This window comes from Actinophytocola oryzae (genome assembly GCF_004364325.1).
Classification (GTDB): domain Bacteria; phylum Actinomycetota; class Actinomycetes; order Mycobacteriales; family Pseudonocardiaceae; genus Actinophytocola; species Actinophytocola oryzae.
Genome location: NZ_SOCP01000003.1, coordinates 572,555 through 777,762, shown reverse-complemented (window position 1 = coordinate 777,762; position 205,208 = coordinate 572,555). Strand labels below are relative to the sequence as shown.

Sequence of the window (205,208 nt, the reverse complement as noted above, 5' to 3'; positions counted from 1 at the left end):
GGTGAGCGGGCCTTCTCCCGGCGTCTTCCCTCCTGTGCGCGAAGGTCCCTGGGCTCGTTCCTCGCGCAGGGACCTTCGTGCTCGTCAGTCCAGACGCCGGCGGCCCGCTCACGGTGACATTGGCTCGCTCCGCTCGCGGTGAGCGGGCCTTCTCCCGGCGTCTTCCCTCCTGTGCGCGAAGGTCCCTGGGCTCGTTCCTCGCGCAGGGACCTTCGTGCTCGTCAGTCCAGACGCCGGCGGCCCGCTCACGGTGACATTGGCTCGCTCCGCTCGCGGTGAGCGGGCCTTCTCCCGGCGTCTTCCCTCCTGCGCGCGGAAGTCCCTGGGCTCGTTCCTCGCGCAGGGGCTTCCGTGCTCGTCAGTCCAGACGCCGGCGGCCCGCTCACGCGCAGCGTGGTTGCACGGTCTCTTCGCTTTTGGAGCGGGGCTTTCTCGGGGATTCGTCAAGACGGTGCGGGGTGGCTGGCTCGCAACCAGGCCAGTACCGCGGCTCGGCCGAGGGCTTCCGGGTCCACACCGATGACGGCGAGCCTGGTCGTGCACAGCGTGGCGTTGGGAAGGGCGTTCAGCCAGTCCTTCGCGATCGGTAGCGGGTGGACCGCGTCGTCGACGCACGCTGCCAGGCCCACCGGGACGTTCAGGGTCGACAGCTCCGCGAGTGTCGGTGCCGGACGTTCGGCGGGGGCGGCCAGTGAGTCGGCCAGGCCCTCGCCGTAGCCGCGCCAGGAGCGGGTCAGTTCGGCGGCCAGCCAGGGCGGCACACCGTCCGTCGCGGCTGCCAGCGCACCGTCCACGCCCCGGGTGCGCACCAGCTCGGCACCCGCCCTCGCCGACACCGCGCCAGGGGCGTCGCCGGGGCTGCCGTGCCAGCCGGGCAGGGCCAGTACGAGGCCGGCGCAGCGGTCCGGGTTCGCCAGTGCCCACTCGGCCGCCAGGTGGGCGCCGAACGACACCCCGCCTGCCACGACCGGGCCGTCCGACGCGGCCTCGTCGACGGCCTCCAGGTAGGCCTGTGCGAGCATCCGTCCTGGCACGGGCTTCGGGGTGACCACGCGGACCGAGACGGCCGCGAGGGGCACCTCGAACACGGATCTGACGAACACGTCGTCCGAACCCGTGCCGGGGAGCAATACGGCGGTTTCTACACGTCCCGGTTCCGCAACATTCACGTGCTGGATCCTCCACCAGGTAGTGCTTTGGGTGGTTACGCTGGATTGGTCCGGGCCGGAAAGTCGGGGCCGGCCCCCATGAAAACAGGAGCGCCATAGATGGGCACCGGGAAGGGCCCCTTCCGCCGCTTGGTCAAACGACTGACGAGCGACGTCGAGGAGCTCGACGCCGACGACCTGTCGGAACATGTCGAGGCGGTCGGAGCACGCAGGGCATGTGACTGCCGGTCGGGCGAGCAGGTAACCGTGCTCGGCCGGTTGCGTAGTGTGGAGCTGAGCCCCCGGGACGCGGTCGCGACACTCGAGGCCGAGCTGTTCGACGGAACAGAGGGTGTGACACTAGTCTGGCTCGGTCGCCGCCGGATCCCCGGCATCGAACCGGGCCGGACGATCAAGGCGCAGGGCAGAATCGCCATGCGGGACGGCCGCAAGGTGCTCTACAACCCCTACTACGAGCTGCAGACGACTACATGACTGAGAAGACCGACAAGACCGTCGAGCCCGCCGAGACCTCGGACGAGGTTCCCGCCACCCCCGAGGAGGAGAGGGAACAGACTCTCCTCGAGCAGATGGGCGGGATCAGCGGGCTGATCTACTCGTCGGTTCCCGTGCTCGTCTTCGTGCTGCTCAACACCATCTTCGGGTTGACGGTCGCCATCTGGGGCTCGCTCGGGAGCGCGGCGCTGATCACCGTGGTCCGCGTGGTCCGCAAGGAGCCGCTGCAGCCCGCGATCTCCGGCTTCATCGGCGTCGGGGTCGCCGTGTTCATCGCGTACCGGACGGGCTCGGCCAAGGGCTTCTTCCTGTTCGGCATCTGGGCGAGCCTGGTGTACGGCAGCGTGTTCCTGCTGTCGATGCTCGTGCGGCGCCCCCTCGTCGGCGTGATCTGGTCCTACCTGAACGGGCACGGCATGGCGTGGCGGGCCGACCGCAAGGCCATGTTCGCCTACCAGATGGCCACGCTGACCTGGGTGCTCGTGTTCGCCGCCCGGTTCGTCGTGCAGCGCTGGCTCTACGACGCGGACCACACCGGCTGGCTGGCGTTCGCCCGGCTCGCCATGGGTTACCCGCTGACCGCGGTCGCCCTCGTGGTCACGGTGTGGGCGGTCACCAGGGCAGGCCACCGCGTGAAGAAGGTCGAGGCGGACGCCGAGGCCGAGGAACGCGAGATCGAGGAACGGCTGCGGGCCAAGTACTCGGGCAAGCCCGAACCCGAGAGCGCCTAGGACTCCAGCGCCGCCGTGGCCGCCGACTCCTGGGCGAGCGCACGCAGCGCGTCCAGCAGCACGCCACCCAGCGCGGTCATGATCACCACCCGTTCGGCCAAGTGGTCCACCTCCGACCCGACCAGCGTGGCCACCTCGGCACCGGCGAGCCGCTCCGCCGCGTCGGCGTAGGAGTCGAGCAGTCCGAGCGCGTCCGGCTCACCGAGCCGGTCCAGGTGGTCCAGGACACCGGCAAGCGCTGTCCTGGCGGGGTTGGTCTCCCGTGCCCGCCAGCCCCGCCGTGCGACCAGTGCGGCAACCCTGGCCACGGACTCCTCGCTGGGCGCCTCGGCGTGCGGCTGACGCGCCCGCTGCACGGCGAAGTGGACCTTGCCGAGCGACTCCAGCCTGCCGCGTCCGGGCTCGTGCATGAGCGTCAGCACCTCCCGTGCCGTCGCGATCGGCAGGCCGCCCACCTCGACCAGCGCCCGCACGAGACGGACCCGGTGTAAGTGCGACTCGTCGTACCGCGCCTGGTTCGGGCTGGTGCGCTCGCCGTGCGGGACGAGGCCCTCGCGCAGGTAGTACTTGATGGTCGCCACCGGCACCCCGGTGCGACGGCTCAGCTCCGCGATCCGCATGAGACTCCTCTCAGGTGGAGAGTGTCACTATCCATAAAACGGACAGTGCGACTATCCATCTGGGAGGAATTATGGGTGAGGGGCATTCCAGGCGCGCGGTACTGGGTGGTTCGGTGGCCGGACTGGCGGCGCTGGCCGTGGGCACGGGCTCGGCGAGTGCGGACGAGCGGCGCGGCCGGGGGCGGTTCGCGGGCAAGGTCGTGATCATCACCGGCGCGACCTCGGGCATCGGCAGGGAGGCCGCGGTCCTGTTCGCCGCGGAGGGCGCCGAGGTCGGCTTCTGCGGGCGCAGGGAGGAGCTGGGCCGTCAGGTGGAACGCGAGATCCGCCGGTCGGGCGGCGAGGCGACCTACACGCGTGCCGACGTCCGCGACCCGGCCCAGGTGCAGTCGTTCGTGGACGGCGTCGCCGCCAGGTACGGCCGCCTCGACGTGGCCTTCAACAACGCGGGCATCCACCTTGGCAAGCCCCTGCACGAGACCACCGTCGCCGAGTGGGACGACGTGCACCTGACCAACGCGCGCGGCGTGTTCCTCGCCGTCAGGCACGAGGTGCCGCACCTCGTCGACGGCGGGGTCATCATCTGCACGGCGTCGTCGCAGTCCGGCCACACGCGGCCCGGCCACAGCGCGTACACGGCGAGCAAACGGGCGGTCGAGGGCATCGTCCGGGTAGCGGCCCTGGACTACGGCTCGCGCGGCATCCGCGTGCTCGCCGTCAACCCGGGCACCACGGACACCCGCCTGGTCCGCCCGCCGGGCATCCCCGACGACCTGTGGGCGCGGTTCAAGCAGGCGTGGGGGCCGCTCAACGTGTACGGCCTGCCCCGCATGGCCGAACCGAGGGAGATCGCGTCCGCCGTGGTCTCGCTGGCCACCCCGGAGTTCGGCTACCTGACCGGCACGGAGGTCCTCGTCGACGGCGCCATGAGCGCGGGACGTCCCATGACCATGCCCCCGGGTTTCGAACCGCCGCGATAGCCGACCGACGGAGTCCTCCGGTGACCGCTCAGTAGCCGAGCGCCGTCCGGATCTCGTTCTCCACGTTCGCCGAGGCCACGAACAGCAGCTCGTCGCCGGCCTCCAGCGGGTCGTCGGGCTGCGGCACGATCACGCGGCCTCCACGCAGGATGACCACCAGCGCCGCGTCCTTCGGCAGGACGACCTCACGCACCGGGCGCCCCGCGAGCGGGGTGTCCTCCGGCAGGGTCAGCTCGACCAGGTTGGCCTGGCCCTGCCGCAGCGTGAGCAGCTGCACGAGGTCGCCGACGGACACGGCCTCCTCGACCATCGCGGCCAGCATGCGTGGCGTGGACACCGCGACGTCCACACCCCACGCCTCGTTGAACAGCCACTCGTTGGCCGGGTCGTTCACCCGCGCGACGACCCGCCGCACGGCGAAAACCGTCTTCGCGAGCAGCGACACGACCAGGTTGACCTGGTCGACGCCGGTCGCCGCGATGACCACGTCGCACAGCTGCATGCCGGCGTCCTCCAGCGACGCCAGCTCGCACGCGTCCGCGAGCACCCACTCCGCCTGCTCGACGGTCTGCGGCTCGTACTGGCTCTCCTGCCGCTCGATGAGCATCACCTGGTGCTCACCGGCGATCAGCTCCGCCGCGATGGACCGGCCGACCGCCCCGGCCCCGGCGATGGCGACCTTCATGACGCCCCCTCCCCGCGCGCTCCGCTCACGACCCCTCCTCGGGTGGCTGGGCAGCGGCGTTGGTGACGTCGCTCACCGTGCCGGACAGGGCCGCGACGTAGACCTGGTCGTCGTGCTGCACGACCGACTTCGGCGTGGGCAGCACCCCGGTGCCGAACCGCATGATGAACGCGACCCGCGCGCCGGTGGCCGCCTCCAGCTCGGCGACCGTGTGGCCGACCCAGCCCTCGTGGACGGGCACCTGCACGACCGCGACCTTGCCTGTCGGGTCCCGCCACGCCGACGCGACGCCGTCCGGCAACAGGGTGCGCATCAGCCGGTCGGTGGTCCACGGAACCGACGCGATCGTCGGGATGCCGAGCCGTTCGTAGACCTCGGCCCGCTTCGCGTCGTAGATCCGCGCGACCACGTGCTCGACGCCGAAGGTCTCCCGTGCCACCCGCGCGGAGATGATGTTGGAGTTGTCGCCGCTGGACACCGCCGCGAACGCACCCGCCCGCTCGATCCCGGCCTCGATCAGCACCCTGCGGTCGAAGCCGCCGCCGACGACCTGCTGGCCGTGGAAGTCGCTGCCGAGGCGGCGGAACGCCTGCGCGTCCTTGTCGATCACGGCGACCGTGTGGCCGAGGCGCTCCACCGCGGCCGCGAGCGACGAGCCGACCCGGCCGCAGCCCATGATCACCACGTGCACGACCTGGCCCTCCTCGGTGTTCGCGACCCAATGTCGGACGTCCGATGCAGAACCTACCGGTGGCTGCTCCATCCCGGTGACTGGACCGCCTACGCTTCCCACTCGTGCCCAAGCTCGCGTCCGTGCTGAAGCGCCTGGTAGTCGGACGTCCGTTCCGCACCGACCGCCTCGCGCACACGCTCCTGTCGAAACGCATCGCGCTGCCGGTGTTCGCCTCCGACGCGATGTCCAGCGTGGCGTACGCGCCCGAGGAGATCCTGATCACGCTGTCGGTCGCCGGTGTCGCCGGCTACACCTACAGCCTGTGGATCGCGCTCGCGGTGGTGCTCCTGATGCTCGCCGTCGTCGCCTCCTACCGGCAGAACGTGCACGCCTACCCCTCCGGTGGCGGTGACTACGAGGTCGCGACGGTCAACCACGGGCCGAGATCCGGGCTGGTGGTGGCGAGCGCGCTGCTGGTCGACTACGTGCTCACGGTGTCCGTGTCGATCTCCTCGGCCGCGGCCAACATCGGTTCGGTGGTGCCGTTCGTCGCGACGCACAAGGTCGAGTTCGCGGTCGGCGCGATCGTGGTCCTCACCGCGCTCAACCTGCGCGGCATCCGCGAGTCCGGCACGGTGTTCGCGATCCCGACCTACGCGTTCGTGGTCGGCATCCTGGCGATGGTCGTCTGGGGCGCCACGAGGGTGGTCCTGCTCGGCCAGGAGATCCCGGCGGAGAGCGCGAGCTTCGGGCTGGTGGAGGAGGGCGACCACCTCACCGGCTTCGCACTGGTCTTCCTGGTGCTGCGTGCGTTCTCGTCCGGCAGCGCGGCGCTGACCGGGGTCGAGGCGATCAGCAACGGCGTACCCGCGTTCCGCAAGCCGAAGTCGAAGAACGCCGCGACGACGCTGCTGCTGATGGGCGTGCTCGCGATCGTCATGTTCCTCGGCCTGATCATGCTGGCCGCCGCGACGCGCGCGAAGATCGCCGAGGACCCGGCTCGCCAGCTCGTCGGCGCGCCCGCGGGCTACGAGCAGAAGACACTGGTGGCGCAGCTCGCGAACGCCGTGTTCGGCGGGTTCGACCCGGCCATCTGGTACGTCGTGTTCTTCACCGGGCTGATCCTGGTGCTCGCGGCCAACACGGCGTTCAACGGCTTCCCCGTGCTCGGCTCGATCCTGGCGCAGGACAGGTACCTGCCGAGGCAGCTGCACACGCGTGGTGACCGGCTGGCGTTCTCCAACGGCATCGTCGGGCTGGCCGGCTTCGCGATCGTGCTGGTGGTGGCGTTCGACGCCGAGGTGACACGGCTGATCCAGCTCTACATCGTCGGCGTGTTCGTGTCGTTCGTGCTGAGCCAGAGCGGCATGATCCGGCACTGGAACCGCCTGCTGCGAGCCGATCCCGAGCGGGCGGCGGCGAGCAGGATGCGACGCTCGCGCGCGGTCAACGCCGTCGGCCTCACGATGACCGGGACGGTCCTCGTGATCGTGCTGATCACGAAGTTCACCAAGGGCGCGTGGATCGCCATCGCCGCGATGGGTGCGATCTACCTGCTGATGACCGCCATCCGCCGCCACTACGACCGCGTCGCCGCCGAGCTGCGTGAGGCGGAGCTGGACACGAAGACGGTCACGCTGCCGTCGCGCAACCACGCGATCGTGCTCGTGTCCAAGCTGCACCTGCCGACCCGCCGCGCACTGGCGTACGCCCGCGCCACCCGCCCGGACGTCCTGGAGGCGGTGACGGTCAACGTCGACGACGCCGACACGCGCGAGCTGGTGGCGCAGTGGGAGAAGGAGGACTTCTCCGTGCCGCTGAAGGTCGTCGAGTCGCCGTACCGGGAGATCACGAAGCCGGTGCTGGAGTACGTGAAGCGGGTGCGTGGGGCCAACCCGCGTGACGTGGTGACGGTCTACATTCCCGAGTACGTGGTCGGCCGGTGGTGGGAACAGTTCCTGCACAACCAGAGCGCGCTGCGGCTCAAGGGACGGCTGCTGTTCCAGCCCGGCGTGATGGTGACGAGCGTGCCGTGGCAGCTGGCGTCGTCGGAGCGGTTGAAGCAGCGGTACCGGGATCGTCAGGAACTGGCACCCGGCGCGGTGCGCCGGGGCCTTTCGGAGAAGAAGGACACCAAGTGAACTCGTGGCTGGGCCGTAGGTTCGAGGTGTCCGTCGGGGCGGTCGCCCACGGCGGACACTGTGTGGCGAGGCACGAGGGGCGCGTCGTGTTCGTCCGGCACACGCTGCCCGGCGAGCACGTGGTCGTGAAGGTGACCGAGGACAGGGGCGGCTCGTTCTGCCGTGGGGACGCCGTCGCCGTGCTGGCGCCGTCCCCCGACCGGGTGCCCGCGCCGTGCCCGGTCGCCGCGCCGGGCGGGTGCGGTGGCTGTGACTGGCAGCACGCGTCGTGGGCGGCGCAGCGGGCGTTGAAGGCGGACGTGGTGGCCGAGCAGCTCCGCAGGCTGGCCGGGGTGACGTGGCCGGTCGAGGTGGAGGAGCTGCCCGGCGGCCCGCTGCGGTGGCGGACCCGCGCACGGCTGACCGTCGACTCGGCGGGCAGGCCGGGGTTCCGCGCACACCGCAGCCACCGCGTGGTACCGGTGACGGACTGCCCGATCTCCGCCTACGGCACGGTCGACGCGGTGGCGGACCGGACGTGGCCGGCGGGCGCGGCGCTGACGGTGTCGGTCGACGCCCTGGCCGACACGCACGTGGCGGTGGACGGTGAGGGCGGCGGGGTAGCCGTGGAACGCGCGGCCCGCAGGGAGTGGCGGGTGTCGGCGGACGGCTTCTGGCAGGCCCATCCCGACGCGGCGGACGTGTACGCCGAGGTGGTCGAGGGCTGGACGGGTCTGGAGGCAGGCGAGTCGGCGTGGGACCTGTACGCGGGGGTGGGGCTGTTCGCGTCCGTGCTGGCGGAGCAGGTGGGGCCGACGGGGACGGTGATGGCGGTCGAGTCCTTCCGGCCCGCCGCGGTGGAGGCGGCCGAGAACCTGGCGGACCTGAAGCAGGTCCGGGTGCTCGCGGGCAAGGTCGAGGCCGTGCTCCGGGCGGCCGAGGGTCCTGACCCGGCGGTGGTCGTGCTCGACCCGCCGCGCAAGGGCGCCGGCCGTGAGGTGGTGGAGGCGATCGCGGCGAGGACGTCCCGGCGGGTGGTCTACATCGCGTGTGACCCGGCGGCGCTGGCCCGCGACGTGGCGACGTTCCGGTCGGAGGGCTTCACCCTGGAGAAGCTGCGGGCCTTCGACGCGTTCCCGATGACGCACCACGTGGAGTGTGTGGCGCTGTTCACCCGCTCCTAGGCCTCCGGCCGTACTGAAGGCGTCCTTCGTAACGCTGGGCGTTACGAAGGACGCCTTCAGTACCTAGCGGCTCGAGGGGTCCCACCAGCCGCGGTCCTGGGTGTCGGCGTCACCGGTGAACGGACCTGCGGGAATCCCCGGCGGCGGGGTGGGCTGCTGGGGTACGGCGAACCCGCGTGGCGGGCTGGCCGGTGCGTGGCCGGTGAACGGTCCGGCCGGCACGCCTTCTGGTGCGGTGGGGGTGCCGTGCGGGGGTGTGGGGTGCTGGGGTGCGGTGAATCCGTGTGGTGGGCTGGGTGGTGTGGCGTCGTGGCGGGTGAATGTTCCGGCCGGCCTTGGTCCCGGGCTGGTGGGGGTGCCGTGCGGGGGTGTGGGGTGCTGAGGTGTGGCTGAGTCGGGTGGTGGGGCGGCAGGCGCGTCCGCTCCGCCGGGGAGCGGTCCGGCCTGCGCGGTTCCCGGACCGGTGAATGGTCCGGCGGGGAGGCCGTGGGGTGGTGTCGGCGTGCCCTGTTGACGGGGCATGCCGGGTGGTGGCGTCGGCGGTCCGCCTGCCGGAGCACCCGGTCGCATCGGGAATCCACCAGGTCCGCCCGGCTGACCCGGTCCACCAGGGCCGCCCGGCTGACCTGCGCCCGGCCTCGCCGGACCACCGGGACCGCCCGGACCGCCCGGTTGGCTCGGTCCTGGCCTCGCCGGTCCGCCCTGGCCACCGCCTGGGCGTGCCTGCCCTCCCTGGCCGCCTTGGGGTGCCGGGCCGCCCTGGGGTCCTGCCTGGCCCGGGGTGCCTGCTTCCGGCGCGTCCTTGGCCGGGAGTCCTGCCCGCTGGCGTAGCCACCCGGGGATGTTGTCGTCCTCGCGGGGGTAGAAACGCAGCTCGTCGGCGAAACCGATCGGCGGTGGGACGCGGCGCCAGCGGGGTTCGGCGTCCGGCTCGAACTCGGCGTTGAAGGTGCTCGGTGGGTCGAGTACGTACAGTGCCGACAGCCACGTGCCCCTGCCCGGCCGGTACATGCCCTGCCGCAGCCGTCCGAGCCCGTCGACGACCTCCTGCGGTGGCCGCACCGGGCGCTCGACGCCGTCCGGCCCCTTGACGAAGACGTCCACCTCGACGTGCCGCCCCGCCGACCGGTACTCGGCCCTGACCTGCTGCCAGTCGGCCCCCGCCGCGGACAGCAGCGCCCGCCCCACCTGTCTGGTCAGCTGGTCCTGCTCCGCCTGCGCCATCACCGGCTGCGGCTCGGTCACTTCTGGTCCCCACCCTCTATGGCCGATCGTGAGCCCTGACCCTACCGAATCACAGCGTCGGGTTCGGCCCGAACGACAGTCCCAGCTGGAACGGGTGCATACCCCACGTGGCCACGGCGAACCTGGTCAGCAGCCCGGAGGCCCTGATCGTCTGGTCCGTCGCGGGCGACGCGAGCACCTGGGTGTCCCCGTCGACCGGTTGTTGGTCGCGCCACACCGGTGCCCCCTCGGGGATCGGCGAGGTCTCCACGACGGAGTGCCAGTCGCGCCCGTCCGTCCGCAGCATGATCAGCACGACCGGCCGCATGGGTATCTCCCAGCCACCCGACTCGACGGCGACGAACTCCCCGCGCCGAACGGACGCGAGCACCACCTCGCCGAGCCACGCGTACAGCTCGGACACGGCCTTGTCGTCGACCGCCGCGTAGGCCTCCTCCCGGGTGGCAGGCTCGAGCTGCGTGCTGGTCCCGCCGAGGTGCCCGGTCTCGTCCCGGGTCCGGTTCATCATGAACAGGGTGCCCCTGGACGGACTGAGCATCGCGGCCTCCCGGTAGCGCCGCTCGTCGATCTCCGACCGGGACCCGATGCCCGCGCCCAGCCGGGACCGCACCGCGTCGGGGTCGGTCATCCGCCAGAAGGTGACGCCGTCCTCCTGCCAGAGCGGCAGGTACCCGGCGAGCGGCAGCCCGACCAGGACGGTCTGGAGCACGTCTCCCGCGGATCCCGGCGGTCGACCGCGCCGGGTACGCACCGCACGCCGGGGCGTCGCCTCGTCGGCGGGCTCGAACAGCGACGCGGACGATGCCTCGTCGGCCGGAGCCGGGGTGTCGTCGGATGCCGGGTCTCGCGGTTCCGCCGAGGGCTCCGGCCGGAACAGCCGCTCGGCGTCGAATCCCGGCTGGGCCTGTGAGGGATCGGGCTGCGGGGACGCCGGCTCGGCGTGGCGTGCGGGCTCTGGCTCGTGCCGGACCGGAGCCGCACGCCTGCGCCGGTAGACCGACTCGGACGACGGCTCGGGCCGCGGCTCGGGCTGCGACTGCGGCTCGAACAGGTCGGCAGGCTCGGGTGGGTCCGGTTGGAACACCGAGTCGCGGTGGCGAGGGGTGGCGGTGTCCTGGTGGAACTGTCGTGACGGGAGCTGTGCTGCCTCGGACGGCGGCGCGGGGACGTTGCGCGGTGTCGAGTGGAGGGTCGGCGGTTGAGCTGCCGGTTCGGGGGGCGGCGGCTCCGGGTCGAAGATCGAGTCGCGGCGGCGGGGAAGGGCGGTCTCCTGGAGAGGCTGGTCCGACTGCTCCGGGTGGTGCGATGCCCTGGGACGAGGTGTTGGTTCCGGCCGCTGCGGGAGGAGTGGATCCGGCTGCGGTTCGGGTCGGGTTGGCGGCTCTGGCGTGAAGATCGAGTCGCGGTGGTGTGCGGGGTCTGGGCGGGGCTCGGCTGGCTGAGGGTTTTGTTCGCGGTGGGGTGTTGGGTCGTGTCGTGTCTGTGTGTCGGGGTTTGGCCGAGGTGGCTCGTGCGGGTGTGGTTCGAATGCCGAGTCGCGGTGGTGTGCGGGGTCTGGGCGGGATTCGGCTGGCTGGGGGTTTTGTTCGCGGTGGGGTGTTGGGTCGTGTCGTGTCTGTGTGTCGGGGTTTGGCCGAGGTGGCTCGTGCGGGTGTGGTTCGAATGCCGAGTCGCGGTGGTGTGCGGGTTCTCGGTGGGATTCAGCCGACTCGAGGGTCTGCTCGCTGCGGTGAGGCGTCTCGGGACGAGGTGCTGGGTTGCGGCGCGGCAGGGGGCGGAGGTTTGGTTCGGATTGGGTCGGCGGCTCTGGCGTGAAGATCGAGTTGCGGCGGCGTGTGGGTTCTGGGCGGTGCTCTCCCGGCTGGCGGTCCTGGTCGGGGTGGTGCGGTGCGTCGGGCTGGGGTGCCGGGTCGTGCCGTGACTGCGTGCCGGGGTTCGGTTGTGGTGGTCCGTGTGGGTCTGGTTCGAACACCGAGTCGCGGTGGTGTGGCGTGCCGAAGCGGGCCGTGGACTCGCCTCGCCTGCGTGTGCGGAGGCCTGGCTCTGGCTCACCTGCGGGCTCGGGTCGTGGATCTGGTCCCGACGCGGAGTCTCGGTGGCGGGGCGTGCCGGGGTCCGGGAGGGACTGTCCTTGCTGGAAGGTCTGCTCGGGGCCTTGTGGCGCTTCCGGTCGAGGGGTGGTCGGCGGCAACGCGCTGAGATCCGGGTCAACCGACGGCTCCGGGCCACGCTGGGACGAGGTCTCGGACGGTTGCGCGTGTCGGCCCGACTCGGGCGGTGACGTGGGCTCGGCGTGGCGGGACTGCTCGGCCTGATGATCCGAGCGGAACAGCTGTTCTGGACTGAAGCCGCTGTCGGTTTCGGCGGGAACAGGCTCCTCGCGGACGGCCGGTGCGGGCTCGGGGTGCGGCGGCCGTTCCGGACCGGGGTGGGGCGGCTCGTTCCGGAGTTCGGTGTCCGGCTGGAACGCCGCGCCCGGGGTGGGGCCGAACGTCGGCTCCGCCTCCGGACGGGACGTCGTGGCCGACCACTCCGGACGGTGCGGTTCCTCGGCCGGTAGGTCCTCGTGCGGTGGCTCGTCCGTGAGGTCGGTCAGGAAGGACGGGGCCGGGCGGAACGCCGGCTCCGGGGAGAACGGGGACTCGGCCTCGGGCGCCTGCGGCTGGGACGTCCACGGTTCACGGGCGGGCTCGGGCGCCCCGCCGTGCGGCTCGGGTGCCCACGGTTGAGGCATCCGCGACTCGCGGCCCTGCGGCTCGGCCGTCCACGGTTCACCCGTTCGTGGCCCGGGGGCGTGCGCCTCGCGGGCAGGGGCCTCGGTTGCCCACGGCTCGCCGCCCTGTGGCTCGCGGGCATGCTCCTCAGCCGTCCACGGTCCGGGGGTGTGCGGTTCGCGGGCTTCGGGTGTCCACGTTTCGGTGGCCTGTTGCCCGGGGACGTGCGTCTCGGCTGTCCACGGCCCGGCGGTACGTGGTTCGTGGGCTTCGGGTGTCCCTGTTTCGGTGGCTCGTGGCTCGTGGGCTCCGGGTGCCCACGAGCCGGTGGCCTGTGGCCCAGGGGCGTACGGTTCGGGCGCCCACGGTCCGGCGGCCTGTGGTTCGCGGGTCTGCGGCTGCGGGAGCCCTGGTTCGCGAGGGGCCTGGCGTTCGTGAACCTGCTGTTCAGCGGGCCGCGGTGGTTCGGGACGGGCCTGCTCCGGCGGGAGAGCCTGCCCAGCAGCGGGCGGCGGGGCCTGCTGAACGGCAGCGGGTGCCGCCTGCGGAGGAGCCTGCCCGGCCGGAGAACCCGGCGCGTGCGGGGGAGCGAACACGAACGGCGGCAATGCCGCGAACCGAGGGTCCACCTTGGCCGTGGCGAGCATGTGGTGCGCCCACGCCCTGGCCCTGGTCAGCGGGTGGTCCGGGAACTGCTGGTCCCACGCGGCCTCGTCGGCCAGGCTGTACGGGAGCTGACCATGCACGTCCGGCGCGTACGGATGCGGCGGGAAACAGTGCTCGAACCCCACCTGGGCGGCCACCGTCGACTCGCGGAGGCCCGTCGTGTGTTCCTCCGCGCACTGGATGCGCAGCACCACACTGCAGTGGGACCTCGGCACGGTGAAGGCCGCGATGAACGCGAGGCCCGTGTCCTGGCCGGGGATGGGCAGCTTGATCAGCTGGAACAGCGTGGGCACTCCGTCGAGCGTGACGACGTGCGCCTCGATGATCGAGCCGGTCTCGGCCGTCTCCTCCGCGAGCTTTCTGCGCAGGAGCGGCAGGTCCGCCAACGGCGCGGGGATGTCGGGCACCAGACCGATGTAGGTAAGACTGACTTGGTCACCTGTTCTCGCGTCGAACCAGGTTCGCTCGTCGTGTCGTTCCATGCCGGTGGTGTCGAATGCGACTGGCACCCGCACGAGTGTAGGGGCGTGCGGGTCTGACCGGCCCACTCCGTGAGCGGAGGCCCATGTCACGGACCTCTGTGTACACGACCGTGGGGTCATCGCGCGGAGCCCCCGAGCACCCACGAGCGCCGGTCGTAGACTGGCTGTCACCTGCACGACGTCCCGCGATCTGAGAAACAGGGGTGACCAGCGGTGACCGACGAGGAGTCCCTGCTCGCCACGGTGCACGGCCCGGCCGACCTGAAGAGGTTGGCGCCGGACCAACTCCCCCGGCTGGCCGCGGAGATCCGCGAGTTCCTCGTCGACAGAGTCACGACCACCGGCGGGCACCTCGGCCCCAACCTCGGCGTCGTCGAGCTGACCATGGCCATCCACCGGGTCTTCGACTCGCCCGACGACCCCGTGATCTTCGACGTCGGCCACCAGGCCTACGTCCACAAGGCGCTCACCGGCCGCCAGGCCGACTTCGAACGCCTCCGGCTCCTCGACGGCCTCTCCGGCTACCCGAGCCGCGCCGAGAGCGAGCACGACTTCGTCGAGAGCAGCCACGCCTCCTCGGCCCTCTCCTACGCCGACGGCCTCGCCAAGGCCTTCGAGCTGCGTGGTGAGCGACGACACGTCGTGGCCCTCGTCGGGGACGGGGCCCTGACCGGCGGCATGTGCTGGGAGGCGCTCAACAACATCGCCGCGGGCAGGAACCGGCCGGTGGTGATCGTCGTGAACGACAACGGGCGGTCCTACTCGCCGACCATCGGCGGCCTGGCCGACCACCTCGCCTCGCTGCGCCTGTCGCCCGGCTACGAGCGCTCGCTCGAGGCGGGCAAGCGGATGCTGCAGGGCACCCCCGTCGTCGGCAAGCCGCTCTACGCCGCCCTGCACGCGGCCAAGCGCGGGATCAAGGACGCCCTCTCGCCGCAGATGATGTTCGAGGACCTCGGTCTCAAGTACTTCGGGCCCGTCGACGGGCACGACTTCGCCGCGCTGGACGCCGCGCTGCGCCGCGCGAAGGAGTTCGGCGGGCCGGTCATCGTGCACGTCGCCACATGCAAGGGTCGTGGTTACCCCCTCGCCGAGAACGACGAGGTCGACCAGATGCACCAGACCGACCCGATCGACCCCGTCACCGGCAAGCCGACCAAGGCCAAGGGCGCCGCCTCCTGGACGTCCGTGTTCGCCGACGAGCTGGCCCGCATCGGCGACGAGCGGCCGGACGTCGTGGCCATCACGGCGGCCATGCTCCGCTCGACCGGTCTCGCGAAGTTCGCCGAGGCGCACCCGGACCGGTGGTTCGACGTCGGCATCGCCGAGCAGCACGCGGTCACCTCGGCGGCGGGCATGGCGATGGCGGGCCTGCACCCGGTCGTCGCGCTCTACTCGACGTTCCTCAGCCGCGCGTTCGACCAGGTGCTCATGGACGTCGCACTGCACCGGCTGCCCGTCACGCTGGTGCTCGACCGGGCAGGCATCACCGGACCGGACGGGCCGAGCCACCACGGCATGTGGGACCTGTCGATCCTCGGGGTCGTGCCGGGCCTGCGGGTGGCCGCGCCCCGCGACGCCGACACGCTGCGCGAGGAGCTGAACGAGGCCGTCGCGGTCAAGGACGGCCCGACCGTGCTGCGTTTCCCGAAGGCGTCGGTCGGCGGCGAGGTCGCTGCGCTGGAGCGGCGCGGGGGCGTTGACGTGCTGCGCCGTCCCGACGCGCGCGAGACGAACGACGTCCTGCTCGTGACCGTCGGCGCGCTGGCGGAGCTGGGGATGGCGGCCGCGGACCGGCTGGCCGACCAGGGGGTCGGGGTGACGGTCGTCGACCCGAGGTGGGTCAAGCCGGTGCCGGCGGAGCTGGTGACGCTGGCAGGCGAGCACCGCCTGGTGGTGACGGTCGAGGACAACGGCCGCCACGGCGGTTTCGGCTGGGCACTGGCCGCCGCCCTGCGTGACGCGGACGTCGACGTGCCGTTGCGTGACCTCGGGCTGCCGCAGGAGTTCCACGGGCAGGGCACGCGCGCGGAGGTGCTGGTCAGCCTCGGCATGACCGCGCAGAACGTGGCGCGCCGCATCACCGAGTGGATCGCCACCCGCACGGACACGACCCCCGCACCGGCCGAGCTTCCCTAGCGCGGTACCGAGCGTCCTGAAGGACTCCTTCCTTACGCCCAGCGTTACGAAGGAGTCCTTCAGTGCACGCCCAGAGCACCGCCAAGCTCCTTGACCGGACCTGAGGGCGCGGTCAGGAGCACCTGTGGCACCGTTGTGGGGTGCGGATTCTGATCGTCGAGGACGAGGAGCCCCTGGCCGACGCCATCGCCAGGGGACTGCGTCGTGAAGGCATGGCCGTGGACGTGGCCCTGGACGGGGACGAGGGCCACGAGAAGGCGAGCGTCACCCGTTACGACGTGGTGGTGCTCGACCGCGACCTGCCGGGCATGTCCGGCGACGAGCTGTGCCGCGAGATCGTCGCCTCCGGGGCCCTGACCCGGGTCATCATGCTGACCGCGAGCGGGTCGGTCGCCGACCGGGTCGAGGGGCTGTCCCTCGGCGCCGACGACTACCTCGCCAAGCCGTTCGCCTTCGACGAGCTGGTCGCCCGCGTGCGGGCACTGGCCAGGCGCGCCACGCCGGTCACGCCGCCGGTGCTGCGGGCGGGCGACGTCGAGCTGGACCCGGCCCGCCGGACGGTCACCAGGGCCGGTCAGGGGGTCGACCTCACCCGCAAGGAGTTCGGCGTCCTCGAGGTGCTGCTCGCGGCGAGCGGCTCGGTCGTGTCCAGCGAGGAGCTGCTCGAACGGGTCTGGGACGAACACGCCGACCCGTTCACCACGACCGTGCGCGTGACCGTCATGACGCTGCGCAAGAAGCTGGGCGAGCCCGGCATCATCGACACCGTGGTCGGCTCCGGCTACCGGGTGCCCGCGGCGAGCCGGGTGGAATGACCAACGCTCGGCGGGGGCCGGGGCTCCGCGCCAGGATCACGATTCTGGCGACCGTTCTGGTCGCGGTCGCCGCGGCGCTGCTGTTGTGGCTCGGCTGGATGCTCGCCGGTGACGCGGTGGTGAGCCCGTCCCTGCCCGCGGGCACGACCGTCCGCGTCGGCGGGGTCCTCGTGAAGGCCGAGGACCTCACCCGGGTGCTCCAGGACAACGCCCGCTTCCGCGTGCTGGTGGCCGGTTCGGTCGCGTTCGTGTGCGTGGTGGCCGCGACGGCGCTGTTGGCCTGGACCTTCACCGGCCGCGTTCTGAAGCCCCTGCGGGACGTCACGGGCAGCGCACGCAGGCTCTCCGCCGAGTCGCTCGGTGAGCGGATCTCGCTGCGGGGCCCTCGCGACGAGGTGGCCGAGCTGGCCGACACGTTCGACGCCATGCTCGACCGGCTGCAGGCCGCGTTCTCCTCGCAGCGCCAGTTCGTGGCCAACGCGTCCCACGAACTGCGCACGCCCCTGTCGGTGATCCGCACCGAGCTGGACGTCACGCTCGCCGATCCCGGTGCCGACGCCGACGAGCTGCGCCGCATGGCGGGTGTCGTGCGTGCCGCGACGCTGCGGGCCAACCAGCTCGTCGACGGGCTGCTGCTGCTCGCGCGCACCGACGGCATGGGCATCGGCGTCGTGGAGCGCGTCGACCTGGCGGCCGTGGCGAGCAGTGCGTGGCAGGCCGTGCGGGTCGAGGCAGAGCAGCGCAGGCTGCGGGCCACGTTCACGTGCGCGCAGGCGCCCGCGTCCGGCGATCCCGCGCTGCTGGAGCGGGTGGCGGGCAACCTGCTGGAGAACGCCGTGCGGCACAACGTGGACGGCGGCTGGCTCGACGTCCGCACGAGCGCCGGGGCGGGCTGGGTGGCGTTGCGGGTGTCGTCGTCAGGGGCGGCGGTCGATCCGGAGCGGGTCGAGGAGCTGTTCGAGTCGTTCCGCCGGGGTGGCGTGCACCGGACCGCGCACACGGGCACGGGGCTGGGGCTGTCGATCGTGCGGGCGGTCGTGCGCGCGCACGGCGGCACGGTCGGCGCGGAGGCCGTCGTCGGCGGCGGCCTGACGGTGACCGTGCACCTGCCGCTGGCGCACTGAGCGATCCCAGGGCTACCTCAGGCCGAGCCGTTCGCTGAGGCCGATCGCGTCGGCCGGTGCCCGGACCTTCATGTCGTTGTCGAAGTACGCGAAGACGTCGAGGCCCTCACCGGTCCACTCGCGGACTCGGCGCGCCCACCTGTCGAGTGCCTCGTCGGTGTAGCCGCTGGCGTACAGCTCCGTGTCGCCGTGCAGCCGCACGTACATGAAGTCCGAGGTGACGTGTTCCAGGAACGGCCACTCCGCCGCCGCGTCCGCCACCACGAGCGCGATGTCGTGCCTGCGCAACAGGTCCGGCACCGCCGGGTCGGTGAAGGAGGCGTGCCGGACCTCCAGCGCGTGGCGCAGCGGCCGGTCGCCGGAGGTGCGGGGCAGCAGGTCGAAGAAGCCGGCGAGCAGGTCCGGGTCGAACGGCAGCGTGGGTGGGAGCTGCCAGAGCACCGGGCCGAGCTTGTCCTCCAGCTCGTGGACACCACTGCCGAAGAACCTCGCGAGCGGCTCCTCGACGTCGCGCAGCCGTTTCATGTGGCTGATGAACCGGCCGCCCTTGACCGCGAACAGGAAGTCCTCCGGCGTCTCGTCGCGCCAGCGCCGGTAGGACTCGGGCCGCTGCAGCGAGTAGAACGAGCCGTTGATCTCCACGGAGCTGACCTGCCGCGACAGGTACTCCAGCTCACGTCGCTGCACTAACCCTTTCGGGTAGAACTCACCTCGCCAGGGTGGATAACGCCACCCAGAAGTGCCAATGAACGCCCTGCCAGCCACCGGGACATCGTCCCAGCGACTACGCCTCCGCGCCGTTCAGCGCGGTCGACAGCGCCTCGGCGGTCAGGCCGATCTGCCACTCCCGCGCGCCGCTGTCCCGCAGCGTCTGGGCCACGGTCTCCACCGACAGGTCGGCGGGCGGGCGCCAGCACGTGCGGCGCACCAGGTCCGGCTGCAGCAGGTTCTCCACCGGCAGGCGGTTGGCCTCGGCGATGACCGCGAGCGCGGCACGCACGGCCGCCAGACGCGCGGCGGCGGCCGGGTCGCGGTCGCCCCAGCGGTTGGGCGGGGGCGGCCCGTCGTGCGGGGGTGACGGGTCGGGCAGCTCGCTCTTCGGCAGCCTGGCCGCCGTGCGCAACGCCCGCAGCCAGGTGTCCACGATGCGGCGCTGGGCGCGGCCCCGGAACACCGGCAGGGCGAGCAGCTCCTCCTCGGTGGTCGGGGCGGTGACCGCGGCCTGGACGATCGACGTGTCGGGCAGTACCCGGCCCGGCGCGATGTCCCGCTGCCTCGCGAGTGCGTCACGGGCCTCCCACAGCGCACGCACGGCCGCGAGCCCACGCGGCGAGCGCACCCGGTGGATGCCGGAGGTCCGCCGCCACGGCTCGGCACGCGGAGGCGCGGGTGGGGCGGTGCGCAGTGCCTCGAACTCCTCGAGCGCCCACTCGAGCTTGCCCTGCTCGGCCAGCTCGGCCTCGAGCGCGTCGCGCAGCGGGACCAGCAGCTCGACGTCCAGTGCGGCGTAGTCCAGCCAGTCCTGGGGGAGGGGGCGGCGGGACCAGTCGGCGGCGCCGTGGCCCTTCTCGAGGTGGTAGCCGAGCAGCAGCTCGACGAGGGTGCCCAGGGCGACCCGCTCGAACCCGGCCAGCCTGCCGGCCAGCTCGGTGTCGAAGAGACGCGCGGGATGCAGGCCCAACTCGTCGAGACAGGGGAGGTCCTGTGAGGCCGCGTGGAGTACCCATTCGGTGTCGGCGAGGGCGTCCACGAACGGGTCGATGCGGTCGTCGAGCGCGACCGGGTCGAGCAGGACCGTGCCCGCTCCCTCCCGCCGTACCTGCACGAGGTAGGCGCGCTGGGAGTACCGGTAGCCGGAGGCTCTCTCGGTGTCCACCGCGATCGGACCCTGGCCAGCGGCCAGTGCGTCCGAGGCCTCGCGCAGCGCCTCGAACGTTTCCACGACGTCCGGCGTGCCCTCTGCTGGCTGTGTCAGCAGTACCGGATCTGGCCGTGCCCCCTCAGCTGTTCCCGTCCCCGTGTCACCCACGGCGGATGACCATACGTCACGAGTGTGACAGTTGCGCAGGCAGCGACCCGTTTGTGACGGTAAGTGGCCGTTTTGGCCGGGCCCGCGAATGCCCTCGCGAGCCCAGCCAACACGTTCTAACTCAGCGAATCACGCCGGCTCGCATGGCCAGCGCGACCATCTGTGCCCGGTCGCCGGTGCCCAACTTCCTGCCGATCCGCGAGAGATGGGACTTCACCGTCAGAGCTGACAGGTTGAGTCCCTCGCCGATCTCCTTGTTGGACTGCCCGTCCGCGACGAGCTGCAGCACCTCCACCTCGCGAGCGGAAAGCTCACGCGGTGTGTTGTCGGTGCCGGGGACCCGCGTGCCCGTGGCGAGGATCGGCGCGACGCTCGGGTCGGCGTAGACGCCGCCCTCGAGTACACGACGAACCCCGTCGGTCACGACCACCGGCGAGGCCGACTTCAGCAGGTAGGCCTGAGCCCCTGCCTGGAAGGCCGAACGCACGGCGTACGGGTCGTCGGATGAAGCCAGCACCACGATGCGGGGCCAACCGTGGCCACGCAGCTCGGTGACAAGCTCGATCCCAGAGCCGTCCGGCAGGCCGAGGTCGAGGATCGCGAGATCGCACGGGCCGGTGGCCAGTGCTCGCGCCCTCGCTTCAGCCACCGTGGCGGCTTCGTGGACGGTGCCCGCACCCATCTGGGTCAAACGGGCGGCTATCGCCTCCCTTAGTAACGGATGGTCATCGACCACCAGCACCGAGAACAACTCTTCCCGCGGGTGCGGGACCATGTTCGCCGGCAAAACACCGGCTGGCGTGGTTCGAGCGGCCTGACCTAAGCCGACGGCAGCCACGTCACTACCTCCCTGGAGTCGGTCGTGCCCCCCGACCTACACCGGGACCTTCGGCCAAACAGCCGCGCCGCCATTGGACCGAAAGTGGTGTCGACGTCCGCAGCCTAGCCCCCCAAGCGGGTTAGCGGGATGATCAATTCGTTATCTATCCAATCGAGACATCACTCCGGCGGGCAGATGTAACACGATCGGGTGACTCTCGTCCGGTGACGTAACGTCTATGCCTCGGAACTCGATGAAACGGAGTCACGGCAGTGGCAAGTCCATCCTTCGAACGCGCTCAGGCCTTGCTCGGACGCACCCCTCTGGTCGACGGGCACAACGATCTTCCCTGGGCGCTGCGCTCACTCCCGGAGGTCGACGGGACACGGTCGGCGGCGTCCGAGGTCGATCTGGAGCAGCCGCAGCCCGGGTTGCACACGGACTTCCCCCGGCTGCTGGCGGGTGGGCTCGGTATGCAGTTCTGGTCCGTTTACGTTCCGTGTCGGCTCGCGGGCGACGAGGCCGTCACGGCGGTCATCCAACAGGCTGAGCTCGTCCACACCCTAGCCGAGCGGTATCCGTCGCGACTGCGAATCGTGGGCACCGCCGCGGAGGCCAGGGAGGCGTTCGCCGACGGCCGGATCGCCTCGATGCTCGGGGCGGAGGGCGGCCACTCCATCAACGAGTCGCTCGGCGTGCTCAGGGCGCTCTACCGGCTCGGTGTCCGCTACATGACACTCACCCACAACGACAACACCCCGTGGGCCGACTCGGCCACCGACGAACCGGCGGCTGGTGGTCTGACCGACTTCGGTCGCGAGGTCGTCCGCGAGATGAACCGGATCGGCATGCTCGTCGACCTGTCGCACGTGGCCGCGACGACGATGCGGGACGCGCTGGACGTCGCGCAGGCCCCGGTGATCTTCAGCCACTCGTCGTGCCGGGCCGTCGCCGACCACCCGCGCAACGTGCCGGACGACGTGCTGGAGCGCCTGCCGGACAACGGCGGGGTCTGCATGGTCACGTTCGTGCCCGCGTTCGTGTCGCCGGAGGTGGTGGCGTGGGACCGCGCGCTGCGCTCGGCCATGGCCGAGGCCGGGGTCAGGCACGCGGACCTCGACCAGCGTGACGAGTTCACGAAGACGTGGGACGGCCCGCGCCGGCCCGTCACGGACCTCGCCGCGGTCGTCGCGCACGTCGAGCACGCCCGCGACGTCGCGGGGATCGACCACATCGGGCTCGGCGGCGACTACGACGGTTGCGGCGAGCTGCCCGTGGGCCTTGAGGACGTCAGCTCCTACCCGAACCTGTTCGCCGCCCTGCTCGACCGGGGCTGGTCGGAGGAGGACTGCGCCAAGCTGGCGGGTGAGAACGTCCTCCGCGCGCTGACCGATGCGGAGAGCTTCGCCGCCAAGGCGTGACGGCACGACACTGAAGGACCCTTTCGAGACGTCGGACGCCTCGAAAGGGCACCTGCTCAGCGTGTCAGACGGTTTGCCTTGAGTGCCGCGATGAGGGCGGGGAGGTCTGCCCGCAGAACCGGGCCGACCGGGTTCTTGCTGTCCCGGACCGCGCCGGCGGCGGCCAGCTCGACGCAGTCACCGCCACTGCTGCTGAGGCTCGATTTCCGCCAGCTGAACACGAGATCGGACCTCATAGCGCCTCCCAGTACTTGCTTGCGCACGTTCACACAAGGCCGAACGAGTCCGTCCCCGGGTTTTTCTCCTGGAACGGCTCAGAAACCCTGTCGCTGGCTGAACAGCGTCACACCGACCGGCGGCAGGCCCACGACACTGGCCATCACGTCGAAGAAGGCCTCGCCGTGCGGGGCCAGGTTCTCGTCCACCGGGGTCCACGACGCACGCAGCTCGAGGTCGTCGGTTCTCGCCGGGCCCGCGATGTCGCCGAAGCGGGCGGACGAGGTGTCGGTCACGGTGCCGCCCAGCGCGCGGTACTCGGCGCCGGTGGCCGCCAGCGCGTCCGTCAGCCACGACCAGCCGACGGCGGGCAGCAGCGGGTCGGCGGCGAGCTCCGCGTCGACCTCCGCCCGCACGTAGGCCACGACCCGCAGCACCCCGTCCCAGGCCTCCTGGCCCTCCGGGTCGTGCAGCACGATCAGTCTGCCGGTGGCGAGCTCGTCCGATGGGCCGTTGACCTCCGCGGTGAACGCATACGCCCACGGCGCGAGGCGTTGGGGAGCGCGAACGACACCGAGCTGCAACTCGGGCCGTGGCCTCAGTCCCTTGAGGGCGGCGACAGCCCGAGTGAACAGTTCGGGTGCTCCCGACGTACTGGTCACGACTCGTAACTGTAGGACCACCCGAGTCAGCTAGTGGGGACGGCGCGCCGGAGTAGGTCCGGACTTGTGCACACCGAGAGTTGATCAAAGCAACCCGAGAGCCGCCCTGGAGACACGCGTGGCACTCTTTTGCCCATGCTGAGCGGAGAACATCGGACACAGGGCGACGTCACCGCGCCACTTCTCGCCGTGGCCGCCGGAGAGAAGCCGAGCCGCACCCCCGTCTGGTTCATGCGGCAGGCGGGCCGGTCCCTGCCGGAGTACCGCAAGCTCCGCGAGGGCGTGCCGATGCTCGAGGCGTGCTTCAACCCGGAGATGGTCTGCGAGGTCACGCTGCAGCCCGTCCGCAGGCACGACGTCGACGCCGCGATCCTGTTCAGCGACATCGTGGTGCCGCTGGTCGCGGCGGGTATCGGCGTGGACATCGTGCCCGGCACCGGTCCGGTCGTCGCGGAGCCGGTGCGCACGGCCGCGCAGGTCGACGCCCTGCCCGCCGACACCGGCGACCGCTTCGAGCCGATCACACAGGCGATCCGGCTGATCCGCGACGAGCTGGGGCGCACGCCGCTCATCGGCTTCGCGGGCGCGCCGTTCACCCTCGCGTCGTACCTGATCGAGGGCGGCCCGAGCCGCAACCACGAGCGCACCAAGGCGTTGATGCACTCCGACAAGCAGACCTGGCACGCGCTGCTCACGAAGCTGGCAGGCATCACCCGCGAGTTCATCGAGGTCCAGATCGCGGCGGGTGTCCAGGCGGTGCAGCTGTTCGACTCCTGGGCAGGCGCGCTTTCGGAGCGGGACTACCGCGAGCTGGTGCTGCCGCACTCGGCGTCGGTGCTCGGCGCACTGGCCGACGCGGGCGTGCCACGCATCCACTTCGGTGTCGGCACGAGCGAGCTGTTGCCCGCCATGCGTGAGGCGGGGGCGGATGTCGTCGGCGTCGACTGGCGGCTGCCGCTCGACGAGGCGGCACGCAGGCTGTCGGCGAACGGCGCACCGAACCCGGTACTGCAGGGCAACCTGGACCCGGCGGTGCTGATGGCCGACTTCGACGTGGTCGACGCCGAGGTCCGGCGCATCCACGCGGAGGGGAAGGCCGCCGGCGGCCACATCTTCAACCTCGGCCACGGCGTGCTGCCGGACACGAACCCGGACGTGCTGACGCGAGTGGTCGAGCTGGTGCATAGCCTCGAACCGTGAGCGGAGTTTGCGGAGCGAACCATCGACATTCACGGCGTCGCCGAGCCTGCGGAGCGTTCCGGAGCGCCGGAGCCGGGGAGGCGAGGCTGTGACTCACGTAGTCGTCGTCGGTGGGGGCGTCTCCGGGCTCACTACCGCCTACCGCCTTCGTGGCCTGCTGGGTCCTTCTGTGCGACTGACAGTGCTGGAGCAGTCCGACCGGCTCGGCGGGAAGCTGCGCACGCTCGACCTCGACGGTGTGCCTACCGATGTCGGCGCCGAGGCGTTCGTCGTGCGGGACCCCGCGGCGCTTGATCTGGTGGCCGAGCTGGGTCTCGGTGACAGGCTGGTGCACCCGGAACGCGCCGCGGCGACGATCCACGCGGGCGGTGCGACGGTTTCGCTGCCCAGGCGGACCTTCCTCGGCGTGCCTGCCGGACCGGACGCCGTCCGTGACGTGCTCTCCCCTGGCGGCGTCGAGAAGGTGGCCGGGGAGTCGTCGCTGCCGCCGCTGCGGCTGGCGTCGGACGAGGACGCCTCGGTCGGTGAGCTGCTGACCGAGCGGATGGGCCGCGAGGTGGTCGACCACCTGGTCGAGCCGCTGCTCGCCGGGGTCTATGCGGGCCGGGCCGACCTCCTCGGCCTGCGCGCCACCATGCCTGCGCTGGTCAAGGCCCTCGACGAGACCGGGTCCCTGACCGCCGCAGCCTCCCGCCTGCTGCCCGCGTCGTCCGACGGGCCGCCCAAGCCGGTCTTCGGGGCGCTGCGGGGCGGCATGCGGGTGCTGATCGACGAGCTGGCCCGCCAGTCCGGTGCGCAGACCCGACTGAACACGACCGTCCGCAAGCTCACCCGCACGACGGACGGGTGGCGGATCGAGGTCGGGTCCGTGCCCGGGCCGGAGTTCCTCGAGGCCGATGCCGTGGTGCTCGCGGTGCCGCCGCCCTCGGCACGGAGGCTTCTCGACGAGATCGTCCCCGACGCCAGTGCCGCCTACGGAAGCGTGGCCCTGGGGTCCATGGCCGTCGTCTCGATGGTCCTGCCGCCGGAGGTGTCGCTGCCCGAGTCGAGTGGCGTCCTGCTCGCGGTGGGGGAGCACCACCGCGACGGCACACCGTTCACGGCCAAGGCCTTCACGTACACGAGTCGCAAGTGGGGTGGCGACCGCGTGCGGCTGCGGGCGTCGGTCGGGCGGGTCGGCGAGGAGCACACGCTCCGGCGTGACGAGGACGCACTGCTCGCCGACGTGCTGGCCGACCTCGCCGAGCTGTCCGGCGTCGACGCGAAACCCGTGGCCTGGACGGTCACCAAGTGGGGTGGCGGTCTGCCGCAGTACGGGGTCGGGCACGCCGCGCTGGTGGCCGAGATCGAGCGGGCCGTCGCCGCGGTGCCGGGGCTCGCCGTCGCGGGGGCGACGTTCCGCGGCGTCGGGGTCCCCGCCTGTGTGAGGACCGCCACGGCCGCCGCGGAGCGAGTGGTCGCACAGCTGCGAGTCGAGGAGTAGCTGGCAGTATGGCCTCATGGCCCGCCTGAACTACGCCGAGCTCAACGACACGATCCGCTACACCATGTGGTCGGTGTTCCGCGCCGAACCCGGCCGTCTCGGCGACGACCGGGAAGCCGCGGGCACCGAGGCGCGGGAGTACCTCGACAGCCTGGAAGGCAAGGGCGTCGTGGTCCGAGGGGTGTACGACGTGGCGGGGCTGCGTGCCGACGCCGACTACATGATCTGGTGGCACTCCGAGGAGATCGAGCAGGTGCAGGCCGCGTACGCGGGCTTCCGCCACACCGCGCTCGGGCGTGCGTCGGTGCCCGTGTGGAGCCAGGTCGCGCTGCACCGGCCCGCGGAGTTCAACAAGAGCCACGTGCCGGCGTTCCTGGCGGGCGAGCCGTCGCGGAAGTACGTGTGCGTGTACCCGTTCGTGCGGTCCTACGAGTGGTACCTGCTCCCGGACGAGGAGCGGCGCAAGATGCTCGCCGAGCACGGTCAGATGGCACGGGACTACCCGGACGTGCGTGCCAACACTGTGGCGTCGTTCGCGCTCGGCGACTACGAGTGGATGCTGGCCTTCGAGGCCGACGAGCTGCACCGGATCGTCGACCTGATGCGGCACCTGCGCGGCAGCGAGACCCGCAGGCACGTGCGTGACGAGATCCCCTTCTACACCGGCACGAAGGTCGCCCCGACCGAGCTGGTGGCGAACCTGCCGTAATGGCCGCCGTACTCCCCGGCCCTTATCGGGTGGCCGAGATGGCCGCGACGTGTGTGGCGATGGCCACGACCGCCGCGCACTCGCTGCTGTCGGTGCGGGGTGGGCGGCCGACGCCGTTCACCGTCCACATCGGACATGCGGCGGAGGCGTTCCGCAGCGAGCGGCATACCAGGGTCGTCGGCGAGGCACCGCGCCCGCTGTGGGCGCCGCTCTCCGGTGACTACCGGGCGGCGGACGGCTGGGTCCGCCTGCACGGCAACTACCCGCACCACGCGGCGGCGATCCGCAGGGCACTCGGCGCCGACCCGACACCCGAGGTGGCCCGCAGGCCTGCCGTCGAGGTGGAGGACGTGGTACTGGCCGAAGGCGGTGCGGCAGGCGCGATGCGCACCCGCGAGGACTGGCTCACCACCGGCCCCGGCGCCGCGATCCGCGAGGAACCGTTGGTGGCCAGGGAGCTGCTCGGCGACGCATCACCGGCGCCCCTCGCCCCGGCGGACGTGCCACTGGCCGGTGTGCGGGTCCTCGACCTCACCCACGTCATCGCGGGGCCGGTGTGCGGGCGGGTCCTCGCCGCGCACGGTGCCGACGTCCTGCACGTCACCCCGCCGCAGTGGCCCGTGCTCCTGGACCTGGTGCGCGACACCGACTTCGGCAAGCGCCAGTGCATCGCCGACCTCGGCGACGAGCTTCGCGCGCTGGTGGCGGGCGCGGACGTGGTCATCGAGTCGTTCCGCCCGGAGTCGTTGGCCCGCAAGGGCTTCGGCCCCGCCGACCTGGCGGTGATGAGGCCGGGCGTCATCGTGGTCAGCATCGACGCCTACGGCCACACCGGTCCGTGGCGGTCGCGGCGCGGGTTCGACAGCATCGTGCAGATGTCGTGCGGCATCGCGGCACACGCTGGTCTCGACCGGCCCCGCCCGCTGCCCGCGCAGGCACTCGACCACGGCACCGGCTGGCTCGCCGCGCAGGCCGTCATGACCGCACTGCGGCGCCGCGCGACCGAGGGCGGCTCGTGGCACCTCAGGCTGTCCCTCGCCAGGACGGGGGAATGGCTGCACGACCTGGGCAGGCAGGACGACGGCGACGTGGCCGAGGTCGACCCCACGCCATGGCTGACCGAGACCGCCAGCGACTTCGGCCGCCTCACGCACCTGCGCGTCCCGCACGCGTCGGTCGACCTCCCCGGCCCCCGCAAACCCGGCCGCGACCCGGCCACCTGGTGGTGACGATGACCGCGACGCTCGCCCACATCAGCGACCTGCACATCGGGAAGGACCACGACGGTGACGGCGGCGTCCGCGCGCTCCACCGGGCCCAGCGGGTGATCGACCACCTCAACACACTGCAGGGCGGCCTCGACGGCGTGCTCGTCACCGGCGACATCGCCGACCACGGCACGCCGGACGAGTACCGGACGGCCCGCGAACTCCTCGCCACACTGCGGTTCCCGGTGCTCACCTGCCCCGGCAACCACGACGACCGCGTCAACTACCAGGCGCACCTGTTGGAGGTGCAGGACGATCGCGGCGCGGCTGTCAACGACGTCCACCGGCCGGCCGGGCTGACGATCGCGATGTGCGACTCCACGATCCCCCGCCAGAACCCCGGTCTGCTCGACGACTCCACGCTGGCCTGGCTGGACAGGGTTCTCGCCGATGCCGAGGGCCCGGTGCTGGTCTGCCTCCACCACCCGCCGGTGGTCCTGCATCATCCGTTCATCGACGGCATCAGGCTGCGCAACGAGGACCAGCTGGCGGAGGTGCTGCGCGACAATGTGCTCGCCGTCCTCTGTGGACACGCGCACACCGCGGCGGTGACGACCTTCGCCGGGCGGCCACTGGTCGTGGCGCCCGGCGTGGTCTCGACTCTCGTGCTCCCGTTCGAGAGCGAAGGGATCTTCGACTACGACCTACCGCCCTCGGTCGCCTTCCACGTGGTCGACGACCGAGGGCTGGTCACTCACTTCCGCAGCGTGTAGGCCCGGATCACGGTCTGCGTCACCGAGTTCCCGGCCGCGTCGGTCGCGGTCGCCCGCAGTGACACGGACGCGGCGTCGGCCGGATGGTCGAGCTGCGCCACCATGTTCATGGGCGTCTCGACCTCCTGCCACGTCGCCCCCTCGTCGTACGAGGCCTCGACGGACAGCGTGCGTGGCCGGTCGACCGCGCCGGTCCCGTTGTGCTGCAACCACACGGGCACCAGGAACCGCACCCCCGCCTGCGCGGAGTTCGCGGCGTCCAGGTCCGGGGTGAACCGGATCGCCGACACCGGCAGCGGCACGACCGTCTCGTCGTCCACATAGGACGAGTGGAACGTCCACGCCACCGTCACGCCGGTGCTCAGCCCGAACACCTCGCGTGGCCGTGTCGTCGTGACCACCGCCCGGTACTCGCCGTCCTGCTTCGGCACCTCGGCGCTGCCGCCCGCCTGGTCGCCGGACGCGATCGGCTGACCGTCGCGGTACAGCTCGAACTTCGCCGAGGACAGCACCGACTGGCCCGCGTTGCCCGCCTTGTCGCCGTACAGCGCGGGCGACACGACCAGCTGGTCACCCACCCGGTACACCCAGCCGCCGGGGAAGCCGTCGTCGGTCATCGTCGGGCCGAAGACGGCGTGGTTGAACGGCCGCACGTACGACACGCCCGCCTGGTAGCTCTCGAACGGCGACGTCAGCTGCGCCTCGACCTTCTCGCCGTCGTTCTGCGTCAGCTGGCCCTGCCACCGCACGCCGTCGGTCGTCAGGTGCTCGACGCGCTTGCCGGGCAGCGTGACCTCCTCCGCCACGCCGAACACGAAACCGTCGCCCTCGGCGGGGAACGGGAACGACACCTTGCCGCCGGTGCGGTCCGGTGTCGTCGCTCCGAGCTCCGAGGTCACGGTCGCGAGCTCCGCATCCGTCACCACCTTGCTGAACCCGGTCGGCATCGTGCCGTGCGGGAACCACGCCAGGCCGTAGAACGACCCGTCGGCGCCGGTCCACTGGGTGTTGACCTTGCCGGTGAACGCGGTCCCCGGCACCGGCGCGCCGACGTGCGCGGTGTTCACGAGCCCGAGGTCGTCGGTGAGGAACGCCGAGGACATGCTGCCGATGTCGGTGACCATCGAGTAGCCGAGGTCGGCTATCGAGAGGGTCGCCTCGGCAGGCGGGGTCACCCTGACCGGCTTCGCGGTCCGCGCGTCGAACGTGACCGCCGTGTCCTCGTCCAGCACCAGGACCGGCTGCACCAGCAGGCCGTAGGACCGGTCCTCGCCGCCTGCCGTCGACACGATGTCGTCGATCAGGTACTGGCCCTTCGGCAGCCGCAGGGTGACGCTGCCGTCCTCGTCGTACGGCGCCTGGAACGTCGAGTTGTCCAGGCCGACGACGAGCATGTTGTACCCGCTCGCGGGCGCGCCGGTCGCGTCGATCGAGTCGATGGTGAGGTCGTAGCTCTCCACCTCGCGGTCGAGCGCGACCGGGGTGCGGGTCACGGAGTCGCCCTCGGTCGCGACTACCGCGGCCGAGAAGTACCCGTCGGCCTCGCCTGCGCCTGCGTCGGCGGTGACCTGCACCTCTGCCGTGCCGCCTGCCGGGACGGTGACCTCGTCCGCGCCGAGCGAGAACATGCCCTGCGGCGCGGTCGTGTCGAGCGACAGCGCGAGCGTGACGGCCGCGTCCCCGTCGTTGGTGTACGTCACGGACCTGGTGACGGGCACGTCGTCGTCGTGCGGCCACTCGACCTTGCCGATGCTGACGTTCGCGGGGTCGGTCGTCACGGTCTGGGTGATCGCCCGCGCCACGTCGATCCGGCCGGCGCCCTGCTGGAACGCGGTCAGGTCGGCGTGCGGGCTCGCGGACGCGGACAGCAGCTCCTTCAGCTGCTGCCCCGTGTAGTCCGGGTGCTGCTGTGCGAGCAGCGCAGCCGCGCCCGCGACGTGCGGGGTGGCCATGGAGGTGCCGGACAGCGCCGTGTAGCCGGGCTCGACCGGTTCGCCGACCGTGCCGTCGGAGTGCAGTGCCGCCACGATGTCCACACCCGGTGCGGTGACGTCCGGCTTGATCGCGCCGTCGCCGACCCTCGGCCCACGGCTGGAGAAGTCGGCCAGCTCGTCCTCGCGGTCGACGGCGCCGACGGTGAGGGCGGCGTCCGCGCTGCCCGGCGAGCCGATCGTGCCATCGCCGAAGGAGTTGCCCGCCGCGACCACGAACAGCGTGCCGGAACTGGCCGACAGCTCGTTGACGGCCTCCTCCAGCGGGTCGATCTCCGGGGTGTCCGTGCCGCCGAGGCTCAGGTTCGCGATGTCCGCGCCCTGCTCGACCGCCCACTCCATGCCCGCGATGATCCACGAGTCCTGCCCGGAGCCGTTGTCGTCCAGCACCTTCGCATCCAGGATCCCCGCACCGTCCGCGACGCCCCGGTACCTGCCGCCGGACTTCGCGCCGGTGCCCGCGACGATCGAGGCGACGTGCGTGCCGTGGCCGTAGTGGTCTGCGTTGTCCGGTGTACCAGAGAAGTTGGCCTCCGCGAGCTGTTGGTTCGCGAGGTCGGGGTGGGTCTGGTCGACGCCGGTGTCGATCACCGCGACCTTCACGCCCGCGCCCGTGTAGCCCGCCGCCCAGGCAGCAGGCGCGCCGATCTGCGGGACGCTGTGGTCCAGGACGGCCTTTCTCTTGCCGTCGAGCCAGATCCGGCTCACCCCGCGGGTCGTGGTGAGTGTGCGCCAGGCGTCGCCCTTCGCGGCGTCGTAGGCGACGCCGTCGATGCTCGACAGCGTTCTCCCTTCGGCGGCAACCCTTGTCGCACCGGAACCGGTGACGATGAGCGGGACGGTGTCGCGTCCGGCGTAGCCGAAGTCGGTCAGGGTCCTGATGTCGAAGAGCCGCCGGTCGACCTGCCCCGACGCGACGGCACGCAGCGCGTCGGCCGGGATGACGTACAGGTGGTCGGCCGTCCGGTGGACCGAGAATGCCATGCCGTCGCGGCCCCGGCCGGGGATGACCTGCCGCGCCCGGCCGTTGTCGACGACCACGCGGTCGCCGGTGAGGAGGGTGATCTGACGGTCGGGTGACTCCTTCGTGGACAGGGGGTTGGCGTGGACAGCGGGCGTGGTGGCGAACACCAAGCCCAGCGCGACCACACCAAATCCGACTCTGCGCACCTGACACCTCCGTTGGTGTGCTGCAGGGCGCCCCCGAATCGGTTACCCGCAGCGCCCAGGTGTGTACGGACAGTTTTCCATCATCCGAACGGGGGACAATAGGCCGATCGGCCTACACCGTGTACCTGCCCGTTGACTTCTGGTAAAGGGTGGGCAACTCTATGACTTGATCGATGCAAAAAGTCGGCAAACCCCTGCAATTATCGATCACTCTTCCCTCAACGGAGAGGCCCCTGATGAAGCGCTTACTGTCGTGGGTCACGGCCACGGCACTCGTCACCGGGCTTGTCGTCGCGACCGGGCCCGCCGCTCTGGCGGACAAGGCCGATCTCGCGTATGGCAGACCGGTCGTCACGTCCTCCAACCAGACCAAGGCCACCGCCGTCGTCGACGGCGACCAGGACACCTACTGGGAGAGCGCCCCGTCAGGCGCCCAGTGGGCACAGGTCGACCTCGGTGAGGTCACCCGGCTCGACCGGACGGTGCTCCGGCTCCCCGACTCCTGGGAGGCCCGCACCCAGCAGCTGAGCATCCAGACCAGCGTCGACGGCGGGGCCTACGAGACCGCGGCCGCCGCCATGCCGAGGTCCTTCACCCCCGAGAAGGACAACTCGGTCACGATCCCGCTCGGCGAGGTGCGTGCGCGGTTCGTCAGGGTCGCGTTCACCGGCAAGGCCCAGCTGTCCTCGCTCGAGGCGTACGCCGCACCGGTCTCCACCAGGAACCTCGTCGCCGCGGCCCAGTCCGCGTCGGCCAGCTCCGCCAACGCGCCGTACAACGCGTCCAACGTCATCGACGGCAACCAGGGCACCTACTGGGAGAGCGCGAACAACGCGTTCCCGCAGTGGGTCCAGGCCGACCTCGGCGCGTCGCTCGCGACCAACCGGCTCGTGCTGAAGCTCCCCACCGGCTGGGAGGCGCGCACGCAGACGATCACGGTCCAGCAGAGCACGAACGGCAGCTCCTTCGCCGACCTCGTCGCGTCGGCCGCCTACCGGTTCGACCCGGCGTCCGGCAACACGGTGACGATCAGCTTCAACTCCGTGACCACCCGGTACGTGCGGCTTTTCATCACGGCGAACACCGGCTGGCCCGCGGGGCAGCTCTCGGAGCTCGAGGTCTACGGACCGTCCACAGGGGACACCCAGGCGCCGACCGCGCCGGGCAGCCTCGCCTACACCCAGCCGGCATCCGGTCAGATCGCGCTGTCGTGGCAGGCCTCGACCGACAACGTCGGCGTGACCGGCTACGACATCTACGCCAACGGCGTGCTGCGGGCGAGCGTGGCCGCGAACGTGCGGTCCTACACGGACAACCAGCCCGCGAGCGCGACCGTGGCGTACTACGTGCGTGCACGGGACGCGGCAGGCAACCAGTCGCCGAACAGCAACACGGTGACCCGCACCGGCACCAGCGCGGGCGTGAACCTCGCGGTGGGCAAGCCGATCACGGCCTCCGGGTCGGTGTTCACCTTCATCCCCACCAACGCCAACGACGACAACGTGGCGACGTACTGGGAGGGCAACGCCAACCCGGCCAGCCTCACGGTGAGCCTCGGCGCGAACGCGGCGATCACGTCGATCGTGGTCAAGCTGAACCCGGACTCGGCCTGGGGTCCGCGCACGCAGACCTTCCAGGTGCTCGGCCGCGACCAGGACAGCACCACGTTCAACTCGATCGTGGGCTCGCAGCAGTACAACTTCAGCCCATCGTCGGGGAACCTCGTCACCATCCCGGTTTCCGCGACGGCGGCGGAGGTGCGCCTGCAGTTCACCGCGAACACGGGCGCACCGGCCGGTCAGGTCGCGGAGCTCCAGGTGATCGGCGTGCCCGCCGCGAACCCGGACCTGCAGGTCTCGGCGCTGAGCTGGACGCCGGTGTCGCCGTCGGAGAGCAGCGCGGTGACCCTGTCGGCCACCGTCCGCAACGCGGGTGACCGCCAGTCCGGCGCGACGAACGTCAAGTTCTACCTCGGCGACTCGGCCGTCGGCACGGCGTCGGTCGGCGCACTCGCCGCAGGCGCGACCGCCACGGTGACGGCGAACATCGGCGCACGGGACGCGGGCAGCTACACCCCGAAGGCCGTCGTCGACGAGGACAACACGATCGTCGAGAAGGTGGAGACCAACAACACCTTCACCAGCCCGAACGCGCTCGTGGTGAGCGCGGTGCCGACCTCGGACCTGGTCGCGTCGGTCAGCTGGTCGCCGAACACGCCGCAGAACGGCGCGACGGTGAACTTCTCGGTGGCCATCCGCAACCAGGGCACGGTCGCCTCGGCGAGCGGCGCCCACGGCATCACGCTGACGGTCACCAACGCCACGACCGGCGCGGTGGTCAGGACGCTGACCGGCTCCGCGAGCGGGGTGATCGCACCGGGTGCCACGACGAGCCCGGTCGCACTCGGCTCCTGGACGGCCGCCAACGGCCGCTACACGATCAAGACCGTGCTCGCCAACGACGCCAACGAACTGCCCGCCAAGCAGCCCAACAACACCTCGACGCAGAACCTCTTCGTCGGTCGCGGCGCCAACATGCCGTACGACTACTACGAGGCGGAGGACGGCGCCACCGGCGGCGGCGCGTCCGTGATCGGTCCCAACAGGACGATCGGCGACCTCGCGGGTGAGGCGTCCGGGCGGCGTGCGGTCACGCTGAACTCGAACGGCTCCTACGTCGAGTGGACGACCAGGGCGCCGACCAACACCCTCGTCACCCGGTTCTCGATCCCGGACTCCTCGGGTGGCGGCGGCACCAACTCGACGCTGAACATCTACGTCAACGGCCAGTTCCACAAGGCGATCAACCTGACCTCGAAGTACGCGTGGCTCTACGGCGCGGAGGCCGGGCCGAGCAACTCGCCAGGCGCCGGTCCCGCACGGCACATCTACGACGAGGCCAACGTCATGCTGGACTCGACGATCCCGCAGGGCAGCAGGATCCGGCTGCAGAAGGACGCAGCCAACTCGGGGACGTTCGCGATCGACTTCGTGAACCTCGAACAGGTGTCGGCCATCGCGAACCCCGACCCCGCGCGGTACGCGGTACCGACCGGGTTCGGGCAGCAGGACGTGCAGAACGCGCTGGACCGGGTGCGGATGGACACCACCGGCAACCTCGTCGGGGTGTACCTGCCGCCCGGTGACTACCAGACGTCCGGGAAGTTCCAGGTGTACGGCAAGCCGGTCCGCGTCATCGGCGCCGGTCCGTGGTACACGAAGTTCTTCGCCCCGTCCGGCCAGCAGAACTCCGACATCGGGTTCCGGGCGGAGTCCTCGGCCAACGGTTCGGTGTTCTCCGGGTTCGCCGTGTTCGGCAACTACGTCGAACGCAACGACGGCCCCGGCAAGGTGTTCGACTTCAACGGCACCGCGAACACCACGATCGAGAACATCTGGGTCGAGCACATGGTGTGCCTCTACTGGGGCGCGAACACCGACAACATGACGTTGCGGAACAACCGGATCCGCGACACGTTCGCCGACGGCATCAACATGACCAACGGCAGCTCCGGGAACCTGGTGTCCAACAACGAGTCCAGGGCCACGGGTGACGACAGCTTCGCGTTGTTCAACGCCCAGGACGGCGGTGGCGGCGAGGTCACGGGCAACACGTTCGAGAACCTCACGTCGCTGCTGACGTGGCGGGCCGCGGGCTTCGCGGTGTACGGCGGCTACAACAACGTGTTCCGCAACCTCTATGTCGCGGACACGCTGGTGTACTCCGGCATCACGATCAGCTCGCTGGACTTCGGCATCCCGATGAACGGTTTCGGCGCCTCGCCGCCGACGCAGTTCCAGAACGTGTCCGTGGTTCGCGCTGGTGGCCATTTCTGGGGCGCCCAGACGTTCCCCGGTATCTGGATCTACTCGGCGACCAAGATATTCCAGGGCATTCGGGTGTCCGATGTGGACATCGTGGATCCGACGTACTCCGGGATCATGTTCCAGACCGACTACGTTGGTGGTCAGCCGCTCTTCCCGGTGGCCGACACGATCTTCACCAACGTGTCGATCTCCGGGGCACGCAAGAGCGGTGACGCCTACGACGCCAAGTCCGGCTTCGGCATCTGGGCGAACGAGCTGCCCGAACCGGGCGAAGGCCCGGCAAGGGGTTCGGTCACCTTCAACAACCTGGTGCTGAGCAACAACGCGGTCGACATCAGGAACACGACGACCACGTTCACGATCATCAGGAACTGAGGCACGACAAAGGTCGCCGGGGTTCTCCACGGAGAGCCCCGGCGACCTTTGCTGTGATCTGGCTCATAGTGGCCAACCGGGTCCGGCAACCGGCGTCCTCCTTGGTGACGCGAATGGCGTCCGACAAATTCGGATGGCGCTTCGGGGAGTGCCATCGTCTTTCTGGGGAGAAAGAAAATCATGAGATCAGTCGTGCCCGTGCCCGTGCCCGTGCCCGTGCTCGCACTCGTCACCGGTCTTCTCGCGCTCGGTGCCCCGGTCGCCTCGGCGGCCACCCCGGCGCCCGCGAGCGTCACAGTGCAGGCCGACGTGAACGGTGACGGCGTGCCCGACAGGGTCGTCGTCTCACCCGCCACCGACGCGGCGAACCAGCAGATCCTCACCGTCACCATCGGGCGGACGAACTACGTCGCCCACACGGCGATGCCCTACTTCGGCGTGCAGGCGCCGAAGGTCGTGGACATCAACCTCGACGGGAAGCAGGAGCTGATCGTCACCGAGGACATCGGTGCCCACACCTACTGGTACAGCGTCTGGGGCATGTTCGGCGGCCTGCGGCCGGTGCGCCTGGCCGACCAGGTCACCAAGCTGCAGCTGCTGGAGGGCGAGTCCGTCGGCGAGCTCGCTCGCTACAACTGCAACGACTACACGCCAAGCGGCCGGCGTCAGCTGGTCACCTACACCGCCCAGCTGGCCGACCCGAACACCCTGATGTACACGGGTCACCGCGTCACCTACGACATCGTGAACGGCATCGCGACGGTGACCAACGCCTTCGCGCTCTCCGGGCCCCAGATCATCTTCTACGGCGACCCGAGCAGCTGCCTGTAATTGCGTTTCAGCGACGTCCCGCCACGGCCTATCGTGGCGGGACGTTCCTGTCCCGTGGGAGAGCGCATGACTGACGAGCACACCTACCGCGTGATCGTGCGTGGCCGGTTCACCGACCTCGACGACGCGGGCCGGACCCGGCTGCTGACCGCGGCCGACGAGCACGACATGCTCACGACCGGCTTCTCCCCGGGTGGCGCGCTGACCTACGACCGCACGCTCGACTTCTTCTCCTACCGCGTGGAGCTGCGTGCCGAGGTCGAGGCCACGGACCGCGCGGTGTGTGACAGAGCCCTCGCCCTTGCCGCGAGTTCCGTCGACGAACTGGGTGTGGACTTCCGGGACATGCGTGCGTCCGCGACCGACATGGACCTGATCAAGATTCGCCGCAGGCGGTAGTCCGCTCGGTACGCTCTCGCCTACCAGGCCGGGGTCTTGGGGGTTTGACTTGGGCGAGACACGGGACCTGCCGCCGTTCGCGGCTCGCGCGGTCGGCGTGGTCGTGGCGGTGCAGGCCGTGGTGCTGACCGCGCTGTCCGGCCGCTACGGCTTCCACCGCGACGAGCTGTACTTCCTCGCGGCCGGCGACCGGCCGGACTGGGGGTACGTCGACCAGCCGCCGATCACACCGCTGCTCGCGCGGCTGTCCACCGCCGTGTTCGGCGACACCCCGACGGGCCTGCGCGTCGTCGCGACCCTGCTCGGCGCCGCGACGGTCGTGGTGGTCGCGCTCGTGGCCCGTGAGCTGGGTGGCGGGCGTGACGCGCAGGTGTTCGCCGCCGTGGCGACCGCGCTGTCGGCCTACGCCGTGGTCGTGTCGCACATGCTCACGACCAACTCCGTCGACATGCTGCTGTGGGCGCTCGTCGGCCTGTTCGCGTTGCGGCTGTTCCGCACGGGCGACGGCCGGTGGTGGCTCGCGGTCGGCGCGGCCGTCGGCGTCGGGATGGCCAACAAGTGGCTGATCCTGGTGCTGGTACTGGCGATCGGCGTGTCGCTGTTGGTCCTCGGTCCCCGTTCGGTGCTGCGGACCTGGTGGCTCGCCGCCGGTGTCGGGGTCGCGCTCGTGGTGGCCGCGCCGGTCCTGGTGTGGCAGGCGGCGCACGACTTCCCGTTGCTCACCGTCGCGTCCGGCATCAGCCAGGACGACGGTGCGGAGAGCCGGATCCTGTTCGTGCCCATGCAGCTGGTCTACGTCTCGCCGGTGCTCGTGCCGGTGTGGGTGGCGGGCATCGTGCGGTTGTTCCGCGATCCGGACGCACGGGCGCTCGCGCTGGCCTATCCCGTGCTGTGCGTGGTGTTGCTGGTGCTGGGCGGCAAGCCGTACTACTCGATCCCGCTGCTGGTGCTGATGACGGCGGCGGGTGCGGAGCCCACGTCGCGCTGGCTCGCCCGAGGCGGTCGTGGTCGCCGGGTGGGGGCAGGCGTGGCCGCGGTCGTCGGCGCGCTGGTGTCGACGGTGGTCGGCCTCCCGCTGCTGCCGGCCGCCGCGCTCGGCCCGGTCGTCGCGATGAACGCCGAGCAGGGTGAGCAGGTCGGCTGGCACGAGTTCGCGACGACCGTCGCGGACGTGTGGGACCGGATCCCGGCCGCCGACCGCGACCGTGCGGTGATCTTCGCGGGCAACTTCGGCGAGGCGGGCGCGATAGAGCGTTTCCATGCGGAACTCGGTGTGCCTGTTCCGTACTCGGGCCACATGTCCTACGCGGACTGGGGGCCGCCCGCCGACTCGATGTCCGGCCCGGTGGTGCTGGTCGGCGTCGACCCCGGCCGCGACTTCACCGGCTGCGAGCGGGTCACCGAGATCGACATCGGCTACGACTGGGACAACGACGAGGTCGGCACCGACGTGTGGTTGTGTGACGGTCCGGCCCGGCCGTGGTCGCGGCTGTGGCCCGACCTGCGCAGGTACTACTGAGCTTGTCCTGAACTAGACCGGTCTATATAGTTTTGGTCATGGCAAAGCACGGCGAGACGCGCGAGCGTCTGCTCAGGACCGCGGCTGCCCTGTTCCGCACGCAGGGCTACCACGCGACGGGGCTCAACCAGGTGATCGCGGAGGGGCAGGCGCCCAAGGGCTCACTGTACTTCCACTTCCCCGGGGGCAAGGAGCAGCTCGCCGCCGAGTCGGTGGCTCTGTCGGCCGACGAGATCCGCACCGGCCTGCGTGCCGCGGACGACCTGGAGGGCGCACTCGCGATGTTCGCCGAGCACTTGGTGGCGTCGGACTTCAGGAACGGCTGCCCGGTCGCGACGGTCGCGTTGGATGTCGCGGCCGACAGCGAGCAGGTCCGCGAGGCGTGTACGGCCGCGTACGCGTCGTGGCTGGAGGTGGTCGCGGATTTCCTTGTCCGACAGGGGATTCCCGCCGACCGCGCGGCCGGCCTCGCGACGACGGTGCTCGCGGCGGTCGAGGGTGCGCTGCTGCTGGCCAGGACCCGGCGCGACGTGGCGCCACTGCGTCAGGTCGGCGCCGACCTGCGCGTACTCATCGAAGGGGCGAGGTAATGCGAGTTCACCACCTGAACTGTGGCACCATGCGGCCGCTCGGCGGCGGCCTGATCGACGGAGGGCCGGGCCTGCTGCGCAGGTCGACGATGGTGTGCCACTGCCTGCTGGTCGAGGCGGACGACGGTCTGGTGCTGGTCGACTCCGGGCTGGGCGTCGACGACGTGACCAACCCGAAGGGCTCGCTGGCCGGCTGGTTCAGGCAGGTGGCCCGGCCGGTGCTCGACGTCGGGGAAACGGCCGTGCGGCAGGTGGTCGGCCTGGGCTTCCGGCCGGAGGACGTGCGGCACGTGGTGCTCACGCACCTCGATCTGGACCACGCCGGTGGCCTGCGCGACTTCCCGAACGCCAAGGTGCACGTGTACGCCGCGGAGCGGGGCAACGCCTTCGCGCAGGCGAACACGCGTGACCGTCACCGGTTCCGGCCGGCCCAGTGGTCGCACGACCCGGACTGGCAGACCTACGAGACGGGCGGCGAGCCGTGGTTCGGCTTCGAGGCGGTGCACGAGCTGAACGGACTGCCGGCGGACGAGTTCCTGATCGTCCCGCTCGGCGGCCACACGCTGGGCCACGCGGGGGTGGCGGTGCGCACGGGCGACAGGTGGCTCCTCCACTGCGGCGACGCGTACTTCTTCCACGGCGAGACCGGTTCGGCCGACGCGTGCCCCCGCGGTCTGCGGGTGTTCCAGCGTCTCGTGGAGACCGACCGCACGACCCGCCTGTCCAACCAGGACCGACTGCGCACACTGGTGGCCGACCACGGCACGGAGATCGAGACGATCAGCGCCCACGACCCGGTCGAGCTACACCGGTACGCGGCCCACCAGCTGCACTGAAGGCGTCCTTCGTAACGTCCAGCGTTAGGAAGGCGTCCTTCAGTGCATGGGGGCGCTCAGGTTGGCGGGCGCACCCGTCGGTTGCGGATGGCCTCGTCGGCCGCACGTCTCCTGCTCGTACTGGAGCCCGACACAGGACACCGCCGTCGCCGAGTGCGACGCCGAGTTCCTCGACGACGAGCCCACCCGGCGAAAGGTCTGGGACCTCTTCGAGGCCGCCGAGCCACCCCTGGGGTACGACCCGCGCATCCTCGGCGCCGACGACCACCGCGACCCGAACATCATCGTGCTCAGGATGACGCCGTGGCGCCTCGCCACCCAGAGCGGCGCCTGGCGGCGACCGGATATTCGGTTGTCGGCGACCGGTGGGTCTGCTTTCGTGGACCGGTAAGCCCGAGACCAGGGGGTTCCGCCATGCGGCGAGCGTTCATGTCCACCCAGCCAACTGCCACCCACGCAGAGGACATGAACCTTCGTGCATTCGTTGAACCTCGGGATTCTCGCGCATGTCGACGCCGGTAAGACCAGCCTGACGGAGCGGCTCCTGCTCGACGCGGGCGTGATCGACGAGTTGGGGAGCGTCGACGCCGGCTCGACGCAGACCGACTCGATGGCGCTCGAACGTCGTCGTGGCATCACGATTCGTTCGGCCGTGGTGTCGTTCCGCGTTGACGACACGACCGTCAACATCATCGACACTCCCGGTCATCCGGACTTCATCGCCGAGGTGGAGCGGGTGCTGAGTGTGCTCGACGGTGCCGTGCTCGTGGTCTCGGCCGTCGAGGGGGTGCAGGCGCAGACGCGTGTGCTCATGCGGACTTTGCGTCGGCTGCGTATCCCTACGCTGGTCTTCGTCAACAAGACCGACCGCCGCGGCGCCGACCCGGACCGCGTGTTCCGCGAGATCACCACGCGTCTCGCGCCTGCGGTCCGGGCCGACCTGACCGACGCGTTCGAGACGCTCGCCGAGCACGACGACGCCCTGCTCGCCGCGTACGTCAACGGTGCGAAGGTGAGTGAGGAACGCCTGAGGCAAACGCTTGCCACCCACACCAGGGACGTCCATCCGGTCTACTTCGGCTCCGCGATCACCGGCGCGGGTGTCGAGGAGCTGATGGCCGGACTGACCAGCCTGCTGCCCACGGTGTCCACACATGACGGTCCCCCCGCCGGTGCCGTGTTCAAGGTCGAGCGCGGCCCGGCGGGGGAGAAGATCGCCTACGTGCGGATGTTCGACGGCACCCTGCGCGTGCGGGACCGGCTGCCCTCGGGCAAGGTCACGGCGATCAGCGTGTTCGGCACGGGCACCTCGGACGAGGTCGGCGCCGGGCGCATCGCGAAGCTGTGGGGCCTCGGCGGGATCCGCGTCGGCGACACGATCGGCGAGCCCGCCGCCGACACCAGGCGCCACTTCGCGCCGCCGACGCTGGAGACCGTCGTGACGCCGGCATGCCAGTCCGACAGGGGCGCGCTGCACGCCGCGCTCACCCAGCTGGCCGAGCAGGACCCGCTGATCAACCTGCGGCAGGACGACCAGGTGATCTCCGTGTCCCTCTACGGCGAGGTGCAGAAGGAGGTCATCGAGGCGACGCTGCGCGAGGAGTACGACATCGAGGTCGCCTTCCGTCAGACGACGACCATCCACGTCGAGCGACCCGCCGGAGTGGGTTCCGACGTCGAACTCATCGGCACCGGGCCGTTCCTGGCCACGGTCGGCCTGCGGGTCGAGCCGGGGCCCGTCGGGTCCGGCGTGCGGTTCGAGCTGGGGGTGGAGCTGGGGTCGATGCCCTACGCGTTCTTCACCGCCGTCGAGGAGAGCGTGCACGCGGCGCTCGCGCAGGGCCTCCACGGCTGGTCGGTGACCGACGTCGTCGTCACCATGACGCACTCCGGCTACTGGGCCAGGCAGAGCCACTCGCACGGCACGTTCGACAAGACCATGTCGAGCACCGCGGGCGACTTCCGCAACCTGACCCCGCTGGTCCTGATGTCGGCGCTCGCGCAGGCGGGCACGCTCGTGTTCGAGCCGATGCACCGGTTCCGGCTGGAGATGCCGGACGACGTGTACCCGGCGGTGCTCCCGGTGCTGGTCCGCCACCGTGCGGTGCCGTTGGGCACGACCGTCGGCGACACCACCGCCGTGGTGGAGGGCGACATCCCGGCCGAGCGAGTACACGCGCTGTCGCAGCGGCTGCCGCCGCTCACCCGTGGCGAGGGGGTGCTGGAGAGCGGCTTCGACCACTACCGCGAGGTGACCGGCGAGGTGCCCACCCGGCCCCGGTCTGACCACAATCCGCTCAACCGCAAGGAATACCTGTTGCACGTGGTCAGGAGGGTCTGACGTTACCCCGGCGAGATGCACGCGAGACCATTCCGTGAACTGGTCGTTCCGCCCATACGTATCTTGCTGTGACCCACCGGCACGAGCGAACGGACCTGATCGATGCGCCACAGCGTGGACGCGGGGCTCTTCCAGCACACCGCGCACAGCCCGTCGTTCTTCGAGCTGTCCAGACAGATGGGTGAGAACGGTCGGCAGCTGGTGGACTTCTGCATCCCCTGCAACCCGTACTTCCCCACGCCGGAGATGTTCGACGAGCTCGCCAGGAACCTCACGATGATGCTCAAGTTCTACCCGAGCAGCGCGGAGACGATCACCGGGCAGCTGGCGAGGGTCCTCGGACTCAACCCCGCCACCCTCGCCATGGCCAACGGCTCCACCGAGCTGATCACCTGGATGGACCACATGTGGGTCCACGAGAGCCTCGCGATCCCGATCCCCACGTTCGGCCGCTGGACCGACCAGCCGATGGAGACGGGCAAGCGCGTCGACATGTTCCCCCTGCGGGAGATCGACTACTTCCAGCTCAACGTCGACGAGTACGTGCGGTTCATCCGCCAGCGCCGTTCACGCGTCGCGGTGCTGTGCAACCCCAACAACCCCGACGGCGGCTACCTGCCGCGTCGCGAGGTCATCCGGCTGATGGACGAGCTGTCCGACCTGGACCTCGTGGTGATCGACGAGTCGTTCATCGACTTCGTGGAGGCCGAGCCCGCGCCGTCGGTCGCGATGGAGGCCGCGATCCGGCCGAACGTGGTGGTGCTGAAGAGCCTCGGCAAGAACTTCGGCCTGCACGGCATCCGCTTCGGTTACCTCGTCGCGAACCCCGGTCTCGCGGGCAAGATGCGCAAGATCCTGCCCAAGTGGAACCTCAACTCCCTGGCCGAGATGGTCGTGTTCATGCTCGGCGCGCACGGTGCGGAGTACCGGGAGAGCCTGCGCCTGCTGGCCAGGGACCGCTACGGCATGGGCATGCAGCTCGCCCGCGTGCCGGAGCTGTCGGTGTACTCGTCGCAGGCGAACTTCCTGCTCGTGAAGCTGGGGCAGGGCATCGACGGCACACAGCTGCGTGACCACCTCATCGGGCGGCACCAGGTGTTCATCCGCGAGTGCGGCAACAAGCTCGGCATGAGCAACCAGTTCCTGCGGCTGGTCGTGCGACCGCAGCAGGACGTCGCCCGCCTGATGGAGGGGCTGGACGACTACCTGCAGCCACGGTTCGACGACGAGCTGGCAGAACGCCGAGGGGCCCGCACGGCCTGAGCAGGGCGGCGCGAGGCATTTCGCAAGCGCAAAGGAAGTTTTGGATTCAATATGCGCTGAACTGAGACGATCTGCTGTCGTGGACCCGATGAGTGGTGGGTAGTGTGTTTCCGATCACCACCATCGGGAAGGACGGCTGTGTCGCTGCCGAGAAGCACGCTGAGCAGCATGGCTTACGGAGAGTTACGCCAGGCGATACTGAGCGGTCGTCTGGCGCAGGGCTCGCACGTGAGCGTGCGGCCGCTGTGTGAGGAGTTCGGGCTGTCCGCCACGCCCGTGAAGGCGGCGCTGACGGCGTTGGAGCGCGAGGGGTTCCTCGTGCTGCACCCGCACCGGGGCTTCTTCGTTCCCGAGGTGAACCGGGCGGACATGCAGGAGCTGTACGAGCTGCGCGAGGTGCTCGACGGCATCGCCGCGCGACGCGTCGCGGCCCTGCCGACCCGCGACGACCTGGTCGCGCGGCTCGCGGCACTGGTGGACGCGCAGACCGAGGAGGTCGCCGCGCACAACCTGTCCGGCTACAGCGACCTCGACGTCCAGTTCCACCAGGAGATCCTGACCGCGGCGGGTAACGGGCGGTTGCAGTACGTCGCGGAGAACATGATCGGGCAGCTGCGCCTGGGGCGGTCGACGTCGGCGCGGGTGCCGGGGCGACCGAACGCGGCGCTCGCGGAGCACGGCGAGATCGTCGCCGCCATCGCGGCCGGGCAGCAGCACCAGGCGGAGCGGCTGGCGCGGCGGCACGTGCGCAGGTCGGCCAGTGCGCTGGACCGGCACCTGAGCCGAGGCGGGCGCGCTTCCTGACCGTTCATGGTCGATGGCGGCCGTCGGCCCCCCGAGATCCAGCGTAGTCGGCGGCACCGACAGCGACGGGTGCCCGATGCGCGTGAATGGACCGTTCGCGGAATTGTGTGGCGGGTGTGGTCTCCGGGCCGCGACACTGGCGGCACGATGATGAAAGTGATTGCCGAACGGCTCGCCGCCGGGGAGACCGTTTCCTTCCGCCCCACCGGATCCTCCATGGTCCCGCTCATCAGGAGCCGCCAGCTCGTCACCGTCGCCCCGTGTGACCCTGCCGCCGTCGAGGTGGGGGACATCGTGCTGGCCCGTGTCGCGGGTGCTGTCTACCTGCACCTCGTGTCGGCCGTCGACCACGCTCGCGGGCGGGTGCGGATCAGCAACAACCGCGGTCGGGTCAACGGGTGGACTAACCACGCACGGGTCTACGGAATCTGTGTCGCCGTCGACGGCAATCCTCGGCCGAGGACGGCCGGTAAGGCGTTGTGACCACTGATAACGGGATGATTCCCGGTGTGACGAGGCCGGGCACGTAAAACGGTGCCGCCTCGAGCCGGGGAATTGCTCGAGACGGCACCGCGTGGATTTCGTGGTCAGTTGGTCAGTTGACAGGTGGCGAACTGGTCGAGCCCCTGCGGGCGGTCCGCCACGCGGCCGATGGCTATGGCGATGCGGTCGAGGGCGGCTGCTCGTTTGTCAGCCAGTGGTCCCAGGATCGCGTTCTGGACGAAGTTCGCGCCGCCCTGCCCGACCGTGTTCTGGAGACGGGTGTTGGCTTCGGCGAGTTGCTTGTCGAGGTTGGCGAGTTCGCGGTCGACCTCGGCCTGTGCGGCGGCGGGGACGTCGCCGATCACCGGGGTCGGGCACACGATCTGGCCGACGGCGGCTGGTGGGGGCTCCTCTGCTGTCTCGGTGGCGGGCGGGGCGTCGGTTACCTCGGTTGTCGTCGTGGTCGGGGCCGGTTGGGCATCACCGCCGGAAAGTGCGCAGGTCGCGAACTGGTCGAGGCCCTGCGGGCGGTCGGCCACGCGGCCGATGGCTATGGCGATGCGGTCGAGGGTGGATGCTCGTTTGTCGGCGAGTGGGCCGAGGATCGCGTTCTGGACGAAGTTGGCGCCGCCCTGCCCGACGGTGTTCTGCAGGCGGGTGTTGGCTTCGGCGAGTTGCTTGTCGAGGTTGGCGAGTTCGCGGTCGACCTCGGCCTGTGCGGCGGCGGGGACGTCGCCGATCACCGGGGTCGGGCACACGATGGTCTGCGTGGCGGCCTCGTCGCCGGTGGCCGCGAACGCGCTCGTCGCCCAGGCCACGCCACCGGCGGTGACGAGACCGGCTACCAGGATCGCGATACGTTTTCTGTGTTTTTGCTGCGTGTGGGCAGGCGACATCTTCACACCTCATGTGGGGAAAGGGACACGCCGGCTTACACAGCTGAATACGGAACGTAGACGATCACGGTTCAATCTCGACCGGATAACTTCGTGGTCAGGTCAAAGTCCCAGCTTGGCCCGTAGGTCGGGTTCCTCGATTCCGAAAGTTTCGCGAATCGTCACCCCGTCCTGATCCAACAGGAAAACGCCGTAGTCCGTGTACACGCGGCTCACGCACCGCAGCCCGGTCAGCGGGTAGTCGCACGACGGCACCAGCTTCGGCGCGCCGGCATCGGTGAAGAGCGTCATCATCACGAACACCGACTTCGCGCCGATCGCCAGGTCCATGGCGCCACCGACCGCGGGGATCGCGTCCGGCTCGCCGGTGTGCCAGTTGGCGAGGTCGCCGGTGAACGACACCTGGAACGCCCCGAGCACGCACACGTCCAGGTGGCCGCCGCGCATCATCGCGAACGAGTCCGCGTGGTGGAAGTACGACGCGCCAGGAGTCTCCGTCACGGGGATCTTGCCCGCGTTGAGCAGGTCGGGGTCGATCTCCGACCCCTTGGCAGCGCGGCCCATGCCGAGCATGCCGTTCTCCGTGTGGAGGACGACCCCCGAGTCCTCGGCGAGGTGGTCGGCCACCAGTGTCGGCTGGCCGATGCCGAGGTTCACGTACGACCCCGGCGGGATGTCCTGTGCCACGAGGCGTGCGATACCCGCGCGATCCAGCCGGTCTCCTCGGCTCACCCTGCCGCCCCTTCCTCCGCGAGCACCGCCGGTGACGGGCAGGCGACGACGCGGTCGACGAAGATGCCGGGCGTCACCACCGCCTCCGGGTCCAGCGTGCCCGGTTCGGACACGGAAAGCACCTGTGCCACGGTCACTTTCGCCGCCGTGGCCATCACGGGCCCGAAGTTCCGCGCCGTCTTGCGGTAGACGAGGTTGCCGAGGGTGTCCGCCCGGTGTGCCTTGATCAACGCGGCGTCGCCGTGGATCGGGTACTCCAGCACGTAGTCCCGCCCGTCGATGGTGCGGGTCTCCTTGCCGTCGGCGAGCGGCGTGCCGACGCCGGTCGGGCAGTAGAACGCGCCGATTCCCGCGCCGGCGGCACGCAGCCGTTCCGCCAGGTTCCCCTGGGGAACCACCTCCAGCTCGATGCGGCCCGACCGGTACAGCTCGTCGAACACGTACGAGTCCTTCTGACGCGGGAACGAGCACAGGATCCGCCGCACCTGGCCCGCCTTCAGCAGTGCCGCGAGCCCGTGCTCGCCGTTGCCCGCGTTGTTCGACACCACGGTCAGCTCCCTCGGACCCGACCGCAACAACGCGTCGATCAGCTCCACCGGCTGGCCCGCCGTGCCGAACCCGCCGATGAGGACCGTGGCACCGTCGGAGATCCCGGCCACGGCCTCGTCGGCGGACTCGCACAGCGACGTCACGAGACGTTCTCCAGCACCACCGCGAGCCCCTGGCCGACGCCGATGCAGATCGCCGCCACGCCCCAGCGGTGTCCGTCCTCGCGCAGCACCTTCGCCAGCGTGCCGAGGATGCGGCCGCCGGACGCGCCGAGCGGGTGCCCGATCGCGATGGCGCCGCCCCGGGTGTTGACGATCTCCTGGTCGATCTTCCACGCGTCGACACACGCCACCGACTGGACGGCGAACGCCTCGTTCAGCTCGACCGCGCCCACGTCCGACCAGGTGATGCCCGCCCGCTCCAGCGCTCGGTTCGCGGCCTCGACCGGCGCGTACCCGAACCGCTGCGGCTCCAGCGCGGCAGCGGCCCGCCCGGCGATCCGCGCCACCGGGTCCTGGCCGAGGCCCGCGGACTCGCCTGCCACCAGCACCGCGGACGCGCCGTCGTTCAGCGGCGACGCGTTGCCCGCGGTGATCGTCCCGTCCGGCCGGAACGACGGCTTGAGCTTGGCCAGCTTCTCGGGCGACGTGTCCGCGCGGATGCTCTCGTCGCGGGTCAGGTCCCCGACCGGGACGGTGAGGTCGTCGTAGAAACCCGCTTCCCAGGCGGCGTGCGCGAGCCGGTGAGACCGCTCGGCGAAGGCGTCCTGGCGCTCCCGGGAGATGCCGAACTCCTCCTGGAGCTGCTCGTTGGCCTCGCCGAGCGACACCGTCCACTCCTTCGGCATGCGTGGGTTCACCAGGCGCCAGCCCAGGGTCGTGGACACCGCGGTCACGTCCCGGGCCGGGAACGCGCGGTCCGGCTTCGGCAGCACCCACGGCGCCCTGGTCATCGACTCGACGCCGCCCGCCACCACGATCGACGCGTCGCCCGTCTCGATCTGCCTCGACGCCGACATCACGGCGTCCAGCCCGGACCCGCACAGCCGGTTGATCGTCGAACCCGGCACGGTCACCGGGTAGCCGGCCAGCAGCACGGCCATCCTGCCGACGTTGCGGTTGTCCTCACCCGCGCCGTTCGCGAGCCCGAGCACCACCTCGTCGACCTGGCCGGTGTCCAGTCCGGGAGTCCGCTCGGCCAGCGCGCTCAGGACCGCGGCGGCGAGATCGTCCGGGCGCTCCTTCGACAGCGCGCCGTCGAAGCGGCCGAAGGGGGTGCGTACCGCGTCGTACACGAATGCGTTGCTCATGAGTGCCCCGGGTAGGTGAGGAAGACCGTCTCCCCCTCACCCTGCAACACGACGTCGAACCGGAGCCCTTCCGGCTCGCGATGTGCGACCAACGTCTCACGCCGCCCGGCCGGCACCGTCTCCAGGAACGGGTCGGTCGCGTCCGGCAGGTAGATCCGGGTGAAGAGCCGGTTCATCAGACCCCGCGCGAACACCGTCAGAGCGATGAACGGCGCACCCGGCTCGACGGTCGTGAACGTGTAGTGGCCGGTGTTGTCGGTCGCCGCGCGGCCCCAGCCGGTGAACGTGTAGCCGTCGCGGTGCAGCGACCCACCCACCGCGGGCACGTTCCCGGCGCCGTCGGCCTGCCAGATCTCCAGCAACGCGTCCGGCACGGGGGCACCGGCGCCGTCACGCACGGAGCCGTGCAGGCGGATCGCGTCGGGGTGGTTGTGCGGGACCAGGTCCGGGCCACCCTCGTACGGGAGCGAGTAGCCGAAGAACGGACCGATCGTCTGGCCGGGGGTCGCGGTCATGAGGGCTCCGTCCAGGTGCGGTGACCGCCGGTGAGCACGATGTCCCAGCGGTAGCCGGTCGAGGTCTCGGGCACGGTCACGCCGTGGTCGTAGGTCGCGATCAGCCGTTCGCGGGCTTTCGGGTCCACGATCGACTGGAAGATCGGGTCGATCGCGAACAGCGGGTCGCCGGGGAAGTACATCTGGGTGATCATCCGCTGGGTGAAGTCGGTGCCGAACAGCGAGAAGTGGATGTGCGCGGGCCGCCACGCGTTGTCGTGGTTGCGCCACGGGTACGGGCCCGGCTTGATCGTCGTGAACCGGTAGGAGCCGTCCGGCCCGGTGAGGCAGCGGCCGGTGCCGGTGAAGTTCGGGTCGAGCGGCGCCGGGTGCTGGTCCCGCTGGTGGGCGTAGCGGCCGGACGCGTTGGCCTGCCAGATCTCCACCAGCTGGTTCGCGACCGGCCTGCCGTCGCCGTCGATGATCCGGCCGGTCACGACGATCCGCTCGCCGAGTGGCTCGCCCCGGTGCTGGATGGTCAGGTTCGACTCGAGCGCGTCGACGTCCTGGTGGCCGAACACCGGCGCGACCAGCTCGACCAGTTCGGGGTCGGCCTGGTGGAGCGCCTTGGTCGGGTGCCGCAGGATGCTGCTGCGATACGGCGCGTAGTCGAGCCGGGGCTGTGGCTCGTCGCCCGTTCGGGTGGCTGCGATGGCGGCGATCTCGGCGTTGATCTCGTCCTGGGTGGCGGCCGCTGCGTCGGACGACGCGGCCGGCGGCGTGACGCCGCGAGGCGGGGCTTCGGTCACATCCTGGAAACTAGGCCGGACGGCCTGCGGGTGCGAGACTTGGCTTCCACTCAGCGGAAGGATCGATCGGGGTGGCGGGGAACGGCCGGAGCCCGGGGGCGAGCGTGGCGTCCCGGGTGCTCGCGCTGCTCGGCGCGTTCGACGGCGAGCACCGGAGCATGACGCTGACTGTCCTCGCCAAGCGGGCCGACCTGCCGCTCGCGACGGCGTTCCGGCTGGTCAACGAGCTGGTCGAGTGGGGAGCGCTGACCAGGCGCACCACAGGGGAGTACGTCGTCGGCAGGCGGTTGTGGGACCTCGGGCTGCTCTCGCCCGTCCAGTCAGGACTGCGGCAGGTGGCCTCGCCCTTCCTCCACGACCTCTACGGTGCCACGCTCGCGACCGTCCACCTCGCCGTGCGCGACGGCACCTCGGCGCTCTACGTAGACCGGCTCGCCGGGCACGTCTCGGTGCCGGTGGTGAGCGACGTCGGCTCCCGGCTGCCGCTGTACGCGACCGGCGTCGGCAAGGTGCTGCTCGCGCACGCCCCGGACGACGTGCGGGCCTGGGTGTTCACGAACCTGAACCGCATCACCCCGTACACCATCACCCAACCGGGTCGACTGCGTGCCGAGCTGCGCCGGGTGCTCCGCGACGGGTTCGCGCAGACCAGTGAGGAGATGAGCCTCGGCGCGTGCTCGGTGGCGGTGCCCATCCGGGTGGCGGGCGGTCCCGTGGTCGCCGCGCTGGGCATGGTCGTGCCGAGCCTCGGCCGGTCACGGCCGCGACTGGTGGCCGCGCTCCAGGTCGCGGCACAGGGGATCGGCCGCAGCCTTCCACTGGGTGAAAGCGACTGATTGGCGCGGACCGGGGTGCCGGTCTTGACTGGTGCCATGCGTACCCAGGTGGCCATCATCGGCGCGGGGCCTGCCGGTCTGTTGCTGTCACACCTGCTCGCGGCGGGTGGCGTCGAGTCGGTCGTGGTCGAGACACGGACGCGTGACTACGTCGAGTCCCGCATCCGGGCGGGCATCCTCGAGCACTCGAGCGTAGAGCTGCTGAAGTCCGTCGGGCTGGGCGACCGGCTGACGCGGGAGGGCGACGAGCACCGGGGGATCTACCTGCAGTGGCCCGCCGAGCGGCACCACATCGACTTCCACGACCTCGTCGGGCGCGGTGTGTGGGTCTACGGGCAGACGGAGGTGCAGAAGGACCTCGGCAGGGCACGGGACGCGGCGGGTCAGGAAGTGCGCTACGACGTGCGGGACACCCAGGTCCACGACCCGGACGACCCGTACGTGACGTTCACCGTCGACGGCGTCGAGACCCGGCTCGACGCGGACGTCGTCGTGGGGTGCGACGGCTCGTTCGGGCCCACCCGGTCGGTGGTGCCGGGGCGCACGTGGGAGCGAACGTACGGGTACTCGTGGCTCGGCGTGCTCGCGTCGGTGGCGCCCTCCACCGATGAGCTGATCTACGCCTGGCACCCGGACGGGTTCGCACTCAACTCCATGCGATCGCCCACGGTCACCCGCCTCTACCTGCAGGTGCCCGCGGACACGGACATCGGGGAGTGGTCCGACGAGCGGATCTGGGACGCCCTCGCCACGCGCCTCGGGCACGGGCAGGACGGCTGGAAGCTGACGCGGGGGCCGATCACGGAGAAGAGCGTGCTGCCGATGCGCAGCCTCGTGCAGGCGCCGATGCGGCACAGCCGGGTCTTCCTGGCAGGCGATGCCGCCCACATCGTCCCGCCGACCGGCGCGAAGGGCCTGAACCTGGCGGTGTCCGACGTCGCGCTGCTGGCGCCCGCACTCGTGGCCCTGGTGCGGGAGAAGGACTCCCGGCTCGCCGACGAGTACTCCGACCGTGCGCTGCGGCGGGTCTGGCGCTGCACGCACTTCTCGTGGTGGATGACCACGATGCTGCACGCGAGCGGCGACGAGTTCGACGCGCAGCTCCAGCTGTCGCAGCTGCGGTGGGTGGCGAGCAGCGTCGCGGGGTCCACCGGCCTCGCCGAGAACTACGCGGGCCTGCCGATCGGCTTCTAGACGAACGCGATCACGAGCAGGAGGAACACCGTCACCGCCAGAACGATCCGCATGACCCCATATGTAACCCTATAAGGGGTTACAGAGCAAGTCTCTCCCGTCGTGCCATGGCGATCTCCGCGGTTCGCGGTCAGCGTGGGTGCTGGCGGGGGCGGCCACTATCTGCTTGGTGCCGGAGCAACTGGCGCTGGTGCGTCGACCAGGTCCCGCAGTCGGCGGATCGGGCTGAACCACACCACCGCGGGGCCGACCAGTGTCAGCAGGCATGCCACCCACAGGCCGCCTCGCGGTCCCAGCACCGTCGCGACAGTGCCGCCGAGCAGGGCGCCGAACGGGATCGCGCCCCAGGACACGATGCGGACCGTCGCGATCACGCGGGACAGCAGCTCCGGCGGGCTCGCCACCTGGCGGTGTGTCCGCGCGTTGATGCTGAACACCACGACCCCGATGCCGAACCCGACGTTGGCCACGGCGAACGCCACCATGCCCCACACCCCGTGGCCAGACGGCATCAGCAGCGCCACGGCCGCGCCGCCGACCGCGCCGACCAGCAGTGCCCGCGCGCTGCCGAGTCTGGCGGTCAGCCACGGCGCGAGGGTGGCGCCGATGAGGCTGCCGACCCCGTCCGCGGCGATCAGGACCCCGACCAGCGCGGGGGAGGCGTGCAGGTCACGCACCAGGAACACCGGGATGATCGCCATGAGCGCGCCGTTCGCGAAGTTGTCGGCGGTCGCGCCCCACATGCACGGCCCCATCACCGGGTGCCGGGTGACGAAATGCCAGCCCTCGCGGATCATCACGCCCATCGGTGGGCGGTCCGGCTCCGCGGGTGCCGACCCCCTGGGCAGGCCGCGCAGCAGCACTGCCGACACGACGAAGCTCACCGCGTCCACCAGGAGCGTCGGCACGGCACCGAGCACCTGCACGACCACGCCGCCGATGCTGGGGCCGCCGAGCATGGTCGCGGAGTGCGTCGCCGACACGAGGCTGTTGCGCCTGGTCAGCTCCTCACGGCTGACGATCGAGGGCAGGAACGTCTGGCTGCCGACGTCGAACACGACGTTCGCGAAGCTGATGACCAGGGCCGCCGCGACCAGGTGCGTCATCGTGAGCCCGCCCAGCCACCACGCCACCGGCACCGAACCGATGGCGACCGCACGCAGCACGTCCATCACGATCTGCGTCGCCCGCAGCGGCAGGCGTTGGACGAACACCCCCGCGGGCAGCCCGATCACCGCCCACGCGAGGTAGGTCGCGACCGTCAGCAGGCTCACCTCGAACGCCGACGCGTCCAGCGTCGTGACCGCGACCAGCGGCAGCGCGACCGCGGTGACCGCCGTGCCGGACTGGCTGACCGCCGCCGCCGACCAGTAGCGCCAGAACATGCACCCTCCCCAGTAGTAAGTTCACAATGGGAACTCACTCTATTGGCACGAGGGCCCCGAAGCGAGAGGGTTACGGACGTGAAGCACAGCGAACTGGTCGACGCCGACTGCGCCATCGCGCAGGCCCTCGGCGTCGTCGGCGACTGGTGGACGCTGCTGGTCGTGCGGGACATCGCGGGCGGGACCGTCAGGTTCGACGACCTGCAGCGGGCGCTCGCCGTCAGCCGCAAGACGCTGACCGAGCGGCTGAAGGCGTTGGTGGCCAACGGGATCGTCGAGAAGGTGGACTACTCGGCGCGCCCGCCGAGGTTCGAGTACCGCCTGACGGACAAGGGCCACGGCCTGCTGCCGGTGCTCATCGCGTTACAGGACTGGGGCACCCGCCACGTGTCCGGCGACGGCTCGCTGTCCGCCACCACCGCCCCGTCCTCGGCCGAGGCGCGGCGGGTGCGGGGCCTTGTCGGCAGACGCGTCCCCGAACTGCGCGTGGCAGCGGACGACGGCGAGCTCCTCGACCCGGTCGGCCGGTCGTGGACCGTGCTGTACGCGTTCCCCGGCGCGTTCGTCCCGGTCGGGAACCCGCTCCCGCCGGACTGGGGGGACATCCCGGGCGCCGCGGGCTGCACGCTGGAGTCGACCACCTACCGCGACCGCTACGACGAGTTCAGGGCGCTCGGCGCGACGGTGCACGGGCTGAGCACCCAGCGCACCGACGAGCTGGGTGCGTTCGCCGAGCACGTGGACCTGCCGTTCCCGCTGCTGTCGGACGACGAGCTGACGCTGACCGCCGCACTGCGGCTGCCGACGTTCCGCGCCTCCGGCGTCGACCGCCTCAAGCGCCTGACCATGATCGTCGACCCGGACCGGACGATCCGGGCGGTCCAGTTCCCGATCACCGACCCGGTCAGGACGGTCGACGTCGCGCTGACGCAGGTGACCCAGCTCGGCGCGGCCGGCTGACACCGACCCCGCGGGGACGTGTGCGCCCTGGTCACGCCGGGCCGACCCGAAGGACGGACCTTCGGGCAATGAACCGCGCCAGGCGTCGGTACGTGTATCTCGCAAGCGGGCGGGTGGCTCATTCTCGTTGCTGACGTACGAACAGGAGAAGCACATGGCGCAGCGCGGTCCCCTGGTCACCGCGGTTGTGGTGGTCGGTGGCCTCGTCGGCCTGATGACGGCCAACGCGGCGGGAGGACTCGTCGCGGCTGGTCCATCGCCGACACCGTCACCGGCAGGGGCTACACAGACCGAGACACCACCGCCGCCGCCGGCCAACAACGGCGTGCCGGCTCCCACGACGACGGCACCGCCGCCGGTCGAGACGAGTGACGTCCCGACCACGAAGGCGCCGCCGCCCGGTCCGGCCTTCCCGGCCGAGGCCGTCTACGCGGGCAAGACCGTCGACAGCCCGCTCTACATCGCGGTCGCCGTGAAGGGCACGGACGCCTCCGCGTACCTGTGCGACGGCGCCGCGGTCGAGTCGTGGCTCAAGGGCTCCGCCGAGAACGGCACGATGGAGCTCTCGTCCAAGGACGGCGCGAACACGCTGACCGGCCGGCTCGACGCCGACAACGCGCTCAAGGGCGCCTTGATGATCGGCGGCGTGCCGCACGAGTTCAGCATCGTCGTCGCACCGCCGCCCGCCGGCCTCTACCGAGGCGAGAACGGCGAGACCACCACCGGCTGGATCATCCTGCCGAGCGGCAAGCAGGTCGGCATCACGCGCACGGGCAACCGTGAGGCGGCCGCACCCGCGCTCGACCCGGCAAAGGGTGGGGCTACCGTCGGCGGCAAGTTCGTGCCTGCGCAGAAGGTCACGGGCGAGACCAGTTTCGGCTGAGCGGGTTCCGCGGGGGAACCCACTTCGACGCCATGCGAAAGAGGGTGCCGGGGCGGTCCGTTCCGGTAGCACGACAGGAGACTTCCGATGACCTTGCCGCCTGATTTCGGGCCGAGCGGGCGACCCCCGGACCACGACCTGACCGACCTGAACGAGTTTCCCGACCTGACCCAGCCCGTCCCGGGTTCGCAGACCGGCTTCCCGACGCACGAGGGCCAGCAGTGGGTCACCGCGACGAACGTGCCCGCGCTGTCCTTCGACGACGAGGAGCCGGACCACGAACAACGCGGCATCGGTGGCGTCATCGCGGCGTTGGCGATCGGCGCGCTCGTGGCCATCGCACTCGGTGCGTACGGCAAGATGCACGAGCCGACGGGTGAGGCACTCAACCTGGCGGGCTTCTCCAGTGGCATCGCCGCCAAGGCGTGGCTCGGTTCGGTGGCCGTCGTGCTCGCGATCGTCCAGGTGCTGTCCGCGATGGCCATGTGGGGCAGGCTCCCCGGCTGGACCGCGGGCCACGGCACCGCCGTCATGCACCGCTGGTCGGGCCGCATCGCGGTCATCGTCTCGCTGCCGGTCGCCGCACACTGTCTCTACGCGCTCGGCTTCCAGACCTTCGACACCCGGGTGCTGCTGCACTCGCTCTTCGGCTGTTTCTTCTACGGCCTGTTCGTCTGCAAGATGGTCGTCCTGACCCGCTCGCGCACGCCCGGCTGGGTGCTGCCCGTCGTCGGCTCCGCGGTGTTCACCGGGCTCGTCGGCCTGTGGGTGACGTCCTCCCTGTGGTTCTTCTCCGAGTACGGGGTGAGTTTCTAACATGACACAGCAGATCCCCCGCCGCGCCGCGGTGGGGTTCGTAGCCGTGGGCGCCGCATGTGCCGCCTGTGCCCGCTACGGCGGTCCACAGTTCCCCGACGAGGGGGCGGCGGGCAGTGAGAAGACCACGACGCAGCAGGACGGGGAGGTCCTCGGCAAGGCCGCGGACGTCCCGGTCGGCGGCGGCAAGATCTTCGAGGCGCAGAAGCTCGTCGTCACACAGCCGGAAGCCGGGCAGTTCAAGGGCTTCTCGGCGGTGTGCACGCACCAGGGCTGCGTGGTGAACGAGATCGTCGACGGCACCATCAACTGTCCGTGCCACGGCAGCAAGTTCAAGCTGGACGGCGCGGTCGACACCGGCCCCGCCACACAGCCGCTGCCCGCTGCCGCGGTGAGCGTCAACGAGTACGGCGAGCTGGTCACCGGCGGTGCGGCACCTCCCGCGGAGACGACCGCGCCGGAGACCACGGCGCCGGAGACGACCGCGCCGGAGACGACGGCCCCGGACACCACCGCGCCACCGGGCGGCGGCGGGAAGGCCCTCACGTCCACGGCGGAGGTACCCGTCGGGGGCGGCAAGATCCTGGCCGACCAGGAGATCGTCGTGACACAGCCCAGCGCGGGCAAGTTCATGGCGTTCTCGGCCGTCTGCACCCACCAGGGCTGTATTGTCGACCAGGTTTCCGGGGGCACCATCAACTGTCCGTGCCACGGCAGCAAGTTCAAGCTGGACGGGTCGGTCTCGCAGGGACCCGCCACTGCACCACTGTCGGCGCGTGCCGTTAAGGTGTCCGGGAATCAGATCTCGTTGGCGTGAACCGAACCCGGTTCACACTCGTGTTCCTGTCGTGAGCGAAGTTGCTTCAAGTACCCTGCTCATCGACCGGCCAATCGGGCAGGTGATGGCGGCCGTGGCAATGATCGGACGACGTTCTCGGCGCGTAGCCGCTGGGAACCCGGCCGAAGACCTGATCAAGTCCCTCTACGCCGAGCACGGCCGGAGCCTCCTGGACTACGCGACCAGGTTGACCGGCGACCGTGCGGCGGCAGAGGACGTCGTGCAGGAGACCTTGCTGCGGGCGTGGAAACACGCGGACGCGCTGCGCTCAGGTGTCGGCTCGGTTCGCGGGTGGCTGCTGACGGTGGCCCGCAACCTCGTCACCGACCGGGCCAGGGCCCGTGCGGTGCGGCCGATGGAGGTCAACCAGCCGGTCGACGTCCCAGCCGCACAGCGTGACCACGCGGACACGGTGGTCGACACGATGACCGTGATGGGCGCTCTCGACGGCCTGTCAGCCGAGCACCGGGCGGTGCTCGTCGAGCTCTACTACCGTGGCAGGACTGTCAACGAGACAGCCGCTGTGCTGGGCATCGCCCCCGGCACCGTGAAATCGAGGACATACCACGCGGTCCGCGCGCTGCGGGCACAGCTGGCGCAGTCCTTGGGTCAGTCGGGGGAGGTGCGGCGATGAGCGGACCAGCGCACGACCGGGCACAGCTCGGCGCGTACGCGATCGGCGCACTTGATCCGGCCGAGGCGCGGATGGTGCACGACCACCTCAACGGCTGCCGTGAGTGTCAGCGTGAGGTGCAGGAGCTCATGATGATCCGGCGGGCACTCGACCAGGTGCCGCCGGAGGCGTTCCTCGACGGACCACCCGAGCACGGCGACCTGCTGTTGCGGCGCACGCTGCGCAGGGTCGCCACCGAGACCGAGGCCGCGGCACCACCACGCAGGCGCATGACCGGCGTGTACGTCGCGGCTGCCGCGGCGGTGGTCGTGGCACTCGGCGGTGGCATCGTGCTCGGCAGGCAGACGGCGCCGACGGACAACGTGGCCGGACCGACGTTCACCGTCGCGACGACCCCGTCCAACGCCCGCATCGCCGACGCCACCGACTCGGAGACCGGCGCGACCATGAACGTCGCGCTGGAGCCGAAGAAGGGCTGGGTGTGGGTGGACGCCACGGCAACCGGCCTGCCGGAGGGAAAGCCGTGTGCGCTGTACGTCATCTCCAAAGAGGGTGACAAGGTGCTGGCAGGCACCTGGCAGGTCTCGGCGGAGGGTGCGAAGCGCAGCCGCCTGGCCGGCATGGCGCTCGTCTCGCCCGACGACGTCAAGGCCATCACCATCGAGACCATGGGTGCGAACGCCGAAGAGGTAGTAAGCGTTCCGATCTAGCCGTTCGCGGTGGGCCGTGTGCCCACCGCGTCAGGCTCTCTCTCCTCAGCGACCGGTCTTCGAGGCCGGTCCCAGCAGCGTGGCGTGGTCCCGCTGCCGTGCGCTCCGGTCCGTCTGACCGTGGAGCGCGTCCCGTTCGGCCTTCGCGTGTGCGGGCGGGCAGACGATGGTCACTTTCAGCCCGTATCGGGACATTACGACCAGGGGATATGGGCCTTCGTCGGTGCGTTCGACGCGGAGGTACTGTACGGAGCCGCCTGCCCGACGGGGGCCGCCGAGGCTCTCCGTCATGCGAACCTGGTTCGCATCCGCTACTGAACGCTACTGAACAGCCCGGGACCTGCGCTTTATCGGCTGGACCCCTGACGAACTTGATCGCCCGACCGGGTGATGTGACCCACGTCACATATCTACCGCTGAGTGAACTGAACGCGTGTGTCGTTATCAAACGTATATACCGGTAGCACCTGCAACGACGCGTGCCTGCAACAAAACGCTTGACGTAGCGTAATCGTTCTGATATCTACTGCAGAGGAGTTCATCCATGAGGATGCGTGGCTCTAGAGTTGCCGGGTTCGCTGTACTGGTAACTGTCTTCGGGCTCCTCCTCGGTGGCTGCCAGCTGCGCGAAGGTCCGAGCAGTGAGTACAGCGACTCCATGCCCGCGAAAACATTAACGTCACATATAGGGACGGAAAAGAACTGAAACGCGGGCGGTAACAAATCATGCGACGCAGATTTGTTCGATGGATCGCGGCCTCGTTCCTGGTGATCCTCGGTGCGGCGTGCCCAGCAGTGGGCTTCGCCGTGGCCAGCCAGGCGCAGCCCCAGGTGGTCCAACAGAGCGCACAACAACCACTGTCCAGCCTCGACCGCGAGTTCCTCAGGGTGATTCGGTTCGCCAACCTCTGGGAAATCCCGATGGGCAAGCTCGCCGTCGAACGCGGACAGACCGACAAGGTCCGCGCGGCCGGCAAGACGATCAACGCCGACCACACGAAGCTCGACGTGGCCATCAAGCAGCTGGCCGGCCAGTTCGGCGCGCAGCTGCCGGACAAGCCCTCCTCGTCGACGGCGAAGTGGATGGACGAGATCCGGGCCGCCTCCGACGACGACTTCGACAAGGTCTTCGCCGACCGCCTGCGTGCCGCACACGGCACGGTCTTCGGGCTGATCGCCGAGGTACGCGCCGGGACCCGCAACACGGTCATCCGCGACTTCGCGACGCAGGCCAACACGATCGTCATGCGGCACATGACCCTGCTGGAGGCCACGGGTGACGTGGACGCACAGCACGGCATGTTCGCCGAGGCCGGCGCACGGACCTACAACACCCCGGAGAACCACTTGTCAGGTGGAGACCTGATGCTCGCCGCCGTGGTGGCGGCCCTGATGATGGCGGCCACGATCGCCATCGTCCGCACCTTCAGCGCACACGGGACGGCGGAATGATCGACGTTGTCGTCGCACTGCCACAGCACGACATCGGCATTCGTGAGGTCGCGGCCCTCTCAGCGCGCCTGTCGTACGTCTTCATGTGCCTGACGCTCTGCTGGGGCGTGTTCACCTACACCGGCTGGATCCGCAGGCTGACCGGCCACCAGGCCATCCGCTCGGGCCACATGATCCTGGCGACGTTCACCATCGCGACCGGCTTCACCCACGCGATCGTGTTCCTCCTGCTCCGCGAGCAGGGGCTCGACCTCTTCGGCATCACGGTGCCCTTCGGCGGTCAGCTTCGTCACACCATGGGCATCCTCGGCCTCGAGCTGATGACCGCGATCCTCATCTCGACCGGCCTGCGGCGTTTCATCCGCTACCGGCGCTGGCTGCGGTTCCACCAGTTCGCCTACCCCGCGGTCGGCATGACGGTCGTGCACTCGTGGTTCGGCGCCATCCACAACGGACACCTCGGTCTGTTGTGGCTCGGCGGAATCACGGTGCTGACACCGGCGGTCACACTGACTATCCTTCGGTTCCTACCGCCGAGGATCCTGACTCGCGCCGGCCTGCTCGCTGGTGCGCCTGCCGCGGCCGAGACCCAGCTGGCGGTAGCCACACCGCCGCCACCCGGTCCGCGGATGGGCCGGAAGGTGCAGGTCAGCGTGGACAACCAGCGGTGCAAGCGGTACGGGATCTGCCAGGCAGAGTCGCCACAACTGTTCCAACTCATGGAAGACGGACGGCTGCGCTACGTCCGTGACCCCGACACGGCGAGCCGCGCACAGGCGCAGGCGGCAGCCCGGTCCTGCCCGATGCAGGCAATCCAGTTGCAGGAGGTACGTGCCCGATGAACCGGGACGAACGGATCGTTGTCGTCGGCGGCGGGCTCACGGGCCTGCGGGCGGCGGAACGGCTCCGCGAGCTCAAGTTCGAGGGGGACATCACCATCCTCGGCGACGAGAAGCTGCCGCCCTACCATCGACCAGCACTGTCGAAGCAGCTTCTCAAAGGTGAGCTGAGATCCAGCGATCTGACGCTTCCCGCCTACGAGGACCTCAACGCACGCTGGCGGTTCGGCACCCAGGTCCGCCAGCTGATCCCGAACAAGAAGACCCTGGTACTGCCCGGTGGCGAGGAGATGACCTACGACGGTCTGATCATCGCCACCGGTGTCGAGGCGACCCGCCAGAGCGGGGTGCCCTACCACGACCCGCGCGTGCTCGTGCTGCGGACGATGTCCGACGGCAAGGACCTCGAGCGGGTCATCGGCTCGACCAAGGGCCGCGTCGCGGTGATCGGTGGTGGGTTCACCGGCTGCGAGCTGGCGGCGAGCCTGCGGCACCTGTCCCGCGAGGTGACCCTCATCGGCCGGGGCAAGAACCTCCTCGGCAACGTGCTCGGCCCCGACCTCGGCGAGTGGCTGACCAACACCCACCGCGAGCACGGCGTCGACCTGGCGCTCGGCAACTCGGTCGAGCAGTGGTCGCCGGGCGCCGAGGGCATCACCCTCAAGCTCACCGACGGCAGCAGCCTGCTCGTGTCCTGCGTGATCCTCGCCGCGGGCACCAAGCCGATGACCCACTGGTTACGCGGCTCCGGGCTGCCCCTGGACAACGGCGTCGTGTGCGAGCCGACCTGTCACGTGGTCGGCGCCGAGGACGTCGTGGCCGCCGGTGACGTAGCCCAGTGGCCGAACCTGCGTTTCGACAACGTCCCCCGCCGCGTCGAGCACTGGCTCAACGCGGTCGAGATGGGCCGCGCCGCCGCCGAGAACCTGCTGGCAGGCCGAGCCGCCGCGCAGCCGTTCACGCCGATGCCGCGCTTCTGGACCGACCAGTACAGCTTCCGCATCCAGGCCGCGGGCATGCTCAAGCTGGGCAAGGACATCGTCAAGCTCGGCACCCCCGACGAGGGCACCGGCACCGTCTACGGCTTCTCGCAGGAGGGCCGGCTCATGGGCGTGGTCGGCGTCGACTGCCCCTCGGCGATGATCGCGTGGGCCGAGAGCGTCAGCAGGCAGAACCCCGAGCCGCGCCGCAGCGTGGACGCCGAGGCACCGGCCCGTCCGCTCGTCACCGCCAGTTCCGGCGCCACGAGCGGGTCCTTCTCGAAGAAGAAGCTGCCGGGCAAGCACTCCGCACCGCCGCAGGGCAAGCAGTTCCAGCGCGAGGAGCGCCAGGAGCACGAGATCGGCTTCGTCGAGCAGCCCCCGCCCCCGGTGCCCGTCGAGATCAGCGGTCCGATCGGCGTCGGTGCCGGGTACGTGCCCGGCGGCGGCCGACCGAAGACCGTCGTCGACTCGTTCAGCCGCATGCTCCCCGTCGCGGTCCGCCCCCCGAACGCGACCCCGCCGCCGAACGGGCGCGGCCCCGTGCCCATCGGCGGGCGCACGCTTCCCGTCGCCGGTGGCACCCCGGTCCACGTGTCCGGCCCGCTGAGCCGCCCGTCGACCAGCGGCCCGTTCCCCATCCCGCCTGCCGTGCCGCGTACCCCGATCAACGCGTTCGGCGAGGGCGTGTCCGGCAGCGGCACCTTCCCCGCCGTCAACGGCCACACCCCTAACGGCAGGGCCCACAACGGCGCACCCGCGACCTCGTTCGGCGCCCCGCCCCCGAACGGCCGTCCCGCGCTCGGCCCGGCCACCGGCCACACGCCGCCCGCCCACGACCCCCTACCCCGGATGCCGGAGTTCACAGCCGCCGAGATGACCGACGTGCGTGGCATCCCCGAGCCGCTCGCCGGGCGTGTCGGCAAGGACTCCGGGATGGCCATCGACATTACCGGCCAGATGGCGTTGCTCGACGCCAACGGGCACGTGCGGACGCCGGACTTCTCCGACGTGCCGCCACGCGGTCCCGCCGACTCCTTCGGCGCGATGCCGCCGGTGACCCGCGGCCCTGCCGACTCCTTCAGCAGCATGCCGCCGATCCGGCGGGGCGCGAACGGCACGCCGGTCGCGCGTGGTCCCGAGGACTCGTTCGGCCGCATGCCCGCCGCACGCGGACCGCAGGACTCGTTCCGCGCGCTGCCAGCGGTTCGTGGGCCGGAGGCTTCCTCCCCGGGCATGCCGCCCGCCCGTCGTGCGGAGGCGTCGTCGGCCGGGATGCCCCCGGCGCGTCGTGCCGAGGCTTCCTCCTCGGGTATGCCGCCCGCGCGCCGCGCTGAGGCGTCGTCCGCGGGCATGCCACCCGCTCGTGGCGCGGCAGAGGCGTCGTTCCGTGCGCTGCCGCCCGCACGCGGTCCCGAGCTGTCCTCCGGCGGGATGCCGCCTGCCCGTCGTGCGGAGGCGTCGTCGGCCGGGATGCCCCCGGCTCGCCGCGCCGAGGCCTCGTCGGCCGGGATGCCGCCTGCCCGTCGCGCCGAGGCGTCGTCCGCGGGCATGCCCCCTGCTCGTCGTGCCGAGGCGTCGTCGCCTGCCATGCCGCCAGCGCGTCGCACCAACGGCGCGCCGCAGGACTCCTTCAGCCGGTTGCCCGCCGTGCGTCCCGAGGCGTCGTCTGGCGGCATGCCGCCCGCTCGTCGCACCAACGGCGCACGCGGTCCCAAGGACCCGTTCCCCGCGTTGCCGCCGTCGAGGCCGTCCGAGGACTCGTTCGACACGATGATCTCCGAGCCGAGCCTCGTCTCGGAGGACTCGTTCGCGACGATGATCTCCGAGCCCGGTCTCGGTGCGTCGGACTCGTTCTCGAACCTGCCCGCGGTGAGCCGCACGAACGGCGCCGCCACGAACGGCCGGTCGCGGCGTGCCGCGGACGACTCGTTCGACACCGTGGTGAAGCCCGTCTCCGACGACCGCCGTGCGGCGCACCGCGCCGAGGACCTCACGCCCGAGTTCGGCCGCCCGCCGGCACGGCGGCGCCGCGACGCGGACCCCGCCCTGAGCAGTGTCCGGCTCGTGCCCGCGATGTCCAGCGTGGACGACTCGCTCGAGATGCCCCCGGTCCGCATGCCCAAGCACGGCAGGCCCGAGGACTACGGCGTCCCCTCGGCGCGAGGTGGCCCCGAGGACTCCTACGACCAGATCCCGGCGGTCGAGCGTCCCCGAGCCGCCGGAGGCCGCAGGCGCGCCCGCGCCTGACCCGTTAGGCCGAAAGAACAAGCGACACGGCCGCGTGTCTGACCCATCCTCTGTGGTCAGGCGCGCGGCCGTTCTCGTGTGGACTTTCCGGATGGGTGAACCGGCGTCGATCATGACTACGATCTGTTACTGCGCGTCATTCTCGTCACCATTTGGGAGGTACCGCTAACGAGGTGATCAGTGGCAAAGTTGCACACTGCACACAACAAACCGGGAGTTCGCGTTGGTCTGTGACGAAAAATCGAGGGCCGTCCAGTGAGCATCGCAACCGGGACTACGAGCTATTTCACCACTTCGCAGCACGACCGCCTGAGAGCTCAGGTGCGCGACTTCGCCGAGTCCAAGGTGGCGCCCCGCGTCACCGAGATGGAGGAGAGCAAGTCCGTCCACCTGGAGCTTTCCCGACTCATCGCACAACAGGGCTGGCTCGGGGTCACCGTGGACCCGAGATACGGCGGTATGGGCCTGGGGCACCTCGCGAAGACCGTGATCATCGAGGAGCTGTCGCGGGTCAGCGGCGCGATGGGCGCGATGGTGCAGGCATCCCAGCTCGGCGTCGCCAAGATAGTCCACTTCGGTAGCACGGAACAGAAAAGACACTGGTTACCCGCGGTCTGCGACGGCAGGTGCATGCCGACGATCGCGGTTACCGAGCCGGAGTCCGGTGGACACGTACTGGGAATGTCCGCAACCGCCGAACGGGTGGCAGGCGGATATGTGCTCAACGGCCGGAAAGTGTTCGTCGGCAACAGCCACGTCGGCGACCTGCACGGCGTCGTGGTCCGGACCGGCCCCGGTTCCCGTGGCCTGTCGGCGTTCCTGGTCGAGTCGCACGCGCCGGGACTGTCGCTCGGACCGCACCAGCCCGCGATGGGCCTGCACGGCTTCAGCTTCGGCGAGCTGATCTTCGAGAACTGTTTCGTCCCGGCGGACAACCTGCTGGGTGCCGAGGGTGACGGGCTCGCCGTCGCGTACTCGTCGAGCATCCTCTACGGCAGACCGAACCTGACGGCCGTGGCGCTCGGCATCCACCAGGCCATCGTCGAGCACACCGTCGACTTCGCGCAGACGCACACCCGGTACGGGGAGCCCCTCTCGGAACTCCCCACCGTCAAGCAGAAACTGGGGCAGCTGCAGTCCCAGCTCATGACCGCGCGGCTCACCGCGTACCACGCCGCGCACCTGCTCGACGAGGGCATGCCGTGTGACGCGGACCTGATCAGCGCGAAGCTGACCAACGTGGAGTCCTCTTTGGACGCGGCACGCACCGCGATGGAGGTACACGCCGCGTACGGGCTCCACCCAGGCAACCACATCGAACGCTTCCTCCGCGACGCCAACCACATCTACGCCCCGGCAGGCACGTCCGACGTCCAGCGGCTTCGGCTCGCGGAGGTCGCGCTCGGCACCTACCGCGAACAGTGGTCGGCACGGTTCGCCGACCAGCTGCGCGTGGAGCAGGACTCGCCGCGCTGGTGGCGACGCTAGCTCCCATCGCACTGAAGGACTCCTTCCTGACGCCGAGCGTCAGGAAGGAGTCCTTCGTTTCGGCCGGTGTGCGAACAGTGCGGTCAGCCGAGGCCCTGCTCGCGGCGGTGGATGAGGTCCATGACCTCCTCGGCCATCGACTTGATCATCCCGAGGCCGGAGCGCCCCCAGTTGCTCTCCTCGGTGTTCACCACGCAGATCGTGCCGATCGCGGTGCCCGTGCGGTCGATCAGCGGCGCGCCCATGTAGGCCCGCACGCCGATCGAGTTCACCACGGGGTTGACCGCGAAGCGCGGGTAGGCGCACACGTCGTCGAGCACCAGTGCCTTGCGCCGCACCACGACGTGCGGGCAGTAGCCGTGCTCACGCGACATCGTCCTGCCCGGCGCGGCGTGCGACGCCGACGACGCCGCCTCCAGTGCGTCGGCCTTGGCGCTGTTCGGGCCGTACAGGCCGGCGAAGAACTGCTCCTCGTCGCCGATGAAGTTGACCATCGCGTACGGCGCGTTGGCCGCCGCGGCGAGCCGTGCGGCGAACTCGTCGAACGCCGGGTCCGGCCGGTCGCCCACCCCGAGCTGCGCGAGCTCGGCAAGGCGTGCCAACCGTGCTGGGATGTCCGGGTCGTGCGGGGCGGCCAACAGCCGCTGGTCGAGGATGTCACCGTTCACAGTGCACTCCGAATCATCTGGCTGGCTGCTCGCGATGAGGCCAGCACGGACTCGAGCAGGGTGATCAGCACCCGGCTCGAGGACTGGGACTTGCGGGCGTCGCAACGCACGAGCGGCACGTGCGGCTTCAGCGCGAGCGCCTGCCGCACCGCGGCGTCGTCGTAGTGGTAGCCGTCGTCGAACTCGTTGAGCGCCACCAGGAACCGGATGCCGCGGCGCTCGAAGAACTCGACGGCGCCGAAGCAGTCGGCGAGGCGTCGCGTGTCCGCGAGCACCACCGCGCCGATGGCACCGCGCGACAGCTCGTCCCACATGAACCAGAACCGGTCCTGGCCGGGCGTGCCGAACAGGTAGAGCACGAGGTTCTTCTCGCGGAAGGAAAGCCTGCCGAAGTCCATCGCCACCGTGGTGGTCGACTTCGCCTCGACACCGGCCACGCTGTCGGTGTCCACGCTCGCGGTGGTGAGCGTCTCCTCGGTGGTCAGCGGCTCGATCTCGCTGACCGAGGCGACGAACGTCGTCTTGCCGACCCCGAAGCCACCCGCGACGAGGATCTTGACCTGGATGGGGAAGAGCTCAGACATACTTTCGGAGACCATCAATCACCGCCTCCAGCACGGCGGGATCGTTCGAGTACTCGGTCGGGGTGAGCTTCGCGATCACGACGCCGAGCTCGATCAGGTCGGAGAGCACGACCTTGGTGACGGTGACCGGTCTGCGAAGCCGACCGGCCATCTCCGCGACCGACGTGGGTGTCTGGCACAGCGCCAACGCCTTCGCGTGTTCGAACCCCAGCTGGTTCGACGTGATCATGCCCTTCCCGGACGCGCGTACCAGCGACAGCAGGTCGAGCGGTGTGCTGGGCTGTGTCCGTCCGCTGGTCATGGCGTACGGCCGTACGCCGAACATGTCGTGGTCCTCGCCAGTGTTCTCGCCCGGACCAGTCATCGTCACCGAGTTCCATTGCCCTGGTGTGCATATCGGGTCGGTGTCACCAGGACGGCGGGCACCTGCGTGCACAACCGCTGCATCTCGTAGCTCAGGATCCCGGCGTCGACCTCGCGGGCGGCGAGGACGGCGAGCACACTGCCCGCACTGGCGGCCGTGACGAACAGGATGATCTCGTTGAGCTCGGTGATCACCTGCCGCACGCCGTCGGAGCCGTCGGCGGAGAACTTCTTGCCGACTTGGTTGGCGAGCGAGCACATGCTCGAGGCGAGTGCCGCGAGCCGGTCGGCGTTGTCGATATCGAGGCCGTACCAGTACTTCGGAATGCCGTCGACCGACAACAGCAACGCGCTGTGCGTGTCGGGTACGGCCTCAACCAGCCTGCGCAGCAGCCAGTTCAGGTCGTCGGCCATGAGTCTCCTCTGCTCTTCTTCGCGTTGTCCCGGTCGGCGAACCAGGTTTCCCGGCCCGCCTGGAAGGTCTTCATGAGGCTGGTGTTGTGGCCGGGTACCGGCCGGGTCGGTGCGGGCGGCTCGAGCAGCTCCTCACGCAGGTGGCTGCCTCGCCGCTGCGGAAGTGGCGGCGGCCCCTCGGTTTCCGGCTCCGGGGACATCGCCTCGCTGATCGCACCCCCCTTGCCGCCGCGCAGTTCGTCGTAGGAGCGGCCGGGCGCGCGAACCGGCAGAGCCGGGAGCTCGTCCTCGCTCTCGGCGCGACGGGCGGGCTGTGCCGGGCGGATCGGGCCGAGGCCGGGCACCGACGGCGGTGCCTGCACGGAGGCCGTGGGAATCGGCAGTGGCGCGGGCACCTGGATGGGACCGGAGTAGTCGCCGGGTGCCTGCGGGTTGGCGGAGACCGACGACCGCTCGGCTCCGGATCCCGATACGGATGCCCTGCCGGATTCCGCGGCCGAGTCGGTGGCCGCGCGGGTCGGGGCAACCGCTTGCCTCGTGGCCGACGGGGCCGCGATGGCCGGTTCCGTTGTCACACGGGTCCGTTCGGCCTGGTGCCCGTTCTCGGCGACGGCGGGGGTGAGCCGTCCAGACGTGTCCGTGCCCCGTGCCCGTGCGGCCGATTCCGTGCCGCGCCTGGAGGTCTCGTCCACGCCGCGCTTCGGGAGCGTCGTCTGGCGCTGGTACTCGCCGGTCGTGCGGTGGCGTGGCTCCCGCTCCGGCGTGCTGAGCAGCGGCGGCGGGATGACGACGGCCGCCGCGATGCCCCCGAAGATGTTGGACTGCAGGCGAACCCGGATGTTGTGCCGCCGCGCCAGCTCCCGCACGACGGCGAGGCCGATGCGGCCGTCCTCGAGCAGCTCGGACAGGTCGATGCGGGTCGAGCCGTCGAGCAGCTGGTTGATGCGCTCCAGGTCCTCGTGGCTCATGCCGAGCCCCCGGTCCTGCACCTCGATCGCGAGGCCCGCGGTGACCTTGTGCGCACGCACCTCGACCTTGGGGCCGTCCGGTGAGGTGAAGCGGGTCGCGTTCTCCAGCAGCTCGGCCAGCAGGTGGATGATCTCCGCGACCGCGTGGCCGTGGATCTCCACCTCCTCGACCGGCACGATCGCGATCTGGCGGTAGTGCTCTGCCTCGGACACCGCGGCGAGCAGCACGGCGTACACGCTGACCGGCTTGTTCGACCGGCGCTGTGGCGACTCGCCGCCAAGGACCGCGAGGTTCTCGCCCTGTCGCCGCGCGAGGGTGAAGAGGTGGTCGATCTCGTAGAGACCGTCGAGGAGCTCGGGGTCCTCGTTCTCCTGCTCCAGCTCGTCGATCCGTTTGATGGCACGGTTGATGAGCGACTGCAGGCGTCGCGCCAGCTTGACGAACACCTCGCGCCGCTGCCCGGGGTCGTCGGTGAGGGTGACCTGCGACTCGCCCGGCCGCGCCCACAACGGTGACGCCTCGATCCGCGACCCTTCCGGCCTCGGCGGTTCCGGGCGCGGTGGCTCCTGCCGGGGCGGCTCCTGTTGGAGCACCTCGGGTTGCGGTGCCACGTACTCCGGCCGCGGCACGGGTGCCGGTCTCGGCGGGGCGAGTGGCCGCTGTGCGGCCCTGGCCAGCGGCGTGAGCCGCCGGGTGGCCGACATGGCCGCCAGGAACGCCACGAGCACCGCGACAGCACAGCCCGCCACCACGGCGATCGAGACGCCGACGGCGTTCGAGTCCCGGGTGACCACCATCAGCACACCGGCCCCGCCACCGATCATGACCACGGTGAGCAGGAACAGGCCGATGTGCAGAAGTCTTGTCTGGAGGCGCTCTATGCCGTCCGCGTATTCGTTCCGTACGTCGTGCTCCACCCTGACTCCCCAGGGTGGGGTTGGCGCATCAGACATCGCGTCCTTCCGGTGGAGTGAGGACGGCAGGGAACGACGTCACCGTCCGGATGGCGGAGAGGATGCTACCGCAAACGTCCTAGTGCGACTTGCACATGAGGGCTCGAAATGATCTTGGCAGCTCAGCGCGGCGCCGTGACCTGCCGCAACAGAATCCGGAAGATTTCACGGTCCACAGTGGACGATTCGGCGGCGAGCCAACCGCCGACCTCCACCACGAACCGCTCCGGTGTGTGAGCGATCCCGTCGCCCACGGTGATCTCCCCTGCTCGGCTCGGGTAGATCAGCAGCACGCCGCGGAGCTCGACGTCCGGGAGAAGTGCCCGATACGCGGCGAGATGCTCCGGGAGGCGAAGCGTCCCGCCCCGGAAACGGTGCCCGTTGCGGAGGATCTCGCCGTCCTCGTCGACCTCGTAGTGGCCGGGTAGCCAGAGCTCGGACTGGACCAGCACGAGCCTGCGCCCGCACAGCACCGCGTGGTCCAGGTCGGCGAACACCGAGCCCTCCTCGGTGGCGAGCCCGTGGCAGACGCGGAGGCCGGGAATCCGTGCCAGGTAACGTTTGACCAGGTCGGCGGTGAGCCGCTCGGCCAGTTCGTCGTCCTCGGTGCCCGGTCGGCCGAACACCGTGCGGTCACCGAACTCCTCGGTGAACGCCCGGTCGATCCGTTGTGCCGCAAGGTGTCGCCGGCCGACCCCGACGGTGGCGGCCACTCCGGACAGCAATACGAGGATGACGACCAACGGCGGTGCGCCGACGAGCGCGAGCAGCAGCACGAGCGCTGCCGCGCAGCCGGCCGTCCCGAGCGCGACGGCCTGGCCCGGCCCGGTGACCGGCACCAACGTGACCCGGCGCTCCTCGCGAACCTCGTCCCACCACGGGATGGTGTCCGGCCGGAGCACCGGCACCGTCGGCTCGTGCGGTGTGCTCGGGCGGGCCTTCCTCGGCCGTGCCGGGAAGTCGCGGTCCGTGTCGCGGTGGTTTCGGTGACGGTCACGGGCTTCGGAAGTTTCGGCCCGGTCGTACTGCCCGCGGCGTTCGGGGTCGGTGAGGGTCTCGTAGGCCTCGCGGAGGAGCCGGAACGCGCCCGCGGTGCCGCCCGTGTCCGGGTGCATGGCCTTGGCGAGCGCGCGGTAGGCGGATCTGATCTCGTCAGGAGACGCCTCGCGTGTCACACCCAGTAGCTCGTAGTAGTCGATCCCGCGCACCAACACCGCCGTTCTCCCATGCCGCGCCGTGACAGGTTAGGGCGTCGGTCGGGAACATCGCGCGCTGCCCGCGACTTGACACTGGTGTAGGACCGTTCACGAGAGGTGCACAAATGTCCCGCGAGATCAAGACGCCTGGCCCCGACCACCCGATCACCGTCGAGAAGCACCCGGCGCGGGTCGTGGTCCGGGTGGGTGACCAGGTCGTCGCCGACACCACCGCCGCGCTGGCGCTGCGTGAGGCGGACTACCCGGTCGTGCCCTACATCCCGCTCGCCGATGTCGACCAGGCGCTGCTGAAGGACTCCGACACGACCACGTACTGTCCCTTCAAGGGTGACGCTTCGTACTACTCGCTGGTCACGGGCGCGGGTGAGGTCACGGACGCGATCTGGACCTACCGCGAGCCGTACCCGGCGGTGGCCGACATCGCAGGTCACGTCGCCTTCTACGCCAACAAGGTGACCATCGGCGAGGAGTGACGACGAACCTCCCATCGCGGTTGAGTTCGCACCTTCGGGGGTAATCCGAAAGTGCGAACTCGGCGGTGGGAGGTAGTCATGTCCGATCGGACGCTCAGTCCACTGTGGAGGATCGGCCGCGTGGTGGCGGTCGTGCTGGTGGTCATCGTGGCGTTGCTGTGGCTGGTCAGCAAGGTGCCCAACCTGAATCCGTTCTCCACGGAGACCAAGGACCGCAGCGGCCCCGCGCTGCTGCAGTCGGTGCGCGACCTGAGCCAGTACCACGGCGCGGAGGGCGACTTCCAGGTGATCGTGGACCTGGAACACGACGTCGCCTGGGTGCCGGACTCCATCGCCGGTAGTCACACGTTGTTCGTGGCGCGCGGCACGGTGAGCGCCTACATCGACCTCGGGACGCTGTCCGACAAGGCGCTGACGGTCGACGAGGAGAAGAAGACCGTGCAGGTCAGGCTCCCCGAGCCAAAGCTGGCGAAGACGAACCTCGACCAGGAGCACACGTACGTGTACGCGCAGGACCGCGGCGTGTGGGATGCGGTCTCCTCGTTGTTCAACCCGCCCGACCAGCGCGAACTGTACGTCCTGGCGGAGAAGAAGATCGGCGACGCCGCGAAGGAGGCCGGTCTGACCAAGCGGGCGGAGCGCAACCTCCAGCAGATGCTGACCGGCATGTTCACGTCGCTGGGCTACAAGGCGGAGTTCCCGGAGGCGGACACGGCGTAGTGCGTCTCACCCGTTCGTGAGTCGCGTGATGACTCCCGGACGGCGCAGCGCGGACTGGAACGCGGCGCGGCGTTCGTCGGCGGAGGCGCCTTCGAGGTCGTCGTCGAACAGGTCCGCCAGCGCACCCCACAGCGCCGCGCGGTGCGCACAGAGCCTGCGCACCGCGCGAGGCGACCCGAGGTCCCCGTCCAGGCCCGCGAGAAGCGCCGAACCGGTGATCCTCATGCCCCCGACCGCACCGTGGGCGTTGGCGCACCTGTCGGTCCCGCCGTGCCGGTCGAGCTGGTGCAGCGTGCGGGCGAGATGGGTCATCCGCGAGTTGCAGAAGGCGATGTACTCCTCCGCGATCTCGTTGATCGTGTGGCTGGGGTTGGTCCAGCCCGCGCGCCGCAGCCGCAGTGCGTCCTCGCCGAGCGCGTTGGCGTAGGTGGAGTACAGCCGTTCCTGCGTGAAGGCCGGCAGGCCGAACTCCACGGCGAGGAACCGTGCCGCCTTCTGGCGCGTCCGCCAGTCGCGATGGCTCACGGCCAGCCGCACGATCTGCCGCCAGGCCCGTTCCTCGAGGGTGTACCAGGGTGTCGGGCCAGGTCCGGCCGCCGGTGCCTCGGCGCACCGGCCCCTGGCGAACCAGGTCGCGCGCATCTCGCGTGCGATGCCGGAGATCAGCTGCATCTGGTAGGAGACCAGCTCCCACACGTGCGTTCGCCGAGGGCGCAACGGCACCTGCCGTGCCGGTGAGAACGTGATCATCTCGAAGTTCTGGAACTCCGGGGTGCCCCGGATGGCGACGAGATCCGGGTCCTCGTACAGCAGCCACGGCCGGCGTAGCGCGAGGTAGCCGCTGTGGCTGCCTGCCGCCGCGCGGTACAGGTGGCTGATGGCGAGCTTGCGCATGCCGGTCTCGGACTCACCCGCGTGCTGCCGTGCCGACAGGAGGGCGACCGCGCAGATGCAGGCCACGTTGTAGTGCTCGTGCCAGATCGCGCGGCCGAGCCGGGGGACCACCGTGCTGATCGACTGCCGCAGCCGCTTCTCCGACACCGGCCACTCGGCGAGCAGCCCGGTGAGCGAGCGGGGTTCGCGTGCGTGCTGCCAGACCGGCTGGTATCCGACGGGCTCGCCTGCCTCCGCCTGCGCCATGGCCCTGCGTAGCACGGCCCAGATCAGTGACGTCCGCAGGCCGCGCATGGTGACCAGCTCGACGGAACTCGTCCTTGCCAGACGGCGGATCCGCCAGGAGAGACCGGGGTAGTCGTCGATCAGGCGCTCGAACTCGTACTGCCCGAGCGTGCACAGGAACAGGCGCAGCGCCGCCGCCCTGGCCTCCGCCTCCTTCCTCGGCAGGTCGCCTGCCCACTCGCCGGACAGGATCCCGCTGTCCGGACGGGGCACGTGACCCTCCCGGATGGCGGTGACGTCGCGGGCGTACCGGTCCAGCCTGCGCGCGGCCAGTGCGCGGAGGTAGCCCCGTTGGCGCTGCCGGGCGTCCCAGTGCTGGTCGTGCCCGCACTCGTTGTGCCGCAGCCACCACTGCTGGGCGATGAGGTCGCCGTGGCCGAGCATCATGGCGTGGCGGTACCTCGCGACCATCAGGGCGACGTTGCGGTGCCGCTGGGCGCGTGACCGCTCCTCGCCGAAGTCGGGACCGTTCCACCAGCCCGCCAGTGCCTCGTCGCCCCGGCTGCAGATCGTGATGACGTCGTCGTAGGTGACCAGCGCGTCCAGGTGCATGCTCAGGCGTTCCTGCAGCTGGGCGATCTCCAGCCTGATGTAGACGTTCGTGGGGTCGTGGCGCAGCGCACGGTAGAACTCGGCTAGTGCCTGGTCGAACCGGCGGGCGGTCTGGAACTGGTGTGCGCGCTGGTAGGCGTCGAACAGGTCGGTGGGGAAGGCGTAACCCCACCAGTCCGCCCACTGTGGACGCTTCTTGCAGATCTTGCTGCGTGGGAAGATCTGTGCCGCCACCGAGTTCGCGGCGTGTTCCAGCACGCGGTCCCAGCTGTCGTCCTCGATCACCAGTGGTGTGGCGGCGAAGCGGGGCAGGCGGGTCAGCTCGACGACGAGCCTCGGCCGGTCGGCCGCGACCACCGTGCCGGTGACGCGGTACGCGGCGGGTGCCCGCAGCAGCCGCAACGTTCGCATGATGACCCGCCACCACCCGGTCGGCGCCGCCTCACCGGCACTCTCCACCACCTGGAGGAAGTCGTAGGAGGCCGCGGCGCCCGGCAGCGCGGTCGGGCTGTAGATCCGGGAGTCGGTCAGCTTGCGGGTGAACGTCGCGGTCAGCTCTCGGGCCGACGGGGTCGGGCCCGCGCGTCCGTCGGCGAACTCGGCGACGTCGACGTGCAGTCCACGCAACGCGTTGCCCTCGAGGCGGGCGCGGCCGTAGGAGTACATGGCGAGCAGCAGTGAGAGCACCAACAGCGCGGGTTGCAGCACGACCCAGGTGACCGTCGTGGACACCGTCGCCGGTGCGGGCTGTCCCCTGGTCGCCAGCACGTACGGGCCGCCGATCAGGCCGGCGCAGGCCAGTACGGACAACAGGAAGGCGAACCACCACGACCACGGACGTGCCTTGGGCAGCACCGCCGCGCTCGCGTGGGACGCCGGGTCACCGGTTCTGGGCATGATCCCCCTTCGGTTCCGCCGTCGGTGCGTGACGGCGTCCCGTTAGCGGTTGTCCATGTTTTGTCCAGCGGGTTAACGTGATCGGGTGGACAGTGAGGTCTCCCGCAGGGTCCTGCTCGTCGGCGCCGGTGTCTCCGCTCTGTTGTCGGCGACCGGCGGCACGTCCGCCGCGGCGCCCGGTGGACTCCGCTACCACCACCCGGTGCCACGCGCGCCGGGTGAGGTGCGCAGCGACATCTGTGTCTACGGCGGCACTTCGGCCGGTGTGACGGCCGCGGTGCGGGCCGCGCGACACGGTCGGTCGGTGGTGCTCGTGGCGTTCGGCAGGCACCTCGGCGGCCTGACGTCCTCCGGGCTCGGTGCTACCGACGCCGGGCGCGCCGACGCGATCGGTGGCCTGTCACGGGAGTTCTACCGCCGGGTGGGCGCGCACTACGGCAGCACGGAGTCGTTCGCGTTCGAGCCGCACGTCGCGGAGGCCGTGTTCGACGCGTGGGTGGCCGAGGAGGGCGTCGGCGTCCACCGCGAGCACCCACTGTCCACAGTGGATATCACAGGGGGTCGCATCACGGCCCTGCGCACCGAGAACGGCACGGTGTTCCGCGCGGGCGTCTACGTCGACGCCAGCTACGAGGGCGACCTCATGGCAGCCGCGGGCGTCACCAACACGGTAGGCCGCGAGGGCAACGCGACCTACGGCGAGACGCTCAACGGCGCGCAGTTCCGTACCGGACACCAGTTCCAGCGCGTGATCGACCCCTACCGCACACCGGGCGACCCGGCGAGCGGCCTGCTGCCCGGCGTCCAACCCGACGCACCCGGCACGCCGGGACAGGGCGACCACCGAATCCAGGCGTTCAACTTCCGCGTGTGCCTCACGAAGGCGGCCGACCGCCGCTCGTTCCCGCGCCCGCCCGGCTACGACCCCGCCCGCTACGAGCTGCTCCGCCGCTACCTCGCGGCCGGGGTGTGGGATGCCATGCGGCTCAACACCCCCATGCCGAACGGCAAGACCGACCTCAACAACAACGGCGCGGTGAGCACGGACAACATCGGCCGCAACTACGACTGGCCGGCGGGCGACTACGCGACGCGGGAACGGATCTTCCAGGACCATGTCACCTACCAGCAGGGCATGCTGTACTACCTGGCCAACGATCCCGCTGTGCCGCAGGCGATCCGTGCCGAGGTGAGCGCGTGGGGCCTGCCGGCGGACGAGTTCCCGGAGACCGGCGGCTGGCCACATGAGCTGTACATCCGCGAGGGCCGCCGGATGGTCGGCGACTACGTGGTCACCGAGCACGACTGCCGAGGCGCCCGCGTCGCGTCGGACCCGGTCGGGTTGGCCTCGTACAACATGGACTCGCACAACTGCGCCCGCGTGGTCGTCAACGGCGCGGCCCGCAACGAGGGCGACGTGCAGGTGGCGCCCGCCGGTCCGTACGGCATCTCCTACCGGGCCATCGTGCCCGCACGTGGCGAGTGCGCGAACCTGGTCGTGCCGGTGGCGTTGTCCGCGTCGCACATCGCCTTCGGGTCGGTGCGGATGGAGCCGGTGTTCATGCTGCTCGGGCATGCGGCGGCGAGCGCGGCGCACCTGGCGCTCGAGTCCGGCGCGGCCGTGCAGGATGTCGACTACCCGGCGCTGCGGCGGGGCCTTCTCGCGGACGGCATGGTCCTGACCTGGCCGCCGGGCAGCGGCCCCGTGACGCTGGACGCACCGGCCGCGCCCGCGCCGGGAACGCCCTTCCCCGTCACGGCCACGGTGGCCAACCGGGAGGGCGTGCCGGTCACGAACGTGTCCCTGGCGTTGACCCTCCCGACGAACTGGACGGCGACACCCGGACCACGCACCACCCCGACGCTCGGCGCGGGGGAGGCGTTCGCCGGCAACTGGATGGTGACCGCTGCCCTCCCGCCGGACCTGCTGGCAAGGGCATCCCTGGCCGCGACGGCCACGTACACGGTCGCGGGCGCGGAGGTGAGGTCAACCGCGACCAGGACGGTGGCCGTGGCCGAACCGGTCGGCGCGCCCCTGGTCACGGCGAAGACGACCGAGGCGTACTTCGGCCAGCGCGGCACCCGGCTCGCGATCCTCGCGGGCGGCCGGGACCTGTGGACGGGCATCGACGAGTACGGCGCGATCCTGCGTCGGGCGGTGACGTCCACGTCGGCCGAGATGACGCTCGTGTCCCAGGACGCGACCGACCCGAACGCCCGAGCGGGCATCGTCTTCCGCAACGCGGACGGGACGGGTTACGTGGCGCTCGTCGCGAAGCCGGGCAACGGTTTCCTGCTGCTGTGGGACGCGGACCGGGACGGCACGCTGGACTCGGTCGCACGACTCGAGCAGCCGACCACCTACCCCGCCCGGCTGCGGCTGGGCAAGGCAGGCAGCCGCTTCACCGGCGCGGTCAGCCTCGGCGGTGGCACGACGTGGCGCCAGGTGGGCGCGGCCGACGTCCCGTCCGCCAGCGCCACCCAGGACGTCGGCATCGTGGTCTGCGCACACTCGACCACACTGGGCCGCGCCGTGTTCGACGGCCTCGCGATGCGCTGAAGGACGCAGTGCACGCCCGGGAACGCGGACCTAGCGGGTCGGGGTGAGCGGTACCGCCGCGCCCGCGCCCGGTGCGTACACCGTGACGTTCGTCGGGATCGCCTTCATGATGTCGATCTGTGCGCACGCCGGGCAGACGTCGTAGCCGCGTTGCCGTTCCCGGTTGGCCTGCGCTTGAGCCTGTGCCTGCGTCGCCCTCGCCTGGGACTCGCTGACCTGGGCGTAGGCGGCCTGGGCGTTGTCGACCGCCTGCTGCACCGGCTGCGGCAGCGTCACCTTGGCGAGGATGAACTTGATGTCGACGAGGAAGTCGGCGCCGAGGTTGCGGCGCAGGTCGTCGCGTACCGAGCCGGTGATCGCGTTCTGCACCTTGGCGATGTTCGCGTTGTTCGGCTGACCGGACACCGGCGGGGGTGACGCCGCACCGACCTGGTTCTGTACCAGCGCGCAGCTGGACACCAGTTCCACGCAGCGCGTGCTGTTGACCTGTTCGCGGATGGCGTTGTCGATGACCGGGCGCACGATCTGGTCGAGGAAGCTGGACCAGCCGATGTCGCCGTCCCACGCGTGGCGGAACTCCCCGTCGGCGCCGCGGAACGTCCTGGTGCCGAACTTGCTGTCGAAGTCCCGCAACGTGCGGTGGTCGAGGTTGAGCGTGAAGTAGAACGTGCCCTCCATGCCCATGTTCACCCCGTCACTGGACGGCACGGTCACCACGTCGACCCCGGCGCGCTCGCCGTTGTGCGTGTCGCCGCTCGCGGCGATGGTGTAGAAGCGTTGCTGCGCGGGATACCGGTGCGAGGTCGACCAGAAGCCGGTCCACGTCAGTGACGATCCCGGGTCGATGATCTGCCGGATCTGGTTGTCGTCGAACAGACCGCCGTTGCGCACCACGGCCACCTCGCCCGCGTCGGTCTTCATGTAGCCGCCGACCCAGCCGATGAACGCGGGCAGTGCGACCGCGAACGCGGTGGCGGACACCAGGATCGTACGCAAGCGGGACATGACGAGGATGGTCCGTGCGACGACTACCGCCGGGCAGTGGAGGGTTCCGTTGAAGGTCAGGCCAGATAGCGGTACAGCGCCTGCGCTGCCACGGCTGGTTTCTCGCTGCCTTCCAACCCCATCGTGAAGTCGACGGTCAGTTGGACGCTGTTCTCGTCGAGCCGGGTGGCCTCCGCGATGTGCGCGGTGAGCCTGATCCTGCCGTCCACCGGGACCGGGGTGGGGAAGCGGAGCTTGTTGAGGCCGTAGTTCACGCCCATCCCGATGTCCTCGATCACCAGCATCTCGGTCCACAGTGGAATGATCAGTGCCAGCGTCAGGTAGCCGTGTGCGATGGTGCCGCCGAAAGGGCCTTCCGCGGCGCGCGACGGGTCGGTGTGGATCCACTGGTGGTCGCCCGTCGCGGCGGCGAACAGGTTCACCTGCTCCTGTGTCACCTCGTGCCACTCGGTCGGGCCGAGCGTCGTGCCCGCCAGTCCGCCCAGCTCCGCGATTCCCCGCACCTTCACGTGTTCTCCCCGAAGTCCTCGCGCAGTGTGCTCTTGCGCAGCTTGCCCGACGCCGTGCGCGGCAGTGTGTCCGCGAACACCACCGACCTCGGGATCTTGTACCTGGCTATCTGCCCGTCGAGGAACGTCAGCAACTCCTCGGGTGTGACTTTCTCCTTCGCCACCACGATCGCGCGGCCCACCTCGCCCCACCGCTCGTCCGCGACGCCGATCACCGCGCAGTCCGTGACGGCGGGGTGCCGGTGCAGCACGTCCTCCACCTCGGCCGGGTAGATGTTCTCGCCGCCGGAGATGATCACGTCCTTGATCCGGTCACGGATGTAGAGGAACCCCTCCTCGTCGGCGACCGCGACGTCACCGGTGCGCAGCCAGCCGTCCGGCGACAGCACCGCGGCCGTCTCGTCCGGCTTGCCCCAGTAACCCGTCATCACGTTGGGACCCCGCAGGATCACCTCGCCCGGCTCGCCAGGGCGCACGTCCTCGCCGTCCGCGTCGACGATCCGGACGTCGGTGAAGAAGCACGGCGTGCCCGCCGACCCGACCCGGTCGCTCTCCGCCGCACGCAGGAACAACGCGCTCGGCGACGACTCCGTCAGCCCGTAGCCCTGCAGGAACACCATGCCGCGTTCCTGGTACGTCGTGGTCACCCGGCCAGGCACCGGTGCGCCGCCGCAGATCATCGTGCGGACCGAGGACAGGTCCGCGTCCCGCCACTCCGGCGTGGCCGCGACCGCCTGGAACATCGCAGGCACGCCGAACAGGTACGTGACGCGGTGGTGCGCGATCGTGGCCAGCGTGCGAACCGGGTCGAACGAGTCCAGGACTACCCTGCCGCCCTTGAGAAGTGTTGGCAGCACTGTCTGGTTGAGCGCGGCCACGTGGAACATCGGCGCGTTCACCAGCGTCACCTCGTCGCCCGCGAGGTCGACGTCGATCAGCAGGTTCACCGTGTTCCAGTGGATGTTGGCGTGCGAGAGCGCCGCGCCCTTCGGCCGGCCCGTGGTGCCGGAGGTGTACATGACCAGCGCGACGTCGTCCTCGTCCACCGGCTCGTCGACCGGCGTGGTGGGTGCCTCGGCCAGGAGCCGCTCGTAGGTCTCCCTGTCGAGCACGCGCGGCACCTGGAGCGCCGCGGCCCGTTCCGCGTGGCTCGGGGCGTGCACGAGCACCTTCGTGCCGCTGTCCGCGAGGATGTACGCCAGTTCCGGTGGCGCCAGGCGGGTGTTGAGCGGCACGAAGATCCCGCCGATCATCCCGGTGCCGAACAGGGTCTCCAGGAACGCGGGCTCGTTCGGGCCGAGGTAGGCGATCCGGTCACCGCCGCCCACACCCAGCGCGGTCAGCGCGTGCGCCACGCGGGTCGCCCGCTCGTGCAGCATCCGGTAGGTCAGCGTCTCGTTGCCGTGCACGACCGCGACGCGGTCGGGCGACATCCTGGCCCTGCGGGCGGTCCACGAGCCGATGCCGTTGTTACGCAACGGTTCCGCCCAGCTTGAACAGGCGCGCCGCGTTGTCCCTGAGGATCAGTGGGCGCACCTCCGGCTTCAGGTCCAGCCTCGCGAAGTCCGCGAGCCAGCGGTCCGGTTTGATGACGGGGAAGTCCGAGCCGAACAGCACCTTGTCCTTCAGCAACGTGTTGGCGTACTGGACCAGCTGTGGGGGGAAGTACCTGGGTGACCAGCCGGAGAGGTCGATGTGCACCAGCGGTTTGTGCGTCGCCACGGCCAGAGCCTCGTCCTGCCAGGGGAAGGAGGGGTGCGCGAGGATGATCGGCAGGTCCGGGAAGCTCGCCGCCACGTCGTCCACGGCCATCGGGTCGGCGTACTTGAGCCGGATCCCGCCGCCACCGCGTAGCCCGGCGCCGATACCGGTCTGTCCACTGTGGAACAACGCGATCACGCCGTGCTCGGACATCAGCTCGTACAGCGGGAACACGAACGGGTTGTTGGGGTGGAACGCCTGCAGGCTCGGGTGGAACTTGAAACCGCGCACGCCGTACCGCTCGATCAGCGTCCGTGCCTGTTTGACCGCCGCCTTGCCACGCCACGGGTCCACGCTGCCGAACGGGATCAGCACGTCCGTGTGCTCCGCGCACGCCTCGGCGATCTCCTCGCTGGAGATGGCCGGGTGGCCCGTCGCGGTCTGCGCGTCGACGGTGAACACCACGGCCGCCATCCGCCGTTCCCGGTAGTACGCGGCGATCTCCGGCACGGTCGAGGTGCGTTCGTCGGTCTTGAAGTACTTCGCGGAGCCGCTCATCAGCTCCTCCGGCAGCGACAGACGGCCATATGCGTCGGCCTCGACGTGGACGTGCACGTCGATCGCGGTCAGCTCCTCGACGTTCATGCCGGCGGCACCGGCATTCGCAGGCCGACCGACCTCGGGTTGCCGCCGTGTGTCGTCGCCCAGGTCGCGGCGATGGCGTCCGCGCTCCACCCACCGTCTCGATAGGACACGGTGACCTCCTCCGGATGTGCCCACAGGGAAAGCCTGTCGCCGCCGATGCCGATCGCCTGCCCGGTCACGGCCGCCGACTCGGCCGACGCCAGGTACACCACGAGCCCGGCCGCGTCCTCCGGTGTACCGAAGCCCTCGGCCGCACGCAGCCAGTCGGGTAGCGGTGTTCGGTCCTTCTGCCACGCCTCGACGTGCTCTGCGAACGCGGGCATGGTCGCGGTCATGGCGGTGGCGGCGACCGGGATCACCGCGTTCACCGTGATGCCCGCCCGTGCGCACTCCATCGACCACGTACGGGCCATGGCGACTATGCCTGCCTTGGCCGCGGAGTAGTTGGTCTGGCCGACGTTGCCGCGTTGCCCGGCAGGCGAGCCGACGACGACGATCCGTCCGCCCTCGCCCTGGTCACGCAGGTGGCGCACGGCCGAGCGCACGCAGGTGAACGTGCCGCGCAGGTGCACGTCGACCACGGTGTCGAACTCGTCGTCGGACATCCGCCACAGCATACGGTCCCGCAGCACGCCCGCGTTGGTGACGAGTGCGTCGAGCCTGCCGTACTCCGCGACGGCCCGCTCGACCAGCCGGTCCGCGACGGCCGACGGGCCGACCGCACCCGGCTCGGCGACGGCCTTCCCGCCGCTGCCCGCGATCTGGGCGACGGCACCCGCTGCGGCACCCGCGTCGGCGTCGTTCACCACGACGGCCGCACCGGCCGCGGCGAGTGCCGACGCGTACGCGAAGCCGAGTCCTCGGCCTGCCCCGGTGACGATCGCGACCCGTCCGGTCAGATCCACCGTCTCTCCTCTCAGCGGGCCAGGTCGAACGGCCTGGGGTAGGGCGCGGGCCGGTAGGCGAGGTAGGCGTGCGTGGCGTCCGGGTCGAGCCGTCGTGCCGCGGCGTTCAACGCGTTCGGGCCTGTGTCGGGCCAGAACCCGGTGTTCGCCCGGTGCTGGACCGCCTCCAGTGCCGCGAGCATCTCCCCGGCCGTGAACGAACAGTGGCCGCCTCGGCGCACGAAGGCCTGACGCAGCAACGGGTCCCGACCCGACCTGTGCACCGCGTCGGCGTACGCGTGCTCGGCCTGCACCGGCACGAGCGCGTCGCCGGTCGTGTGGATGGTCAGCAGCGGGGTCTCCGGCCTGCCGGTGAACGTCAGGTTCTGGACCACGTACCCCACGGCGGCCGGGTCGGCCGAGAGTCGGGGTGCGTGTGCGAGCGTCGCGAGGTCGGCGGCGAGGGACAGGCCCGCGCGGGCGTAGAGCACCTCGACCTCGGTGCGGACCGACGAGCGGGCGAGCATGCCCGTGTAGTCGACGCCGGTGTTCCAGGACGGGTTGCCGCCCGCCCACGTCTCGGCCTCCTGCCGCCAGGACAGTCCGACGTAGACGGTGCCGATCAGCGACTGGTACTGGTTGCGTTGGGCGGTGTCGTAGTCGTCCGGTGCCGGTTCCGGCAGCGACGGGTCGGTCCAGGCCGGGATGTTGTGCAGTGCGGCGGCGAGTGCCGTGCGGGCACGGCCCTGCGGCGTGGCCTGGGCCGCGGTGAGCGCCGCGCTCAGCTCGCCGACCGACCCGAGAGCCGTGGCCTGGTCGGGAAGATCGACCAGCGGCGCGGTCGAACCCGGTGCCAGCAGGGTCCTCACCGCGAACACCGGGTCGAGCGTGTTGTTCCAGTTGGCGACGCCGCCCTGTTCCAGGCCGCACATGGCGAGCGCGCCCGCGAACCGGCGGCCGTGCCGTTCGGCGAGGCCGGTCGTGATCATGCCGCCGAGCGACGTGCCCCAGGCGATCGCCTGCCGAGGGCTGCCGAAGCGGCGGACGAACTCGTCCAGTGTGGACATCTGGTCGGGCAGCGCCTTCTCCAGTGCCCACCCGGTCTCCGCGTAGGAGGAGCCGATCAGGGCGTAGCCGTGGTCGAGCAGCGTCGACCTCGTCGCGTCGCTCGGCGCGTTCTGGGCCACGTTCGGCACGCCGTCCGGGGCGTAGCCGTGGCTGTACAGCAGAACCGTGTGGTTCCAGTCCGCGGGCACGTCCATGACGTAGGCCGCGCCACTGGGCAGCTGTCCCTCCACATGGGACGGTTCAGCCGCGGTCGGGGTGAGCAGGCCGGCCACGAGGGTGACCGCGAGCAGGGTTTTCACGATCGCTCCCTTCGCCGGAGTGCGGGCACGATGCCACGCGGTAGGAACAGGACGACGAGCACGAGCAGCAGTCCGTAGACCCCGTAGGCCAGGACGGTCGGTGCGGAGGAGGGCATACCCGGTCGGGTGCCGACGTCGTTGAGCACCTGGACGAGCAGCGTGATGGCGACAGCGCCGACCACACCGCCCGCGATCGTGCCGAGCCCGCCGACGACCGCCATCACGACGTACTCGACCGACAGCAGCACCGGGAACGACCCCGGGCCCAGGTAGCCCAGGTAGTAGGCGTAGATCCCGCCCGCGAGACCCGCGAACGCGGCCGACAGGGCGAACACGGCGAGCCGGTACCGGCCTACGGGCACACCACTCGCGGCGGCCGCGACCTCGCTGGTCGCGAGTGCGCGCAGTCCCCGCCCCGGCCGCGACCGCACCAGGTTGTGGGCGACGAGCAGGACGAGCGCGAGCGCGGCCCACGTGAGGTAGGCGTACTGGACGTCGTCCTCGAACTCGTACGAGCCGATCGAGAAGCGGGGGATGCCCTGCAGGCCGATGGCGCCGCCCGCCCACGCGGACTGCGAGAGCACGGAGAGCAGGATGAGCTGCGTGGCGAGCGTGGCGAACGCGAGGTAGTGGCCCCGCAGCCGCAGCACACCCACGCCCACGACGGTCGCGAACGCGCCCGCGACCACCGGCGCGGCGACCAGGCCGAGGACCGGCGGCGTGTCGTGCACGGCGAGAAGCCCGGCGGTGTAGGCGCCGATCGCGTAGAACGACGCCTGTCCGAGCGAGATCTGCCCGGCCTGCCCCATGAGCAGCGACAGACCGACGGTGACCATGGCGGCGAGCCCGGCGAGGACGTAGATGCCGAGCTGTTCGCCGTCGAGGAACACCGGCAGCACAAGGGTGCCCACCCCGGCGAGCACCAGGAGTGCCGATCTCATGCGGGTTCCTCCTGTCCCGCCGGGTTGCGGACCGCACGCCAGATCATCACGGCGAGCATGAGACCGAGCGCGATGTCGGTCTGGTGCGCGGCGTTGCCGTAGCCCGCGACCAGTGCCTGCGTCACACCGAGCAGGAGACCGCCTGCGAGGGTGACGGCCGGGCGGGTCAGGCCCCCGAGGATGGCGGCGGCGAAGCCGTTGACGATCAGCGTGACGTCCGCGTCGAACGTGACCTGCTGCACCGGCGTCACGAGGACCCCGGCGAGACCGCCGAGCGCGCCGCCGATGGCGAACGCCAGCAGGCCCATCCGCCGCACGTCGAGGCCGATCACCCGTGCCGCGTAGGGGTTCGACGCGCAGGCGGTCAGCGCCTTGCCGGTGTCCGTGCGGGAGAAGAACGCCGCCATGCCCGCGAACACCGGCAGCGTCACGCCGATGATCAGCAGGTAGTGGGTCTGCACCCGGGTGCCCAGGATGGACACCGCCCCCGGCAGCCCCGCGAACGACCTCGGCTGGTCACCCCACACCAGCACCTCGACCGCGTAGGCGAAGACCGCGAGCCCGAGCGTCACGATCAGCGCCGCCTGCGGGGTCGTGCCGGTCGCGACGAGCCCGACCAGCAACCCCACCACCGCCGCGACGAGCACCGCCGCGGGCTCCCCGAGTCCGTGCGGCAGGACGGTGAGGAACGAGGACGCGCACATGGCGCCGACGACCGCGAACGCCCCCTGCGCGAAGTTGACCACCCGCGTCACCCGGTACACGGCCACGAGCCCGCTGCCGACGAGCGCGTACCCGCAGCCCGTGCCCAGCCCGGTGACGAGGTAGCCGGCGAGGTCACTCGGCATCGGCGACCACCCCACCCAGGTACGCGGCGGAAACCCGTGCGTCGGCGGCGAGTTCCCCCGAGGGGCCGGTTGCGACGATGCGGCCCGCCTCCAGGACATACGCGCGGGAGCACAGGTCGAGCGCCAGCCGCGCGTTCTGCTCGATGAGCAGGACCGCCAGCCCGCGCCGCGCGTTCAGCTCCCGGAGGTGCTCGACCAGGTCGGCCACCACGAGTGGCGCGAGGCCCAGCGACAGCTCGTCGACGGCGAGCACGTCGGGGCGGCTCATCAGTGCCCTGCCGACCGCGACCATCTGCTGCTCGCCGCCGGACAGCGTGCCGGCCCGCCGGTGCCTGAGGTCGGCGAGCCGGGGGAGGACGGCGTGCACGGGTGCGGTGTCGCGCTCCCGGTAGCGCCGGCCGCCGAGGCGCAGGTTGTCCTCGACGGTGAGGTCGCCGAACAGCTGCCTGCCCTCGGGGACGTGCGCGAGCCGACCGTGCACCGAGACGGAACCCTCCGCAGGCCTGAGGATGCCCGAGAGCGTGTTGACCAGCGTGGACTTGCCGGCGCCGTTGGGGCCGACGAGCGCGACCAGCTCGCCGGCGTCGACCCGCAGGCTGACGTGGTCCAGCGCGGTGGCGGGCCCGTAGCGCACGACGAGGTCGCTCGCCTCGATCACCGGGGTCATGCGGGGACCTCCGTACCGAGGTAGGCGGCCACGACCTTCTCGTCGGCGCGGATCTCGGCGGGGGTGCCCTCCGCGATGACCCGGCCGAGGTCCAGCACGGTGACCCGGTCGGCGAGGCGGGTCACGAACGCCACGTCGTGCTCGACCAGCAGCATCGTGAGGCCCTCCGCCCTGAGTTCGGCGATCAGGTTCACCAGGGCCTCGCGTTCCGCCGCGCGCAGGCCGGACGCGGGCTCGTCGAGCAGCAGGAGCCTCGGGTTCCCGCACAGGGCCCTGGCCACCTGGACCACCCGCTGCTGCCCGAGCGGCAGTGCCTCGGCAGGCCGGTCCGCCCAGTCCGAGAGCCCCGTCCTGGCCAGGCATTCCCGCGCCGTCGGCGCTATGGCCCGCTCGTCGGCGCGGTGGCGGCCGAGGCGGGTCACGGCCGAGAAGAACCCCGCACGGGTGTCGGCGTGCGCGCCGACCATCACGTTCTCCAGCACGGTCATGCCCGCGAACACCCGTGCGCCCTGGAACACCACGGCGATCCCCGTGCGGGCCCGGCGGTGGGCAGGGAGGCGGTCGATGCGGTCGCCGTCGTAGACGACCGTGCCCGCGTCCGCGCGGAGCTGCCCGCCGATGAGGCCGAACAGCGTCGACTTCCCGGCGCCGTTGGGCCCGATGACGGCCCGCAGCTCGCCGGGCGCGACGGCCAGATCGACCTCACGCACGGCGAAGACCCCGTCGAACGAACGGCACAGCCCGGCCACCTCGAGCAGCGTCGAACCGCTCGCTGTGCTCATCCGGCCAGCTCGGCCAGCTGCTCGCTGGTCCAGTCGGTCGGCTCGAACCTGCCCTGGGTGACGGTGGTGACCGCGATGAACTCGGGGCCGAGCCCGGCGTGGTCGTCCTTGCCGTAGGTGTACTCGCCGTTGGGCGTGACCAGCGTCAGGCTCTCCAGGGCGTCGCGGATCTTGTCCGGGTCGGTGCTTCCCGCCTTCTCGATGGCCGCGACCAGCAGCTTCACCCCGCTGTAGCCGTCCTGCGCGAACTGTGGCGGCGGGTAGCCGTACTTCTTCTCGAACGACGTGGTCAGCTCCTGGATGGCGTCCTTCTGTTTGCCCGCCGGGAGGTCCGGGCCGACCACGCCGATCGAGCCGGCCACCGTCACGCCCTCGGCGGCGGGGCCGACTGGGTCCAGGAACAGCTTGCTGGCCTGCGCACCCGTGAGCACCAGCGGAAGGTCGAGCCCCGCGGACGCGTACTGCTTGGTCAGCGCCACCGCCGGCGCGCCGGTCGCCCACACCACCAGGGCTTTCGCACCGGAGGACCGCACGTGTCCGAACACCGCGCCGAACTCGGTCGCGTCGGTCTGGAACTCCTCCGACGCCGCGATCGTCACGCCGTACTTCGACGCCTTGTCCTTCATGCCGTTGAAGCCGGCGACCGCGTACGAGCTGCGCGTGTCGTGCGCGACGGCCACAGTGGACACTCCGGTTGCCTCGAGGTACTGCAGGATCCGCTCGGCGTAGAGCGACGCCAGGGCCGGCACCACGAACACGTACCGGTGCGGGGGTTGCACCTGCTCGTCGGCCGGAGTCAGTGACAGGTAAGGGATTTCCGCGCGGTCGACGGCCGGGATCGTGGCCAGCGCGGAGTTCGAGAACGGCGACCCGATGACCGCCGTGACGTCGTCGCCGCGCAGGTCGTTGAACGCCAGCACCGACTGGTCCGGCTGGCTCTTGTCGTCCTTGACCACGACCTCGAGCTTGCGGCCGAGCACCCCGCCGTCACGGTTGACCTTCTCGACGGCGAGCTCCACCGACTTCTTGTTCTCACTGCCGAGCGGGGAGTAGTTGCCGGTCAGCGACACGATCTGGCCGACGCGGACGGGGTCGGCCGACGTCGCGGAATCGTCACCACAACCCGCCGCGACAAGGGAAAGAGCTGCAAGGGACATAGCGAGTCGACGCACCGTACCTCCTCGTACGTGCTGCCAGGCCGCACCCAAAGTTAGGCGTCATGCTTGCAGCCGTCAAGAAACTGCCTAACATCATCCCCGTGACGGAAGACCCCCGGCCGCGGTCGCTGATGCTCTCGTTCCTGGGCGACTACCTGTTCGAGACAGGTCAGTGCGTGTTCTCGGGCAGCGTGATCGACGTGCTCGGCAGGCTCGGCGTGTCCGAACACGCCACCCGCTCCACCCTCGCCCGGATGGTCAACCGCGGCCTGCTGCTGCGGCAGCGGCAGGGCCGCCGCATGTACTTCGGCCTGACCCCGCTGACGGCCAGGATCCTCCGCGACGGCCACACCCGCGTCTGGCGCACGGGCGCCGTCAACGACGACTGGGACGGCACGTGGACACTGCTGGGTTTCTCGCTGCCGGAGGCGTGGCAGCGTCAGCGGCACGACCTGCGTTCGAAGCTCGCGTGGGCAGGCTTCGGTCCGCTGCAGGGCGGGCTGTGGATCGCCCCGGGCCACGTCCGGGTCGACGAGCTGGTGGCGTCGCTGGGGCTGGAGACCCACGTCCGGATCTTCCGCGCCGCGGTCGACGAGCTGACCGACGTGGGCCAGCTCGTCGCGGACGCGTACGACCTGGACACGCTGGCTGCCGGGTACCGGGCGTTCCTCGACCGCTGGACCGACTCCCCGCCGTTCCCCGACGACCCGCTGGCCGCGCACCTGTCGATCGTCACGGAGTGGCTCCGCGTCATCCGCAGGGACCCGCGCCTCCCGGTCCGCCACCTGCCGGAGTACTGGCCCGCGATCCCGGCGCAGAAGGCGTTCCACGACATCGAGGGGAAACTCGTCCGCCCTGCCGCGGCCCTCGCCGCCGAGCTGCTCGACACCGTGCCGATGGACGAGCCTTCCGCGCGGGAGAGCTAGCGTCGCCTCCGTTCGAGGGCGGTCACTGGTGGGGCTCGGCCTAGGGCTTGCGGCCGACGCCGCCGACGATGCAGCGTGCCGCGTCGCTGAGCGGGGTCAGGCGCGGGCCGTCCTGCCACCACTCGTCGCACACGGCGAGGCCGGGATCGGCCTGGGCGTTGGGCTTGATCAGCTCCAGCCCGTCGAGCATGCCCATGATCTCGTCGCGGGTGCGGAACCGGCCGGCACCCATCGGCCCGTTCACCAGGACGTTCTCGATCTTCCTGGCGATGGCGGACAGCTCGGGGGTCTGCGGGTCGAAGAAGTGCGAGAACACCACGTAGCTGCCGGACGGGAGCGCGTCGACGTACTCCCGCATGATCTCCGGCGCGTGGTCGCCCTCGACGTGGTGCATCGTGCCGACCTGCAGCAAGACCATCGGGCGCGTGAAGTCGAGGTTCGCTCGGACGACGTCGTTCTCCAGCACCGTGGCAGGCTGGAAGATGTCCGCGCCGACCATGCGGACGCGGAAGTTGTCCTCCAGCAGCGCCCTGCCGTGCGCGAGCACCACGGGGTCGTTGTCGACGTAGACCACGCGGGCCTCGTCGTTGAACCGCTGGACGATCTGGTGGGTGTTCTCCGCGGTCGGCAGGCCGGACCCGCAGTCGAGGAACTGGTCGATCCGCGTCTGTACGAGGAAGCGGCAGGCGCGGTTGAGGAAACCCCGGTTGCCCCTGGCGATGTCTACCGCCTCCGGCACCGCGTCGCTGATCTTCGTCATGACCTGGCGATCGACCTCGTACAGGTCCTTGCCACCGAGGAAACCGCCGTACACGCGTGCGATGCTCGGGCGGTTCGGGTCCACGCCGACCGGCACCTGGCTCGGCGACGTCGGTCCTGCGGTCATCGGCGGATCCTCACACGTGGTTCGACAAGATCGAGAGGCTAGCGCACGCGGTCACCCGGTCGGACTAGGCCGGTGAGCTGCTGAGGACCTTCACGGTGTCGAGCAACCACGTCCCGTTCTGGTTGACGAGCGTGTAGTGGTGCCGCTCCCTGATCCGGTGGCCGTCCTTGTAGTCGTACAGGACCGTGACCTCGACGGCGTTGGCGCCGACCTGCGACACCTCGGACACCTGGACCGAGGCTATCTCGCCCCAGAACTGCTGGTAGTAGCTCCTGCTGCGGGCAGGCGAGACCTGGAACTTCGCCGAGAGACGTGTCCAGGCGGTGTCCAGGTCGCCCGGCATGAGTGCGTAGTAGTCGGTGACCGCGGCCGTGGGCGTGGCTGCCTGCGGGCCGCCACCCGCGGGCGGCTGGGGCTGCTCCTGTTGTTGCCCTGGCGGGTTCGTGGTGGTCGTCGTGGTGGTCGTCGTCGGGGTGTCGGCGTCCGACGACGGCGTGCCCGCCGGAGCCGCGGAGGACTCCGAGGCGGTGTGCCGCGCGGGCTGGTCGCCTGCCTTCGCCTGGTCGTCGGGGCGCAGGAACATGGTGACCAGCGCGGCGATCACGGCCACCGCCGCGAGCCCCGCACCGATCGCGATGCGCCTGCGTGTGGTCGGCGACGTCCCGGTGGCGGGCTGCGCCGGCGCGGCGGGCGGGGGAGGCGTCATGAGCGGCTCGCGCTCGGCGACGGGCTCGGCGAGGGGTTCGGGGCTCGGCTCCTCGGCGGCCTTCGGGGGCTCGGCGGGAGCCTCGGGTGCCTCCGCCACCACAGGTGCCGCCGCTGCCGGGGCAGGCTTCTTCTCGGACGCCGTCGCCGCGGTGGCCAGGGTCCTGCCCGCCTCCGCCATGGTGGGGCGGTCGTCGGGATCGGTGCTGAGCAGCCACATCAGGGTGACCGTGAGCGGCCCGGCGTGGACCGGCTTGTTGATCTCGCCGTTGGCCACGCGGTAGAGCAGCCCCATCGGGTTGGCGCTCTCGCCGGAGGGCGGGCTGCCCTCGACCACCGCGTAGATGGTGGCGCCCAACGAGTACACGTCCGACGCGAACGACGCCTGCCCGCCCTTCGCGACCTCGGGCGCCAGGTAGGCGGGGGTGCCGGCGAACATGCCGGTCATCGTCGCGGTCAGGTCCTCGACGACGCGGGAGACGCCGAAGTCGGTGATCTTCACCGCGCCGTCCTCGCCGACGAGGATGTTGGCCGGCTTGACGTCCCGGTGCACCACGCCGGACTCGTGTGCGGCGGCCAGCGCGTCGGCGGCCTCGGCGCCGATCCTGGCCGCCTCGGTGACCGACAGCGTGCCAAGGGTGTCCAGGCTCTTCGACGGGAAGTGCTCCATGATCAGGTACGGCCGGCCGCCGTCCTCGACCACGTCGAACACGGTGATGAGCTGGGGATGTTGCAGCCGGGCGGCGATGCGGCCCTCCCGCATCGTGCGGCGGACCAGCTCCTCGTTCTGTTCACCGGTCAGACCACCAGGCACGTCAACCTGTTTCACGGCGACCGTGCGGCGCAACCGTTCGTCGAACGCACGCCACACGGTGCCCATGCCACCGCTGCCCAGCCGCTCTCGCAACCGGTACCTGCCCGCGATGATCCGTTCCTCGCTCATTGGCCCCCGTTTCGCCGCTCCACCCTAGGAATAGCACGCGAGCGGGGGACCACCCTCACCCGCGTGGTGCGGGGACCGTCGGCACCGCTTCCGAAGGGTCCAGGCCCAGCATGTCGAGCAGTTCCGCGCAGTCGCGGGCGTCGGTGGCCGCGGAGGCGACGGCGACGACCGCACGCCGCCGCTGGTCCCCGCTGAGGTCGAAGTTGGTGAGTTGGTAGTCGACTTCCTTGGTGGGCATTGTCGAACGCTCCCCTCGAACGTGGACGCAGTCGGCTACCCGGCCGACCGCCGTTCGAAACTACTTGAAGAGCAGGGCGTTTCGCCTCGCCCATTCGCCGAAACTCACCGCCGAACGGCCCAGTGTCCGTGGCACGTCGTCGCTCACGCGCTGCTCGGCGGGCAGTGGCGAGCCGAGGATGTCGAGTGTCGCGTCCACGACCGGTGCCGGCATGAAGCGCAGCATCCCCTCCCTCGCCTGCCCGGCGGTCAGCTCCACGAATCGCACGGGCTCGCCGATCGCGTCGCCGATCGCGTCCGCCTGCGCACGTGGTGAGACCGCCTCGGGACCGGTGAGCACGTAGGTCTGCCCGGCATGTCCGTCCTCGCGGAGCGTGGCGGCGGCCACCGCTGCGATGTCGGCAGGGTCGACGGTCGGCAGCGCGACGTCCGCGAAGGGCGCCGCCACCGTGCGTGCCGTCCTGACCTGTTCCGCCCACCGCAGTGCGTTGGTGTGGAAGCCGCCCGCCCGCAGGATCGTCGCGTCGAGCCGCGCGACCGCCTGTTCCGTCGCCGGTGCGTGCCTGCCGGTGCCCACCCCCTGCGACGACAGCAGCACGACGCGCCGGACCCCGCTCTCCGCGATGACGTCCACGACCTTCTCCGGGTCGCCCGCCGCGAGGAACTCGCCCGAGGTGAGGAGGAAGACGGCGGACGCGCCGGTGAGGACGGGGACGAGGCTCGCCGGGTCGGTCAGGTCGGCGCGGACGTGCCGCGCACCCTCGGGGGCGGTGTCGATCCGCCGCGACACCGCCGTGACGTCCGACCCGGCGTCGAGTAGTGCCTGTACGAGTGGACGGCCGACGTTCCCGGTCGCCCCGGTCACCACGATCATGTGCTGCTCGCTCTCTGTCCGATGAAGTCGCGGCGACGTTACTATCGAGCGGATAGTAGGTACCTAGAGGAAAGTAATGGGTTCACGCCATGAAGGTGACCGGGACCACTCCCGAGCAGGCCTGCCCGATCGCGCCGGTGGTGGACATCGTGTTCAGCCGCTGGACGACGCCGATCCTGTGGGCGCTCAGTGAGTACGGCCGCCAGCGCTTCGTCGAGCTGGCCGGGCGCATCTCGACGATCACGCCGAAGGTCCTGACACAGCGCCTGCGTCAGCTGGAACGGGACGGGCTGGTGGTCCGGACCTACCACGCCGAGGTGCCGCCGCGTGTCGAGTACGAGATCAGCGAGCTTGGCCGCAGCCTCGGACCGCTGTTCGCGAGCCTGTCGGCGTGGTCGGTGAACCTGCCCGCGGTCGAGGCGGCGCGGGAGGAGTACGACGCGCGCCGGTAACTGGCGCCCGGATGCTATGTACCACATAATAACTGCGTGGTGAGTGAGGCGGTGGCCGCAGTCCGGGCGTGGACCCGGCTCGACCAGGCGATCTCCGGGTTCAACCGGGCCCTGGAGCGCGAGCACGGAGTGACCGGCGCCCAGCTGGCCGTACTGCGGCTCGTCCGGGAGTGGGGACCCGCCGTCGGGCTGGCGGACCTGCGGGAGCGGCTCGTCATGCACCCGGCCACGCTCGGGCAGATGCTCGACCGGCTCGCGGCTCGCGGCCTGGTCACGCTCGTCCCCGACCCGGCGGACCGGCGACGTCGCGTGGTCGAGCTGACCGGGGACGGCCACACGCTCACGGAGAACGCGCCGCTCGCCGGTCCGGTCCGGCTGCGCCACACCGGCGCCGACCCCGAGCGCCTACGTCGTCTGGCGGATGCCTTCGACGACGCCATCCAGTTGTTCGGACTCGAGGAGTACAGCCATGACCGACTTGCGGAGCCTGCCGAACATCGGCCCGGCACTGGCGGCGGACCTCGACGCGGTGGGCGTCACGGACGTCGAGACCCTGCGGGAGGTGGGAGCGGAGGAGGCGGCGCGCAGGCTGGCTGAGGTGGGCAGGCGCGACTGCGTCCACGCCACCCGCGCACTGCACGGCGCGCTCGCGGGCGTCCGCTGGACCACGCGGTGAGCCGGCCCGGCGACGCCGTGCTCGGCGTGGACAACGTGCTCTTCGCCGTCGGCGACCTCGACACGGCCGTCGACTTCTACACCGGCCTCGGGTTGCCGCTCGTGTTCCGCCACGGCGAGATCGCGTTGTTCCGGCTCGGCGCCGAGGCACCCGGCCTGCTCGTGCGCAGTGAGTCGGAGCCAGGTGGCGGCCGCGTCTGGCTCGAGGTCCCCGACGCGAGACGACTGTCCACTGCGGACGAGCCGTTCCGCGTCGCCACCGGCTGGACGGTGGAGGTGGCCGACCCGTGGGGGAACGTGGTCGGGTTCACCGACTACACCTCGATGCCGGAACGCGGGCGTCCCGCCTGAGGTTCTCCGTCACGTCCTGCCGGATCGAGTGTCCGAAAAGGACGGCAGTACCGCGTGGGCAAAGTGCCGATGGCAACTTCTCGCCCGACCGGCGCGGAAATCCGTAGTCCTCTTCCTGTCGTCGCGGCATTCCAGTGCCTGGGTGTCAAGTTTTCGCCGCCCGTCGCCCGCGGATTGTCCTCCAAAAGCGTGGCGTTTCCCGCCGGATCTCCTTTTTCTGGTCGATCCGGTGGAAGCTGCATGCGGAACGCGTTGCCGTGGCGAAGGAGTGGACGATGGCGCTGGTATCGCCGCCCCGGCACCTGCTATTCGAGACCGTCGACACAGAACGCGCGGCAGAATACCTCACCTGCATGTACGGCACCAGGTTCCGGCTGGCCGTGGAAAGACACGGATACTTCTACCGACACTCCCGGCTGGCGGGTGACAGCTTCTCCGTCGACCGCAGCGACGTGAACCGGGACACCACATTCATGATTGATTCCGCCCCGGTGTTGTTCGTCGCCCGGGCGAGGAACTCGAACCTCAGCTACCGGTGCGGGGACGTCGAGTTCCGGCTCGGCCACGGCGACGTGATCCTGTGCAACCTGACCGAACACGGCAGGCCGTTCCGCACCCGCCTGCGGGACGGCGCGGTCGAGGCGGCGATCCTCCCGTTCTCCGTGCTGGCGGAGATCGCGCAGACCCGTGGTGCGGAGCCGCTCCGGTTCGCGAGCAGGCAGCCCGTCGGCCCGGCACAGGTGGCGCACCTGCACGCGACCATCGACTTCGTGTCCGGCGCCATCCGTGACCGCCCCGAGGCGATGAGCGAGCCACTCGTGCACGGCGCGGCCGGGCGGATGCTGGCCGCCGCGGTACTGGCGGCGTTCCCCAGCACCGCGCTCACCGATCCCACGCCAGCCGACCGGCGGGACTCCCACCCGGCGACGCTGCGCAGGGCGGTCGCGTTCGTCGAGGAGGCCGCACACGTGGACATCAGCGTCGCGGACGTGGCCTCGGCGGCGAACGTCACCATCCGAGCCGTGCAGCACGCGTTCCGCCGTCACCTCGACACGACGCCGATGGGTTACGTCCGCAGCGTGCGGCTGCGGCGAGCGCACCAGGAACTGCTCGCCGCCGATCCGGCCACGGGCGTCACGGTCACGGAGATCGCCGCACGCTGGGGCTTCTACCACCCGGGCCGCTTCGCCAGGTACTACCGCGCGACCTACGGCAGCGCGCCGTACCAGACCATGCTGCGCGACGCGCCGTGAACGAGGAACAGGCTCCGGTGCTGGGGGACACCAGGAGCCTGTTCTCTGGGTGAGGTGACGAGGTCCGGGTCACCTGCCCGGGTGTTCGTCCCGGTTGGTACCAGTCTCGTCACCCGCCGGCCGGCGGGCAGCACACCATGCGACGTGTCGTCACGCATGTCAGCGGCCAGGACGTCCGCGGAACGAAACGAGCGGCGGTCATCCCCGGCCTCCGTCGGGGCGTGGCCCCCGGCCGTCGTGGTCCACTGTGGACCAGTTCGCCCGCGTCGCAGGCGGCACACCGGCCCGACACGCCGAGGTCGACGCGGCACGCGGGTGTCGGCGGCTCAGCGGACCGCCGTCGCGACGAGGTCGGCGGTCGCGTCCCACAGCCGCCGGGCCATCGCCCGGTCGAGGCCTGCCTTGCCCTGCCGGCGGACGGCCGGGTCGCCCCGCAGACCACCGAGCCCGTCCGGCCCGACGTAGGAGTTGCCGGGAACGTCCTGTGTGGCGGCGTAGAGCACCGACAGCGCACCGCGCTCGGGGGCGTTGGTGAGGAACGTGAACCGGTTGACGACGTTCGAACGGGAGTGTGCGGCCAGGCTGGTGCGGGCGATGCCCGGGCTGGCGAGCACCGAGCGAACCCGGCTCCCCGCGGTGGTCAGCCGGTGCTGCAGCTGGAGGGAGAACAGGACGACGGCGAGCTTCGACGCCTGGTAGGCACCCATCCCGTTGTACTGGCGGGTGCGCCAGTCGAGGTCGGCCAGGTCGATCCTGCCCTGGCGGTGCAGCTGGCTGGTGACGTGCACGACCCGGTCGGTGACGTGCTCGAGCAACAGGTTGGTCAGCGCGAACGGACCGGTGTAGTTGGTCGCGGTCTGCAGGTCGAGCCCGTCGGCGGTCCGCGCGGCGGGGATGTCCATCACCCCGGCGTTGTTGACCAGGATGTCGAGGTCACCCGACCACGAGCCCGCGAAGGCACGCACCGACGTCAGGTCCGCGACGTCGAGCGGCCGGACGTCGAAGTCGCCTGGCAGGCCCGCCACGGCGTCGCGGGCCTTGTCCGTGTCACGTACACCCAGAACGACGTGGGCGCCCGCGCGAGCGAGCTCGCTCGCCGTGACCAGCCCGAGGCCACGGCCCGCGCCGGTGATCACCACTGTCCGGCCGCTCAGGTCCGGGATGTCGTTCGCTGTCCACTTGGTCATGACGCAAGTCAACGGGGAGTGCCGTCGGGGAGGAAGGACACACGCAGCCACTGACTGGCAGACCGTGGCTGCGCCGTGCCGGGTGACCAATGATGTGGTCATGGACCGCATGTTCGACCGCTCGTCTCTCGGCGCCTTCCTGCGCACTCGGCGTGCCGCGCTGCAACCGGAGGACGTCGGCCTGCGCAGGGGACAGCGCAGGCGTGCTCCCGGGCTGCGTCGCGAGGAGGTCGCGGAGCTGTGCGCCATGTCGGCCGACTACTTCGCCCGCCTGGAACGCGGCGACGGGCCACAGCCGTCGGAGCAGATGGTGGCGGCCATCGCCAGAGGACTGCGGCTGACCCCGGACGAGCGTGATCACGTGTTCCTGCTCGCCGGGTACCGCACCACGCACCGTGACGTGTTCACCGAGCACGTCAGCCCGGGACTGATGCGTGTCGTGGACGGCCTGACCGGCGCCACGGCGCAGGTCATGGGGCCGTTGGGGCAGACACTGCTGCAGACACCTGCCGCCGTCGCGCTGCTCGGCGACGAGACCCGGTACACGGGCGATGCCCGGTACGCGCCGTACCGCTGGTTCACCGACCCCACCGCCCGCGAGCGCTACCACCCGGACGGCCACGACACGAACAGCAGGACCAACGTCGCCCTGCTCCGCGACGCGGCCACCCGCGACGGCGCGGGCTCGCAGGCCACGAGGTTCGTCGACACCCTGCGACAGTCCAGCGAGGAGTTCGCCCGGTTGTGGGAACGCCACGAGGTCGGCCTCCGGTGGAGCGAGACCAAGCGGTTCGTCCACCCGGAGCTGGGCAGGCTCGACCTCTACTGCCAGCTCCTCCTCGAACCCGACCACGGCCAGTCACTGCTCGTCTTCACCGCGACGCCGGGGACGGAAAGCCACGAGAAGCTCGACCTGCTCAGGGTGCTGGGGACCGACCGGTTCCCCGTTGACGCGGAGTAGCCGGTCGGTGGCCGTGCTCGGCCGGGACCGGGTGGACGGTCGAGACTGCCACGAGGTCGTCGAGCTACGCCTACCTGCCGGACAGTGAGCCCGCCAGCACCTGGCTGTCGGCGACGGTCCGGCCGCCGACGGCCAGGTGTGCCGTACTGACCGCGCGGGTCGCCACGGCCAGCGGCCCCAGTCCCGACAGTGCGGCCACGACCTCCCAGGCCAGTCGTTCCCCGCCCGGGGACGTGCTGACCAGGCCCACCGTGGCCACGTCCGTGAGCCACTGCGCACAGATCTGACCGGTCTGCGTGAGCCGCCGTACACCTGGTGCGCCGGACCCGATCGACCGGACCATTTCCTGTGTCGCGGAGTCCCCGTCCGGGTCGCAGATCAGCACGAGGTCGCTGGCGGCCGTCACCGACCGCACCGCCTCACGCTGGTCCGACGCTTCGTAACAGAACTCGCCGGGGTACTGGCCGCGCAACGACGGAAAACGCGCTCGCAGCACCGCCACGATGTCGACGGCGTCCTCGATCGCAATTCCCGGTGCCACCACGAAGGAGACCTTTTCCGGGGCAGGCGCGGTCGCGGTCCTGGCCCGTGTGGTGGACGTGATCAACGCAGTGGCGTGGGGAGCCCGGGCGAGTACCTCGGACGCGGCCCTCCCGGCCTGACCGACCACCAGTACCGTGTCGCCGCGGTCGGCGAACTCCCTCGCCCTCTCCGCCGCCAGCGCGGTGCCCTTCGCCGCGGCCACGGACAGGGGACTCGCGAGCAGTGCCCGCCGGGTGCGTACCACCCCTGACCAGATGCCCACCGCGTCCTCGATGGCCGCGATGCCCACGTGGTCCACTGCCTGTGCCGCCGCGCCAAGTCCGACGGCGAAGCCGTCTATGTCCACATAGGACATCGCGAGCAGCAGCGCCTCACCGGGTTCGCCACGGCCCGGCGAGATCACGGCGTCGACCGTCCGTACTCGCAGACCGACGCCCCGCAGGTGTGCGGCCAGCAGACAGTTGGCCGGGCAGTGAACCCAGCCCCGGTCCGGGTGTTCGAACCCCCGGGGCACGACCACCTCACCGGCAGCCACGTTTCCGACGCTCGACCGTCTGTGTTCCACTGACCGGCCAACCACCCGAATCCTCTCCATTCTCCTGCGGCGAGAACCGCGTTGGGCTGTTGGTGAACAGGCCTGAATTCCGCGCGAATTGGCGTGTCAGGTGAGAAAGCACTCTTCGTGCACGGATTTCGATTGGTAACGGTACGCCGTGCGGGCACGGCCAAGCCCCGCCACGAGGCCCGTTCACTCGCCCTCACGTCGATGCCACCCGCGAAGGGCGTCACGTCACGGTCCGTACGAGACCGGACCGCACGCGACCTGCGGCTACGCCACTAACGGCGTGGTGGCGTGCTCACCCACCGGTACCTCGACGCTACGAGTCGTCATGGGGCGTCGAGGCGGGCCCGGTGGGCGAGGGCGATCACGAGGGGGTGGTGCACGTTGCGGAACAGGTTCAGCAGGGTCGTGGACGATGGTGTCGTCGGTGGCGGTGCTGATCACCACGGCACTGGGCCGGGTGCCCGCGTGGTGCCGGCCGACGAGCCGGATGGCGCGGCCCCGGCGGGCGGCCAGGGCGTCCGCGTAGCTGTGCAGGTTGACCGGCGGCCGGACGGGGGATCACGGCCAACGCGTCGGCCACGGCCGGGTCGACGGGTCCGGTGACGTGCCTCGTGGGGGAGTCGGTCATGCGCCGCCTCCCTCCTGGCCGCCGCGCCTGGGCAGGCAGTCACTCTAGGTCTGACCTGCCGGTATGGCGTCGAAGCTCACCCGGTGGTGGACGAGTCGCCGAGAAGGTGCCACCCCTGCGGGGTCGTTGGTCTCGATTCAGTTGCCGAGGACCACTCGTCCGAGTTACCCGGCTGCCCGGCTGCGGCGAGCGGGTGACGCTGCGTGCCCGACCGGTGGACGTGGCCGCGAAGGTGTCGACGCGGGACGCACGCGGGCGATTAGGTCCTGGTGTGCGTGGCCGCGCCGTGGCGTTATCGCCGGTAATCACCGCGCACAGCCAACAGCCCCGCCCGATCCGCGGTGGCACGCGGTTCGGACAGGGCTGTCGGTCGTCGAATCCGGAGGTCAGTCCTTCGGGGCGAGACGCAAAGAGATCGAGTTGATGCAGTAGCGCTGGTCAGAGCTAGTCGCGGCTGGTGGATCTGATCCGCCGGCTGAGGGATCGTGCACGCGATACCGAGTCGGACGCGGCCGAACGCCTCGTGGCGACGCCTGCCGCGGATCGTGGGCCGCGTCGCCGGTGATCGCCTGCGCCGCGCGATACCGGACAACGCGTGCGGCTACGCGAAGAGCCTCCTCAGGCCTTGGCCTGCATGCTCGATCGTGCGGGGTTGCCCTGCTCGTCGGCCTTGGGGTCCTTCTCGTCCTGCTTGGCGTGCACGCCGCTCTCGATGCGGTCGCCGAGATCCTTGTCGATGTCGCGCCAGTACTCGAAGGCCCGCGCCAGGACCGGTTCGCCGACCCCGTTGAGCAGGTGTCCGACCACGTTGTCCACGAGCCGTGCACGCTGGGCGTCGTCCATGACCTCGCGGACCAGCGTGCCGGGCTGCCCGAAGTCGTCGTCGTCCTCGCGCAGGGTGTAGGCCGTGCGGACCATCTCGCCGTCGGCGTACCACAGGCCGGCGTCGTCGGTGCGGGACGCGTCGGCGCTCGGGCCGCCGTAGGAGTTCGGTGCGTACACGGGGTCGACCGCGTTGCGCACGCGCATCGCACCGTCCTTGGTGTAGCTGTTGACCTCCACGACCGGCGTGTTGACCGGGACCTGTTTGTAGTTCACGCCCAGCCGCGCGCGGTGGGCGTCGGCGTAGGCGAAACCGCGGGCCAGCAGCATCTTGTCCGGCGACAACCCGATGCCCGGCACCAGGTTGTTGGGCTCGAACGCGGCCTGCTCGATCTCGGTGTGGTAGTCGGTCGGGTTGCGGTCCAGCGTCAGCCTGCCGACCTCGATCAGCGGGTAGTCACCGTGCGGCCAGACCTTGGTCAGGTCGAACGGGTTGAACCGGTAGGTCTTGGCGTCGTCGAACGGCATGATCTGCACGTACAACGTCCACGTCGGGTACTCGCCGCGCTCGATCGCGCGGTACAGGTCCCTCGTGTGGAAGTCCGTGTCCGCGGCGGCCATCTGGTCGCCCTCGTGCTGGGTGAAGCACTCCACGCCCTGGTCGGACTTGAAGTGGTACTTGACCCAGAACTTCTCCCCGGCCGCGTTGACCCAGCTGTAGGTGTGGCTGCCGTAGCCGTTCATGTGCCGCCACGTCTTCGGTATGCCGCGGTCGCCCATCAGCCACGTCACCTGGTGCGCCGACTCCGGTGAGAGCGTCCAGAAGTCCCACTGCATGTCGTGGTCGCGCAGGTTGGTGTCCTGCCTGCGCTTCTGGCTGCGGATGAAGTGCTGGAACTTCATCGGGTCGCGGACGAAGAACACCGGGGTGTTGTTGCCGACCATGTCGTAGTTGCCCTCGGAGGTGTAGAACTTCAGCGCGAAGCCGCGCGGGTCCCGCCACGTGTCGGGGCTGCCACGCTCACCGGCCACGGTGGAGAACCGGATCAGCGTGTCGGTCCTCACGCCGGGCTGGAACACGTTCGCGCGTGTGTAGGCGCTGACGTCCTCGGTGGTCTCGAAGTGCCCGAACGCACCACCGCCCTTGGCGTGCGGTTGCCGCTCCGGGATCCGTTCCCGGTTGAAGTTCGCCATCTGCTCGATCAGGTAGTGGTCGTGCAACACGATCGGCCCGTTCGCGCCGACGGTCAGCGAATGCTCGTCACTGCTGACCGGCGCACCACCGTCGGTCGTCGTCGCCCGCGTGGATGACCTCTCGTCAGTCACGGAACGCCTCCTCCCCGTAGTTTGGAACAGTTCAAGAATCGGTGTACCCACTCGGGCCGCGGATACGCACGTGTTCGTCGACCGGAGTGAGATCGCCACGTTGACGCGGGCGGGCGACCTGGGCCGGCCGGTTGTCGCTCCGAACCCCGGCGCCCGCCTGGTGATCGCGGTGGTTCGCTAGCGGTCGTGGTGGCAGACGGCTTCCAGCTTGATGCCGAACGGGTCGCGCCAGAACCGCGCGAAATACGGCGGTGGGTACCGGGGGAGTCTTGGGGTTCGTGCAGGACCGCGTCTCCGGTCGAACGCTCGTGGTCGTGGACGGTATGGACGGCCGCGCGGGTCTCGACCACGAACGCCAGGTGCTGGAGTCCTGTTCGTCCGTCGCTGTAAGTACCGTCGTCGGTCGCCGGGTAGAAGAAGACGTGCGTGCCCGGCTTGCCGCCCGCGGGCCGGTACGCGAACTGGTCGTCGGAGTTCAGGAACGTCTCGAATCCGACCAGCGAAGCCGAGTGCACCACTCGTCTCGTGCCGTGGCTCGCTAGAGCACGCAGAACTCGTTGCCCTCCGGATCACACATCACGACATGGTCCGGCTCGCCGTCCAGATCGGCCACCACCTCGACGGTCGCCCCGGCCGCGACGAGCCGATCGACAGCGGCGGTCACTCGAGGCCACCGCTCCGCCCGCGGCACCTGTCGCCCGCCACCGGCCTGCACATCGATGTGCAGACGATTCTTGACCGCTTTCGACTCCGGCACCCGCAGGAACGACAACTTGGGCCCCACCCCCGCCGGGTCGACCAGGTAGGCGCCGTCCCCCCACTCCGCCTCTGGCACGTCGTGGCTGCGGAACCAGTCCTCCCAACTGGCGAACCCCGCGGGAGGCGGCGGTGTGACGTAGCCGAGTGCGAACGCCCAGAACTCGGCCACCACGGCAGGCCGCGCACAGTCGATGGTCAAACTCCAGGGGGTGGTCATGCCCGCAACCTACCAGCGAGCCCCGACAGCCGGCACCGTCGCACTCCTCGCACAACTACACGGCATCCATGGGATCTCCCCATGCGGCTCGACGGGATGATCCACAGTGGATGGTCCGCAAGCCGCCGATCGGATCCCGGGTGTCATGTCAAGCTCCACAATCCTTGTGATGTTACCTCCGGAATCGCCGGCTCACCGGAATTGCCTCTTGCTGTGCAGTCGCTCAGCATCCATGCTGAGGGTAGCCACCACCGCGCCTTCGACGCAATCAACGAGACGACTTCGGGAGGCTGACCCATGACCAGCCAGGACGCCGCGGTCCTGCGGTGGGATCCGTACGACGTCGACATCGCTACCGACCCCTATCCGGTCTATCGACGCCTGCGCGAGGAAAAACCCCTGTACTACAACGAGACCCACGACTTCCACGCGGTCAGCAGGTTCGCGGACTGCGAGCGCGGACTGGCCGACTGGCGCACGTTCTCCTCGCACAAGGGCGACATCCTCGAACTGATCAAGTCGGGCATGGAGATACCACCGGGTTCGCTGATCTTCGAGGACCCGCCGATGCACGACATCCGCCGCAAGCTGCTCATGCGGATCTTCACCCAGCGGCGGATCGCCGCCCTGGAACCGAAGATCCGCGACTTCACCCACCGGGTGCTCGAGCCGCTGGTGGGCAAGGAGCGGTTCGACCTCGTCGGTGAGGTCGCCAACCAGGTGCCCATGCGGGTGATCGGGATGCTGATGGGCATCCCGGAGTCCGAGCAGGAGGCGGTGCGCGACTCCGCCGACGAGAGCCTGCGCACCGAGGCGGGCGCCGGCATGGACTTCCGCGGCGGTGCCGTGCTGTCGAACGAGATCTTCACGGAGTACATCGACTGGCGCCGCGGCCATCCGTCGGACGACGTGGTGACGGAGATGCTGACCGCCGAGTTCGAGGACGAGCACGGTGAACGGCGCACGCTGACGCCTGCCGAGATCCTGACCTACACCACCGTCGTCGCGGGTGCGGGCAACGAGACGACGGGCCGGCTGATCGGCTGGATGGGGTCGACCTTCGCGAGCCATCCGGCGCAGCGGCGCGACGTCGTCGAGAACCCCGGGCTCGTGCCTGCCGCCATCGAGGAGATCCTGCGCATGGAGCCACCCGGCGGGTTCATCGCGCGGTTCGTGACCACCGACGTGGAACTCCACGGCGAGACGGTGCCGGCGGGCAGCACGTTGCTGTTGCTGATCGCGGCGGCGAACCGCGACCCGAGGCGCTTCGAGGACCCCGACGCCTTCGACGTCCACCGCGCAAGCGGCCAGCGTCTGACCTTCGGGCACGGTGTGCACTACTGCCTCGGCGCCGCGCTCGCCCGCCTGGAGGGCCGGATCGTCACCGAGGAGGTGCTCAAGCGGTTCCCCGAGTGGGAGGTCGACTGGGAGCACGCGAAGCTCGCCCAGACGTCGACCGTGCGCGGCTGGGAGACCCTACCGCTCCTGGTCGGTTGACCGTCCACCGAGCACCCACCATTACCCGGACACGAAACGAGGACAGAGATGCCCGGACGAGTCGAGGGCAAGGTCGCCTTCATCACCGGTGCGGCACGCGGGCAGGGCCGCAGCCACGCGGTGCGGCTGGCGCAGGAGGGCGCGGACATCATCGCGATCGACGTCTGCGCACAGCTCGACAGCGTGACGATCCCGCTTGCCACGCCAGAGGATCTCGCGGAGACCGCGGCACTGGTCGAGAAGGAGGGTCGCCGCGTGGTCACCGCCCAGGTCGACGTCCGCGACCACGAAGCGCTGAAGGCGGCCGTGGACGACGGGGTCGACAGGCTGGGCAGGCTGGACATCGTGCTCGCCAACGCCGGGATCGGGTCGAGCGGAGACCCCGTGGAGAAGATGTCGGCGAACATCTGGCAGGAGACGATCGACGTCAACCTGACCGGGGTGTGGCACACCGCGAAGGTCGCCATTCCGCACCTCGTCGAGGGCGGCCGCGGTGGGGCGATCGTGCTGACCAGCTCGGTCGGCGGCCTGCGGGCGCACCCGAACATCGCGCACTACGTGTCCGCCAAGCACGCCGTCGTCGGCCTGATGCGCTCGCTGGCGGTCGAGCTGGGGCAGCACAACATCCGCGTCAACTCGGTGCACCCGACGCAGGTCAGCACGCCGCTGCTGCTCAACGACTGGACCTACCGGATGTTCCGGCCGGACCTGGACAATCCCACGCAGGAGGACTTCGCGCCGTTGTCGCAGATGGCGCACGTGCTGCCGATCCCGTGGGTCGACGCGGTCGACGTCAGCAACGCGATACTGTTCCTCGTCTCCGACGAGGGCCGGTACGTCACCGGCGTCCCGCTCCCGGTGGACGCGGGCGCCATGCTCAGGTGACCAGGGCGCCGCCGCGGTCGCGTCGCTCAGCTGTCCGAAGTGGACGCGATCGCGGAATGCCCCGGGCACACCAGGAAACCGTCGACGATGACGTCGATCATGCGCTTCGCCGCCTGATGGTCGGCGGACATGTCCAGCGCCGTCTCCACCATCTGGAACACCAGCAGCAGATCCGCCGGCTCGACCTGCCGCCGCACGATGCCGGCTGCCTGCGCACGGCGCAGCGAGGGAGTCATCAGCTCGACGAGCCCGTCGGCCTCGCGGCGCTGGAAGCGCTCCGGCAGCTCGCGGAAGAACCGCACCAGCGGGCGATGGGCGACCTGTGCGCGGAGCACTGTGGTGAGGACCTCGCGGAACTCGCAGTGCCGCGCGCTCTCCTCTTTGACGATACGGACGATGATGCGCAGTTTCCTCTTGGTGACCGCCAGTCCGAGTGCTTGACGATCCGGGAAGTGCCGGTAGACGGTGGCCCGGCCGAGCCCTGCCCGGCGCGCGATCTCCTCCAGGGGCACGACTTCGGACCCTTCGCGGAAGGCGTCGTCGGCCACCCGGAGGATCTTTTCCCTGTTGTGCAAGGCATCCGTTCGCGGACGCCCGTGCGGGCTGAACATCGGCATCGAGCCTACTGGCGGGTAGTGAGACCTGCAAGTGATTCTTTGTCTCACCGGCTTTTCCTAGACTCCTCGCATGACCGACCTCAGCCGGCGTACCGTCCTCAAGGGTGCGGCCGCCGCCGCCGGACTGACCCTCCTCCCCGCCACCGCGAGTGCCGCGACCGGCCGCGCCACGGTCACGAACGAGGAGCACCGCGTCGTGGTGATCGGCTCGGGGTTCGGCGGTGGGGTCACCGCTCTGCGGCTCGCGCAGGCCGGCGTCAGGGTGCACGTGATCGAGCGCGGCATCCGCTGGCCCACCGGCCCGAACGCCGAGACCTTCCCGCACGCGACCGCGCCGGAGAAGCGCATGTTCTGGATGGGGCTGGCGAGCCCCCTGCCGTTCCTGCCGAACGTGCCCATCGGTCCGCTCGAGAAGTACACCGGCCTGCTGGAACCGGTGGTGGGCAACGGGATGATCCAGGTCGTCGCAGCCGGCGTCGGCGGCGGTTCCCTGGTCTACCAGGGAATGACGCTGCAGCCTGCCGAGCACGTGTTCAACACGCACTTCCCCGAACAGCTCGACTACGCCGAGATGGACCGGACCTACTACCCGCGGGTCGCGCGGATGCTGGCGATCGAGACCGCGCCCGACGAGCTCGTCAACAGCCCCACCTACCGCCCGTCCCGCGTGTTCGCGCGGAACACCCAGCGGCAGGGCTATCCGCTGTCGAAGATCCCCATGCCGATCGACTGGGACTACGCGCTCGCCGAGCTGCGCGGGGAGATGAAACCCTCCTACACCAACGGTGACTGCGCGCTCGGGGTGAACAACGGCGGCAAGCACTCGGTCGACGTGACTTATGTGGCCGCCGCGGAGGCCACGGGCAACTGCACCGTCGCGACGCAGCACAACGTCACCGACGTGGAGCTCGCGCGCGACGGCCGCTGGCTCGTCAACGTCGACCGCATCGCCACGGACGGCACCGTGCTGGAGAAGAAGGTCCTCACCGCGAACGCGCTCGTCATGGCGGCCGGCACGGCGGGCACCAACCGCCTGCTCATGAAGGCGAGCAGGAAGAGGCTCATCCCGGACCTGCCCGACGCGCTCGGCCAGGGCTGGGGCTCCAACGGCGACCAGATCTACACCTGGACGAACCTGGCCGAGGACTTCGGCTCACCGCAGGGTGGTCCGGTGGTCTACGGCAGCCTCGAATGGGACGACCCCACCCTGGCCAACACCGTCATCCAGGCCTCGCTCCCGCCGTTCCCCGACCTGCGCACCACGATGCTCGTCGGCTACGGCGTGAGCAGCGGCCGGGGCCGTTTCACCTACGACCCGCTGCGCGACGATGCGGTCCTGAACTGGGTTCCCGGCGCCGACCAGCGGCTCGCCAACCGGATCGCCAAGCGGGTCAACGACATCGGCGGCCCGCTGTCGGTGAAGCTCGACACCACGACGATCCTGCCCAACACCTGGCACCCGCTGGGCGGCGCGTCGCTGGGCTCCGTGTGCGACCTGGAAGGCCGTGTGTACGGCCACCGCGGGCTGTACGTGCTCGACGGCGCACTCATGCCCGGCACGACCGCCGCGTGCAACCCGTCCATGACCATCGCCGCCGTCGCGGAGCGTGCGCTCGACCGCATCGTCGCCGAGGACGCCGGGACCGTGTTCTGACCGCGTACTACCGAACGCTGTGGAGACTCGACGATGAGACCCACCGAACCCCGTCGCCGAGCGTCACCTCGTGGCCCGGCCGCCGGACCCGCGTCGTGCGCCCGATCGACCCGCCTTCTTCGCAGTCGTGCTCGCGTAACTCTCGAGCCGGTCCAGCAGCTGCTCCATGAAGGTGACGGCCTCGTCGTGGGCCATGGAGAAACCGAGGCGGTCCTCCAGGGACCGCACCCGGGCGACGGCCGTCATGAGGAAGACGAGCGCCTCCGGCGTGCACACGTCCTCGGGGACGCGGTCGTGCGCCATGACTGCGGACGCGACCTCGAGCTGCGCGGCGCGGAACAGCTCGGAGTACCGCGCCACCTCGGCCCGGATCGCCTTGCGGTGGTTGGCGAGCGAGGTGATCTCCATCGTGAACGCCGTGGCGGCGGTCTCGTTGTTGAACTCCCACAGGGCACGCAGCGGCCGGTCCGAGTCCAGCAGCTCCTTCTGGTGCAGCAGGCCTTCCTCGGCGCGGCGGCGGAACATCTCGAGGAACAGGTCGTCCATCGTGCGGAAGTAGTAGTGCACCAGCTGGGACCCGAGCCCCGCCTCGGCGGAGACGCGTCGTGAGGTCACGGCCGCATAGCCCTCGTTGACCATCAGCTGCTCCGCCGCGTCCAGCAGGACGGCGCGGTTCTTCGCGTCCGGAGCGCCAATCCGGCGCTGTGTCACCATCGTCGACCTACCTCCCACATCCGCTCCGACGAGCGCGTTCACGATGATATCGCCTCGCCGTCGACCACGGTGTCAGCCGGGGAACCCATCGTCCACTGAGGATGGGGGAGGGGTCGGCCTTGACGACTGCAACCCGACAGTGTTAAGCATATGCACAGCGTTGTTAAGCGACTGCACAGCGTTGTTGCCAGAAAAGAGTCACACGCTCGCCGACGAGAGGACGTGACTTCGTGGCCGACGTGACTCCCGGTTGGCCGCGACGTGTCTCCGCCGCGGCGGGTGCGGTCCTGGACGCCGTCGGCTACCAGGTCGTCTTCTACGGCAGGGCCTACGGCTGGTTCTTCCGGGCACTGCGCCGCTACCGGACGGAGATCCTGCGGCAGCTCGCGTCGGTGAGCTTCGGCCGGGGAGCGTTGGCCATGGTCGGCGGGACGGCGATGATCGTCGCCTTCCTCACCGGGACCACGGGCATCGAGCTGGCGGTCCAGGGCTACGCGCAGCTGGCGAACATCGGCATCGACGCGCTGCTGGGGTTCATCTCCGCCTACGTCAACACCCGGATCGCCGTGCCGCTGGTCACCGGGATCGCCCTCGTGGCCACGGTGGGCGCCGGGTTCACCGCGGAGCTCGGGGCCATGCGGATCAGCGAGGAGATCGACGCGCTCGAGGTGATGGCGGTCCCCTCGATCCCCTACCTGGTGACGACACGGGTGATCGCGGGCCTCGTCGCCGTGACCCCGCTGTACGCGATCTCACTGGTGATGTCGTACTCGCTGACCCGCGTGGCCACCACCGTCCTCTATGGCCAGTCGCCGGGCACCTACGACCACTACTTCGAGACGTTCCTCGTGCCGAGCGACATCCTGAGCTCGTTCGCCGTGGTCCTCGTGATGGCACTGGTGATCATCTCGGTGCACTGCTACTACGGCTACACCGCGGCAGGCGGCCCGGCCGGCGTGGGACACGCGGTGGGCCGCGCAGTCCGGCTGTCCCTCGTGGGCGTCATGTTCGTCGCCCTCGGCATGAGCCTGGTCCTGTACGGAAGCTCCGACACCCTGCACATCTCGAGGTGACGCGATGACGACACCCGGCCCACGGTCTCCGCGCCTGTTCGGGCTCCTGGGCGTCGCCGTGCTCGGACTGACGGCCTACGTCGTGGTCGGGAGCTACAACCAGACGTTCGTGCCCGTCGTCCGGGCGGAGGTGATCGCCGACCGCGCCGGGCTGCAGCTGGACCGCCGGGCGGACGTCACCCTGTACGGCGTCACGGTCGGCGACGTGCGGGCCGTCGAGGCCGTGGACGGCAGGGCGGTCATCCGCATCGCGATCGACCGCGAGTACGCCGACGCGGTGCCGGCCGACGTGAGCGCCCGGATCATCGCCCCCACGGTCTTCGGCGCGAAGTTCGTCGACCTGGTGCCACCGGCGGCACCGGCCGCGGACGCCATCGAGGACGGCGCGGTGATCCACGCGCGGACCGTCGGCACGGAGACCAACTCGGTGTTCGACAGCGTGATGGCGCTGCTGACCACCGTGCAGCCCGCGCGGCTCGAAGCCACGCTGGGGGCCGTCGCCGCCGCGCTGCGCGGTCACGGGTCGCGGCTGGGCGAGTTCCTGAGCGACCTCAACACCTACCTCACGCGGTTCACCCCCACGCTGCCCGCGGTGGCGCAGGACCTCCGGACGCTGCCGGAGGTCGCGGGCACCTACGCCGACGTGGTGCCGGACGTGCTGCGGATCGCGGACGACACGACGGCGCTGAGCCAGACCGTCCAGGACGAGGAGGCCGGGCTGCACGCCTTGCTGCTGAGCCTCGTGCGCGTCTCCGACGACGGCCGCGCCCTGCTGGCCGACCAAGGCCGCAGGCTCGTCGACCTGCTGGACACGATGCGCCCGACCACCCAGCTGCTGGCCTACTACGCGCCGTCGTTCCCGTGCATGTTCGCCACGGTCAACACGTTGCGCGTGGCGAGCACCGAGGCCGTTGGCGGCCAGTACAACGGCATCCACGGCGTCGTCACGTTCCTGCCCGGCCAGCAGGGCTACCAGAAGGGGCTCGACGACCCCGTGGTCGGCGCCGACGGGCCGCCCCGGTGCTACCCCGCACTGGTCGCGTACGGGCCGCACTACACGTTCGACGACGGCACCACGACCCCCGACTTCAACCGCACGACCACCGAGGTGGTCAGCCCGCTCGAACTGGCCCGGATGCTGCTCGGCCCGGCCGTGGTGCCCTATGTGGGCGGTGGCCGGTGAAGCGGATCTCGTTGCTGTTCAAGGTCACGGCCTTCGTCACCGCCACCCTCACGATGACGGGCCTGCTGGTCGTGGTGTTCGGCGGCTTCCGGTTCGAGCCGACCACGACCTACCACGCGGTCTTCGAGGACATCTCCGGTATGCGGACTGCCAGCGTGGTCCGGGCGGCCGGTGTCGACGTCGGACGCGTCGAGGAGACCGAGCTCCTGCCGGACAACACGATCCGGGTCACGTTCACCGTCGGCACGCGGATACCGCTGACCACCGGCAGCACCGCGGTGGTCCGCTACAAGAACCTGGTCGGCGACCGGTACCTCCAGCTCGGCCCCGGCCCGGGGCCCGCCCTGCCGCCGGACGGCACGATCCCGAGGTCCCGGACGAGACCGGCGCTGGACCTCGACGAGCTGTACAACGGCTTCGCGCCACTGTTCCAGGGCCTCGCGCCGGAGCAGGTGAACCGCCTGTCCAGCGCGTTGATCGCGGTCCTGCAGGGACAGGGCGGCGCGGTCGAGGGCCTGCTCGCCGACCTCGGCTCGGTCACCACCACGCTCGCCGACCACGGCACGCTGATCAGCGACGTCGTCACCCAGCTCAACACGGTGCTGGAGACCCTCGTCCAGCGTGCGCCGGAGCTCACCGACACGATCGTCACCCTGCGGACGCTGGTCAGCGGCCTCGCCGAAGACCGGGAACGGATCGGTGGCTCGCTGGCGGACATCAACGGCCTCACCACCTCGCTCGGCGGCCTGCTGGCAGAGCAGCGCCCGGACATCCAGGGCACGATCACCCAGCTCGGCGCGTTCTCGCGCACGATCAACGCCGACCAGGCGGCGCTGGACAACCTCATCCGCCGCCTGCCCGGCTACTACATCCCGCTCGGCCGCCTCGGCGCCAACCAGAGCGCCTTCCAGTTCTACGTGTGCGGCGTGCAGCTGCGGTTCACGACACCGGCGGGCCGGATCACCACGCCTTTCATCAACAGCGGGGACGTGCCGCGATGCTGAACACGAAGAAGCGGTTCCGGGAACGCGACCCGCGCAAGGTCGGCATCGTGGGCGTGCTGGCGGTGGTGGCACTACTCGTGCTGGCGCTGTCCTCCGGCTCGCTCTACCGGGCGCTGACCAGCGTCGCGTACTCGGCGTGGTTCGCCGAGGCGGGCGGCCTGTCCGTCGGCGCGGACGTGCGCATCGGCGGCCTCACGGTCGGCGAGGTCGAGTCCGTCGCGCTGGCGCGCGGCCACGTCAAGGTCGGCTTCACCGTGGCGGAGCCCGGCAACCTCGGTGCGCGGACCGGCGCGGCGATCAAGACCGCCACCCCGCTCGGCGTGAGGTTCCTCGCCGTCCTGCCCGAGGGGACCGGGCGACTCGCGCCGGGCGCGGAGATCCCGCTGGACCGCACCAGCTCGCCCTACGACCTCGCCGCGATCCTCGGCCAGGTGACCCAGCACACCGAACAGCTCGACACCGGCCGGCTGGCCGAGGCGCTGGACACCGTCGCCGACACGCTGAAGGACACCCCGGACGAGCTGCGCACGACACTGGACGGCGTCAACCGCCTCGCGCAGACCGTCGCCGGCCAGGACCAGGCATTGCGCGACCTGCTGTCACGCGCCGACACGGTCACCGGCGTGCTCGCCCAGCGCAACCGCGAGCTGGCCCAGCTGTTCGACGACGGCACCCTGCTGCTCGGCGAGCTGAACCGGCACCGCACCGTGATCAGCCAGCTGCTGACCAGCACCGCCACGCTGCTCGACCAGCTCACCGGCCTGGTGCACGACAACCAGCGACAGCTCGAACCGGCGCTCCAGCAGCTCCAGGGCGTGCTCGACCTCCTCAACGCCGACGACCACCTGCTGGGCTCGGTGATCCAGGGCCTCAACGCCTACACCGGCTCCCTCGGCGAGTCGGTCGGCGGCGGCCCGTGGTTCTACGGGTACATCCCCAACCTGCCCCCGACGAACCTCGCCCCCCTGCTCCCCGACGTGCTGAAGGCGCTGGGCCCATGAGACTGCTCAACCACACCACGCTCGCGGTCGCCGTGGCCCTGGCGCTGGTCGCCGGCGCGGCGGCCACGCTGCTCACCACGGCCCGGCCGGACAAGGTCATCACGGCGTACTTCGCCGCGGCTCCCGCGCTGTACCCGGGCGACTCGGTCCGGGTGCTCGGCGTCGAGATCGGCGAGATCGTCTCGATCACGGCGGAACGCGACCGGGTCAAGGTAGTGCTGCGCTACGACCCGGCGATCCGGGTGCCCGAGGGCGCGAGCGCGGCGATCGTCGCGCCGACGATGGTCAGCGGCCGGTTCGTCCAGCTCGCCCCGGCCTACACCACGGGCCCGGCGCTGCCCGACGACGCGACCATCCCGCAGTCGCGCACCGCGACCCCGGTCGAGTGGGACACCACGGTCACCGAGCTGACCGAGCTCGCCACGCAGCTCGGGCCCGCGTCGAGTGAGCTCACCGGTCCGCTGGGCCGCGCGCTCGACACGGTGGCGGCCAACGTGGACGGTCAGGGCGACCAGCTCCACGACACCATCCGCAACGCCTCCGCCGCGATGACCACGCTGGCCGACGGCGGCGAGGACCTGTTCGGCACCGTCCGGAACCTTCAGTCGGTGGTGACCAACCTGGCGCGGAACGACGCGGCGGTCGACGCGTTCGGCCGGCAGCTCACCGAGGTCGCGGACCTGCTGGCGGACAACCGGGACCAGCTCGCGGGCGTGCTCCAGACCCTCGACCAGGTCGCGTCGCTCGTGGCGACCTTCGTCCGGGACAACCGGGACCAGCTCAGCACCGACCTGACCGGGCTGGCCGAGGTGGCGCGGCAGGTCGCGGACAACCGGCAGGCGCTCGCCGACCTCCTGCAGCGCGCACCCGTCGCGGTGTCGAACCTCAACAACGACTACGACCCGGTCGGCAGCCTGCAGCCCGGCGCGTTCGCCCTCACCAACTTCAGCGACCCGGCGACCTTCGTCTGCTCGCTGATCTTCGCTGCCGGTGGGCGCAACGACAACACCAACTCCGCGTGCGAGGCGGTCATCGCGCCGTTCGTCCAGGTGCTCAGGATGAACAACGTCCCGTTGCTCGTCGACCCGTTGCAGACCGCAGGAGGCGGGCGATGAGGCGGCCGTCGCGGCTCGCCGCCGCGTTGGCCGCCGCGGCACTGCTCGCCGGGTGCGACGGGCTCCCGTTGCCGTTCCGCAGCGGCGTCGGCGAGGACGGCTACCAGATCACCGTGCACCTGGTGGACCTCGCCAACCTCGTGCCCAACGCCGAGGTGAAGGTCGACGACATCACGGTCGGCACGGTCACCGGGGTCGCGTTCGACGACTGGACCGCCGCGCTCACCGTCAGCCTCGCGCGGTCGGTCACCCTGCCGGCCAACGCCGAGGCGAGGATCGGGCAGAAGAGCCTGCTGGGGGCCACGTACCTGGAACTGGCGCCCCCCGCCCGCGGGGCGGTGGGGCGGCTGCGTGCCGGTGACGACATCCCACTCAGCCGCACCGGGCGTTACCCCGAGACCGAGGAACTGCTCGCCGCGCTGTCCGCGTTCCTCAACCACGGCGGCCTCGCGCAGCTGAAGACGATCACCGCCGAGCTCGACGACGTCCTCGTGGGGCGCACCGGCGAGGTCCGCGACCTCATCGACAACGTCGGCACGCTGGCCGCCACCCTCGACGCGCACAAGGGCGACGTCGTCGCGGCACTGGCGAACGTCGACCGGCTGAGCGCCGCGCTGGCCGAGCAGATCCCGGTCGTCGACGAGGCGCTGCGCGCGATCCCACCGGGACTCGCCGTGCTCGAACGGCAACGCACGACCCTGGTCCAGGCACTCGACGCGGTCTCGGCCTTCGGCGCCGTCGCCACCCAGGTGATCACCGCGAGCCAGGACGACCTGCGCGCGAACCTCCAGGCACTGCAACCGGTGCTGGGCAGTCTCGCCGCGTCGGGCAAGGACCTCACGGGCTCCATGGGAATCCTGCCCACGTTCCCCTTCGCCACCAACAGCGCGTTCCCCGCCGTGGTCAACGGCGACTACGGCAACCTCTACATCACCGTCGACCTGGACCTGCAGACGCTCAGCCAGAACCTGTTGCGCGGCTTCACCATCGCCGGCGTGCCGCTGCTCGGCGGGTCCTCGCTCGCCGGCGGGCTCGTCGACTCGAACCCGATCACCGGCGGCCTCGCGGACCTCCTCCCGGTTCCGCCCGTTCAGGCCCCGCCACCGGTGCCCCCCGCGCCCCAGGGCGGCGGGCTGCTCGGCGGCATCCTCGGAGGCTTGCTCGACACGCTGATCCCGGGCGGCCACTGATGCTGACCAGGATGATCCGGGGCCAGCTCGTCGCGTTCGTCATCGTCACCGTGGTCGGCGTGACCTACGCCGCCGTGCACTACCTGCGGCTCCCGCGCCTGCTGGGCGTCGGCACCTACGCGGTCACCCTCGACCTGCCCCGGGCCGGCGCCCTGTACGAGAACGCCCTCGTCACCCTGCGCGGTATCCAGGTCGGCAGGGTCGACCGCCTCGACCTGGACCGGGCCGGTGTCCGCGTGGTGCTCGGGATCGACGACGGAGTGTCGATCCCGGCCGACTCCGCGGTCGCGATCCGCAGCACCTCCGCCATCGGCGAGCAGTACGTCGACTTCCAGCCCCGGTCGGCGTCGGCGCCACTGCGTGACGGCCAGGTCCTCCCGGCCTCCCAGGTGTCCTTCCCGACGCCGGTCGGCGACCTGCTCTTCTCGGTTCACCAGCTCGCCGCGACCCTGCCACTCGACGACCTGCACTCCACCGTCGACGAGGTCTACCGCGCGTTTCGCGGCACGGGCGAGGACCTCGCCGCCTTCCTCCGTGCGGCCACCCGGCTGCAGGACCTCGCGAACGCCAACCTCGACCCCACCCTCCGGCTGCTGCAGGACCTGGTGCCCGTCCTCGCCACGCAACAGCGGCTCGGGCCGGACATCCGGGCCGCCACCGGCGACCTCGCCGCGGTCACCGGCACGCTGCGGTCGGTGGAGCCGAGCATCCGCGGCGCCATCGAGGGGACCCGGCCGATGGTCGACGAGTTCGACGCGCTGCTGACCCAGGTGAGCCCGACGCTGCCCCAGCTGCTCACGGACCTGATCTCCACCGGTCAGGTGCTGAACGTCTACCTGCCGAACATCCGGCACAGCATCGTCGTGTTCCCGGCGGCGGTCGCCTCGCTGACCGGCTCCACGGCGTGGGGCATCCAGGACTCCGGCCAGAACCCCCCGCTGTACTCGGCATTGGGGTTCAAGCTGACGTTCAACAATCCGCCGCCGTGCGTCACCGGGTACGACCCGGACCGGGTGCCGCCGTCGGACCTGTCGAACTCGCGCCCACCGCCGAGGGACGCCTACTGCAAGGAGCCGAAGGACTCGCCGATCGCGGTCCGCGGCTTCCGCAACGCGCCGTGTCCTCCCGGCAGCCCCACCGGGCCGGGCAGCACCGGTGCGACCGCCGCGGCGTGCGGCTGGCAGTTCCAGCCCGTGGCCGAGGCCGACGCCGCCTACGACGCCGGCATCAGGCACATGCTCGAGGTGGCCGCGCGGAACCCGAAGACCCGGGCCGAGAACGAGGCGTTCATCGGGGACGCCCGGTTCCCCGGACCACGGCCGACCGCGCCGCCGCCCGCGATCAACGGCGCCGGGAACACGTCGCACCAGGGGCCCAACGGGCTGTTCTCGACCGACGGCAAGACGTTCCTCAACGGTGCCGGCCTGCCACTGCCCGAGGTCAGCACGGCGAACGGACCGGTGAGCGGGCTGGAGCAGTTCCTGCTCGCGCCGATGCTGGCGCCGACCGGGTCGTGAGCACGGCCGGGGACACGACTGCCGAGGAGGCCGAGCATCGCATGTCCGACGAGAGCACGGAAAGCGCCGTCGACACCACCGAGGCCACCGACGCCGTGGAAGCCGAGGACGCGGCGGCGGAGCCGGAGGAGCGGCCGCGGTGGCACGAACGGCACGCGGGTGGGCTCGGCCGTGTGGTCGTCGTCTCCCTCGTGGCGTTGGTGCTGCTGGTCGCCGGCGGCGGTGTGCTCTGGTGGGTGCGGGCGGAGTACGACCACCGGCAACGCGACGCCGCCATCACGCTGGCCGCACGCGACGCGGTACTCACACTCCTGACTCTGAACCCGGAGGGCGTGCAGGGCTCGCTCAACCAGGTGCTCTTCGCCTCCACCGGCGATTGGCGGGAGCAGTTCGCGCAGAACGCCGACCAGTTCGTCGAGGCGGTCCGCGCAGGGCAGGTGCGGACGAAGGCGACGATCAGCGCCTCGGCCATCCAGAGTGCCGACGACGGCAGGGCCACCGTGCTCGTGGCGGCGAACGCGGTCATCGCCAACACCGACTCCCCGCAGGGCTACCCGGCGGTGTACCGGGTGCTGATGATCCTGGAGCACCACAACGACCGGTGGCTCGTCTCCGACCTGAAGTTCGTCGCGTGAGGGAGGCACCGAGGTGGCGCTGAACCCCGTGGCGATGCTAAGGCCGGTCGGCGGCTTCTTCGCGATGAGCCTGGACACCCTCCGCGCGATGTTCCGGCGGCCGTTCCAGGCACGGGAGTTCCTGGAACAGACGGTGTTCCTCGCCCGCGTCACGATCCTGCCGTGCGTGTTCCTCGCCGTACCGTTCCTCGGCGTGACGATCTTCTTCGTCAACCAGCTCCTCGCCCAGATCGGCGCCATCGACCTCTCCGGCGCTGGGACCGCACTGGCGGTGATCAGGGAGATCGGGTCGATGGCGAGCGTCCTCGTCCTCGCGGGCGCCGGCTCGACGGCGATCTGCGCCGACCTGGCGTCGCGCACGATCCGGGAGGAGATCGACGCGATGGAGGTGCTCGGCGTCGACCCGGTCCACCGCCTGGTGGTGCCGAGGGTGCTCGCGGCGACCGTCGTCGCGATCGGCCTCAACGCGGTGGTCTCCGTCGTGGGCATCAGCACCGGGTACGTGTTCTCGGTCGCGGTGCAGGGCGCGAGCCCCGGCCAGTTCGTCGCCAACCTCACGCTCCTGGTCGGGTTGCCCGACGTGCTCGTCGCGATCGTCAAGGTGATCGTCTTCGGCATGGCGGCCGGGCTGGTCGGCTGCTACCGGGGCCTGACCGTCAGCTCCGGGCCCAAGGGCGTCGGCGAGGCGGTCAACGAGACCGTGGTGCTCGTGGTGGTCATCCTCTTCGTGGTCAACACCCTCATCACCCTGATCTACATGCAGTTCCTCGGTGGAAGCGCGTTCTGAGGCAGGAGGTGTGGTGCGATGGCGTTGCCGACGGGACGAGCGCGAGCCGTGCTGGCCGGTGTCGTCGCCGTGCTCGCGGTGGGCGCCGCGGGCGGGGTGGGTGTGCTCGGTGTGTCCACATTGGACACCGTGCGGACGGAACAGGCGGCCCGGGACGCGGTCGCGGCGGTTCTCGACCTCACGCCGAAGCTGCTCGACTTCGACTACCGCACGATCGACGCGGACGTCGTCCGCGCGAAGTCGGTCACGACGGGGGAGTACTGGGCGCAGAACGCGCTGACGGAGACCCTCAAGCCCGCGGTCGTGGAGATGCAGGCGACCACGACGACCGTGGTGCGCGCGGCAGGTGTGGCCGACGCCCAGCCGGACCGGGTGGTGGTCCTCGTCTTCGTCAACCAGACCACCACCGGGAAGAACCTGTCCGCGCCCCGCGTCGACAGCCGCGTCGCGCGGGTCACGGCGGCACGCGTCGAGGACAGGTGGCTGCTCGCGGGGTTCGAACCACTCTGACCGACGAGGGAAGGAACCCTGATGGGAACTGGCGATCCGGCCGTCGACGAGGACGAGCACATGGCCGAAGCTGGGGAGTCCACGGCGGACGAGCCCACCGAGGAGGAGCCCACAGAGGACGTCGACGACGAGGACGAGCCCCCGCGTCCACCCAGACGCTGGCTCGGCACGGTGCTCGTCCTCGTCGTGATCCTGGTGGCCGCACTGGTCACGGGGGCGCTCCACCTGCGGTCGGTGCTCGACTACCGCGCCACCGACGATCGCCGGGACGCGATCATGTCCGTGGCCCGCGAGGTGGCCGAGCTGTCGTACTCGCTCGACTACCAGTCCTTTCCCCGGCAGGTCTCCAGGATCATCGCGGCGAGCACGGGCAACTACCGGAAGGGGCTGGTCGACGGTGCCAAGGGGCTGGGATACCTCCTGTCCGAGGGCAAGGTCCGGTCGACCTGCACCGTCACGGCGGCCGGCATCGAGCGCGACGACGAGAACACGGCCACCGTGCTGTTCGCCATCACGACACGGCTGACCAACACCGAGATCCGGCAACCGCAGACGCGGTACTACCGGGTGGCGATCGGTCTGGTGCGCCAGGGCGACCAGTGGCTCGTCCAGTCGAACGACGTGGTCGCGTGACACGCCTCCGGCTGCCCAGGCCGCGGATCGCCCTCCCGGTCTCGAGACGCGGGCGGGTGGTCGCCGCCCTGCTGCTGGCGGCCCTGACCGTCGCCGCGGCCGCGACCGCGGTCGTGCTGGTCCTCGCCGCACGGCGCGCGGAGGCGATCACCGACGCCCGCTTCGACGCCGTGGCCCAGGCCCGCCAACGGGTCGCGCGGATCCTGACCTACAGCGCCGACACGATCGACGACGACATCGAACGCGCCCGCGAGTACACGGCCGGGGCGTTCGCCGAGTACTACGTGCCGTTCGCGCGCCGGGCGATCGCGCCTGCCGTGCGCAAGGAGGGCACGTCGTCGGTGGCCGTCGTGAGCCGGGCCGCCGCGGTGAGCGCGACCCCCGACACGGTGGTCGTCGTCGTGTTCATCGACCAGCGGACCGCCGGCAAGACCGCGCCGCAGCCGCGCACGACGTCGAGCACCGCCCGCGTGACGATGACGAAGGTCGCCGGTCAGTGGCTGATCAGCGAGCTGACGCCGACGTCGGCAGGCGCCCCGTGACGTCGGCCCGTCCGGTCACCGGCGTTCGCGGTTCGCGTCCGCCACCGCGCGGACGGCCTTGAGGATGCCCTGGTAGCCGGTGCACCGGCACAGGGTGCCGGAGAGTCCGTCCCGGATCTCCTCGTCGGTGGGATCGGGGTTGTCCCGCAGGAACGCCGTCATCGAGACGACGAACCCGGGTGTGCAGAACCCGCACTGCAGTGCGTGGTTGTCCCGGAATGCCTGCTGCACCGGGGAAAGCTCTCCGTCGGGAGACGCCATCCCCTCGACGGTGGTGACCTCGCCGCCGTCGGCCTGGACGGCCAGCACGAGGCAGGAGCGCACGGCGTCACCGTCGACCAGCACGGTGCAGGCGCCGCAGACACCGTGCTCGCACCCGAGGTGGGTGCCGGTCAGCTGGCAGTGCGTGCGCAGGAAGTCGGCCAGAGTCAGCCGTGGTTCGACCCGTGCCCGCCGCACGACGCCGTTGACCGTCACCTCGACGTCGACACGGACTCCGACCTCAGGCATCGCTCGCCTCCTGGATGGCTCGGTGCCAGGCGCGGGCGACCACCGCCGCGCCGACGCGCTTGCGGTACTCGGCGGGCACGTTGTGGTCCGACGGCACGGAGTCCAGACCGGACACGGCGGCCTGGCCGACATCCTCGGCGGTGATCTCGGTGACGTGCCGCCCGGTCAGCTCGGCCTCCTCGGCCCGTGCCCGCAATGCGGTCGGGCCGAGGCCCAGCAACCCGATGGCGCACCGGCGCACCCGGTCGTCGCCGTCCAGCTCGACGGCCACGGTGGCGCCCGCGAAGGCGAAGTCCCGGTGGCGGCTGGCGAACTCCTCGACCGCGAACCCGGATCGCCCGCGCCACAAGGGAAAGGTGACGCCGGTGAGGATCTCGTCCTCGGCGAGGTCGGTGCTCCACACGCCGGTGAAGAACTCGGCGGCGGGAATGGTGCGCCGCCCACTCGGGGACGCCGCCTCGACCTCGGCGTCGAGGGTCAGTGCCACCGCGGGGTACTCGGCGGCCGCGTCCGCGTGGGCGAGCGAGCCACCGATGGTGCCGCGGTTGCGGACCTGGAAGTAGCCGATGAGGGGAGTGGCCCTGGCGAGCAGCGGCACGGCCTCGGCGATGTCGGCCGACCGCTCGATCGTGGCCTGGGTGGTCCCGGCCCCGATCCACACCGAGTCGGCTCGCCGGTCGATGCCACGCATCTCCTCGACGCGGTGCAGGTCGACGAGGTGCTCGACGAACGCGAGTCGCAGCGCGAGCAACGGCATCAGGCTCTGTCCGCCCGCGATGACCTTCGCGTCGTCCCCCAGCTCCGCCAGCAGCGACACGGCTTCCGTGAGGCCGGTCGGTGCGTGGTAGTCGAACGCCGCCGGTTTCACCGCGCCTCCTCGATGAGCGCGACGATGGTGGCCGGGGTGAGCGGCAGCCTGCCGATCTCGACGCCGAACGGTGCGAGCGCGTCGGCGACGGCGTTGACCACCGCCGGGGGAGCGCCGATCGCGCCGCCCTCGCCGACGCCCTTGTAGCCACCCGGCCCCGGTCCCGGCGACTCGACGTGCCCGTACTCGATGTCGGGCACCTCGGCGCTCGTGGGCAGCAGGTAGTCCATGAAGGTGGTGGACACAGGGTTGCCGTCCTCGTCGTAGGCGAGGTGCTCCAGCAGTGCGCCGCCGATGCCCTGCACGGTGCCCCCGGCGATCTGTCCCTCCACGACGTTGGGGTTGATCATGGGCCCGCAGTCCTCGCTGACGATGTGCCGCAGCAGCCGCACATGGCCGGTCACGACGTCCACCTCGCAGGTGCTGACGTGGGTGGCGTTGGTCCAGATCATCGGCGCCTGGGCGCGGTAGCGGGCGCTGGCCTCCAGCCCGGCGGGCACACCGGGCGGGAGGGCGTCGACCTGGAAGTAGGCGAGGGCCGCGATGTCCGCCAGCGAGATCCCGCTCTCGGGCACGCCACGAACGGTGGCACGGCTCGCCGCCAGCTCGATGTCGTCGACCGCCGCCTCCAGGCGGTGGGCGGCGATCGCGATGACGCGGTCCCGCAGCGTGGTGGCCGTCTCCGCGATCGCACCGGCGATCATCGAGCCCGACCGGCTGCCCCCGGTGCCCCCACCGAAGGGTGTGACGGCGGTGTCGCCCTGGATGGTGTTGACGTCGGCGATGTCGACGCCGAGTGCGTCCGCGGTGAGCTGCACCGTGGTCGTCTCCAGGCTGTTGCCGGTCGAGCCGCCGGAGACGTAGACGTTGACCGTGCCGGACGGCTCGATGCGGATCGTCGCGCCCTCGGTGGCGTGCGGTCCCAGGGCACTGGCCGTCGGCTCGACGTAGCTGCACGTCCCGACGCCCAGGTACCGGCCCTGGGCGCGGCCCTGTTCTTGTTCCTTCCGGAAGGCCGGGTAGTCGAGGATCTCCAGCGCGTGCTCGAAGGTCTCGAGCGGGGTCATGTCGCTGTAGGGCATCCCGTTGGGGTTGACGAACGGCATCTCGTCGTGGCGCAACAGGTTCCGCCTGCGCAGCTCCACGGGGTCCACGCCCAGCTGCCGGGCCGCCCGGTCGAGCAACACCTCGCGTGCCACCGACTCGAACTGCCACGGCCCCCGGTAGGCGGTGCGGCCGGTGGTGTTGGAGAACATCGACCGCACCGAGAACGTGGACTGGGGGATCCGATACGGGCCGGGGAACAGCATCCCGACGGCCGCGGCGGAGAACAGCGGCGATGGCGACGGGTAGGCGCCGGCGTCCTGGACGTAGTCGAGCGCCGCGGCCAGGATCCGCCCGTCGTCGTCGAAGGCCATCCTGGCGTGGCCGTGCTCGTGGCGCGCCTGCCCGGCGGACAACAGGTTCTCGCGGCGGTCCTCGATCCACTTCACCGCGGCGGGCAGCTTGCGTGCGGCCAGCAGGAGGCACATGTCCTCGCGCATCGGGATGACCTTCTGCCCGAAGCCGCCGCCGGTGTCCCGCATGATCACCCGCACCTTGTGCTCTGGCAGCCCGAGCAGGCGCGAGCAGAACAGGCGGACCTCGTGGGGCGCCTGGGTCGACGCCCAGATCGTCAGCTCGCCGTCGGCCGCCGACCACTCCGCGACGAGCCCCCGGGTCTCCATCGGCACCGGCACGTACGCCTGCTGGTGGATCGTCGCCGCCACCACGTGCGCCGCACCGTCGAACACCGGCGCCAGCTCCTCGGCAGGACGCCCGTCGAGTGCCCCGGCGACGTTGCCGGGGTGTTCGGGGTGCACCGACTCGGCCGACTCCCCGGCCGTCGCGTAGTCGACCACGGGCGGCAGGGCCTCGTAGTCGATCTCGACCAGGTCGGCCGCGTCCTCCGCGACGTACCGGTCCCGGGCGACCACCAGCGCCACCGGGTCCCCGGCGAAGCGCACCTCGCCGTCGGCGAGTGCCGGGCGCGGCGTGTCCGGCACGTCGCGGCCGAGCAGCGTGTACCACGACTCACGCACGTCGGGGTTGAGGTCCTCGGCGAAGAAGACGGCGTGGACCCCGTCGAGCGCGAGCGCCTCGCTCGCGTCGACCGCCGTGATGCGGGCACGGGCGACGGGGCTGCGGACGAAACAGGCATGCAGCATGCCGGGGCGCACGACATCGTCCACGAAGGTCCCGTGGCCGGTCAGCAACCGAGGATCCTCGACCCGGTGGACCCGCGCGCCCGCGTACCGGGCGGCGCCCGCCTTCAGGTCGGTCATCGGTTGCCTGGCAAGGGATGGACGAGTTCGTACCGTGCCATGGGAAGCGTGCCTCCGTCGACTCCGGGGCGTGCCGACAGGCGACCGAGAAGCACGCCACAGTGCTAAGCACTTGTTTAACATGCTTGTGGGACAAGGGCAAGGCACATCGTGCCGCGCAGGATGCGGTCCGGCCGTCGCGGCGCGCTTGTCCAGGAAGGCTCGAAGGCCTTCAGTTTGCGTCGGGATGCGAGCGGTCGCGCCGGATCAGCTCCCACGCAGGGTCCAGGTGGGCCGCCGGTCGCGACGCTCGTCGCCCAGCAGGATCCACCTCCGGGTCTCGCTCGATCCCAGCATTGCAATCATCTACATCTTTCAAAGATGACCCGCTCGTGTCGGCGCGAAGGTGCAAAGGCAGGACGCCGTCGACCTGGGCCTTGGCGCAGCGGCAGATGACCTGCGTGCCCGCTCGCGGCACCTGGTGGCCGTGCCGATCGCACGAGTTCGTTTGGCGGCTCGACGATCAGGGCTCGTCGTGACCGGGCACGACGACCCACAGGGCACGTGGTTCAGCGTGACGGTCCTGCATCGGCTTCGGACGTCACTCCTTGGGGACCAGGCGAAGGGAGATGGAGTTGATGCAGTACCGCTGGTCAGTCGGGGTCGGGTACCCCTCGCCTTCGAAGATGTGACCCAGGTGGGAGTGGCATGTGGCGCAGATCACCTCGGTGCGTGTCATGCCCAGGCTGTCGTCCTGGCGCAGAATGACTGCGTCGGAGGTTCGTGCGGCATAGAACGACGGCCAGCCACAGTGCGAGTCGAACTTGGTGTCGCTGCGGAAGAGTTCCGTGCCGCAGGCCCGGCACTCGTACACGCCCTCAGTCTTGGTGTCGGTGTACTCGCCGGTCCACGGGCGCTCGGTACCGGCCTGTCGCAGGACCGCGTACTCCTCCGGCGTCAGCTGCTGACGCCACTCCTCGTCTGACTTCACCACGGGCGGCGACTGGTCGGTTTCCATGCCGTCCAAAATACGCCTGGTCAGTTGGTGAACGTGTGCCACACGAAGACGAGCGCGTCCCACGCGGTGATGGTCACACCCAGCAGGATCAGGAGCACCAGGATGCCCGCCATCAGCTTGCGGTGACCACCCAGGCGGTTGGCCGAGTCGGCGAAGTCGCCCACGTCCGACAGGTAGCCCTCGACGGTATAACTCGCGCGCACGCGGTGCTGCCGTTCGAGGTGTGCCCGGAACGCCCGCGTCTCCGGGTCGTCGGGATCCAGGCCGATCAGCTCGTCCTCGAGACGCGGCGACTCGTTCGGGTCCTCGGGAAAAGACGAGGTGGTCGCCATGCTGACACCGTAACGCCTCTACCGGCCCTTGTCGCCGAGGCGGCGTTCCTCGCCTACCCCTTCCGTGTCGGCACGCAGGTGCACGAACGACGTGTAGCCCCACTCCTCCAGGCGTCCCAGCTGGGCGCCGAACTTGCCCGACCGCCGCACCGGCGACACGCTGCGGCCGGACTCACGCAGCGTGCGGGCCACCGCCAGTACCGTGGTCATCGGCGTGTCGGACTCGAACAGGACCGCTACCGCCTCGGTTCCGGGTGCCGTGGCCAGCAGGTCCACGATCCGTTCGAACCCGATCGAGAAGCCGCAGGCAGGCACGTCCGTGCCCAGGAAGCGGCCGACCAGCTTGTCGTACCGGCCGCCACCCGCGACCGAGCCGCCGGAGGCCGGGTGGGTGACCTCGAAGATCTGGCCGGTGTAGTAGCCCATGCCGCGCACCAGCGTCGGATCGAACTCCCAGTTCACGCCCGGCAGGCCCGCCGCGACGGTCGCCAGGTCGGTCAGCACGGCCTCCTCGACGCCCGGCAGCGTGTTGGCGAGCTGGTCGGGCAGCTTCGCCGGGTCGGTGCCCTGCAGGCCGGTGATCGTCTCGGCAATGGTGTCGATGACCTGCCGGTCCAGGCCGACACGCTCGGCCAGCTCCGCGCGCACGCCGTCCCAGCCGATCTTGTCCAGCTTGTCGAGGGTGATGAACAGGCGGTCCCAGCTCTCGGCTGCCGCCCCGCTGTGCGCCGCGAGGGCCGACAGGAACCGGCGGTCGGACACGCGCACGGTCGTGCCCTCGATCCCGGCCGCGGCCAGTGCGGCCGTGGTCGCCTCCAGCAGCTCGACCTCGGCCAGCGCGCTCTGCTCGCCGAGGATGTCGATGTCGCACTGGTAGAACTGCCGGTACCGGCCGCGTGCCGGCCGCTCCGCGCGCCACACCGGGCCGAACTGGAACGAGCGGAACGGCTGGGGGAGCGACGCGCGGTTGGCGCCGTAGAACCTGGTCAGCGGCACCGTCAGGTCGAAGCGCAGACCCAGGTCGACCAGGTCGGCCAGCGGCGTGTCGGCGGCCACGGTCGGCTCCAGGCCCCGGCGGAGGACCTCGTAGATCAGCTTCTGGTTCTCGCCGCCCTGACCGCCGCGCAGGCGCTCGATGTTCTCCAGGGCCGGCGTCTCGATGCGCTGGTAGCCGAAGCCGCGGTAGACCTCCGTGATCCGCGCCAGGACGTGGTCGCGGATGGCGACGGCCGGTGGCAGCAGGTCACGGGTTCCCCTCGCCGGGGTCAGGTCCGACTTCACCCGCACAACGCTACTGGGTGGGGTACAGCTGATTAGGCTGGCCCGGTGGCCGCGAACAGTGCGATGGAGTTCGACGTGGACGGCACGGCTGTGCGGGTGTCCAGTCCCGACAAGCCGTACTTCCCCGAGCTGGGGATCACCAAGTCCGACGTCGTGAGGTACTTCCTGTCGGTCGGCGACGGCATCCTCGGTGCGCTGCGCGACCGGCCGACCACGCTGGAGCGCTGGCCGGGCGGCGTGTTCGAGGGGGCGAAGCTGTCCACCCGCGCCGACAACCGGGGCGACGCGTTCTACCAGAAGCGCGCCCCCAAGGGCGCGCCGCCGTTCGTCGAGACCGTGCGGATCACCTTCCCCAGCGGCCGGCCGGCCGACGAGGTCTGCCCCACCTCGCTCGCCGTGGTTGCGTGGGCGGTCAACCTGGGCACGCTGACGTTCCACCCGTGGCCGGTCCGTCGTCCCGAGGTCGACCACCCCGACCAGCTGCGCATCGACCTCGACCCGCAGCCTGGCACCGACTTCTCCGACGCGGCCAGGGTCGCCCTCGTGCTGCGTGACCTGCTGGCCGAGCTGGGCATGGAGGGCTTCCCGAAGACGTCCGGTGGCCGCGGCCTGCACGTCTACGTCCCCATCGAGCCGTGCTGGACGTTCGTCGAGGCCAGGCGGGCGGTCATCGCGCTCGGCCGCGAGCTGGCGCGGCGGCGGCCCGACGAGGTGACGATGAGCTGGTGGAAGGAGGAGCGCGGCGAGCGGATCTTCGTCGACTTCAACCAGATGGCCCGCGACCGCACGATCGCCTGCGCCTACTCCGTCCGCCCGACCCCGCGTGCGCAGGTCTCGGCACCCCTGACCTGGGACGAGGTGCCGAACGTCAGCCCGGCCGACTTCACGGTCACGACCATGCCGGACCGCTTCGCCGAGGTCGGCGACCTCCACGCGGCCGTCGGGACGAAGGCGTTCTCCCTGGAGCCGCTACTGGAGCTGGTGGCGGAGGACGAGGCGAACGGCGAGGCCGACCTGCCCTACCCGCCCGAGTACCCGAAGATGGCGGGCGAGCCCAAGCGGGTACAGCCTTCCAAGGCCCGAAACCACTAACCCACCTTCTGCCACGGTTGGCAGCCTGCCGTCTCCACCAGCTCGTCGGTGTTGACGGTCATGGTGCCCGGGCCGTCGAGCACGCCGTTGTCGATGATGCCACCGTCGAGGTCGGTCCTGGTCCAGTAGCAGCCGCCCGCGTTGGTGCCGCTCGGCCCGGTCGTCTGGTACACGCCCGCCTCGACCTCCGGGCCGACGTGGTGGAGGCCGTCGAGCAGTGCCTTCGCAGGCTGGTCGGGTGGGGGCGGCACGGTGACCGTGACGCTGACCGTGCTGGTCTGGAACTGCGTGGCCGTGACGGTGACCCTGGTCGGGAGCTCCTCGGCGTTGCGCTCCGAGTTGGCCGCCGTGCCGACGATCGCCGCGACGGCGGTCACGATCACTCCGGACGCGGTCAGCACGACCCACGGCCACAACGGCCACTTGGGCTGTGACGTCGACATGTCCGGCTCCCAGTTACGGCGGTTGCGCATGCACTGGCAGCGTCATGATTGTCGAAACCGTTACGCCTTCGCGACATCCAATGCGGTGAACATGTGCTGGCTCTCATGTTTCTGGTGCCACAGGACCGTCGCGGTTGATTTCGGCCCGACGGCAAGGAAACATCGAGATGAGGGTCAGGAAAGGAGGTCGTGGTGACGCAGCCGTACGTCGTGCGCTACGTGGGTGGACCACTCGACGGGCGCGTCGACACCCTGCCCGAGCTGCCGGAACAGCCGAAGGACACCGTCACGCACGTGCACCTGCACGAGGGTCCGAAGATCGTGCACCACTACGACCTCTGCTACGCGGTCGAGTACGGGTGCGAGTACCGGGTCCGTGAGGCCGACGGGGACTAGCGTCCTGGTATGACCAGTTCGGCCAGCACCGGCCGGTGGTCGGAGGCCAGCGTCTCCGGCACGGTCGCCGACCGCACGCGGACACCCGCCGACACCGTCACGTAGTCGATTCGTTTCGCAGGCACGTCCGCCGGATAGGTGAGCCCGACCTCGGCAGGCTTCAGCCGGTCCCACAGCGGTGCCAGCTCCGGTGCGTCCGGGGTCGCGTTGAAGTCGCCGAGCAGCAGCGTCGGCCCGCGGCCCATGATCGACAACATGTCGTCGACCTGCGCGACCCGCACCGAGGGGTCCTCGCGGTAGTCGAGGTGTGTCGCGTAGACGTGCACCGCGATCCCCCTGGTGACGACGACGGCCTCCGCGAAGCCGGGTGCCGGCGCGGGGACCGGGTTGGGATCCTGTGTGGACAGTCTGGTGATGTCGTGGTTCTCGGTGTGCGGCATGGGAAGCCTGCTGAGGATGGCGACCCCGTACTGGCGCCGGGGCGCATCGGCGGTGAGTGGGTCGAGGTCGTAGATGGGTGCGAAGAACACCCGCATGCCGAGCAGCCTGGCGAGGTCGCGTGCCTGGTCGCGGAACTCGCTGCGCTCCGCCCAGTGGACGTCCACCTCCTGCAGCGCGACCACGTCGGGCCTGCCGGACCGGATGGCCCTGGCGGTCCTGCCGAGGTCCAGCACACCGTCGGCGCCGATACCGGTGTGGATGTTGTAGCTCATCACCCGCAGCGTGACCGGGCGCACGGCTGCCGCCGCGGGCGCGACCGAGAGCACGGACAGTACGACGAGCAGCACTACCCCGATGCGGCGCACGAAGACCACTCTAACGACAGGAGCCCTTTCGGAGGGTTAGGGCGGACAGACTGTTCCGTTGCGGGGCACTGCCGCGTCTGTCAGGAACTTGGTGGCCACGTCCGTGGCGCAGGGGGAGACGCCGATCGCGCCATGACCACCACCCTGCCACGAGACGAGCACACCCGAGTCGAGCTGCTGTGCGGCTCGTTCGGTGCCCTCGATCGGCGTGATCGCGTCGCTCGCCGTGCCGAGTACGAGGATCGGCGGTGCGCCCCGGCCCGTGGGGGTGGGCAGCGGGTGGTCGGGGATGGTCCACGGCGCGCAGAAGGCGAGCCGCTCGGCCGCGATCGGCCCGAAGAGGGGGTACTTCTGCTGCCACTCCTTCGCGCTCGTCGTCACCTGCTCAGGTGACATTCGAGTGCTCATGTCATTGCAGGTCGTGACCAGCGTGCCGTCGAACGACGCCGCCTGGTCGTCACTGTCCAACACGTAAGGCGCCAGTATCGCGCGCAGACCGTCGCCGTTCCCGGTCTTCGCCGCGGCGAGGGCGGCGGCCAGGTTGCGCCAGGAGTCGCGGTCGGACAGCCCGATGAGGATGGCGTGCATGGCCGCCCCCGCGGTGACGGTGAGCGTGGGTCCGTCGATGGGAGCGGTCCGCAGCTGGCCCAGCAGTTCGAGAAGGCTGCGTTCCGGGTCGTTCCCGAGTGGACAGCCACGCTGTACGCAGTCCGCGGCGAAGGCGTCCCACGCGGCCTCGCCACCCTTGGCGATGCCCTCGTAGGTGAGCTGCGCGTCGGCGGACGGGTCGGGCACCCCGTCGAGCACCAGGCGCCCCACCCGGTCGGGGAACCGGTCGGCGTACATGCTCAGGACCCGCGACCCCTCACCGTGTCCGACGCCGTTCAGCCGGGACACCCCGAGGGCGGTACGCAGGACGTCCAGGTCCGCGGCCGTGCGCCACGTGTCGAAGGCGGGCAGCTGGCTCTCCAGCGCGATGGAGCACTGCTGGCCCGCGGTCTGCGCGGCGTGGAACCAGTCGTCGACGTCGAGTGCCGACGGGTCGAACTCGACCATGGTGCGCCGCGTCTCCGGCGGCACGCACCTGGCGGCGGCCGAGTTCCCGGTCCCGCGCCGGTCCATCCCGATGAGCTGGAACTTCTCGAAGAACTCCTGCGGAAGCGACGCGGCGAGCCGGGCCGCGTACACGCTCCCCGGTAACCCGTCGACGTCGTTGACCACGACGATCGGCACCGGCCCGTCCCCGGCCTTCAGCAGCTGGATGCGCGCGGTCCCCCGGTCGGGTGCGTACGGGGAGTCGAGGACGCCGTTGAACTTGCCGCACCGCGCGTCGAGCCAGGCGGGGAGCGGCTGCACGGACAGAGCGCTCTGGATCTCGGGGGAGCACGTCCGCCACTGGATCGAGGTGTCGGCGTTCTCGAGCTGGGGCACCTCGCTGCGTGCGACGGACGGGGTGGTCGAGGCGCCCGGGCCGTCGTTGGTGATGATCTCGGGCCGGCTCGACGGGCCGGCGGTACAGGCCGACAGAACCCCCACCGCGGCGACCAGGGTGGCCACACGCACTCGCCAGGCCGTCACCGCGCGAGTCCTCCATCCGTCCGACTGTGGGCGAAGCCTCGCACGGCCGAGGTGAGAAGACCGTGAGACCGCCCCCGGCCGAACGATCAGGCCAGCACGTCGGCCAGGTCGAACCTGACCGGCTCCTCCAGCTGCGCGTACGTGCAGGACGTCGGCTCGCGGTCGGGCCGCCACCGGGAGAACTGCGCGGTGTGCCGGAACCGGACCCCTTCCATGTGGTCGTACCGGACCTCGACCACGCGCTCCGGCCGCAGCGGCACGAACGACAGGTCCTTGCCCTGCTGCCAGCGGCTGCCCTCCGCGTTCCTGGGCGTGCGCGTCCCCTCCTCCTGCTTGGCCCACGCCCACGGGTGCTCGTCGAAGGTCGTGACCAGCTCCTGCATCTCCTCGAACAGCTCCTCGCGCCTGGCCAGCGGGAACGCCCCGATCACGCCGACGCTCGCGAGCACGCCGTCGTCGTCGTAGAGGCCGAGCAGCAGCGATCCGACCCGGTTGGGCGCGGTCTTGTGCACGCGGTAGCCGGCGACGACACAGTCGGCCGTCCGCTCGTGCTTGATCTTGAACATCACCCGTTTGTCCGGCTCGTACACACCGTCGAGTGGCTTCGCGATCACCCCGTCCAACCCGGCGCCCTCGAACTGCGAGAACCACTCCTGCGCGACGTCCGGGTCGGTGGTGGTCCTGGTCAGGTGGACGGGTGCCTTGGCGGGCGCGAGTGCCTCCTCCAGCGCGGCGCGGCGGGCGGCGAACGGCTGCTCGGTGTAGTCGGTGTCGCCGAGTGCGAGCAGGTCGAACGCCACGAACTTGGCGGGGGTGGTCTCCGCGAGCATGTTCACCCGGCTCGCCGCCGGGTGGATGCGCTGCGCGAGCACCTCGAAGTCCAGCCGGTCGCCGGTCGGCCCGACGACGACGATCTCGCCGTCGACCACGCACCGCTCCGGCAGGTTCGCCCTGACCGCCTCGACCAGCTCCGGGAAGTACCTGGTCATCGGCTTCTCGTTGCGGCTGCCGATCTCCACCTCGTCGCCGTCGCGGAAGATGATCGAGCGGAACCCGTCCCACTTCGGCTCATAGCTCATCTCGCCGGTGGGGATCTTCTTCACCGGCTTGGCGAGCATCGGCTTGACCGGCGGCATGATCGGGAGCTGCATGCTGGCCATTCTCACCCGGGAGGGGCGGCGCGGCGATAGCGAAGCATCAGAAATCCCTCGTCAGACAGTACGGACTCGAGCGAGAGGTCCATTGGCACGCTCGACGGGCGCCCGTCGGTGACGCGGACCGCGCCCGCGCCGGTCAGCATCGGCGAGACGGTGAGACAGAACTGGTCCACCAGCCCGTCGGCCACGAGGTCGGCGAAGAGCGTCGGCCCACCCTCGCAGCACACCCGCAGCAGACCGCGTTCCGCCAGTGCGGACAGTACGAGCGACGCGTCGACCCGGTCCTCGCCCGCCACCACGACCTCGCCGCCCGCGTCCGTGATCTCCTTGCGCCACACCTCCGGCGAGGCCTCGGACGTGAGCATGATCGTCGGCACGGAGGCGTCGGTGACCAGCGGCGACGACGGCGGGATCGACCCGCGTCCTGTGACGACCGCGATGGGCGGGAGCTCCGGCAGCCCCAGCCGTGAACGCCGTTCGGCACGCACCTCGGTGTGTTTGACCGGCCCGTACCCCTCGGCCGTCGCGGTGCCCGCGCCGACGAGCACGACGTCGGCGAGGTCGCGGCCGAGCGCGAACACCTTCTTGTCGGCGGGGCTCGACAGGCCACGGGACCGGCCGGACACGGTGGCGGCGCCGTCGGCACTCGCGACGAAGTTGACCTGGACGTACGGCGTGGTCAGACCAGAGGGGTAGGCGTAGAGCTCTTCGAGCGTGCGGTCATCGACGGCGGAACCGGGGACCAGCAGATGCATGTCCCTCATCCCAGCACGAGTCAGTGACGCTTGCCGTTCCGGTGCTGGTTCACGAGAGCCCACACGGAGACGGCCTTGTTGTCCTCGTCGCCGCTGCGTCCCCTTCTGGCGAGGGGCTCCGAGCGGCTACCGCCTGCTTCGAGCTCCTGACGGATCTGGTCGTAGATCGGGGTGTCGGACAAAGTTACCCATCCTTCCCGTCGGCAGCCAAACCCTCGCAGGCTACGCAGCGTACCGCTTCGGATCCGTCACGGGGCCAAGGGGGTTGCGATAGAAAACGACTCGCCTCAAACGGTCCGATACCGGACGATCTGCGGTATGGGCGCGGGATTTCTCGAGGCGAACGGGCTTGCCCACAAGCTCGACGACGGGCGGCGGCTGTTCGACGACGTGACCTTCCGCGTGGGCACCGGACAGGTCGTGGCACTCGTCGGCGCGAACGGCGCGGGCAAGACGACACTGCTGCGGATGCTGTCCGGTGAGCTGTCACCGCTGGCAGGCGGCGTGACCGTCCAGGGTGGACTCGGGGTGATGCCCCAGTTCATCGGCTCGGTGCGCGACGACCGCACGGTCCGGGACCTGCTGCTGGCCGTGGCACCCCCGGCACTGCGGCGCGCGGCGGCGGAGCTGGACGACGCCGAGCTGGCAATGATGGAGACCGACGACGAGCCGACTCAGTTGCGTTATGCGACGGCCCTGACGGGGTGGGGCGAGGCAGGCGGGTACGACGCCGAGGTCCTGTGGGACACGGCGACGGTCGCGGCACTCGGTGTGCCCTACGACCGCGCGCAGTACCGGTCGGTGGCCACACTGTCCGGCGGTGAGCAGAAACGCCTGGTCCTGGAGGCGCTGTTACAGGGGCGCGAACAGGTGCTGCTACTCGACGAGCCGGACAACTACCTGGACGTGCCGGGCAAGCGCTGGCTCGAGGAGCGGCTCGCGGCGTGCGGCAAGGCCGTGCTGCTGGTCAGCCACGACCGCGAGCTGCTGGCGAGTGCCGCCACGCACGTCGTGTCGCTGGAGGGCGGCACGACCTGGGTGCACGGCGGCGGGTTCGCCACGCTGCAGGCCGCACGCGAGGCCCGCTGGGACCGCATGGCCGAGCTGCGCCGTCGCTGGGACGAGGAGCACCAGAAGCTGAAGGACCTGGTGCGCACCCTCCAGCAGCAGGCCATGATCAGCGACGCGATGGCCGCCAGGTACAAGGCGGCGCAGACGCGGCTGCGCAAGTTCGAGGAGGCGGGGCCGCCGCCGCTGCCGCCGAAGTTCGAGAAGGTGGCGCCGAGGCTGCGTGGCGGGCGGACGGGCCTGCGGGTCATCCAGTGCGCGTCGCTCGAGCTGACCGGGTTGATGAAGCCGTTCGACCTGGAGGTGTTCTTCGGCGACCGGGTGGCCGTGCTGGGGTCGAACGGGTCGGGCAAGAGCCACTTCCTGCGGCTGCTGGGTGGTTCGCCGGTGGCGCACGAGGGCACGTGGAAGCTGGGCGCGCGGGTCGTGCCGGGGTCGTTCGCGCAGACCCACCAGCACCCGGAGTGGGTCGGCAGGACGCTGCTCGACGTGCTGTGGCACGGCGAGGACGGGCGGTCCGGGCTGGACGAGGGCGCGGCGTCCTCGCGGCTGTCCCGCTACGGCCTGGCCGGTGCGCGGTCGCAGCGGTTCGAGACGCTCTCCGGCGGGCAGCAGGCTCGGTTCCAGATCCTGTTGCTCGAGCTGTCCGGCGCGACGCTGCTGCTGCTCGACGAGCCGACCGACAACCTCGACCTGACGTCGGCGGAGGCACTGCAGGAGGCGCTGGAGGCGTTCGAGGGGACCGTCGTGTCGGTGACCCACGACCGGTGGTTCGCGCGCTCGTTCGACCGGTTCCTGGTGTTCCGGTCCGACGGCCGGGTGTCCGAAGAGGACGAACCGGTGTGGGACGAGACACGGGTTCGCAGGCAGCGCTGACGGGTTACCGTACGGTGTGGGCATTGCTGAGGATCTCGCGCGGACCGGTGTGCTTCGGGTGTCGATCAACCTGGGGAACCCGGTGTTGGCCCAGGGCACACCCGCCGCGCCGACCGGCGTCACGGTCGACATCGCCCGTGAGGTCGGTGCGCGGCTCGGCGTGCCGGTCGAGCTGGTGTGCTTCGACGCGGCCCACAGGTCGTTCGAGGCGCTCGTGTCCGGCACGACCGACCTGTGCTTCCTGGCGATCGAGCCCGCGCGCGCCGAGTCGGTGGCGTTCACCGCGCCGTACGTGGAGATCGAGGGCGTCTACGTGGTGCCGGACGCCTCGCCGATCACCGGCCCCGCCGACGTGGACCGGCCAGGCGTGCGCGTCGCGGTGAACGGCGGCTCGGCCTACGACCTGTTCCTGACCCGCACCCTGCGCGAGGCGACGCTGGTCCGCGGCGAGGACGGCATCGAGTCGTTCCGCGAGCAGGGCCTCGAGGCGGTGGCCGGGATCCGCCAGCCGATGACGGCGTTCGTGGCCGAGAACCCGGACCTGCGGCTGGTCGAGGAACGCTTCATGGCCATCCGGCAGGCGGTGGGCACGACCAGGGACAGGTCACCGGCGACGGTGGGTTTCCTCGGCGAGCTGGTCGAGGAGCTGAAGAAGACGGGCTTCGTGGCCGACTCGCTCCGCCGCGCCGGGCAGGCCGACGTGACAGTGGCGCCCCCCGCCACCCCCCAAACGCACTGAAGGCGTCCTTCGTAACGCCCAGCGCACTGAAGGACGCCTTCGTAACACTCGGTGCACTGGGGCCACTGGGGCCACTGGCGCGTACTGAAGGCGTCCTTCGTAACGCCCAGCGTCAGGAAGGCGTCCTTCAGTGCAGTCGAGGGGGCTTGAGCCGGGGGTGGGTGGTCCCGCACCCGAGGACCGGTCGGGTGCGGGGCCATGTCTCACCTGGTGGGTAGGTTCTCGATCGGAACGCCGCCCGTGTGGTTGGCCAGTGCCACGAGGCTCACCGGGCCCAGTGTCGCCTCGTCCAGGGCGACCACCGCGAGCGTGACCGTGTTCCCACCGTGCTCACGCAGGACCCCTGCCGGGAGTACGAACTCCCGCTGCGGTCCGAGGTTCGCGGTGAACTGACCCAGCTGCCAGCCGTTGACGAAGATCAGCGCCCGGTACTCGCCCGCCCCGTCGAACCGGAGGCCGACCGGCACGTCCTGGCCGCGCGGGAGGTCGAGGTCGAACTCCGTGCGGTACCAGGTCACGCCGGGCTGGACGGTCGCGGCCGGGCGGCCCCAGCCCTTCGCCGACGCGTCCGGCAGGTACCAGCCAGCGCGTTCGCCGTGGAGACCCCCGTTGTTCAGCGGGCCGCGCAGTCGGTCCGGCCTGTTGCCCTGGAGCCGCCACGTCACCGGCGCCGACGACCCGACCAGCTCGGCACCCACGAGCCCGCGCGGCTGTTTGAACCGGTTGTCGTCCGCGGTCCAGTCGTCGTTGTGGCCCATGTTGCCCACCAGCACGGAGATCACCGCGGGGGTTCCCGGTGCGAGGGCGGGCAGCGTGAACGTGCCAGGTCCCGGCCTCGGGTTCACCGGCGGCTCGGAGTCGGCCTGCGTGCCGCCGTTCGCCCAGCCGAGGTACCGGCCGTTGAGCCACACCTGATAGACGCCGTTCTTGCCGGTGATCGCGTTCAGCGACACGGCCGTCTCGGCACCGGTCGCGGTGAAGCTGCCCTGGTACCAGACGTGTCCGTAGTCGGCGCCGTAGTCGCCCGCGTACAGCACCGGCCGGGTCACCGGCGGGAACGGGCTCTCCGACGTCGCGTGCGACGCGACCGGCCAGCTCCTGTCGTCGGTCACGACGGGTTCCGCGCGGCTCTGCCAGTCCGTCAGCCTCGGCAGACGCACCGAGGCGGGGCCCGACACCGAACCCACGAGCGAGCCGCTGGCCGTGGTCCGGACCGGCACCGGCGTCGAGCCGATGACCAGCCGCCTCGCCGGTGCGAACACCTCGACCTCGCCCGCCGACGCCACGTCCGCGCGCAGCGTCACGGTCGACCCGGACACCCGTGCCGAGCGCACCAGCGACGTGCCCCGCACCAGCACCGGACCCGACGACGTGTCCGCGCGCCAGAAGTTCGCGGCCTCCTCGTCGGTGCCGAGCAACAGCAGTGCGGGCGGGCGACCGCCGCCGGACACCAGCACCCTGGCCAGGCCGTGGTGGGTGTAGTCGAGCCGCAGCTCACCGTCCGAATAGGACGAACGGACGGAGCCCGCCAGCACCCGCACGGACGGCTTCGACCGGTACCGCAACACCGTCGAGCCTGCCGAGCCGTCCCTGCCGTACAGCACCGCCACGTCCCGGCCGCCGATCCGCGCGTGTGTCATGATCTCCGACGTCGACCAGGCGAGCCGCTGCCCACCCATGTCGTACCCGGCCACCAGCACGTGCGCGTCCCGGCCGTCGAGCGACACCGGCACCGAGTACCGTCCGTCCGGTGTGGACCAGTCCAGTGTGGACTCGTCGAGGGTGGTCGCCGCCCGGTCGGTGTGGCGCAGCAGCACGAACTGCGTCCCGGTGTCCGGGTTGGCCCGCGCGACCGTCGTGAGCGCCGGGTTGCTCGACGCGGGCCCGGCGGCAGGGTCCGTCTTCGTCAGCGGCGCCACCGAGGTGACGAAGTAGCCCTGCCGCTTGAACTCGGCGTACTTGTCGGTGAGCTGACGCGCCTCGGTGATCGCCGCGCCGTAGTCGTAGGAGGTGTAGACGTCGTTCGGCTGACCGAGCCAGCCCCAGTTCGTGCCGCCGTAGGCCATGTAGAAGCCGAACATGGTGGCGCCGCTCGCCACGAGGTTGTTCTTGTAGAAGTACTTCATGAAGCTCGGACCGGTCAGGTTCTCCCGGCACGCGTCGTACCCGGCGCGGTTCAGGTCGATCGAGCCCGCCTGGTACTCCGCCGCGTACACCGGTGCCGAGTCGGTCAGGCGCTCGGTGACGCCCTCACCCCACGTCCCCCACGTGTCCGGGGCCTGGCACTCGAACGACTGCGGGTAGTCGTCGACGCCGGGGATCTGCACCGCGCCGAGGCCGGACGCCCAGGTCGGCGTCCACGACGCGTCGCAGCACTGGTTGTGCGTGATCGGCACGTCGATCCCGGCCGCCCGCGCCGTGTCCTGCAGGTCCTGCATGTACTGGGCGTCGGTGTTGGCCGCGTACTCGTTCTCCACGTTGTACGCGATCACCGACCCGCCCCTGGTGACCTGGTGCCGCGCGATGATCGGGTTGAGGTGGCCGAGCCACTCCCGGTAGGCGGCCGTGTAACCGGGGTCGCTCGACCGTGCCCTGCCGGGAACCTGCTTGAGCCACGCGGGGAACCCGCCGCCGCTCGTCTCCGCGTTGATGTACGGGCCCGGCCGGACCACCACGTACAGGCCCAGCTCCTTGGCCATGTCCAGCAGCCGGTCGACGTCCCGGACACCGGTGAAGTCGTACACGCCGGGTGCGGGCGAGTGGTAGGCCCAGCTGAAGTAGAGGGACACGCCGTTGAAGCCCGCCGCGCGGATCTTCTCGAGCACGTCCCGCCACAGCGACGGGCTCGGCAGGCGGAAGTAGTGGAACTCCCCACCCCACAACAGGATTCGCTCGCCGTCGACCTTCAGGGAGTACTTGTCGTAGGTCACCGTGTGGGTTGGTGCGGCCATGGCGGGCGGCGCCACCACGGGCGCCGCGAGCGCTGCGGTCAGGACGGCCGCCGCCGCGGCCAGCATCATGCGTCTCATCGTGCGGTCACCTCACCGTGAAGGTGTCGACACGCAGGTTCCCCCCGAACACGAGGAACACGTCGTGCCGTCCGTCGGCCTTCCGCAGGCCCGCTGAGACCTGCGTGTAGGCGTACTTGTCCGCCGTCCCGGCGAAGGTCGCCGTGCCGACGAGTGGCCCGGTCGGGCCGTCGAGGCGGACCTCGATGGTGCCGGCACCGCCTGCCACCCGCGCGGTGAAGCTCGTCGCGTGCCGAAGGTCTGAGTTCCGGAACGAAACCCAGGCACCCATCGTGGCACCGACCGACTCGCCTCGCACCTTCGACGTGTCCACCAGGTCGATGCCCGCGTAGTCGTCGAAGTCGACCGCCCTGGTCGTGCGGGTCAGGTCGCGGGGCGGGATCGTCTCGCCGTTCACCCGAACCGACGACCGTGTCCGGATGTCCGAAGAGGACGCTCCGACCAGCAGGTCGTACGTGCTGGTCTCGACCACCCACCTGCCGCGGGTGACGTCCCAGTGCGCGAGGTCCCGGACGGGAACCCGCAGCGTCACGGTCCTCGTCTCACCCGCCCGGAGGTGGACCCGGTCGAACGCCCGCAGCGACTGGTTGGGCTGCGGGTCGCGCGAGGTCCGCTGGTGCGTGTACAGCTGCACCACCTCGTCGCCCGCGCGGCGCGACGTGTTGGTCACCGGCACGCGCACCTCGACGACGCCGTGCCGCTGGGTCGCCCTGGCGGTCCCGTAGCGGAACTCGCTGTAGGACAGGCCGTGCCCGAACGCGTAGAGCGGGGTGCCGTCGAAGTACTGGTACGTGCGCCCGGCCTTGATGATGTCGTAGTCGAGGATGCTCGGCAGGTCCGCGTCGGAGCGGTACCAGGTCTGCGTGACCCGGCCCGCCGGGTTGACGTCGCCGAACAGCACGTCCGCGATCGCGTGCCCGGTCTCCTGCCCGGCGTGCGTGGTCCACAGGATCGCGGGGACGTTGTCCTGCTCCCAGTTCAGGGTCGTCGGGTAGCTGTTCTCCACGACCACGACGGTGTGCGGGTTCGCCTTCTGAACCGCCCTGATGAGCGCGGACTGGCTCTCCGCCAGTGCCATCGTGGTCCGGTCGTGGTCCTCGCGGCCGTTGATGAACGGCATGCTGCCCACCACGACGACCGCCGCGTCCGCGCCGGTCACGGCCGCCACCGCGCTGTCGACACCGCTGGAGAGGGTCTCCTTGGTGAACCGGGCGGCGCCCGCCGCGTCGGGGGAGCCGAGGACCAGCGTGCCGTCAGCCGCCACGGTCAGGTAGTTGTTGGGGCCCTCCCAGTCGTTCGGCGTCTCGAAGCCGACGTACTTGATCACGAACGTGCCGTCGCCCGCGTCCTCGAGCGTGAACTGCTGCTGCACGAACCAGTCCCTCGGCTGCGGGGCGCGGTTCACGAACGGACTGGTCGCGCCGTAGTCGGCCCGTTCGACGTACTTGCCGTTGGCGACACTGCGCAGCGTCAGCACACCCTGGCCCCAGTCGAACACGTCGAACTGCTCGGTCGCGCCCGCGGCCGTGCCGCCTACGGTCAGGTTCGCACCGTCCACACCGGACCCCGCGGTCACGTACCGGCCGGAGCCGGCCTCCCGCAACGCGATCCGGTCGACGGCCTCGTTGCCCGTGACCGTGCCCGCACCGCCGAGCCGCTCGGTGATGCCCGCCCTCGGGGTCACCTGGTAGGGCATCCTGCCGGAGTACCAGTCGGTGTAGAGCGTGTCGGCCAGCGGCCCGACGACCGCGACCTTCTTCGCCGAGCCGGACAGCGGCAGCGCGCCGCGCGAGTTCTTCAGCAGCACCATGGCCTCGCCCGCCGCCTGCCGAGCAAGGCGCCGACTCGACGGGCTGTTCACCACGTCCATCGTGATGTCACCGTACGGGCCGCCACCCGGGTCGAACTCGCCGAGCCGGACGCGGATCGTGAGGATGTGCCGCACCGCGTCGTCCACATCGGACACCGCGAGCAGGCCCTGCGCCAGCGCGGCCTTCACCGCGTCGGTGGTCGGCGTGCCGTTGGTGTTGTCCACGGTGAAGCTGTCGACGCCCGCCTTCAGCGTGGCCGCGTCGGCCTCCGCGAGGGTGGGGTAGTAGGCCTGGCTGCCGGTGAGGTTGTTGGGGTTGCCCGCGTCGGTGACGTTCATCAGCTCCTGGTCGGTCCAGGTCCGCACCACGTCGTCGAGGTCGGGGCTCACGGTCATCGGCCTGCCGTTGGCCAGGTTGTACGCGGCCATCACGCCGGTCGCCGCGTCGTTCTCGATTGCGGGCTTGAACGCCAGTTCGTCGTACTCGCGCTTCACCCTGGGCCGCAGGTTCGACGACGTCCGGTCGCGCATGACCTCGTTGTTGTTGGCCAGGTAGTGCTTGAGCGTCGGCGCGGTCTTGAGGTGGCGCGGGTCGGGCCCGCTCATGCCACCCGCGTAGGCCGTGGAGATCACGCCGGTCAGGTACGCGTCCTCGGAGTAGCCCTCCTCGTTGCGGCCCCAGCGCGGGTCACGCAGCAGGTTCACCACCGGCGCCCACGTGTTGAGGCCCCACACGTCCGGATCGACGGAGTTGTAGCCGCGGGTCTCGTCGCCGACGACCGAGCCGACCCGCTCGATGAGCTTCGGGTCCCACGTCGAGCCCAGCCCGACGGACTGGGGGAACACCGTCGCCGTGGCGGTCCGCACAGCGCCGGGGTCTGGCGTGGAGTTGACGTCCGTCGACCACGCGAGCCCGTGCAGCGCCTCTGTTCCCGTCTTGAACCTGTCGATGCCGAGCCGGGGGATGGCCGGCTGGTACTGGTGCAGCAGGGAGATCTTCTCGTCGAGCGTGAGACGTCCCAGCAGGTCGTCGACCCGTCGCTCGACGGACAGGCGCGGGTCGCGGAACGGGTAGGCGGGCGCCGCGTCGGCGGGCGTGGCGACCAGGGAACCGGCTAACGCGGTGAGCAGGACCAGTGCGATGCGCGGTCTGATTCTCATTGGTGCTCCACATCGACGGTGATGGATGAGCCGGAAGCGGAAACAGGGGTCGAGCTGCCGAGCTGGACCCGCCAGTTCGCGGGCGGGTTGTCGACGGTGACGTGCACGGAGCCGCCACGCCGGGTGGTGGTGAACACGCAGGCGACATCGCCCGCGACGGTGGGGATCTCGGTGGTGACGGTCGCGCCCTCGGCGAGGTCGCCGAAGACCCGCAGGGTGACGCCGTCGGCGTAGTCGTACTCCGGCCGGTCGTCGACGGCGCCGACCGGCAGCACCGCACCGGGCCGCACGAGCAGCGGCACGCTGGCGAACCCGTGCTCCTCGCGCACCCACCGGGGTCCGGTGACGGTCTCGCCGGACAGGAGTTGCGTCCACTCCCCGTCCGGCACGTAGTACTCGACCCGTCCGTCCTCCGTGAACACCGGCGCCACGAGCAGGTCCGTCCCCAGCAGGTACTGGCGGTCCAGGTGCACGCACGCCGGGTCGTCAGGGAACTCGACGACCATGGCCCGCATCACCGGCACGCCCTCGAGGTGCGCGACGCGGGCCGCCTGGTACAGGTAGGGCATCAGCGTCGCCTTGAGCTTCGTGAACAGGCGCAGGACGTCCACGGCCTCCTCGTCGAACGCCCAGGGCACGCGGTAGGAGTAGTTGGCGTGCAGGCGGCTGTGCGAGGACAGCAGCCCGAACGCGATCCAGCGCTTGAACAGCCACGCCTCCGGGGTGCCCTCGAAGCCGCCGATGTCGTGGCTCCAGAACCCGAAGCCGGACATGGTCAGTGAGAGGCCGCCACGCAGCGACTCGGCCATGGACTGCGGCGTGGACAGGTTGTCCCCGCCCCAGTGCACCGGGAACTGTTGTGTGCCAACGGTCGCCGACCGCGCGAAGACGACGGCGTCGCGTTCGCCCCGCCGCTTGCGCAGCAGGTCGAACACCGTCCTGTTGTAGAGGTAGGTGTAGTAGTTGTGCATCTCCGTCGGGTCCGAGCCGTCGTAGTAGACGACGTCGGTGGGGATCCGCTCGCCGAAGTCCGATTTGAAGCAGTCGACCCCCATGTCCAGCAAGGCGTCCAGCTTGGCCGCGAACCACTCGCAGGCCTCCGGGTTGGTGAAGTCGACGATCGCGAGTCCCGGCTGCCAGAGGTCCCACTGCCACACGTCACCGTTGGGGCGTTTGAGGAAGTAGCCGCGTGCCCTGCCCTCCTCGAACAACGCCGACCGTTGCGCGACGTACGGGTTGATCCACACGCACACCCGCAGGCCGCGTGACTTCAGCCGGGCCAGCATCCCGCGCGGGTCGGGGAACACGCGTGGGTCCCACTCGAAGTCGCACCACGACAGCTCCCGCATCCAGAAGCAGTCGAAGTGGAACACCGACAGCGGCAGGTCGCGCTCGGCCATGCCCTCGATGAACGAGGTCACGGTCTGCTCGTCGTAGTCGGTGTTGAACGACGTCGACAGCCACAGCCCGAACGACCAGGCGGGCGGCAGCGCGGGCCTGCCGGTCAGTGCCGTGTACTTGGAGAGGATCTCCTTCGGTGTCGGACCGTAGATCACGAAGTACTGCATCGACTGGGACTCGACACTGAACTGGAGCTTCGACACGTCCTCGGACCCGACCTCGAACGACACCGAGCCGGGATAGTTCACGAACACGCCGTAGCCCGCGTTGGTCAGGAAGAACGGGACGTTCTTGTACGCCTGCTCGGTGCACGTGCCGCCGTCGGCGTTCCAGATGTCGACGGCCTGGCCGTTCTTCACCAGCGGGCCGAACCGCTCACCCATCCCGTACACGGCGTCCCCGACCCCCAGGCCCAACCGCTGCACGACGTGGCGACCGCCGTCCGAAGTGGACATCAGGGCGGTGTCCTTGGCGCCCGCGAAGGTGAGTGTCCGCCCGTTCGCCACGAACTCGACCAGCCACGGCTCGGCCCGGCGCACCCGAACCGACAGCGCGCCGGAGGCGAGCACGGCGGTCTCGTCGTCGACATCGGTCTCCGGGGTGCCGCCCGAGGGGAACAGCTCGAACTGGGGTGACTTGCGCGAACCACCAGCGTGGTGGGCGATCCGCACACCGATGACGTCCGGCATCGGCGCGGTGACGTCGAGGGTGAGTACCGCCCCGCTCTGCAGGTCACGCCGGTTGCGTACCGGGTAGGTCGGCGCGAGGATCCGCATCCCCTCGGCCGTCGCCGCCACGTCGAGCACCTGGACGGCATAGGTAGGCGTGACGCCCTCACGCATCATCCAGTGCCCGTCAGTGAACTTCACGACGCCACCTCGCCCGCTCCGCGGCCCCGGAACGCTCCGCAGGCTCCGCTACTCCGGCGCCCTCCGCGTTCGAGGTGGCGTCGTGAGTGTTGTTGGTTCGCTCCGCAAGCTCCGCTCATTTGACCGCTCCCACCGCGATGCCCCGCGTCAGTGTCCGTTGGAAGATCAGGAAGAACACCACCGCCGGCAGGATGCCGAGCAGCGCGGACGCGCTCTGCGCGGTGACGTCCATGAGCCGTTGCCCCTGCAGCACACCGAGTGCGACCGGGACCGTCTGGTTGTCGTTGGAGACCAGCATGATCATCGGGATGAAGAACTCGTTCCACGTCCAGATGAAGAAGAACACCAGCAGCACCGACAGCGTCGGCCACGACAGCGGCACCACCACCCGCCACAGCACCTGCCACCGGTTCGCGCCGTCGATCCGCGCCGCCTCGATGATCTCCCTCGGGAACGTGGAGAGCACCGACGACAGCAGGTACACGCCGAACGCGCTCTGGATCGCGGTGAAGATGATGACCACCGCGAGCTTCGTGTCGTAGAGGTCGACCTCCTTCGTCAGGTAGTACAGCGGGTAGACGAGCGCCTCCTGCGGCATCAGGTTGGCCAGCAGGAAGACCGCGATGATCCACGTGCGGCCCTTCACCCGGCCGATGCCGAGCGCGTAGGACATGAAGATCGCGACCAGGACCGCAAGCACCGCCACCGAGCCGGCGATCACCGTGCTGTTGAACAGCTTCTCGCCGAAGTCGACGCGCAGCCAGAAGTCCGTGACGCCCTTGAGGTAGATCCCGGTCGGCAGGCCGAGCGGACCCTTCGTCGTGTAGTCCTGCGGCGACTTCACCGCGTTCATCAGCACGAGCAGGAACGGGAAGAACGTGACGAGCGCGAGCACCGACGTCACGCCGAGCACGAGCCGCCTGGTCACGACGCGTCCTCCTTGTTCTGTGCGCGGAGGAACAGGAACGACAGCACGACGATCACGGCCGCCAGCACCGTGGCGATGGCCGCGCCGTAGCCGACGTTGTTGCTGACGAAGAAGTTCCGGTACGAGAAGTACGCGGGCGTGAGCGTCGACCCGCCCGGGCCGCCGCCGGTGAGCACGAAGATCTTGTCGAACGACTTCAGCGCCGCGATCGTGCACGTCAGCAGCACCACGAAGATCTCCTGCCGGATCTGCGGCACGGTGACCGACCACAGCCGCCGCCACCACGACGCCCCGTCGAGCGCCGCGGCCTCGTACAGCTGCGGGTCCACGCGCTGCAGGCCCGCCATGAAGATCACCAGCGGGTAGCCGATCTGGATCCACACGAGCACACCCATCACCGACAGGAGTGCGGTCCTCTCGTCACCGAGCCAGTTCTGTGCCCACGAGTCGAGCCCGACGAGCCGCAGGAAGGCGTTCGCCGCGCCGTTCTCCGGGTGCAGGATCCAACCCCACACGACCCCCGCCACGACCGCGGGCAGCACCTGCGGCAGGTAGAACGCCGCCCGCAGCGTGGTGGTGGTGCGCGGGTACTTCTTGGACACGACGTCGAACAACGCCGCGGCGAGCAGGAGCCCGAGGATCGTCGGGATGATCGCCATCGCCACGACGAGCGCGAGGTTGTTGCGGAAGGAGAGCCAGAACGTCTCGTCGGTGAAGAGCTTCTGGTACTGGTCGAACCCGACCCAGTCCGGGTCGCCGACACCCTGCCACCTGGTGAAGCTGATGCCGAGGTTCATCACGAGCGGCACCGCGATCACCGCGACGAACAGCAGCACCCCCGGGATGAGGTAGGGGACGTACCCGCCGCTCCGCTCGACCCGGCGCCCCCCGACCCGAGAGGGCGTCCGCGTGTCCCGGAGGGCGCCGGGATCACGCAGCGCACCCTCGGGGCGTTGGGTCACCGACACGTCACTTCCCCACGTTCGCGAGGTTCTCCTCGTACGGACCGGCCAGCTCGTCGAGTGCCTGGTCAGGGGACGCGGTGCCGTTGATCAGCTTCTGCGTCGCGGACACGAGCACGTCGTAGTAGCCGGGCACAGGCCAGTCCGGGTAGTAGCCGAGGCCGTCGCGGTCCACGAGCTTCTCGTAGTTCTCGATGAGGGTCTTGCTCTTCGGGTCGGTGATCGCGGACGCGTCGGCCGCCACCGGGATGCCGCCGGAGTTGCCCAGCAGGTTCTGGTTGGCCTTCTTCATGGTGATGTCGATGAAGTCGTACGCCAGGTCCTTGTTCTTCGACTTCTCCGGCACCACCCAGAGGTTCCCGCTCGACCCGAGCGCGAGGTCACTGTCGGGGAACAGGAACGAGTCCCACTCGAAGTCCTTCACCGTGGACTGCACGCGGCCGTACCACCAGCTGCCCGACACCATCATCGGGAACTTGCCGTCCATGAACGCCACACCCATGCTCTCCGCGTCGATGCCCGCGGCGTCCTTGGCGATGTAGCCCTTCTTCACCCAGTCGGCGAAGGTCGTCGCGGCGTAGGTCCACGCTTCGTCGTGGAAGTCGACGTCGCCGGTGTACTGCTGGAGGCTGCTCACCCACTTGCTGTCCGCTTTGGACAGTGCGAGCTGGTAGAGCAGCTGCTGCGCCGGGTACTCCTTGCCGCCGAGCGACAGCGGCGTCACGCCTGCCTGCCTGAACTTCTCCATGGCCGCGACCAGCTCGTCGAACGTCGTCGGCACCGCGACACCGTGCTGGGTGAAGAGGTTCTTGTTGTAGTAGACCATGGTGTACTCGGCGTAGTTCGGTACGCCGAACCACTTGTCGCCGCCCATCACGCCACGCTCGTCGTACTTGCACGTGGTCTGCAGGCTCGGGCTGAGCAGCTTGTCCCAGCCGTGCTTCGTGACCTCCGACGACATGTCGGTCAGCAGGCCCTGCCTGGACAGCAGGCCCGCGGTCGCGTTGCCCTTGTTGTACTCCATGATGTCCGGTGCCTCGTCGGAGTTCAGCACCATCTGCGCGCTCTTCTGGATCTGCTCGAAGCCCTTCTCCTCGAACTTCACCTTCACGCCTGGATGGCTCTTCTCGAACTCCTTGATCGCCGCGTCCCACGCCTTGCCCATCGCGCTGTCCGGGCCCTCGTAGTGCCACAGGCGCAGCTCGTTGGGGTTGCCGTCGGCCGCGTCGCTGCCGCACCCGGCGAGGGCGGTGGCGCCCACGAGAAGTGCCGCAAGTAAGGCCTTTCCTGGTTTGAACATCGTTGTTCCTCCCGGTCCTGGAAGAAGGGTGAGCGAAATGTCTGGTTCGTCGAATCGCTTCGACGACGGGCGTGGCGGGCGGGGACGGGGTAGTCGGGTCGTTACCTGGGGGAGCTGGTGCTGGCTCGGGGGGTCAACCGAGGGGGCAGGAGGGTGGCGGCGGGCACGGGCCTGCCCGCGAGCTTGGCCATCAGCAGTCCGACGGCCTGGCGGCCGACCTCCTCGGCCGGTATCGCCACGGAGGTCAGGGCGGGCATGGCGTGCTCGGCCAGGTCGTCGGGGCAGATCGCCACGACGGACAGGTCGTCCGGCACGGACCGGCCCGCCTCACGGAAGGCGGACAGGAGCGGCCCGACGACCGGCTCGTTGTGGACCACGACCGCCGTCAGGTCCGGGTGCTCGGCGAGCAGCTCGGCGGCGATCTTCCTGGCGCCCGCCGCCGTCGCCTCGCACGGGTGGATGCTGATCTCGACGCCGTGCCGTGCCGCGGCCTCGGTGATCCCGGCGTTCATCCTGGTCGCGAAGCCGGTCTTGCGCTCGTAGACCTCCGGCGGGGAGCCCACGAGTGCGATCCTGCGGTGACCCAGTGCGGCGAGGTGGTCGACGCACGCGGCGCCTGCCGCCGTGAAATCGAGGTCTATGCAGGTCAGATCGTCGGTGTCGGACGGGAACCCGATCAGCACGCAGGGGCGGTCGAGCTCCCTGAGCACCGGGATGCGCGGGTCGTCCAGCTCGACGTCCATGATGATCATCGCGTCGACCAGTGACGTGCCCGCGACGCGGCGCAGCCCCGCCTCGCCCTCGTTCTGGGTCAGCAGGAGGACGTCGTGGTCGTGCTCGCGGGCCGTGATGACGACCGACGTCGCGAACTGCATGATCACCGGCACGTGGATGCCGCTGCGCAGCGGCACCACCAGCGCGACGACGTTGCTGCGGTTGCTCGCGAGGGCCCTGGCACCCGCGTGGGGCTGGTAGCCGAGTGCTTTGATACTGGCGAGGACCCGCTCGCGGGTCTCCTGCGTGATGGACCGCTTACCGCTGAGGACGTAGGACACGGTGCTGGGGGCGACCCCGGCGTGCCGTGCGACGTCCTCGATCTTGGCCACGGTGCCCACCTGTCCCAGGAGACTGTCGAATCGCTTCGACGATGAAGGATAGGAGCGCTCCCAGCTTTCGGCAATCCCCGCGCTTGCCGAAAGTCCGTGCAAGGTTTTTCATACGCCTATGACTCAGGAGTGGTGGCGCGAGGCCGTCGTCTACCAGGTGTACGTGCGGAGCTTCGCCGACGGCGACGGCGACGGGGTCGGCGACCTGCCCGGGATGCGTTCCCGGCTGCCCTACCTGGCGGACCTCGGGGTCGACGCCGTCTGGCTCACCCCGTTCTACTCCTCGCCGATGGCCGACGGCGGCTACGACGTCGCCGACTACCGCTCGGTCGACCCGCTCTTCGGCACGCTCCACGACGCCGCGGGCCTGATCCACGACGCCCACGAGCTGGGCCTGCGGGTGATCGTCGACATCGTGCCCAACCACACCAGCGACCAGCACGAGTGGTTCCGCGCCGGGCTGCGTGACCACTACGTCTTCCGGCAGGGCAAGGGGGCACGGGGGGAGCTGCCACCCAACGACTGGCAGTCCGTCTTCGGCGGCCCCGCCTGGCGGAGGGTCGCGGACGGGAGCTGGTACCTCCACCTGTTCGCGCCGGAGCAACCCGACCTGAACTGGGAGAACCCGGCCGTGCGGACCGAGTTCCTCGACATCCTGCGGTTCTGGCTGGACCTCGGCGTCGACGGGTTCCGCGTGGACGTCGCACACGGCATGGTGAAGGCCGAGGGGCTCCCTGACGCCGGCCGCGAGAACCAGAGCGAGCTGCTGAGCGACGCGCCGCTGCCGTACTTCGACCAGGACGGCGTGCACGACATCTACCGCGAGTGGCGCAGGGTCCTCGACGCGTACCCGGGGGACCGGATGGCGGTAGCGGAGGCGTGGGCGCCGACCCCGGAGCGCACGGCCAACTACGCGCGGCCCGACGAGCTGCACCAGGCGTTCAACTTCCACTTCCTCCGGGCGGACTGGGCGGCCGACGCGATGCGCCCGGTCATCGACGCGATGCTGTCGACCGGCGTGCCCCCGACCTGGGTGCTGTCCAACCACGACGTGCAGCGGCACGTCACGCGTTACGGCGGCGGCGAGACGGGACTCCGGCGGGCGCGGGCGGCGGCGCTGCTGATGCTGGCGCTGCCCGGTTCCGCGTACGTCTACCAGGGCGAGGAGCTGGGCCTGCCCGAGGTGCTCGACCTGCCGGAGTCGGCGCTGCGGGACCCGGTGTGGGAGCGGTCGGGCCACACGGACCGCGGCCGCGACGGATGCCGCGTGCCGATCCCGTGGACCAGCACCGGGCCCTCCCTCGGGTTCGGCGCCGGGCCGGGGTGGCTGCCGCAGCCGGAGGCGTGGGCGAAGCTGTCCGCCGCCGAGCAGCACGGGTCGCCGGAGTCGATGTTGTCCCTGTACCGCAAGGTGCTGCGGCTGCGGCGGGTGCTGCCGTTCGGCGAGTTCTCCTGGCTCGACCTGCCCGAGGGCCTGCTGGGCTTCCGCAGGGGCGAGTTCCACTGCGTCGTGAACTTCGGGCCCTCCGGCGCGCGTCTCGCCGAGCCCGGCGAGGTGTTGGTGGCATCCTCGTACCACGGCCTCGAAGGAGGGGAGGTCCTCTTGCCACCGGACACCGCTCTGTGGTGGGCATGAACGCCCGCCTGAGTGACATCGCCGCGCAGGCAGGCGTCAGCGAGGCGACGGTCAGCCGGGTGCTGAACGGGAAGGCCGGCGTGTCCGCGGCGACACGCCAGGCGGTCGTCGCCGCCATGGACGTGCTCGGCTACGAGCGTCCGCCACGCCTGCGTGAGCGCAGTGCCGGGCTGATCGGCCTGATCACCCCGGAGCTGTCGAACCCGATCTTCCCCGCGCTCGCGCAGGTGATCGAGCAGGTGCTGACCTCACGCGGCTACACCCCGGTGCTGTGCACGCAGACCCCCGGCGGCTCGACCGAGGACCAGCTGACCGAGCTGCTCGTCGACCGCGGCGTGACGGGCATCATCTTCGTGTCCGGCCTGCACGCCGACTCGACCGCGGACATGGACCGCTACGTGAAGCTGGCCGGGCGCGGCGTCCCGTTCGTGATGATCAACGGGTACACGGAGAAGGTGTCCGCGCCCTTCGTGTCGACGGACGACCGCGCGGCCATGCGGCTCGCGATCTCGCACCTGGTGGAGCTGGGCCACGAACGCATCGGCCTCGCGGTCGGCCCACGCCGGTTCGTCCCCGTGCTGCGGAAGGTGGAGGGCTTCGTCCAACAGATGCGCACGGCTCTGCCGTACACGGCGGAGGAGGCGGAAGGGCTGGTACAGCACTCGCTGTTCACTGTGGAGGGTGGGCAGGCGGCCGCGGCCGCGTTGCTGGACAAGGAATGCACGGCGATCGTGTGTGCGAGCGACCTGATGGCGTTCGGCGCGGTGCGGTCCGCACGCCAGCGTGGCCTCGCCGTGCCGTCGGACGTCTCGGTGGTCGGCTTCGACGACTCGCCCCTGATCGTCTTCGCCGACCCGCCGCTCACGACGCTGCGCCAGCCCGTCGAGGCCATGGGCCAGGCCGCGGTGAACGCGCTGCTGGAGGAGATCGGCGGCACCCCGGCCCCGCACGCGGAGTTCGTCTTCCTGCCGGAACTGGTGGTCCGCGGCTCGACAGCGGCCCGAAGAGCGGCCACGGGAGTGAGGGGTGGGGCGACCCGTCCTCGGGCCGCCCCACCACGTTCCGGTTAGCGCCGGAACGTGCCCCCGTCCACGGTCACCGCGCCGGAGGACGGGGTGCGCAGGGTGCGGTTGGCGCCGGTCTCCCAGATCACCGGCTGACCGTCCTGTTTGATCACGAACTTGTACTCGATGTCCGTGTTCGACGGCAGCGAGCCGCTCCCGTTCCACCTCGGGTAGGTGCTCGAGTTGGTGGTCAGCGGTACCGCCGCGGCCGGGTCCCAGTTGCCGAGCGCCGGGACGTTCCCCACCACGAACACGTTCTGGCCGAACACGGTCTCCGCCTGCAGCGTGTAGTTCGCCGTGACGCTCGTCGGCGGCGTCTGCGTGCCGCCGGTGTGGAACGCCACGGCCGACTTCGCCGGCACGGTCAGCGTCGCCCGGCCACCCGACACCGTGACACCGGTCGCGCACGCCGTGATCACGTTGCAGTACGTGCCGTTCGCCAGGTTCACCGTGAACTGGCCCGTGTACGCGGCGCCACTGTTGTTGATCGCGACGAAACCCGCCGAGCCGCGGCCGAAGCCGATCACGTTCGCCGCTGGTGACTGCCAGTTCACCAGCGAGGCGCTCCCGACCGCGTTGTGGAACGCCACCATGCCGCGCACGGCCTGGTCGCGGTCGAGGCAGTACCAGCCGCTCGCGCAGTTGGTGTCCGTGACGAAGCCGTTCGAGTTCGGCGGCGCCTGGTCGTTGTTGCCGAACTGGAAGCCCGCGTACACGGTCGGCGTGGTGTGCGGGTAGGCGAGCTGGAAGACGTTGGCCAGCACGGCGGTCGCGCCGTCCTTGTACGTCAGGTGCTCGCCGTTGCGCTCGGTGTCGTGGTTGGTGACGAAGGAGACCGAGTTCGCGGCGGGCAGCAACCCCTGTGAGAACGAGGACAGCGACGCGATGTTGCCCTGGAACGCGGACTTCAGCTTGTCGCCGTAGGCGAAGTCGAGCACGTCGCCAGTGCCGTAGTACGAGCTTGCCGACGGCGGCTCACCGGGGAAGATCTCGAGGAACACGTACGGCCTCGCGCCGGAGGTCGTGTTCCGCAGGCGTCCCACGATGTTCGACAGGTCGGCGACGGGGATGTGCTTGGCCGCGTCGACGCGGAACCCGTCGACGCCGAGCGCTACCTGGGAGTTCAGGTAGCCCGCGAGCTTGCTCCGGACACTCTCCAGCCCCGTCTTGAGATCCGGCAGGTCGACCAGTTCGCAGTTCTGGACCTCCCACTGGTCGCCCCAGTTCGCGATGTCGTGGTCGCAGACGTCCACGTTGTACTCGCCCCGGTCGTACATCACCGGGTCGTACTTGTCGGACAGCGTCGTGCCGTCGTAGCCGACGCCGGTCTGCGCGGCCGTGTGGTTGACCACCGCGTCCGTGTACACCTTGATGCCGACGCCGTGACAGGTGTTGATCATGGCGGTGAAGTCGGACTGTGTGCCGAAGCGTGAGTTCAGCTTGTAGCTGTAGGGCTGGTAGATGTCCCACCAGACACCACTCGGGTTCCTGAGCGACTCGCCGGGTGGGGCGACCCAGACCGCGCCATAGCCGGCCGGGTCGAGCTGGTTGACGCACTCCGCGCCGACCGATCTCCAGTTCCAGGACCACAGGTTGGCGATCACGTCGCCGTTGGGGACGCCGGTGTCCGCGCTCGCGGTGCTGGCGCCGAAGCCACCGGTGCAGAGAGACGCCACGACCGACAGCACGATCGCGGGCAGGGTTCGCCTCATGCTTGGTCTCCTCGTTGAGCCTTTCGCAAGTTGCTGAAACTTCTTGCAGGCTAGCCCCGGAGACAGGCGGCTGTAAACGGTCAGGCGCCGGGAAACGTGCGCGGGCCGTCGGCATCGGGTGCGGCTCGAACCGCACGGGTCAGCGAGCGAGCACCTCGGTGATCGTGTCCACGCCGAGGTCCAGGTCCGCCCGCGAGATCATCAGCGGCGGCGCGACCCGCAGCGTCGTGTCGTGCGTCTCCTTGCACAGCACGCCGCGTCGCATCAGCTCCTCGCTCACCTCACGGGCGGTCAGGCCGCCCGGGGCGATCTCGACGCCCGCCCACAGACCACGGCCGCGGACCTCCGCGACACCGTGGCCGACGAGCGAGCCGAGCCGCGCGTGCAGGTGGGTGCCCAGCGACGCCGACCGGGCCAGGTAGTCGCCACTGCGCAGCAGCTCGAGCACCGCGCGGCCGACCGCGCAGGCCAGCGGGTTGCCGCCGAAGGTCGAGCCGTGCTCGCCGGGCTGGAGGACGCCCAGGACGTCACGGCGGCCGACGACCGCGGACACCGGCAGGATGCCGCCGCCGAGTGCCTTGCCGAGGGTGTAGAGATCGGCGGTGACGCCGTCGTGCTCGCAGGCGAACAGCGTGCCGGTCCGGCCGAGGCCCGACTGGATCTCGTCGGCGATCAGCAGGACGTCGTTGTCGGTGCAGAGCTGGCGCACCTCGCGCAGGTAGCCGGTCGGCGGGGTCAGCACCCCCGCCTCGCCCTGCACCGGCTCGACGAGGACGGCCGCGGTGCGCGGGGTGATCGCGTCGGCGAGCGCCTGGGTGTCGCCGTACTTCACGACGCGGAACCCCGGCGTGTACGGCCCGAAGCCGGCGCGGGCGGTGTCGTCGGTCGAGAACGAGATGATCGTCGTGGTGCGGCCGTGGAAGTTCGAGCCCGCGACGATGATCTCCGCGGCGCCGTCCGGCACCCCCTTGACCTGGTAGGCCCACTTGCGGGCGACCTTGAGCGCGGACTCGACGGCCTCCGCGCCCGAGTTCATCGGCAGCACCATCTCGGTGCCGGTCAGCTCGGCCAGCTCGCGGCAGAACAGACCGAGCTGGTCGTGGTGGAACGCGCGGCTGGTCAGCGTCACCCGCCCGAGCTGCTCGACGGCCGCGGCGACCAGCGCGGGGTGCCGGTGGCCGAAGTTGAGCGCCGAGTACCCGGCCAGGAAGTCCAGATACCGTCTTCCGTCCACGTCGGTGACCCACGCGCCCTCCGCCGCAGCGATCACCACGGGCAGCGGGTGGTAGTTGTGCGTGCTCCACTGCTCGTCGAGCGTGACGAAGTCTGCGGCAGTCATCGACATGTGAACAGGTTAAGCCCGTGAACTGGCGATTTCATCCGCAGACCCTTGCGTTGAGCGCCGGTTCGTTGCGTCGTCGCACGCGATGTCAGCTGTTCGTTGCGAATGCCGCACGGTAGGAGTTGGGGTTCGTGCCGACCACGCGCCTGAACCGTTCGCGGAAGGCCGTCGGGGAACCGAAGCCCACCTCGCTGGCAATCCGGTCGATGGGGTGGGTGGTGTTCTCCAGCAGGTACTGGGCATGCCGGACGCGTTCGCGGTGCAGCCAGCTCAGCGGCGTCGTGCCCGTCTGCTCGCGGAAGCGCCGGTTCAGGGTGCGCGTGCTCATGCCGGCGTGGGTGGCGATGTCGGCCAGCGTCAGGTCGGTCGACGCGTTGTCCGAAAGCCAGCGCAGCAGCGGCTCCAGCTCGGTGCCCCGGGGGAGCGCGGGCTGGTCCGCGACGATGAACTGCGCCTGACCGCCCTCCCGTTCCAGCGGCATGACCGACAGGCGGGCGGTGTCGGCGGCCACCGACGAGCCCCGGTCGCGGCGGACCAGGTGCAGGCACATGTCGAGGCCCGCCGCCGCCCCCGCCGAGGTCAGGAACTGTCCGTTGTCGACGTAGAGGACGTTCGGGTCGACGTCCACCTTCGGGTGGCGGGCCGCCAGCTCGGCCGCGGCGAGCCAGTGGGTGGTCGCACGCAGGCCGTCCAGCAGGCCGGTCTCGGCCAGGATGAAGGCGCCGACACAGATCGAGGCGATGCGTGTGCCCCTCGCCCCGGCCGCGCGGAGGGCGTCGAGGACCTCCGGTGGCGTGGGGGCACCGTGGTTGTCGTGGCCGGGGACGATGATCGTGTCCGCCTCCGCGAGGGCGTCGAGGCCCCGGTGCGGGTGCATGGTGAACGTCTCGGTCCGGACCGTGGCCGTGCCGCAGACCAGCACGCGGTAGGCGGGGCCGCCGTCGGGCGTGCGGGTGAAGCCGAACGTCTGGACCGGGGTGGCCAGGTCGAAGGGGATGACGTCGTCCAGCGCGAGCACGGCGATGGTGTGCATGAGACCCCTTGGCGAGAATCCGTTGATGACTGTCATTCTCGCCGATTCCCGGCGCGGCGGGTGATCACTAGCGTCGGAGCCGTGACCAAGGTCCTGCTGTCCCTGCACGTGCTCGCCGCGATCCTGGCCGTGGGGCCGGTGACCGTCGCGGCCAGCATGTTCCCCGCCGTCGTCCGGCGCGGGCCAGCCGAGCAGGTGCGCCTGCTGCACCGGATCTGCCGGGTCTACGCGGGGATCGGCGTCGCGGTGCCCGTGTTCGGGTTCGCCACGGCGAGCAGCCTCGGGGTGCTCGGTGACGTGTGGCTGCTCGTGTCGATCGGGCTGACCGCGGTGGCCGCCGCCGTGCTGGTGTTCCAGGTGCTGCCGGGGCAGGCGAAGCTGCTCGACGTGTCGGAGGGGGCCGTGCTGACCCGCGTCACCACACGTCTCGGCATGTCCACGGGGATCTTCAACCTGCTGTGGGCGACGGTGACCGTGCTGATGATCGTCCGCCCCGGCTCGACGACGGGTGCGTGAGGCCGTGCGGCTGTTCCGGTGGGTGGCGGCGACCGAGCTGGTCACGCTGCTGGTGTTGCTGGTGAACCTGGCGACCGTCCACCTGCCGGTGATCACGTCACTCGGCGGCCCGACCCACGGGTGTGCCTACCTGTTCGTCGTGGTCGCCACCCTCCGCAGTCCCTCGGCACCCGCGCGGACGAAGGTCGTGGCCCTGCTGCCGGGGATCGGGGGGCTGCTGGTCGCTCGCAGGCTCGCAGCGCCTTCGTAGCCGCGTGCAACCTCCCATGGGCGGACCGCGTTCTTGTCCCGTCCAAGAACTGCTGGAGGATGCCGGTGGCCGGTTCAGATGACGACTTCGCCGACTTCTACTCGGCGCGGTTCGTGGGGGCGCTGCGCACCGCGTACGCGCTGTGCGGCGACTGGGTCGAGGCGGAGGAACTGGCCCAGGGAAGCTTCGTCCGGCTGTATCCGAAATGGGCACGCGTGGCCGACGGCAACGCGGACGGCTACCTGCGTACCACCCTCGTCCGGCTCTTCCTCGACGCCAGGCGGCGGGGCCGCGCGAAGGAACGCCTGGTCGCCGAGACGCCCGAGCGGCCGGACCAGACGAGGGACGACGTGGGGCGCGTCGACGACCAGCAGTCGTTGCTGGCGGCACTGCAGAACGTGCCACCGAGGCAGCGGGCCACGCTCGTGCTGCGCATCGTCCACGACCTGCCCGTCGAGCAGGTCGCGCAGGAACTGAGGTGCTCGACGGGCACCGTCAAAAGTCAACTGTCACGAGGGATACAGGCGTTGCGGGCGGCATACCGCGACGTCGAGACACCGGAGCGGAGCGTGCGAGATGTGGGCTGAGGAAGATCTCGGGGCCGCGCTGCGGGCCGAACTGGCGCAACAGACCCCGCCAGGACCGCACGGCGGGCTGACCGACGCGGTCGCCCGTGGTCGGCGGCGTCGTCGGCGCCAACAGCTCGGCGCCGCACTGGCGGCGGTGGCCGCGGTCGCCGGTGTGGTCACGGTGGCCGTCAGCGCGGGAGCCCTGGCCTCCGGCGGTCAGGACGTCGCCGCGACCGGGACGACCCCGACCGAGGCGCCGTGGCCGCGGGCCGACCTACCGGCGCACTCGCCATACACCACGTGGACTCCGGCGCCGACCGCACCACCACCGGCCGGGCGGCCGATCGAGCCGGTGCCGATTTGCGACACGTCCGACACCAGCGGCCGCGACCTGGACAGCGTCCGTGCCGACCTGCCGGACCTGCAACAACGGGTCCGGCAGGCTCTGACCGCGGTGGCCGATGACGCGACGGTGGGCCTGCTGGTCGAGCTGAAAATGACGTCCACCAGGCCGAACACTCACGACGCGTTCACCTACACCGCCGACGTGTCCGACGCCGGGGGCACCGGCAGCGTGGTGTTCTCCGTCGGCCGGTTCACCGGTGATCCACTGACGGCTGCGGACGACCAGGCGTACGACCTGTCCAACTGTGAGGCACCGAAACGGCGCGTGTTGGGGGACGGGACGGTGTTGCAGATCTACGACGTGGCGCCGAGCGAACCGTTCGTGTCGCTCGACCAGACCCTGCGGATCTACCGGCCGGACGGACAGCTGTACGCACTGTCGGTGCGGAACTTCGGCAGTCCGGACTTCGCCACCAACCCGGCGGATCCCGGGCACCCGGACCGGGTCGGCGCCGGACGGCCGACACTGCCGCTGACGGAAGCACAACTCGCCGACCTGGGCCTGGCCATAGTGGGTTGACCGTCAGCGCTGCTCTCGTCGAGGAACGGAGATCACGCCCGGCGGGTGGCCTCGCAGGATCGCGACACGTGGCCCTGTTGGCGCCTGGCTCGACGGTCGGCTGGTCGGTATCGCGCACTACCTCCGTCACGCGACCCCGTGGTCGGTCGAGGCATGTTGTCTCCAGGACCTGTTCGACGAGGCTGAGTGTGGCCGCGGTGCCGCGCGGTCGCTGATCGAGTGGGTCGCGGCGCGACTTCCGCGGGTTCATCCGCTGTGACCGGCCGCTCGGGTCAGGGCCGCGCTGATCTCGGCGGCGCGGTCGGCGATGGTCTCGACCTCCGGTGCGCGCCCACGCAGGAAGCCGCTCAGGTGCAGGGCCGCGTAGCCGTGGGCCGCGGCCGTGTACTTCTCCAGGAGGTCCAGCGCGGCGTGGGCGTCCCCGGTGATGTCCATGGCGACGGGCAGCAGGACGTTCATCACCGCGCGGCCCGCCTCGGCCAGGGCCTGGTCGCCCACCCGCAGACGCGCGTCGAAGATCAGGTCCAGACCCGCGTGGTGCTCGATGACGAACCGGACGTACGCGCGTGCGGTCTCCGCCAGTTGTTCACCGGGGCATGTCGCGCGTGCCACCGCCGCGCGTAGGTCGGTGACCAGCAGCTCCGCCGCCCTGATGGCGGCGGCCCTCAGCAGGTCACCCCTGGTGGGGAAGTGCCGGTAGGGCGCGGCGGCGCTCACCCCCGTGCGGCGTGCGGCCTCGGCCACCGACAGTGCCTCGAGGCCGTGTTCCGCGATCAGCTCCAGCGCCGCGTCCACCAGGGCGGTACGCAGGTCCCCGTGGTGGTACTTCGCACGCGTGGCCACCAGCCCTCCTTGCCATCGATGTAAGAGGTAACTTACACTCGATTGATGTAAGAGACCTCTAACATTGGATTGGGTATGCCTGGAATCGAAGGGAAGGTTGTCGCGGTCACGGGGGCCAGCAGCGGCATCGGCGAGGCGACCGCGGTCCTGCTCGCCGAACATGGTGCGAAGCTCGTACTCGGCGCACGCCGGGAGGAGCGGCTGGCCGCACTCGCCCACCGGCTCGGCGACGCCGCCTACCTCGCCGTCGACGTGCGGCGGCGCGCGGACGTCGCCGACCTCGTCGCGCTGGCTCGCAAGCGGTTCGACCGGCTCGACGTGCTGGTCAGCAACGCGGGCGTCATGCCGATCTCGCCGCTCGACGACCTGCGTGTCGACGAATGGGACGCCATGGTGGACGTCAACCTCAAGGGCGTGCTCCACGGCATCGCCGCCGCCCTGCCCGTGTTCCGCGACCAGGGCGGCGGCCACTTCGTCAACGTCGCGTCGACCGCCGGGCTCCGCGTCTCCCCGGCGATGGCCGTCTACGCGGGCACGAAGTTCGCCGTCCGCGCCGTCTCCGAGGGCCTGCGCCAGGAGGCGGGCGACCGGTTGCGCGTCACGATCATCTCGCCGGGCATGACGAGGACGAACTTCGCCGACACCATGACCAACCCGGCCGTGCGTGCCGAGCTCGCCGAGTCCCGCGACCGGATGGCCATGCCGCCGGACGCCGTGGCACGGGCCATCGCCTACGCCGTCGAGCAGCCCGCCGACATCGACGTCGGCGAGGTGGTCGTCCGCCCGACCGCGCAGGCCTAAAGTGCCGGTGCACAAGGCGACCACGGAGGCGACGGATGAAGTGGGCACGGAACACCGACGGCGATCTCGCCGAGCACTGGCTGGTGGCCGCCCGCCGCGACGACCAGCCCCTGCCGGTGACGGTGCTGGCGAAGTGGCGGTGGTACAAGCGGTACTCGCAGCGGGCGAAGCTCTGGTACGGGTCCATGGAGGGCCTCGCGATCATCGCCTCGGCCGCCATCCCCGTGGCCGCCGCCGCGGACGCCGCCGCGCCGGTGATCGCCACGTTGGGGGCGGTCGTGCTCGTCGCCACCGCGCTGCGCTCCACCTTCGGCCTCAACGAGAACTGGGTGGAGTACAGCCAGATCGGCTACGCGATCGAACGCGAGGCGGCGCTGTACGTCACCGCCGTCGCGCCCTACGACACCGCGGACGCCGCGAGCGTCCTGGTGGTGCGCGTCGAAGCCCTCGCCGAACGCGGCGGCAGGCAATGGGCCGGCCGTCGCATGGGTCTCGAGAACCCGCAGCCACCCAACGCCAAACCCGACCCTGCCACCCCGCCACTCGCGGGATGACCACCGTTGCGTGTCGACCCGTGCGGCGCGGTCAGGCCGTCGCCGGTGCCGGGTGCGCCGCCACGATGCGGTCACACAGCGGTCACGCGGTCAGTTTCGGGATGATCTCCGAGCCGTAAGCTGCCAGGGTCTGCTCCTTCTGGTCGTGCATCAGGTAGACGGCGAACTGGTCGACGCCCAGCTCCGCCAGCTCGGTCAGGCGGTCGACGTGTGCCGACGCGGGTCCGAGCAGGCAGAACCTGTCCACAATGGAGTCGGGGACGAAGTCCGTCGACGGGTTGCCCGCCTTGCCGTGGTGTGCGTAGTCGTAGCCCTCGCGCCCTCGGATGTACTCCGTCAGCTCGTGCGGGACCGGGCCCGACTCGCCGTAGCGGGCGACCAGGTCGGCCACGTGGTTGCCGACCATGCCGCCGAACCACCTCAGCTGGTCGCGTTGGTGCGCCACGTCCTCCCCGACGTACGCGGGCGCGGCCACGCACATCGTGATGCCGCCCGGGTCGCGGCCCGCGGCGCGGGCGGCGGCTCGGACGGACTCGATCGTCCACCGGGTAATCGCGGGGTCGGCCGTCTGCAGGATGAAACCGTCGGCGTGTTCGCCGACCAGCTGCAGTGCCTTCGGGCCGTACGCCGCCATCCAGATCTCCAGGCGGCCGTCCCGTACCCAGGGAATGCGTACCGGTGTGCCATGGTGTGAAACCTCCCGTCCTTCCGCGAGTTCGCGGATGACGTGCATGGAATCACGCACCACCGACAGCGGCGCAGGCTTCTGTCCGATGACCCGTCGCGCTGAGTCACCCCGGCCGATGCCGCACACCGTTCGGTTGCCGTACATGTCGTTCAGGGTCGCGAAGAGTGACGCCGTGACCGACCAGTCCCGGGTGACCGGGTTGGTCACCATAGGCCCCACGACCAGCGAGGACGTGGCCGCGAGGATCGACGAGTAGATCACGAACGGTTCCTGCCACAACACGACCGAGTCAAATGTCCAGCCGTAGGAGAAGCCCTGCTGCTCGGCCGTCACCATCAGGTCGACGACCGCCGACGCGGGCGGGTCGGTCTGCAGCACCACACCGAAGTCCATGCCAGATCCCAATCAGACGAGGTACTGCGACAGCTCACGCGACAGGAACCGGCCGTGTCCCTCGTGGCCGTGGAACTCCCCGTCGGAGATCACCACGGACCCTCGCGACAGGACGGTCGACACCCCGCCGGTGATCGACATGCCCTCGTAGGCGGAGTAGTCGACGGCCATGTGGTGCGTTGCCACACCGAGGGTCTGCCGCACGGCCGGGTCGTACACGACGATGTCCGCGTCCGCGCCCGGCGCGATCACGCCCTTGCGCGGGTAGAGCCCGAACATGCGGGCAGGTGTCGCCGACGTCACCTCCACCCACCGCTGCAGCGTGATCTCCCCCGCGACCACGCCCTGGTGCAGCAGGTCCATCCGGTGCTCGACGCCGGGAATCCCGTTGGGGATCTTCGAGAAGTCCCCTCGGCCCAGCTCCTTCTGGTCCTTGAAGCAGAAAGGGCAGTGGTCGGTCGACACGACCGACAGGTCGTTGGTGCGCAGCCCACGCCACAGGTCGGCCTGGTGCTCCTTCGGCCGCAGCGGCGGCGACGCCACGTACTTCGACCCCTCGAAGTCCGGCTTCGCCAGGTCCTCGATGGACAGGTACAGGTACTGCGGGCACGTCTCCGCGAAGACGTTCTGGCCGTCGTTGCGTGCCGCCGCGACGGCCGCAAGCGCTTGCGACGCCGACAGGTGCACGATGTACAGCGGTGCGCCGGTCACCCGCGCCAGCTGGATGGCACGCGACGTCGCCTCACCCTCCAGCTCCGGCGGGCGCGTCAGCCCGTGCTCCACCGGGTCGGTGCGGCCCTCCGCGATCGCCTGCGCCACCAGCTCGTCGATCGCGATGCCGTTCTCGGCGTGCATCATGACCGTCGCGCCGGTGCCCGCCGCCTTCTGCATCGCACGCAGGATCTCGCCGTCCGTCGCGTAGAACACGCCGGGGTAGGCCATGAACATCTTGAAGCTGTTCACGCCTGCGTCGATGCAGGACTCCATCTCCTTCAGCGACTGGTCGTTGACGTCGGAGACGATCATGTGGAAGCCGTAGTCGACGGCGCAGTGGCCGTCCGCCTTCTCGTGCCACTTGTCGAGAGTTGACAAGAGCGACGTGCCCTTGGCCTGCACGGCGAAGTCGATGATCGTCGTCGTGCCGCCCCACGCGGCCGCCCGTGTCCCGGTGAAGAAGGTGTCCGCCGAGAACGTCCCGCCGAACGGCATCTCCATGTGGGTGTGGGCGTCGATGCCGCCGGGCAGCACGTACTTGTCGTCCGCCTCGATGTAGGCGTCGGCCGTCTCGATCACGCCGGGCGCGGTGATGGCGGAGATCTTCTCGCCCTCCACCAGCACGTCGGCGCGTAGCGTGCCACCGGCGTTGATGACCGTCCCGTTGCGAATCAGCGTCCGCATCACACCCCCTCGCCCGCTGCGTGGCACCGGAACGCTCCGCAGGCTCCGCTACTCCGGGGCCCTCCGCGGTCGAGGTGCCGTCCTGCACATCGATGATTCGCTCCGCCAGCTCCGCTCATGCTCACGCCCCCTCGCCCGCTGCGTGGCACCGGAACGCTCCGCAGGCTCCGCTACTCCGGGGCCCTCCGCGGTCGAGGTGCCGTCCTGCACATCGATGATTCGCTCCGCCAGCGCCGCTCATGCTCACGCCCCGGTCAGCGAGTCGTAGGTGTCCGGGCGGCGGTCGCGGTAGAACTGCCATAGGTCGCGGACCTCGGTCAGCTTCGCCATGTCGAGGTCACGCACGATGACTTCTTCCTCGTCGTCCGAGGCGGTTTCGTCCACGATCTGGCCACGTGGGTCCGCGAAGTACGACTGTCCGTAGAAGTCGTTGTCACCCAGTGGTTCCACGCCCACCCGGTTGATGGCGCCGACGAAGTACTCGTTCGCCACCGCGGCGGCAGGCTGCTCCAACTTCCACAGGTACTCCGAGAGCCCACGCGAGGTCGCCGACGGGTTGAACACGATCCGCGCGCCACCCAGGCCGAGCGCCCGCCAGCCCTCCGGGAAGTGCCGCTCGTAGCAGATGTACACGCCGATCTTGCCGACCGCGGTGTCGAACACCGGGTAGCCGAGGTTGCCCGGCCGGAAGTAGAACTTCTCCCAGAAGCCCTTGACCTGCGGGATGTGGTTCTTGCGGTGCTTGCCGAGGTAGGTGCCGTCGGCGTCGATCACGGCCGCGGTGTTGTAGTAGACCCCGGGCTGCTCCTGCTCGTACATGGGCACGATCAGCACCATGTTGTGCTGGTCGGCCAGCTCGCACATGAGCTGTGTGGTCGGCCCGTCCGGGATCTGCTCGGTGTAGGAGTAGTAGTCGGCGTCCTGCACCTGACAGAAGTACGGCCCGTAGAACAGCTCCTGCAGACACAGGACCTGTGCGCCCTGCGACGCGGCCGTACCTATGTGGGTGACCGCGTTCGCGATCATCGACTCCTTGTCACCGGTCCACTTCTGCTGGACCAGTGCCGCCCTGACGATCTCAGACAACTGCCTCTCCTTCCGTCACCGGCCGGGAAGCCGGTGCGCTCTCCCGCGATGTCCGCGCGTTCAGCAGCAGGTACACCAGGGATGCTGCCACCAATCCGACGACCCAGCTGTAGTTGTAGAGCTCCTTCAGGAACGGGATCAGCCCGTCCTTCGGGAACGGGTTGCCGGAGGCGCTGTGCGCGCCGCCGACCGCCAGCACCGCACCCACGACGGTGGCGACCAGCGCCGGGATGTTCCAGCCGCCCGAGAACCAGTACCGGCCGCCCTCCCGGTAGAGGTCCTCCACCGCGATGACCGTGCGGGCCCGCAGCCAGTACCCGCTGATCAGCACGCCCGCCACCGCGCCGAGCACGCCACCGTAGAAGCCGAGCCAGCCGTTGATGTACACGTCCGCGTCCGCGAGCAGCCGCCACGGCATGATCACGACGCCGATGATGCCGGTGATCAGCCCGCCGACCGCGAACGTGACCTTCTTCGGGAACGCGTTCGAGAAGTCGTACGACGGGCTCACGACGTTCGCCGCGAGGTTCGCGGAGATCGTCGCCAGCACGAGCGCCACCAGCGCGACGACCACGACGACCGGCGAGGAGAACCGCGAGGCGAGCGCGGCCGGGTCCCAGATCACGTCGCCGAACAGCACCGCGCCGCCGGACGTCGTCAGGATCGCGACGATCGCGATGAACGACATCGTCGTCGGCAGGCCGAGGATCTGACCCCAGAACTGCTTGCGTTGCGACCCGCCGAACCTGGTGAAGTCCGGCATGTTCAGCGAGAGCGTCGCCCAGAACGCGATCATGCCCATCAGGGACGGCGCGAACACCGTCCAGAAGTCCGAACCCCAGCCCAGCTTGGACGGCTGCGACAGGATCGGGCCGAACCCACCCGCCTTGACCAGCACGTACACCAGCATGATCAGGAAGCCGACGGTCACGAGCGGCGCGGTCCAGTTCTCGAACTTCCGCACGGCGTCCATGCCGCGCCAGATGATCAGCATCTGGAGGATCCAGAAGACCGCGAACGAGATCCACAGCGTGATCGGCTGCCCGGCCACGACCGACGCGTTCATCCAGCCGTCGCCCGCGAGCTTGCCGATGATCACGTAGATCGCCTGGCCGCCGACCCACGTCTGGATGCCGAACCACCCGCACGCGATGAACGCGCGGAGCAGCGCCGCGAGGTTCGCCCCGCGCACGCCGTAGAAGGCGCGGGCGAAGACGGGGAACGGGATGCCGTACCTCGTGCCCGCGTGGCTGTTCAGCAACATCGGGATGAGCACGATGATGTTGCCGAGCGTGATGGTCATGAACGCCTGCACCCAGTCCATGCCCAGTGCGATCAGACCGGAGGCGAGCAGGTAGCTGGGGATGTTGTGGGCCATGCCCATCCACAGCGCGAAGTAGTTGTACGTGGTCCAGTTACGCTGCGCCACAGGCACTGGGGCGAGCTCGGCATTGTAGAAACGGCTGTCCGCGATGGACGAGTGATCGGCGAGATCGACCCGGCCATCCGAGCTGGTGGTCGTTAGTGCCATCCTGGGATCGTGGTGTTGGGACGATCCCCCGAGGCAGTGTCACAGTGTGCGTCGTTGCCGCACATGGTGGTCACTCTGTCTCTTGCGGATCGCCGCCGAGCCGGTCAGGCCTGCTTCAGTCCCGCCACGATGTGCACGAAACCCTCGAGGTCCGGCTCGTCCGGCGTCGGCTGCAGCACGAGCGTGGTCACGCCGGCCTCGACGTACTCCTGGATCATTCCCGGCACGTCGTCGTTCGCCCTGCCGTACTCGGGGCTCTCCTCGGCGTCCAGGCGCTCCTGGGCGCCCGCGCCGAAGGCCGCGCGGGCGTACGCGATGATCGGCTTGTCGGTCGTCGCACGCATCTCGCGGACGCCGTCCGGGCCCGCGCTGGCCGCCAGGATGAGCCCGTCCGCCACCTCGGCGCACATCGCCAGCGACTTGGGACCGAACGCACCCGAGATCACCGGTGGCGGGGTCTCGGGGAGCCGCTCCAGCCGCACGGCGTCCAGGTTGACGTACCTGCCGGACACGGTCACGGTCTCGCCGGCCAGCAATCCCTTCAGCGCGACGAGGTACTCACGCAGCAGCGTCACCGGCGACTCGGCACGCACGCCCGCCTGGCCCATCCACTTCTGTAGCCCGTGGCCGAACGCGAAGGTCGCCCGTCCGGGGAACAGTCGCTCGACAGTGGCGACCTCCATGGCCGACAGCGCCACGTTCCGCAACGGAACCGGCAGCAGGCCCACCCCGACACGTACCCGTTCGGTGAACCCGAGCAGTGCGACGGCACTCGCGATGCCGCTCGCGAGGAAGCAGTCCTCCCACAGCCAGACCTCGTCGAGCCCGCTCTCGTCGAGAGCCGAGGCGATCTCCCGCATCCGCTCCGGCGCGAACTGCGGCCGGAACACCACACCTAGTTTGGTCACGGCTGCCGATCCTGCATGAAGATCGTCGGCCGTGCCAGGCCGGCGTCACATGCCGAAGGCGGCCATCACCTTGCGTACGGCCTCGATGACCGGCACCCCCACCTGGCCGACCATGCTCGCGACGCCGGAGATCTCCCGCAGCGCCCCGCGGAAGCCGCTCGGCTCGGCGTTCGGGCCGACGGTCCGCATGGAGGCGTCGATGACCTCGCGGTCGGCGGGGGAGACCTGTGCGCGCAGCGCGTTGACGGCGTCGGTCAGCTCGCGGAGCGCGTCCTGCGGGCCGGCCTGGTGGTAGGTGCCGTTGTTGATGCCGACGTTGTTGGTGCCGCCGACGGTGACGTGCTGGCCGCCGTAGTAGTTGCTGGTCATCAGTTCCTGATCCCCACGTTGTCGCTGCCGTTCACCGTGGCGTGCTGGCCGCCGAAGTAGTTGTTGCCGTGGTGGTGGTGCACGACCGTCGTCGTGAAGTTGGTCCGGGGGTCGCGGGGGTTGCCGATCGCCCGCATGATCTGGTGGACCAGGCCGTTGATCACGGTCTCGTCGGGGCTGATCACCGCCGTGTGCGGTGTGCCGGAGGTCTCGATCACGAGTGCGTGGTAGGTCCGTCTGGCGAGCGCCACCAGCAGGCCGATGGTGCTGACGAGGACGAGCGCGCCGACGGCGACCGCGACGTACTCGGTGTAGGTCTCCACATCGGACGAGGGAAGGTCGGCGAAGCGCAGCCCCGCGATCCCGCCGGCACCCAGTACCGCCCAGAGCAGCACCTGCTTGACGAACGAGCCGACCGCACGGCCGCGTCTCGGGACCAGCTCGACGTTCTGCACCCGCGCGATGTTGTGCAGCGGATAGGCCTCGCCGCCGACCCAGAGGACTCCCTGGTTCACGCCGATGTTGATGATCTTGCTGGACATGGCGTCGCCTCCGGCGAGCTGACACACGACTGGGGGGAGTACACCAGCGGCGGACACCGGCCGTAATGCCCGAAAGGGCGGCACAAGGTGCGCCTCACGAGCCCGGTTGGTTCGGTACGGTCTGGCGCATGATGGTGGAACTGGCGATCGGGGACGCCTACGGCGGCGCGTTCGAGTACGCGCCTGCCACGTTCGTGGCCGAGTACAACACCGTCGAGGGTTACGCCACGCATCCGACCCACGTCGGCATCGAGGCGGGGCGGTACACCGACGACACGCAGATGACCCTGGCGGTCGCGGAGCTGCTCGCCGACGGCGCCGAGTTCTCACGGCTCACCCTGGCCGAGAAGTTCGTCGAGGTCTTCCACCGCGACCCCCGGGTCGGGTACGCGGGCGGCTTCCACGCCTTCCTGGAGTCGGTGACCTCCGGGCGTGACTTCGTGGACCGCATCCGCCCCGACAGCGACAAGAGCGGTGCCGCCATGCGGGTCGCGCCGGTCGGCCTGCTGTCGACGGTCGCCGAGGTGCGCCGCCTCGCCGCGCTCCAGGCTCGCGTCACACACGACACCCCCGACGGCGTGGCGTCGGCGGAGGCGGCGGCGCTCGCCGTGCACTACTGCCACCACGGGCTGGGCCCGCTGCCCGGCGTCACGAGGTGGATCTCCGACCAGCTGGGGACCGACTGGACCCGGCCGTGGCAGGGCAAAGTTGGCTCGAAGGGGGTCATGAGCGTCCGTGCGGCGCTCACCGCACTCGCGCGGGCCACGACCATGCGTGGTCTCCTCCACGCGTGTGTCGCCTACACGGGTGATGTCGACACGGTGGCGACCATCGCGCTCGCCGCGGCCTCCCGTACGCCCGAGGTGACCGACGACCTGCCGGCAGCCCTCCACGACGACCTGGAGAACGGCACGTACGGCCGCGACTACCTCGCCGCGTTGGACGGTCGCCTGCTGACCTGACCGTCCACATGGGACGGCTACTGGCGCGTGTCGCGGCGCAGCGGGTGGTCGGCCGGGATCTCCACCAGCACGATCCGCAGGCCGTCGGGGTCGGCGACCCACATCTCCTCCAGGCCCCACGGCTCGGTGCGCGGCTCACGCGTGATCGGCACGCCGCGCTCGGCCAGCTCGGCGGCGGTCGCGGTCAGGTCACGCACCTGGAGCCAGATCACCACGTCCGCTCCCGGCCCGTCGCCGCCCCGGCCGGACAGCTCCAGCAGACCGTTGCCGAGGAACAGCACCGTGCCGCCGGGGAACTCGCGGTAGACGGCCAACCCGAGCGTGTCGCGGTAGAAGGCGAGGGACCGCTCCGGGTCCAGGGGACGGACGATGATCCGGCTGCTGAGGAACTCCACACCCCGGATTATCGCCGATCACGCTCGTTGTCGGTGCCCGCTCGTAAACTGCCGGCATGAACGTGGACGGCGACCAGTTCGTCGAGTGTGGACTCGGCCATCGACACTGGGGCAAGTACGGTGCCGCCGGGTTGTTGCTCCACCACGGCGACATGGTGCTGCTCCAGCAGCGCTCCGCCCTCTCGATGGGCCCCGGGACGTGGGGCCTGTTCGGTGGCGCGTGCGCCAGGGACGAGCCGCCGGTGGTCACCGCGCTCCGCGAGGCCGCCGAGGAGTCCACTGTGGACGTCCGGACGGTTCGGGTGCGTGGTGTCCTCAGGGAGGACCACAAGGGCTGGCACTACGACACGGTGGTGGCCGACGTCGAGTCCTTACCCGAGGTCCTGCCCGTGTCCTGGGAGTCGATGGACGCCCGCTGGGTGCCCTCGGGCCAGGTCGCCGACATGGACCTGTTCGATCCCTTCGCCCACTCCTGGCCCAAGGTGCGTGACGCCATGCGCAGACCGGTCCTGATCGTCGACACCGCCAACGTCATGGGGTCCCGCGCCGACGGCTGGTGGCGGGACCGGCACGGGGCGGCCACGCGGTTACGCGACCAGCTCGACGCGCTCGATGGCCTTCCGCTGCCGCCGTTCGACGTGGCCTACCCGGAGATCGTGATGATCGTCGAGGGAAAGGCGGGTGGGGTCGGCGACAGCGAGCGCGTCCGGGTCGTCAGTGCTCCCGGCGAGGGGGACGACACGATTGTCGACACGGTGCGGGAGTACGCGGGTGAGCCGGAGGCCGAGGTGTTCGTCGTGACCGCCGACCGGGAGCTGAAGCGCCGCAGCCAGGAGGCCGGTGCGTCCATCCTCGGGCCCCGGTGGCTGCTCGACCAGCTCAGTCGTTGATCTCCGCCACCAGCAGCGCCACGTGGAGGGACAGCACCGAGTCCGAGTCGTCCAGTGACACGCCCAGCACCTGTTCCACCCGCGCGAGTTGTTGGTAGTAGGCCGTTCTGGACATGTGGGCCGCGGTCGCCGCCGCCGACTTGTTGCCGCCGTGGTCGCAGAAGTGCCGCAGCGCGTCGATGAGCCTGCTGCCGTGCGCCGCGTCGCGGGTCAGCAGCGGGCCCAGCTCCCGCGCCGCGAAGGCGGTCACGCGGTCGTCGTCGGCCAGCAGGTGCAGCAGGCCGCGGAGGCGCACGTCGTCGAGGCGGTGGTACGGCCGGTCGTTCGACGTGCGCAGCGCTGCCTTAGCCACGTGTGCCGCCTCGACCATCGTCCGCCTGACGTCGGACACCGCGTCGACCGTGGTGCCCACCGCCACGATCACCGGCAGTGCCTTCGGCGCGTTCGCCGCCGCCTGGTGGATCTCCTTCGACAGCCTGCGCAGCACGGCATCCGCGTCGGCCTGCGGGGTCAGCGAGAGGAGCGCCCGGACACTGATGTCGTCCACCACCCCGACCAGGGCGGCCACCCGCGCCCTGCGCGCCGCGAGTGCCGTCGCCTCGGCCAGGTCCCGCAACACCTCCTGTGTCGCCATCGTCGGGCGGACGGCGGTCGTCGTCGACGGGCGCACGGAGATGCCCAGCAGTTGGCGTCGCTGCAGCGGGACACCCAGTGCGCCGGCGCGGGCCGCCACGTCCGCCGCGGTCGTGGTCGAGCCGAGCAGTTCGGTCAGCAGGGTCCGGTGGGCGTGCCGCTCCAGGCCCTCCCGGTCCCTCGCCACCAGGCGGTGCACCGCCAGTGCCGACGCGGCCCGTTCCGCGATCACCACCTGCCGGTGTTTCGGCTCCGACGGGCAGACCAGGACGAGGCGGCCCCAGTCGTTGCCGCGCGCCCCGACCACGGTGACGAGCCAGCCCGCCTCGGCGTGGTAGCCCGTACGGGCGTCGACGGTCACCGCTCGTGAACGGGTGGCCCAGTCCGCCATCAGCTCCCGCGGGTCGGTGCCCGCCGTGTCGTAGGCGAGGACGTCGTGGCCGAGGGTCTCCAGCACGACGGGCAGTTCCGAGGCCCGTGCCACCTCACGCAGCACCTCCGCCGGCTCGGCGCCCGCGACCGTCAACGCGGTGAAGGTCTCGTGTATCCGTTCGGCCGCCTGGAGCTCCGCGACCTGAGCAGCCACGATCAGCCCCACCACGGCTTCCGTCACGGCTACGAACCGGGTTTCCCTCGACAGGGTGATCAGAGGCAGATCGTGTGCGTCGGCCGCCTCGGTCAGCGCGGCAGGCAGCTCACGGTGCCAGTGCCGCACCAGCTCCACGACCACCCCCACCACACCGACCGAGGACAGCTCCGCGACATACCGTGTCAGCGACCCGGGATCGTCCGGGAGCGCGATGCCGGTCGTCAGCACCAGCTCGCCGCCACCGAGCAGGGGCGCGATGTCCGCGATCTCCGCGACGTGGACCCAGCGCACCGGCCGGTCGAGGCCGCCGGCACCCGCGACCAGGGTCGCCATCCCCTGCCGGATCACCGGCAGGGTCAGCACGTCCGCCACGGTCGGGTACACGCACGCACACTGTACGGACCGGGGCCGCGCCGCGATACACACTGTCCATGGCGTGGCGGGTGGCGCCTCGGCACACTCAGAGTATGGACCGTCTGATCGACCGCCACCGCGCCGTCCTCCCGAACTGGCTCGCGCTCTACTACGCCGACCCGATCGAGATCGTGCACGCCAGCGGGCGGCGGGTGACCGACGCGAACGGCACCACCTACCTCGACTTCTTCGCGGGCATCCTCACGAACGCGCTCGGCTACGACGTGCCCGAGGTCAGCGACGCGGTCCGCAAGCAGCTGGACACCGGCATCCTGCACACCTCGACGCTGTACCTGATCCGCGCTCAGGTCGAGCTGGCCGAGGAGATCGCGCGGCTGTCCGGGATCCCGGACGCGAAGGTGTTCTTCACCAACTCCGGCACCGAGGCCAACGAGACGGCGCTGATGCTCGCCACGCAGTACCGGCGCAGCAACCAGGTCCTGGCGATGCGGAACTCCTACCACGGCCGCGCCTTCGCGACAGTCGGCATCACCGGCAACCGCGGCTGGTCCGCCTCCGCACTCTCACCCGTCCGTGTGTCCTATGTGCACGGTGGGTATCCGTACCGGAGCCCGTTCCGCGGCATGTCGGACGCCGACTACATCGCCGCGTGCGTCGAGGACCTGCGTGACGTGCTGCAGACCGGTACCTCCGGCGACGTCGCGTGCATGATCGCCGAGCCGATCCAGGGCGTCGGCGGCTTCGCGACCCCGCCCGACGGGTTGTTCGGCGCGTTCGCGGAAGTCCTCGCGGAGCACGGGATCCTGTTCATCTCGGACGAGGTCCAGACGGGCTGGGGACGCACGGGCACGCACTTCTGGGGTATCCAGGCCCACGGCGTGGTGCCGGACATGATGACCTTCGCGAAGGGGCTCGGCAACGGCCTCGCCATCGGCGGGGTGGTCGCACGCGGCGAGGTCATGGACTGCCTCACCGCCAACTCGATCTCCACGTTCGGGGGTAACCCCGTCGCGACCGTCGGTGCGCGCGCTGTGCTCGACTACGTCCGCGAACACGACCTCCAGGGCAACGCCCACACCCTCGGCACCCGCCTGCTGTCGGGGCTGCGTGATATCTCCGCACGGCACCCGGTGGTCGGCGACGTGCGGGGGAAGGGGTTGATGGTCGGGGTGGAGCTGGTGGAGCCGGGCGGCATGACGCCGTCCCCGGCCGTGGCGACGCGCGTGCTGGAGGAGACCCGCGCTCGCGGCCTGCTCGTGGGCAAGGGCGGCCTCCACAACAACGTGATCAGGCTGGCGCCGCCCATGACACTCACCGCCGAGGAACTGGAAGAGGCACTGACCATCCTCGGCGACTCGATCGCCGCCGCTTCCGGGGAGGACCACTGATGATCGCGCGGATCAGTCACTGGATCGACGGGAAGCCGTGGGCGGGGGTCGCCGAGCGTTCCGGCGACGTCTTCGACCCGGCGACCGGTGAGGTGGCCGGGCGCGTCGACTTCGCGTCGGCGGCCGAGGTCGACGAGGCCGTCGGTGCCGCGGCACGGGCGTTCCAGACCTGGCGGCACACCTCCCTCGCCGCCCGGTCACGCATCCTCTTCGCCTTCCGGGAGCTGCTCAACGAGCACAAGGACGAGCTGGCCGCCACCGTCACGGCCGAACACGGCAAGGTCCTCGACGACGCGGCGGGCGAGGTGGGCCGCGCCATCGAGAACGTCGAGTTCGCGTGCGGCATCCCCGCCCTGCTCAAGGGCGGCTTCAGCGAGAACGCTTCCACCCGGGTCGACGTCTACTCCCTGCGCCAGCCGCTCGGCGTGGTCGGCGTCGTCTCGCCGTTCAACTTCCCCGCGATGGTGCCGCTCTGGTTCGTCCCCAACGCCATCGCCTGCGGCAACACGGTCGTGCTGAAACCGTCGGAGAAGGACCCCTCCGCCTCGGTCCTCATCGCCGACCTCTGGGCCCGCGCCGGACTCCCCGACGGTGTCCTCAACGTCCTCCACGGCGACAAGGTGGCGGTCGACGGCCTGCTCACGCACCCCTCGGTGCGGGGCATCTCGTTCGTCGGCTCGACGCCCATCGCCAGGTACGTCTACGAGACCGGCACCGCCAACGGCAAGCGCGTCCAGGCACTCGGCGGCGCCAAGAACCACATGGTGGTCCTGCCGGACGCCGATCTCGACCTCGCCGCGGACGCCGCCGTGTCGGCCGGGTTCGGCTCCGCGGGCGAGCGGTGCATGGCCATCTCGGTCGTCGTCGCCGTCGACCCGGTCGGCGACGAGCTGGTCGAGCGCATCCGGGACCGCATGGCCAGGCTGCGCGTCGGCGACGGACGCAGGCCGGGCTGCGAGATGGGCCCGCTCGTCACCGCGGCACACCGCGACCGCGTGACCTCCTACCTGGACACCGGCGTCGGGGAGGGCGCGACACTGGCCGTCGACGGCCGCGACCACGAGATCGACGGACCGGACGGCGGCTTCTGGCTCGGCCCGACCCTGTTCGACCACGTGCGCCGGGACATGTCGGTCTACCGCGACGAGATCTTCGGCCCGGTGCTGTCCGTGGTCCGTGCGCAGACCTACGAGCAGGCCGTCGGTTTGATCAACGACAACCCGTACGGCAACGGCACCGCGATCTTCACCAACGACGGCGGCGCGGCGCGGCGGTTCCAGAACGAGGTCGAGGTCGGCATGGTGGGCGTGAACGTCCCCATCCCCGTCCCGGTCGGCTACTACTCCTTCGGCGGCTGGAAGGACTCGCTGTTCGGCGACACCCACGCGTACGGCCCCGACGGCCTGCACTTCTACACCAGGACCAAGGTCGTGACCTCCCGCTGGCTCGACCCGTCGCACGGCGGGGTGAACCTCGGGTTCCCGCGTAACGACTGACCCACCCGCCTCGTTCACCCGGGAACCGGACCGTCGGCGGAACCGTCGTATGCCCGGGCTTACCGCCTGGTCACCGGCGGTAAGCTGGATGGGCGGTCAATTGGGGAGAGATTGGACGAGGGGTGTGGTGGGCGTGCCTGACGGTACGAACGCTGATGACACGGGGACTGACGACCAGGACCCCGGTACGCCGGCTGACCAGGTGAACGGCGAGATCGTCCGTGAGGGCGTGCTCGGGTGGTGGCGCGCCCTGTTTGGGCTGAACCCGACCGAGGAGTACCAGGCGGGTGGCGGCGGCGCGGGCGGCCAGTTCATGTTCGCGAGCATCGAGGAGCTGGACACCGTCATCACGCGCTGGGAGGACGAGCGCGACGGCATCTTGGCCGACCGCGAGAAGATCTCCGAGGCCTACTACTCGATCACCCCGCCCGCCGGTGACTCCATGAGTCGCGGGCAGGCGACCGCGTCGCAGGACTCGTTGGCCAACATGTGGCACCACAACGACGCGATGCTGAAGTACGCCGAGAACTACATCGCCAAGCTGAAGGCGAGCCGCCGGCAGATGTCGCTCAACGAAGAGGGCGCCGACGCCCGCTTCCGTACCATCCAGGCCTGACGGGGGAGGAGAGCGAGCGATGGGCATCCTGGAGGACCTCGGCCTGTTCGGCATGAGCGGCAAGGACATCTACCACAACTTCCGCGGTGGCACCGGCGACGACGCCCGCAGCCTGCTGTCCGCGTCGACGACGGTGGCCGCGCTCGGCAAGCGGTACGACGACCGCACCACGTCGATCACACAGCTCACCACCACGATGGAGAGCGCGTGGCAGGGCAGTGCGGGTGGGGCCGCGCAGCGCGGCGCCGGACCGCTCGCCGTCGAGCACGGCCTGGCCCAGACGGGCATGAACACCGCGTCCGACACGCTCCACAACCAGTTCACGGCGTTCGTGTCGGCACAGCAACAGGTCACCGAGATCCCGCCGACGCCGGAGAAGCCGGGCATGTGGGACAACCTGACGAGCTTCGGCGGCGCAGGCCGCAACTACGACGACAAGATGAACCAGGTCAACACGGCCAACGACCACAACGTGGCCGTGATGGAGCAGTACGAGACCACCACCAGCTCCAACACCACCGGGATGCCGACGCAGTACGGCCGGATCACCGACGACTACGCCGCGATCGGGGTCGAGAGGCCGACGCCGCCGACCCCGTCCGGGTCCTTCACCCCGTTCAACCCCAACCTCGGCACCCCGGGTAGCCGGGACAACAGCACGACCGGCACGGGAACGAACACCGGCACGGGGAACGGCTCGAACAACCAGGGCCAGAACCGCCCACCCGGTACCAGTGGCGGCAACCAGAACGGCAACGGGAACGGCAACCAGAACGGCAACGGGAACCAGAACGGCAACGGCCAGACCAACCCGAACCAGAACCGGCCGCCCACAGGCCTGCCGCCGCGCAGCGGCCTGCCCGGTGGCCAGAACCTGCCCGGCCAGAGCGGCAACAACCCGGCCCTGCCCGGCATGCTCCCCGGCGGGTTCGGCCCGACCGGCGGCGGTGGCGGCGGCCCACGCGGCGGCGGTGGCGGGTTCGGCCCGCGCGGTTCGGGTGGCTTCGGCCCGGGCAGCGGCGGTCCCGGCTCCTCCGGTGGCCCCGGCACGTCCGGCGGACCCGGTTCCGGTGCGCGTGGTCCGGGCAGCGGCTTCGGCCCCGGCGCCGGTAACGCCGCCGCGGCAGCGGAGGGCGTGGGCGGTCGGGGTGGCGTCGGTCCGGGCGGACGCGGCGGCATGGGCGGTATGCACGGTCCCGGCGGCAGGAAGGGCGAGGGCGAGGAGGACGGCGAGCACGAGCGCCCGTCGTTCCTCGTGGAGCCGGACCCGCACGAGACGTTCGGCACCGACGAGGTCACCGCACCGCCGGTGATCGGCGAGTAGGGGTTCGGGGTGCTCGAAAGGCCGTTGAAACTGCACGCCGAGCTGCTCGCCCGGCTGGTGCGGATGGAGAACCTCGGCGAGCTGCACGTCACGCTCAAGCCGGAGGCGGTGTGGCGGCCCAAGGCCGACCAGGACCGCATCGAGGTCGAGGCCCGCAAGGAGTTCATGCGGCTCGGCCTGCTGGACGGCCGGGGCAGGCTCGACGTGGAGGTCGCCGCAGCGCTCGCCGTGCTGACCAGGGCGGGTGCGGAGTTCTACGGCTGGGTCAACGAGGGTGAGAAGACCCGGGGTGTGCTCTCGGCCGCGATCGGCCGGGAGGCGCTCCTGGCCGTCCGGGACGGCCAGGAGGTGTCGATCACCCAGATCCGGCCGGAGACGCTGCCGGTGGCGCTGGTCAACAAGACCGCGGACGTGAAGCCGTCCCGCGGCGAGGCCGTCAACGTGCTGCGGTCGGAGATGCTCGCCTCGGCGGGCGGCAGACAGCGCACGGCGGCCGGGGTCGGCATGCGCCCGGCACCGCCCGAGGTGCGGATCGTGCAGCAGATCATGGCGCAGCCGACCACGGGTGGTGGCGAGCTGTTCGTCGCTGTCCGTGACCGCATGGGTCGCCGCAGGGCGGTGCAGGACCCGCTGAGGTACGCCGACACGGAGAACGGCCGCTGGCTCAACTACACGACGACCAGTAGTGACGGCGAGCAACGCATCCTCGTGGCCCCCGCCACACGTGCCGACCTAGCCGCGCGCCTGCAGGAGATGCACCGCAACCTGTCACGCTAGGTGACGGGTGAACCATTCGGTCAGTGCCTCGTCGACCACCCTGGCGGTGGGTCGCTGTGGCGCGCGTTCGAGGCCCGGTTCCTCGGCCAGCGGGTGGCCCAGCCCCGGTACGGTACGCAACTCCGCGTTCGGTGCCGCGTCGGCGAGGGCCCTGGCGTCGGCGCGGAACGGCGGGAGGTCGTGCTCGCCGCTCACCACGAGCAGCGGCATGGCGAGTTCGGCGGCGCGTGCGACGAAGTCCAGCTCGTCGGCCGGCTCGCGGGCGGCCGTTGGCTGTTCGCGGCCGATCACCTCGAAGTAGGTGCGGGCTCTGACCAGCGGGTTGACCAACGCGGCTGCGGCCACCGGCGTCCCGGAGGTCAGCACCCGGAGTGCGACGAGCCCGCCGAGCGAGCCGCCGAGGATCCCGATCGGGCCGTCCGTGACCGGCAGCGTCGCACGCAACGCCGTCAGCGCGGCGGGGAACTCCTCGAGCGCCTGCCGTGTGAGGCCGTCGACGAGGTCGCGGAGCGGGTCGCCGGACGTGAGCGCGACGACCGCGTCCATCGACCCGTCGACCATGCGTGCGCCGCACATCGGCAGGCCGAGGTGCACGCGCCACGCCGGTACCCCGGTCATGGGCAGGGCGGCGGCGAACGCGGCGTCGGTTCGTGGCGCGTCGAGCATGTGCCAGGTCACCACCAGCTGCCCTGCCTCGCCGTTCGCGGGCGGGAGAGCGGTGAACGGCACTCCTGCCGCGACCCCCGATATCGTCATGCCGCACACGCTAGAACGCGATGTCCCACGCGGCAGCCGTTTCCACCACGGGCGAAAGGCATGTCATGGAGACCATCGGGCTGGTGCTGGTGATCGCGGGCCTCGCCGTGCTCGGCGCTGCGGTCGTGGCGTTGCGGGCGCTGCGCCGGGAGCTGGCCGAGACGGAGGCGGCGGCGACCGACCTGGCCGAGCGGATGAACGCCCTGCCGCCCGAGCTGTCCGGGAGCTTCGGCACCGGCGCACGGCACCTCATCACCGTCGAGCTGCTCAACCTGTTCGAGCTGGCGCACCGGGAAAGCGTGTTCACCCGGCCCCTCACCGCGTTGACGCCACGGCTCCTGCGGGACGTCGTGCACCGCAGGCTGGTGACGAAGGTGCGTGAGTCCCTCACCGCGTCCGGTGTCGCGGCCGACGTCCGGTTACACCGTGGCCGCTGAGCTGGTCGTCGTCGCGGCGACCGTCCTGTTGGCGGCGGCCGCCGCACTGCTCCGGGAGATCAACCGGACGCGCAGGCAGGTCCGGCGGGTCCGATGGCTGCTCACCCGAGCGGCCACCGCGGTGGGCGAGGCGCGTCGGGCGAGCGTCCTGGTCGGTGGCTCACAGCTTGTCGATCACCTGCTGGGCCTGGTTGCTCGGGATGGCGAAGCCGATCCCGACGCTGCCCGCTGACCCGTCCGGGCCGGTCACCGGCGAGTACATCGCCGAGTTGATGCCGACGACCTGTCCCGAGGTGTTGAACAGCGGACCGCCGGAGTTGCCCTGGTTGATGGCCGCGTCGGTCTGGAGCGCCTGGTAGGTCGTCGTACCGCTGCCGCTGCTGTCACCGCTGCCGTTCTGCGACTCGTCGCCGAACGGGAAGCCCTGTTCCTGCTGTTGCTGCTGCTCGTCGTCGGAGGACACGGTGACCTTGCGGTCGAGCGCGCTGACGATGCCGGTGGTGACGGTGCCCTGCAGGCCGCCGGGCGAGCCGATGGCGATGACCTCGTCACCGACCTTGACGGTGCTCGAGTCGGCGAAGGTCGCCGCGGTCAGGCCGCTCACGCCCTGCACCTGGATGACCGCGAGGTCACTGGAGGGGTCGGTGCCCGCGACCGTCGCGTCCACCGTGCGCCCGTCGGAAAGGGTCACGGTGACCTTGTCGGCGCCGGAGACGACGTGGTTGTTGGTCAGGATGCGGCCGTCGGAGCTGATGACCACGCCGGAGCCGATGGCCTCGCCGTTCGCCAGCTCGACGTTCACCTGCACGACGCTGGCCATCACCTTCGCGACGATCGCCGACACGTCGGTGCCCTCGGTGCCGGTGCTCGGGCTCGCCGAGGTCGTGGTGGCGGCGGTCGCGGCAGGCTGGCTCGCGCCGTCGCTGCCGACGAAGGCGCCGATCGTCCCACCCAACCCACCCGCGACCAGCGCGGCTGCCGCGATGGCCGCGACCGTGCCGCGCCGGAACCTGCGGGGCGGTCGCTGCTGCGGACTCCCCGGGAACATCTGGGGCCCCGGTGGCACCGGCGGCGGCGGGTAGGGGTTGCCGGGGTAGGTCCACGGTGGGGGCGCCTGCTGCACGTTCTGAGTCATGTCTCCACCGTGCGTCCGGGTCATGAGAGGACCCTGTGAGCCCGCACAGGACTACCAAAGAGTTGCCGGCGACTTGACTGAGAGTCGTGGTAAGTCATAGCTTACCGTTCGTGGTGACTTACCAGCTGGACGCGCTCGGGGCACTCGGCGACCCGACCCGGCGCGCCATCTTCGAGCTGCTCGTCCAGCGCCCGAGGGCGGTCGGCGAGCTGGCGAAGGAGCTGCCGGTGAGCAGGCCCGCCGTGTCGCAGCACCTGAGGGTGCTCAAGGAGGTGGCGCTCGTGACAGGCAGCGCCGAGGGCACCCGCCGGCTCTACCGGGTCGACCCGCGCGGGGTGCACGCCCTGCGCGACTACCTGGACCGACTGTGGGACAACGCACTGACCGCGTTCGCCGCGGCGGTGGAGGAGGAAGACCGATGACACCGACCGGCACACGGGCCCTGTCCGTCACGAAGACCGTCACCGTCGACGCCGGCCGCGAGCGCGCGTTCGCGGTGTTCACCGAGAGGTTCGCCACCTGGTGGCCGAAGAGCCACCACATCGGCGCGGCCGACCTTGCCGACGCGGTCATCGAGCCGAAGGTGGGTGGCCGCTGGTACGAGCGGGGCGTGGACGGGACCGAGTGCGACTGGGGTGTGGTCCTCGCCTACGACCCGCCCGCCCGTGTCGTGCTGTCCTGGCACCTGCAGGGTGACTGGAGCTACGACCCGGACCCCGCGCGCGCCAGCGAGATCGAGGTCACGTTCACGGAAGAGGCCGACGGCTGTACCAGGGTGGAGCTGGTCCACCGGCACATCGAGCGCCACCGGGGGGCCGACGACGTCGTGTCCGGGGTCGACTCGCCGGGCGGCTGGACCGGCATACTTACCGACTACGCAGAGGCTGCCAGCTGAAATAGGGTGCGGGGGTGACCAACGACGACACCTCGTTCCTGCGGCTGCAGGCAAGGACCCAACGGTTCACCCTGGGCACCCCCCGCGGCTTCCAGGTCTCCCCGGACGGCAGGCGCGTGCTGTTCCTGCGCTCGGCCTCCGGGGAGGACCGCCAGCACATCCTGTGGCGCCTCGACGTCGAGACCGGCGAGGAGACCAGGCTCGCCGACCCGGCAGCGCTGCTCGGCGGCCTCGAGGAGCTGTCGGCGGAGGAGCGTGCCAGGAGGGAACGCTCTCGCGAGCAGGGCGGCGGTGTCGTCGGCAACGCGGTCGACGCGGACGTCCGGGTCGCCGCGTTCGCGCTGTCCGGCAAGGTGTTCGTGGCCGACGCCGAGACCGGCGAGGTCCGGGAGCTGCCCACCGCGGTCTCGGTGATCGACCCCAGGCCCGACCCGACCGGCACGCACGTGGCCTACGTGGCGGCCAACGCGCTGCGGGTGGTCGGCGTCGACGGCACCAACGACCGGGTGCTCGCCGAGTCGGACGGCCCGGACCGGGCGGTCGGCGTCGCCGAGTTCATCGCCGCCGAGGAGATGGGCCGCAGCAGGGGGTTCTGGTGGTCGCCGGACGGCACCCGGCTGCTGGTCGCCTTCGTCGACAAGAGCCAGGTCCGCCGGTGGCACATCGCCGACCCGGCCAACCCGGAGGCCGAGCCGAACGTCGTCTCCTACCCGGCGGCGGGCACGGACAACGCGACCGTGCGGCTCGCGGTCCTCGGGCTCGACGGGTCGAAGGTCGACGTCGAGCTCGCCGACGAGTACTTCGTGACGGCGCACTGGAGCTCCCGGGGGAAGCCCCTGATCGCGACCCAGCCGAGGGACCAGCGACGCATGCGGGTGCTGGCGGTCGACGCCGACACCGGCGCGACCGAGGTACTGGCCGAGGACGTGGACGACCGCTGGGTCGAGATCGTCCCCGGCGTGCCCGCGTGGACCGAGGACGGCAGGCTGGTGCGGGTCGCGGTCGCCGACGGCGCGAACCGGCTCGTGGTGGACGGCAAGGAGGTCACCCCGCCGTCGCTGCAGGTCCGGTCGGTGCTGGACGTCGGCGCGGACGTGTTGTTCACCGCGTCCGCCGAGGACCCGACGCAGGTGCACGTGTACCGCTGGGCGGAGGACGGCATCGCCCGGTTGTCCACTGTGGACGGTGTGCACGGCGCGGCGCGGGGCGGGGACGTCACCGTGCTCTCGTCGTGGTCGCTGGAGCACGCGGGCCCCAGGGTCGTCGTGCTGCGTGGGACGGAACAGGTCGCGACGGTCGGCTCGTTCGCCGTCGAGCCGCCGCTCGTGCCGAACCTGCGGCTGATGACGGTCGGTTCCCGGGGGCTGCGGGTCGCGCTGCTGTACCCGACCGGACACCGGCCGGGCACGAGGCTGCCGGTGCTGCTCGACCCCTACGGCGGCCCGCACGCGCAGCGCGTGATGTCGAGCCGCAACGCCTTCGTCGGCCCACAGTGGTTGGCGGACCAGGGTTTCGCGGTGCTCGTCGCCGACGGCCGCGGCACCCCGGGCCGCGGCGCCGAGTGGGAGCGGGAGATCGCGTTCGACCTCGCGGGCGTCACCCTGGCCGACCAGGTCGACGCGCTGCACGCGGTGGCCGCCGAGCACCCCGACCTCGACCTGTCGGCCGTGGCCATCCGGGGCTGGTCCTACGGCGGGTACCTGTCCGCGCTCGCGGTGCTGCGCCGCCCGGACGTCTTCCACGCCGCGATCGCGGGCGCGCCCGTCACCGAGTGGCGCCTCTACGACACCCACTACACCGAGCGCTACCTCGGCCATCCCGACGACAACAAGGACGTCTACGACCGGAACTCGCTGATCGACGACGCGCCGAAGCTCGAGCGGCCGCTCCTGATCATCCACGGCCTCGCCGACGACAACGTCGTGGTGGCCCACTCCGTGCGGCTGTCGTCGGCCATGGTCGCGGCGGGCAGGCCGCACTCGCTGCTGCCGCTGCCCGGCGTCACCCACCTGACCCCGCAGGACGACGAGGTGGCGGAGAACTTCATGCTGATGCAGGTCCGCTGGCTGCGCGACGCACTGGGTGTCGCGAACGAGGCTGTCGAGGAGACGTCATGAACCGCTGGGGCATCACCCTGCCGCTCACCGGTGTGCCGATGGCCACGCAGCGCGACCTGGTCCGGTCGCTGCCGGACCTCGGCTACACCGATGTGTGGTCGGCCGAGACAGCGGGTTCCGACGCCTTCACCCCGCTGGCCCTCGTGGCCGAGTGGGCGCCTGGCCTGCGGCTCGGGACCGCGATCGTGCCGATCTACACGCGTGGCCCCGGCCTGCTCGCGATGCAGGCGGCGGCCATCGCGGAGCTGGCGCCGGGCCGGTTCGTGTTCGGCATCGGCACGTCGACGCCGACGATCGTCACCCAGTGGAACTCCGTCCCGTTCGAGAAGCCCTACGCGCGGGCCCGCGACACCATCCGGTTCCTGCGTGCGGCGCTGCGCGGCGACAAGGTCACCGAGACCTACGAGACGTTCTCGGTGTCCAAGTTCCGCCTCGAGCGCACGCCGACCCCGCCGCCGCCGATCGTCCTCGCCGCACTGCGGCCCGGCATGCTGCACCTCGCGGCGCGGGAGGCCGACGGCGCGATCACCAACTGGCTCGCGCCGGGCGATGTACCGAAGGTGCGGAGCGAGATCAGTGCGGAGTCCGAGCTCATCGCCAGGATCTTCGTCTGCCCGACGGAGGACGCCGACGCGGCGCGGAACCTCGGCAGGCTGCTGATCTCCAGCTACCTGACGGTGCCGGTCTACGCGGCGTTCCACGAGTGGCTCGGCCGCGGCGACGCCCTGGCACCCATGCACGAGGCGTGGGCGGCGGGCGACCGCGCGGGCGCCAACGCGGCCATCCCCGACGAGGTGGTCGACGACCTGATCGTGCACGGCCCGGTCGAGAAGTGCCGGGAACGGGTCGCGGAGTACGTGGCGCAGGGTCTGGACACCCCGGTGATGGCGCTGCTCCCGACCGGCGACGACCCGGCGGAGATGGTGCGCAGACTCGCCCCGAGCTAGCTTCGAGGTCGGCCGGGACACCGGTCGGGGCAGGCCAACAGTATTGTGCTGTTCAAGTTAGGTTGGCCTAAGAAGGAGTCCCATGCAGGTCTCGATGCTTGCCGGCGGGGTGGCCGGCACCAAGCCGGTGCGGGAGCTGGTCACCGTGGCGCTCGACGCCATGGCCGCTGCCGTGCCTGCGGGTCCGGTGCCCCGCGGTGGTCCCGCCGCCGTCGTGGCGGCGGACCTCGACCTGCTGCCCGACGTGGGGATCGGCGAGGTGCCCGCGCTCGACCAGCTGAGCAGGCTGCTGGTCGCCGGCTCGGTCGACCCGACCCACCCGTGGTGCGCCGCGCACCTGCACGGGCCGCCGCTCGCCGTGGCGGCGGCGGCCGACCTCGTCGCGAGCATCCTCAACCCCTCCATGGACTCCTGGGACCAGGCACCGAGCGCGAGCGAGCTGGAGCGTGTCCTCACCCGGGCGCTGGCGCGGCTCGTCGGCCACGACGACGCGCTGATCACCAGCGGAGGCACCGAGTCCAACCTGCTGGGCTTGCTCATGGCGCGGGAGCGCTTCGGGTGGGTCCAGCCCGTGTGCGGCCGCACCGCACACCACAGTGTCGCCCGCGCCGCGTGGCTGCTCGGCCTGCCCGAGCCGCTGCTCGTCGACTGCGAGGACGGCCGGTTGCGGGTCGACCACCTCACGGAACTCCTCGCCGGACTGGACGGACCGGCCGTGGTCGTGGCCACGGCGGGCACCACCGACACCGGCGCGGTCGACCCGATCGCGCGAATCCGGGCCGCCGCACCGGACGCGTGGCTGCACGTGGACGCCGCCTACGGTGGCGCGGTCCTGTTCAGCGACCGGCTCGCGCCACTGCTCGACGGCGTCGCCGACGCCGACTCCGTCGGCATGGACCTGCACAAGTTCGGCTGGCAGCCGATCGCGGCAGGCGTGTTCACGTCGCGACGGCCGCTGTCGGCCCTCGACGTCACCGCCGACTACCTCAACGCGGCGGACGACACCGAGGCCGGACTTCCCGACCTGCTGGGGAGATCTCTGCGCACGTCCCGCCGTCCGGACGCGTTCAAGATCGCCGTGACACTGCGTGCATTGGGGCGTCAGGGGATCGGTCTGCTCGTCGAGCAGTGCTGCGCCGCGGCGGCAGGCGTCGCCGACCTCGTCGACGCGCATCCCGGCCTCACGCTCTGGGCACGACCCGAACTGTCCACCGTGGTCTTCCGGCCTGTCGGCGCCGATGACGCCGAGGTGGCGGCGATCCGCCGCGAGCTGCTCGACGACGGCACCGCCGTGCTCGGCCGCGCGGCGGTCGACGGACGGTTGTGGCTGAAGCTCACCCTGCTGCGCCCCGGCGCGACCGCCCCGGAGTACGCCGACCTGCTCGACCTGGTCGCGTCGTGACCAACGCTGCTCCGCACGACCTCGTCGGGGTCGGCATCGGCCCGGCCAACCTCTCCCTCGCGGCGCTCGCCGACCCCCTCGACGGCTTACACGTCGCGTTCTTCGAACAGGAGAGCGCTTTCCGCTGGCATCCCGGGCTCATGATCGACGGCGCGTTCCTCCAGGTGCCGTTCCTCGCCGACCTCGTGTCCCTCGTGGACCCGACGAGCCAGCTGTCGTTCCTGTCCTACCTGCGTGCCCACGAGCGGCTGTACCCGTTCTACTTCGCGGAGAAGTTCCACATCCCGAGGACGGAGTACGCCGACTACTGCGCCTGGGTGAGCCGCAGGCTGGCGAGCCTGCGCTTCGACCAGCAGGTCCGCACGATCCGCTGGTCCACTGTGGACGACGCGTTCGAGCTGGACGTCAACCCGGTCGGCAGGGTCCTCGCCCGCAACGTCGTCATCGGCATCGGCACCGAGCCGAAGACACCGGCGCCGCTGAGGGGTGTCGCCGTGCACTCCGCCGACTACCTGCCGGAGCGGGACCGGCTCGTGGCCACGAACGACGTGACGGTGGTCGGCTCAGGTCAGTCCGGCGCCGAGGTGTTCCTGGACCTGTTGCGTGCCAGGGGTTCGGGGCAGGGCACGCTGCGCTGGCTCACCCGAACACCCGCGTTCGCGCCGATGGAGTACTCGAAGCTCGGGCTCGAGCAGTTCACACCCGACTACACGAGGTTCTTCCACGGCCTCGACGAACCGGTCCGCGACCGGCTCGTGCCCGCGCAGTGGCAGCTGTACAAGGCGATCAGCGCCGAGACGATCGCCGAGATCTACGACGAGCTGTACCGGCGCACGGTCGGCGGCGGCTGGCCGGACGTCGTGCTGGCCCCGGCCGTCGAGGTGGTCGGCGCGACGACCGGGGAACGGGGGATCGAGCTGTCGCTGCGGCACGTGCAGCAGGGCGGCCAGACGACCGTCACCACGGATGCCGTCCTGTGCGCGACCGGTTACCAGGAAAGGGATCTCGGTGACCTGATCGGTCCACTGGGGACGGATCTGGAACGGGACGAGGCAGGCAGGCTGGTCGTCGACGCCGACTACCGGGTCGGCACGTCGCGGAGCGGCTCGCTGTACGTCCAGAACGCCGAGCGGCACACCCACGGGGTCGGCGCGCCAGATCTGGGCCTGATCGCCTGGCGTGCCGCGACGATCCTGAACTCGGTGTGCGGCAAGACGGTCTACCCGCTGCCGGAGCGGACCGCGTTCACGACCTTCGGACTGTAGAGGGGACAGCATGGGAACGGCATGGCGGCACGCCGGTGCCTTGATCACCCACAAGATGCTCGGCGAGCTGAGCTACGAGGGAATGCTCCAGCCTGTCGTGCAGGGGGACGGGTACTTACTCTCGTTACCCGGCGGCGTGTCCTACCGGTTCCGGGCGCGGCGGGGTGCGTTCGAGTCGTGGCACGTCGAACCCGACAGCGCCAGGCGTGACGGCGAGCCGGCGTGGGATCCGCGCACCCTCGTCGTCGACGCGCGGGAAAGCCTTGGCCTGACCGGGTTGCGGCTCGCGGACGTGCTGGCCGAGCTGACCGCGACGGTCACCAACGAGGCCGCCAGGCTCGCCGCGGCACCCACCGCGACCGAGCTGGTCGCGATGGACTACGACCAGGCCGACGGCCACCTGACCGGACATCCCCGCCTGGTGCTGAACAAGGGCCGCGTCGGCTTCTCCGCCCGCGACCGCGACGCGTACGCACCCGAGGCACACAGCACCTTCCCGGTCAGGTGGTTCGCGGTACACCGTGACTTCGCCGAGTTCCGCTGCGTCGACGGGCTGAGCCGCGACCGGCTCCTGGACGAGGAACTCGGCGACCGTCTGGCGGACTTTCGTGCCGCACTGGCCAATCCCGACGACTTCGTGCTGGTCCCGGTGCACCCGTGGCAGGCAGACGAGATCCTCGGCACGCTCTACGCGGGGGAACTGGCCGAGGGCACGGTGGTCCCGCTCGGTGAGAGCGACGACCACTACGTGCCGCACCAGACCATCCGCACCCTGGCCAACGTGAGCCACCCGACGCGGCGTGACGTGAAGACCGCCGTGTCGGTCCGCAACACGTTGGTGTACCGGGGACTGGCCGAGGCGGCGACGCTCGCCGCGCCTGCCGTCACCACCTGGCTGCGGGCGGTCAGCGCCGCCGATCCGCTGCTGGACAAGGAGTACCGGTTCGAGCTGCTCGGCGAGGTCGCGAGCGTCTCGGTGAAGCACCCGCTGTTCGGCAGGCTGCCGGAGCTGCCCTACCGGTTCCACGAGACGCTCGGCGCGCTGTGGCGCGAGCCGCTGCGCACCCGTGTCGGGCCGGGGGAGCGGGCGCTCTCGTTCGCCGCGCTGCCCTACCGGGGCCCGGACGGCGAGGCGGTGATCACCCGGCTGATCCGCGAGTCCGGTGTGGACACCGGGGAGTGGCTCGCGGCCTGGCTCGACCTGTTCCTCACCCCGTTGCTGCACTGGCTGCTGCGCTACGGCGTCGGCTTCTGCCCGCACGGCCAGAACCTGATCCTCGTCACCGACGAGCGCGGGCTGCCGCTGCGCGTCGCGATCAAGGACTTCGCGCAGGGCGTCGACCTGATGGACGAGGACTTCCCCGAGTACGCCACGCTCGCGCCGGAGGCGAACGCGGACATGCTGCGGTGGGCGCCGCACCTGCTCGCGCAGTCGCTGTTCAGCTCGGTGTTCGCGGGCCAGCTCCGGTTCCTCGCCGAGGTCCTGCTCGATGACCTCGACCACCCGCGTGCCGCGCTGTGGGACCAGGTCAGGGAGATCGTGCGCCGCTACCGCGACGAGCACCCGGAGAGCGCCGCGCGGTTCGACGCGTGCCGGCTGTTCGCGCCGGACGTCGAGCGCGTCACGCTCAACCGGGAACACCTGGCGGGCCAGGGCTTCGACAAGGTCGAGCGCGACGACGAGTTCGACGTCCGCTTCGGCCGCGCCATCAACCCCCTCGCCGCACCGGACTCGGACGGCAGGTGGTGATCGTCCACACCAGACCACGCGGCCCGCGCACGCTCGCCGCCCGCGCGGAGGCCGCGGTCAACCTCGCCGCGGAGCTGCGGTCACAGATCCACAGCGGCGGCGTGCGTGCCGTGACCCTCCTGGTGCCCGACCCGCACGCCCGCTTCGCCGCGGTGTCGGTCGGGGCGCGGTTCTTCGCCGACACGGTCCTGTCCGACGGCTACGGCCTCTGCACCTACGCGTTCGCCTGGAACCCCGAGCGCGAGGCGGTCGACGCACCCGTGTTCGGCCCCTACACCGGGCCCTACGGCGACCTGCGGCTCCGGCCGGACCTCGCCACGCTGGCCCCGGACGCCGACGGCACCTGGTTCGTGGTGTGCGACGCCGAGTGGCCGGACGGCCGGGCCGTCGACATCGCGCCCAGGACGGTGCTGCGCAGGCAGGTGGAGGCGGCCGAGCGGCTCGGCCTGGTGCCATCGATCGGCCTCGAGCACGAGGTCACGTTCACCCGGGAGGACGGCACCCCGGTGACCCGGAGTGGCCTCGACTACGCCGTGGGCGGCCTCGACCCGCTGCGCCCGCTGCTCGACGCGATCCGGGCCGCGGTCGACGGGCTCGACGTCGAGTCGGTGCGTGGCGAGTGCCATCCGGGGCAGGCGGAGCTGGTGCTCGGCCACCGGGACGCCCTCGCCGCCTGCGACGACGCGATGCTGCAACAGTTGGTCGTGCGACGCACGGCCGCGAGCCACGGCGTGGTGGCCGGCTACCTCGCGGCCGAGCGGCCCGGCGAGGGCAGCTCGTGCCACGTGCACGTCTCGCTGTCCACCCAGGACGGTCCGTGGACCGCCACGCAGCTGGAGCACTTCGTCGCGGGCGTGATGCGTGCGGCACCGGGCCTCACCCCGTTCTGGGCGCCGACCTGGAACTCCTACGTTCGGCTGCGCACGGCGCCCTTCTCGCCCCGGGTGGTCCGGTGGGGTGTCGACGACCGGACGGCGGCGGTCCGCGTGGCCGGGACGGGCAGCTCGACGCGTGCCGAGGTCCGGTTCGCCGGTGCGGACGCGCAGCCACACCTGGTCGTCGCGGCGGTCCTCGCGGCGGGCCGGTGGGGCATCGAGTCGGGCCTCACCCCGCCAGAGCCGACCGTGCTGCCCACCACACCGTGGGAGGCGCGGCAGGCTCTGGCCGAGTCTGACCTCGCCAGGGAGCTGCTCGGCGAGGAGGTCGTGAACGCCCAGCTCGCGCACCTCGACGAGGAGATCTCGGCGGGCTGCGACGCCGTGACGGACTGGCAGCGGAGGCGTGGCGGGCTGCGCCAGTGACAAAAACAAGCATGCTTGCTTGATTGCGTCGTGCGTGCGAGGGTGAGCACGTGGTTGAGCTGACTCCTCTTGTGGCGGATCTGCGTGCGGAGGGTGACGAGATCGACGCCCTGGTCCGGGACCTTCCCCCGGACGGATGGTCGCGTCCGACACCGGCAGTGGGCTGGACAATCACCCACCAGATCGCGCACCTGGCGTGGACGGACGAACGCGCGCTGCTCTCGGCGACCGATCCGGACGGGTTCAAGGCCGAGATGGCGAGCTACATCGCCGAGGACAACCTGGACTCGATCGTCGACAGGGAGTCCGCGCGGGTCGCCGACCAGACGCACCTGCTGGACTGGTGGCGCTCCGCCCGCGACAAGCTGGCGACGACACTGCTCGACCTGCCGCCCGGCACGAAGTTGCCGTGGTACGGACCGCCGATGTCCGTGGCGTCGATGGTCACCGCGCGGCTGATGGAAACGTGGGCCCACGGCCAGGACGTCGCGGACGCGCTCGGCGTCGTCCGCACCCCGACCGCCCGGCTGCGGCACGTCGCCCACATCGGGGTGCGGACGAGGAACTTCGCGTTCCTGACGAGGGGCAGGCAGGCGCCCGAGGAGGAGTTCCGCATCGAGCTGCTCGGCCCGGACGGCGAGCTGTGGACGTGGGGACCGGAGGGCGCGACGCAGCGGGTCACGGGCACCGCACACGAGTTCTGCCTGCTGGTCACCCAACGGGTGCACCGCGCCGACACCGCACTGGTCGCGGTCGGCGAGGACGCCAACGAGTGGCTGACCATCGCTCAGGCGTTCGCCGGTCCCCCCGGACCAGGCAGGGAGATGGGCAGCCGAGGATGACGGTGCGGATCGGGAACTCGTCCGGTTTCTACGGGGACCGGCTCTCCGCCATGCGGCAGATGCTCACCGGGGGTCCGCTCGACTACCTCACCGGCGACTACCTGGCCGAGCTGACCATGCTGATCCTCGGGCGCGACAAGCTGAAGGACGCGAGCCGCGGCTACGCCCGCACGTTCCTCCGCCAGCTGGAGGACACGCTCGACCTTGCGCTGGAGAAGGGCGTCAGGATCGTCACCAACGCGGGTGGGCTCAACCCCGCGGGCCTCGCCGATGCCATCCGCGCGCTGAACCCGAACGTGAAGGTCGCCCACGTCGAGGGAGACGACCTCCTGGAACAGGGTTTCGACGGCGCGCTCACCGCGAACGCCTACCTCGGTTGCTGGGGCATCGTCGAGTGCCTGAACGCGGGCGCCGACGTCGTGGTCACCGGGCGGGTCACCGACGCCTCCCTCGTCGTCGGTCCGGCAGCGGCGCATTTCGGCTGGGGCCCGACCGACTTCGACGCGCTCGCCGGGGCGACCGTCGCGGGGCACGTCATCGAGTGCGGCACCCAGGCCACAGGCGGCAACTTCGCCTTCTTCACGGAGATCCCGGACCTCGGCCACCCCGGCTTCCCGATCGCGGAGATCGACGCGGACGGCTCGGCCGTGATCACCAAGCACGACGGCACGGGCGGCGCGGTCACCGTCGACACCGTGAAGGCCCAGCTCCTCTACGAGATCGGCGGTCCGCGGTACCTCGGCCCGGACGTGACCAGCCGGTTCGACACGATCACCCTGACGCAGCAGGACAAGGACCGGGTCGCGGTGAGCGGGGTGAGGGGCGAGGCCCCGCCGGACACGCTCAAGGTCTGCGTGAACACCCTCGACGGGTTCCGCAACAGCATGACGTTCGTCCTTTGTGGACTGGATATCGACGCGAAGGCGGCCCTGGCGAAGCGACAGCTGGCGGACGCCGTCGGCGCGGACGGTCTGGAGTGGACACTGGCCCGCACCGACCACCCCGACGCGGACACCGAGGAGACCGCGAGCGCGCTCCTGCACGCCGCGATCCGCACCCCGGATCCCAAGCGGGCCAAGGCGTTCTCGCGAGCGGCTGTCGAGCTGGCCCTCGCCTCCTACCCCGGCTTCACGGTCACCGCCCCACCCGGGGAAGGCACCCCGGTCGGCGTCTACCGTGCCAGGTACGTGCCGCAGGAGGCCGTGCTCCACGCCGCCGTCCTGCCCGACGGGACAAGGAAGATGGTCGACTCGCCACCCGTGACCGCCGTCCCGCCGGAGACACCCGCCGCAGAGGCGGAGCCGGTCTCCAGTGCGAAGACGCGGCGCGTCCCGCTCGGGACGATCGTCGGCGCACGCTCCGGCGACAAGGGCGGCGACGCGAACCTCGGTGTGTGGGTCCGCGACTCGGCCGCCTACGCGTGGCTCGCGGGCGAGCTGTCCGTCGACCGCCTCCGGGAGCTGTTGCCGGAGGCCAAGGACCTCGACATCGAGCGGCACCCGCTGCCCAACCTTCTCGCGGTCAACTTCGTCCTCCACGGCCTGCTCGGACAGGGGGTCGCCGCGTCGACCCGGTTCGACCCGCAGGCCAAGTCCCTCGGCGAGTGGCTGCGGTCGCGCCTCGTGGACATCCCCGAGGCGCTGCTGTGACAGATCCATTCAGGACACCCGAGCGGCAGGCGCTCCGTGAGACGACACGGCGCTTTGTCGAGAAAGAGGTAAACCCACACCTCGACGAGTGGGAACGTGCCGGCGAGCTTCCGCGTGAACTGCACCGGAAGGCGGGCGAGCTGGGGCTGCTCGGCGTCGCCTTCCCGGAGAGCGCGGGTGGCGGTGGCGGCGACCTCGTCGACGCGACGACCGTCACCGAGGAGATCCACTACGCCGGCGGCTCGGGCGGTCTCGTGGCTTCCCTGTTCACGTCCGGGATCGCGTTGCCGCACATCGTGACCGCGGGCGACCCGGAACACCTCGAACGGTGGGTGAAGCCCACGCTCGCCGGCGAGAAGATCGGCTCGCTGGCCGTCACCGAGCCCGACGGCGGCTCGGACGTGGCGAACCTCCGCACCACGGCGAGGCGTGAGGGTGACTACTACCTCGTCAACGGTGCCAAGACCTTCATCACCTCGGGCTGCCGCGCCGACTTCGTCACCACGGTCGTCCGCACCGGTGGCCCTGGGGCGCACGGGCTGTCGCTGCTGGTCGTCGAGCAGGGCACGCCCGGCTTCACCGTCACCCGCAAGCTCGACAAGATGGGGTGGCACTGCTCGGACACGGCCGAGCTGTCCTATGTGGATGTCCGGGTGCCCGCGGCGAACCTGGTCGGTGCGGAGGGTACCGGGTTCGCCCAGGTGGCCACCCACTTCGTCACCGAACGGCTCGCGCTTGCCGTGCAGGGGTACGCCACCGCGCAACGCGCACTGGACCTGACCGTCGAGTGGTGCCGCCTACGTGAGACGTTCGGCCGCCCGCTGATCTCCCGGCAGGTGGTGCAGCACAAGCTCACCGAGATGACCCGCCGGGTCGACGTCGCCCGCACCTATGCGCGGAGTGTCGCGGTCCGGCACCTGGCAGGGGAGCCGGTGGTCGCCGAGGCCTGCTTCGCGAAGAACACGGCCGTCGAGACCGCCGAGTGGGTGGTCAGCGAGGCGGTCCAGCTGCACGGCGGCCTGGGCTACATGAGAGAGTCCGAAGTGGAACGTCACTACCGGGACGTGCGCATCCTGGGTATCGGCGGCGGCACCAACGAGATCCTCACCGGACTGGCGGCAAAAGTGCTGGGATACCACGCCTCATGACAACGATCAGGTCCACCGTCGATCCGAAGTCGGCAGGCTTCGCGGTCAACCGCGACGCGATGCTCGCGAAGCTCGTCGAGATCGACGCCGAGCACGCGAAGGCCGTCGCGGGCGGTGGTGAGAAGTACGTCGAGCGGCACCGCAGGCGCGGCAAGCTCCTGATCCGCGAACGGATCGAGCTGCTGCTCGACCCCGACTCGCCGTTCCTGGAGCTGTCGCCACTCGCCGCGTGGGGCAGCGACTACGCGGTCGGCGCCAGCGTGGTCACCGGCATCGGCGTCATCGAGGGCGTCGAGTGCCTGGTCAGCGGCAGCGACCCCACCGTCAAGGGTGGCTCCAGCAACCCCTGGAGCACCAGGAAGAGCTTCCGTGCCGCGGACATCGCCGCGCAGAACCGGCTGCCGGTGGTGAACCTCGTCGAGTCGGGCGGTGCGGATCTCCCGACGCAGAAGGAGATCTTCATCCCGGGTGGCCGGATCTTCCGCGACCTCACGAGGGCCTCCTCGGCGGGCTGCCCGACCGTAGCGCTGGTGTTCGGCAACTCCACGGCAGGCGGCGCGTACCTCCCCGGCATGTCCGACTACGTGGTCATGGTCGAGAACCGCGCGAAGGTGTTCCTCGGCGGCCCGCCGCTCGTGAAGATGGCGACGGGTGAGGAGTCCGACGACGAGTCGCTCGGTGGCGCGGAGATGCACGCCCGCACCTCGGGTCTCGCCGACTACCTCGCCGCCGACGAGGAGGACGCCATCCGGATCGGCAGGCGGATCATCGCGCGGCTCAACTGGCGCAAGCTCGGCCCCGAACCGGCGCGGGACTACGGCGAACCCCTCTACGACGCCGAGGAACTGCTCGGCATCGTGCCGACCGACCTCAAGGTGCCGTTCGACCCGAGGGACGTCATCGCCCGCGTGGTCGACGACTCGGACTTCGACGAGTTCAAACCGCTGTACGGCACCAGCCTCGTGACCGGGTGGGCGCGGGTCCACGGCTACCCGGTCGGCATCCTCGCCAACGCGCGGGGGGTGCTGTTCAGCGAGGAGTCGCAGAAGGCCGCCCAGTTCATCCAGCTGGCCAACCAGATCGACACGCCGCTGCTGTTCCTGCACAACACGACCGGCTACATGGTCGGCAAGGAGTACGAGCAGGGCGGCATCATCAAGCACGGCGCCATGATGATCAACGCGGTGTCGAACTCGAAGGTGCCGCACGTCTCGATCCTCATGGGCGCCTCCTACGGCGCCGGGCACTACGGCATGTGCGGCCGGGCCTACGACCCGCGCTTCCTGTTCGCCTGGCCCAGCGCCAAGTCTGCGGTCATGGGGCCGCAGCAGCTCGCGGGCGTGCTGTCCATGGTGGCGAGACAGGCCGCGGCGGGCCGTGGCCAGGAGTACAACGAGGAGCACGACGCCGCGATGCGGACCATGGTGGAGAACCAGATCGAGGCGGAGTCGCTACCGATGTTCCTGTCCGGCATGCTCTACGACGACGGCATCATCGACCCGCGCGACACCCGCACGGTGCTGGGGATCTGCCTCTCGACCATCCACAACGGACCGATCAGGGGCGCCGACGGCTTCGGCGTCTTCCGGATGTGACGGCGATGATCACCACGCTGCTCGTCGCGAACCGGGGCGAGATCGCCCGGCGCGTGTTCCGGACCTGCCGCACGCTCGGCATCGCGACCGTGGCCGTGTACTCCGACGCGGATGCCGACGTACCCCACGTCCGCGAGGCCGACGCGGCCGTGCGCCTGCCGGGTGCCTCGCCTGCCGACACCTACCTCCGGGCCGACCTGATCGTCGACGCGGCCCGGGTGTCCGGTGCCGACGCCGTGCACCCCGGCTACGGCTTCCTGTCGGAGAACGCGGAGTTCGCCCGCGCGGTCGTCAAGGCGGGGCTGACGTGGGTCGGGCCGCCGCCGGAGGCCATCGACCAGATGGGCTCCAAGATCGAGTCCAAGCGCCTGATGGCCGAGGCGGGCGTGCCGGTCCTCACCGGACTGGACCCGGAGTCCCTCTCCGACAAGGACCTCCCGGTGCTGGTCAAGGCGTCGGCGGGTGGTGGGGGCCGCGGCATGCGTGTCGTGAACTCCCTCGACGACCTCTCCGCGCGGCTGGCGGACGCCCGCGCGGAGGCCGCGTCCGCGTTCGGCGACGACACGGTGTTCGTCGAGCCCTACCTCGCGACCGGGCGCCACATCGAGGTCCAGGTCATGTGCGACCAGCACGGCACGGTCTGGGCGGTCGGCGAACGCGAGTGCTCGATCCAGCGCAGGCACCAGAAGATCATCGAGGAGTCGCCGTCCCCGCTGGTCGAGCGGATCCCCGGGATGCGCGAGGAACTGTTCGGCGCGGCCCGCGCCGCGGCCAGGGCGATCGCCTACGTCGGCGCCGGCACGGTGGAGTTCCTCGCCGACGACGCCGGCCGGTTCTACTTCCTGGAGATGAACACCCGGCTGCAGGTCGAGCACCCGGTCACCGAGTGCGTCACCGGTCTCGACCTCGTCGGGCTGCAGCTGGGCGTCGCGGAAGGCCGTCCGCTGCCCGCGGACCCGCCGCCTGCGCAGGGGCACGCGATCGAGGTCCGGCTCTACGCCGAGGACCCCGCCGCGGACTGGCGCCCGCACAGCGGCACACTGCACCGCTTCGAGGTGCCGAACGTCGCCACGACGTTCGCCGTCCCACTCGGTGCCGGCATCCGGCTCGACTCCGGTGTGGACAGTGGGACGGTCGTGAGCCCGCACTACGACCCGATGCTGGCCAAGGTGATCTCCGTGGCACCGAGCAGGGACGTGGCCGCGCGTGCACTCGCGTCGACGCTGACCCGGGCGAAGGTCCACGGCGTCACGACGAACCGCGACCTGCTGGTGAACGTTCTCACCCATCCCGCGTTCCTGGCCGGTGACACGGACACCGCGTTCTTCGACCGCCACGGGCTGGCCGAACTCGCGACCCCACTGGCCACACCGGACACCGTCCGGCTCGCCGCACTGGCCGCCGCACTCGCCGACGGCGCCGCGAACCGGGCCGGTGCGCGGGTCCTCGGCAGGATGCCCAGCGGCTGGCGCAACGTTGTCGCCGCACCGCAACGCAAACGCTTCCTCGTGGGCGACACCGAACACGACATCACCTACCGGCTCGGCAGGGACGGTCTGGTGGGCCACGACGGCGTGCGCGTCGTCGAGGTAAGGCCGGACGAGGTGGTGCTGGACGTGGACGGGCTGCTGCGGCGGTTCGACGTCTCGCGGTACCAGGGAGTCTCGTACGTGAGCACGGCGACGGGCTCGGTCGCGTTGACCGAGGTCCCCCGGTTCGCCGACCCGGCCACCCAGGTCGCGGCGGGTTCACTTCTCGCACCCATGCCGGGCACGGTCGTGCGGGTCGCGGTCGCGGCGGGGGACCGGGTCGTCAAGGGCCAGCCGCTGCTGTGGTTGGAGGCCATGAAGATGCAGCACCAGATCGACGCGCCTGCCGACGGCGTGGTCACCGAGCTGGGTGTCGGCGCGGGTGACCAGGTCGAGGTCGGGCGGGTGCTGGCCGTCGTGAGCGCAGAGGAGGAGCAACAATGACCGGGTTCACCGAGTCCGAGGAGCGGCAGGCGTTGCGGTCGGCGGTCGCCGACCTCGGCAGGCGCTACGGCGGCGAGTGGTTCCTGCGCAAGGCACGCGGCGGGGAGAAGTCCGCGGAGCTGTGGGACGAGGCGGGCAAGCTCGGCTACCTCGGCGTGAACGTGCCCGAGGAGTACGGCGGCGGTGGCGGCAACATCGGTGACCTCGCCGCGGTGGCGGAGGAACTCGCCGCGGCGGGCTGTGGCCTGCTGCTCATGGTCGTGTCACCGGCCATCTGCGCGACGATCATCAGCCGCTTCGGCACTGCCGACCAGAAGCAGGGCTGGCTGCCCCGCTTCGCCGACGGCTCGCTGCGCATGGCGTTCGCGATCACCGAGCCGGACGCGGGTTCCAACTCGCACGAGATCACCACGACCGCGCGCCGCGACGGCGACGAGTGGATTCTCAACGGCCGCAAGGTGTTCATCTCCGGCGTGGACGAGGCCGCCGCGGTCATGGTGGTGGGCCGCTCGGAGGACGCGCGGACCGGCAAGCTGCGGCCCGCGCTGTTCATCGTGCCGACCGACGCGCCGGGTTTCGAGTGGCAGCCCATCGAGATGGACATCGTGTCGCCGGACAAGCAGTTCATGCTGTTCCTCGACGACGTGCGCCTGCCGGCCGACGCGCTGGTCGGCTCGCAGGACGCCGCGCTGCCCGCGCTGTTCGCGGGCCTGAACCCGGAACGCATCATGGCCGCGTCCTTCGCGATCGGCATGGGCCGCTACGCGCTGGGCAAGGGTGTCGAGTACGCGAAGACCAGGACGGTGTGGAACGCGCCCATCGGCGCGCACCAGGGCGTCGCGCACCCGTTGGCGGAGGCCAGGATCCAGCTGGAGCTGGCGAAGGTCATGACCCAGAAGGCCGCCGCGCTCTACGACTCCGGCGACGACGTCGGTGCGGGCGAGGCCGCGAACATGGCGAAGTTCGCGGCGGCGGAGGCGTCCATCAAGGCAGTGGACACCGCGGTGCAGGTCCACGGCGGGAACGGCATGACCGCCGAGTACGGCCTCGGCGCGCTCGTCGCCGCCGCCCGTGTGAACAGGATCGCGCCGGTCAGCCGGGAGATGATCCTCAACTACGTCGCGCAGAACAGCCTCGGTCTGCCGAAGTCCTACTAGTGCCGCGTCCAATGCACTGAAGGCGTCCTTCAGTGCGGCCAGCGTCAGGAAGGAGTCCTTCAGTGCGTTTTGGTGGCCGGAGCACCGAGATCCTTCGCGAGCCGCAGCAGGACCGCAGCCGTGCGACCCGGCAGCGGCTCCTGGAGGCGGCCATCGAGTGCATAGCCGAGCAGGGCTTCGCGGGCAGCACGGTCGCGGTGGTCGCCGAGCGGGCGGGCGTCTCGCGTGGCGCGGCCCAGCACCACTTCCCGACGAGGGAGGACCTGGTCACCTCGGCGGTCGAGTACGTGTCGGCGCAGCGGCTCGCGGTGCTGCGCTCCCACGCCGTCGACCTGCCGGTGGGCCTGGCACGCACCCGCGAGGTCGTGACGCTGATCGGCCGCATGTACACGAGCCCGCTGTTCCGCGCGGCCATCAACGTGTGGGTGGCGGCGTCGTCGGACGAACGGCTGCGTGAGCGGGTGATCGGCCTGGAGGCCCAGGTCGGCCGCGAGTCGCACCGCGTGGTGGTCGAGCTGCTGGGTGCGGACGAGTCGAGGCCGGGAGTCCGCGAGGCCGTCCAGGCCACCCTCGACCTGGGTCGCGGCCTCGGCCTCGCGAACCTCCTCAGCGACGACGGCCGCCGCAGACGCCGCGTGCTCGACCAGTGGGCCGCGATGCTGGCCGAGACACTCGCCGACGGGGACCGACCTACGGCGTGACGTCGTCCAGCAGCAGCAGGCAGTCGGGCAGCGGCCTGGTGTGCACGACGCCGAGCCGTTGCGTGGCACGGGTGAGCGCCACGTACAGGTCCGCCGCGCCTGCCTGCCCGGTCATGATCTCGACCGGCTCGACGATGATCACGCCGTCGAACTCGAGGCCCTTGGTGGCCCTCGGCGGCAGGAGCAGCGCGTCCACGTTGAGCGTCGAGCCGTCCGGCGCGATGACCGCGACCGTGCCCTCGCCGATCTCCTCCTCCATGCGCGCGACCATCTCGGTCACGGTCCGCGCCAGGTTCTCGTCTGTCGTGTGGCGCGACCACGGGTGAACTCCCGTCGACCGCACGGACTTCGGCGGCTGCACCGCGGAGTCCATGGTGGACAGTAGGGAGGACGCGACGTCCATGATCTCGGCGGGCATGCGGTAGTTGATCGTCAGCTGCCGGTAGGTCCACCGCCTCGGCACGTACTCGTCGAGCATCGCGGCCCACGACCGGGCGCCCGCGGGCGACTCACGCTGGGCGAGGTCGCCGACGATCGTCATGGAACGGCTGGGGCAGCGGCGCATCAGCGCCCGCCAGTCCATCTCGGACAGTTCCTGCGCCTCGTCGACCACCACGTGGCCGTAGGTCCACTCCCGGTCGGCGGCGGCGCGTTCCGCGAGTGAACGGTGGTCGCGTTCCTCCTGGCGCTCGGCCAGCTGGGTCGGATCGAGGATGTCGACGGCACGCAGCAGCTCGCCGTCGGGGTCCTCCTCGGTGTCGAGGATGTCGAGCACGCCCCTGGCGTAGGCCTCCTGCTCGCGTTGCGTCTGCTCGGCCTCCTCGTCGGACTCGTACGCGCCGAGCAGCTCCGCGGCCTCGTCGAGCAGTGGCACGTCGGAGACGGTCCACGCGTCACCACGCTCGCGGTGGAACGACGGTGGGGCGCCGATCGCCTTGAGCCGCTCCTCGGAGGTGTAGAGGTCGGCGAGCAGCCGCCGGGGCGACAGCCGCGGCCACAGCAGCTCGACGGCCGCCTCGAGCGCCTCGCTGGAGATCAGCTCGCGGCGGACGTCCGCGGCAAGGTCGCCGGCCAGGTCGGGTGTCTCGCGTGCGTTGAGCCAGCCCTGGCCGATCCGGTCGACGGCCTGTTCCGCCAGCGCGAGGATCAACGCGTCACGGAAGATCTCCTGGGCGCGGTTGTGCAGGCGGCCGGCCGTCCGCGCCCGCTCGCGTGCCTTGCCCGCGACGAACTCGTCCAGCTCGACGGTGACGTCGTCCAGCTCGATCTCGATGGGCGTCAGGGGCAGCTCCTGCCGGTTGGCGACGGCCGCCTGGATGAGGTCGACCATCGCGAGGCTGCCCTTGACCTCGCGGTCCGGGTCGGGTGTTCGGGTCTTGACGTCCGGGAGAAGCTCGCCAGGAGTGGCGAACACCACGTCGGTCTCGCCGAGGGAGGGCAGCACGCCGCCGATGTAGCGGAGGAATCCCGTGTTGGGCCCGATGATGAGGACGCCACGGCGGGACATGCGCTCACGGTGCGTGTAGAGCAGGTAGGCGACCCGGTGCAGGGCGACGACCGTCTTGCCGGTGCCGGGACCGCCGTCGATGACCACGACGCCGGTGCGTCCGAGCCGGATGATCTCGTCCTGCTCGGCCTGGATCGTGGCGACGATGTCACCCATCGTGTCCGACCGGGGTGCGTTGAGAGCGGCGAGCAGCACCTCGTCACTGTCCGCGACTCCGTGCGCGAGAACGTCGTCGTGAAATGACAGAATACGCCGCCCACGGGTACGGAAATGGCGCCGACGGGTGACCCCTTCCGGATTGGCGGCGGTGGCCACGTAAAATGGCCGGGCTACCGGGGCGCGCCAGTCGGTGAGCAGGGGTTCGTAGTCGTTGTCCTCGTCGAAGAGCCCAATTCGGCCGATGTAGGTGGTGGCGGGATTGCCGTCGGCGTGGTCGAGCCTGCCGAAGCAGAGCCCGTTGTCGGCGACCCGCAGGAGGCCGATGCGCCTGGACAGCGTGGTCGCGGCCACATCTCGTTCCCAGAGGGCCTCTGTGGTCTCCGCCGAGCTGTCGATCAGGACCCCGTCGAGCCGGGTGGTGGCGGTCGATCGTTCTGTGTCCAGCCGGGAGTAGAGGAATGCGATGTGGTCGCGTTCCGCCCGCAATTCTGAACCGTACATGTCCTTTGACAAACCCACCCCGATCCGCTACAATCTCAAACATTCCCTCAAGTCCCGCGATCAACACTGTCCTAATCCGGGATTTGCTCGATCATAGAGTATGACTCAGTCCTCTGTGATTTGCCAAATGTCCTTCGGAGCGTTACCAGGCGTGGCCGGCGAAGTTGACTCCGGTATCGTCGACACCCACGACGGCGCTGATCGCTTCCGCGCCGGGGACCCGCAACCAGGCGACGCTCAACTCGTGTCCGCAACCGGCCGGGGAGCCGGTGCGTCCATGGCATATGGGGAAACTCTTGTCTCGACGTGCCGTCCTGGTCGGCGGGCTCGGGGTGGTGGCCGCTGCCGGGGCGGGGGCGTTGGCCGACGTCCTGCCAGGCGGGGCTCGGCTGAGAGGGATTCTCGGGTTGAACGGGCCCGACGGGCGCATACCCGACGCGCCGCCCGGCCCCGTTCAGGTCGATCGGGTGCGGTCAGCCGCCCGAGGGCGTGACGTCGACCTCATCGTCATGCGGCCGGCCGGTGCGCCCTCCGACCTGCCCGTCTGTCTCGCCCTGCACGGGCGGGGCGCCGGAGCCAACTCGTTCCTCGACCTGGGGGTCCCCCACTTCCTCACAGCCGCCGCGCAGGAGGGCACCTCGCCGTTCGCCATGGTCGCTGTCGACGGTGGGGACTCGTACTTCGTCGCACGGAACGCAGGGGACGATCCCCTGCGGATGCTCCTCGACGAGGTTCCCGACTGGCTCGACCGCCTGGGACTTCCCGCGCCCGCCGCCGGGTTCGGGATCTCCATGGGGGCCTTCGGCACCCTGCGGCTGGCTCGGGAGACCGATCTCCGCGCGGTCGCCGTCGTGGGGCCGGCACTGTTCCAGACCTGGTCAGACGCCAAGAGACGCGACGTCTTCCGGGACGAGCAGCAGTGGGCGGCCAACGAACCCCTGCGGCACACCAAGGACATTCTCCCTGTGCCCCTCGGGGTTTGGTGCGGGAACGACGATCCCTTCGCTTCCGCCGCCGAAGAACTCGTCGAGCGCGCGTCGCCAGAGGTCGTGGCCTTCGGACCCGGCGGGCACGAGGAGAACTACTTCCTGCGCGTCATGCCCGAAGTGCTCCGGTTCGTCGGGCGGCGGATCTCGCGGGCGGCTTAGAACCCGCACTGGGCGGGTATCCCCTCCGCCATGCGAGTTCTGTGGATCTACGCGCATCCGGATCCCCGGTCACTCGACGGGGCCCTGCGGGACCGGGGCGTGGCCGTCCTGCGGGAGCACGGGCACGAGGTCCGTGAGTCCGACCTCTACGCGATGAACTGGGACCCCGTCGTCCGCCACGGGAACCGCGACCACGATCCCCGCGCGCGGCGCCACGCGCTCGAGGGCGGCTCACCGCGCGCCGACATCTGTGCCGAGCACGACAAGGTCAGCTGGGCCGACACGCTCGTCGTGCAGTTCCCCCTGTGGTGGTTCGGGATGCCGGCCATCCTCAAGGGATGGTTCGACCGGTTGTCCGCCCAGGGCGTCGACAACCCGGAGGCCCGGCGGTGCGGGCTCGCGGGCAAGCGGGCCATGGTCGTCACCACCCTCGGGGCGAACGCCGTCGCCACCGGGTCCCGCGGCAGACACGGGGGGCTCGACGAGGTGCTGTTCTCCCTCACCCACGGCACGCTCTTCTGCTCCGGGATGGCCGTCGTCGCACCGTTCGTGGTCACCGGGTCCGTCTCGCTGTCCATCGAGGAGTACGCCGACGCGACCAAGCGGCTGGCCGAGCGGCTCGTGTCGCTGCCCGCGACCGAGACCGTCCCCTTCCGCGGCCAGGACGGCGGGCGCCACGAGACCGCCGGCACCGTGCACAGCGGAGACGCCGACGCACGTCGTTAGCGGCGTCTGATGCCGATCGGCAGGCCGTCCTTCGGCATCGGCAGCGCCGTCGGGTCCCACTGGACGCGGTAGTCCGCCGGGACGGTCCACTCGAAGCGGCGGACCAGCTCGTGGACGATGGTCTTCACCTCGTAGGTCCCGAAGTGCATGCCGATGCACTTGTGCACCCCGCCGCCGAAGGGCAGGTACGCGAAGCGGTGTGACTTGTCCTCCCTGCGTTCCGCCGAGAAACGCAGTGGGTCGAAGCGGTGGGGGTCCGTCCAGTACTCCGGCAGCAGGTGGTTCAGCCACGCCAGCGTCGTCACGTAGACACCCTCGGGCAGGTGGTGACCCAGCAGCTCGGTCTCCTTCACCGTCTTGCGGACCGTCCACGGGACCGGCGGCACGAGGCGCATCGACTCCTTCAGCACCAGGTCCAGTGTCGGCAGCTCGTTCAGCAACGGCACGGTCAGCGGTTCGTCGCCCAGCGCCAGCGACTCGGCGCGGACCCTGTCCTGCCACTCCGGGTTCTTGCCGAGGTAGTACACCAGCGCGGACGTCGCGATGGTCGACGTGTCGTGCGCGGCCATCATCAGGAAGATCATGTGGTTCACGACGTCGTCGTCGGAGAACATCTCGCCTTCGTCGGTGCGCGCGTGGCACAGGGCGGCGAACAGGTCGTCGGAGTCCGACGTGCGCTTGGCGGGCACGCCGCGGCGGAAGTAGTCCTCCAGCACCTTGCGGCCCTGCAGCCCCGCCGCCCAGCGACCGCCGGGGACCGGCACCCGCATCAGCGACGTGCCGGCCCTGACCGTGGCCACGAACGCCTTGTTCAGCCGGTCCGACTGGCTCCCGCCGAGCGACGACGCCATGAAGACCTTGGTCGCCACGTCCAGCGTCAGCTGCTTCAGCGCCGGGTAGACCGGGAAGCCGTCACGCGGCGCCCACCGCGACACGCTCGACCCGACCACGTCGCCGACCTGCGCCATGTACCCGGACAGGCGCTCGGACGTGAACGCCAGCTGCATGATCCGCCGGTGGTGGAGGTGCTCCTCGAAGTCCAGCAGCATCAGGCCCCTGGTGAAGAACGGGCCGATGAAGTACTCCCAGCCCTGCTGCGAGTACGCCTTGTCCCGGTTGGCGAACACCTCCTGCGTGGCGTCCGGCCCCGACGCCGACACCATCTTCACGCCGAACGCGCTCAGCCACGACACGGGGCCGTGCGTGCTGTACCGCCTCGCCCCGTAGTTCATGCCGAGCCGCAGCATCTCCACGCCGTGTCCGAGCAGCGGCAGCCCCGGGTCGCCCGAGACCGGCTTCAGGCCGGGCGGCGGAGTGGACAGGTTCCTCCGCCGCCACTCCCTGTCCATCAGCCACCGGTCGAACGCGTTCTCCTCCACCTCGAACGGAGCCCGAAGATCGGTGGGCATGGCTACCTCCCGGCGTTGAGCACGGCTACGGCCAACTCGATCAGCTCGGCCGCGATCCTCGGCCTGTTCAGCAGCCGGGGCGTGCGGGCGAGGTCGTTCACGATCGTCAGTGCCGCGTGCACGACGACCTTCGCCTCCTGGTCGGTCAGCTCGGACTCGGCACGCAGCTGGCGGATCCACTCGGCCACGTACGCCCGCTGCAGGCGGACCAGCTCCTTGCGGTCCCGCTCCGGCAGGTTCCCCAGCTCGGTGACGAAGTTCGCCATGATGTTGTCCGAGCGCAGCACCGTGTCGACGTACGACTCGGCCAGCGACCGCAGCGCCTCGCGCGGCGGCAGCGACAGCGCCTTCTCGGCGTCCTGCGTCAGCCGGTCGGCCATCCGGTACCCGCCTGCCACGAGGATCGCCGCCTTGCCGGGGAAGTACCGGTAGATGCTCGGCCCGGCCATGCCGGCCATTGCGCCGATGTCCTCCATGCTCACCGCCGCGTAGCCGCGCTCCCGGAACAGCGTCAACGCGGCCGTCAGCAGCTCCTCCCTGCGGGAACCCGCCACCCCGGGCTGCGGCTGCCTGCCCGGCAGTTTCCCGGCGGGCGGGTCGGGCACCGAGAGGTCGCTCGCCTGCCACGACGTGACAGCGGTCGCGAGCCGGGTGAGCAGCTCCTCGAACCGGCGCCGGGGCGGGCTCACGTGGTGCACCGACACGCTCCCGTACACCGACAGTGTCGCCCAGCCGAGCAGCTCGGCGTCGGCCGGGGACAGGTCCGGGCGCACGTCGCACAGCGCGATGGCCCACTGCGTGATCAGCTCCGTGCCCCGGTGGCGGATCTTGGTCCGGTCCTCGCGGGCGAGGTGACGGCCCTCCCAGCGCCACAGGGCGGTGATCTCCCTGCGGTCCACGGCCAGCGCCGCGACCGCGCGCAGCAGGGCGTTCAGCTGGTCGGCCGGCGTGCCGGGAGTGGCGAGGGCCCGCTCCGTGACCAGGCCGAACGTGTCCATGCCCGACAGCAGCACATGCGCGAGGATGTCCTGTTTGCCCTGGAAGTGCCGGTAGACGGCAGGGCCCGTCACGCCCGCGGCCTTCGCGATGTCGTTCACGCCGACCTGGTGGTACCCGTGTTTGCGGAACAGCTCTGCTGCCGCGTCGGCCAGCTGCGCCTTGCGGTTGCGTGGTCGCCTCACAGGCGGCCGGGAAGTCTCCGCCACGGTGGGTTCCTCCAAATGGGCCATCGCCGGCCAAAGCTAGCGAATGCCCGCTCTGTTGACAACGTGCCAACTCGGCTCGACAAGTTAACACCCATTAGCCGGATGACCGCCACCTCGGCCTCGCGGTGGCTGGGGCGCGAGTCACACCCCCAAAGAGGTACACCACGTTGACAACCACGGATCCGGTGCCAACATGTTAATCAGCATTAGCACTCGAGAGGACCCCTAGCGTGGCTACCGAAGCTTTCGTCTACGACGCGATCCGCACCCCGCGCGGCCGGGGCAAGAAGACCGGGTCGCTACATGGCACCAAGCCGATCTCGCTCGTCGTCGGCCTGATCGACGAGCTCCGCAAGCGCAACCCCACGCTGGACGTGGACCGGGTCTCCGATCTGCTGCTCGGCGTGGTCACCCCCATCGGTGACCAGGGCAGCGACATCGCGAAGACCGCCGCCATCGCGGCCGGGCTGTCGGACACGGTCGGGGGCGTGCAGCTCAACCGCTTCTGCGCCTCGGGGCTCGAGGCCGTGAACATCGCGGCCCAGAAGGTCGCCTCCGGCTGGGACGAGGTCGTCATCGGCGGCGGTGTCGAGTCGATGTCGCGCGTCGGCATGGGCACCGACGGCGGCGCATGGGCCATGGACCCCGCCACCGCCTACGACACCTACTTCGTGCCGCAGGGCATCGGCGCCGACCTGATCGCGACGATCGAGGGCTTCTCCCGCGAGGACGTCGACGCCTACGCGGTCCGCAGCCAGCAGCTCGCGGCCAAGGCCACGAGCAACGGCTACTTCGCGAACTCGATCATCCCGGTGGTCGACCAGAACGGCCTCACGGTGCTGGACAACGACGAGCACATGCGCCCCGAGTCCACTGTGGAGAGCCTGGGCAAGCTGCCGCCGTCGTTCGCCGCGGTCGGTGAGGTGGGTGGCTTCGACGCGGTGGCGCTGCAGAAGTACCACTACGTCGAGAAGATCAACCACGTGCACCACGCCGGCAACTCCTCCGGCATCGTCGACGGCGCCGCGCTGGTGCTCGTCGGCTCGGAACAGGCGGGCAAGGACATGGGCCTCACGCCGCGCGCCCGCATCGTCGCCACCGCCACCTCCGGCGCCGACTCGACGATCATGCTCACCGGCCCGATCCCGGCCACGGAGAAGCTGCTCGCGAAGACCGGCCTCTCGGTCGAGGACGTCGACCTGTTCGAGCTGAACGAGGCGTTCGCGTCGGTCGTGCTGAACTACCAGAAGAAGCTCCACATCCCGGACGAGAAGCTCAACGTGAACGGCGGTGCCATCGCCATGGGCCACCCGCTCGGCGCGACCGGGGCGATGATCCTCGGCACGATGGTCGACGAGCTGGAGCGCCGCCAGGCCCGCCGGGCCGTGGTCACCCTCTGCATCGGCGGCGGCATGGGCGTCGCGACCCTCATCGAGCGCATGTGAGACCTGCTTGCAGGGTCTCACCGACAAGCACCGAAGGAACCGGATACCTCAATGACTGAGACCATTCGCTGGGATAAGGACGCCGACGGCATCGTCGTCCTGACGATGGACGACCCGAACCAGTCGGCCAACACGATGAACCGCGACTACGCGGCGTCGATGGAGGCCACCGTCGCGAGGCTCGAGTCCGAGAAGGACAGCATCACCGGTGTGGTGATCACCTCTGCGAAGAAGACGTTCTTCGCGGGCGGCGACCTCAAGGACATGATCGAGGCCAAAGCGGACCAGGCCAAGGCGGGCTTCGACTTCATCACCGGAATCAAGGCGCAGCTGCGCAGGCTGGAGACGCTCGGCAGGCCGGTCGTGGCGGCCATCAACGGCGCCGCGCTCGGCGGCGGCCTGGAGATCGCGCTTGCCACCCACCACCGGATCGCCGCGGACGTCAAGGGCTCCCAGATCGGCCTGCCCGAGGTGACGCTCGGCCTGCTGCCGGGTGGCGGCGGCGTCACGCGCACCGTGCGGCTGCTGGGCATCCAGAACGCGCTGCTGTCGGTGCTGCTGCAGGGACAGCGCCACAAGCCGGCGCAGGCCAAGGAGATCGGCCTCGTGCACGAGCTGGTGTCCACTGTGGACGAGCTGCTGCCGAAGGCCAAGGAGTGGATCAGGGCCAACCCCGAGGCCGCCCAGCCGTGGGACGTCAAGGGCTACAAGATCCCCGGCGGCTCCCCGTCGCACCCGGCGTTCGCGGCCAACCTGCCCGCGTTCCCCGCGAACCTGCGCAAGCAGCTCAAGGGCGCGAACATGCCCGCGCCGAAGGCGATCCTGGCCGCCGCGATCGAGGGCGCGCAGGTCGACATCGACACCGCGCTCACGATCGAGTCCCGGTACCTGGTCGAGCTACTGTCCGGCCAGGTCGCGAAGAACATGATCAAGGCGTTCTTCTTCGACCTGCAGCACATCAACTCCGGCGGCTCGCGGCCGGAGGGCTACGAGAAGTTCACCGCCCGGAAGGTGGGTGTGCTGGGCGCGGGCATGATGGGCGCGGGCATCGCGTACGTCTGCGCGCGGGGCGGCATGGAGGTCGTCCTCAAGGACGTCTCCCTTGCCGCGGCGGAGAAGGGCAAGGACTACTCGGTCAAGCTCTTCGAGAAGGCCGTGTCGCGAGGCAAGGTCACGCGTGAGAAGGCCGACGAGACCCTGGCCCGCATCGCGCCGACCGAGAAGCCCGACGACCTGGCGGGCTGCGACCTCGTGATCGAGGCCGTGTTCGAGAGCCAGGACCTCAAGCACAAGGTGTTCGCGGAGATCGAGAACGTGGTCGACGCGGACGCCGTGCTCGGCTCCAACACCTCGACGCTGCCGATCACCGGCCTGGCGGAGGGCGTGAAGCGGCAGGAGGACTTCATCGGCCTGCACTTCTTCTCGCCGGTCGACAAGATGCCGCTGCTGGAGATCATCGTCGGCGAGAAGACCTCCGACGCGACGCTGGCCAAGGCGTTCGACGTGGCCCAGCAGATCAAGAAGACGCCGATCGTCGTCAACGACTCACGCGGCTTCTTCACCTCGCGCGTGATCGGCACGTTCATCAACGAGGCCGTCGCGATGGTCGCCGAGGGCGTCAACCCGGCGTCGGTGGAGCAGGCGGGTTCGCAGGCGGGCTACCCGGCGCCGCCGCTGCAGCTGCTCGACGAGCTGACGCTCACGCTGCCGCAGAAGATTCGCAAGGAGACCCAGGCGGCGGTTCTTGCCGCGGGCGGCACGTGGGACGCGCACGCGTCGGAGCCGCTCATGGACCGGATGGTCGAGGAGTTCGACCGCAAGGGCAAGTCGTCGGGCGCGGGCTTCTACGAGTACGCGGACGGCAAGCGCGTCGGGCTGTGGAAGGGCCTCTATGAGAACTTCGGCCGGAGGCCGACCAATGACAACAGCACCAAGGACGGCCACGAGATCCCGTTCGAGGACATGAAGGAGCGCATGCTCTTCGCGGAGGCGCTCGAGACCGTCAAGTGCTTCGACGAGGGCGTGCTCCGCTCGGTGCCGGACGCCAACATCGGCTCGATCATGGGTATTGGTTTCCCGCCGTGGACCGGTGGCGTGATCCAGTACATCAACGGCTACGAGGGCGGTGTCGCGGGCTTCGTGGCGCGGGCCCGCCAACTCGCCGAGCGCTACGGCGACCACTTCCAGCCACCCGCCTCACTCGTCGAGAAGGCCGAGAAGGGCGAGATCTTCGAGTAGACCCCTCAGTGCCGCCGCACCGAATCCCGTGGTGCGGCCGCACTGTCGTCTACAGGTGCCGTGGTCGGCCCGGTACGCCGGGTCGGGTCTGCCACGGGTGGGCGCCTGCCAGCGGGCGGTACTCCACGCCGAGTGCGTCGAGTCTCGGCAGGTGGTGGCGGACCAGGCGGGCCGCGAACTCCGTGTAGTCGCCTTTTCCGTGGCTCCACACCACTTCCGCGAACGCCGCGAGTCGAGGGAACGCCGCGTAGTCGACGCGGCGGGGGTTGTCCAGGTGTTCGGTCCACACCTGTGCCTGCGCGCCCAGGACCTGTGGGCCGTCGAGGGGCTCGTAGGCGTGGACGTCCGCGAGGGTACGTAGGTAGCCGACGGGGATCGGCTCGTCGGGGTGGTCGGACTGGCGGTGGTCGAGGTACACGTGCTCCTCCGGGCACAGCACCACGTCGTGGCCCGCGGCCATCGCGTCGGTCGAGAGCCACGCGCCGATGATCGTGCTCCGGGGGAGCGGACCCGCGTCGTCCCACGCCAGCGCTCGCCTGCCCAGCGACTCCAGGTGTGCCACCAGCTGGGCCAGGAACCAGCCACGTAGTTCATCCACATTGGACAGTCCGAGATCGCTTGCGTGGGCTACCGTCTCGG

General features: G+C 70.5%; 186 protein-coding genes and 1 pseudogene (1 of these 187 cut by a window edge). 102 read left to right on the top strand and 85 right to left on the bottom strand.

The features are described from left to right. Positions 1 to 443: 443 nt before the first annotated feature. On the bottom strand, positions 444 to 1,103 hold the full coding sequence (locus CLV71_RS10935) for an alpha/beta fold hydrolase (protein ID WP_243866351.1): 660 nt from the start codon (positions 1,101 to 1,103) through the stop codon (positions 444 to 446). 165 nt (positions 1,104 to 1,268) lie between these two features. Between CLV71_RS10935 and CLV71_RS10930 the strand changes: the two genes are divergently transcribed. Both CLV71_RS10930 and CLV71_RS10925 read left to right on the top strand, forming a co-directional pair. After that, positions 1,269 to 1,643 carry an OB-fold nucleic acid binding domain-containing protein gene (locus CLV71_RS10930; RefSeq protein ID WP_133902512.1) on the top strand — a complete coding sequence of 125 codons (375 nt, stop codon included), beginning with the start codon at positions 1,269 to 1,271 and terminating at the stop codon, positions 1,641 to 1,643. Beyond that, positions 1,640 to 2,395: a DUF3159 domain-containing protein gene (locus tag CLV71_RS10925; RefSeq protein ID WP_133902511.1), complete on the top strand. Its 756-nt coding sequence runs from the start codon at positions 1,640 to 1,642 to the stop codon at positions 2,393 to 2,395. The genes CLV71_RS10930 and CLV71_RS10925 overlap by 4 nt, the downstream gene beginning before the upstream one ends. On the opposite strand, the gene CLV71_RS10920 is transcribed toward CLV71_RS10925, so the two are convergent. Beyond that, a complete protein-coding gene (locus CLV71_RS10920; protein ID WP_133902510.1) occupies positions 2,392 to 3,015 on the bottom strand; it encodes a MerR family transcriptional regulator in 624 nt (207 codons plus the stop codon). The two genes, CLV71_RS10925 and CLV71_RS10920, sit on opposite strands and share 4 nt — an antisense overlap. A gap of 71 nt (positions 3,016 to 3,086) precedes the next feature. Between CLV71_RS10920 and CLV71_RS10915 the strand changes: the two genes are divergently transcribed. Continuing rightward, complete coding sequence (locus CLV71_RS10915; protein WP_133902509.1) at positions 3,087 to 3,995, top strand: SDR family NAD(P)-dependent oxidoreductase; 909 nt, start codon at positions 3,087 to 3,089, stop codon at positions 3,993 to 3,995. A gap of 28 nt (positions 3,996 to 4,023) precedes the next feature. Here the strand turns inward: CLV71_RS10915 and CLV71_RS10910 are convergent, their stop codons facing one another. After that, positions 4,024 to 4,680 (bottom strand): potassium channel family protein, encoded by a 657-nt coding sequence (locus CLV71_RS10910; RefSeq protein ID WP_133902508.1) that lies wholly within the window; start codon positions 4,678 to 4,680, stop codon positions 4,024 to 4,026. 25 nt (positions 4,681 to 4,705) lie between these two features. Beyond that, positions 4,706 to 5,371: a potassium channel family protein gene (locus tag CLV71_RS10905; protein WP_133902507.1), complete on the bottom strand. Its 666-nt coding sequence runs from the start codon at positions 5,369 to 5,371 to the stop codon at positions 4,706 to 4,708. A 104-nt stretch (positions 5,372 to 5,475) separates the two neighbouring features. Here CLV71_RS10905 and CLV71_RS10900 point away from each other — a divergent pair, with 104 nt between their 5' ends. Both CLV71_RS10900 and CLV71_RS10895 read left to right on the top strand, forming a co-directional pair. Further along, positions 5,476 to 7,494: an APC family permease gene (locus CLV71_RS10900; RefSeq protein WP_133902506.1), complete on the top strand. Its 2,019-nt coding sequence runs from the start codon at positions 5,476 to 5,478 to the stop codon at positions 7,492 to 7,494. Beyond that, on the top strand, positions 7,491 to 8,657 hold the full coding sequence (locus CLV71_RS10895) for a class I SAM-dependent RNA methyltransferase (protein ID WP_133902505.1): 1,167 nt from the start codon (positions 7,491 to 7,493) through the stop codon (positions 8,655 to 8,657). The genes CLV71_RS10900 and CLV71_RS10895 overlap by 4 nt, the downstream gene beginning before the upstream one ends. Before the next feature lie 63 nt (positions 8,658 to 8,720). Here CLV71_RS10895 and CLV71_RS47580 read toward each other — a convergent pair whose 3' ends face one another. Both CLV71_RS47580 and CLV71_RS47575 read right to left on the bottom strand, forming a co-directional pair. Continuing rightward, complete coding sequence (locus tag CLV71_RS47580; RefSeq protein ID WP_166664033.1) at positions 8,721 to 9,902, bottom strand: hypothetical protein; 1,182 nt, start codon at positions 9,900 to 9,902, stop codon at positions 8,721 to 8,723. Between the two features lie 49 nt (positions 9,903 to 9,951). Next, a complete protein-coding gene (locus CLV71_RS47575) occupies positions 9,952 to 10,986 on the bottom strand; it encodes a hypothetical protein (protein WP_166664032.1) in 1,035 nt (344 codons plus the stop codon). 2,476 nt (positions 10,987 to 13,462) lie between these two features. Here CLV71_RS47575 and CLV71_RS47570 point away from each other — a divergent pair. The 4 genes from CLV71_RS47570 (at position 13,463) to CLV71_RS10875 (ending at position 17,842) form a co-directional block, all read left to right on the top strand. Then, positions 13,463 to 13,702 carry a hypothetical protein gene (locus CLV71_RS47570; protein WP_166664031.1) on the top strand — a complete coding sequence of 80 codons (240 nt, stop codon included), beginning with the start codon at positions 13,463 to 13,465 and terminating at the stop codon, positions 13,700 to 13,702. A gap of 275 nt (positions 13,703 to 13,977) precedes the next feature. After that, a complete protein-coding gene (gene dxs, locus CLV71_RS10885) occupies positions 13,978 to 15,903 on the top strand; it encodes a 1-deoxy-D-xylulose-5-phosphate synthase (protein ID WP_133902504.1) in 1,926 nt (641 codons plus the stop codon). 140 nt (positions 15,904 to 16,043) lie between these two features. Beyond that, complete coding sequence (locus CLV71_RS10880) at positions 16,044 to 16,718, top strand: response regulator transcription factor (protein WP_133902503.1); 675 nt, start codon at positions 16,044 to 16,046, stop codon at positions 16,716 to 16,718. Further along, positions 16,715 to 17,842, top strand: coding sequence for a sensor histidine kinase (locus tag CLV71_RS10875; RefSeq protein ID WP_133902502.1), 1,128 nt, complete (start codon positions 16,715 to 16,717; stop codon positions 17,840 to 17,842). The genes CLV71_RS10880 and CLV71_RS10875 overlap by 4 nt, the downstream gene beginning before the upstream one ends. Before the next feature lie 12 nt (positions 17,843 to 17,854). Here CLV71_RS10875 and CLV71_RS10870 read toward each other — a convergent pair whose 3' ends face one another. The 3 genes from CLV71_RS10870 to CLV71_RS10860 form a co-directional block, all read right to left on the bottom strand. Next, positions 17,855 to 18,607 carry a DUF72 domain-containing protein gene (locus tag CLV71_RS10870; RefSeq protein ID WP_243866350.1) on the bottom strand — a complete coding sequence of 251 codons (753 nt, stop codon included), beginning with the start codon at positions 18,605 to 18,607 and terminating at the stop codon, positions 17,855 to 17,857. Positions 18,608 to 18,626: 19 nt separating this feature from the next. Continuing rightward, a complete protein-coding gene (locus tag CLV71_RS10865) occupies positions 18,627 to 19,871 on the bottom strand; it encodes a ribonuclease D (protein WP_133902501.1) in 1,245 nt (414 codons plus the stop codon). A gap of 121 nt (positions 19,872 to 19,992) precedes the next feature. Continuing rightward, complete coding sequence (locus tag CLV71_RS10860; RefSeq protein ID WP_133902500.1) at positions 19,993 to 20,709, bottom strand: response regulator; 717 nt, start codon at positions 20,707 to 20,709, stop codon at positions 19,993 to 19,995. A 254-nt stretch (positions 20,710 to 20,963) separates the two neighbouring features. Here CLV71_RS10860 and CLV71_RS10855 point away from each other — a divergent pair, with 254 nt between their 5' ends. After that, positions 20,964 to 22,112 (top strand): dipeptidase, encoded by a 1,149-nt coding sequence (locus CLV71_RS10855; RefSeq protein ID WP_133902499.1) that lies wholly within the window; start codon positions 20,964 to 20,966, stop codon positions 22,110 to 22,112. Between the two features lie 56 nt (positions 22,113 to 22,168). On the opposite strand, the gene CLV71_RS10850 is transcribed toward CLV71_RS10855, so the two are convergent. Continuing rightward, a complete protein-coding gene (locus CLV71_RS10850; RefSeq protein WP_133902498.1) occupies positions 22,169 to 22,348 on the bottom strand; it encodes a DUF397 domain-containing protein in 180 nt (59 codons plus the stop codon). Positions 22,349 to 22,426: 78 nt separating this feature from the next. Then, positions 22,427 to 22,990 (bottom strand): DUF3000 domain-containing protein, encoded by a 564-nt coding sequence (locus CLV71_RS10845; RefSeq protein WP_133902497.1) that lies wholly within the window; start codon positions 22,988 to 22,990, stop codon positions 22,427 to 22,429. Positions 22,991 to 23,125: 135 nt separating this feature from the next. Between CLV71_RS10845 and hemE the strand changes: the two genes are divergently transcribed. From hemE to CLV71_RS10820, 5 genes are all read left to right on the top strand, one after another. Beyond that, a complete protein-coding gene (gene hemE / locus CLV71_RS10840) occupies positions 23,126 to 24,190 on the top strand; it encodes a uroporphyrinogen decarboxylase (RefSeq protein WP_133902496.1) in 1,065 nt (354 codons plus the stop codon). An 88-nt stretch (positions 24,191 to 24,278) separates the two neighbouring features. Beyond that, positions 24,279 to 25,673: a protoporphyrinogen oxidase gene (hemG, locus tag CLV71_RS10835; protein ID WP_133902495.1), complete on the top strand. Its 1,395-nt coding sequence runs from the start codon at positions 24,279 to 24,281 to the stop codon at positions 25,671 to 25,673. A 16-nt stretch (positions 25,674 to 25,689) separates the two neighbouring features. Then, positions 25,690 to 26,382, top strand: coding sequence for a hydrogen peroxide-dependent heme synthase (gene hemQ / locus CLV71_RS10830; RefSeq protein WP_133902494.1), 693 nt, complete (start codon positions 25,690 to 25,692; stop codon positions 26,380 to 26,382). After that, on the top strand, positions 26,382 to 27,611 hold the full coding sequence (locus CLV71_RS10825; RefSeq protein ID WP_133902493.1) for a CoA transferase: 1,230 nt from the start codon (positions 26,382 to 26,384) through the stop codon (positions 27,609 to 27,611). The genes hemQ and CLV71_RS10825 overlap by 1 nt, the downstream gene beginning before the upstream one ends. Before the next feature lie 2 nt (positions 27,612 to 27,613). Beyond that, entirely contained in the window at positions 27,614 to 28,363 is a 750-nt protein-coding gene (locus CLV71_RS10820) for a metallophosphoesterase (protein ID WP_133902492.1), read from the top strand. Here the strand turns inward: CLV71_RS10820 and CLV71_RS10815 are convergent. Continuing rightward, entirely contained in the window at positions 28,345 to 31,524 is a 3,180-nt protein-coding gene (locus CLV71_RS10815) for a S8 family serine peptidase (protein WP_133902491.1), read from the bottom strand. The genes CLV71_RS10820 and CLV71_RS10815 overlap by 19 nt on opposite strands. A gap of 236 nt (positions 31,525 to 31,760) precedes the next feature. Here CLV71_RS10815 and CLV71_RS10810 point away from each other — a divergent pair, with 236 nt between their 5' ends. The 11 genes from CLV71_RS10810 (at position 31,761) to CLV71_RS10760 (ending at position 44,792) form a co-directional block, all read left to right on the top strand. Further along, positions 31,761 to 35,726 carry a discoidin domain-containing protein gene (locus CLV71_RS10810; protein ID WP_133902490.1) on the top strand — a complete coding sequence of 1,322 codons (3,966 nt, stop codon included), beginning with the start codon at positions 31,761 to 31,763 and terminating at the stop codon, positions 35,724 to 35,726. 180 nt (positions 35,727 to 35,906) lie between these two features. Continuing rightward, the gene (locus CLV71_RS10805; RefSeq protein ID WP_133902489.1) at positions 35,907 to 36,557 is read left to right on the top strand and encodes a hypothetical protein; all 651 of its coding nucleotides are present in this window, start codon (positions 35,907 to 35,909) and stop codon (positions 36,555 to 36,557) included. A 66-nt stretch (positions 36,558 to 36,623) separates the two neighbouring features. Continuing rightward, positions 36,624 to 36,956: a DUF6204 family protein gene (locus CLV71_RS10800; RefSeq protein ID WP_133902488.1), complete on the top strand. Its 333-nt coding sequence runs from the start codon at positions 36,624 to 36,626 to the stop codon at positions 36,954 to 36,956. A gap of 49 nt (positions 36,957 to 37,005) precedes the next feature. Next, positions 37,006 to 38,475, top strand: coding sequence for a glycosyltransferase family 39 protein (locus tag CLV71_RS10795; RefSeq protein WP_133902487.1), 1,470 nt, complete (start codon positions 37,006 to 37,008; stop codon positions 38,473 to 38,475). A 38-nt stretch (positions 38,476 to 38,513) separates the two neighbouring features. After that, entirely contained in the window at positions 38,514 to 39,065 is a 552-nt protein-coding gene (locus CLV71_RS10790; RefSeq protein ID WP_133902486.1) for a TetR/AcrR family transcriptional regulator, read from the top strand. Then, positions 39,065 to 39,901, top strand: a complete 837-nt coding sequence (locus tag CLV71_RS10785; protein WP_133902485.1) for an MBL fold metallo-hydrolase — start codon at positions 39,065 to 39,067, stop codon at positions 39,899 to 39,901. Before CLV71_RS10790 ends, CLV71_RS10785 begins: the two co-directional genes overlap by 1 nt. A 46-nt stretch (positions 39,902 to 39,947) precedes the next feature. Then, the gene (locus tag CLV71_RS10780; protein WP_133902484.1) at positions 39,948 to 40,292 is read left to right on the top strand and encodes a pyridoxamine 5'-phosphate oxidase family protein; all 345 of its coding nucleotides are present in this window, start codon (positions 39,948 to 39,950) and stop codon (positions 40,290 to 40,292) included. Between the two features lie 84 nt (positions 40,293 to 40,376). Further along, positions 40,377 to 42,242: an elongation factor G gene (locus CLV71_RS10775; RefSeq protein ID WP_133902483.1), complete on the top strand. Its 1,866-nt coding sequence runs from the start codon at positions 40,377 to 40,379 to the stop codon at positions 42,240 to 42,242. Between the two features lie 102 nt (positions 42,243 to 42,344). Then, positions 42,345 to 43,505 (top strand): pyridoxal phosphate-dependent aminotransferase, encoded by a 1,161-nt coding sequence (locus CLV71_RS10770; RefSeq protein WP_133902482.1) that lies wholly within the window; start codon positions 42,345 to 42,347, stop codon positions 43,503 to 43,505. A gap of 168 nt (positions 43,506 to 43,673) precedes the next feature. Continuing rightward, positions 43,674 to 44,309, top strand: a complete 636-nt coding sequence (locus CLV71_RS10765; protein WP_133902481.1) for a GntR family transcriptional regulator — start codon at positions 43,674 to 43,676, stop codon at positions 44,307 to 44,309. 147 nt (positions 44,310 to 44,456) lie between these two features. Further along, on the top strand, positions 44,457 to 44,792 hold the full coding sequence (locus tag CLV71_RS10760) for a S24/S26 family peptidase (protein WP_133902480.1): 336 nt from the start codon (positions 44,457 to 44,459) through the stop codon (positions 44,790 to 44,792). Positions 44,793 to 44,896: 104 nt separating this feature from the next. Here CLV71_RS10760 and CLV71_RS10755 read toward each other — a convergent pair whose 3' ends face one another. From CLV71_RS10755 to pcaH, 6 genes are all read right to left on the bottom strand, one after another. Beyond that, the gene (locus CLV71_RS10755) at positions 44,897 to 45,688 is read right to left on the bottom strand and encodes a hypothetical protein (RefSeq protein WP_133902479.1); all 792 of its coding nucleotides are present in this window, start codon (positions 45,686 to 45,688) and stop codon (positions 44,897 to 44,899) included. 102 nt (positions 45,689 to 45,790) lie between these two features. Next, positions 45,791 to 46,420, bottom strand: a complete 630-nt coding sequence (locus CLV71_RS10750) for a 3-oxoacid CoA-transferase subunit B (RefSeq protein ID WP_208297496.1) — start codon at positions 46,418 to 46,420, stop codon at positions 45,791 to 45,793. Then, positions 46,417 to 47,112: a 3-oxoacid CoA-transferase subunit A gene (locus CLV71_RS10745; RefSeq protein WP_133902478.1), complete on the bottom strand. Its 696-nt coding sequence runs from the start codon at positions 47,110 to 47,112 to the stop codon at positions 46,417 to 46,419. The genes CLV71_RS10750 and CLV71_RS10745 overlap by 4 nt, the downstream gene beginning before the upstream one ends. Then, positions 47,109 to 48,278 carry a thiolase family protein gene (locus CLV71_RS10740; RefSeq protein WP_133902477.1) on the bottom strand — a complete coding sequence of 390 codons (1,170 nt, stop codon included), beginning with the start codon at positions 48,276 to 48,278 and terminating at the stop codon, positions 47,109 to 47,111. The genes CLV71_RS10745 and CLV71_RS10740 overlap by 4 nt, the downstream gene beginning before the upstream one ends. Further along, positions 48,275 to 48,793, bottom strand: coding sequence for a protocatechuate 3,4-dioxygenase subunit alpha (gene pcaG / locus CLV71_RS10735; RefSeq protein WP_133902476.1), 519 nt, complete (start codon positions 48,791 to 48,793; stop codon positions 48,275 to 48,277). Before pcaG ends, CLV71_RS10740 begins: the two co-directional genes overlap by 4 nt. After that, positions 48,790 to 49,581, bottom strand: a complete 792-nt coding sequence (pcaH, locus tag CLV71_RS10730) for a protocatechuate 3,4-dioxygenase subunit beta (protein ID WP_133902475.1) — start codon at positions 49,579 to 49,581, stop codon at positions 48,790 to 48,792. The genes pcaG and pcaH overlap by 4 nt, the downstream gene beginning before the upstream one ends. A 71-nt stretch (positions 49,582 to 49,652) precedes the next feature. Between pcaH and CLV71_RS10725 the strand changes: the two genes are divergently transcribed. After that, positions 49,653 to 50,417 (top strand): IclR family transcriptional regulator, encoded by a 765-nt coding sequence (locus CLV71_RS10725; protein ID WP_133902474.1) that lies wholly within the window; start codon positions 49,653 to 49,655, stop codon positions 50,415 to 50,417. Between the two features lie 36 nt (positions 50,418 to 50,453). Then, complete coding sequence (locus CLV71_RS10720; RefSeq protein WP_133902473.1) at positions 50,454 to 51,611, top strand: 4-hydroxybenzoate 3-monooxygenase; 1,158 nt, start codon at positions 50,454 to 50,456, stop codon at positions 51,609 to 51,611. Positions 51,612 to 51,769: 158 nt separating this feature from the next. On the opposite strand, the gene CLV71_RS10715 is transcribed toward CLV71_RS10720, so the two are convergent. Beyond that, entirely contained in the window at positions 51,770 to 52,996 is a 1,227-nt protein-coding gene (locus CLV71_RS10715; RefSeq protein ID WP_133902472.1) for an MFS transporter, read from the bottom strand. A 78-nt stretch (positions 52,997 to 53,074) separates the two neighbouring features. Between CLV71_RS10715 and CLV71_RS10710 the strand changes: the two genes are divergently transcribed. The 10 genes from CLV71_RS10710 to CLV71_RS10660 all read left to right on the top strand — a co-directional run bounded on the left by CLV71_RS10710 (position 53,075) and on the right by CLV71_RS10660 (position 64,846). Continuing rightward, a complete protein-coding gene (locus tag CLV71_RS10710) occupies positions 53,075 to 53,956 on the top strand; it encodes a winged helix-turn-helix transcriptional regulator (RefSeq protein WP_133902471.1) in 882 nt (293 codons plus the stop codon). A gap of 154 nt (positions 53,957 to 54,110) precedes the next feature. Further along, positions 54,111 to 54,839 carry a hypothetical protein gene (locus CLV71_RS10705; RefSeq protein WP_133902470.1) on the top strand — a complete coding sequence of 243 codons (729 nt, stop codon included), beginning with the start codon at positions 54,111 to 54,113 and terminating at the stop codon, positions 54,837 to 54,839. Between the two features lie 87 nt (positions 54,840 to 54,926). Next, positions 54,927 to 55,655 carry a DUF6529 family protein gene (locus CLV71_RS10700; protein ID WP_243866348.1) on the top strand — a complete coding sequence of 243 codons (729 nt, stop codon included), beginning with the start codon at positions 54,927 to 54,929 and terminating at the stop codon, positions 55,653 to 55,655. A 1-nt stretch (position 55,656) separates the two neighbouring features. Next, on the top strand, positions 55,657 to 56,472 hold the full coding sequence (locus CLV71_RS49225; RefSeq protein WP_243866347.1) for a Rieske (2Fe-2S) protein: 816 nt from the start codon (positions 55,657 to 55,659) through the stop codon (positions 56,470 to 56,472). Positions 56,473 to 56,557: 85 nt separating this feature from the next. Continuing rightward, positions 56,558 to 57,127, top strand: coding sequence for a sigma-70 family RNA polymerase sigma factor (locus tag CLV71_RS10685; protein WP_133902469.1), 570 nt, complete (start codon positions 56,558 to 56,560; stop codon positions 57,125 to 57,127). Beyond that, positions 57,124 to 57,837 (top strand): anti-sigma factor, encoded by a 714-nt coding sequence (locus tag CLV71_RS10680; protein WP_133902468.1) that lies wholly within the window; start codon positions 57,124 to 57,126, stop codon positions 57,835 to 57,837. Before CLV71_RS10685 ends, CLV71_RS10680 begins: the two co-directional genes overlap by 4 nt. 726 nt (positions 57,838 to 58,563) lie before the next feature. After that, positions 58,564 to 59,289 (top strand): DUF4142 domain-containing protein, encoded by a 726-nt coding sequence (locus CLV71_RS10675; protein ID WP_133902467.1) that lies wholly within the window; start codon positions 58,564 to 58,566, stop codon positions 59,287 to 59,289. Further along, positions 59,286 to 60,131 (top strand): 4Fe-4S domain-containing protein, encoded by an 846-nt coding sequence (locus CLV71_RS10670; RefSeq protein WP_166664030.1) that lies wholly within the window; start codon positions 59,286 to 59,288, stop codon positions 60,129 to 60,131. The genes CLV71_RS10675 and CLV71_RS10670 overlap by 4 nt, the downstream gene beginning before the upstream one ends. Further along, positions 60,128 to 63,358: an NAD(P)/FAD-dependent oxidoreductase gene (locus tag CLV71_RS10665; RefSeq protein WP_133902466.1), complete on the top strand. Its 3,231-nt coding sequence runs from the start codon at positions 60,128 to 60,130 to the stop codon at positions 63,356 to 63,358. The genes CLV71_RS10670 and CLV71_RS10665 overlap by 4 nt, the downstream gene beginning before the upstream one ends. 255 nt (positions 63,359 to 63,613) lie before the next feature. Further along, complete coding sequence (locus tag CLV71_RS10660; RefSeq protein ID WP_279588724.1) at positions 63,614 to 64,846, top strand: acyl-CoA dehydrogenase family protein; 1,233 nt, start codon at positions 63,614 to 63,616, stop codon at positions 64,844 to 64,846. Positions 64,847 to 64,929: 83 nt separating this feature from the next. On the opposite strand, the gene CLV71_RS10655 is transcribed toward CLV71_RS10660, so the two are convergent. The 6 genes from CLV71_RS10655 to CLV71_RS10630 all read right to left on the bottom strand — a co-directional run bounded on the left by CLV71_RS10655 (position 64,930) and on the right by CLV71_RS10630 (position 70,011). After that, a complete protein-coding gene (locus CLV71_RS10655; protein WP_133902465.1) occupies positions 64,930 to 65,514 on the bottom strand; it encodes a GAF domain-containing protein in 585 nt (194 codons plus the stop codon). Then, positions 65,511 to 66,098 (bottom strand): GTP-binding protein, encoded by a 588-nt coding sequence (locus tag CLV71_RS10650; RefSeq protein ID WP_243866343.1) that lies wholly within the window; start codon positions 66,096 to 66,098, stop codon positions 65,511 to 65,513. The genes CLV71_RS10655 and CLV71_RS10650 overlap by 4 nt, the downstream gene beginning before the upstream one ends. Beyond that, positions 66,091 to 66,423 carry a DUF742 domain-containing protein gene (locus CLV71_RS10645; RefSeq protein WP_243866341.1) on the bottom strand — a complete coding sequence of 111 codons (333 nt, stop codon included), beginning with the start codon at positions 66,421 to 66,423 and terminating at the stop codon, positions 66,091 to 66,093. The genes CLV71_RS10650 and CLV71_RS10645 overlap by 8 nt, the downstream gene beginning before the upstream one ends. 41 nt (positions 66,424 to 66,464) lie before the next feature. Continuing rightward, positions 66,465 to 66,875 carry a roadblock/LC7 domain-containing protein gene (locus CLV71_RS10640; RefSeq protein ID WP_133902463.1) on the bottom strand — a complete coding sequence of 137 codons (411 nt, stop codon included), beginning with the start codon at positions 66,873 to 66,875 and terminating at the stop codon, positions 66,465 to 66,467. Further along, complete coding sequence (locus CLV71_RS10635) at positions 66,860 to 68,761, bottom strand: ATP-binding protein (protein WP_133902462.1); 1,902 nt, start codon at positions 68,759 to 68,761, stop codon at positions 66,860 to 66,862. Before CLV71_RS10635 ends, CLV71_RS10640 begins: the two co-directional genes overlap by 16 nt. Positions 68,762 to 68,919: 158 nt before the next feature. Further along, positions 68,920 to 70,011 (bottom strand): J domain-containing protein, encoded by a 1,092-nt coding sequence (locus tag CLV71_RS10630; protein WP_341771509.1) that lies wholly within the window; start codon positions 70,009 to 70,011, stop codon positions 68,920 to 68,922. A 107-nt stretch (positions 70,012 to 70,118) separates the two neighbouring features. Here CLV71_RS10630 and CLV71_RS10625 point away from each other — a divergent pair, with 107 nt between their 5' ends. Continuing rightward, positions 70,119 to 70,487, top strand: coding sequence for a DUF427 domain-containing protein (locus CLV71_RS10625; RefSeq protein WP_133902461.1), 369 nt, complete (start codon positions 70,119 to 70,121; stop codon positions 70,485 to 70,487). 78 nt (positions 70,488 to 70,565) lie between these two features. Continuing rightward, positions 70,566 to 71,207: a DUF4230 domain-containing protein gene (locus CLV71_RS10620; protein ID WP_133902460.1), complete on the top strand. Its 642-nt coding sequence runs from the start codon at positions 70,566 to 70,568 to the stop codon at positions 71,205 to 71,207. Between the two features lie 6 nt (positions 71,208 to 71,213). On the opposite strand, the gene CLV71_RS10615 is transcribed toward CLV71_RS10620, so the two are convergent. Next, positions 71,214 to 73,835 carry a hypothetical protein gene (locus tag CLV71_RS10615; RefSeq protein WP_133902459.1) on the bottom strand — a complete coding sequence of 874 codons (2,622 nt, stop codon included), beginning with the start codon at positions 73,833 to 73,835 and terminating at the stop codon, positions 71,214 to 71,216. Between the two features lie 85 nt (positions 73,836 to 73,920). On the opposite strand from CLV71_RS10615, the gene CLV71_RS10610 reads away from it, so the two are divergent. Next, entirely contained in the window at positions 73,921 to 76,395 is a 2,475-nt protein-coding gene (locus tag CLV71_RS10610; protein ID WP_208297495.1) for an FAD-dependent oxidoreductase, read from the top strand. A gap of 30 nt (positions 76,396 to 76,425) precedes the next feature. Here the strand turns inward: CLV71_RS10610 and CLV71_RS10605 are convergent, their stop codons facing one another. From CLV71_RS10605 to CLV71_RS10555, 11 genes are read right to left on the bottom strand one after another with little or no spacing between them, the layout of a single operon-like run. Beyond that, positions 76,426 to 77,400, bottom strand: coding sequence for an SPFH domain-containing protein (locus CLV71_RS10605; RefSeq protein ID WP_133902458.1), 975 nt, complete (start codon positions 77,398 to 77,400; stop codon positions 76,426 to 76,428). Between the two features lie 56 nt (positions 77,401 to 77,456). After that, positions 77,457 to 77,909 (bottom strand): MaoC family dehydratase, encoded by a 453-nt coding sequence (locus CLV71_RS10600; RefSeq protein ID WP_133902457.1) that lies wholly within the window; start codon positions 77,907 to 77,909, stop codon positions 77,457 to 77,459. Continuing rightward, the gene (locus tag CLV71_RS10595; RefSeq protein WP_133902456.1) at positions 77,906 to 79,387 is read right to left on the bottom strand and encodes an acyl-CoA synthetase; all 1,482 of its coding nucleotides are present in this window, start codon (positions 79,385 to 79,387) and stop codon (positions 77,906 to 77,908) included. Before CLV71_RS10595 ends, CLV71_RS10600 begins: the two co-directional genes overlap by 4 nt. Then, a complete protein-coding gene (locus tag CLV71_RS10590; RefSeq protein WP_133902455.1) occupies positions 79,380 to 80,255 on the bottom strand; it encodes an amidohydrolase family protein in 876 nt (291 codons plus the stop codon). Before CLV71_RS10590 ends, CLV71_RS10595 begins: the two co-directional genes overlap by 8 nt. Continuing rightward, positions 80,252 to 81,160, bottom strand: coding sequence for an SDR family oxidoreductase (locus CLV71_RS10585; protein ID WP_133902454.1), 909 nt, complete (start codon positions 81,158 to 81,160; stop codon positions 80,252 to 80,254). The genes CLV71_RS10590 and CLV71_RS10585 overlap by 4 nt, the downstream gene beginning before the upstream one ends. An 11-nt stretch (positions 81,161 to 81,171) precedes the next feature. After that, entirely contained in the window at positions 81,172 to 82,506 is a 1,335-nt protein-coding gene (locus tag CLV71_RS10580) for an alpha/beta hydrolase family protein (RefSeq protein WP_208297494.1), read from the bottom strand. Then, entirely contained in the window at positions 82,503 to 83,447 is a 945-nt protein-coding gene (locus CLV71_RS10575) for a branched-chain amino acid ABC transporter permease (RefSeq protein WP_133902453.1), read from the bottom strand. The genes CLV71_RS10580 and CLV71_RS10575 overlap by 4 nt, the downstream gene beginning before the upstream one ends. Further along, positions 83,444 to 84,295, bottom strand: a complete 852-nt coding sequence (locus CLV71_RS10570; RefSeq protein WP_133902452.1) for a branched-chain amino acid ABC transporter permease — start codon at positions 84,293 to 84,295, stop codon at positions 83,444 to 83,446. The genes CLV71_RS10575 and CLV71_RS10570 overlap by 4 nt, the downstream gene beginning before the upstream one ends. Then, complete coding sequence (locus tag CLV71_RS10565; RefSeq protein ID WP_133902451.1) at positions 84,285 to 84,962, bottom strand: ABC transporter ATP-binding protein; 678 nt, start codon at positions 84,960 to 84,962, stop codon at positions 84,285 to 84,287. Before CLV71_RS10565 ends, CLV71_RS10570 begins: the two co-directional genes overlap by 11 nt. After that, the gene (locus CLV71_RS10560; protein WP_133902450.1) at positions 84,959 to 85,744 is read right to left on the bottom strand and encodes an ABC transporter ATP-binding protein; all 786 of its coding nucleotides are present in this window, start codon (positions 85,742 to 85,744) and stop codon (positions 84,959 to 84,961) included. The genes CLV71_RS10565 and CLV71_RS10560 overlap by 4 nt, the downstream gene beginning before the upstream one ends. Next, positions 85,741 to 86,916: an ABC transporter substrate-binding protein gene (locus CLV71_RS10555; protein WP_208297493.1), complete on the bottom strand. Its 1,176-nt coding sequence runs from the start codon at positions 86,914 to 86,916 to the stop codon at positions 85,741 to 85,743. Before CLV71_RS10555 ends, CLV71_RS10560 begins: the two co-directional genes overlap by 4 nt. An 86-nt stretch (positions 86,917 to 87,002) precedes the next feature. Between CLV71_RS10555 and CLV71_RS10550 the strand changes: the two genes are divergently transcribed. Next, positions 87,003 to 87,827: a PaaX family transcriptional regulator gene (locus CLV71_RS10550; protein ID WP_243866339.1), complete on the top strand. Its 825-nt coding sequence runs from the start codon at positions 87,003 to 87,005 to the stop codon at positions 87,825 to 87,827. Positions 87,828 to 87,867: 40 nt separating this feature from the next. Here CLV71_RS10550 and CLV71_RS10545 read toward each other — a convergent pair whose 3' ends face one another. The 4 genes from CLV71_RS10545 to CLV71_RS10530 form a co-directional block, all read right to left on the bottom strand. Further along, positions 87,868 to 88,713, bottom strand: coding sequence for an SAM-dependent methyltransferase (locus CLV71_RS10545; RefSeq protein ID WP_166664029.1), 846 nt, complete (start codon positions 88,711 to 88,713; stop codon positions 87,868 to 87,870). Between the two features lie 64 nt (positions 88,714 to 88,777). After that, positions 88,778 to 90,361 (bottom strand): serine/threonine-protein kinase, encoded by a 1,584-nt coding sequence (locus tag CLV71_RS10540; protein WP_133902448.1) that lies wholly within the window; start codon positions 90,359 to 90,361, stop codon positions 88,778 to 88,780. Positions 90,362 to 90,416: 55 nt separating this feature from the next. Beyond that, complete coding sequence (locus CLV71_RS10535) at positions 90,417 to 90,599, bottom strand: hypothetical protein (RefSeq protein WP_133902447.1); 183 nt, start codon at positions 90,597 to 90,599, stop codon at positions 90,417 to 90,419. Positions 90,600 to 90,659: 60 nt separating this feature from the next. Then, a complete protein-coding gene (locus tag CLV71_RS10530; protein WP_133902446.1) occupies positions 90,660 to 91,472 on the bottom strand; it encodes an SDR family oxidoreductase in 813 nt (270 codons plus the stop codon). A gap of 89 nt (positions 91,473 to 91,561) precedes the next feature. Between CLV71_RS10530 and CLV71_RS10525 the strand changes: the two genes are divergently transcribed. The 5 genes and pseudogenes from CLV71_RS10525 (at position 91,562) to CLV71_RS10505 (ending at position 94,203) form a co-directional block, all read left to right on the top strand. Then, positions 91,562 to 91,924 (top strand): winged helix-turn-helix transcriptional regulator, encoded by a 363-nt coding sequence (locus CLV71_RS10525; protein WP_208297492.1) that lies wholly within the window; start codon positions 91,562 to 91,564, stop codon positions 91,922 to 91,924. A gap of 36 nt (positions 91,925 to 91,960) precedes the next feature. Then, positions 91,961 to 92,242: pseudogene (locus tag CLV71_RS49220) on the top strand (MarR family winged helix-turn-helix transcriptional regulator); the annotation flags it as partial. Between the two features lie 103 nt (positions 92,243 to 92,345). Continuing rightward, positions 92,346 to 92,600 carry a TfoX/Sxy family DNA transformation protein gene (locus CLV71_RS49215; RefSeq protein WP_341771507.1) on the top strand — a complete coding sequence of 85 codons (255 nt, stop codon included), beginning with the start codon at positions 92,346 to 92,348 and terminating at the stop codon, positions 92,598 to 92,600. Then, on the top strand, positions 92,597 to 92,950 hold the full coding sequence (locus tag CLV71_RS10510) for a VOC family protein (RefSeq protein WP_133902443.1): 354 nt from the start codon (positions 92,597 to 92,599) through the stop codon (positions 92,948 to 92,950). The genes CLV71_RS49215 and CLV71_RS10510 overlap by 4 nt, the downstream gene beginning before the upstream one ends. A gap of 275 nt (positions 92,951 to 93,225) precedes the next feature. Then, a complete protein-coding gene (locus CLV71_RS10505) occupies positions 93,226 to 94,203 on the top strand; it encodes a helix-turn-helix transcriptional regulator (protein ID WP_133902442.1) in 978 nt (325 codons plus the stop codon). Between the two features lie 326 nt (positions 94,204 to 94,529). Here the strand turns inward: CLV71_RS10505 and CLV71_RS10500 are convergent, their stop codons facing one another. Beyond that, positions 94,530 to 95,390, bottom strand: a complete 861-nt coding sequence (locus CLV71_RS10500; RefSeq protein WP_133902441.1) for an SDR family NAD(P)-dependent oxidoreductase — start codon at positions 95,388 to 95,390, stop codon at positions 94,530 to 94,532. Between the two features lie 100 nt (positions 95,391 to 95,490). On the opposite strand from CLV71_RS10500, the gene CLV71_RS10495 reads away from it, so the two are divergent. Then, a complete protein-coding gene (locus CLV71_RS10495; protein WP_133902440.1) occupies positions 95,491 to 96,351 on the top strand; it encodes a helix-turn-helix transcriptional regulator in 861 nt (286 codons plus the stop codon). A gap of 70 nt (positions 96,352 to 96,421) precedes the next feature. Here the strand turns inward: CLV71_RS10495 and CLV71_RS10490 are convergent, their stop codons facing one another. From CLV71_RS10490 to CLV71_RS10475, 3 genes are all read right to left on the bottom strand, one after another. Further along, the gene (locus tag CLV71_RS10490) at positions 96,422 to 97,429 is read right to left on the bottom strand and encodes a hypothetical protein (RefSeq protein WP_133902439.1); all 1,008 of its coding nucleotides are present in this window, start codon (positions 97,427 to 97,429) and stop codon (positions 96,422 to 96,424) included. A 1,276-nt stretch (positions 97,430 to 98,705) separates the two neighbouring features. Continuing rightward, positions 98,706 to 100,235 carry a catalase gene (locus CLV71_RS10485; RefSeq protein WP_133902438.1) on the bottom strand — a complete coding sequence of 510 codons (1,530 nt, stop codon included), beginning with the start codon at positions 100,233 to 100,235 and terminating at the stop codon, positions 98,706 to 98,708. A gap of 538 nt (positions 100,236 to 100,773) precedes the next feature. Then, entirely contained in the window at positions 100,774 to 101,211 is a 438-nt protein-coding gene (locus tag CLV71_RS10475) for a VOC family protein (protein WP_133902437.1), read from the bottom strand. Positions 101,212 to 101,508: 297 nt separating this feature from the next. Here CLV71_RS10475 and CLV71_RS10470 point away from each other — a divergent pair, with 297 nt between their 5' ends. Together CLV71_RS10470 and CLV71_RS10465 are read left to right on the top strand one after the other, a co-directional pair. Further along, positions 101,509 to 102,708, top strand: coding sequence for a cytochrome P450 (locus CLV71_RS10470; RefSeq protein ID WP_133902436.1), 1,200 nt, complete (start codon positions 101,509 to 101,511; stop codon positions 102,706 to 102,708). A gap of 48 nt (positions 102,709 to 102,756) precedes the next feature. Beyond that, positions 102,757 to 103,593, top strand: a complete 837-nt coding sequence (locus CLV71_RS10465) for a mycofactocin-coupled SDR family oxidoreductase (RefSeq protein WP_133902435.1) — start codon at positions 102,757 to 102,759, stop codon at positions 103,591 to 103,593. 26 nt (positions 103,594 to 103,619) lie between these two features. On the opposite strand, the gene CLV71_RS10460 is transcribed toward CLV71_RS10465, so the two are convergent. Further along, on the bottom strand, positions 103,620 to 104,210 hold the full coding sequence (locus CLV71_RS10460; RefSeq protein WP_243866338.1) for a TetR/AcrR family transcriptional regulator: 591 nt from the start codon (positions 104,208 to 104,210) through the stop codon (positions 103,620 to 103,622). Positions 104,211 to 104,280: 70 nt separating this feature from the next. On the opposite strand from CLV71_RS10460, the gene CLV71_RS10455 reads away from it, so the two are divergent. Beyond that, complete coding sequence (locus CLV71_RS10455) at positions 104,281 to 105,864, top strand: GMC oxidoreductase (protein ID WP_133902434.1); 1,584 nt, start codon at positions 104,281 to 104,283, stop codon at positions 105,862 to 105,864. Positions 105,865 to 105,927: 63 nt separating this feature from the next. Here CLV71_RS10455 and CLV71_RS10450 read toward each other — a convergent pair whose 3' ends face one another. Continuing rightward, a complete protein-coding gene (locus CLV71_RS10450) occupies positions 105,928 to 106,578 on the bottom strand; it encodes a TetR/AcrR family transcriptional regulator (protein ID WP_133902433.1) in 651 nt (216 codons plus the stop codon). A gap of 230 nt (positions 106,579 to 106,808) precedes the next feature. Here CLV71_RS10450 and CLV71_RS10445 point away from each other — a divergent pair, with 230 nt between their 5' ends. The 12 genes from CLV71_RS10445 to CLV71_RS10390 are packed head-to-tail and all read left to right on the top strand — an operon-like array spanning position 106,809 to position 117,768. Then, on the top strand, positions 106,809 to 107,651 hold the full coding sequence (locus CLV71_RS10445; protein ID WP_208297491.1) for an MlaE family ABC transporter permease: 843 nt from the start codon (positions 106,809 to 106,811) through the stop codon (positions 107,649 to 107,651). A 4-nt stretch (positions 107,652 to 107,655) separates the two neighbouring features. Then, on the top strand, positions 107,656 to 108,834 hold the full coding sequence (locus tag CLV71_RS10440) for an MCE family protein (RefSeq protein ID WP_133902432.1): 1,179 nt from the start codon (positions 107,656 to 107,658) through the stop codon (positions 108,832 to 108,834). Continuing rightward, entirely contained in the window at positions 108,831 to 109,838 is a 1,008-nt protein-coding gene (locus CLV71_RS10435) for an MCE family protein (RefSeq protein WP_133902431.1), read from the top strand. The genes CLV71_RS10440 and CLV71_RS10435 overlap by 4 nt, the downstream gene beginning before the upstream one ends. Then, on the top strand, positions 109,832 to 110,839 hold the full coding sequence (locus CLV71_RS10430) for an MCE family protein (RefSeq protein ID WP_133902430.1): 1,008 nt from the start codon (positions 109,832 to 109,834) through the stop codon (positions 110,837 to 110,839). Before CLV71_RS10435 ends, CLV71_RS10430 begins: the two co-directional genes overlap by 7 nt. Then, a complete protein-coding gene (locus CLV71_RS10425) occupies positions 110,836 to 111,954 on the top strand; it encodes an MCE family protein (RefSeq protein WP_133902429.1) in 1,119 nt (372 codons plus the stop codon). Before CLV71_RS10430 ends, CLV71_RS10425 begins: the two co-directional genes overlap by 4 nt. Further along, the gene (locus CLV71_RS10420) at positions 111,951 to 113,144 is read left to right on the top strand and encodes an MCE family protein (RefSeq protein WP_133902428.1); all 1,194 of its coding nucleotides are present in this window, start codon (positions 111,951 to 111,953) and stop codon (positions 113,142 to 113,144) included. The genes CLV71_RS10425 and CLV71_RS10420 overlap by 4 nt, the downstream gene beginning before the upstream one ends. Beyond that, on the top strand, positions 113,144 to 114,661 hold the full coding sequence (locus tag CLV71_RS10415; protein WP_133902427.1) for an MCE family protein: 1,518 nt from the start codon (positions 113,144 to 113,146) through the stop codon (positions 114,659 to 114,661). Before CLV71_RS10420 ends, CLV71_RS10415 begins: the two co-directional genes overlap by 1 nt. 41 nt (positions 114,662 to 114,702) lie before the next feature. Beyond that, positions 114,703 to 115,296, top strand: a complete 594-nt coding sequence (locus CLV71_RS10410) for a hypothetical protein (protein WP_133902426.1) — start codon at positions 114,703 to 114,705, stop codon at positions 115,294 to 115,296. A gap of 34 nt (positions 115,297 to 115,330) precedes the next feature. Further along, positions 115,331 to 116,083 carry an MlaE family ABC transporter permease gene (locus CLV71_RS10405; RefSeq protein ID WP_133902576.1) on the top strand — a complete coding sequence of 251 codons (753 nt, stop codon included), beginning with the start codon at positions 115,331 to 115,333 and terminating at the stop codon, positions 116,081 to 116,083. 18 nt (positions 116,084 to 116,101) lie between these two features. Further along, positions 116,102 to 116,593 carry a hypothetical protein gene (locus tag CLV71_RS10400; RefSeq protein WP_133902425.1) on the top strand — a complete coding sequence of 164 codons (492 nt, stop codon included), beginning with the start codon at positions 116,102 to 116,104 and terminating at the stop codon, positions 116,591 to 116,593. A 21-nt stretch (positions 116,594 to 116,614) separates the two neighbouring features. Next, positions 116,615 to 117,226 (top strand): hypothetical protein, encoded by a 612-nt coding sequence (locus CLV71_RS10395; RefSeq protein WP_133902424.1) that lies wholly within the window; start codon positions 116,615 to 116,617, stop codon positions 117,224 to 117,226. Then, complete coding sequence (locus CLV71_RS10390; RefSeq protein ID WP_133902423.1) at positions 117,223 to 117,768, top strand: twin-arginine translocation pathway signal; 546 nt, start codon at positions 117,223 to 117,225, stop codon at positions 117,766 to 117,768. Before CLV71_RS10395 ends, CLV71_RS10390 begins: the two co-directional genes overlap by 4 nt. 15 nt (positions 117,769 to 117,783) lie before the next feature. On the opposite strand, the gene CLV71_RS10385 is transcribed toward CLV71_RS10390, so the two are convergent. The 6 genes from CLV71_RS10385 to hisS form a co-directional block, all read right to left on the bottom strand. Beyond that, entirely contained in the window at positions 117,784 to 118,278 is a 495-nt protein-coding gene (locus CLV71_RS10385) for a (2Fe-2S)-binding protein (RefSeq protein ID WP_133902422.1), read from the bottom strand. Continuing rightward, positions 118,271 to 119,146, bottom strand: coding sequence for an FAD binding domain-containing protein (locus CLV71_RS10380; RefSeq protein ID WP_133902421.1), 876 nt, complete (start codon positions 119,144 to 119,146; stop codon positions 118,271 to 118,273). The genes CLV71_RS10385 and CLV71_RS10380 overlap by 8 nt, the downstream gene beginning before the upstream one ends. Beyond that, positions 119,143 to 121,470, bottom strand: coding sequence for a xanthine dehydrogenase family protein molybdopterin-binding subunit (locus CLV71_RS10375; protein ID WP_133902420.1), 2,328 nt, complete (start codon positions 121,468 to 121,470; stop codon positions 119,143 to 119,145). The genes CLV71_RS10380 and CLV71_RS10375 overlap by 4 nt, the downstream gene beginning before the upstream one ends. A gap of 580 nt (positions 121,471 to 122,050) precedes the next feature. Next, positions 122,051 to 122,467 (bottom strand): peptide-methionine (R)-S-oxide reductase MsrB, encoded by a 417-nt coding sequence (gene msrB, locus CLV71_RS10370; RefSeq protein ID WP_133902419.1) that lies wholly within the window; start codon positions 122,465 to 122,467, stop codon positions 122,051 to 122,053. 20 nt (positions 122,468 to 122,487) lie between these two features. Continuing rightward, complete coding sequence (locus CLV71_RS10365; protein ID WP_133902418.1) at positions 122,488 to 122,799, bottom strand: hypothetical protein; 312 nt, start codon at positions 122,797 to 122,799, stop codon at positions 122,488 to 122,490. Positions 122,800 to 122,817: 18 nt separating this feature from the next. Then, on the bottom strand, positions 122,818 to 124,080 hold the full coding sequence (gene hisS, locus CLV71_RS10360; protein WP_133902417.1) for a histidine--tRNA ligase: 1,263 nt from the start codon (positions 124,078 to 124,080) through the stop codon (positions 122,818 to 122,820). Positions 124,081 to 124,143: 63 nt separating this feature from the next. On the opposite strand from hisS, the gene ligD reads away from it, so the two are divergent. After that, on the top strand, positions 124,144 to 125,172 hold the full coding sequence (gene ligD / locus CLV71_RS10355) for a non-homologous end-joining DNA ligase (protein ID WP_133902575.1): 1,029 nt from the start codon (positions 124,144 to 124,146) through the stop codon (positions 125,170 to 125,172). Here the strand turns inward: ligD and CLV71_RS10350 are convergent. Beyond that, positions 125,169 to 125,645: an Rv1352/Rv1906c domain-containing protein gene (locus CLV71_RS10350; RefSeq protein ID WP_133902416.1), complete on the bottom strand. Its 477-nt coding sequence runs from the start codon at positions 125,643 to 125,645 to the stop codon at positions 125,169 to 125,171. The two genes, ligD and CLV71_RS10350, sit on opposite strands and share 4 nt — an antisense overlap. A gap of 162 nt (positions 125,646 to 125,807) precedes the next feature. On the opposite strand from CLV71_RS10350, the gene CLV71_RS10345 reads away from it, so the two are divergent. Beyond that, on the top strand, positions 125,808 to 126,011 hold the full coding sequence (locus CLV71_RS10345) for a hypothetical protein (RefSeq protein WP_133902415.1): 204 nt from the start codon (positions 125,808 to 125,810) through the stop codon (positions 126,009 to 126,011). On the opposite strand, the gene CLV71_RS10340 is transcribed toward CLV71_RS10345, so the two are convergent. The 5 genes from CLV71_RS10340 to CLV71_RS47565 form a co-directional block, all read right to left on the bottom strand. Continuing rightward, positions 126,008 to 126,817, bottom strand: coding sequence for an endonuclease/exonuclease/phosphatase family protein (locus tag CLV71_RS10340; RefSeq protein WP_341771503.1), 810 nt, complete (start codon positions 126,815 to 126,817; stop codon positions 126,008 to 126,010). The two genes, CLV71_RS10345 and CLV71_RS10340, sit on opposite strands and share 4 nt — an antisense overlap. Before the next feature lie 36 nt (positions 126,818 to 126,853). After that, a complete protein-coding gene (locus tag CLV71_RS10335) occupies positions 126,854 to 128,395 on the bottom strand; it encodes an alpha/beta hydrolase (RefSeq protein ID WP_166664027.1) in 1,542 nt (513 codons plus the stop codon). Between the two features lie 86 nt (positions 128,396 to 128,481). Next, on the bottom strand, positions 128,482 to 129,546 hold the full coding sequence (locus tag CLV71_RS10330) for an ATP-dependent DNA ligase (RefSeq protein WP_133902413.1): 1,065 nt from the start codon (positions 129,544 to 129,546) through the stop codon (positions 128,482 to 128,484). Positions 129,547 to 129,557: 11 nt separating this feature from the next. Then, on the bottom strand, positions 129,558 to 130,307 hold the full coding sequence (locus CLV71_RS10325) for a pyrimidine reductase family protein (RefSeq protein WP_341771502.1): 750 nt from the start codon (positions 130,305 to 130,307) through the stop codon (positions 129,558 to 129,560). Between the two features lie 20 nt (positions 130,308 to 130,327). Continuing rightward, positions 130,328 to 130,489: a hypothetical protein gene (locus tag CLV71_RS47565; RefSeq protein ID WP_166664026.1), complete on the bottom strand. Its 162-nt coding sequence runs from the start codon at positions 130,487 to 130,489 to the stop codon at positions 130,328 to 130,330. A gap of 136 nt (positions 130,490 to 130,625) precedes the next feature. On the opposite strand from CLV71_RS47565, the gene CLV71_RS10320 reads away from it, so the two are divergent. Together CLV71_RS10320 and CLV71_RS10315 are read left to right on the top strand one after the other, a co-directional pair. Further along, positions 130,626 to 132,251: an ABC-F family ATP-binding cassette domain-containing protein gene (locus CLV71_RS10320; protein WP_133902411.1), complete on the top strand. Its 1,626-nt coding sequence runs from the start codon at positions 130,626 to 130,628 to the stop codon at positions 132,249 to 132,251. 16 nt (positions 132,252 to 132,267) lie between these two features. Then, entirely contained in the window at positions 132,268 to 132,990 is a 723-nt protein-coding gene (locus tag CLV71_RS10315) for a transporter substrate-binding domain-containing protein (protein ID WP_133902410.1), read from the top strand. A 203-nt stretch (positions 132,991 to 133,193) separates the two neighbouring features. On the opposite strand, the gene CLV71_RS10310 is transcribed toward CLV71_RS10315, so the two are convergent. From CLV71_RS10310 to CLV71_RS10280, 7 genes are all read right to left on the bottom strand, one after another. Beyond that, positions 133,194 to 136,019, bottom strand: coding sequence for a beta-galactosidase (locus CLV71_RS10310; protein ID WP_133902409.1), 2,826 nt, complete (start codon positions 136,017 to 136,019; stop codon positions 133,194 to 133,196). A 7-nt stretch (positions 136,020 to 136,026) separates the two neighbouring features. Then, positions 136,027 to 138,990: a glycoside hydrolase family 3 C-terminal domain-containing protein gene (locus tag CLV71_RS10305; RefSeq protein ID WP_133902408.1), complete on the bottom strand. Its 2,964-nt coding sequence runs from the start codon at positions 138,988 to 138,990 to the stop codon at positions 136,027 to 136,029. After that, the gene (gene yicI, locus CLV71_RS10300) at positions 138,987 to 141,260 is read right to left on the bottom strand and encodes an alpha-xylosidase (protein ID WP_133902407.1); all 2,274 of its coding nucleotides are present in this window, start codon (positions 141,258 to 141,260) and stop codon (positions 138,987 to 138,989) included. Before yicI ends, CLV71_RS10305 begins: the two co-directional genes overlap by 4 nt. Positions 141,261 to 141,375: 115 nt before the next feature. Continuing rightward, positions 141,376 to 142,188, bottom strand: a complete 813-nt coding sequence (locus CLV71_RS10295; RefSeq protein WP_243866337.1) for a carbohydrate ABC transporter permease — start codon at positions 142,186 to 142,188, stop codon at positions 141,376 to 141,378. After that, positions 142,185 to 143,156 (bottom strand): carbohydrate ABC transporter permease, encoded by a 972-nt coding sequence (locus CLV71_RS10290; RefSeq protein WP_243866336.1) that lies wholly within the window; start codon positions 143,154 to 143,156, stop codon positions 142,185 to 142,187. The genes CLV71_RS10295 and CLV71_RS10290 overlap by 4 nt, the downstream gene beginning before the upstream one ends. 1 nt (position 143,157) lies before the next feature. Beyond that, positions 143,158 to 144,450 (bottom strand): ABC transporter substrate-binding protein, encoded by a 1,293-nt coding sequence (locus CLV71_RS10285; protein WP_133902406.1) that lies wholly within the window; start codon positions 144,448 to 144,450, stop codon positions 143,158 to 143,160. A 101-nt stretch (positions 144,451 to 144,551) separates the two neighbouring features. Continuing rightward, positions 144,552 to 145,556, bottom strand: coding sequence for a LacI family DNA-binding transcriptional regulator (locus CLV71_RS10280; RefSeq protein ID WP_133902405.1), 1,005 nt, complete (start codon positions 145,554 to 145,556; stop codon positions 144,552 to 144,554). A gap of 118 nt (positions 145,557 to 145,674) precedes the next feature. On the opposite strand from CLV71_RS10280, the gene CLV71_RS10275 reads away from it, so the two are divergent. Continuing rightward, a complete protein-coding gene (locus CLV71_RS10275) occupies positions 145,675 to 147,192 on the top strand; it encodes a glycoside hydrolase family 13 protein (protein WP_133902404.1) in 1,518 nt (505 codons plus the stop codon). Further along, positions 147,189 to 148,262, top strand: a complete 1,074-nt coding sequence (locus CLV71_RS10270) for a LacI family DNA-binding transcriptional regulator (protein ID WP_133902403.1) — start codon at positions 147,189 to 147,191, stop codon at positions 148,260 to 148,262. Before CLV71_RS10275 ends, CLV71_RS10270 begins: the two co-directional genes overlap by 4 nt. On the opposite strand, the gene CLV71_RS10265 is transcribed toward CLV71_RS10270, so the two are convergent. The 3 genes from CLV71_RS10265 to CLV71_RS10255 all read right to left on the bottom strand — a co-directional run bounded on the left by CLV71_RS10265 (position 148,259) and on the right by CLV71_RS10255 (position 152,343). Beyond that, complete coding sequence (locus tag CLV71_RS10265; RefSeq protein WP_133902402.1) at positions 148,259 to 149,968, bottom strand: carbohydrate-binding module family 20 domain-containing protein; 1,710 nt, start codon at positions 149,966 to 149,968, stop codon at positions 148,259 to 148,261. The genes CLV71_RS10270 and CLV71_RS10265 overlap by 4 nt on opposite strands. Positions 149,969 to 150,107: 139 nt before the next feature. Next, positions 150,108 to 151,307 carry an ornithine--oxo-acid transaminase gene (rocD, locus tag CLV71_RS10260; RefSeq protein ID WP_133902571.1) on the bottom strand — a complete coding sequence of 400 codons (1,200 nt, stop codon included), beginning with the start codon at positions 151,305 to 151,307 and terminating at the stop codon, positions 150,108 to 150,110. Positions 151,308 to 151,398: 91 nt separating this feature from the next. Further along, positions 151,399 to 152,343: a GlxA family transcriptional regulator gene (locus CLV71_RS10255; protein ID WP_133902401.1), complete on the bottom strand. Its 945-nt coding sequence runs from the start codon at positions 152,341 to 152,343 to the stop codon at positions 151,399 to 151,401. A gap of 81 nt (positions 152,344 to 152,424) precedes the next feature. Between CLV71_RS10255 and CLV71_RS10250 the strand changes: the two genes are divergently transcribed. From CLV71_RS10250 to CLV71_RS10235, 4 genes are all read left to right on the top strand, one after another. Then, the gene (locus tag CLV71_RS10250) at positions 152,425 to 152,859 is read left to right on the top strand and encodes a hypothetical protein (RefSeq protein WP_133902400.1); all 435 of its coding nucleotides are present in this window, start codon (positions 152,425 to 152,427) and stop codon (positions 152,857 to 152,859) included. Beyond that, on the top strand, positions 152,852 to 153,109 hold the full coding sequence (locus CLV71_RS10245; RefSeq protein WP_243866335.1) for a hypothetical protein: 258 nt from the start codon (positions 152,852 to 152,854) through the stop codon (positions 153,107 to 153,109). The genes CLV71_RS10250 and CLV71_RS10245 overlap by 8 nt, the downstream gene beginning before the upstream one ends. Positions 153,110 to 153,174: 65 nt before the next feature. Then, the gene (locus CLV71_RS10240) at positions 153,175 to 153,696 is read left to right on the top strand and encodes a SigE family RNA polymerase sigma factor (RefSeq protein ID WP_243866334.1); all 522 of its coding nucleotides are present in this window, start codon (positions 153,175 to 153,177) and stop codon (positions 153,694 to 153,696) included. Further along, positions 153,686 to 154,603 (top strand): hypothetical protein, encoded by a 918-nt coding sequence (locus CLV71_RS10235; RefSeq protein ID WP_133902398.1) that lies wholly within the window; start codon positions 153,686 to 153,688, stop codon positions 154,601 to 154,603. Before CLV71_RS10240 ends, CLV71_RS10235 begins: the two co-directional genes overlap by 11 nt. A 246-nt stretch (positions 154,604 to 154,849) precedes the next feature. Here CLV71_RS10235 and CLV71_RS10230 read toward each other — a convergent pair whose 3' ends face one another. After that, on the bottom strand, positions 154,850 to 155,446 hold the full coding sequence (locus CLV71_RS10230; RefSeq protein WP_166664025.1) for a TetR/AcrR family transcriptional regulator: 597 nt from the start codon (positions 155,444 to 155,446) through the stop codon (positions 154,850 to 154,852). 75 nt (positions 155,447 to 155,521) lie between these two features. Here CLV71_RS10230 and CLV71_RS10225 point away from each other — a divergent pair, with 75 nt between their 5' ends. Beyond that, the gene (locus CLV71_RS10225) at positions 155,522 to 156,247 is read left to right on the top strand and encodes an SDR family oxidoreductase (protein ID WP_133902396.1); all 726 of its coding nucleotides are present in this window, start codon (positions 155,522 to 155,524) and stop codon (positions 156,245 to 156,247) included. 35 nt (positions 156,248 to 156,282) lie between these two features. Continuing rightward, positions 156,283 to 156,801: a DUF4231 domain-containing protein gene (locus CLV71_RS10220; RefSeq protein WP_133902395.1), complete on the top strand. Its 519-nt coding sequence runs from the start codon at positions 156,283 to 156,285 to the stop codon at positions 156,799 to 156,801. Positions 156,802 to 156,883: 82 nt separating this feature from the next. Here CLV71_RS10220 and CLV71_RS10215 read toward each other — a convergent pair whose 3' ends face one another. The 7 genes from CLV71_RS10215 to CLV71_RS10185 form a co-directional block, all read right to left on the bottom strand. Next, positions 156,884 to 157,882 carry a TIGR03842 family LLM class F420-dependent oxidoreductase gene (locus tag CLV71_RS10215; protein ID WP_133902394.1) on the bottom strand — a complete coding sequence of 333 codons (999 nt, stop codon included), beginning with the start codon at positions 157,880 to 157,882 and terminating at the stop codon, positions 156,884 to 156,886. Between the two features lie 12 nt (positions 157,883 to 157,894). Continuing rightward, positions 157,895 to 159,280 carry a dihydropyrimidinase gene (hydA, locus tag CLV71_RS10210; protein ID WP_133902393.1) on the bottom strand — a complete coding sequence of 462 codons (1,386 nt, stop codon included), beginning with the start codon at positions 159,278 to 159,280 and terminating at the stop codon, positions 157,895 to 157,897. Positions 159,281 to 159,523: 243 nt separating this feature from the next. Next, the gene (locus CLV71_RS10205) at positions 159,524 to 160,366 is read right to left on the bottom strand and encodes a nitrilase-related carbon-nitrogen hydrolase (protein WP_133902392.1); all 843 of its coding nucleotides are present in this window, start codon (positions 160,364 to 160,366) and stop codon (positions 159,524 to 159,526) included. Next, positions 160,359 to 161,897, bottom strand: a complete 1,539-nt coding sequence (locus CLV71_RS10200) for an NCS1 family nucleobase:cation symporter-1 (protein WP_133902391.1) — start codon at positions 161,895 to 161,897, stop codon at positions 160,359 to 160,361. Before CLV71_RS10200 ends, CLV71_RS10205 begins: the two co-directional genes overlap by 8 nt. A gap of 104 nt (positions 161,898 to 162,001) precedes the next feature. Beyond that, entirely contained in the window at positions 162,002 to 162,805 is an 804-nt protein-coding gene (locus tag CLV71_RS10195; protein WP_133902390.1) for an LLM class flavin-dependent oxidoreductase, read from the bottom strand. Positions 162,806 to 162,850: 45 nt separating this feature from the next. Further along, the gene (locus CLV71_RS10190; protein ID WP_133902389.1) at positions 162,851 to 163,174 is read right to left on the bottom strand and encodes a hypothetical protein; all 324 of its coding nucleotides are present in this window, start codon (positions 163,172 to 163,174) and stop codon (positions 162,851 to 162,853) included. Then, complete coding sequence (locus tag CLV71_RS10185; protein WP_133902388.1) at positions 163,174 to 163,716, bottom strand: DUF6232 family protein; 543 nt, start codon at positions 163,714 to 163,716, stop codon at positions 163,174 to 163,176. Before CLV71_RS10185 ends, CLV71_RS10190 begins: the two co-directional genes overlap by 1 nt. A gap of 128 nt (positions 163,717 to 163,844) precedes the next feature. Between CLV71_RS10185 and CLV71_RS10180 the strand changes: the two genes are divergently transcribed. Beyond that, positions 163,845 to 164,678: an ADP-ribosylglycohydrolase family protein gene (locus CLV71_RS10180; RefSeq protein ID WP_133902387.1), complete on the top strand. Its 834-nt coding sequence runs from the start codon at positions 163,845 to 163,847 to the stop codon at positions 164,676 to 164,678. A 17-nt stretch (positions 164,679 to 164,695) separates the two neighbouring features. On the opposite strand, the gene CLV71_RS10175 is transcribed toward CLV71_RS10180, so the two are convergent. Continuing rightward, positions 164,696 to 165,073, bottom strand: a complete 378-nt coding sequence (locus CLV71_RS10175) for a VOC family protein (protein WP_133902386.1) — start codon at positions 165,071 to 165,073, stop codon at positions 164,696 to 164,698. A gap of 56 nt (positions 165,074 to 165,129) precedes the next feature. On the opposite strand from CLV71_RS10175, the gene CLV71_RS10170 reads away from it, so the two are divergent. Further along, a complete protein-coding gene (locus tag CLV71_RS10170) occupies positions 165,130 to 165,963 on the top strand; it encodes an NUDIX hydrolase (RefSeq protein WP_133902385.1) in 834 nt (277 codons plus the stop codon). On the opposite strand, the gene CLV71_RS10165 is transcribed toward CLV71_RS10170, so the two are convergent. After that, positions 165,953 to 167,569 carry a PucR family transcriptional regulator gene (locus CLV71_RS10165; protein WP_133902384.1) on the bottom strand — a complete coding sequence of 539 codons (1,617 nt, stop codon included), beginning with the start codon at positions 167,567 to 167,569 and terminating at the stop codon, positions 165,953 to 165,955. The genes CLV71_RS10170 and CLV71_RS10165 overlap by 11 nt on opposite strands. 83 nt (positions 167,570 to 167,652) lie before the next feature. On the opposite strand from CLV71_RS10165, the gene CLV71_RS10160 reads away from it, so the two are divergent. From CLV71_RS10160 to CLV71_RS10140, 5 genes are all read left to right on the top strand, one after another. Further along, positions 167,653 to 168,948, top strand: coding sequence for an aspartate aminotransferase family protein (locus tag CLV71_RS10160; protein ID WP_133902383.1), 1,296 nt, complete (start codon positions 167,653 to 167,655; stop codon positions 168,946 to 168,948). After that, positions 168,948 to 170,444 (top strand): CoA-acylating methylmalonate-semialdehyde dehydrogenase, encoded by a 1,497-nt coding sequence (locus tag CLV71_RS10155; RefSeq protein ID WP_133902382.1) that lies wholly within the window; start codon positions 168,948 to 168,950, stop codon positions 170,442 to 170,444. Before CLV71_RS10160 ends, CLV71_RS10155 begins: the two co-directional genes overlap by 1 nt. Before the next feature lie 133 nt (positions 170,445 to 170,577). Next, complete coding sequence (locus tag CLV71_RS10150; RefSeq protein ID WP_133902381.1) at positions 170,578 to 171,060, top strand: hypothetical protein; 483 nt, start codon at positions 170,578 to 170,580, stop codon at positions 171,058 to 171,060. A gap of 19 nt (positions 171,061 to 171,079) precedes the next feature. Beyond that, a complete protein-coding gene (locus CLV71_RS10145) occupies positions 171,080 to 172,384 on the top strand; it encodes a hypothetical protein (protein WP_133902380.1) in 1,305 nt (434 codons plus the stop codon). Positions 172,385 to 172,393: 9 nt separating this feature from the next. Next, positions 172,394 to 173,161: an ESX secretion-associated protein EspG gene (locus tag CLV71_RS10140; RefSeq protein WP_133902379.1), complete on the top strand. Its 768-nt coding sequence runs from the start codon at positions 172,394 to 172,396 to the stop codon at positions 173,159 to 173,161. Here the strand turns inward: CLV71_RS10140 and CLV71_RS10135 are convergent. Next, positions 173,153 to 173,917 (bottom strand): alpha/beta fold hydrolase, encoded by a 765-nt coding sequence (locus CLV71_RS10135; protein ID WP_133902378.1) that lies wholly within the window; start codon positions 173,915 to 173,917, stop codon positions 173,153 to 173,155. The two genes, CLV71_RS10140 and CLV71_RS10135, sit on opposite strands and share 9 nt — an antisense overlap. Before the next feature lie 65 nt (positions 173,918 to 173,982). Between CLV71_RS10135 and CLV71_RS10130 the strand changes: the two genes are divergently transcribed. Beyond that, the gene (locus CLV71_RS10130; RefSeq protein ID WP_133902377.1) at positions 173,983 to 174,354 is read left to right on the top strand and encodes a hypothetical protein; all 372 of its coding nucleotides are present in this window, start codon (positions 173,983 to 173,985) and stop codon (positions 174,352 to 174,354) included. A gap of 160 nt (positions 174,355 to 174,514) precedes the next feature. Here the strand turns inward: CLV71_RS10130 and CLV71_RS10125 are convergent, their stop codons facing one another. Beyond that, positions 174,515 to 175,489 carry a S1C family serine protease gene (locus tag CLV71_RS10125; RefSeq protein ID WP_279588723.1) on the bottom strand — a complete coding sequence of 325 codons (975 nt, stop codon included), beginning with the start codon at positions 175,487 to 175,489 and terminating at the stop codon, positions 174,515 to 174,517. Between the two features lie 110 nt (positions 175,490 to 175,599). On the opposite strand from CLV71_RS10125, the gene CLV71_RS10120 reads away from it, so the two are divergent. From CLV71_RS10120 to CLV71_RS10050, 15 genes are all read left to right on the top strand, one after another. Continuing rightward, positions 175,600 to 175,911, top strand: coding sequence for an ArsR/SmtB family transcription factor (locus CLV71_RS10120; RefSeq protein WP_166664024.1), 312 nt, complete (start codon positions 175,600 to 175,602; stop codon positions 175,909 to 175,911). After that, positions 175,908 to 176,384: an SRPBCC family protein gene (locus CLV71_RS10115; protein ID WP_133902375.1), complete on the top strand. Its 477-nt coding sequence runs from the start codon at positions 175,908 to 175,910 to the stop codon at positions 176,382 to 176,384. The genes CLV71_RS10120 and CLV71_RS10115 overlap by 4 nt, the downstream gene beginning before the upstream one ends. Positions 176,385 to 176,398: 14 nt before the next feature. Then, positions 176,399 to 178,501, top strand: a complete 2,103-nt coding sequence (locus CLV71_RS10110) for a S9 family peptidase (RefSeq protein WP_133902374.1) — start codon at positions 176,399 to 176,401, stop codon at positions 178,499 to 178,501. Continuing rightward, positions 178,498 to 179,448 (top strand): LLM class F420-dependent oxidoreductase, encoded by a 951-nt coding sequence (locus CLV71_RS10105; protein WP_133902373.1) that lies wholly within the window; start codon positions 178,498 to 178,500, stop codon positions 179,446 to 179,448. The genes CLV71_RS10110 and CLV71_RS10105 overlap by 4 nt, the downstream gene beginning before the upstream one ends. 82 nt (positions 179,449 to 179,530) lie before the next feature. After that, positions 179,531 to 180,850 (top strand): pyridoxal phosphate-dependent decarboxylase family protein, encoded by a 1,320-nt coding sequence (locus tag CLV71_RS10100; protein ID WP_133902372.1) that lies wholly within the window; start codon positions 179,531 to 179,533, stop codon positions 180,848 to 180,850. Next, entirely contained in the window at positions 180,847 to 182,115 is a 1,269-nt protein-coding gene (locus tag CLV71_RS10095) for a lysine N(6)-hydroxylase/L-ornithine N(5)-oxygenase family protein (RefSeq protein ID WP_133902371.1), read from the top strand. Before CLV71_RS10100 ends, CLV71_RS10095 begins: the two co-directional genes overlap by 4 nt. A 10-nt stretch (positions 182,116 to 182,125) precedes the next feature. Next, on the top strand, positions 182,126 to 183,865 hold the full coding sequence (locus CLV71_RS10090) for an IucA/IucC family protein (protein ID WP_133902370.1): 1,740 nt from the start codon (positions 182,126 to 182,128) through the stop codon (positions 183,863 to 183,865). After that, a complete protein-coding gene (locus CLV71_RS10085; protein WP_166664038.1) occupies positions 183,862 to 185,166 on the top strand; it encodes a glutamine synthetase in 1,305 nt (434 codons plus the stop codon). Before CLV71_RS10090 ends, CLV71_RS10085 begins: the two co-directional genes overlap by 4 nt. A gap of 50 nt (positions 185,167 to 185,216) precedes the next feature. After that, positions 185,217 to 186,008, top strand: coding sequence for a TIGR03084 family metal-binding protein (locus tag CLV71_RS10080; protein WP_133902369.1), 792 nt, complete (start codon positions 185,217 to 185,219; stop codon positions 186,006 to 186,008). Further along, on the top strand, positions 186,005 to 187,657 hold the full coding sequence (locus tag CLV71_RS10075; protein WP_133902368.1) for an acyclic terpene utilization AtuA family protein: 1,653 nt from the start codon (positions 186,005 to 186,007) through the stop codon (positions 187,655 to 187,657). Before CLV71_RS10080 ends, CLV71_RS10075 begins: the two co-directional genes overlap by 4 nt. Further along, entirely contained in the window at positions 187,654 to 188,805 is a 1,152-nt protein-coding gene (locus tag CLV71_RS10070) for an acyl-CoA dehydrogenase family protein (RefSeq protein WP_133902367.1), read from the top strand. The genes CLV71_RS10075 and CLV71_RS10070 overlap by 4 nt, the downstream gene beginning before the upstream one ends. Next, positions 188,802 to 190,400, top strand: coding sequence for an acyl-CoA carboxylase subunit beta (locus tag CLV71_RS10065; RefSeq protein ID WP_133902366.1), 1,599 nt, complete (start codon positions 188,802 to 188,804; stop codon positions 190,398 to 190,400). Before CLV71_RS10070 ends, CLV71_RS10065 begins: the two co-directional genes overlap by 4 nt. 5 nt (positions 190,401 to 190,405) lie before the next feature. Continuing rightward, on the top strand, positions 190,406 to 192,373 hold the full coding sequence (locus CLV71_RS10060) for an acetyl/propionyl/methylcrotonyl-CoA carboxylase subunit alpha (protein WP_133902365.1): 1,968 nt from the start codon (positions 190,406 to 190,408) through the stop codon (positions 192,371 to 192,373). Continuing rightward, complete coding sequence (locus CLV71_RS10055) at positions 192,370 to 193,530, top strand: acyl-CoA dehydrogenase family protein (protein ID WP_133902364.1); 1,161 nt, start codon at positions 192,370 to 192,372, stop codon at positions 193,528 to 193,530. The genes CLV71_RS10060 and CLV71_RS10055 overlap by 4 nt, the downstream gene beginning before the upstream one ends. A gap of 89 nt (positions 193,531 to 193,619) precedes the next feature. Further along, positions 193,620 to 194,231 (top strand): TetR/AcrR family transcriptional regulator, encoded by a 612-nt coding sequence (locus tag CLV71_RS10050; RefSeq protein ID WP_133902567.1) that lies wholly within the window; start codon positions 193,620 to 193,622, stop codon positions 194,229 to 194,231. Here CLV71_RS10050 and CLV71_RS10045 read toward each other — a convergent pair. After that, positions 194,221 to 196,398, bottom strand: a complete 2,178-nt coding sequence (locus tag CLV71_RS10045; RefSeq protein WP_133902363.1) for a helicase domain-containing protein — start codon at positions 196,396 to 196,398, stop codon at positions 194,221 to 194,223. The genes CLV71_RS10050 and CLV71_RS10045 overlap by 11 nt on opposite strands. A 296-nt stretch (positions 196,399 to 196,694) precedes the next feature. On the opposite strand from CLV71_RS10045, the gene CLV71_RS10040 reads away from it, so the two are divergent. Further along, on the top strand, positions 196,695 to 197,546 hold the full coding sequence (locus tag CLV71_RS10040) for an alpha/beta hydrolase (RefSeq protein ID WP_243866333.1): 852 nt from the start codon (positions 196,695 to 196,697) through the stop codon (positions 197,544 to 197,546). A gap of 30 nt (positions 197,547 to 197,576) precedes the next feature. Further along, positions 197,577 to 198,272 (top strand): NAD(P)H-dependent oxidoreductase, encoded by a 696-nt coding sequence (locus tag CLV71_RS10035; RefSeq protein ID WP_133902361.1) that lies wholly within the window; start codon positions 197,577 to 197,579, stop codon positions 198,270 to 198,272. Here the strand turns inward: CLV71_RS10035 and CLV71_RS10030 are convergent. Together CLV71_RS10030 and CLV71_RS10025 are read right to left on the bottom strand one after the other, a co-directional pair. After that, positions 198,269 to 199,681, bottom strand: coding sequence for a cytochrome P450 (locus tag CLV71_RS10030; RefSeq protein WP_133902360.1), 1,413 nt, complete (start codon positions 199,679 to 199,681; stop codon positions 198,269 to 198,271). The two genes, CLV71_RS10035 and CLV71_RS10030, sit on opposite strands and share 4 nt — an antisense overlap. 2 nt (positions 199,682 to 199,683) lie before the next feature. Beyond that, complete coding sequence (locus CLV71_RS10025) at positions 199,684 to 200,862, bottom strand: TetR/AcrR family transcriptional regulator (protein ID WP_243866331.1); 1,179 nt, start codon at positions 200,860 to 200,862, stop codon at positions 199,684 to 199,686. Between the two features lie 254 nt (positions 200,863 to 201,116). Between CLV71_RS10025 and CLV71_RS10020 the strand changes: the two genes are divergently transcribed. Both CLV71_RS10020 and CLV71_RS10015 read left to right on the top strand, forming a co-directional pair. Then, a complete protein-coding gene (locus CLV71_RS10020) occupies positions 201,117 to 202,331 on the top strand; it encodes an acetyl-CoA C-acetyltransferase (RefSeq protein ID WP_133902358.1) in 1,215 nt (404 codons plus the stop codon). Positions 202,332 to 202,382: 51 nt separating this feature from the next. Beyond that, complete coding sequence (locus CLV71_RS10015; protein WP_133902357.1) at positions 202,383 to 204,569, top strand: 3-hydroxyacyl-CoA dehydrogenase NAD-binding domain-containing protein; 2,187 nt, start codon at positions 202,383 to 202,385, stop codon at positions 204,567 to 204,569. Between the two features lie 49 nt (positions 204,570 to 204,618). Here the strand turns inward: CLV71_RS10015 and CLV71_RS10010 are convergent, their stop codons facing one another. After that, on the bottom strand, positions 204,619 to 205,208 hold the final stretch of the coding sequence (locus CLV71_RS10010) for a beta-N-acetylhexosaminidase (protein WP_133902356.1). It continues 853 nt past the right edge of the window; only the last 590 of its 1,443 coding nucleotides appear in the window; the start codon falls outside the window, past its right edge — the gene reads right to left on this strand; it ends in the stop codon at positions 204,619 to 204,621.

Coding starts and splice junctions, on each gene's coding strand:
- CLV71_RS10930 (WP_133902512.1), top strand. CDS start 1,269: ATGGGCACCGGGAAGGGCCCCTTCCGCCGCTTGGTCAAACGACTGACG.
- CLV71_RS10925 (WP_133902511.1), top strand. CDS start 1,640: ATGACTGAGAAGACCGACAAGACCGTCGAGCCCGCCGAGACCTCGGAC.
- CLV71_RS10920 (WP_133902510.1), bottom strand. CDS start 3,015: ATGCGGATCGCGGAGCTGAGCCGTCGCACCGGGGTGCCGGTGGCGACC.
- CLV71_RS10915 (WP_133902509.1), top strand. CDS start 3,087: ATGGGTGAGGGGCATTCCAGGCGCGCGGTACTGGGTGGTTCGGTGGCC.
- CLV71_RS10910 (WP_133902508.1), bottom strand. CDS start 4,680: ATGAAGGTCGCCATCGCCGGGGCCGGGGCGGTCGGCCGGTCCATCGCG.
- CLV71_RS47570 (WP_166664031.1), top strand. CDS start 13,463: ATGCGCAGCACCACACTGCAGTGGGACCTCGGCACGGTGAAGGCCGCG.
- CLV71_RS10875 (WP_133902502.1), top strand. CDS start 16,715: ATGACCAACGCTCGGCGGGGGCCGGGGCTCCGCGCCAGGATCACGATT.
- CLV71_RS10850 (WP_133902498.1), bottom strand. CDS start 22,348: ATGAGGTCCGATCTCGTGTTCAGCTGGCGGAAATCGAGCCTCAGCAGC.
- hemE (WP_133902496.1), top strand. CDS start 23,126: ATGCTGAGCGGAGAACATCGGACACAGGGCGACGTCACCGCGCCACTT.
- hemQ (WP_133902494.1), top strand. CDS start 25,690: ATGGCCCGCCTGAACTACGCCGAGCTCAACGACACGATCCGCTACACC.
- CLV71_RS10825 (WP_133902493.1), top strand. CDS start 26,382: ATGGCCGCCGTACTCCCCGGCCCTTATCGGGTGGCCGAGATGGCCGCG.
- CLV71_RS10820 (WP_133902492.1), top strand. CDS start 27,614: ATGACCGCGACGCTCGCCCACATCAGCGACCTGCACATCGGGAAGGAC.
- CLV71_RS10810 (WP_133902490.1), top strand. CDS start 31,761: ATGAAGCGCTTACTGTCGTGGGTCACGGCCACGGCACTCGTCACCGGG.
- CLV71_RS10805 (WP_133902489.1), top strand. CDS start 35,907: ATGAGATCAGTCGTGCCCGTGCCCGTGCCCGTGCCCGTGCTCGCACTC.
- CLV71_RS10800 (WP_133902488.1), top strand. CDS start 36,624: ATGACTGACGAGCACACCTACCGCGTGATCGTGCGTGGCCGGTTCACC.
- CLV71_RS10790 (WP_133902486.1), top strand. CDS start 38,514: ATGGCAAAGCACGGCGAGACGCGCGAGCGTCTGCTCAGGACCGCGGCT.
- CLV71_RS10785 (WP_133902485.1), top strand. CDS start 39,065: ATGCGAGTTCACCACCTGAACTGTGGCACCATGCGGCCGCTCGGCGGC.
- CLV71_RS10780 (WP_133902484.1), top strand. CDS start 39,948: ATGGGGGCGCTCAGGTTGGCGGGCGCACCCGTCGGTTGCGGATGGCCT.
- CLV71_RS10770 (WP_133902482.1), top strand. CDS start 42,345: ATGCGCCACAGCGTGGACGCGGGGCTCTTCCAGCACACCGCGCACAGC.
- CLV71_RS10765 (WP_133902481.1), top strand. CDS start 43,674: ATGGCTTACGGAGAGTTACGCCAGGCGATACTGAGCGGTCGTCTGGCG.
- CLV71_RS10760 (WP_133902480.1), top strand. CDS start 44,457: ATGATGAAAGTGATTGCCGAACGGCTCGCCGCCGGGGAGACCGTTTCC.
- CLV71_RS10755 (WP_133902479.1), bottom strand. CDS start 45,688: ATGTCGCCTGCCCACACGCAGCAAAAACACAGAAAACGTATCGCGATC.
- CLV71_RS10740 (WP_133902477.1), bottom strand. CDS start 48,278: ATGAGCAACGCATTCGTGTACGACGCGGTACGCACCCCCTTCGGCCGC.
- pcaG (WP_133902476.1), bottom strand. CDS start 48,793: ATGACCGCGACCCCCGGCCAGACGATCGGTCCGTTCTTCGGCTACTCG.
- CLV71_RS10720 (WP_133902473.1), top strand. CDS start 50,454: ATGCGTACCCAGGTGGCCATCATCGGCGCGGGGCCTGCCGGTCTGTTG.
- CLV71_RS10715 (WP_133902472.1), bottom strand. CDS start 52,996: ATGTTCTGGCGCTACTGGTCGGCGGCGGCGGTCAGCCAGTCCGGCACG.
- CLV71_RS10705 (WP_133902470.1), top strand. CDS start 54,111: ATGGCGCAGCGCGGTCCCCTGGTCACCGCGGTTGTGGTGGTCGGTGGC.
- CLV71_RS10700 (WP_243866348.1), top strand. CDS start 54,927: ATGACCTTGCCGCCTGATTTCGGGCCGAGCGGGCGACCCCCGGACCAC.
- CLV71_RS49225 (WP_243866347.1), top strand. CDS start 55,657: ATGACACAGCAGATCCCCCGCCGCGCCGCGGTGGGGTTCGTAGCCGTG.
- CLV71_RS10685 (WP_133902469.1), top strand. CDS start 56,558: ATGGCGGCCGTGGCAATGATCGGACGACGTTCTCGGCGCGTAGCCGCT.
- CLV71_RS10680 (WP_133902468.1), top strand. CDS start 57,124: ATGAGCGGACCAGCGCACGACCGGGCACAGCTCGGCGCGTACGCGATC.
- CLV71_RS10675 (WP_133902467.1), top strand. CDS start 58,564: ATGCGACGCAGATTTGTTCGATGGATCGCGGCCTCGTTCCTGGTGATC.
- CLV71_RS10670 (WP_166664030.1), top strand. CDS start 59,286: ATGATCGACGTTGTCGTCGCACTGCCACAGCACGACATCGGCATTCGT.
- CLV71_RS10665 (WP_133902466.1), top strand. CDS start 60,128: ATGAACCGGGACGAACGGATCGTTGTCGTCGGCGGCGGGCTCACGGGC.
- CLV71_RS10650 (WP_243866343.1), bottom strand. CDS start 66,098: ATGTCTGAGCTCTTCCCCATCCAGGTCAAGATCCTCGTCGCGGGTGGC.
- CLV71_RS10645 (WP_243866341.1), bottom strand. CDS start 66,423: ATGTTCGGCGTACGGCCGTACGCCATGACCAGCGGACGGACACAGCCC.
- CLV71_RS10640 (WP_133902463.1), bottom strand. CDS start 66,875: ATGGCCGACGACCTGAACTGGCTGCTGCGCAGGCTGGTTGAGGCCGTA.
- CLV71_RS10625 (WP_133902461.1), top strand. CDS start 70,119: ATGTCCCGCGAGATCAAGACGCCTGGCCCCGACCACCCGATCACCGTC.
- CLV71_RS10620 (WP_133902460.1), top strand. CDS start 70,566: ATGTCCGATCGGACGCTCAGTCCACTGTGGAGGATCGGCCGCGTGGTG.
- CLV71_RS10615 (WP_133902459.1), bottom strand. CDS start 73,835: ATGCCCAGAACCGGTGACCCGGCGTCCCACGCGAGCGCGGCGGTGCTG.
- CLV71_RS10605 (WP_133902458.1), bottom strand. CDS start 77,400: ATGTCCCGCTTGCGTACGATCCTGGTGTCCGCCACCGCGTTCGCGGTC.
- CLV71_RS10590 (WP_133902455.1), bottom strand. CDS start 80,255: ATGAACGTCGAGGAGCTGACCGCGATCGACGTGCACGTCCACGTCGAG.
- CLV71_RS10575 (WP_133902453.1), bottom strand. CDS start 83,447: ATGAGATCGGCACTCCTGGTGCTCGCCGGGGTGGGCACCCTTGTGCTG.
- CLV71_RS10570 (WP_133902452.1), bottom strand. CDS start 84,295: ATGCCGAGTGACCTCGCCGGCTACCTCGTCACCGGGCTGGGCACGGGC.
- CLV71_RS10565 (WP_133902451.1), bottom strand. CDS start 84,962: ATGACCCCGGTGATCGAGGCGAGCGACCTCGTCGTGCGCTACGGGCCC.
- CLV71_RS10560 (WP_133902450.1), bottom strand. CDS start 85,744: ATGAGCACAGCGAGCGGTTCGACGCTGCTCGAGGTGGCCGGGCTGTGC.
- CLV71_RS10545 (WP_166664029.1), bottom strand. CDS start 88,713: ATGACCGCAGGACCGACGTCGCCGAGCCAGGTGCCGGTCGGCGTGGAC.
- CLV71_RS10540 (WP_133902448.1), bottom strand. CDS start 90,361: ATGAGCGAGGAACGGATCATCGCGGGCAGGTACCGGTTGCGAGAGCGG.
- CLV71_RS10535 (WP_133902447.1), bottom strand. CDS start 90,599: ATGCCCACCAAGGAAGTCGACTACCAACTCACCAACTTCGACCTCAGC.
- CLV71_RS10530 (WP_133902446.1), bottom strand. CDS start 91,472: ATGATCGTGGTGACCGGGGCGACCGGGAACGTCGGCCGTCCACTCGTA.
- CLV71_RS10525 (WP_208297492.1), top strand. CDS start 91,562: ATGAAGGTGACCGGGACCACTCCCGAGCAGGCCTGCCCGATCGCGCCG.
- CLV71_RS49215 (WP_341771507.1), top strand. CDS start 92,346: ATGCCTTCGACGACGCCATCCAGTTGTTCGGACTCGAGGAGTACAGCC.
- CLV71_RS10505 (WP_133902442.1), top strand. CDS start 93,226: ATGGCGCTGGTATCGCCGCCCCGGCACCTGCTATTCGAGACCGTCGAC.
- CLV71_RS10500 (WP_133902441.1), bottom strand. CDS start 95,390: ATGACCAAGTGGACAGCGAACGACATCCCGGACCTGAGCGGCCGGACA.
- CLV71_RS10495 (WP_133902440.1), top strand. CDS start 95,491: ATGGACCGCATGTTCGACCGCTCGTCTCTCGGCGCCTTCCTGCGCACT.
- CLV71_RS10475 (WP_133902437.1), bottom strand. CDS start 101,211: ATGACCACCCCCTGGAGTTTGACCATCGACTGTGCGCGGCCTGCCGTG.
- CLV71_RS10470 (WP_133902436.1), top strand. CDS start 101,509: ATGACCAGCCAGGACGCCGCGGTCCTGCGGTGGGATCCGTACGACGTC.
- CLV71_RS10465 (WP_133902435.1), top strand. CDS start 102,757: ATGCCCGGACGAGTCGAGGGCAAGGTCGCCTTCATCACCGGTGCGGCA.
- CLV71_RS10460 (WP_243866338.1), bottom strand. CDS start 104,210: ATGCCGATGTTCAGCCCGCACGGGCGTCCGCGAACGGATGCCTTGCAC.
- CLV71_RS10455 (WP_133902434.1), top strand. CDS start 104,281: ATGACCGACCTCAGCCGGCGTACCGTCCTCAAGGGTGCGGCCGCCGCC.
- CLV71_RS10450 (WP_133902433.1), bottom strand. CDS start 106,578: ATGGTGACACAGCGCCGGATTGGCGCTCCGGACGCGAAGAACCGCGCC.
- CLV71_RS10440 (WP_133902432.1), top strand. CDS start 107,656: ATGACGACACCCGGCCCACGGTCTCCGCGCCTGTTCGGGCTCCTGGGC.
- CLV71_RS10430 (WP_133902430.1), top strand. CDS start 109,832: ATGCTGAACACGAAGAAGCGGTTCCGGGAACGCGACCCGCGCAAGGTC.
- CLV71_RS10425 (WP_133902429.1), top strand. CDS start 110,836: ATGAGACTGCTCAACCACACCACGCTCGCGGTCGCCGTGGCCCTGGCG.
- CLV71_RS10420 (WP_133902428.1), top strand. CDS start 111,951: ATGAGGCGGCCGTCGCGGCTCGCCGCCGCGTTGGCCGCCGCGGCACTG.
- CLV71_RS10415 (WP_133902427.1), top strand. CDS start 113,144: ATGCTGACCAGGATGATCCGGGGCCAGCTCGTCGCGTTCGTCATCGTC.
- CLV71_RS10410 (WP_133902426.1), top strand. CDS start 114,703: ATGTCCGACGAGAGCACGGAAAGCGCCGTCGACACCACCGAGGCCACC.
- CLV71_RS10405 (WP_133902576.1), top strand. CDS start 115,331: ATGCTAAGGCCGGTCGGCGGCTTCTTCGCGATGAGCCTGGACACCCTC.
- CLV71_RS10400 (WP_133902425.1), top strand. CDS start 116,102: ATGGCGTTGCCGACGGGACGAGCGCGAGCCGTGCTGGCCGGTGTCGTC.
- CLV71_RS10395 (WP_133902424.1), top strand. CDS start 116,615: ATGGGAACTGGCGATCCGGCCGTCGACGAGGACGAGCACATGGCCGAA.
- CLV71_RS10385 (WP_133902422.1), bottom strand. CDS start 118,278: ATGCCTGAGGTCGGAGTCCGTGTCGACGTCGAGGTGACGGTCAACGGC.
- CLV71_RS10375 (WP_133902420.1), bottom strand. CDS start 121,470: ATGACCGACCTGAAGGCGGGCGCCGCCCGGTACGCGGGCGCGCGGGTC.
- msrB (WP_133902419.1), bottom strand. CDS start 122,467: ATGGAAACCGACCAGTCGCCGCCCGTGGTGAAGTCAGACGAGGAGTGG.
- CLV71_RS10365 (WP_133902418.1), bottom strand. CDS start 122,799: ATGGCGACCACCTCGTCTTTTCCCGAGGACCCGAACGAGTCGCCGCGT.
- ligD (WP_133902575.1), top strand. CDS start 124,144: ATGGAGTTCGACGTGGACGGCACGGCTGTGCGGGTGTCCAGTCCCGAC.
- CLV71_RS10350 (WP_133902416.1), bottom strand. CDS start 125,645: ATGCGCAACCGCCGTAACTGGGAGCCGGACATGTCGACGTCACAGCCC.
- CLV71_RS10330 (WP_133902413.1), bottom strand. CDS start 129,546: ATGCAGCTCCCGATCATGCCGCCGGTCAAGCCGATGCTCGCCAAGCCG.
- CLV71_RS10325 (WP_341771502.1), bottom strand. CDS start 130,307: ATGCATCTGCTGGTCCCCGGTTCCGCCGTCGATGACCGCACGCTCGAA.
- CLV71_RS10320 (WP_133902411.1), top strand. CDS start 130,626: ATGGGCGCGGGATTTCTCGAGGCGAACGGGCTTGCCCACAAGCTCGAC.
- CLV71_RS10310 (WP_133902409.1), bottom strand. CDS start 136,019: ATGAGACGCATGATGCTGGCCGCGGCGGCGGCCGTCCTGACCGCAGCG.
- CLV71_RS10305 (WP_133902408.1), bottom strand. CDS start 138,990: ATGAGAATCAGACCGCGCATCGCACTGGTCCTGCTCACCGCGTTAGCC.
- CLV71_RS10285 (WP_133902406.1), bottom strand. CDS start 144,450: ATGTTCAAACCAGGAAAGGCCTTACTTGCGGCACTTCTCGTGGGCGCC.
- CLV71_RS10275 (WP_133902404.1), top strand. CDS start 145,675: ATGACTCAGGAGTGGTGGCGCGAGGCCGTCGTCTACCAGGTGTACGTG.
- CLV71_RS10270 (WP_133902403.1), top strand. CDS start 147,189: ATGAACGCCCGCCTGAGTGACATCGCCGCGCAGGCAGGCGTCAGCGAG.
- CLV71_RS10265 (WP_133902402.1), bottom strand. CDS start 149,968: ATGAGGCGAACCCTGCCCGCGATCGTGCTGTCGGTCGTGGCGTCTCTC.
- rocD (WP_133902571.1), bottom strand. CDS start 151,307: ATGACTGCCGCAGACTTCGTCACGCTCGACGAGCAGTGGAGCACGCAC.
- CLV71_RS10255 (WP_133902401.1), bottom strand. CDS start 152,343: ATGCACACCATCGCCGTGCTCGCGCTGGACGACGTCATCCCCTTCGAC.
- CLV71_RS10235 (WP_133902398.1), top strand. CDS start 153,686: ATGTGGGCTGAGGAAGATCTCGGGGCCGCGCTGCGGGCCGAACTGGCG.
- CLV71_RS10225 (WP_133902396.1), top strand. CDS start 155,522: ATGCCTGGAATCGAAGGGAAGGTTGTCGCGGTCACGGGGGCCAGCAGC.
- CLV71_RS10220 (WP_133902395.1), top strand. CDS start 156,283: ATGAAGTGGGCACGGAACACCGACGGCGATCTCGCCGAGCACTGGCTG.
- CLV71_RS10215 (WP_133902394.1), bottom strand. CDS start 157,882: ATGGACTTCGGTGTGGTGCTGCAGACCGACCCGCCCGCGTCGGCGGTC.
- hydA (WP_133902393.1), bottom strand. CDS start 159,280: ATGCGGACGCTGATTCGCAACGGGACGGTCATCAACGCCGGTGGCACG.
- CLV71_RS10200 (WP_133902391.1), bottom strand. CDS start 161,897: ATGGCACTAACGACCACCAGCTCGGATGGCCGGGTCGATCTCGCCGAT.
- CLV71_RS10190 (WP_133902389.1), bottom strand. CDS start 163,174: ATGACCAGCAACTACTACGGCGGCCAGCACGTCACCGTCGGCGGCACC.
- CLV71_RS10185 (WP_133902388.1), bottom strand. CDS start 163,716: ATGTCCAGCAAGATCATCAACATCGGCGTGAACCAGGGAGTCCTCTGG.
- CLV71_RS10180 (WP_133902387.1), top strand. CDS start 163,845: ATGATGGTGGAACTGGCGATCGGGGACGCCTACGGCGGCGCGTTCGAG.
- CLV71_RS10170 (WP_133902385.1), top strand. CDS start 165,130: ATGAACGTGGACGGCGACCAGTTCGTCGAGTGTGGACTCGGCCATCGA.
- CLV71_RS10160 (WP_133902383.1), top strand. CDS start 167,653: ATGGACCGTCTGATCGACCGCCACCGCGCCGTCCTCCCGAACTGGCTC.
- CLV71_RS10155 (WP_133902382.1), top strand. CDS start 168,948: ATGATCGCGCGGATCAGTCACTGGATCGACGGGAAGCCGTGGGCGGGG.
- CLV71_RS10145 (WP_133902380.1), top strand. CDS start 171,080: ATGGGCATCCTGGAGGACCTCGGCCTGTTCGGCATGAGCGGCAAGGAC.
- CLV71_RS10135 (WP_133902378.1), bottom strand. CDS start 173,917: ATGACGATATCGGGGGTCGCGGCAGGAGTGCCGTTCACCGCTCTCCCG.
- CLV71_RS10130 (WP_133902377.1), top strand. CDS start 173,983: ATGGAGACCATCGGGCTGGTGCTGGTGATCGCGGGCCTCGCCGTGCTC.
- CLV71_RS10125 (WP_279588723.1), bottom strand. CDS start 175,489: ATGACTCAGAACGTGCAGCAGGCGCCCCCACCGTGGACCTACCCCGGC.
- CLV71_RS10115 (WP_133902375.1), top strand. CDS start 175,908: ATGACACCGACCGGCACACGGGCCCTGTCCGTCACGAAGACCGTCACC.
- CLV71_RS10105 (WP_133902373.1), top strand. CDS start 178,498: ATGAACCGCTGGGGCATCACCCTGCCGCTCACCGGTGTGCCGATGGCC.
- CLV71_RS10100 (WP_133902372.1), top strand. CDS start 179,531: ATGCAGGTCTCGATGCTTGCCGGCGGGGTGGCCGGCACCAAGCCGGTG.
- CLV71_RS10090 (WP_133902370.1), top strand. CDS start 182,126: ATGGGAACGGCATGGCGGCACGCCGGTGCCTTGATCACCCACAAGATG.
- CLV71_RS10075 (WP_133902368.1), top strand. CDS start 186,005: ATGACGGTGCGGATCGGGAACTCGTCCGGTTTCTACGGGGACCGGCTC.
- CLV71_RS10065 (WP_133902366.1), top strand. CDS start 188,802: ATGACAACGATCAGGTCCACCGTCGATCCGAAGTCGGCAGGCTTCGCG.
- CLV71_RS10060 (WP_133902365.1), top strand. CDS start 190,406: ATGATCACCACGCTGCTCGTCGCGAACCGGGGCGAGATCGCCCGGCGC.
- CLV71_RS10055 (WP_133902364.1), top strand. CDS start 192,370: ATGACCGGGTTCACCGAGTCCGAGGAGCGGCAGGCGTTGCGGTCGGCG.
- CLV71_RS10045 (WP_133902363.1), bottom strand. CDS start 196,398: ATGTACGGTTCAGAATTGCGGGCGGAACGCGACCACATCGCATTCCTC.
- CLV71_RS10035 (WP_133902361.1), top strand. CDS start 197,577: ATGCGAGTTCTGTGGATCTACGCGCATCCGGATCCCCGGTCACTCGAC.
- CLV71_RS10030 (WP_133902360.1), bottom strand. CDS start 199,681: ATGCCCACCGATCTTCGGGCTCCGTTCGAGGTGGAGGAGAACGCGTTC.
- CLV71_RS10015 (WP_133902357.1), top strand. CDS start 202,383: ATGACTGAGACCATTCGCTGGGATAAGGACGCCGACGGCATCGTCGTC.